General features: G+C 63.6%; 187 protein-coding genes and 1 riboswitch (2 of these 188 cut by a window edge). Of the genes, 87 read left to right on the top strand and 100 right to left on the bottom strand.

All coding sequences use genetic code 11. The features are described from left to right. The 4 genes from OSH12_RS11760 to OSH12_RS11745 all read right to left on the bottom strand — a co-directional run. Positions 1–1011 carry the 5' portion of a glycosyltransferase family 87 protein gene (locus OSH12_RS11760; RefSeq protein ID WP_266343733.1) on the bottom strand. It extends 360 nt beyond the left edge of the window, so only the first 1011 of its 1371 coding nucleotides appear in the window; the start codon lies at positions 1009–1011; the stop codon falls past the left edge of the window. Between the two features lie 105 nt (positions 1012–1116). Continuing rightward, positions 1117–1845, bottom strand: a complete 729-nt coding sequence (locus OSH12_RS11755; RefSeq protein ID WP_266343732.1) for a glycosyltransferase 87 family protein — start codon at positions 1843–1845, stop codon at positions 1117–1119. Beyond that, a complete protein-coding gene (locus OSH12_RS11750; protein ID WP_266343731.1) occupies positions 1842–2795 on the bottom strand; it encodes a hypothetical protein in 954 nt (317 codons plus the stop codon). Before OSH12_RS11750 ends, OSH12_RS11755 begins: the two co-directional genes overlap by 4 nt. Before the next feature lie 591 nt (positions 2796–3386). Then, on the bottom strand, positions 3387–3656 hold the full coding sequence (locus tag OSH12_RS11745; protein WP_266343730.1) for a hypothetical protein: 270 nt from the start codon (positions 3654–3656) through the stop codon (positions 3387–3389). A 613-nt stretch (positions 3657–4269) separates the two neighbouring features. On the opposite strand from OSH12_RS11745, the gene OSH12_RS11740 reads away from it, so the two are divergent. Further along, positions 4270–4602, top strand: coding sequence for a hypothetical protein (locus tag OSH12_RS11740; RefSeq protein WP_266343729.1), 333 nt, complete (start codon positions 4270–4272; stop codon positions 4600–4602). 813 nt (positions 4603–5415) lie between these two features. On the opposite strand, the gene OSH12_RS11735 is transcribed toward OSH12_RS11740, so the two are convergent. After that, a complete protein-coding gene (locus OSH12_RS11735; protein WP_266343728.1) occupies positions 5416–6375 on the bottom strand; it encodes a DUF6492 family protein in 960 nt (319 codons plus the stop codon). A gap of 352 nt (positions 6376–6727) precedes the next feature. Between OSH12_RS11735 and OSH12_RS11730 the strand changes: the two genes are divergently transcribed. Together OSH12_RS11730 and OSH12_RS11725 are read left to right on the top strand one after the other, a co-directional pair. Next, positions 6728–7399 (top strand): MarR family winged helix-turn-helix transcriptional regulator, encoded by a 672-nt coding sequence (locus OSH12_RS11730; RefSeq protein ID WP_266343727.1) that lies wholly within the window; start codon positions 6728–6730, stop codon positions 7397–7399. Positions 7400–8382: 983 nt separating this feature from the next. Then, entirely contained in the window at positions 8383–8673 is a 291-nt protein-coding gene (locus OSH12_RS11725; protein WP_266343726.1) for a hypothetical protein, read from the top strand. 352 nt (positions 8674–9025) lie between these two features. Here the strand turns inward: OSH12_RS11725 and OSH12_RS11720 are convergent, their stop codons facing one another. The 3 genes from OSH12_RS11720 to OSH12_RS11710 all read right to left on the bottom strand — a co-directional run bounded on the left by OSH12_RS11720 (position 9026) and on the right by OSH12_RS11710 (position 11805). Next, positions 9026–10261 (bottom strand): HlyD family secretion protein, encoded by a 1236-nt coding sequence (locus OSH12_RS11720; RefSeq protein WP_266343725.1) that lies wholly within the window; start codon positions 10259–10261, stop codon positions 9026–9028. Then, positions 10254–10781, bottom strand: a complete 528-nt coding sequence (locus OSH12_RS11715) for a hypothetical protein (protein ID WP_266343903.1) — start codon at positions 10779–10781, stop codon at positions 10254–10256. The genes OSH12_RS11720 and OSH12_RS11715 overlap by 8 nt, the downstream gene beginning before the upstream one ends. A 202-nt stretch (positions 10782–10983) precedes the next feature. Then, positions 10984–11805, bottom strand: coding sequence for an acid phosphatase (locus OSH12_RS11710; RefSeq protein WP_266343724.1), 822 nt, complete (start codon positions 11803–11805; stop codon positions 10984–10986). 203 nt (positions 11806–12008) lie between these two features. Here OSH12_RS11710 and OSH12_RS11705 point away from each other — a divergent pair, with 203 nt between their 5' ends. Continuing rightward, complete coding sequence (locus OSH12_RS11705) at positions 12009–13010, top strand: helix-turn-helix transcriptional regulator (RefSeq protein WP_266343723.1); 1002 nt, start codon at positions 12009–12011, stop codon at positions 13008–13010. A 284-nt stretch (positions 13011–13294) separates the two neighbouring features. On the opposite strand, the gene acuI is transcribed toward OSH12_RS11705, so the two are convergent. From acuI to OSH12_RS11690, 3 genes are all read right to left on the bottom strand, one after another. After that, positions 13295–14281: an acrylyl-CoA reductase (NADPH) gene (acuI, locus tag OSH12_RS11700; protein ID WP_266343722.1), complete on the bottom strand. Its 987-nt coding sequence runs from the start codon at positions 14279–14281 to the stop codon at positions 13295–13297. A 143-nt stretch (positions 14282–14424) separates the two neighbouring features. Continuing rightward, positions 14425–14904, bottom strand: a complete 480-nt coding sequence (locus OSH12_RS11695; protein WP_266343721.1) for a VOC family protein — start codon at positions 14902–14904, stop codon at positions 14425–14427. Between the two features lie 148 nt (positions 14905–15052). After that, positions 15053–16162, bottom strand: a complete 1110-nt coding sequence (locus tag OSH12_RS11690; protein WP_266343720.1) for a transglycosylase SLT domain-containing protein — start codon at positions 16160–16162, stop codon at positions 15053–15055. 422 nt (positions 16163–16584) lie between these two features. Between OSH12_RS11690 and OSH12_RS11685 the strand changes: the two genes are divergently transcribed. After that, positions 16585–18030 (top strand): Ppx/GppA phosphatase family protein, encoded by a 1446-nt coding sequence (locus OSH12_RS11685; RefSeq protein ID WP_266343719.1) that lies wholly within the window; start codon positions 16585–16587, stop codon positions 18028–18030. Further along, positions 18027–18782, top strand: coding sequence for an RlmE family RNA methyltransferase (locus OSH12_RS11680; protein WP_266343718.1), 756 nt, complete (start codon positions 18027–18029; stop codon positions 18780–18782). Before OSH12_RS11685 ends, OSH12_RS11680 begins: the two co-directional genes overlap by 4 nt. Before the next feature lie 200 nt (positions 18783–18982). Here the strand turns inward: OSH12_RS11680 and OSH12_RS11675 are convergent, their stop codons facing one another. Both OSH12_RS11675 and OSH12_RS11670 read right to left on the bottom strand, forming a co-directional pair. Beyond that, on the bottom strand, positions 18983–20425 hold the full coding sequence (locus OSH12_RS11675) for an MFS transporter (RefSeq protein WP_266343717.1): 1443 nt from the start codon (positions 20423–20425) through the stop codon (positions 18983–18985). A 79-nt stretch (positions 20426–20504) separates the two neighbouring features. Further along, complete coding sequence (locus OSH12_RS11670) at positions 20505–21329, bottom strand: ATP-grasp fold amidoligase family protein (RefSeq protein WP_266343716.1); 825 nt, start codon at positions 21327–21329, stop codon at positions 20505–20507. 505 nt (positions 21330–21834) lie between these two features. On the opposite strand from OSH12_RS11670, the gene guaB reads away from it, so the two are divergent. The 5 genes from guaB to guaA all read left to right on the top strand — a co-directional run bounded on the left by guaB (position 21835) and on the right by guaA (position 27673). Further along, the gene (guaB, locus tag OSH12_RS11665) at positions 21835–23325 is read left to right on the top strand and encodes an IMP dehydrogenase (protein ID WP_266343715.1); all 1491 of its coding nucleotides are present in this window, start codon (positions 21835–21837) and stop codon (positions 23323–23325) included. A gap of 285 nt (positions 23326–23610) precedes the next feature. Continuing rightward, entirely contained in the window at positions 23611–24018 is a 408-nt protein-coding gene (locus OSH12_RS11660; protein ID WP_266343714.1) for an MAPEG family protein, read from the top strand. Between the two features lie 12 nt (positions 24019–24030). Further along, on the top strand, positions 24031–25344 hold the full coding sequence (locus OSH12_RS11655) for an RsmB/NOP family class I SAM-dependent RNA methyltransferase (RefSeq protein WP_266343713.1): 1314 nt from the start codon (positions 24031–24033) through the stop codon (positions 25342–25344). Positions 25345–25454: 110 nt separating this feature from the next. After that, positions 25455–25973, top strand: a complete 519-nt coding sequence (locus OSH12_RS11650) for a hypothetical protein (protein WP_266343712.1) — start codon at positions 25455–25457, stop codon at positions 25971–25973. A 137-nt stretch (positions 25974–26110) separates the two neighbouring features. Then, positions 26111–27673 (top strand): glutamine-hydrolyzing GMP synthase, encoded by a 1563-nt coding sequence (gene guaA / locus OSH12_RS11645; protein ID WP_266343711.1) that lies wholly within the window; start codon positions 26111–26113, stop codon positions 27671–27673. A gap of 480 nt (positions 27674–28153) precedes the next feature. Here guaA and OSH12_RS11640 read toward each other — a convergent pair. From OSH12_RS11640 to OSH12_RS11620, 5 genes are all read right to left on the bottom strand, one after another. Further along, positions 28154–29102, bottom strand: a protein-coding gene (locus OSH12_RS11640; RefSeq protein ID WP_266343710.1) for an IS630 family transposase whose coding sequence is annotated in 2 segments (ribosomal slippage) — positions 28154–28765 and positions 28767–29102 — 948 coding nt in all. Because the reading frame shifts where the segments join, the coding sequence is not laid out codon by codon here. A 205-nt stretch (positions 29103–29307) separates the two neighbouring features. Next, complete coding sequence (locus tag OSH12_RS11635; protein WP_266343709.1) at positions 29308–29988, bottom strand: SLOG cluster 4 domain-containing protein; 681 nt, start codon at positions 29986–29988, stop codon at positions 29308–29310. A 142-nt stretch (positions 29989–30130) separates the two neighbouring features. Beyond that, positions 30131–31774 (bottom strand): hypothetical protein, encoded by a 1644-nt coding sequence (locus OSH12_RS11630; RefSeq protein ID WP_266343708.1) that lies wholly within the window; start codon positions 31772–31774, stop codon positions 30131–30133. A 69-nt stretch (positions 31775–31843) separates the two neighbouring features. Next, a complete protein-coding gene (locus OSH12_RS11625; RefSeq protein ID WP_266343707.1) occupies positions 31844–43231 on the bottom strand; it encodes a Tc toxin subunit A-related protein in 11388 nt (3795 codons plus the stop codon). Positions 43232–43292: 61 nt separating this feature from the next. After that, on the bottom strand, positions 43293–50555 hold the full coding sequence (locus tag OSH12_RS11620; protein WP_266343706.1) for a SpvB/TcaC N-terminal domain-containing protein: 7263 nt from the start codon (positions 50553–50555) through the stop codon (positions 43293–43295). A gap of 1128 nt (positions 50556–51683) precedes the next feature. Between OSH12_RS11620 and OSH12_RS11615 the strand changes: the two genes are divergently transcribed. The 5 genes from OSH12_RS11615 to OSH12_RS11595 all read left to right on the top strand — a co-directional run bounded on the left by OSH12_RS11615 (position 51684) and on the right by OSH12_RS11595 (position 57706). Then, complete coding sequence (locus OSH12_RS11615; RefSeq protein ID WP_266343705.1) at positions 51684–53813, top strand: AAA family ATPase; 2130 nt, start codon at positions 51684–51686, stop codon at positions 53811–53813. Then, positions 53813–54802 carry an HNH endonuclease family protein gene (locus OSH12_RS11610; protein ID WP_266343704.1) on the top strand — a complete coding sequence of 330 codons (990 nt, stop codon included), beginning with the start codon at positions 53813–53815 and terminating at the stop codon, positions 54800–54802. The genes OSH12_RS11615 and OSH12_RS11610 overlap by 1 nt, the downstream gene beginning before the upstream one ends. Continuing rightward, a complete protein-coding gene (locus OSH12_RS11605) occupies positions 54799–56505 on the top strand; it encodes a patatin-like phospholipase family protein (RefSeq protein WP_266343703.1) in 1707 nt (568 codons plus the stop codon). Before OSH12_RS11610 ends, OSH12_RS11605 begins: the two co-directional genes overlap by 4 nt. A gap of 303 nt (positions 56506–56808) precedes the next feature. Continuing rightward, a complete protein-coding gene (locus OSH12_RS11600; RefSeq protein WP_266343702.1) occupies positions 56809–57393 on the top strand; it encodes a hypothetical protein in 585 nt (194 codons plus the stop codon). Positions 57394–57406: 13 nt separating this feature from the next. Then, the gene (locus OSH12_RS11595; RefSeq protein WP_266343701.1) at positions 57407–57706 is read left to right on the top strand and encodes a hypothetical protein; all 300 of its coding nucleotides are present in this window, start codon (positions 57407–57409) and stop codon (positions 57704–57706) included. 846 nt (positions 57707–58552) lie between these two features. Here the strand turns inward: OSH12_RS11595 and OSH12_RS11590 are convergent. Further along, positions 58553–59017 carry a VOC family protein gene (locus OSH12_RS11590; protein WP_266343700.1) on the bottom strand — a complete coding sequence of 155 codons (465 nt, stop codon included), beginning with the start codon at positions 59015–59017 and terminating at the stop codon, positions 58553–58555. Positions 59018–59341: 324 nt separating this feature from the next. On the opposite strand from OSH12_RS11590, the gene OSH12_RS11585 reads away from it, so the two are divergent. Next, positions 59342–60229, top strand: a complete 888-nt coding sequence (locus OSH12_RS11585) for a LysR family transcriptional regulator (protein ID WP_266343699.1) — start codon at positions 59342–59344, stop codon at positions 60227–60229. 41 nt (positions 60230–60270) lie between these two features. On the opposite strand, the gene OSH12_RS11580 is transcribed toward OSH12_RS11585, so the two are convergent. Continuing rightward, the gene (locus OSH12_RS11580; RefSeq protein WP_266343698.1) at positions 60271–61164 is read right to left on the bottom strand and encodes a LysR family transcriptional regulator; all 894 of its coding nucleotides are present in this window, start codon (positions 61162–61164) and stop codon (positions 60271–60273) included. 87 nt (positions 61165–61251) lie between these two features. Here OSH12_RS11580 and OSH12_RS11575 point away from each other — a divergent pair, with 87 nt between their 5' ends. From OSH12_RS11575 to OSH12_RS11535, 9 genes are all read left to right on the top strand, one after another. Beyond that, a complete protein-coding gene (locus tag OSH12_RS11575) occupies positions 61252–61452 on the top strand; it encodes a hypothetical protein (RefSeq protein ID WP_266343697.1) in 201 nt (66 codons plus the stop codon). Next, entirely contained in the window at positions 61415–62458 is a 1044-nt protein-coding gene (locus OSH12_RS11570) for an LLM class oxidoreductase (protein ID WP_266343696.1), read from the top strand. The genes OSH12_RS11575 and OSH12_RS11570 overlap by 38 nt, the downstream gene beginning before the upstream one ends. Before the next feature lie 48 nt (positions 62459–62506). Beyond that, a complete protein-coding gene (locus tag OSH12_RS11565) occupies positions 62507–63259 on the top strand; it encodes an SDR family NAD(P)-dependent oxidoreductase (protein ID WP_266343695.1) in 753 nt (250 codons plus the stop codon). A 42-nt stretch (positions 63260–63301) separates the two neighbouring features. Next, entirely contained in the window at positions 63302–63829 is a 528-nt protein-coding gene (locus tag OSH12_RS11560) for an SRPBCC family protein (protein ID WP_266343694.1), read from the top strand. A 377-nt stretch (positions 63830–64206) separates the two neighbouring features. Next, entirely contained in the window at positions 64207–65217 is a 1011-nt protein-coding gene (locus OSH12_RS11555; protein WP_266343693.1) for a LacI family DNA-binding transcriptional regulator, read from the top strand. Positions 65218–65280: 63 nt separating this feature from the next. After that, the gene (locus tag OSH12_RS11550) at positions 65281–66582 is read left to right on the top strand and encodes an ABC transporter substrate-binding protein (RefSeq protein WP_266343902.1); all 1302 of its coding nucleotides are present in this window, start codon (positions 65281–65283) and stop codon (positions 66580–66582) included. Between the two features lie 146 nt (positions 66583–66728). Then, positions 66729–67685: a carbohydrate ABC transporter permease gene (locus tag OSH12_RS11545; RefSeq protein WP_266343692.1), complete on the top strand. Its 957-nt coding sequence runs from the start codon at positions 66729–66731 to the stop codon at positions 67683–67685. Next, on the top strand, positions 67682–68575 hold the full coding sequence (locus OSH12_RS11540; protein ID WP_266343691.1) for a carbohydrate ABC transporter permease: 894 nt from the start codon (positions 67682–67684) through the stop codon (positions 68573–68575). The genes OSH12_RS11545 and OSH12_RS11540 overlap by 4 nt, the downstream gene beginning before the upstream one ends. Before the next feature lie 43 nt (positions 68576–68618). Further along, positions 68619–70313 (top strand): glycoside hydrolase family 32 protein, encoded by a 1695-nt coding sequence (locus OSH12_RS11535; protein ID WP_266343690.1) that lies wholly within the window; start codon positions 68619–68621, stop codon positions 70311–70313. A gap of 291 nt (positions 70314–70604) precedes the next feature. On the opposite strand, the gene OSH12_RS11530 is transcribed toward OSH12_RS11535, so the two are convergent. From OSH12_RS11530 to OSH12_RS11490, 9 genes are all read right to left on the bottom strand, one after another. Continuing rightward, on the bottom strand, positions 70605–71273 hold the full coding sequence (locus tag OSH12_RS11530; RefSeq protein ID WP_266343689.1) for a flavin reductase family protein: 669 nt from the start codon (positions 71271–71273) through the stop codon (positions 70605–70607). Next, positions 71270–72007, bottom strand: a complete 738-nt coding sequence (locus OSH12_RS11525; protein ID WP_266343688.1) for a GntR family transcriptional regulator — start codon at positions 72005–72007, stop codon at positions 71270–71272. Before OSH12_RS11525 ends, OSH12_RS11530 begins: the two co-directional genes overlap by 4 nt. A gap of 105 nt (positions 72008–72112) precedes the next feature. Beyond that, complete coding sequence (locus OSH12_RS11520; RefSeq protein WP_266343687.1) at positions 72113–73594, bottom strand: amidohydrolase family protein; 1482 nt, start codon at positions 73592–73594, stop codon at positions 72113–72115. Between the two features lie 14 nt (positions 73595–73608). Then, positions 73609–74622, bottom strand: a complete 1014-nt coding sequence (locus OSH12_RS11515; protein WP_266343686.1) for an ABC transporter ATP-binding protein — start codon at positions 74620–74622, stop codon at positions 73609–73611. Further along, positions 74615–75634, bottom strand: coding sequence for an ABC transporter ATP-binding protein (locus OSH12_RS11510; protein WP_266343685.1), 1020 nt, complete (start codon positions 75632–75634; stop codon positions 74615–74617). The genes OSH12_RS11515 and OSH12_RS11510 overlap by 8 nt, the downstream gene beginning before the upstream one ends. Then, positions 75631–76824 carry an amidohydrolase family protein gene (locus tag OSH12_RS11505; protein WP_266343684.1) on the bottom strand — a complete coding sequence of 398 codons (1194 nt, stop codon included), beginning with the start codon at positions 76822–76824 and terminating at the stop codon, positions 75631–75633. Before OSH12_RS11505 ends, OSH12_RS11510 begins: the two co-directional genes overlap by 4 nt. Before the next feature lie 7 nt (positions 76825–76831). Next, positions 76832–77779: an ABC transporter permease gene (locus OSH12_RS11500; RefSeq protein WP_266343683.1), complete on the bottom strand. Its 948-nt coding sequence runs from the start codon at positions 77777–77779 to the stop codon at positions 76832–76834. Next, on the bottom strand, positions 77769–78758 hold the full coding sequence (locus OSH12_RS11495) for an ABC transporter permease (protein ID WP_266343682.1): 990 nt from the start codon (positions 78756–78758) through the stop codon (positions 77769–77771). Before OSH12_RS11495 ends, OSH12_RS11500 begins: the two co-directional genes overlap by 11 nt. A gap of 96 nt (positions 78759–78854) precedes the next feature. Then, complete coding sequence (locus tag OSH12_RS11490) at positions 78855–80432, bottom strand: ABC transporter substrate-binding protein (RefSeq protein WP_266343681.1); 1578 nt, start codon at positions 80430–80432, stop codon at positions 78855–78857. Positions 80433–80836: 404 nt separating this feature from the next. On the opposite strand from OSH12_RS11490, the gene OSH12_RS11485 reads away from it, so the two are divergent. Further along, positions 80837–81970 carry an ROK family protein gene (locus OSH12_RS11485; RefSeq protein WP_323180644.1) on the top strand — a complete coding sequence of 378 codons (1134 nt, stop codon included), beginning with the start codon at positions 80837–80839 and terminating at the stop codon, positions 81968–81970. A gap of 68 nt (positions 81971–82038) precedes the next feature. After that, complete coding sequence (locus OSH12_RS11480; protein WP_266343679.1) at positions 82039–82857, top strand: PIG-L deacetylase family protein; 819 nt, start codon at positions 82039–82041, stop codon at positions 82855–82857. 142 nt (positions 82858–82999) lie between these two features. Here OSH12_RS11480 and OSH12_RS11475 read toward each other — a convergent pair whose 3' ends face one another. Further along, positions 83000–83893, bottom strand: a complete 894-nt coding sequence (locus tag OSH12_RS11475; protein ID WP_266343678.1) for a LysR family transcriptional regulator — start codon at positions 83891–83893, stop codon at positions 83000–83002. 158 nt (positions 83894–84051) lie between these two features. On the opposite strand from OSH12_RS11475, the gene OSH12_RS11470 reads away from it, so the two are divergent. From OSH12_RS11470 to OSH12_RS11460, 3 genes are read left to right on the top strand one after another with little or no spacing between them, the layout of a single operon-like run. Then, positions 84052–85101, top strand: a complete 1050-nt coding sequence (locus OSH12_RS11470; RefSeq protein ID WP_266343901.1) for an NAD(P)-dependent alcohol dehydrogenase — start codon at positions 84052–84054, stop codon at positions 85099–85101. A 56-nt stretch (positions 85102–85157) separates the two neighbouring features. Next, positions 85158–85553 carry a (R)-mandelonitrile lyase gene (locus OSH12_RS11465; protein ID WP_266343677.1) on the top strand — a complete coding sequence of 132 codons (396 nt, stop codon included), beginning with the start codon at positions 85158–85160 and terminating at the stop codon, positions 85551–85553. 56 nt (positions 85554–85609) lie between these two features. Next, on the top strand, positions 85610–86596 hold the full coding sequence (locus tag OSH12_RS11460) for an aldo/keto reductase (protein WP_266343676.1): 987 nt from the start codon (positions 85610–85612) through the stop codon (positions 86594–86596). Positions 86597–86665: 69 nt separating this feature from the next. Here OSH12_RS11460 and OSH12_RS11455 read toward each other — a convergent pair whose 3' ends face one another. The 9 genes from OSH12_RS11455 to OSH12_RS11415 all read right to left on the bottom strand — a co-directional run bounded on the left by OSH12_RS11455 (position 86666) and on the right by OSH12_RS11415 (position 97927). Continuing rightward, positions 86666–88288 carry a GMC family oxidoreductase gene (locus OSH12_RS11455; protein WP_266343675.1) on the bottom strand — a complete coding sequence of 541 codons (1623 nt, stop codon included), beginning with the start codon at positions 88286–88288 and terminating at the stop codon, positions 86666–86668. Beyond that, on the bottom strand, positions 88285–89799 hold the full coding sequence (locus OSH12_RS11450) for an FGGY-family carbohydrate kinase (protein WP_266343674.1): 1515 nt from the start codon (positions 89797–89799) through the stop codon (positions 88285–88287). The genes OSH12_RS11455 and OSH12_RS11450 overlap by 4 nt, the downstream gene beginning before the upstream one ends. Before the next feature lie 24 nt (positions 89800–89823). Next, the gene (locus tag OSH12_RS11445) at positions 89824–90666 is read right to left on the bottom strand and encodes a class I fructose-bisphosphate aldolase (RefSeq protein WP_456077693.1); all 843 of its coding nucleotides are present in this window, start codon (positions 90664–90666) and stop codon (positions 89824–89826) included. Next, positions 90657–92375, bottom strand: a complete 1719-nt coding sequence (locus OSH12_RS11440) for a glycerol-3-phosphate dehydrogenase/oxidase (RefSeq protein WP_266343673.1) — start codon at positions 92373–92375, stop codon at positions 90657–90659. The genes OSH12_RS11445 and OSH12_RS11440 overlap by 10 nt, the downstream gene beginning before the upstream one ends. Positions 92376–92394: 19 nt before the next feature. Next, the gene (locus tag OSH12_RS11435) at positions 92395–93390 is read right to left on the bottom strand and encodes an aldo/keto reductase (RefSeq protein ID WP_266343672.1); all 996 of its coding nucleotides are present in this window, start codon (positions 93388–93390) and stop codon (positions 92395–92397) included. Next, on the bottom strand, positions 93387–94367 hold the full coding sequence (locus OSH12_RS11430) for a sugar-binding transcriptional regulator (protein WP_266343671.1): 981 nt from the start codon (positions 94365–94367) through the stop codon (positions 93387–93389). Before OSH12_RS11430 ends, OSH12_RS11435 begins: the two co-directional genes overlap by 4 nt. Before the next feature lie 25 nt (positions 94368–94392). Next, positions 94393–95376 (bottom strand): ABC transporter permease, encoded by a 984-nt coding sequence (locus tag OSH12_RS11425; protein ID WP_266343670.1) that lies wholly within the window; start codon positions 95374–95376, stop codon positions 94393–94395. A 13-nt stretch (positions 95377–95389) separates the two neighbouring features. Next, positions 95390–96916, bottom strand: coding sequence for a sugar ABC transporter ATP-binding protein (locus OSH12_RS11420; RefSeq protein WP_266343669.1), 1527 nt, complete (start codon positions 96914–96916; stop codon positions 95390–95392). A 99-nt stretch (positions 96917–97015) separates the two neighbouring features. Then, positions 97016–97927, bottom strand: a complete 912-nt coding sequence (locus OSH12_RS11415; RefSeq protein ID WP_266343668.1) for a substrate-binding domain-containing protein — start codon at positions 97925–97927, stop codon at positions 97016–97018. On the opposite strand from OSH12_RS11415, the gene OSH12_RS11410 reads away from it, so the two are divergent. From OSH12_RS11410 to OSH12_RS11395, 4 genes are all read left to right on the top strand, one after another. After that, the gene (locus tag OSH12_RS11410; protein ID WP_266343667.1) at positions 97917–98195 is read left to right on the top strand and encodes a hypothetical protein; all 279 of its coding nucleotides are present in this window, start codon (positions 97917–97919) and stop codon (positions 98193–98195) included. The two genes, OSH12_RS11415 and OSH12_RS11410, sit on opposite strands and share 11 nt — an antisense overlap. A gap of 96 nt (positions 98196–98291) precedes the next feature. Next, entirely contained in the window at positions 98292–98789 is a 498-nt protein-coding gene (soxR, locus tag OSH12_RS11405) for a redox-sensitive transcriptional activator SoxR (protein WP_266343899.1), read from the top strand. 54 nt (positions 98790–98843) lie between these two features. Next, positions 98844–100325: an MFS transporter gene (locus OSH12_RS11400; protein WP_266343666.1), complete on the top strand. Its 1482-nt coding sequence runs from the start codon at positions 98844–98846 to the stop codon at positions 100323–100325. Positions 100326–100473: 148 nt separating this feature from the next. Further along, positions 100474–102102 (top strand): ABC-F family ATP-binding cassette domain-containing protein, encoded by a 1629-nt coding sequence (locus OSH12_RS11395; protein ID WP_266343665.1) that lies wholly within the window; start codon positions 100474–100476, stop codon positions 102100–102102. 180 nt (positions 102103–102282) lie between these two features. Here OSH12_RS11395 and OSH12_RS11390 read toward each other — a convergent pair whose 3' ends face one another. The 3 genes from OSH12_RS11390 to OSH12_RS11380 all read right to left on the bottom strand — a co-directional run bounded on the left by OSH12_RS11390 (position 102283) and on the right by OSH12_RS11380 (position 107038). Continuing rightward, positions 102283–104259: a MacB family efflux pump subunit gene (locus OSH12_RS11390; RefSeq protein ID WP_266343664.1), complete on the bottom strand. Its 1977-nt coding sequence runs from the start codon at positions 104257–104259 to the stop codon at positions 102283–102285. Between the two features lie 4 nt (positions 104260–104263). Continuing rightward, on the bottom strand, positions 104264–105487 hold the full coding sequence (locus tag OSH12_RS11385; RefSeq protein WP_266343663.1) for an efflux RND transporter periplasmic adaptor subunit: 1224 nt from the start codon (positions 105485–105487) through the stop codon (positions 104264–104266). 111 nt (positions 105488–105598) lie between these two features. After that, entirely contained in the window at positions 105599–107038 is a 1440-nt protein-coding gene (locus OSH12_RS11380) for an efflux transporter outer membrane subunit (protein ID WP_266343662.1), read from the bottom strand. A gap of 267 nt (positions 107039–107305) precedes the next feature. Between OSH12_RS11380 and OSH12_RS11375 the strand changes: the two genes are divergently transcribed. Continuing rightward, positions 107306–107656 (top strand): ArsC family reductase, encoded by a 351-nt coding sequence (locus tag OSH12_RS11375; RefSeq protein WP_266343661.1) that lies wholly within the window; start codon positions 107306–107308, stop codon positions 107654–107656. 60 nt (positions 107657–107716) lie between these two features. Continuing rightward, positions 107717–107943, top strand: a riboswitch (cobalamin riboswitch). Positions 107944–108050: 107 nt separating this feature from the next. Beyond that, positions 108051–110414, top strand: coding sequence for a 5-methyltetrahydropteroyltriglutamate--homocysteine S-methyltransferase (metE, locus tag OSH12_RS11370; protein ID WP_266343660.1), 2364 nt, complete (start codon positions 108051–108053; stop codon positions 110412–110414). Between the two features lie 86 nt (positions 110415–110500). On the opposite strand, the gene OSH12_RS11365 is transcribed toward metE, so the two are convergent. From OSH12_RS11365 to OSH12_RS11355, 3 genes are all read right to left on the bottom strand, one after another. Next, positions 110501–112339, bottom strand: coding sequence for a heavy metal translocating P-type ATPase (locus OSH12_RS11365; protein ID WP_266343659.1), 1839 nt, complete (start codon positions 112337–112339; stop codon positions 110501–110503). A gap of 134 nt (positions 112340–112473) precedes the next feature. Further along, on the bottom strand, positions 112474–112839 hold the full coding sequence (locus tag OSH12_RS11360) for a DUF488 domain-containing protein (protein ID WP_266343658.1): 366 nt from the start codon (positions 112837–112839) through the stop codon (positions 112474–112476). Beyond that, the gene (locus OSH12_RS11355) at positions 112836–113777 is read right to left on the bottom strand and encodes an EamA family transporter (RefSeq protein ID WP_266343657.1); all 942 of its coding nucleotides are present in this window, start codon (positions 113775–113777) and stop codon (positions 112836–112838) included. The genes OSH12_RS11360 and OSH12_RS11355 overlap by 4 nt, the downstream gene beginning before the upstream one ends. Before the next feature lie 83 nt (positions 113778–113860). Between OSH12_RS11355 and OSH12_RS11350 the strand changes: the two genes are divergently transcribed. After that, positions 113861–114358: a MarR family winged helix-turn-helix transcriptional regulator gene (locus OSH12_RS11350; RefSeq protein ID WP_266343656.1), complete on the top strand. Its 498-nt coding sequence runs from the start codon at positions 113861–113863 to the stop codon at positions 114356–114358. Here OSH12_RS11350 and OSH12_RS11345 read toward each other — a convergent pair. Both OSH12_RS11345 and ada read right to left on the bottom strand, forming a co-directional pair. Further along, positions 114350–114904: a methylated-DNA--[protein]-cysteine S-methyltransferase gene (locus OSH12_RS11345; RefSeq protein ID WP_266343655.1), complete on the bottom strand. Its 555-nt coding sequence runs from the start codon at positions 114902–114904 to the stop codon at positions 114350–114352. The genes OSH12_RS11350 and OSH12_RS11345 overlap by 9 nt on opposite strands. After that, positions 114901–116010, bottom strand: a complete 1110-nt coding sequence (ada, locus tag OSH12_RS11340) for a bifunctional DNA-binding transcriptional regulator/O6-methylguanine-DNA methyltransferase Ada (RefSeq protein ID WP_266343654.1) — start codon at positions 116008–116010, stop codon at positions 114901–114903. The genes OSH12_RS11345 and ada overlap by 4 nt, the downstream gene beginning before the upstream one ends. Before the next feature lie 316 nt (positions 116011–116326). Here ada and OSH12_RS11335 point away from each other — a divergent pair, with 316 nt between their 5' ends. The 3 genes from OSH12_RS11335 to OSH12_RS11325 all read left to right on the top strand — a co-directional run bounded on the left by OSH12_RS11335 (position 116327) and on the right by OSH12_RS11325 (position 118943). Continuing rightward, a complete protein-coding gene (locus OSH12_RS11335) occupies positions 116327–116653 on the top strand; it encodes a hypothetical protein (protein ID WP_266343653.1) in 327 nt (108 codons plus the stop codon). An 11-nt stretch (positions 116654–116664) separates the two neighbouring features. Continuing rightward, positions 116665–117180, top strand: a complete 516-nt coding sequence (locus OSH12_RS11330; RefSeq protein ID WP_266343652.1) for a hypothetical protein — start codon at positions 116665–116667, stop codon at positions 117178–117180. Positions 117181–117245: 65 nt separating this feature from the next. Further along, positions 117246–118943 (top strand): ATP-binding protein, encoded by a 1698-nt coding sequence (locus tag OSH12_RS11325; protein ID WP_266343651.1) that lies wholly within the window; start codon positions 117246–117248, stop codon positions 118941–118943. 328 nt (positions 118944–119271) lie between these two features. On the opposite strand, the gene OSH12_RS11320 is transcribed toward OSH12_RS11325, so the two are convergent. The 3 genes from OSH12_RS11320 to OSH12_RS11310 all read right to left on the bottom strand — a co-directional run bounded on the left by OSH12_RS11320 (position 119272) and on the right by OSH12_RS11310 (position 122411). Next, positions 119272–120105, bottom strand: a complete 834-nt coding sequence (locus tag OSH12_RS11320) for a hypothetical protein (protein WP_266343650.1) — start codon at positions 120103–120105, stop codon at positions 119272–119274. Positions 120106–120227: 122 nt separating this feature from the next. Beyond that, on the bottom strand, positions 120228–121883 hold the full coding sequence (gene pgm, locus OSH12_RS11315) for a phosphoglucomutase (alpha-D-glucose-1,6-bisphosphate-dependent) (protein ID WP_266343649.1): 1656 nt from the start codon (positions 121881–121883) through the stop codon (positions 120228–120230). Between the two features lie 108 nt (positions 121884–121991). Then, positions 121992–122411, bottom strand: coding sequence for a DUF1801 domain-containing protein (locus tag OSH12_RS11310; protein ID WP_266343648.1), 420 nt, complete (start codon positions 122409–122411; stop codon positions 121992–121994). Positions 122412–122600: 189 nt separating this feature from the next. On the opposite strand from OSH12_RS11310, the gene OSH12_RS11305 reads away from it, so the two are divergent. Further along, on the top strand, positions 122601–123050 hold the full coding sequence (locus OSH12_RS11305) for an SMI1/KNR4 family protein (protein ID WP_266343647.1): 450 nt from the start codon (positions 122601–122603) through the stop codon (positions 123048–123050). Between the two features lie 15 nt (positions 123051–123065). Here the strand turns inward: OSH12_RS11305 and OSH12_RS11300 are convergent, their stop codons facing one another. Next, positions 123066–124343, bottom strand: coding sequence for a DNA polymerase IV (locus tag OSH12_RS11300; protein ID WP_266343646.1), 1278 nt, complete (start codon positions 124341–124343; stop codon positions 123066–123068). Positions 124344–124567: 224 nt separating this feature from the next. Here OSH12_RS11300 and gatC point away from each other — a divergent pair, with 224 nt between their 5' ends. The 3 genes from gatC (at position 124568) to OSH12_RS11285 (ending at position 126741) form a co-directional block, all read left to right on the top strand. After that, positions 124568–124855, top strand: a complete 288-nt coding sequence (gene gatC / locus OSH12_RS11295; RefSeq protein ID WP_266343645.1) for an Asp-tRNA(Asn)/Glu-tRNA(Gln) amidotransferase subunit GatC — start codon at positions 124568–124570, stop codon at positions 124853–124855. A gap of 97 nt (positions 124856–124952) precedes the next feature. After that, positions 124953–126434 carry an Asp-tRNA(Asn)/Glu-tRNA(Gln) amidotransferase subunit GatA gene (gene gatA / locus OSH12_RS11290; protein WP_266343644.1) on the top strand — a complete coding sequence of 494 codons (1482 nt, stop codon included), beginning with the start codon at positions 124953–124955 and terminating at the stop codon, positions 126432–126434. Position 126435: 1 nt separating this feature from the next. Further along, on the top strand, positions 126436–126741 hold the full coding sequence (locus tag OSH12_RS11285) for a chorismate mutase (protein WP_266343643.1): 306 nt from the start codon (positions 126436–126438) through the stop codon (positions 126739–126741). Positions 126742–126782: 41 nt separating this feature from the next. Here the strand turns inward: OSH12_RS11285 and OSH12_RS11280 are convergent, their stop codons facing one another. Continuing rightward, complete coding sequence (locus tag OSH12_RS11280) at positions 126783–127040, bottom strand: YjhX family toxin (RefSeq protein ID WP_266343642.1); 258 nt, start codon at positions 127038–127040, stop codon at positions 126783–126785. 255 nt (positions 127041–127295) lie between these two features. Between OSH12_RS11280 and OSH12_RS11275 the strand changes: the two genes are divergently transcribed. Beyond that, complete coding sequence (locus tag OSH12_RS11275; protein WP_266343641.1) at positions 127296–127604, top strand: hypothetical protein; 309 nt, start codon at positions 127296–127298, stop codon at positions 127602–127604. Positions 127605–127670: 66 nt separating this feature from the next. On the opposite strand, the gene OSH12_RS11270 is transcribed toward OSH12_RS11275, so the two are convergent. After that, the gene (locus tag OSH12_RS11270) at positions 127671–128942 is read right to left on the bottom strand and encodes a porin (protein ID WP_266343640.1); all 1272 of its coding nucleotides are present in this window, start codon (positions 128940–128942) and stop codon (positions 127671–127673) included. A 734-nt stretch (positions 128943–129676) separates the two neighbouring features. Between OSH12_RS11270 and OSH12_RS11265 the strand changes: the two genes are divergently transcribed. Then, on the top strand, positions 129677–130759 hold the full coding sequence (locus OSH12_RS11265; RefSeq protein ID WP_266343639.1) for a hypothetical protein: 1083 nt from the start codon (positions 129677–129679) through the stop codon (positions 130757–130759). 71 nt (positions 130760–130830) lie between these two features. Here OSH12_RS11265 and OSH12_RS11260 read toward each other — a convergent pair whose 3' ends face one another. The 4 genes from OSH12_RS11260 to OSH12_RS11245 form a co-directional block, all read right to left on the bottom strand. Then, on the bottom strand, positions 130831–131853 hold the full coding sequence (locus OSH12_RS11260) for an ABC transporter permease (protein WP_266343638.1): 1023 nt from the start codon (positions 131851–131853) through the stop codon (positions 130831–130833). Further along, positions 131850–133361 (bottom strand): sugar ABC transporter ATP-binding protein, encoded by a 1512-nt coding sequence (locus OSH12_RS11255; protein ID WP_266343637.1) that lies wholly within the window; start codon positions 133359–133361, stop codon positions 131850–131852. Before OSH12_RS11255 ends, OSH12_RS11260 begins: the two co-directional genes overlap by 4 nt. Before the next feature lie 161 nt (positions 133362–133522). Beyond that, the gene (locus OSH12_RS11250; protein WP_266343636.1) at positions 133523–134539 is read right to left on the bottom strand and encodes a sugar ABC transporter substrate-binding protein; all 1017 of its coding nucleotides are present in this window, start codon (positions 134537–134539) and stop codon (positions 133523–133525) included. Positions 134540–134663: 124 nt separating this feature from the next. Continuing rightward, positions 134664–135344: a GntR family transcriptional regulator gene (locus tag OSH12_RS11245; RefSeq protein ID WP_266343635.1), complete on the bottom strand. Its 681-nt coding sequence runs from the start codon at positions 135342–135344 to the stop codon at positions 134664–134666. 120 nt (positions 135345–135464) lie between these two features. Here OSH12_RS11245 and OSH12_RS11240 point away from each other — a divergent pair, with 120 nt between their 5' ends. Genes OSH12_RS11240 through OSH12_RS11225 form a run of 4 tightly spaced genes read left to right on the top strand, consistent with a single transcriptional unit; the run spans position 135465 to position 138706 of the window. Next, entirely contained in the window at positions 135465–135827 is a 363-nt protein-coding gene (locus OSH12_RS11240) for a UxaA family hydrolase (RefSeq protein WP_266343634.1), read from the top strand. Further along, positions 135824–137077 carry a UxaA family hydrolase gene (locus tag OSH12_RS11235; protein ID WP_266343633.1) on the top strand — a complete coding sequence of 418 codons (1254 nt, stop codon included), beginning with the start codon at positions 135824–135826 and terminating at the stop codon, positions 137075–137077. The genes OSH12_RS11240 and OSH12_RS11235 overlap by 4 nt, the downstream gene beginning before the upstream one ends. A gap of 29 nt (positions 137078–137106) precedes the next feature. Beyond that, complete coding sequence (locus OSH12_RS11230; RefSeq protein WP_266343632.1) at positions 137107–137754, top strand: RraA family protein; 648 nt, start codon at positions 137107–137109, stop codon at positions 137752–137754. Beyond that, positions 137741–138706, top strand: a complete 966-nt coding sequence (locus OSH12_RS11225; RefSeq protein ID WP_266343631.1) for an alpha/beta hydrolase — start codon at positions 137741–137743, stop codon at positions 138704–138706. The genes OSH12_RS11230 and OSH12_RS11225 overlap by 14 nt, the downstream gene beginning before the upstream one ends. Before the next feature lie 170 nt (positions 138707–138876). Here the strand turns inward: OSH12_RS11225 and OSH12_RS26250 are convergent, their stop codons facing one another. The 10 genes from OSH12_RS26250 to OSH12_RS11175 form a co-directional block, all read right to left on the bottom strand. Further along, positions 138877–139248: a GNAT family N-acetyltransferase gene (locus tag OSH12_RS26250; RefSeq protein WP_407660762.1), complete on the bottom strand. Its 372-nt coding sequence runs from the start codon at positions 139246–139248 to the stop codon at positions 138877–138879. A 331-nt stretch (positions 139249–139579) separates the two neighbouring features. Continuing rightward, on the bottom strand, positions 139580–140323 hold the full coding sequence (locus OSH12_RS11215) for an SDR family oxidoreductase (RefSeq protein WP_266343629.1): 744 nt from the start codon (positions 140321–140323) through the stop codon (positions 139580–139582). A 125-nt stretch (positions 140324–140448) separates the two neighbouring features. Continuing rightward, positions 140449–141378, bottom strand: coding sequence for a diguanylate cyclase (locus tag OSH12_RS11210; protein ID WP_266343628.1), 930 nt, complete (start codon positions 141376–141378; stop codon positions 140449–140451). Then, positions 141375–144245, bottom strand: a complete 2871-nt coding sequence (locus OSH12_RS11205; RefSeq protein ID WP_266343627.1) for a response regulator — start codon at positions 144243–144245, stop codon at positions 141375–141377. Before OSH12_RS11205 ends, OSH12_RS11210 begins: the two co-directional genes overlap by 4 nt. A gap of 36 nt (positions 144246–144281) precedes the next feature. After that, entirely contained in the window at positions 144282–144536 is a 255-nt protein-coding gene (locus OSH12_RS11200) for a hypothetical protein (protein ID WP_266343626.1), read from the bottom strand. A gap of 328 nt (positions 144537–144864) precedes the next feature. Further along, complete coding sequence (locus tag OSH12_RS11195; protein ID WP_266343625.1) at positions 144865–145194, bottom strand: L-rhamnose mutarotase; 330 nt, start codon at positions 145192–145194, stop codon at positions 144865–144867. A 247-nt stretch (positions 145195–145441) separates the two neighbouring features. Continuing rightward, entirely contained in the window at positions 145442–146275 is an 834-nt protein-coding gene (locus OSH12_RS11190; RefSeq protein WP_266343624.1) for a carbohydrate ABC transporter permease, read from the bottom strand. A gap of 7 nt (positions 146276–146282) precedes the next feature. Then, a complete protein-coding gene (locus tag OSH12_RS11185) occupies positions 146283–147206 on the bottom strand; it encodes a carbohydrate ABC transporter permease (RefSeq protein WP_266343623.1) in 924 nt (307 codons plus the stop codon). A gap of 218 nt (positions 147207–147424) precedes the next feature. Then, positions 147425–148699 carry an ABC transporter substrate-binding protein gene (locus OSH12_RS11180; protein WP_266343622.1) on the bottom strand — a complete coding sequence of 425 codons (1275 nt, stop codon included), beginning with the start codon at positions 148697–148699 and terminating at the stop codon, positions 147425–147427. 70 nt (positions 148700–148769) lie between these two features. Next, positions 148770–149906 (bottom strand): mandelate racemase/muconate lactonizing enzyme family protein, encoded by a 1137-nt coding sequence (locus tag OSH12_RS11175; protein ID WP_266343621.1) that lies wholly within the window; start codon positions 149904–149906, stop codon positions 148770–148772. A 71-nt stretch (positions 149907–149977) separates the two neighbouring features. Between OSH12_RS11175 and OSH12_RS11170 the strand changes: the two genes are divergently transcribed. Next, complete coding sequence (locus tag OSH12_RS11170; RefSeq protein WP_266343620.1) at positions 149978–150682, top strand: GntR family transcriptional regulator; 705 nt, start codon at positions 149978–149980, stop codon at positions 150680–150682. 4 nt (positions 150683–150686) lie between these two features. Here OSH12_RS11170 and OSH12_RS11165 read toward each other — a convergent pair whose 3' ends face one another. Continuing rightward, positions 150687–151463, bottom strand: coding sequence for a glutamine amidotransferase (locus OSH12_RS11165; protein WP_266343619.1), 777 nt, complete (start codon positions 151461–151463; stop codon positions 150687–150689). 24 nt (positions 151464–151487) lie between these two features. Then, complete coding sequence (locus OSH12_RS11160) at positions 151488–152525, bottom strand: LacI family DNA-binding transcriptional regulator (protein ID WP_266343618.1); 1038 nt, start codon at positions 152523–152525, stop codon at positions 151488–151490. Positions 152526–152763: 238 nt separating this feature from the next. Between OSH12_RS11160 and cdd the strand changes: the two genes are divergently transcribed. Further along, positions 152764–153744 carry a cytidine deaminase gene (gene cdd, locus OSH12_RS11155; RefSeq protein WP_266343617.1) on the top strand — a complete coding sequence of 327 codons (981 nt, stop codon included), beginning with the start codon at positions 152764–152766 and terminating at the stop codon, positions 153742–153744. Positions 153745–153795: 51 nt separating this feature from the next. On the opposite strand, the gene OSH12_RS11150 is transcribed toward cdd, so the two are convergent. Together OSH12_RS11150 and mtnB are read right to left on the bottom strand one after the other, a co-directional pair. Beyond that, positions 153796–154353 (bottom strand): 1,2-dihydroxy-3-keto-5-methylthiopentene dioxygenase, encoded by a 558-nt coding sequence (locus OSH12_RS11150; RefSeq protein WP_266343616.1) that lies wholly within the window; start codon positions 154351–154353, stop codon positions 153796–153798. After that, on the bottom strand, positions 154350–155009 hold the full coding sequence (gene mtnB / locus OSH12_RS11145) for a methylthioribulose 1-phosphate dehydratase (protein ID WP_266343615.1): 660 nt from the start codon (positions 155007–155009) through the stop codon (positions 154350–154352). Before mtnB ends, OSH12_RS11150 begins: the two co-directional genes overlap by 4 nt. 241 nt (positions 155010–155250) lie before the next feature. Here mtnB and OSH12_RS11140 point away from each other — a divergent pair, with 241 nt between their 5' ends. From OSH12_RS11140 to mtnK, 3 genes are all read left to right on the top strand, one after another. Further along, on the top strand, positions 155251–156300 hold the full coding sequence (locus OSH12_RS11140) for a substrate-binding domain-containing protein (protein WP_266343614.1): 1050 nt from the start codon (positions 155251–155253) through the stop codon (positions 156298–156300). Between the two features lie 18 nt (positions 156301–156318). Continuing rightward, positions 156319–157161, top strand: coding sequence for a hypothetical protein (locus tag OSH12_RS11135; protein WP_266343613.1), 843 nt, complete (start codon positions 156319–156321; stop codon positions 157159–157161). A gap of 94 nt (positions 157162–157255) precedes the next feature. Further along, entirely contained in the window at positions 157256–158518 is a 1263-nt protein-coding gene (gene mtnK, locus OSH12_RS11130) for an S-methyl-5-thioribose kinase (RefSeq protein WP_266343612.1), read from the top strand. A gap of 5 nt (positions 158519–158523) precedes the next feature. Here the strand turns inward: mtnK and OSH12_RS11125 are convergent, their stop codons facing one another. From OSH12_RS11125 to add, 14 genes are all read right to left on the bottom strand, one after another. Further along, entirely contained in the window at positions 158524–159351 is an 828-nt protein-coding gene (locus OSH12_RS11125; RefSeq protein ID WP_266343611.1) for a glycosyltransferase family 2 protein, read from the bottom strand. A gap of 359 nt (positions 159352–159710) precedes the next feature. Beyond that, positions 159711–160649: a glycosyltransferase family 8 protein gene (locus OSH12_RS11120; protein WP_266343898.1), complete on the bottom strand. Its 939-nt coding sequence runs from the start codon at positions 160647–160649 to the stop codon at positions 159711–159713. 160 nt (positions 160650–160809) lie between these two features. Further along, positions 160810–161829 carry an ABC transporter permease gene (locus OSH12_RS11115; protein WP_266343610.1) on the bottom strand — a complete coding sequence of 340 codons (1020 nt, stop codon included), beginning with the start codon at positions 161827–161829 and terminating at the stop codon, positions 160810–160812. Continuing rightward, positions 161822–163375, bottom strand: coding sequence for a sugar ABC transporter ATP-binding protein (locus tag OSH12_RS11110; protein ID WP_266343609.1), 1554 nt, complete (start codon positions 163373–163375; stop codon positions 161822–161824). Before OSH12_RS11110 ends, OSH12_RS11115 begins: the two co-directional genes overlap by 8 nt. A 163-nt stretch (positions 163376–163538) precedes the next feature. Next, the gene (locus OSH12_RS11105) at positions 163539–164792 is read right to left on the bottom strand and encodes an LVIVD repeat-containing protein (RefSeq protein ID WP_266343608.1); all 1254 of its coding nucleotides are present in this window, start codon (positions 164790–164792) and stop codon (positions 163539–163541) included. 395 nt (positions 164793–165187) lie between these two features. Next, entirely contained in the window at positions 165188–166228 is a 1041-nt protein-coding gene (locus OSH12_RS11100; protein ID WP_266343607.1) for a substrate-binding domain-containing protein, read from the bottom strand. A gap of 202 nt (positions 166229–166430) precedes the next feature. After that, on the bottom strand, positions 166431–167801 hold the full coding sequence (gene guaD / locus OSH12_RS11095; RefSeq protein WP_266343606.1) for a guanine deaminase: 1371 nt from the start codon (positions 167799–167801) through the stop codon (positions 166431–166433). An 83-nt stretch (positions 167802–167884) separates the two neighbouring features. Further along, positions 167885–169213 (bottom strand): amidohydrolase family protein, encoded by a 1329-nt coding sequence (locus tag OSH12_RS11090; RefSeq protein ID WP_266343605.1) that lies wholly within the window; start codon positions 169211–169213, stop codon positions 167885–167887. A 60-nt stretch (positions 169214–169273) separates the two neighbouring features. Then, positions 169274–170143, bottom strand: coding sequence for an aromatic ring-hydroxylating oxygenase subunit alpha (locus OSH12_RS11085; protein WP_266343604.1), 870 nt, complete (start codon positions 170141–170143; stop codon positions 169274–169276). 75 nt (positions 170144–170218) lie between these two features. Continuing rightward, on the bottom strand, positions 170219–171154 hold the full coding sequence (locus OSH12_RS11080) for an ABC transporter permease (RefSeq protein ID WP_266343603.1): 936 nt from the start codon (positions 171152–171154) through the stop codon (positions 170219–170221). A gap of 9 nt (positions 171155–171163) precedes the next feature. Next, positions 171164–172243, bottom strand: a complete 1080-nt coding sequence (locus OSH12_RS11075) for an ABC transporter permease (RefSeq protein WP_266343602.1) — start codon at positions 172241–172243, stop codon at positions 171164–171166. A gap of 1 nt (position 172244) precedes the next feature. Further along, positions 172245–173822, bottom strand: a complete 1578-nt coding sequence (locus OSH12_RS11070; protein WP_266343601.1) for an ABC transporter ATP-binding protein — start codon at positions 173820–173822, stop codon at positions 172245–172247. A gap of 73 nt (positions 173823–173895) precedes the next feature. Next, on the bottom strand, positions 173896–175020 hold the full coding sequence (locus OSH12_RS11065; protein WP_266343600.1) for a BMP family ABC transporter substrate-binding protein: 1125 nt from the start codon (positions 175018–175020) through the stop codon (positions 173896–173898). Positions 175021–175045: 25 nt separating this feature from the next. Then, on the bottom strand, positions 175046–176110 hold the full coding sequence (gene add / locus OSH12_RS11060) for an adenosine deaminase (RefSeq protein WP_266343599.1): 1065 nt from the start codon (positions 176108–176110) through the stop codon (positions 175046–175048). A 280-nt stretch (positions 176111–176390) separates the two neighbouring features. Between add and OSH12_RS11055 the strand changes: the two genes are divergently transcribed. From OSH12_RS11055 to OSH12_RS11035, 5 genes are all read left to right on the top strand, one after another. Then, positions 176391–177353: a helix-turn-helix domain-containing protein gene (locus OSH12_RS11055; protein ID WP_266343598.1), complete on the top strand. Its 963-nt coding sequence runs from the start codon at positions 176391–176393 to the stop codon at positions 177351–177353. Continuing rightward, positions 177353–177616 (top strand): hypothetical protein, encoded by a 264-nt coding sequence (locus tag OSH12_RS11050; protein WP_266343897.1) that lies wholly within the window; start codon positions 177353–177355, stop codon positions 177614–177616. The genes OSH12_RS11055 and OSH12_RS11050 overlap by 1 nt, the downstream gene beginning before the upstream one ends. Before the next feature lie 37 nt (positions 177617–177653). Beyond that, the gene (locus OSH12_RS11045; protein WP_266343597.1) at positions 177654–178343 is read left to right on the top strand and encodes a Rieske (2Fe-2S) protein; all 690 of its coding nucleotides are present in this window, start codon (positions 177654–177656) and stop codon (positions 178341–178343) included. Then, positions 178340–178969 (top strand): glutathione S-transferase family protein, encoded by a 630-nt coding sequence (locus tag OSH12_RS11040; RefSeq protein WP_266343596.1) that lies wholly within the window; start codon positions 178340–178342, stop codon positions 178967–178969. Before OSH12_RS11045 ends, OSH12_RS11040 begins: the two co-directional genes overlap by 4 nt. Before the next feature lie 84 nt (positions 178970–179053). Beyond that, on the top strand, positions 179054–180856 hold the full coding sequence (locus OSH12_RS11035) for an adenine deaminase (RefSeq protein WP_266343595.1): 1803 nt from the start codon (positions 179054–179056) through the stop codon (positions 180854–180856). Positions 180857–181151: 295 nt separating this feature from the next. Here the strand turns inward: OSH12_RS11035 and OSH12_RS11030 are convergent, their stop codons facing one another. From OSH12_RS11030 to OSH12_RS11020, 3 genes are all read right to left on the bottom strand, one after another. Next, a complete protein-coding gene (locus OSH12_RS11030) occupies positions 181152–182786 on the bottom strand; it encodes an FGGY-family carbohydrate kinase (RefSeq protein WP_266343594.1) in 1635 nt (544 codons plus the stop codon). Positions 182787–182807: 21 nt separating this feature from the next. Beyond that, positions 182808–183905, bottom strand: coding sequence for an alcohol dehydrogenase catalytic domain-containing protein (locus tag OSH12_RS11025; RefSeq protein ID WP_266343593.1), 1098 nt, complete (start codon positions 183903–183905; stop codon positions 182808–182810). A 363-nt stretch (positions 183906–184268) separates the two neighbouring features. Then, on the bottom strand, positions 184269–185306 hold the full coding sequence (locus OSH12_RS11020) for a LacI family DNA-binding transcriptional regulator (protein WP_266343592.1): 1038 nt from the start codon (positions 185304–185306) through the stop codon (positions 184269–184271). A gap of 418 nt (positions 185307–185724) precedes the next feature. Between OSH12_RS11020 and OSH12_RS11015 the strand changes: the two genes are divergently transcribed. From OSH12_RS11015 to OSH12_RS10945, 15 genes are all read left to right on the top strand, one after another. Next, positions 185725–187353: an extracellular solute-binding protein gene (locus OSH12_RS11015; RefSeq protein WP_266343591.1), complete on the top strand. Its 1629-nt coding sequence runs from the start codon at positions 185725–185727 to the stop codon at positions 187351–187353. Positions 187354–187673: 320 nt separating this feature from the next. Then, a complete protein-coding gene (locus OSH12_RS11010; RefSeq protein WP_266343590.1) occupies positions 187674–188534 on the top strand; it encodes a carbohydrate ABC transporter permease in 861 nt (286 codons plus the stop codon). Beyond that, positions 188531–189490 carry a carbohydrate ABC transporter permease gene (locus OSH12_RS11005; RefSeq protein WP_266343589.1) on the top strand — a complete coding sequence of 320 codons (960 nt, stop codon included), beginning with the start codon at positions 188531–188533 and terminating at the stop codon, positions 189488–189490. The genes OSH12_RS11010 and OSH12_RS11005 overlap by 4 nt, the downstream gene beginning before the upstream one ends. After that, positions 189487–190578 (top strand): ABC transporter ATP-binding protein, encoded by a 1092-nt coding sequence (locus OSH12_RS11000; RefSeq protein WP_266343588.1) that lies wholly within the window; start codon positions 189487–189489, stop codon positions 190576–190578. The genes OSH12_RS11005 and OSH12_RS11000 overlap by 4 nt, the downstream gene beginning before the upstream one ends. Before the next feature lie 2 nt (positions 190579–190580). Continuing rightward, complete coding sequence (locus OSH12_RS10995) at positions 190581–191651, top strand: ABC transporter ATP-binding protein (protein ID WP_266343587.1); 1071 nt, start codon at positions 190581–190583, stop codon at positions 191649–191651. Positions 191652–191667: 16 nt separating this feature from the next. Further along, the gene (locus OSH12_RS10990; RefSeq protein ID WP_266343586.1) at positions 191668–192756 is read left to right on the top strand and encodes a Gfo/Idh/MocA family protein; all 1089 of its coding nucleotides are present in this window, start codon (positions 191668–191670) and stop codon (positions 192754–192756) included. Positions 192757–192776: 20 nt separating this feature from the next. After that, positions 192777–193691, top strand: a complete 915-nt coding sequence (locus OSH12_RS10985) for a sugar phosphate isomerase/epimerase family protein (RefSeq protein WP_266343585.1) — start codon at positions 192777–192779, stop codon at positions 193689–193691. 167 nt (positions 193692–193858) lie between these two features. Next, positions 193859–195037 carry an aldose 1-epimerase family protein gene (locus OSH12_RS10980; RefSeq protein ID WP_266343584.1) on the top strand — a complete coding sequence of 393 codons (1179 nt, stop codon included), beginning with the start codon at positions 193859–193861 and terminating at the stop codon, positions 195035–195037. Between the two features lie 5 nt (positions 195038–195042). Beyond that, positions 195043–195795, top strand: a complete 753-nt coding sequence (locus OSH12_RS10975; protein WP_266343583.1) for an SDR family NAD(P)-dependent oxidoreductase — start codon at positions 195043–195045, stop codon at positions 195793–195795. 139 nt (positions 195796–195934) lie between these two features. Then, positions 195935–197128: a CaiB/BaiF CoA transferase family protein gene (locus tag OSH12_RS10970; protein WP_266343582.1), complete on the top strand. Its 1194-nt coding sequence runs from the start codon at positions 195935–195937 to the stop codon at positions 197126–197128. After that, positions 197125–197895, top strand: coding sequence for an enoyl-CoA hydratase/isomerase family protein (locus OSH12_RS10965; protein WP_266343581.1), 771 nt, complete (start codon positions 197125–197127; stop codon positions 197893–197895). Before OSH12_RS10970 ends, OSH12_RS10965 begins: the two co-directional genes overlap by 4 nt. Before the next feature lie 3 nt (positions 197896–197898). After that, on the top strand, positions 197899–198852 hold the full coding sequence (locus OSH12_RS10960) for an ABC transporter permease (protein ID WP_266343580.1): 954 nt from the start codon (positions 197899–197901) through the stop codon (positions 198850–198852). 52 nt (positions 198853–198904) lie between these two features. Continuing rightward, positions 198905–199909 carry a substrate-binding domain-containing protein gene (locus tag OSH12_RS10955; protein WP_266343579.1) on the top strand — a complete coding sequence of 335 codons (1005 nt, stop codon included), beginning with the start codon at positions 198905–198907 and terminating at the stop codon, positions 199907–199909. Positions 199910–199985: 76 nt separating this feature from the next. Continuing rightward, a complete protein-coding gene (locus OSH12_RS10950) occupies positions 199986–201476 on the top strand; it encodes a sugar ABC transporter ATP-binding protein (RefSeq protein WP_266343578.1) in 1491 nt (496 codons plus the stop codon). A gap of 176 nt (positions 201477–201652) precedes the next feature. Beyond that, entirely contained in the window at positions 201653–202588 is a 936-nt protein-coding gene (locus OSH12_RS10945; protein WP_266343577.1) for a GGDEF domain-containing protein, read from the top strand. A 27-nt stretch (positions 202589–202615) separates the two neighbouring features. Here OSH12_RS10945 and OSH12_RS10940 read toward each other — a convergent pair whose 3' ends face one another. The 4 genes from OSH12_RS10940 to OSH12_RS10925 form a co-directional block, all read right to left on the bottom strand. Continuing rightward, on the bottom strand, positions 202616–203692 hold the full coding sequence (locus OSH12_RS10940) for a DUF2955 domain-containing protein (protein ID WP_266343576.1): 1077 nt from the start codon (positions 203690–203692) through the stop codon (positions 202616–202618). Further along, positions 203682–204833, bottom strand: a complete 1152-nt coding sequence (locus OSH12_RS10935; RefSeq protein ID WP_266343575.1) for an HlyD family secretion protein — start codon at positions 204831–204833, stop codon at positions 203682–203684. The genes OSH12_RS10940 and OSH12_RS10935 overlap by 11 nt, the downstream gene beginning before the upstream one ends. 12 nt (positions 204834–204845) lie before the next feature. Then, positions 204846–205481, bottom strand: coding sequence for a MarC family protein (locus OSH12_RS10930; protein ID WP_266343574.1), 636 nt, complete (start codon positions 205479–205481; stop codon positions 204846–204848). A 213-nt stretch (positions 205482–205694) separates the two neighbouring features. After that, positions 205695–206726 (bottom strand): LacI family DNA-binding transcriptional regulator, encoded by a 1032-nt coding sequence (locus OSH12_RS10925; RefSeq protein ID WP_266343573.1) that lies wholly within the window; start codon positions 206724–206726, stop codon positions 205695–205697. Positions 206727–207071: 345 nt separating this feature from the next. On the opposite strand from OSH12_RS10925, the gene OSH12_RS10920 reads away from it, so the two are divergent. The 4 genes from OSH12_RS10920 (at position 207072) to OSH12_RS10905 (ending at position 211265) form a co-directional block, all read left to right on the top strand. Next, on the top strand, positions 207072–207803 hold the full coding sequence (locus OSH12_RS10920; protein ID WP_266343572.1) for an SDR family oxidoreductase: 732 nt from the start codon (positions 207072–207074) through the stop codon (positions 207801–207803). 606 nt (positions 207804–208409) lie between these two features. Continuing rightward, positions 208410–209393: an ABC transporter substrate-binding protein gene (locus OSH12_RS10915; RefSeq protein WP_266343571.1), complete on the top strand. Its 984-nt coding sequence runs from the start codon at positions 208410–208412 to the stop codon at positions 209391–209393. A 70-nt stretch (positions 209394–209463) separates the two neighbouring features. Further along, positions 209464–210498 carry an ABC transporter permease subunit gene (locus tag OSH12_RS10910; RefSeq protein WP_266343570.1) on the top strand — a complete coding sequence of 345 codons (1035 nt, stop codon included), beginning with the start codon at positions 209464–209466 and terminating at the stop codon, positions 210496–210498. A gap of 2 nt (positions 210499–210500) precedes the next feature. Continuing rightward, complete coding sequence (locus OSH12_RS10905; RefSeq protein ID WP_266343569.1) at positions 210501–211265, top strand: ATP-binding cassette domain-containing protein; 765 nt, start codon at positions 210501–210503, stop codon at positions 211263–211265. 69 nt (positions 211266–211334) lie between these two features. Here the strand turns inward: OSH12_RS10905 and OSH12_RS10900 are convergent, their stop codons facing one another. Continuing rightward, on the bottom strand, positions 211335–212234 hold the full coding sequence (locus tag OSH12_RS10900; RefSeq protein WP_266343568.1) for a sugar-binding transcriptional regulator: 900 nt from the start codon (positions 212232–212234) through the stop codon (positions 211335–211337). Positions 212235–212528: 294 nt separating this feature from the next. Between OSH12_RS10900 and OSH12_RS10895 the strand changes: the two genes are divergently transcribed. Genes OSH12_RS10895 through OSH12_RS10885 form a run of 3 tightly spaced genes read left to right on the top strand, consistent with a single transcriptional unit; the run spans position 212529 to position 214953 of the window. Beyond that, complete coding sequence (locus OSH12_RS10895) at positions 212529–213443, top strand: tagatose-bisphosphate aldolase (RefSeq protein ID WP_266343567.1); 915 nt, start codon at positions 212529–212531, stop codon at positions 213441–213443. A gap of 27 nt (positions 213444–213470) precedes the next feature. Next, on the top strand, positions 213471–214412 hold the full coding sequence (locus tag OSH12_RS10890; RefSeq protein ID WP_266343566.1) for an ROK family protein: 942 nt from the start codon (positions 213471–213473) through the stop codon (positions 214410–214412). A gap of 4 nt (positions 214413–214416) precedes the next feature. Next, a complete protein-coding gene (locus tag OSH12_RS10885; protein WP_266343565.1) occupies positions 214417–214953 on the top strand; it encodes an AAA family ATPase in 537 nt (178 codons plus the stop codon). A 175-nt stretch (positions 214954–215128) separates the two neighbouring features. Here the strand turns inward: OSH12_RS10885 and OSH12_RS10880 are convergent, their stop codons facing one another. The 3 genes from OSH12_RS10880 to gltX form a co-directional block, all read right to left on the bottom strand. After that, positions 215129–218356: a GH36-type glycosyl hydrolase domain-containing protein gene (locus OSH12_RS10880; protein ID WP_266343896.1), complete on the bottom strand. Its 3228-nt coding sequence runs from the start codon at positions 218354–218356 to the stop codon at positions 215129–215131. Between the two features lie 172 nt (positions 218357–218528). Beyond that, positions 218529–219821, bottom strand: a complete 1293-nt coding sequence (gene gltA / locus OSH12_RS10875) for a citrate synthase (protein ID WP_266343564.1) — start codon at positions 219819–219821, stop codon at positions 218529–218531. 215 nt (positions 219822–220036) lie between these two features. Beyond that, entirely contained in the window at positions 220037–221458 is a 1422-nt protein-coding gene (gene gltX, locus OSH12_RS10870) for a glutamate--tRNA ligase (protein ID WP_266343563.1), read from the bottom strand. Between the two features lie 150 nt (positions 221459–221608). Here gltX and OSH12_RS10865 point away from each other — a divergent pair, with 150 nt between their 5' ends. Beyond that, positions 221609–224278 carry a ComEC/Rec2 family competence protein gene (locus OSH12_RS10865; protein ID WP_266343562.1) on the top strand — a complete coding sequence of 890 codons (2670 nt, stop codon included), beginning with the start codon at positions 221609–221611 and terminating at the stop codon, positions 224276–224278. Here the strand turns inward: OSH12_RS10865 and lexA are convergent. Then, entirely contained in the window at positions 224272–224976 is a 705-nt protein-coding gene (gene lexA / locus OSH12_RS10860; protein ID WP_266343561.1) for a transcriptional repressor LexA, read from the bottom strand. The two genes, OSH12_RS10865 and lexA, sit on opposite strands and share 7 nt — an antisense overlap. Positions 224977–225631: 655 nt before the next feature. On the opposite strand from lexA, the gene OSH12_RS10855 reads away from it, so the two are divergent. From OSH12_RS10855 to OSH12_RS10845, 3 genes are all read left to right on the top strand, one after another. After that, complete coding sequence (locus OSH12_RS10855; protein ID WP_266343560.1) at positions 225632–226678, top strand: glycine betaine ABC transporter substrate-binding protein; 1047 nt, start codon at positions 225632–225634, stop codon at positions 226676–226678. A gap of 154 nt (positions 226679–226832) precedes the next feature. Beyond that, positions 226833–227702, top strand: coding sequence for an ABC transporter permease (locus tag OSH12_RS10850; RefSeq protein ID WP_266343559.1), 870 nt, complete (start codon positions 226833–226835; stop codon positions 227700–227702). Beyond that, on the top strand, positions 227702–228748 hold the full coding sequence (locus tag OSH12_RS10845) for a quaternary amine ABC transporter ATP-binding protein (protein ID WP_266343558.1): 1047 nt from the start codon (positions 227702–227704) through the stop codon (positions 228746–228748). Before OSH12_RS10850 ends, OSH12_RS10845 begins: the two co-directional genes overlap by 1 nt. Before the next feature lie 51 nt (positions 228749–228799). Here the strand turns inward: OSH12_RS10845 and OSH12_RS10840 are convergent, their stop codons facing one another. The 3 genes from OSH12_RS10840 to OSH12_RS10830 form a co-directional block, all read right to left on the bottom strand. Continuing rightward, complete coding sequence (locus tag OSH12_RS10840; RefSeq protein ID WP_266343557.1) at positions 228800–229237, bottom strand: VOC family protein; 438 nt, start codon at positions 229235–229237, stop codon at positions 228800–228802. A 334-nt stretch (positions 229238–229571) separates the two neighbouring features. After that, positions 229572–230300, bottom strand: a complete 729-nt coding sequence (locus OSH12_RS10835; RefSeq protein WP_266343556.1) for an SDR family oxidoreductase — start codon at positions 230298–230300, stop codon at positions 229572–229574. A gap of 27 nt (positions 230301–230327) precedes the next feature. After that, positions 230328–230686, bottom strand: the 3' portion of a protein-coding gene (locus tag OSH12_RS10830; protein WP_266343555.1) for a GolD/DthD family dehydrogenase. The gene runs 418 nt beyond the window's last position; only the last 359 of its 777 coding nucleotides appear in the window; its start codon lies beyond the right edge, outside the window; the stop codon is at positions 230328–230330.

Raw genomic sequence — 230686 nt, 5'->3', positions numbered from 1 at the left:
AATGAAAATGGCGGGGACCAGGATCACCAGCGCGCCAATTGTAGATATCGCGTGGACCCAAGCATTGTAAGGCGGGAAGAATAGGTCTGAGTTAATATTATCATAAATGTCCGGTCGCCCCCGCCCTATGAACCGATTGAGGAGCGCTCCGAGAGAGTTGTTTGGGTAGAACGATTCCGGCGTTGATGAAATATAAGAAAGTACGTTAAGGTAATCGATATTGTTCCTCCATCCAAAGATTACCAAAGAGGCGCCTAATCCGACAATGCAGACCGCCATGCAGGCGACTACAAAGCGCCATTCACGCCGTACGATGCCCCATAGCAAGAACAAACCAAAATGAGGCTTGACCAGCACAAACAGGCCAAGTAACGCGCCTGCTATCCCCCTTCGTCCGCAGATCCATGCCAGAACGCTGATTGCGAAGAGCGAGTTTAGCCAAACCTGAATCTGTCCTAGAGTGAAGGCTTTGACCAATGGATAGAAAGTGAACGCGGCAACAACTGTTGCAACAGAGCGTAGGCCGATGTCATAGACGCTTCCTACGGGTAGGCCTTTCTGTCGCCAGAATATCTCGACTGTAAGAACTAGAGCGACGACCATCAATGTGAAAAATATCGCCGAAGCTAGATCTAGGTGATTCTCCAGAATGTAAAAAGGAATTAATGCCGAGAGGGGATATTGGAATTTCCTGCCGATTTCGAAAAATATCTTGCTGTATACGGGTGTGTTGCTACCCAGTGGTGCGTGTCCTGTAAGGTAGTCAAGGGCTTGTCTCATGACGCCCCAGGAGTCATCGTAGATATTTCTTAAATTTAGTGTGTCCCACGTATGAATTAACGTGTTGTTGTTAAATCCAACAGGGGCGACGGCATATATTGCACAGTTTATTACAATCGAACTGAATAGAAGAAACAGGATCAACTGGCCGCGAAAGGCTGGAATATGATGTCCCGGTGTCGGTGGCTGCCGACTTGTAGCAAGTATCTTAGTTCGCAATCCATTCGCCATGTCTGTCGCCTGAGTTTAGCTAGATTTATTCATCGGTGAAACTAAGATCGAACGCTTGTCATTCTTTGAGGTGTCGAGGGGGGGGGGCGGCGACCGAGGGGGGATTTAGCCGTGCTTTTTGGCGATACTGTCTCCGGTCTGTATCGCGTGCTGCCCCACAAAAGACCGGCCAGCAGCAGTACTGCGCCAAGGAGCGTGCATGATGCTAGACTCCTTGAAATCAATTCCCCCGAAAGAACGAAATCGCCGCCTCTGGGGGGCGGCAGGGATCAACGGGAGTTTGATAAGAGATGCGACGCGGACAATAAAGCCTCCTGTGTAGCTTGAGCGATTTCCCGTAGATGCTATGTATACTGCAAAGATCAATAGTAAAAAGTGTGTCGTATTGCCTTCTCGCAGTGAATAGATTAGCGGTCCATTGACGAGCACCAGCGTGATGATGGTGGCTAATTGAATGGGGCGACGATGCTTGGCAAAGCTGCAAAGCATCCATGTGGCTATGACCGTGGCCAATATGCCGGCTGCAAGGAAGGCTGCTGCGGCCATTGCGGGAGGGGTGATCGCTGAGAATGGTGTCAAGACGATAGAAAATATGGGGATGTTTACAAACGTTACGGATTGATAGAGCTCCTCAAGGTTGTAATCTGTGCTCCATAGGGAGCGTCCAGCGGGGTAGTAAGCCTTGAGATAGTCGGAAAATAGACGACTGGGTGCCGAGATATTCCAGAAAATTACGCTGAGTGTCAGCGCGATCGGCAGCGGCCACCATGAGGCTGCTAGTGTGGCGTGTTTCCGAGCTTCGAGGATTGGGGGGGGCTTGGAAATGCGTGTCATTGTGCTTTTCCGATCGATTTTCGGCTGCCGCTTCTGAGGCGTGCCGTCAATCGTTCGAGGAGCCCGGCGAGTTGCCCCTTTTCGTGCGGGGGCGGGGATGAGAAGGCATTGGCGCCTTCCGGTCCCCATTCCCCATTCACATGCAGGTCATAGGGGTATCGGTCGTCCGGCAAGGCCGTCCCGGCCAGCACGGCTTCAATGAAGTCGAAGTCCAGGATGCCCGACGCTACCGTATCTTTTTCTGTCAGTCCCATGGCGCTGAGTATCGCTTCGGTGTCCTTTATGCTGGCCCGGTCAATATGGACAGGATCCGTATTGTCCAGCCCTTTCCAGTATCCGCGCAGCAGCACCAGGTAGTCGGCATCATCGGCAACGTGGGAGCGGGCTCTCTCGATGAAGGTCCGAGCAAATTCACGGTGCTTGTTGCCGTGCACGAATGATTTCCGCAAGAGGTCGCCATAGTATTGCTCGAAGTCATGGATGCCGACCACGGCCCCGATGCGCCGGGAGGGGAAGCCGCTCAGGGCGAGCTTGCGGAGCGTGCTGAATTCAGGGCGAATCTCGTCTCCCGGCCTGGGAATGAATGCTCTCGCCTTTTCCAGAAGCCGGGTTCGGTAGAGGCGGTGGCCGGCATGGCGATAGGTGCCGAGCAGCTTGTCGAATATCCGGCCTTCAATCTGGGCATAGTGGTCGGGAACGGTGGCCGCGGCTTCGATGAGGGCGCCAAGGGCTCCCTTGCGGAGCAGCACGTCGCCGTCCAGCGTCATCGTCCAATCCCGGCTGAGATCAAGGCCAATCTCGTACGTCTTGGCGAGCGCAGCTTCGAAGGGGCGTTCTGAGACGATCTCGATCGGAATCCCGAGCGCCTGCCGTGCGATGAGTTCATGGCACGCGCTGACCGTGCGCTCCCCGGCGGTTCGAATGACGATGGCGAGGCTCGGTTCCGTCATGTCCAGTTCGACTTTCGCTCACGATGTCGAGGGCGGTGAATGCAGCGGAATTGATTCATGTTTTGAACTATCTAGACCGACTTTCAAGATTCAAGCAAGCGATGAATTCTTGGCCGGGGACCTGAGTAAAATTGGCCTGATTCCCTAGGGAAATGGAATCGCGGTTCGGTCCTAGATAGTAACTAAGGTTTCCTTTCTTCTTAAGCTGGTTTACGCGATGCAACCGTCTGGCATCCGGCGGCTCGGGTACTGTGCTGGTCACGACATGGCTAGCCAGCCGGAGGGTTGGCCCGGGTCGATCCTCGTCTTGCATTCCTCAAGGTCAGGATCAGGGGGCGGCGGCTCCGCCGACCGGATCGGCAGGGGCGCCGGGGCCGGCGGTCCGTGCGCTGGATGGTTCGCGACCACGGGCCGGTCCGCCGGGCGCGGGCACGTCAAGGGCGGCGCGGCCCTGGGCCCTATCATGTGTCCCGCCGGCGGCGGGTGCGTGTCCGCCGTTCCTGCTATGACAGCGGCCAGCCGGCGGCGACGCCTCCCGTTCGCGGCCGGCTGGCCGCTGCATCCCCGCCATCGGCCTGAGACTATGCTGCGTCAACAATCCGAACGGGAGCACAGCCCAATCTTCTGCCGATGCGGAGCGAGTTTCGCCAAACCCGTCGACGTCGTGGTCTCGCCGAGGCTGATGCCGAAAGGCAGGAGTTTTGGCAGCGCCCAGACCTTGAAGGTCGCATTTTCGAAGGCGATTTCCGATCCGGAAGGCAGTGCGGGTTCGGCTTGATGCCTGTGTTCGACCGGCAGTTTCGAGAGGGCATCCTCTGTGAATCGATCATAGGGTCGAAAATAGGAAAGCTCCCCCAGCATTCTTTTCCTGTCGACGACGACATGGGTGGTTCCATAGTCTCGCTGCAGTCGGATCCAGGGGGGCCGTCGATAGACAGCCATGCCGCAAGGACATCCGATGTCCGTTGGCGCATCTCTTTCATGTAGTCCCGATGCCACGCGAGGCTCATTTCTTCGCCGACGACGATTCGTCGTCGGGCCATCAGCGGTATCTCTTCCACGACGCTTCGGGGCCAGCCCGCGATGATCGTGGTGGTTGGCAGGGATGATAGGAAAGCAAATAGCTCTTTCCTATCCGGGCCTATGGGGGCGCGCTGCTCCGGCATGCCGCCGAGAAGCGCAGCCACCAACGCCGTGGCAACCAAGCAGGAGGTTCGTTTCCATCGGAATGCGGCCCAGGCTGTATAAGGCAAGGCTATCGCAGCCAGGGGGGGGTGCCACGAGATATAGGAACCGTCCGGGTACATAGAGATAGGGAAGGGCAGCATAGGCCAGGATGTAAACAAGCACGGCTGATGATGCGATCATCAGCAAGGCTCTGGACGCTGCGTTCCCCTGTATCGCTGCCTTGATGTTCCACGCGCCTATTGCAGAAAAGGCAATAATTGGTAGCGCTTCTCTGACGTGCAGGGGCATGTTGAAAAAAACACCTGATGCGGTCCACGCCGATCATTGCCCAGGTTGCTACGGAGTATGCATCCTGCCCGAACTGCCGGTATCCGAAGACTTCGTCCTCATTGAACCGACCGCCATAATCGGCCTCTGGCCAGATCGGGTCTCCCGCCATGACGAGCGGACCATAGGCGCCGCCGCGCCGAACGCTGAAAATCGCAATCAACACGGCAAGCATGATGAGACTGGTCGGTATCGCGATTTGACGAAGAGTCGCTCTGCTCGCCGGGACTTGGTGAATTCGGCCATCCGCAAGCTGCATCGCCGCGAAAACGAGGATGAGCGCCATTGCTGAATAGTAAAACAGGCTAGCTAGGAGGGCTGCTAGCAAGATTAAGGCGATTTTCCTTGACAGGACCCCGAGCATCCCCAGGCAAATCAGTGTGCCTCCCAAGGATCTCGGCAGGCCGGACGATGCTAAGTCAAGGATCGGCTCAATTGATATGGCTATAACAACGCTACATATTGCGACCAGTGTTGTCGATATTGCGGGGGTGCAGAGAAATATGAGTGAAATTGAACTGAATGCGGTGGGCAGTGACGTGAGCTGAAATATCTTGAGTGGGGCGAACCAAGTCGCGGCGAAATCTACTGCCGCGACAAAGCCTAGTGGCATTATCGCTCGACGCATGTATTCCGCTATGTAGTCCGTCGACAGGCTCGTGCCGGTCGATGCGGCATCGAACGCCCACCCTTGCTGGTACAGATCGCCAGAGGCCACCACATCGGGCCCAATGGAGTTAGCGACATAATTCCATATCGGAATTGCATATACAGCCATGACGACAGCAAGCGTGGCTGTGATCAGAAGCGTGCCATCGCTGCGACTGTAATGCACTCCGGAGGCTCCGTAGGTCGATGGTTCTACGATAGGGTGAGTTGTGCGACACTGCAGCCTATAGGTGGTGACGTCGAGGCAGCCAGGGGCGACCCGAAGGTTCCCGCCTGCAGGACCAGTCTCCGCGTGAGGCGAGCCTTCGTCTGCTGACGGGCCTGATTCTCTGGCCATCTCCGCTCGTGGCGCGGGGAGTAATTCAGGCTCGGAATTCGCTGCCGGGGCGACCGTGACCAGCCGGCCATCGTCAGGGCGGCGATGCGGGCTCTGTCCTCACTTCTTCCGGTTGGAGAGTAGCCAACGCCAAGCCGCGGCCGGACTGAAGGGCAGCTTCCGGCGACGGCTGAGACCGGGAGGCTGGCCTTCTAATATTCTTGGACCGAAGACTTCAATGATGTCTTTCAGAGGGATGTCTATATTGCTCTGTACGAGGAGAAAAACGTGCTCGCTGGTCGGAGAAAACAGCCGATCAAGGCGGCCGTCGTGAATTCTTTCCCAGTGATCTTTTAGCCATATGCTTTCGCCCATGGCGTATAGGGTGTTTTTTGCATTCGAGTACAGTTTGTCCTGCAGCTGGTTCTTAAGGACATAGCACCAGTACAGACTGTATTCCGTCCAGCTATTGTCTGCCCAATCAGGGCGATTCTTCATAAGGTATATCTGCCAGTTGTCGGTGCCGGCTGCTAAGTCTAGCTCCTCGGTTAGGCTTCGAAGGGTCGGGCCGTGAAGAAACTGAGGGGTAACGCCGAGTACAGCATCGTCCTGGGTCACAATGGCGGGGGTGTTGAGCAATTCCATGCTGGCTTTCCACCAACCCCAATGATTTTTTTGTTGCTCGAGGTGTGGTATCGCTCGATTTCCAACAAAGAGGTCTGACTCATTTATTTGTCTTGTTATTATTACATCGGAATCTAGGGTGAGTATCCACTCATCATCGATATATCTTCCTGCTGAAAGCTTTAGGATCTGTTGTTTGGTCCAGCCACTTTGACTGTATCCGGATGTGAACTGGCTGTCCTCGTCGAGAATTCTGAACTTGAAGACTCTTTCATGCCTGAGAGCGCGCTTAATTGCCTTGATATCTCCTTTGGGTGAGATCAAGACAATTTCATTTACCCACGCCGGGTTTAGGAACCGATGCATCGACGGGAGGGCGAGACTTAGTAGGCGGTCCAAGTCCGAATAGGAGTGGGTGCCGATTTTCAATGGCATGCAAATCGAAAAGCTAACCATTCACACCATTTCCAAGTTGTGTCTTCTTGAATTCAACCACTAGATTGCGCGCGTGTCATCTCCGGCGGCGTGAAGTCGTTTTCAGCGGTGAAGTGGGTACCTTCCTGTTCCACAGCCACCGCGTTGAACTCATCGCCCGCCGAACAGGTAGAGACAGATGTCTGCCTTCCGGATCGTTCAATTGCGGCTCGGAGTTCGTTCCGCCTGAAGGCTCCGAGGAACCCGCAGATTTAGCGTTCGAATATCCGCGATTCTGAATTGTTGTATTCGTGGATTGCTCGTAATCCTAGGTTGAAAATGTTGCGCCATTGGGGACAATGTGGCGGGGAGTCGGGGTGGGCCGCGGGCACTCGTGTGGGCCGCGCTTGTCCGCAACGAACGCCGTTATCTGGACGATGATTTGGTAGCGGCTGTTAGTGATGGTTGCTTTGTAGATGCCGGCCGTTTCGAAGAGTATCAGGCAATGATGAACGGTGGCTCGCGACGGCTTGCGATCGTGTCACGTTACTTGGCTAAAGCGCTTTCCGAGATCGGTGCGACCAATCTTTTGGCGGGTCAACGGCAGGGCCTGGAAGACGCGGAGTTTCAATGCCTGAGCTTTCTTGTCCAGAGTGATGGGCCTATTGGCCAGCAGGATATCGCCGCACTCTTCGGCAGCAAGTCCAAGGCTACCAAGCTTATCGACCGTCTTGAGGCAAAGGGCTATGTAACGCGGTCAAGGTACCCCGGCGACGGGCCGGCATATTGTGACGATTGTGCCCTCCAAGGTTGGGGGCTGATGACAGCCGTTCGTGCAATGCAGATCGATCGCGATGTGTCCCTTCTCTCAATGACAGTAAGGGATCTCGTGGCGGTTACAATGTATCTCGATCGCATCGCAGAGCTTGCGCGAAAAGCGCGATCGACGATCGATGTAACAGATCGGCCGCCGCCGGAAGTGAGCAGCCGCCGGCGCGGAGGCTCCGTAGTTCTCGGTGGGAGCTCGACCGGCGATCGAGGCGTTGAGTCTATATGTCCTGTGTAGGCTCTTGTGTTTGCGCGGTGCCTTTTGGTGCGGCAGTGTCGGGCGTTCTGGATCGACTGGTACGTGAGGATGCGCAATGGGCGGGGATATGCCCAGCGTCACCTGGTCGAGTGCCGCATCTGACGCTCAAATTGGCATGCTGTGTCCCGTGAGATGGGTGGGGAGTTCTTCCTGTGTCTGGTAGCCAGGCATCGCGGGCGGTAGCGGAGCGCTCATCTGTGTGGGGGCTTGGAGCCGTTGAACCTCACCGGCTTCGAGCAGGCGCCTGAGCGGCCATGGATGCGCGATCCTCGCAGTCTGCGAGATCAGAAAGAAGATCAGCACGCCGAGATGGAGGCGACAATCGTAGACTTGCAGGGGCGCCCGAATGAGGTGATCAAGGGTGGTCATCGGATTTCAAGTGGTGCGGATATGCCATTCGGCCATCCTCCCACCGATTGGATCCAGCCTGACGGGGAGGGTAGCTAGCGCTCGCATTGTCTGAGATTAGAGGCGCTTAGTTTTGAGGGCGCATACTGCAGGCACCCATGCCCCCCCCTAAGTCGCATGCTGCCAATGTCGGCAATCAACCATTCAAGGCAATTGCGGTGGGCGTTCTCCGTGCTTGAGCTGCAGTCAACCGGAGGCGCCGCACATTCGCGACAGGGCGATATGCCCTGTGATGGCAGAAGGGGCAGCCCACGTGGATGGGGTTGTCGGCGTTTGGTATCGCTGCGCTGACGTCTCTACACCCTGTGTCGGTACCCATATCGAAGCTGATCTTCTCGCCTTCAACGGAAACGTAGCCAGACTCCAGTGCATGGACGAGCCGTTCAATATTTGATCGTTTGAGCAACTTAACCTCCTGTGAATTATTTATATTTAACGAATAGAATATTTTCAAATGGGGCTCGGGATGGTTGTTTTGCTATGTTTGTTGACAATAGACGCGAACTTCCGCCGAGGGGGCGTCAACGAAGCCGTGCCGGAATCTATATCTAAAGATGGGAAAGATCGACGTTCTGGTAGGTGATGGAATTCACAAGCTCGACGCGAAGCTTTCGGATCTGGCGAAAAGGGATCTGCGCGGCCCCGAGACTACAATACGTCGTTCGATGATCGAGCATGACATTCCCGAAAGTGCATTTCGCGAGTATGGGTCGGGCTGGTTGGCCGTGTTCATTTCGGTACTTGAGCAGGAGCTGGAATGGTTCAAGGCGAGGCCCGTTCAGGCCCCATCGCCTGAGATATTGTCGAGGGAGGGACTGAGCGCGGCGATTGTGCCCGCCGTCTAGAGTAAAACTCGGTGACGTTTCGATCGTGCGGCTTCAGCGGGCGCACGAGCCTTATCGCGCGGTGAGCCTGCGAAGTCGCCTTGATTCACGCTCGACGACGCGTCAGGGCCTCTAGCTCGGAACGCTGCAAACCTTGGGCGAGCCTTTGGGAAGTCATCACTGCCTTCCGGCAAGGTGACACCCTATGCCCGCCGTTCCTGCCTGCTAAGCGCCAAGCCGGTGCGCCGCTGCCGGTGTTCCTCTGCCTCGAACGAGGGCTGCCCAGAGTTCGATCTCTGTGGACGGCATTCGACGCCGCCGGGGAGGGGCATTCAGGGGTAACGGCGTTCTTGATCGCGACCTAGGCGGGGGCTCAATGCCCCCCGCTGAGGACCAGCGTCTGCACGGGAAGGAGCATGGCCTGCATCCGCAGGATCATGGCGTGTACCAGCCCGACCGTGTCGACGACATGGAGAAACAGCCGGTTCCCGGTGCCGATGTCCTTCGCCTCAAGCGCCTCGCGGTTGTTGGTATAGGCGTTGGCGATGCAGCTTCCGCCTGGCGGGACGCCTTCCAGCTGCCCGGCATAGAGCGGCTCCAGATAGACGGTGATCGATCCGGGCTGCCCCAGTTGCTGGACATCGACCAGCTGATCCGTCGGACGAAACTGGCCAGAGGCCACGACGTCCTGCACCTGCGTCACCACCATCGGGATGATCGTGAAGGGTTTGCCGATGCAGGTCGCCTCCGCGATCATGCCGACCTTGATTACCGGGGTGGCGATCTGCCCGAAGCCGGCGACGAGGGCGACCCGTCCAGCGTCGGACGGCACGAGAATGCCCGCCGGCCGAACCATCGGATTGACGACATCGCCCGGCCGCAGCGTGAATTGCTGCAGCGTCCCGGCGACGCCGGCGCGCACCAGCGTCTTGTCGACCTCGACCTGCGCCTGGGCAAGCGCGGCCTCGGTGCTGGCTCGTTGAGCCGGCAGGAGATTTGAGATCTGCGCCTCGAGCGTCTGCTTGTTGGCCCTCGCCGCATCGAGCGCGCCCTTCTGGCCGTCAAGCGTGACCTGCAGGCGCTGGATCTCGCGCACGGCAACGACATTCGCGTTGCGCCGCATCAGCTCCTGCTTGGTATCCAGCTCATCCTGGGCTTGCTGAAGGGCATCTTCCGCCTGCTTTATCGTGCCGTCCGCGGCCGCCAACTGGGTCTTCGACACGATCACCTGGGCATCGATTTCCGCGATCCGGCGCTGCGCCGCCTCGAGGGCCGCCGCCTGTACCGAACTATCGAGCTGGAACAGCGGCTCTCCTGCCTCGACCTTCTGGTTGAAGCCGACAAACACCTTTGCAACCCGGCCGCCGCTTTCGGGAAGGATCGAGACGGTCCGGAATACGGCGGTGACGTTCTTGGTCGAAGGGTGGAAATAGAAAATCAGCGTGATCAGCGAGATGGTCAGGATCAGGCAGGCGCTGATGCCCCAGCGCAACTCGTACCAGACCGAATACAGGGTGATCTCGCGACCGATCCGCTTGCCCTGGCCATAGCGGCGAACGAGATAGTCAGGAAAGATTGTCAGCATCGAGCAAAGCAGCAGCTCAAACATCGCTCAATTCCCCTCTCGGCGTCGGGAGGCGCGTCGCCGCTTGGGGCGATGGTGCATGCGCGGCGTGATTGGGAAGCGGATCTCCGGCTGGCAAATCGGCAGGCTCGGGGGAAGTTGTCGCCATGACGGCGAGTGTCGGGCCGGCCGACCTGGCCAGGCCCTCCGCGCCGCTGTCGCGTTGTTCAGCGAGCTTTTCGAGAGACCCGGCGATCGACGCCATCGGCGTGGAGAAATCCGGAAAACGGATCAGGGCCAGCAGCAGGCCGGCAATCCAGAACATGTGATTGTGGGTGAAGAGCGAAATCAGCGCCAGGACGCCGACGAGTTCCAATTGAACCACATTGGCCCGATGCGCCAGGCGCTCCGGGACGGCATGGAGCTGGAAGTAGAGATTGGTGACGACGAGGATCGTCACGAGCATGAAGACGACCATCCCGTTGAAGAGGATGTCGCTCTGCCCGGGCGCGGTGATAAAGAACGGCAGGTGTTCGATCGCAATCGGATGAATTTTTCCGTCCAACGAGATTGCCTCCTCAGGCTCGGCTTGGGAGTGAGACGACCACACGGTCTCCAAGCAGCAGCAATCAGGCGCTCGCGAAGCGTCGCGCCTGTGCGTCATTCAAGTCTTGGTTTGACCCGGTGAACGCCCGCCAGGCACAGGGCGTGGCGGCACCGGAAAGTCCGCCCCTACCGTGCGGCGGGAGCGGGTCGCAGGGCCATGATCATTGCAGTGCGAGTGCCGCCGCTTCGGCAGAGCAATCCTGCGTCGGCTTCAGCCCCTTGGCGCGCGCCGCCTCGACTTCGCCGCGAGCCGCGCGAAGATCCTCGAGGAAGACCGGATCGGTGTGCAGTTTCGCAACCGTCGCGGCACCCATGATCCGTCCGCCATCGACATCGCTCTGCCAATGCGCGTCGCACATTACCCGGCTCTGTCCGAAGGCGATGCCGCGGGCGAGGAGTTCATTGGCGCGATCGGGCGCGATCTCGGAGAGAGTCAGCGCCCAGGCCCAGCCGGCGGCCGTGTGGCCGGAGGGATAGGAGCCGTCGTCATGCAGGATCGGCTCCTGATCCGGCGTGCAGGTCGCTTCGCTGTGCACAACGAAGGGCCGGGTGCGCTCATACTTGTTCTTGACGCCATAGGTCGACAGGCCGGCGTCCGACATCATTTTCTTCATGAGGCCAAAGAGATGCGGCGTGTTCTGCTCGTCGATCGGAACACCGAGCGCACAGGAGAAGTTGTCGGCAGGCCTCGGGAAAACGAGGTCGGCGTCCTGAACGGCCAGCTTCCACCGGTCGGAACCGCGCAGGGTGAGCGTCGCCTTGCGCGCCTCTTCATCGCGGGCAAGCGCCGCGCTGCCAGCGCCGGGAGGCGGGCCGAGTAGCGCGAGGCTATCGGGAAGATCGGATGGCTTCAGATAGCCGGGCGCGATCGTGAAATGCGCGTCGGTGACCTTGGGCTGGTCGTCGCCCGCCTGTGCCTGCCCGCAGAGCGCCATCAGCGCCAGCAGGGAAACCTGTGCGGCCCGCACTACAGTCCCGGTCATCGACATTCCCATTCCTCTCGAAAGTTGCCAGCGCCTGAAGGCGTCGTCAGCAGGCAAGTCCCATTGCGGAGCTTCTGCTGCATGAGCGGCTCGACCGTCTTGCCATTTCACGCCACGCGCATGCCGCTATGCTCCCGCCGGCCGCGAACTTTCCCTTGATTCGGCATTGCGAAAAACATCAAACCCGGTTGCGGCGAGATCCGATGGCAAATATCCCTTTGACGCGCGGCCAGTTCCTGCTGCCCTTCGTCAGCATTCTCGACGAGATCGGGGCGCCGACGGAAACGCTTCTGGGCAAGTCCCGGCTACCGACATCCCTGGCTGAAAAGAGCGATCTCTACCTGCCGCTCCTGCCGGCGCTGCGCTTCGTCGAGACCGCGCAGAGAAGCCAGGGCATCGAGGATTTCGGTTTTCTCGCCGCTCAGCGTCTGCATTTCTCCCACATGAGGGAAAAGACACGCGCGCTGATCGCCCATTCGCCGACGCTTCTCGTCGCGCTCCGGCACGCCTGCTACTGGGCGTCCCGCGAAGACACCATTTTGAGCATGTGGATTGAGCAGGACGAGGATCATGTGCGGGTCTGCAGCCGGCTCGCCGGCACGACCGGGCTTCTGCATCTGAAGCACGCGCAATGGATCCAGAATATCTTCTCGGTCTACATCGTCCGGCAATTCGCGGGACAAGACTGGATGCCGACCGCGATCGCGTTTGAATCGTCCTACTCACCGGGGCCGGCGACTCGATCCCACTGGCCGAATGTGCGGTTTGTGTCCCATCAGCATGCTGCCTGGATCAGCCTGCCGGTCACGCTTCTCAGCCTCCCTAATCGGTCGGCCGCCTTGTTCGCGCCTCCGCGTGGCCAGGAGGACGGTCCCAGCGACTACGACATCGTCGCAACGCTCAAGCTGATGCTGCCGGCTTATCTCGAAGAGGGAAAGACGGCGCTGGCCGACGTCGCCGACATCGCCGGCATCAGCCCGCGCACGCTCCAGCGCAAGCTCGCCCATCTTGGCCTGACCTATTCGGACATATTGGATACGGCCCGGTATGAGAATGCGAGCCGGCTTCTGCGCGACACCGATTGCAGGATCATCGATGTCGCCTTTTCCTCCGGCTACACGGACCCCGCGCATTTCAGCCGTGCCTTCCGACGAATCTCCGGTACGACGCCGCGTCAGTTTCGGGAGCAATCACGCCTTGGCTAGCGGACTGTCTCAGGCAGCGGCAGGGCTTGGCTCCCTGAGGAGGCCTTTGCACAACGCCGAAAGGCAGTTCTGCAGCACCCCATCTCCAGCATCCTGAGGAGGCTTTCGAAGAAAGCCGTCTCGAAGGACACACGACGGAAGGGCAGGGCTCACCTGGGTTTGCGCGACCGCTCTGCGTCCTTCGAGACGGCCCTGCGGGCCTCCTCAGGATGTTGAGGGCGGGGTTCTGCAAAGGCCCTGAGGGATAGTGCGCCGCCCCTGCGAACACGGGCGGCGCGCGTTGTTCAGCGGTTGACGTCGACCAGCGTGCGGCCGCGCACCTTGCCTTCGAGGATATCGACCGCGACCTGCGGCACGTCGGCCAGACCGACTTCCTGCACGGTGGTCTCCAGCTTGGCGAGGTCGAGATCGCTCGCCAGCCGCTTCCAGGCGACGGCGCGGACGGATTGCGGCGCGTTCACCGAGTCGATGCCGGCCAACGTCACGTTGCGCAGGATGAAGGGATGCATCGCGGCGGGCAGGTCCATGCTGTCGGCGAGGCCGCAGGCCGTCACCGTGCCACGATAATCCGTCTGCGCCAGCACGTTGGCGAGTGTCTGGCCGCCGCAGCTGTCGATGGCGCCGGCCCATTTCGGCGCTGCGATCGGCGCGCCCGGCTGCGAGAGCGTCGCACGGTCGAGGATCTCCGTGGCGCCGAGCCGCTTCAGATAGTCCGCCTCCTGCGCGCGGCCGGTCGAGGCGATGACGCGGTAGCCGAGCTTCGACAGCAGCGCCACCGAGATCGAGCCGACGCCGCCGGAAGCGCCCGTCACAAGGACTGGCCCGCGATCCGGCGTGATGCCACCATGCTCCAGCGCCAGCACGCTCAGCATCGCCGTGTAGCCGGCGGTGCCGATCGCCATCGCATCCTTGGATGAGATCGAATCCGGCAGCTTGACCAGCCATTCGGCCGGGACGCGGGCGCGCTGCGCATAGCCGCCATGATGCGACATGCTCAGCTCGAAGCCGTTCAGCACGACGCGATCGCCAGGCTTGAAATCGGGACTTTTGGAGCTTTCGACGGTGCCGGCGAGGTCGATGCCGGGGATCAGTGGGAATGTCCGGATGATCGGCGCGCGCCCGGTGACCGCCATCCCGTCCTTGTAGTTGACGGTCGAATAGTCGACGGCGACGGTGACGTCGCCATCCATGAGCTGATCGTCTTCGAGGCTGGAGAGAGCGACAGAAACCGTGTCGCCCGTCTTCGTCGCCCAGAGTGCCTTGAAGGTCATGCGTCGCTCCGATGTCAATGATATGCCTCCCTTATCTGGTCGGCACGAGGCGGTCCGCAAGACGCTCCTTGTCACATGGGCGTGAGAAAACGGCGCGTCGCCCGAACGGCGATGCGCTTGCAGGACGTTCCCTTACATTGGTCTCAAGCCGGGTAGGTGCGCTCCGCCGCGCGGATGCGGCCGGCATTACCGAGTTCGACGATGTAGCCAAAGTCCTTCTCGGTATCGAGATAGTAGTGCTCGTCGTCGTCGATCCGGCCGCTCTGGATCACCGGATAGCCCTGTCGGGTGAAGTTCTCGACCGCCTTCTGGCAATCGGCATAGAACAGCTTGATGTGGTGCAGGCCTTCGCCGTGCTTCTCCAGATGCTCGTCATAGATGCTGTAGCCGGTCAGCGGCTGCATCAGCTCAAGCTGGGTGTCGCCGCTCCAGGCGACCGCGATCAGGCAGGTGTGCGTCGCCGGTTTGCCGCGATAGATGTAGTTCTGAACCTTGCCGGGCTCGAACTGGTAGATGTCCCAGGGGCCGATCTTGAAGATGTCCCAGTGACGCTTCATCGCCGCTTCGAGATCGCGGACGACATAGGCGACCTGCATCGTGCCGCCTTCGGTGAAAGTGCGCATCCCCGTTTCTCCCGTCTGAAAGCCCCGTCTCTTGCGGACAGGGTCTTTGTCGCGATCCGGCGTGCGCCGGTTCGACATCAGCTATGCATCGGGATGACTTAGGGTCAAGTCTGGGGCCAAGTCGGGCGCTGGCCGCGCCCGGCGGGCGTCAGTCGGCCTTGTGGGCCGGGCGGGCGCGGGGCAGGGGCATGGCAGCGTCGACGGACGCGTCCATTCGGCAGCAGCCCGGTGCATCCGAGCGGATGCCGTCATCGGTCGAGGCGAGGCGGATCGCGGCCGGCAGCTTGTGGGCGGAAGAAAGCCGGGACGGGGTCGGCGTTGCGAAAGCCATGGCCGTCGCATCCTTGGCGAAGTGCGACGAGGCGCTGGCAAGAGCCAGTTCCGGCTGCGCGATCGTCTGCTCGGCGTAATCGGGCCGGATGACCTTCGAGGGCGGCAGGATCGCGGTGGCATAAAGCAGGCCGCGGACCGGCGGAGCGGCCGGATTGGCCGCAGCCGGTTCTGTCGATGCGGGCTTTGCCGACGCGAGCTGGAGCAGGGCGGCCGGCTTCGGACGCGGTAGGAGCGGCGGAACGATGGCGGCCATCTCCACGACGGGAGCGGCGACGACGGGCTTGCGCAGCGGCACCGGCGCCATGGCCGTCGCGACGGCGACCGGCGCTGCGTCCGCTTCGGCGGCGATCTCGGGCTTGGCGCCTTCGGCGAGAACCAGTTTCTCGGTCGGCGCCTTGGCGACCACCGGGCTTCCCGGCTCCGGCGTGGCGTAGGCCAGCATCGTATTGTCGGATGGCTTGGTAACGAGCTTGCCGGCGACCAGAATCGGCGTCGTGCCCATGGGCACCTTGATCAGCTTCGCCAGCAGTCGCTTGCGCTTGGCTTCGTAATAATAGCCGCTCTTGTAGAGGCTGTGGGCCTTGGCCGCATTTCCGCCGGCGATGATATAGGCGTTGGCCAGATAGGCGCCGCCATAGATCAGGTTGGTTTCCGCGTCGAGCAGTCCCTTGGCCGATCCCCGGTAGCCGAGGCCTTCAGCCGTCTTGGGCAGGATCTGCATCAGGCCCCAATACGGGCCGTTGCGGGCGGCCGGATTGAACGTGCTCTCGGTGCGAACCACTTTGCGCAGCAATTCGACGGGCAGGCGGTACGTGTCCGCGTAGTAGGCGATCCGCGCTTCGATTTCCGCCCGCGACATGTCGCGATCAGCCAGGGCAACCGTCGGAATCAGGAGGCCAAGCGACAGGCCAATCAGGCCGCGCAACCATCCAGAACAGGCGGGTTGGATGCGGCCGGGTCGAAGGCGCATCGGGGGCGAGAGACGGATCAAGGAGGCTCCAAGCCTGGTTAATCGTTCGATAAGACTCTCACGCGAAGGCCAATCAGGCAACCCACCCGCCGAAATGCGTGCGATCCGCTGCCCGCGTCCCCCTCGGAGCGACTGTATCCAGCGCCAAAAAGCCGGACTTTATGGCTTTTCCAAGAATCGCGATCGGGCCTGTTAAGCATCCCGGTCGGTGTTCCCGCCTGGGAAATCGGAGGGCCTGTGTCGCGCCTGCGGCGAGAGTCCTTTGCTGGCGCGCTTGTGCCGTCGCTGCTTGCTGCTACACTCAACCTCAACAAGGCACGCGATGAGCTGCGCGCCGGACCCATTTGTCCTGTGTCCGCGCAGCCGAAGGATTTAATGTGACAATCTCGGGCGAGGATCCGCGGATCGCGGAATCCAGGGCGCCCGTCAGTGATTCCGCGGATCATGCGCGGAGTCATGTCGGGACAACCGACGGTTCTGGCCAGCGTCATGCTGGCAATGGCCCAGGAAGTGGCCCAGGACAGGTCGGCAAGAAGAAGGGCAGGCGGCGCAAGAAGCGCGGGCCTGTCTTTGCGTCGGGCCAGAAGCCGGACGCGAAAACAGCCAAGGCTGTCGAGGCAAGCCGATCCGGTCCCCGCGACCGGAATCACGGCGCGCGGACGCAGCCCAATGCCGGCTTGAGGCCGGCACAGGACGGACAGGTGCGTCCGGCCCATCCCGTTCGCCCAGCGCAGGCTGTGAATGGCCAGGATTCCCGCGCGAACCGTTCCGATGCGCGTCCGCGCGCGGAATCATCCGCGCCGCCGGACACGCTTTATGCAGCCCTCGATCTCGGCACCAACAATTGCCGCCTGCTGATTGCGCAGCCGCGTGAGCGCGGATTTCGCGTTGTCGATGCGTTTTCGCGGATTGTGCGGCTTGGCGAAGGCGTCGGCCGTAGCGGTCGCCTTGGCGAAGCGGCGATGGACCGGGCGGTCGATGCGTTGCGCATCTGCCGTTCCAAGCTTTCGGATCGCGGCGTCGTGCGCGCCCGCCTGATTGCCACCGAAGCGTGCCGCTCGGCCGAGAATGGCGCGATCTTTCTCGAGCGTGTGCGCAGCGAGACCGGACTGGCGCTGGAGATCGTGTCGCGCGAGACGGAAGCAAGGCTTGCCGTATCGGGCTGCGCCTCGCTGATCGATCCCAATTCGAACGGCGCGCTGCTTTTCGATATCGGCGGCGGCTCGTCCGAACTGGTATGGATCGACCTGACGCGGCCGGCCGAGACGCGGCGTCGCCGCATGTCGGACCGGATCCGCTCCTGGGCGTCGCTGCCGGTCGGTGTCGTGACGCTCAGCGAGCGCCATGGCGGCGAGACGGTGACGAGCGAAGTGTTCGAGGCGATGGTTGCCGAAGTGGCCGAGATGCTGCGGGATTTCCCGGAAGCGGCGGCGCTCGACCAGGCGGTCGCGGCGGGCAATCTCCATATGCTCGGCACGTCCGGCACGGTGACGACGCTCGCAGGCGTCCATCTCGGCCTGGAGCGCTATGATCGACGCAGGGTTGACGGAACCTGGATGACAGGCGACGAGGTCAATCTGATGATGAATACATTGACGGGCATGGACTATGCCGCGCGGATCGCCAATCCCTGCATCGGCCAGGAGCGGGCGGATCTGGTGCTGGCGGGCTGTGCTATCCTCGAGGCAATCCGCCGTCGCTGGCCTTGCCAGCGGCTTCGGGTTGCGGACCGCGGATTGCGCGAAGGAATTCTGGTGGAAATGATGGCGGAAGACGGTGTGTGGCGGCGTTCGCCGCATCGGCAGAATGGAAGGCCGTCATGACGGGTATGAAAAAAGGTTCCGGCGGGCGCGAGCTTACGGTCCGGGTGAAGACGTCGCGCGGCCGCACGGCCTCGTCGCAGCGTTGGCTGGAGCGCCAGCTGAACGATCCCTATGTCGCGCGCTCGAAGCGCGAGGGTTATCGTTCGCGCGCCGCCTACAAGCTGATCGAGATCGACGACCAGCATCACATCCTGGCGCCCGGCATGAGCGTCGTCGACCTTGGCGCGGCGCCCGGCGGCTGGTCGCAGGTCGCTGTCGATCGCGTCGGCTCGAACGATGCCAAGAAGCGTGTCGTCGCCATCGATTATCTCGAGATGGACGAGCTTCCGGGCGTCATCCTGTTCAAGAAGGACTTTTTGGACGAAGACGCACCGGCAATGCTCGAAGAGGCGCTGGGCGGTCGCGCCGACGTCGTCATGTCCGACATGGCGGCGCCGACCACCGGCCACCAGAAGACCGACCATCTGCGCACGATCTTCCTGTGCGAAGTGGCAGTCGATTTCGCCATCAACGTGCTGAAGCCCGGCGGCCACTTCCTGACCAAGGTGTTTCGCGGCGGCGCCGAGAATACGGTGCTGACGCTGTTGAAGCAGCATTTCACCTCGGTCCATCACATCAAGCCGCCGGCCAGCCGCGCCGGTTCGGTCGAGCTGTTCCTGCTCGCCAAGGGCTTCAAGGGTCGCAAGGATGCGCCCGACGAAGGTCAGGCGCGGGATGTGCCGGACGACACCGATGGAAGCTGGCGGCCGTAGGTCGTTTCCTGATGGGTCGGCTATGCCGGCCCATCCACCGGACACGGCCGGATCCGATGTGGAGTCCAGCGCCAAGAGCAGAATCCGTCCGCTTTGGGCGAGGAAACTGCGCGCTTCACCTCTCCCTGAGGGAGAGGTCGACGCACGAAGTGCGGCGGGTGAGGGTTTACGACCTCACCGGATGGTTTCCTAAACCCTCTCTACGCCCGTTCGCGCATGGCGGTGACCGGGTCCGGCGCCAGTTCCTTTGCGCGGCGCCCTGACATTTCCGAGCCCGCATCGGTCGGCATCTTGATGAAGAAGATCACCGAGCTCGCGGCGATCAGCCCGACGACGAGGAACGCGGGATGGAACGATGCGAGCTCCAGTTCGCCGCCATGCGATTTCATCGTCATCTGAAGCATGATCGCGCCTGTCGAAATGCCCAGGGACAGCGACAATTGCTGGAACACGCTGGTCATGCTGGTTGCCCGGCTCATCTTGCTCATCGGCACATCCGCGAAGGATAGCGCATTGGCGCTGGTGAACTGAAGCGAGCGGAAGAAACCGCCGACGAACAGTAGCCCGGTGATCAGGTGCATCGGCGTGCCGATCGAAAATGCCGCCGGAATGCCGACGAAGAACGCGGCGATGAACGAATTCGCGATCAGAACGGTGCGGAAGCCGAACCGGCGCAGCAGCGGCGGCGCGACGAACTTCATGGCGATGGCGCCGATGGCCGAGACGAAGGTGATGGTGCCGGACTGGAACGGCGTCAGGCCGTAGCCGATCTGCAGCATCAGCGGCAGCAGGAAGGGCAGGGCGCCGATACCGATCCGGAACAGCATGCCGCCTGCAACGCTGGCGGCGAAGCTTGGAATGGCGAACAGCGACAGGTCGAGGATCGGGTTGGCCACGCGGCGGCTATAGAAGAAATAGGCGATCAAAAGGCCGGCGCCGCCGAACAGGCTGGCCATCACATAGGGCCAGGGCATCAGGTTGAGGCCGAGCGAGGTCGAGCCCGTGATGAAGCCGGCGATCCCGAACGCGGTCAGCAGGAATCCGATGAAATCGAAGCGCACCCGCTCTTCGCCGCGTATGTCGGGGATGAAGAGGGTGGCGAGGATCACGCCCAATACGCCGATCGGCACGTTGATCCAGAAGATCCAGCGCCAGTCGAAATAGGTCGTGATGAAGCCGCCGACGACCGGCCCGACGACGGGGCCGATCAACGCCGGCACCGTCAGCCAGGCCAGTGCGCCGACCAGCTCGGATTTCGACACCGATTTCAGGATGACCAGCCGTCCGACGGGCACCATCATCGCGCCGCCGATACCCTGCAGGACGCGCGAGGCAACGATTTCGAGGATCGAGCTGGAGAGGCCGCAACAGATCGAGCCGAGCGTGAACAGGGCGATCGCCAGCCGAAACACGGACCGCGCGCCAAATCGGTCCGCGACCCAGCCGGAGGCGGGAATGAAGATGGCGATGGTGAGCAGATAGGACGTCAGCGCCAGTTTCAGATCGATCGGGCTGACGCCGAAGTCGCGCGCGATGGCGGGAAGCGATGTCGACAGGACGGTCGAATCGAGGTTCTCCATGAACAAAGCGCAGGCGACGATCAGCGGCAGAAGAATCCGTGCGGGGGGGCGATGCGGAATCATGAAGCCTCTTGGGAGGGCGATTATTCTAAGTCTACCTTAGGACGATGCGTTTGGCTTTCGAAGCTGCGATTTCGTGAAATCAGGCTTCGGCGATCGCCCGATGCAAGCCTGCAACGTCCGCGATCTGATCCGGGTTGCGCCAGAGCCAGCCGAAATACGCATTGCAGCCCGATCCGCTCCAAGGGTTCAGGCCGCTGCCGTGATAGGGCGTGAGTTCGCCGATGCGCAGGCCATCCTTGGTCAGATAGAAATCGACACGCAAATGGCTGAATCCGGCTGACACTTTCTCCGCGACAGTGACGAGGCGACGGGCCATGTCGGGGTCGAGATGATAGTCGCCGCGCTCGAAATGCAGGGAGTGGAAGGGCAACCTGACGCCGTTGATGTCGAACCAGTTGTCGCGGCGGTCGGGGGTGGACTTGGCGCCTGTATGGATGCGGATCATCGCCGCCTTGCCGCCAAATGTGACGACGAGCGCTTCCACCGGCAATTCGTCGTCGGCACCCAGCAGCAGCCTCTCTGCGAGAATGCGGCGAGGGACGTTGCGGTATCCCCACTCAAGCGACTGGTCGAAATAGTCGTACTGCAACCATTCGCGTGCTTGCTTCGCCAGCAAAGCGGGATCGTGGTTAGCCGCCTCACGGACAATCGCGACCAGGCCCGAGGCATGGCTGGGCTTCAGCACAAACTGATCCGGTAGGGCATGCCAGGGAATGTCGGCGGGATCCGACCAGACGCCGAGAAGCGGCACGAGAAAGTCCTCGCCCACGCGCTCGCGGATGATGCCCCTGACCGCGACCTTGTCGCAGAGGCGCTTTAGCAGTGGGTCCCGGTCGTAGAGAATGCGGTGTACGATATGCTCGTTATAGCCGGCAGGCGGATCGATCCGAAGCGGCTTGTTCATGACCTTCTGGAAGCGTCGCTCATGCCAGGATCGACACAGGCGCGGCCCAATCCAGGGAGCGCGGCGCAGCGGCCGCGTGACAACAAGGAAGCGCATCCGCTTGTACGCACGCGCGGTTGCCCGGGCCGCCGCAGCGATCCGGAGGGCATGTTGATGCAAGGACATGGAGATCGCTGAGAGGAACGCGGATCGAATCCGCGATCTGGTTGTTGAGGTTGCCGATGTCGTTTGGAACAGGCCGGAGATTGACGCAAGGGCCTTTAGCTAAGGCTGCGAGGAACGCTGCCCGATCGGGCGTTGCGCGCGCGCCCCTCGCTTCTCCGGGGCGGCCCCGCGAACGTCGTCCGCCTGGCGCATAGCTCCCCTGCAACAATTTGTGCAGTGCGAGACTTTCCACGTCCACCGACTCCATGATAGAGACCACCGCCAACTCTATTCGCTGAAACCTCGACCCGCCGGTGACCCTCGGTCCCACGGCTGGTCTTTTGCATTCGGAGCGTTGGCCATGGCCCAGATCGTAGAATTGTCCACCGGACGCGAAGCGCTGACCTTCGATGACGTGCTGCTGCAGCCCGGCCATTCGATGGTCATGCCGGGCGAAGTCGATATCCGCACCCGCCTGACGCGCGAGATCGAACTCAACATTCCGATCATCTCCTCGGCCATGGACACCGTCACCGAGGCGCGCCTCGCGATCGCCATGGCGCAGGCCGGCGGCCTTGGCGTGATCCACCGCAACCTGTCGCCAGAGCAGCAGGCGGAAGAGGTTCGGCAGGTCAAGAAGTTCGAATCGGGCATGGTCGTGAACCCGGTCACCATCGAGCCGGACGCGACGCTGGCCGACGCGCTGACGCTGATGAAGGCCCATCGCATCTCCGGCATTCCCGTCGTCGAGGGTGGTGGCAATCCGGGCCGGCTCGTCGGCATCCTGACCAATCGCGACGTGCGCTTTGCTTCGAACCCGGACCAGAAGGTCTATGAGCTGATGACCCGCGAGGGTCTGATCACGGTCAAGGAAGGCGTCAGCCAGGACGAGGCGCGCCGGCTGCTGCACCAGCACCGCATCGAGAAGCTCGTCGTTGTCGACAAGGCCTATCGCTGCATCGGCCTGATCACCGTCAAGGACATGGAGAAGACGCAGCTCAATCCGAACGCCGCCAAGGACGAGCAGGGTCGCCTCCGCGTCGCCGCCGCCACCACGGTTGGCGAGAACGGCATCGAGCGGACCCAGCGCCTGATTGACGCCGGCGTCGACCTGATCGTCGTCGATACCGCGCATGGCCATTCGCAGCGCGTGCTCGACGCCGTGACGCTGGTGAAGAAGATGTCGAACCGCGTGCAGGTCATGGCCGGCAACGTCGCCACCGCCGAGGGCGCCCAGGCGCTGATCGACGCGGGCGCCGACGCCGTCAAGATCGGCATCGGCCCCGGCTCGATCTGCACCACCCGCGTCGTCGCCGGCGTCGGCGTGCCACAGCTGACCGCGATCATGGAAGCTGTTTCGGTTGCCGATCTCGCTGGTGTTCCGGTCATCGCCGATGGCGGCATCAAGTATTCGGGCGATCTGGCCAAGGCGCTTGCCGCCGGCGCGCGCTGCGCCATGATCGGCTCGTTGCTGGCGGGAACGGAAGAAAGCCCCGGCGAGGTCTATCTGCACCAGGGCCGCTCGTTCAAAGCCTATCGCGGCATGGGCTCCGTCGGCGCGATGGCGCGCGGCTCGGCGGATCGCTACTTCCAGGCCGAAGTGCGCGACACGCTGAAGCTGGTGCCGGAAGGCGTCGAGGGCCAGGTTCCCTACAAGGGGCCGGTCAGCGGCGTGCTGCATCAGCTTGCCGGCGGCCTGCGCGCCGCCATGGGCTATGTCGGCGCTGAAAACCTCGAGACGTTCCGCGACAAGGCGCGCTTCGTGCGCATCTCGACGGCCGGCCTGCGTGAAAGCCACACGCATGACGTGACGATCACGCGCGAAAGCCCGAATTATCCCGGCATCGGCTGATCCCAACGCTCGCCGTCATCCCGGCCTAGGCCGGGATCCATACGCTCCGACGGGTGGCCAGTAGACACGATCCGGGCCAGTTCTTTCCGGCCTGTGTTCATGGGCCCCGGCCTTGGCCGGGGCGACGCCCTGTCTGTCGGCGGCGGATAAAATTTGGCTGCCGAGAGCGAACGATACTGAAGGAAGGGGCAGGGGTGGGAACCTTCTGCCCCTCTTCTTTGTTTGAGCAGTGCCGGCAACGTCCGGATGCCCGGCTTGTGCCGGCAAATCAGTTTCGGGGGTTCCATGCTGAAGACTGTCATTCTCTGGCCGGCGATCGCGCAATTCGCACTGATTGCGATCTGCTATCTCTGGCTTGGCATTACGCGGCGACGAGCGCTTGGCAGCCGCGCCGTACCGTCGACCGATTTCGCCCCCGGCGCTGCGGAGCCCGAAGCCTCGGCCACGGCGCGCCGCCATCTCGCCAATCAGTTCGAGCTGCCGATCCTGTTCTTCATCGTGGTCGGCTTCCTGTTCGGCATCAATGGCACCTCGATCCTCGAAGTCGTCGTCGCCTGGCTGTTCGTCGCCAGCCGCGTGGTCCACACCATCGCTTCGCTGCGCGGGCCGCTCGTGCTGCGACATGTCAGCTTTCTGGTTGGATTCCTGCTGGTTTGCTTCCTCTGGCTCGACCTCGCCGTTCGTATCCTCTAGAAGCGCGGAACCATGATCCCAGCCGCACGCATCTCCGCCGCCATCGAGGTTCTCGATGATATCGCAACCCGTCGCCGCCCCGCGCCCGACGCCCTGAAGGATTGGGGCCTCGCGCACCGCTTCGCGGGCTCGAAGGACCGCCGCGCCATCGGCGACCTCGTCTTTGACGCGTTGCGCCACAAGAACTCGTCGGCGGCTGTTGCCGGCGGCGATGACGGTCGCTCCGTCATGATCGGTCTCTTCTTCCATCATCGCGGTCTCGACATCGCGGGCCTGGAAAAGCTGTTCTCGGGCGATCGGTTCGCCCCGGAACCCTTGACCGATGACGAACGCGCAACGCTCGCGAGCGACGCGCTTTCCAGCGCGCCGGATTATATCCGCGGCGATTATCCCGAATGGATCTCGCCGAACCTTGCCCGCGTATTCGGCGACAATGTCGTGGCCGAGATGCAGGCGCTGGCCAATCCTGCGCCGCTCGACCTGCGCGTCAACACGCTGAAGGCAGAGGCCGACCATGCCGCGTCCGAGCTGACGGCGGCGATCGGCCGTGCGCCAGAGCGTCCTGCGCTCTCGACGCTCTGCCTGCGCCTGCCGCTGGAGCCCGGAACGGCCGAGCCGCACATCGCCTCGACCGAACCCTTCTTGAAGGGCCAGATCGAGATCCAGGATCTCGGCAGCCAGCTCGCCGCCGAATTCGCCGGCGCGCGCCCCGGCATGCAGGTGCTCGATCTGTGCGCTGGCGGTGGCGGCAAGACGCTGTCGCTGGCGGCCGCCATGCAGAACCATGGCCAGATCTTCGCGCATGACAGCGATCGCCGCCGCCTGGCGCCGATCCATGACCGGCTGACGCGGGCAGGCGTCCGCAATGTGCAGGTCCGCACGCCGCGCCCCAATAGCGATGTGCTCGACGATCTCGAGAATCGCATGGATCTGGTGCTGGTCGACGCGCCCTGCACGGGCACCGGCACCTGGCGCCGCAATCCGGACGCCAAGTGGCGCATCCGCCCCGGCAGCCTGGCCGAGCGCAACAAGGACCAGGCGATCGTGCTGGCTTCGGCCGGTCGCTATGTGAAGGTGGGCGGACGCCTCGCCTACATCACCTGCTCGGTGCTGGACGAAGAGAATACCGACCAGATCGACGCATTCCTGGCCGCGAATCCCGGCTTCTCGGTCGTGCCGCCGCAGGCGGTGGTCGAGGCCTATGAGCAGGAATCGATGAACATCCTCGGCCCGGCGGTGCGGCTGATGTCGAACGGTTTGCTGATGACGCCGCTCAACAGCGGCACGGATGGTTTCTTCGTATCCGTACTGACGCGTAACAGCTGATCGCAATCATCTGTGCGCCTTCCCGGAGGTCCCGGGTGCTTGTCTCGACATCGCGCGGTTGCGTCGATAGAAGGACGGCACCGGGGTTCTCCCGATTACGGAGGTAGACTATGCGCCTGCTGAGGCTTCTCGCCATCGTCATTGTCCTGTTCGCGGGATACTGGGCTTACTACGTTTTCGCAGCTTCCAACCCGAACGATCAGTTCGGCGTGCAGATCAACAAGATGCTGCCGACCGCGGCACGCGAGTTCGCCTGCAAGAAGCTGAAGGACCGCTTCGCCGACGCCAAGGCGCCGGAAGGTTGCGCCGAGTTCGCATTCTGGGCACCGGCTCCCGAGCCCGTCGTGGAAGCTCCGGCTGCAACGCCGGCTCCGGTCGTCGAGCCCGCTCCGGCAGCGCCCGCTCCGGCCGTCGAGACGCCCGCACCGGCAGCATCGGCTCCGGCCGCCGAGACGCCTGCTCCGGCAGCGCCGGCTCCGGCCGCTGAGACGCCTGCTCCGGCGGCCACCCCGGCTCCCGCCGCCGAGACGCCCGCTCCGGCGGCTCCGGCCGCAACGCCGGCTCCCGCTGTAGAGGCTCCGGCAGCTCCCGCTCCGGCGTCCGATACGCCGGCCACGGCCGCGCCCTGATCGATCCAGCGGCCCGCACCCCACGGTGCGGGCCGTTTTCTTGACCTATGCAGGTGCGGATGGCAGCTCCGCGATTGCAGTTTTCGGCCCAATCGCTTAACCGAGGGGCCATTCCCCTCAGACGCCGGGCCGCTTCCATGACCGACAGCATTCTCATTATCGATTTTGGATCGCAGGTAACGCAGCTCATCGCGCGTCGCCTTCGCGAAGCCGGCGTCTATTGCGAGATTCATCCGTTCCAGAACGCCGCGCCGGCGTTCGAGAAGTTGCAGCCCAAGGGCGTCATCTTCTCCGGTGGTCCCGCCTCCGTCACCGATGTAGGCAGCCCGCGCGCGCCGCAGGCGGTGTTCGATTCCGGCGTGCCGATCCTGGCCATCTGCTACGGCCAGCAGACGCTGGCGCTGCAGCAGGGCGGCGAGGTCGAGGGTGGCCATGCGGCTGAGTTCGGCCGCGCCGAAGTCGAGATCCTCGAAGCCAGCCCGCTGTTCGAAGGTTTCTGGGAAGTGGGAAGCCGCTATCCGGTCTGGATGAGCCATGGCGACCGCGTCACGCAGCTGCCGCCCGGCTTCAAGGTCGTCGGTACCTCGGAGAACGCGCCCTTTGCGATCGCCGTGAACGAGGACCGTCGCTACTACACGACGATGTTCCATCCGGAAGTCGTCCATACGCCGGACGGCGCCAAGCTGCTCTCCAATTTCGCCCACAACATCGTCGGCCTTAAGTCCGACTGGACGATGTCGGCCTATCGCGAGCAGATGATCGAGAAGATCCGCAAGCAGGTCGGCAAGGGCAGGGTGCTGTGCGCGCTTTCGGGCGGCGTCGATTCCGCCGTCGCTGCCGTGCTGATCCACGAGGCGATCGGCGACCAGCTGACCTGCGTGTTTGTCGATCATGGCCTGATGCGCCAGAACGAGGGTGACCAGGTCGTCACGCTGTTCCGCGAGCATTTCAACATTCCGCTCATCAGCGTCGACGCGGCCGATCTGTTCATCGGCAAGCTCGAAGGCGTCAAGGATCCCGAGACCAAGCGCAAGATCATCGGCGGCCTGTTCATCGACGTGTTCGATGCCGAGGCAAAGAAGATCGCTTCCGACGGCAAGGGCGCGCCGGAATTCCTGGCCCAGGGCACGCTGTATCCGGACGTGATCGAGAGCGTTTCGTTCTCGGGCGGCCCGTCGGTGACGATCAAGTCGCACCACAATGTCGGCGGCTTGCCGGCCCGCATGAACATGAAGCTGGTCGAGCCGCTGCGCGAGCTGTTCAAGGACGAGGTTCGCGCGTTGGGTCGTGAACTCGGCCTGCCGGACTCGTTTGTCGGCCGCCACCCGTTCCCGGGCCCGGGCCTCGCCATCCGCCTTCCCGGCGGCGTGACGCGCGAAAAGCTCGATATCCTGCGCAAGGCCGACGCGATCTATCTCGACGAGATCCGCAAGGCCGGCCTCTACGACACCATCTGGCAGGCTTTTGCCGTTTTGCTGCCGGTGCAGACGGTCGGCGTGATGGGCGACGGCCGCACCTATGACTCGGTGCTGGCGCTGCGCGCCGTGACTTCGGTCGACGGCATGACGGCGGATTTCTTCCCCTATGACATGAACTTCCTCGGCCGCGCCGCGACCCGCATCATCAACGAGGTCAAGGGCATCAACCGCGTCGTCTACGACGTAACGTCCAAGCCCCCCGGCACGATCGAGTGGGAGTAGCGGGGAAACGGCGGCCAATGGCGTAGGATCGCCGCGCTACCGTGTCGCCACCACTCCATCCGCTCCCCGCGCCGTTGAGCGGGATTCGCTCTCCTTTCCCATTAGTAGGGATGATGTCAGTCCGATCGTTGGAGGATGTAAAGCAGCTTCATCGAGCGGGAGTATCTTGGTGTAGAACAGCGAGTACATAGGCCGAGTCTGCCATTGATCCGATGTAGATGTCGCAGCGCAAGCGGCGCGTCTGGCACGGCTATCCGCTCGACGGGCATGCCTGCGCTTTCACCGGCCGGATCTTACGCTGACGCTTGTCGCGAGATAGCTGCCGCGGAAGAGACGACAAGCCAACGGCCGGTTCCGACCCAAATGCGGTGGCCGGCTCAGTTCCCGTCAAGATCGGCTTCCGGGCATCGAGTTCTAACCTGACGAGTCGAAGCAGGCCCTATATTGCGCATCGAAGTGGTGAGCACACGCTAGAGCGTTTCATTTTTTGCTAGAAGCGTGTCCTGCGTTGGCGATGTAGTTTGCGCATTCTGTCGGGCTGATTGTGTCGACGAGGGTTCCGACCTGACGCCAGGTGTCCTCGACAGTCCGCTTCTGGGCGGTGCGCATCCAGTGGTTGATCTTGGCGAATGTCTGCTCGATCGGATTCAAGTCGGGGGAGTAGGCCGGCAGGAACCAGAGCCTGGCGCCAGCGGTCTTGATGGCCTGGCGGACGGCCGCGGATTTGTGGCTGCCGAGATTGTCCATGATGACGATGTCGCCCGCCTTCAGCGTCGGAACGAGCTGTTGCTCGATCCAGGCGCGGAAGGAGCGGCCACTGATCGGCCCGTCGAAGAAACAGGGCGCCGTGAGAGCATCGGTGCGCAAGGCGGCGAGAAACGTCAGGGTGCGCCAGTGGCCTTGAGGTGCGAACCCCTTCAGCCGCTTGCCCTTTTGTCCCCAGCCGCGGATCGGCGCCATGTTGGTCTTGATCCAGGTCTCGTCGACGAAGACGAGCCTGTCGGCATCGAGACCCTTTTGCCAGCCCCGCCAGCGCTGGCGGCGTCGGGCAATGTCGGCTCGAGCCTGCTCAAGGGCGAACATCGTTTTTTTTGAACCGCAGACCCTCGCGGCGCAGGAACTGCCACACGGCATTATGCGAGCCGATTACGCCCCGCGCCGCCAGTTCGTCCTTGAGCCCGTGCAAGGTCAGTTGCGGGTTCTGTCCGATCCGTTCGACGATGAACGATCGATGCGGCTCGAGAACGCGCCTGCGGTGGCCGCCCATCTGCCCCGGCGCCACCGAACCCGTCGCCCGCTGCCGCTGCGACCACTTCACCACCGACGACACCGCGACACCGAAACGCGCCGCAACCGCTCGGCTCGTCTCGCCGGAAATTACCGCCGCAACCACACGTTCGCGCAGATCATTCGAGAGAGGTCGTGCCATCCGATGCTGGCCTCCATCCAGACAGCACCTTGAATCACAATCTCAGCCCCACAGGAATCCCCATCGATTCCGCCAAGCCGTGAAACGCTCTAGGCGCGGAATTATAAGAATCTCGCTATGGAATGCGGCGTATCAGCGTTTAGGCTGAGCATATTGTCGACCGGGCACGATCATGTACGCTTGGCAAACTGAAGCCAAACATCCCTCAGACTTGTGACCATTGATTTATGCCCGTCGCAAACGGGCCCGGAAGGGAGCTCGGTAGCTCCAAAGCTCCCAGGCACGCTGGCAGGCGTTTTCGAAGGTCTTCGACAACCTTTTTGGCCCAGCTGTCGGTTATCACGGCGGGTGCCGCCGCTGCGGTGCGGCACTCCGCCTCATATACCGCGGCGCGCAGCTCGTCGGCATCCAAGTCGGTTAGGGAAAGAGCTTGCAGTCCTTCGGTGATCCGGCTGGAGACCTCAGCGGGATCCATGCCGGCGAAACGCTCCGTGTCGACGAACAAGATTGGCTTGCCGAAGTGCAAGGCAAAAGCGGCCTCGGCAATCGTTCCGGCCTTGCCGCTTAGAACAATAGCGGCGTCAGTAATGCTCGCGCTGAACGGATTGCGTTGGAAACTCGTCCAGTTCGTCGAAACGATCATCTGTCGGGCCGAACTCTCGGCAATCGGATCGTCCTTGGGCAAGAGTGCGAGCGTCGCGCCTAAGTTGCGCTGAGCTGCGAGAGCCGCGCGGTTCTTCACGTTCCCCTGCGTTGTTGGGGCACCGCCGGTCAGCAAGGCGAAGTCCAAAGCCGCGATCGCAGACCCGATGACCCCTGCCAAAGCCAACGTGCGTGACGAAGCACCATTCCCACCAAATACCGCAATGATCGGCCGTCTGCACACATAGGTCTCCTGTGCCTCGCTGAAGCCAAGTCGATCTCGCACTCGCAGGGGTTCGATACCTTCCTGCGCATATACGGCCGAACCGAAGCGATGGTCAGCCTGATGTCTTTAGGTTCGTTATGTAAAGCGACGTTCGCACTCGTTAGTTTGGCTTCTTGTAGGCTCCGATGAGTTTGCCGGTGAGTAGGGTGGCGTGGCTCGCGAGGAGCAGCAACAGGAAGGTCTGACCCGCCGGAGGCATGCTGGCAAACACCTGAGTGCCCGTGGTGACGGCATGAACGACCGTGATGCCGCCGATGCCCTTGCCTACCTCGAAGATGAGGGCGACATAGATGGATGCCAGTAGACCTGTAATAGCGATCGTTTGAACGCGATTGGGATCTACGACGCCGTCACTCTCCTCAGTTTCGCCCAAGACAATGTCGGAGAGGCTGGCCTCTTTAACGCTGCCATGCGTCAGCACACGGGTGCGACGTTGCGGGAGTATGGCCGTTCCTTGGGAGTTCGACCCGTCCGGACGGGCAGGATTCATCAAAAGCGCCGAGACGGCGGTGGTGCCCGCGGTGATCCCGATCAGCGCCCATAATGCAGCGTCCATTTGCGGCACGAAATCGAGCAACCTGCTAAGATTGTCCGACCACGTCGCGAGGCTCTGGTCGCTCTTTGCCGCAACCGCGATCTGGGCAAGTCCGGCCTGGACCCTCGTGAGGTCACTGGCCCAGAATCCGGCATTGAAAAGGGCGGTGCTCGTAAGGCCGCCGATAAGAACCACAAGCCAGACGGCGAACTGGATCCGAGTGAGGCTCATTCGTTTCCGGTTGTCGACGAAAAGGCCCAACGGCCGGCCAACCACTCCAAGACCCGAGGCGGCCAACAGGAGCACCGCCGCTGCCATAATCAGGAGCATGGGGATCACGAGAGAAAATGACAGGAGATCGTCGGACCGAGAAAAGCCAGCGAGCCACTGTTGCAGCCTCTTGCTCCAGTCACGCTCGGCGCTGGTGAGGGCAACATCGACCGCCTTGCGCCAGTCTCCCAGGCAGGTGGCCGTCGACATATTGGCCGGCGCCGGCAACCACTGCGGGAGCGGCGCAAAGAACCCTGGCTTGATAACATCAATGTCCACGGGGCAGGGGCGTTGGTCGGTCACGGTAGGGGCAAAGGCAGCGTAAGCCGCACGGCTGACTGAACCTACGCCGACCGACCAGAAGCAGGCGAACCCGAAGATCAGGACGGCAGCAATGGCGAGCCGCGTCCCCCATCGAGCGGCAGCCGGGTTGCGCGGGGGGGCGACCGTTTCGGGCGGCGCGTAGACCGCAGTTCCGGCAGGCAGCCCTGTTCCTGTGACGAGCGACACGAATCTTGGCTGCGTCTCGCCGGCAATCACGGATCGGCTGAACGCACTGACTGTTGCTCCGTCTACGACAAACCGGCCGACCAGTTGAATCGACTCCTTGTCGGCACTCGCCCAAGGGCCCGGCGGAGCGACGGGTGTAACATCGAGCGTTCGGCCGTCGGCGCTCGGCCAAAGGATCATTCGCAGGTTGTCTAGCTCGGCGCGGGGAGCGGCCTCTGCCGCGGCTGCACATGCCGTTACGGCGCCGCCGTCGACTTCGTCGTTCTCGGCCGGGATTGCGGAACGTCGCGAGAAGCCCTCCGGCGCTTCCGCGAGGATGGCTGCGACGTGGTCGCGCAAGAGCGACAGCGACGTTTGATCTCCGCCAGCGGGGACCTGCAGGTCTTTCGTCTCAACCCAGATGATCTGCGCTTTCGTCAGTGTGTCCACAATGATCTCCGCTTCTGCGCGGCGCGCGCTACAGGGGCTATGGCTGTTTGTGATCGAGTTTGACTGCGGTCATTGCAACAATGCCTGGCCCCATGACGCGCCCGGCGACGTGCCGACGCCCGCCGCGAGGGTGTAGTCGAGGAGGATCAAAAGGACGTCCGGCTGAGGCACCCGTTGGTCAGGGCCAGGCGCCGATAGGTTCAGCGTCAGCGTCTCGCCGGTTGCGTCGGGCAGGTGAAGCTTGTCCACAAGCCTGGTCCTGCCGTGATAGACAGGGCCATAGCCCAGATCGATCAGCGCGAGGTCTGCTTCCTGCTCGCCCAGGGCCAGCAGCAGCGAAGTCGGCAGCGCCGATCCAAAGACCGGCTTCAAGAAAACTTCCACACCCTCAACCGCAACGTCGGGGGAACGACGCGCCCAAAAGAACATGTCGCGGTCGAGCCGCAGCGACATGGCCTGCCGTGGCGCATCGACGAGACCGGACCATTGGGCCGGTAGGTCGTGCCGCACGTCGATGAACTTGACGGCGGGCCGCTGCACGCCGGGCACCGCGGCCGATGCCGCAGCGTGGGCGTGACGACGCAACTCGGCACCACCATCGGTCGAGGTGTATCGAACGTGGAGGACCACGTCGGTCAGGGTATCGGTGTCGAACTGGTTCGTTGCAGGGTCGAGTTCGATCCGCCAGCGGCTGATCACGCCTGCGCCTTCAAACGGCAGGTACCGCTCGTCGCGCAGATCAGTCTCGAACAGGCCGGTATCGTTTTCAGCCGATGTCGTGACGATCGACTGATGCGCCGCGTAGCGGCGGACAAAGCGCGGGTCACCCCCGAGCGAAACGTCCTCCTGATAGTGTGGCTGCATCTCCGGCGAGATGCGTACGGCATCGGAGAGGAGAGTCAGCGTGGCATTGACCGACTGGTACGGGCCGGTCGAGCACAAAACGCTGATGGCCACGCTCTTGATGCGGCGCCGGTATTGTCCGGGCTGCTCCAGATCAAAAATCCACTCCGGCAGGTCGACCTCGCAAAGTCCGGTGAGACGCAGGGCGTTGAGCTGCTCGGGAGCATAGACGCGCAGCGAGATGCTCTTGCCCAGCTCGTGCTCGCGCTCGTTCTGAATGAGATAGGCCTGCTCCATGCGGCGTAGTGCGGTGGTGAGGCTCTCGCCGGCAGCCATCCCCTCCCGGCCCTCGACCCAGCCCACCTCGTTGAGGAAGCGGCTCGGTGCGTAGTGTCGCTCGTATCGGAAGGCGGCCTCCGCGGCCTTGGACGCCACCATGGCGACTTCGAACATGCTGCGGTGCAAAGCCGACAGCATGGCCTGGCTCCAGAGGAAATGCTCGACGCTTGAGAACTTGCTTTGCTGCAGCCGCTGCAGTTCCTCCGACTGGGCGATTGTGTCCTGATGAATATTGAGCTCGCGCAGGCTTATGTCGCGGCGGCGTCCGGCGGCCAGGATCTGGCGATCAACCTGCTCGATCTGGATCGTCAGCAGCGCGACCTGATGGATCCACTCCTCGAGCCGGCGTGCGAATGACCCGTTCTGCAGGTCGATGGCGGCATCTATCGTGGCCTTGCTGGCCAATGCTTCGAGAATGGTCCCGCCCAGGCGCGTCGCAGCAGCATATTTCTGCCCGCTGACGACTTTGACCATGGAGCATACCCCGACATACACTTCCGGGATGCTGAGGAGCTCGAGCTGGGCAGTGAGATCGAACCCCTTGGACGTGAGCAACATGACAGATGCATCTTGTTGATTTCTGAAATATCCCCGCTCGCCGGAATTGTTGCCGGCGCGGATCAATTGCTCAATGTGAGCTTTGCGGGTCTGGAACTCGAGCCTTTGCTTCTCGAGCGTCTGCAGCTGCCAATCGGATTCGCGCCATTGCGACTGCCGAACGTCGAGGGTCAGCCGGTTGACCTGCGTCTCGTGACGGATGCGCAGCGCGTTCAGCTGTTCGGCGTCCCCCTTCTCGAAAGCGGCCAGGAGCAGGGCGCCGAGCGCTCTCACCTCCGAGGTGAACTCCAAGGCCCGCTGCACAAGCACGCTGAACCGATAGTTGGGCGGCATGAGCAGCCACTCGTCACGGTCAGGTCCAACTTCGGCATAGGGGGCGTGCGCCATCCATCCTTTGCCGAGGCATCCATATCCGTAGGGCGGCAATTCTCCGGGGGCCGGCTGTAGCCGCGACTGTAGAGCGGCATTCCTCAGCCGGTGGTCGTTGTCGAATGACTCGAGGGTCGCCTCGATACGCTCCGCTCGGCTCCACGCCTGCAGCAGCCGCCGATTGAGGGGAGTTGGATCGGGACTGAAGTGCTCGAGTGTCTTCGTGTCCTGGTCTGGTGCCGCTACCCGGCGGGGTCTGGCCCCCAGGACTTTTCGCACCAGCGCCAGTGTTTCGCGCGAGATCTCGGAGCTGGCTAAAGTGTGCTCGGCGAGGTGGAACTCCGCGCAGTCGAGCACGCATTCGAGCCAGGCCAGGAGAAACGCACGGCTGTTGGATCGGTTGAGCAACCCCTTGTGATCGGTCCAGCCGTTGGAGCGCCTGAGCGGCCTGTAAAGATATTCGAGCCACGTCCGCGCGGCGTCGAATCGCTGCCGCGAACGCAGATACTTTTGGAGAAGCAGCGCCGGAGCGTGGAATGAGCCGGGGCTCGCCGGCGCGCCGGGCGCCGTCGCCATGAAATGCGGGTAAGAGGGGAGACCGCCGGCAGGGGGGGACGCCGCGGCTGCAGGGGCCACGGCGATCACCGCGAGGTCGGGGACCGGCAGGTACACAAAGGCCTGGTCGGCCTTCTCCGCGCCGTCGATGTTGAACACCAGAGTGTCTCCGTCCCTCGATCTGAACTTGAGATCGGGGGCAGCCTTGTCGCGGAGAACAATCCCATAGTCCGAAATGCGAACGTCGCCCGCAATTCCGTCGCTGAAGCGGGTCCAAGCCAGGCGGACAAGCTTGCCGGTGGGCCAGGCAGTCAGCGCTGAAGGGATGCCGGCGAGATGGTCCTGACTGTTCTCGGGAACCTCCCACTTATCGGTGGCGCTCTGCGGGCGGAAATTGAACACAGTGCCATCGACGAGCCAGAAATAGTAATCATCCTGTCGTCCGCGCGTGCTGAACTGCAGGCGCACGAAGCGACGGTCCAATTCGAGCGCGCCCGGTGACAAAAGCTTGATCGCCGCAAGCATCCTCTTTTCGGGCGGCGCGTCGTCGGCGATCGCAGTTACGGGCGCACTCAATGCGGTCTGTCGAGGCTTTCGATCGCGCCTGTCGAGCGTGTGATAGCCTTCACGCGGTGGGTTGAGCGGCTGGGCGTCGGACGGAATACGCAGCTCCCAACGGATGAGGTCCGGAATGGCCGGCAGGATCGATGGCCAGATGCTCCAGTCCTGATCGAGCGCAAGCTCGGCAGCCGGCAGGCGATGCTCAAGCAGCTTGAACGTCTCCGTACCCGCGGCGCGTTCGACAAGGTCGGCCTCGCGATAGTTCTCGGCATAGGCGGCGTGATACTTGCCCGCCTCCCATCGGCGGTAGTCGGCAAACCGGGTGTCCCAGCGTTCGAAGAAATCTTGTCCGACGGCGATGCCCGAGTTTGCCTCGAGGCCGAGGCGCAGGCGCTGGACGAGTGTGCGGAAGCTCGCCGCGGCGGACTCGATGCGCGGCGCCTGCAGGGTTGGACCGGCCTCGACGTCGAGCAGCAGAAGCTCACTGAGGTCGCGGGCGCGCCGCGCAAAATGCGGGGCGCCGATGAGGTGCGGAAAGCTGCAGCGATCGAGACTAGTCAAATAGCCGACCAAAGAGGCGCGGGCGCGGTTCCGCAGTGGCCAATTGAGCTCCGCAAGATTGCGGTAGCGGCGAATAGGGCCGTGTCGCAGATAGATGTCGTTGATATACGCACGCAGGGAATCGACATCGGGCGTGAGCCGCGCCCAGCTGCGATACTCGGCTGGCAGCGCGGGCTTGGGCGTTGCAATGTGCCGACGCTTCCTTTCTTGCCATCTGGCTACTCGCCAGATGCGAACCGGCCATTGCTCGTTGATCAGCGCCGTCCGGTCAAGAGCCGAGAAGTCCGGCGTGACGTCGGTCGTGAACAGCAACCCGTCGGCACGCTGCTCGGTGTCGAGGCCAAGACCGTTTTGCACCAATACGTCGGCTATCGCGGTGGCCGCTGTCGCCTGCTCGAACATCCCGTAGAGCGGCTCCGACGCGTTCGTGACGCTGTCGCGAAGGTCGACGTAGTCGTGGAAGCGCTCCCACTGGTCGAACAGCGGCCAGACGCGATCGGGCATGTGGCTTTCCGGCCATTGCCGGACGTCCTGGGCTTCGGCCGGCGCATAGTAGGGGTCGCCCACGCTCCACAGGTTGAAGTCGAACGGCATTTCGGCCATCGCCCACTTGTCGGGCGCTGTTGGTTTTGCGTTCGAATAGCTGATCCCGCGAAAGTCCTTGCCGCGTGACAGCAGCAGGCGCACCTCGTCGCGCATCAGTGCGAAGCGATGGCAGAACAGCAAGGCCTTGAAGGCCCGCTGGTAGCTTCGCCGGATATCGCGCACCGAGCTGAAATAATATGGCTCGGGATAGAAGAAGGCCTTATCGGACCGTACGTCGAGGAAATCGTCAGCGTCCTTCTTCTCGACGAACAGCGCCTCGGCCGGGATTTCGCAATACCCTTTGAACGAATACGTGATCTCAGGAGGTAGTTCCGCGAGCGACGCGGCCTTCCAGAACGCGCCGACCCAGGCCACATGGCGATCGGGTGAGTTTTTGCTGATCTCGAAGACCGAAGGATCGACGGCGAAGTCGACGAAGGTCAGTTGCAGCTCCCGTAATCCCGGGGCAGCAATGGTCGTCCCGGCGGGAGTGGGGAGGTAGATGTTATTGGGCGTGTCGCTCAAGGACTGAAGATCGTCCGAATGAGTCTTACTAAAATGATGTGCGGTGACCGCGATGGACGCTGTGTCGAAGGTAAATTTTGCTCCGTCGTCCGTCAGATTCGAGAATGGCGTCGACTTAAAAGGTCCAGTCTCATCGTCCTGAAGCTTGAAAGTGACAGCGAAGAAGTAGTCGCCCGCGGCCGGGACTTGTAACATGCCGTTCCAGATCACTTGGAAGGGCATGCCGCCACCGTAGGAGCGCGCGCTCCGATGTGCGGTGTCTGCAGCGGTCACGTTCTCGATACGGACCTCGTAGCCACTTCTCAGTTCTACTGCCTTGCCATCTATGATCTGCGGCAGGAATTTGTGGTTGACCGGTTCTGGGACGCGCAATGGCTTGGGCGCGTTGTAGAGCCAGTCATGCGTCTCTTGGTCGCTCAGCGTTGGATCGTCGTTCGGATGTTGCAGGTAATTAAGGCTGCCCGAGAGCTCCCACACCAGGGGCTTGGGAGCTGTGAGCGTGTAGACATCGGGGAATGGATCCCACGCGAGCGGAGCGACGGGGAGGGGCAATTGACCGTATGAGTCGTCGCTAACGTACTTGTCGAAGCGCTCGTCACGGAGGTTCGAATAGGTGTCGCCCTTCATGAAAGACTTGAAGGTGGTGCGGATGCCGGTGCCGCGCAGCCCCAGGATGCCGGCGATCGACTTGCCGTTGGGACCATTGGGATAGTTGAAAGTGCCCGTGTTGTCCTTCCAGTTCTCCTCAGCCTCGATCCGCTGTACCAGCAGGAACCTGGCGACCTCCGAGAGCTGATCGAGTTCGGGATCGGATCCAGCTTTGGGTTCGCGCCCGAGCACATGCGCTGCCAGGTGATCGGCGACGACCAGGTGCTGGCGGTAGAACACGTAGAAGTAGCGCACCACAATTTCGAGCCGATCGGCGGCCTTTTCCGGCGTCAGAATGCGGCGCGCCGCCTCCCTCTGGTCCGGCAGAATGAGAGCGAACCTCGTCAGCGTCCGCCGTGGTTGTTCGTAGAGATCGCGGAGGGCGGCGACCTCATCGGGATCGCATGGGCCGAGCGGCGCGGTCTTGTCCACAGAACGCAGGCGTGTGACCTCGGACAGGATGTCCTCGGAATCGAGGATTTTCGCTGCCACGAGTTCTTTTTTTCCGGCGTCGTAGGAGAACGGCACGTCGAAATCCGCGACACCTGTGACGAGGACGCGTCCGGTGAGGTTCGTCAGCGAGGCGCTAAATGTCGGGCTATCGTCGCCGGCGACAATGTGTTTGAGCTCCTCAATGTCACGTTTGCCGTAGCCGAGCTTATCCAGGCTCGCCGCGAGCGCGGTCCATGTGGTCGCAGGGTCACCGCTCGTCCAGATGCTTGGCAGTCGATCGATGCTCCTGAAGACGCGATCCAATCGATTGAGGTCTGGATCGTCGTAGCCAAGCTTATTCTTAAGGAAGTCGCGGCGATCGTCGCCCGCACCACCCCATACCGGCTTGCGGTCCAACAGGCCGTCGGGGCGATGGTCCTTGGTGATGGAGCCATAGGCGGCGCCGCGAATGAGCTTTTGCAGTCGTAGCAGCGAGGCATCTGCGCCATCGGCTAGTGGGTGGGCGTCGGCGAAGGGCTGCGCCCTGGCGTCAGCGTCGGCTGCCACAAAGAAGGGATCGTCGGAGGGCAGATGGCGGTTCAAGTAGAGGAACACAAGTTCGCCGACGCTGAACTCCGAATGGGCGATCTTGAAGCAGGTCTCGACGAAGCGCAGCGTCAGCGTGGGCAAGGAAAAGGCCGGGAAATCATCGACCATTGCCCCGCCGGTGCCCGGTGCTCCGGGCCGCAGGCTGTTGAGGTCGGCAATTTGGTCGAAATCGTCGGATGTCAGGGGACGGGACTTCGGCGTCGAGCGGGAGCGGTCGGCACGCTCCTGGATGACGAGGGCCAAGTCTGCCTTGGCCTGTGCGGTCACGGGGTCGCTATTGCCTACCGGAGGCTTTCGCCACAACGGCAGCACATCGGTGAGGCACAGATTGTAGTCGTCGCGTAGCATCTGCAGCGCGGCGAGTTGGCGAATGAAATCGGTGTTGATATGCAAGCTGGGAAGTGGGTTGTGGTAGAGCGAAAGTTCTTCCGCGATATGCCTTGCGGCAGCGAAGGTGTGATCCTGCCGCGCTTCGTCGTTCCACCGCCGGATAAAGTCTTCGACAGTTGCCAGAGGCCTCGAATAGGTGCCATCCACCGACTCGGCCGCGAGAAGCGTGCGCAGGTCCGCAAGGGCCGCGAGCGCGGCGCCTAGGCTCGGAAAATAGGCCGGTAGAGCATCGAGTTTGGTCCTGATTTCACCCGTCGCGGCTGCGATCTCGTCCTGGAGCGCATCTGCGTTGAAGGTCGTGAGAAATGCCTCCGTCGCCTTGGTAGCCTGAGGGGCGAAGGTGTCATCTTTCGGCAAAGTGGTCAGCTTGGCGATGTGCATGTCGAACTGAGCTTGCAGTTTGGCAAACGCCTTGAGGCCGGTGTCCGCATCATTGCCGCGCAACTGAGCAATCAAGGCTTCGAACTCGCCCGGTAGCTTCTTGGCATCACCTTGCGGCGCCCACGGATGATTCGCGGTATCGAGCCGACCCGATGTGGCGCTCGCCTCGGCATCGATCGCCGGAAGTCTCACGAGGGTAGCTTGCACTGCCGCCACAGCGACTTTTGTGGTTCGGGCGACAGGCGGCAGCGGCTGGGCAGCAGCGGCTGAAAGCAAACCGTCGAGCGTCTGAAGCGACGCGGCGAAGTCTTTCAGCGAGGTTATGCCGTCGATGAGATCTGCAAGCTGCACGCGGATCTGACGGACCCCATGCATCAGATTCATCTTGGGCGTGTCGGCCAACATGGCGTCCGCGACCTCGTCGACCCGCGCCGAGAGCCGCAGGTAGCCGTCGCGAACGGTTCCCGCTGTCGCCAGATCCGACATGGCTTCGCTGGCCGCCTGCCGCATGGGCGCGGTCACGCGGGAATGACTCGACGCCGACAGGTTCGTGATCCGGATCTCGAGATTGGCAAAGCCCAGTGCAGCGTCAACAATCGGCGCCATCTCGGTACGGAGGGCTGCGAAGGCGCCAAGGAAGTCTTGTTGGCGGGCAGCGCGCTCCGTCGGAGGTATAGTGGCGCCCGGATCGCTGGCGAGATGGTCGAGGAAATCGTTCGCCCGGCTTCGGAGGGCGGCGCAGGATGCGTCGCCGGCGGGCCAGGCGAGGAGTTGTTGCCGCACCCCCGACAGGCGTCGGACGATGCCTTCGAAGGAGTAGCCGCCGTGCGGCAACCGCTTGAGCAGGCGCCGCAGTCGCAGGAACACGGCCAACCGCTCGAGTGCTACATCGAGACTGAGTGTGCCGAACACCAGCACATACTCATCAGGGTCGTGCGGCTCCGTAGGCGGGAGCACCTTCGCTACGCCCGCATGGTCGACGGCGGAGATTGGCAGGAACCCGCAGGCCACAAGTTGCAGCAACTCGGCATAGCTCAACTCGGCCCGCTTCAGGAACTCGGGCAGGCGCCGCAGGCGTGGCGGCGGGTCATCCGGATCGTCCATGAACTTGGCTGGTTGATCACCGTTCCAGTCGGCCCATTTGGGGCTGTCGTTATGGCCGTTCCCGGGCTTGGAGAGGTACCCCCAGAACTGCCAGAGCTTCTGGCGCGAGCTTGCGAGACTCTCGGTGAATACCTCACGATGTTCGATCTCGGTTAGACCCAGATATTCGCGCGCGATCTCGATTCTAACGGGATAGCGGTAAATATGCGTCTGGGCATCGAACTGGGGAGGCAAATAGGGTTGAAAGAGTTTTGGATTGGTGAGGTCCTGCGGCTCCTTGACGAATTCGTGGATGTCCTTGCGGAATGTTCGCATCGTCTCGTAGCGGCTTGTGCCGAGATGTTCTAGGTAGGTCCGCGTGACATCGAGGGGCTGGTCGTACGGGCGCGCGAAGGCAGAAAAGTCGGTCTTGAGCGCGGCGTAGGCCGCGTCTTGCAGGGCTCGCGCGTTCTTGTGCACGATCGCGTCTGGGCTCGTCGGGCTCGAGTGTTGTGGCACAGCGTCGAGCCGCGCGGCGTTGAGCCCACCGCCGGTCTGGAAGATCTTGGGCGGGGCGCCCTGTGGGACCTCGCCGTTGGGATGCGTGTCGATATTGCCCTCGGCCTGGCCGACCAGGGTCTCGAGGGCCTCGTTGACGAGGTCGACGACCGGCACAGGCGTAAAGGTATTGGCGGCCGACACTTCGAGCTGACCCAAGGGGCCCCGCCGCACGTCCACCACGCCGCTGAGCGATGTGTTGAAGCCCTGTAGCGCCTTAAGATACGCAGCGGGACCGAACGGCGACAAGTGCTCTGCCGGCAGGCAATCAGTCAACAGACCATCGTGGTTGACGGGGCGGAAGAGCGCGTCGACAGCGCCAATGTCTTCATCCTCCTGGCCGCCGACCGGGTCAGGATAAGAGGCGAGATCGTCCTTGTAGAGTGCGAGAGGGCGCGGTGCCGGGATCGTTGGCAGCCCGGCGGCGGCAGCGTGGATCCCTGCAGCATCGGCATAAGCGAGCGTGCCCACGAGGGCTGCCGCGAATTGTTCTTCAGTCAGCGCGCTCACCGACTGTGGCGTCACAAAGCCACGGAAGTGGAGGGCTTCCATGACCGAAACCAGGTGACTAGCGGGAACAATTGCCTGCGTGACGACGCGGTGGAGGAAATAGAGTTCCAGCAGGTCCCGGGTGAGTCCGTCGGACTTATGAAGGCCGACGATAATGGCGGCGGTGGTCGCCTGATCGACGAGGAAATTGGCATTGGCAGGGTCGTCTAAGAACCGCTGCAGCTCGCCCGCTGCCGCGGCGATACCGGCGAAAGGCATTGCCGCCACGGGGACCGGCGCGGCGGGCGGCGGCGCTCCAACGCCTGTGAAGCGGGAAGTCAGGGCAAACAAGGCGCTCCGCTGCTGGCGTTCCGCCGCCTCGAGGCCCAGATCGCCTGGCACGGGCGTGATCGAGGCCCAATACGCGTTGAACGCGTCCTCCCAGTTCTGACTCGTCTTTGCCTTGAGCGACGCGAGATCGGGAAGGGCGTTCCATTGAGGTTGGGTTGCCAGGAACTTCGCCAGTCCGCTGGTGTCCCGCGGGTGATGAATCGAGGCGGAGATGCCCGCGAGCACCAATGCGGCATGCTGTTGCGTGGCCAGAGGCGTAAGCGTGCCCAATGAGCCCCAGAACGCAGCGTCGGTATCGTCGAGAGCAAGCCACGTGTCGAACAGGTCCTTCACGTCGCTATAGGCAATCGTAACCGCAGCGGCGTCGGTCCCGGGCTCCGGATTTCCGTCGAGATCGAGTGCGGGCAGGCCGTGCAAGCGCCGGGCCGCGAGGCGATGGTTCAGCGCCGCGCCCGCTACTTCCGCGGTTTCGAGGATTGGCGCTATGCTGTCGTCGATAACTCTGTCGGCCTTCGACCTGCGGAAGCTCTGACGGAGGACGTCTTCGAGGCCACCGGCAGCGGCATTATAATAATCGATAGGAAGACTTCGCGGGTCGAGGTTTCGGCCAATCGCATAGAAATAGCCGGCCGGGACGGTGAGGATGTTCGCGGGAATCCCGGTAACCTCAACTCGCACCTTCAATCCTGCGCCGCTCAGTGCCGAGGCGCCTGGATTTGCCTCAATCCACCAATGAAAGAGCCCAGCCTTCGCGACGTCGGACGTCCAGCGCTGGCATTGCAGCCCACAGTTTAGGGCGCTCAACAACTGCGCACGGTTGCTTGTCGCGTGCTCGATTGCATTTAGCCGCTCGGTCAGCGTGGCCTCACGCGCGAGACGCAATCCCTGTAGCCGCAGTGTACCGGCATTGAGGCTGTCGGGATTGAACTGTATCTTGGCCGGAGATTTGGGTGGCAGGCCAATTGAATCTATTCCAGCAACTGACTGAGCGGCAATTTCTCCCAGGGTCGCGTCGAGCGTTGCCTCTGGGATCAAATCGAAAGTCAGACTCTCGTTGGCGAGCACCTGCGCCGCTTCGCTTCGGACCCGTTCATATTCTGAGAGGGCCGAGTTTCGCGAAACAACCTCATTCCCAACACTTGGAACCGCGATCCAAACCAAGCTTTCGACACCCACGGGACTGATGTCGCTGAGATCGGTCCTGCAATTCCTAAATAATTCTGACCGGCCGATCTCGGTGCCGCCGCGCTTAACGACGATACAGAGGTCGAGATCACCCTTCGCACCAGCGCTGCGTTGCAGCTGCACGCGAGCGAGCACGGCCTTATATCGTTGCGTGGGATCGAGTGGGATACTGGGCAGCTTCACGTAGACCGTCGACACATCTGCCCAGGGGTGCCAGCCGGCGAACGTGCCACTTGGGGTAAGGACTTCTGTTGCCCCCTTGATCTGAAGGCTGGTCGTCCATGTCACGCCATCGATCGATGCCTTGAACTGCGTGTCCGTTCCGTCGATCTGGTGTTCATAGAATTCAACGTCGACCGGACCGAGTACGTCCGACGTTAGAGTGTTGGTCTGGTCGTTGAGATAGATGAAAAAACGAAGCGACGGATTCGGCATTCACTCCCCCACGAAGTAGTCAGTTCTGGCAGTCGACGGCCACGCATATTGGCGGCCGCAGCTAGTATGGAACCCCGTAAAGTCGAGAGATGCTGTTTTGCATTTCGGCATATACCGCGGCGAACGATGCGGTGGCGTTGTCGTATACGGCACCTGCGAGCGAGCGCACCGCCGTAGACCCGACAAGAGCGCCGCCGACGCCGACGGCTGCTGCCGCAGCAAGACCCGGAGGAGTTGCCATGAAGAGCCCAAGGGCACCGACCGCCAGCGCGGACCCCGCCGCCCCTCCTACGATTCCACTTCCTTCCACGACCGCAGCCCGGACCTTCTGGCCCTCGGGCGCCTTCATCACGTTGTAACTAGCAAGACCAAGATCGAGCGCGATGAACGAAGTTCCTACCGCCTTGCCAACAGTGGTCAACCCTGGCCTACTCTTGCCGACATTCTCGGCAATTCTCTCGTAGGTCTCAAAAGAGCGAACTCCTCCGGCTCTGTCGACAAAGTTCCTCGGTGGCTTTTCCAGGAATTCGGAAAGAATCCTCCCACCGGGGGTCAGAAGCTTCTGCGTTGCCTTCCTTCCCTCAGTCCGGAGATCAGAGGCGTATCTAGCGGCTGCTTCGGCTGCATTTAGATCGTCTGTTAGCCGGGACTCCAGAATTTTCTCCAAAGCATCTGTGCTGAGCAGCCTATTTTGCGCCTCATAAACGCTGCGCTGCACAGAATTGTAGACGGTTGCGGGCCCGCCTCTTAGGGCGGCGTCTCGCGTTGCCGTTACAACTGAAGTCCCCGCTGGCGTCTCGGTCGGTGCCTGTGTGTCACTCGATCCACTGCCAGCAGGCCGAAGGACCTCGTCCCACATGCCCGTTGGGTCAACTTGGATGATGGGACGGTTGTTCACGTAGGCGTAATGGTTGAGGCCGTGGATTGCCGGGTCGGCAGATATCCACCTAGCCAACCACGGCGAATAGTACCTCGCGCCATGGTAGTTGAGGCCCGTGAACTCGTCGCGTTCCTTGGCGGTGAAGCGGTAGCGGCGCGCGGCCACGCCGGACGTCGACAGCTGGTAGCTCGTGCCGCCGAACGGATAGTATTCCTCACGTCCGAGAACCTGACCGTCGAGATCGACTTCGGCGCTGGCGGACCCCAAGTGGTCGGCGATCTGCAATCGGACCTGGACGTTGCCGCCATTGGCATGATCGATGATGGCGAGAATGCCGTTCTTGTCACCTACGATCAACGAGTTCGTGGCCGAGCCCTGATCGAAGAATTCGAAATCGCCAAGATAACAACGGGTACCGCGTGGTTCGACCTTGGCGATACGCTGGCCGTGCGTGTCATAGGCAAAGCGCGCCGTGTCGTTCCCGCGCCTCGCCGACACCAGGCGATCGCGATAGTCCCACCCAATCGCCTCGAGGTGACCCATCCTCGTGGTATTGCCGTGAACATCCGCCTCAAGCGTATCGGTTGGGAGTGCACCGATGGTCGCCCGCTGCAGCCTGTTGCTCGCGGTGGCCACCTCGAAGTCCCGAGTCCAGCTGCCTCTCCCCGCGACGTGGCGATGGCGCAGCAGATTGTCGACATCGTCGTAGATGAACTGCTCGGTGTAGGTGCGGAACGCGTGCTTGTCCTTGGGATGAACGCACAGGTCGAGAGGGCCGCCTGCTCGATACTGCTCGTTCCACATCGCCGAGGTCCGGCTGCAGTGCTCACGCCCGCTCGCTTCGATCAGGCGGTAGAGCGAATCGTAACGATATCGCCGGAGCGGGTCGACGCGCTGGCCGTCGAAGAACACCGGCGCGATGCTGGCATCGTGAATGTGGGTGATGTTGCCCGCCGGATCGTAGACAAATCGCAGGTCCTGCAACCCGTCGGCACGCTGGTAGACGAGGCGGCCGGTGGTCGGGTCGGAGACAGTGACGACCTCTGGTCCCTTGCCGGCATGGGTAAGGCGAGATCGCTGTCCGGAGGGCAGGTACGAGATATGCTTGACGATCCGGTCACCCGGGCTAGTCGCGACTGCCAGTAACTGTCCGGAGACCGAATAGCCACGTTTGATTGCAGCACCGCCGCTGCTCGAGCGGACGAGGCGGGACTGCGCATCGTAGGCGTCCCTGCGACTTTCGGTACGTAGCACAGAACGGGCGACCGACATTGTCCGCCGCACGTCTGTGGGGTTGCCATGGCAATCGTAGGCCTCGATCGCGAGCGTGCCGCCGTCGCCGACCTCCTCTATCAATCGCCCCCTGAGATAGGCACTCGCGCCACCTGCGATGCTCTCACCGTAGACGTAGCTCTCGCGCTCGACCTCGGTGTCGTCCTCGCGGACGCGGACAGAAACGGGTCGCCGCAGCGTGTCGTACCTATGTGACAGGCGCCGCCCCATCGCGTCCCACTCGATCGAGGGTTGCCCGTCGACACCGACCAGCATGACGCGCTGCCCGGCATCCATGCTGACCGAGCGCCATGATGTGCCGACCATGGAGTAGTCCCAGGCCATGACGCGGCGTCCGCGTGGGTCTTCGACTGCGAGGCGGCGACCACGAATGTCAAAGACCGTACGCGTATGGAAGAACTGGTCCGCACCGTCGGTCTCACGACGGTGCTGGGCGATGGTCAGGAAAGTTCGCCCGAGCGGATCGAGATAGCTTCGCGTCGGGGTCGCGGCATGCGTAGCCGCGCCTTCTGCCGCCTGCTGCTCCCAACGCTGGCGCTCTTGATCGCCGGGCCATGTCTGCACGAGCAACTCGGGGCTGACACGCTGTTGGTACCAGGTGGGTGCGAATTCGGTCTCGGTGAAGCGGGCCACGAGGCCAGCTATGTCGGGATCGTCCATTGGGTTCAGCAGGACCGTGTCGTTGCCGTCCCAGGTCTCGGCTCCCCAGGCGCGAAGCAGATGCTTCTCGTAGCTGTGACCGACCGGCGCCGTCGATGAGACGTCACCGGTTTCGGAGAAGCGCCGGTGCGGTGTTACCGTTACGCGGACGCGCTTCACGGGATCGCGGATTATGATCTGCGCCGCGCCCTCTCGCCGGTTGGCCTCGAACAGGTGCGTGGACGTGAAGTAGGGCTCGTAGGTCCGTACCTCGGAGTTCTTGTTGTCGTAGATCGTCCAGCCCGAGCCGATCCAAACCGGCGCGGCGCCGTTGCCGTCCGTCAGCTGTTTTGTCTGGGCCGGCGCGCCGAAGCCGTCCGCGTAGGCGATGCTGATCTCGACCGGCGATTGAGCGTCGTCCTTGACGTGAAAAGTCCGCGCAACCGCCGCCACCCACACGGGATGAGTCAGCGTCAACGCGCGTCTCCTCTCATCCGGCCTGACGATCGGCTTGTTCAAGTTGCACGCGGCGAAGCGATCGTATATGAAGCGCTGCGTCGCGCGACGCAGCGATGTCGCCGCACCCGAGTCTACCGCTCCGGCAGTCGCGGGAGCCGCCATGAACGCTGCGACCTCGGCGACGCTCAGGTCGACGGCAATTCCGTCGAGGGTGTCGCCGGTGGGCTGAGAGCCGTTGCCCCGCACCGCAGACGCCACCACGATGCCTGCATGGTCAAACCGCAGTTCAACCACCGCGCCATTGGCGTCGGTAAGTTGCCTAGCCTGCAGCAAGCGATAGTCGTTGACCATCCTGGTGTCATTGCCAACCGCATCGCGGACGAACTCGGGCAGCAGCGCGCCGACCCCGTATTGCTGCGTGCTTTGGCTGTAGAAGGAGTCGTAGTGCCGCGTCGGCTGATAGAACGCCGCTGCTTCGTACTGAGAAAATGGCGAGGGTGCCCACCAGGCGCGCGCGTCGGCGTCGTTTGGCCAACTGTCGGGAGCGAATTGATTGGCGGGCAGGTCTGACAGCCGTCGATAGCCGGCGGCGGTCATGGCGAGGGGAGGAATGTCCTCGCTGGCCGCTTTGCCGATGGCGTTCACCATCGCATAGTCGAAGGCAAGCTTGAAGCTCTGATGGGGAAGGGCCGGCAATCCCAGCTCACCTAACCTCCTCGCTCCGGACTTGGCCCAATAATGGTGACGTTCCTGTTCGATGCGCCGTCTGGCTAGGCTCCCTGTGACCGCGACGTCCACAAAGCCGAACTCGCTCAAGCGAGTGGAGGTGCCAAGACCGACAAGGTCGCTTGCGAGATAGTGGCCGTTAGGCCCAACGGCGGCGAGGCCAGCGATCTCCCAGGTCGTTTTTTCGGCGAGGAGCGCCGCGTGGTGATCGTTGGGGGATGCGGCGGCATCCGCGAAATCGTTGGTGTAGCGGCCAACCGAGTATTCGAGCGCCGTCGTCGCGGCCACGGCCCGTTCGGCTTCGGTCAAAAGGCAGGCATCGCGCATCAGGCCGGAGGGAAGACGGCCATACGCGGCAGACGCCGACTCCGTTTCGTTCCCCCAGGCGTCGACATCGAGCACGAGCTTGTGGACAATTCGCGCATCGTCCCTCTGGCGTTCGTAGCTGCGGTCGAATTGCTGGCTTTGATAAGCGAAGTAGGCGCCCGGTGTATTTGCCACCCGGACCTGCAGTCTTTTGATGGTGTAGTGCCGGTCGGTGACCGAATAGGGTCGTCGTTCCTGCTCCGGTTGCAGCCCGCCAAGCTCCTCCGCATAGATCTCCTGCCGCAGCATAAGGCCCCGGAGGCACCGAAGAGCTTCTGTCGTTTCTGCATCGGTGAGGGGCGGCAGCGTTACATCGGCCATTGCAGACGCGGCAGTGTCCCCCGCGAAGTATTCCCTCGCGAAGCGTCTGGTCAGGCTCTCCCCACGTGTCGCGGCGCCCGTGTGGAACCACGTGCGGGTAACCGCCGGCGGCAGGTGAACGCCGGTGTCGGCGTTGGTGGGCCCCCCGGCGATGGCGGCGGCGCCGATATCGGCAAACTGCTCGTAGCTCACCGTGTCAGTCTGCTCGACGAAGCCGAACCCGCAGAACTCGCGCTCTTTGCCGTCGTAGTGCCCATGGCGGTAGCGATAGCTGTTGACCAGTATCTTGCCAGTGACCGTGTCGACCTGCTCGAGGCGCGCCAGCACAACAACCGGAAACCCGATCTTGGTCGCCCATCGGGTGCCGTTGTCTCGGTCGCTGATGCACGATCGGGCGGACGTTGTATGGTGGAAGCGCGTTTCACCGCCCAAGTTGTTTGTGCAGGACACCAACACATGAGGTTTCTGCAGTCGTTCGGCCGCGCTGACGCTGGCGTCGTCCTCAGGAATGCCACCGGCAAGGCTCAGATATTGCAGCGCACCGTCGAGCCCAGGCGTCCCCGGCGCGAAGACCAGGCAATCCGTCCCGTTCGCCAGCAAGTCGAGGACCGACACGGCGCTCGGATCGTCGATCGGAGGGAAGGGGATCGACTGGGGCTGGCTGAAGCCGTTGCCGCTCTGATTGCGCCAGCACCGAATGCCGTTGCGGCCAAGATAGACAATATCGGTGGAGCCGGTGCCGTCGATATCAAGCAATCGTATTCGAGAAGGATCGAATCGCTCCGAGCTGTCGAACACGAAGGCCTCGCCTGTCGCTGAGCCACCGTCATCCCGTATCGCGCATGTTGTTCTGGGACCGAAGCGGCCATGACCAAGGTTGTGCCAGCACGACACCTCGCCATTGCGGACCCGCACCAAATCGGTGAGCCCATCGCCTGTCAGGTCAGCGAGAAAGACTGTGCCTCTTCGGTCGGCAAACAATAGTCGTGGGCCGGCGGACTCGCCATCGGCCCAGGCTATTCGTGCCGGTTCCGCGAAGCCCAGTTCGCCCAGCGAGCGCTGCCAGACGTAGGCGCCATCCTCCGACCTGACCAGGTCGGACAAACCATCTCCGTCGAGGTCGAGGAAACGAACGTTTGGATCGTTCGGATCTAGCTGCGGCGCGGTCACGAAAGGCTCGAAAGGTGCCCATTTGTAGTCGCTCTGGCGCTTGTGCGCGCCGGCCGCGGGCCGCCGGAAGTCGACGAGATCAAGCATACCGTCGCCGCCCAGATCGAGCAGCTTGGAGGCACTAGTAGCCGATCGCGCACGGGAGTGGCCGTCGAGCGCGGGCCGGAAGTCAACTGGCTGTGGTGGCGCAAAGCGGCCGCCGCCACTGTTGCGCGCATAGAACCACGAGCCGCCGGCGGATTGAAATAGCACGCCCGGCGCGCCCTCGCCGTCGAGGTCTATCCAGTCGTATCGCGCCGCGTCGATTGCGGGGCGGAGCGTCGGCAGCGACGAACCTGCGAGACTTCTCAGCTTGACGGTCGCAAGGTTGGCGGCGTCGGAATAAGTAAACTGCAATGGCGGACGCGCTCGACCTGAAGCGCCGTTCCAGTCGACCTCCGTGATAGCAGCAAGGCGGCTCACGAAAGGGTTTTCGACGTAGGTCAATTCGAGGGTGCGGGTCAAACCCTCGTAGGCGCCCGGAATGGCGTGATACGCCAGGATGCGCCGGCACAATCGGCGCGTCCTGATGGAAAAGCCGCTACGATGCGAGTTTGTTTGGTCGGGCCGCAGCGGACCGTCCGTTGGTTTGATGGCGCGTTCCCGGCCCGTCGGGACTTCGGCCTGCGACACCAGAAGATCGAGCGTTCCGGCGGGATCGCAAGTGGGCGGACCATAGTCGAACGCCAGCTTGAACATCCAAGCGGACTCCGCGCCGCTTGGCGGGAAGGTATCGGCGAGCCACTTCGCCCGGTCGATTGGCGCCGTGTTTCCGTACCGCACGGACACTGGGTAGAGAGGCGACGCGAAAGCCTGGCCGTCGAGCTCGCCGACGTCAGCGGCATATTCGAACAGCACCGCGTTCCCACGATCGTCGTAAGCTCGTTCCAACTCCCATCGATAGATGCAGCTGGGCTCACCGGGATCGGCAATTCTGGCGGTCTCGGAGCGACCATAGACGCGTGTCGCGTTGGCGCGACTAATAATCCGCCAGAAGCTTGCAAGACACCGCGGCCCCGAATCTAGGCTGGGCAAGATCCTCCGCCACCATTCAATCCGGCAGAACTCTTTTTCGACGCGCGGACGATACTCGCGAACCTCGAAGTGCTCCTCTTCCGGGGCGTGGGCGAGGGAGTTTCCTTCCAGAGTGGCCCATCTCAGACGGCGTGCCCCATCAGGATGCCGCGCCGGAACGATCTCGCCCACTCCGGAAACGACAAAGCGGTCCGACCCATGGTCGTCGTCATAGACCGGAACGCCCGCGTCGGTGCGCCGAAACACCGCGCCCGAGTTAAGCGCCCATCCAATTCCGAAACTGCCATTGCCACTGCCGAAACTGTATTCAAGCGAAAGGTCGACGCTTATGCCGCCCCGAACTGGCGAGATTGGAAGTGGCACGGTGAGCTGCAGCGCGCCCGTCTGCGGATCCACGCGGACACTCTCGCCGAGGCTCCGAATGGCGCCTCCGCCCTTGGGCAAGTTGGCCGCGAAGCCATTTGTCTCGAATACGGGCTGAGCTGCGTCGCGACCGCTCCCCCATTGGGGTCTTGAGGTTCGCTCGGGCCTTGGGGGATTGAACTCCGGCATGCGTAGCCCACTGGAAATCAATGAATATTCGCATAGTTAGAAGGCGATCGATGCGGCTCTCTGAACTGATTCAGCAGGCGCCATCGGCAGCGCCTCACGGACCAACGCGAGATCAAGCTTTGCGGGTACACCGATCGACGCCAGCGAGGGTGATGGCGCCGAAGCGGCCGTTGATGTAATGTCCGACCTCAGGAGGTGCACCGACGCCGCGCCATTACGAATACACCGGGGGCACGGATTGAGGCGGCATGCAATCTCGCTCGTCTTGCTCATGCTGATCCCCCAAAATCAGTACTTGCCAATTTTACTTTCGTCGATGCGGGCAGGAAGCAACAGTCCACGATTAAAGCAATCTCGGCCGGCACAGGCGTCGATCAAACTCGGCGACAGCCATACCCAGCGCCGGCGCTTCCGAGAGTATCGCACGAATTCTGACGATATACGCGATTAAGTTGTGTGTAAACTGTGGGCGCGCGGGAGTCGGAAATTCGCACGACAGGTCAGAGGCGTTGAAGACTGACTCCGCGCGGGCCCGCCCTTGTTAGAAGAGGCGTGGGGTGGGACGTGCATCAAGGACAAAAGCTTCTGAGGATTTGAATACTTAGGCGTTGGAGGGCACGATGGCCGATAATATTACTCGAAATGAGACCGTGCACAAAGGCGGGTCTGCTTTGCGCCCATTTCCGGTTGTTAAGCTGGCGGTCACGAGCGGAAGCGTGGCTATTCGTGACTGGATTGGGCTGAAAGCGACCCTCGCGGCTGCGGTCCACCCGCTTAACTAGATGCGGCAGGTCGCAGGTATGAACCCGCCAGAAGTTACTATTCGAACTAAACTTTATAGTTGAAAGTTCCTGGCGCCATTTACATGATCAACCCCGAGCCTACAGGGTCAATAATGCGGACCGCGGACCAATCGTTTTGTAGCCGTAACTGAAGCCTGACGTGCTGTCCCCGAACCACTTGGGGTAGATCATGCGATACGTCGCCCGGACACCAAGTCCACCAGCGGCCCTGGCCGGCTCGCTTGCTATGGAGAGACGTCAAACATTTCTCCGTTATCTTCAGTTGGATCCGATCAAACGCGAACAGACCCGCGTTCCGATCATGCAGTTCGAGTCACGGGAGATCATGCGCGATCTCTCGCACATGTTCCTGGGGAAATGCGCATTCTGCGAACAGGCTTCGAAAAGCATGTTCCTGCACCGCTTGAGGCCGATGAACGATGCCGAGCCAACGATCGGCAGCGAGGAGGACGGGCGGGCGCGCGACGCCCATCTCTATTACGGCTGGCTGTCGGATGCCTGGATCAATCTCTATCCGATCTGCGGGGACTGCAGGCCGAAACGAACCACGTACTTCCCGGTCGACGGACAGAGGGCGCATATCCCGACGGCGGAAGAATATGCCCGTTTCGTCGAGAATGGCGACGGGACATGGCCGGACTTGGACCTCGACGAGACACCGCTCCTGGTCGATCCCTGTGCCGGCGACGTCGCTCGCCATCTCGTCCCGCGCGCAGACGGATCGCTGGAAGCTGCGAGTCGGCAGGGCGAGGAGACGATCAAGCATTTCCGGCTCAACCGGACGCGGTTGAGAACGAGGCGAAAGCAGGCCTTCGATGACTATGCAAGACTCGAAGGCGATGGACCGAACGACACCAATGAATTCGTTGGCCTGTGGCGGACCCTGAGGCGCCAGAGCGACGCCAGCGACGCGGAAATCGCGGTGATCACCGCGTCTGCGAACATCGTCGAACAGGCCGACATAGCTGGAGCACGACCCCGTCTGACGGAGATCAGGCTGACGAACTTCAAGGCGATCGAGACCCTGTCGATAAAGCTCCCGGCTGCGCCAGATCCGACCGAACGCATAGCGCAGGCCCTTTTGATCCTTGGTGAAAACGCTACCGGCAAGAGCTCGATCCTGGAGGCGACCGCGCTTGCGCTCATCGGCGCTGGAGCTCGCCCTGATCTGGTCGAAGAACCGGGTAGCCTGAGGTTGAACCCAAGTTTTATGGGTGCCGAGGACCTGCCTCGGAAGTCATCGGCCAAGGTCCGACTTCAATTCGACAACGGACAGGTGTCGACACTCACGGTCGGCGCCAAGGGCTATTCCCAAACCGGCGAGAACCGGTTGCCCCTGGTCTTCGGCTACGGCGCATACCGTCATTATGTGCGTGACCTGCATGTCTGGAAACCGTCGCGACCGGTGCTCAGCTTGTTCCACAGCGACAGCCTGCTCAGCAATCCCGAGAACTGGCTCCTCGGCCTGCCGCCAACCGAGTATAGGGCTGTCGTCCAGGCGCTGGGCGTAATCTTCGGAGCGGCCGAGGAGATCGACGTCATCTATCGCGACGAGGCCAAGGGCCGCTGCTTTGTCGAGATGCAGATCGATGCGTCCGGCAAGAAGAGTAGGACCCCGCTTTCGAACGTCTCGTCTGGCTTCCGCACAATTCTCGCATTGTCCTGCGACATCATGCGGTGGATCATGGACGGTGCCATCAATCCCAACTTCACGACGCTGCCCTCGGCGGAGGGGATTGTGCTGATCGACGAGGTCGAGGCCCATCTCCACCCGCGCTGGAAGATCCACATCATGAAGGGCCTGCGCACCGCCTTGCCGTCAATGACCTTCATCGTCACGACGCATGATCCATTGTGCCTTAGGGGAATGCGCGACGGGGAGGTGGTGGTGTTGAGCAAAGTCGCAAGGCAGCGTGGCAGCGGCCAGATCCCGGTCATGGTCGACAGCCTCACGCAGTTGCCGAAAGTATCGGCGCTGACCATTGAACAACTCCTGACGTCTGACCTGTTCAGCCTGTTTTCCACCGACGACTCCGAAACGGAAGCCAGCCTCGCCCGTCTTGGCGACTATCTCGCGAAGGCCGGAAGTGTTCCGGACCAGGCCGTTAGGGCTGCGATGGACGCAATCCGCAGGCAGGTGGTGGACGCCCTTCCGGTCGGCATGAGCGAGGCTGCCAGGCTCGTGCAGGAGGCCGTCGCGGACTACCTTGTCAAGCGGCGCAACCTTGCCGGCCAGCGACGCGAGGACCTGCGCGACGAAACGAAAAGGCGGATCCTGGCCGTCCTCGAGGGCATCTGATGCGGCGCGTCGATCGGACCCTGGTTCCGGCGCCGGCTGTCCTTGTCGGCGACAAGAGCCGCGGTGGCAAGGAACTGGCGAAGGCGAGAATCTTCTTCGAGGCGAAGGCAAAGGCAGAAGCTGCTGGGGCCGCCGCCGCTGGCGCACTGGCTCCAGCCACGAAAGCAAGGAAGAAGAAGGAAAAGACGTTCGAATTCAGCGCCTATTCCGACGAAGCAGTCAAATACGCGCTCGACAAGTTGTTCTTCGGCAAATGCGCCTATTGCGAAAGCCGATATGCCAACCAGGCACCGGTCGATGTCGAACATTACCGGCCGAAGGGACGCATCGCCGGCGTTGCCAATCATCCCGGCTATTGGTGGCTCGCCATGGTATGGGACAACCTGCTGCCGAGCTGCATCGATTGCAATCGTCGGCGCTGGCAAGATTTGCCGAAGTTCCCGGTAAGCCTCGCGCAACTGCTGTCGGCGCCCGAGATGCAGGGGGGCAAGGCATCGCTTGGCAAGCAGGATCTGTTTCCGATCGCCGGCGCGGACAGGGCGACGGCTGACCTTCCCGGCATCGACGAGGAGCCCGACCTGGTCAATCCCTGCGTGGACGATCCGGAAGAGCACCTGGTGTTCCACATCGACCGCGGTGACCCCGTCGGGCTCGTTCTTCCAGCCTTCAAGGATGACGTCCCCTCCCGGCGTGGACTGACATCGATCCATGTCTATGGCCTGAACCGCCTCGGATTGGTCCAGGAGCGAACGCGGATCCTGCGCAAGCTCGATTTCCTAAGCCGGTTGATCGACGAAATAGACAAGATTTCGGAGACCCTGCTTGCCAGCCGCGATAAGAAGAACAAGACGATGGGCGCGCGGCTCGATCTCCTGGTCAACCAGATCCTGGACGAAATCCGCGCGATGGCGGAGCCGGACCAGCCCTATTCGAGCCTCGTGAAGGCTTGGTCGAAGACGCTTAAGCCAACTGAGGGAGATGAGACATGAGCGCGCCTGAAAGGAGCTGCGACCTCGTCATGAAAGGCGGGATAACCAGTGGGGTGGTTTATCCGAAGGCCGTCGTGAAACTCTCGCACAAGTACCGCTTTCGCAATATCGGCGGCACGTCGGCCGGTGCGATTGCCGCCGTTGTTACGGCTGCGGCCGAATACGGCCGAGCGGACGGCGGATTTGAAAAGATCGAGGCGCTTCCAAAGCAGTTGGCGGCGACGCTCCTGGAGAAATTCCAGCCCCGTCCGGAGCTTCGTCCGGTCTTCAATCTGATGCTGGCGGCGATGTCGAAAAGTGTCGCGGGCACAGTCTTCGTACTTTTGAAAGGTTACCCAGTGCCAGCGCTTCTGGGTGCCATCCCCGCCATTATTGTAGCCATCATGATTCCGTTCACTTGGGATTCGATTGCGGCGGCGATCCTCGCTGTCCTGCTGTTCCTGTTCCTGCTCGTTCTCCTGCCGGCCGCCACGGCGAGTTTTGCCGCCGCCCGCGATGTCGCCCGCAGGCTTCCGGAGGCCGATTACGGCCTCTGCAACGGAATGACCCAACCTTACACACCGGCCGGCCATCCCGCCCTGACCGAGTGGCTGGCCGATACGATCGATCTCGTCGCCGGGCGCCCGGCCACCGCCGTGCCTCTCGGTGTCAAGGACCTTCAATCCCGCGAGATCAGAGTACAGACGGTGACCACCGACATCACCTCACATCGTCCCTACGTGCTGCCGATGCAGAACAATCTTCATTACTTTTCCGAGCGGGACTTCCGGTCTCTTTTTCCGGCCCGTGTCGTCGACGCGATGCTGACGACGCCAAAAGAGGGATCAAGCGACCTCTACCCGTTCAAGATCGACAATCTTCCGCTAGTGGTCCTCGCACGCATGAGCCTCAGCTTCCCGGCGTTGATATCGGCGGTGCCACTCTACCGGATCGACTATACGCTGGTCGGCGTTCCCGAACAGGACAAGTTGGTGCGTTGCATGTTCTCCGATGGTGGACTGTCGTCGAATTTTCCGGTGCATTTCTTCGACCGCTTCCTACCGTCGCGCCCGACCTTCGGCATCTCGCTCGGGGAATATGACCAGCGGCGGGAGAAGCCGGGAAACACCCAGGAAACCCGGGTATTCTTTCCGACAAAGGCAGGGCAGGGACAACTCCTTCCGACGCGAGGATTTTCGGGATTGATCGCTTTCGTGTTCGCCCTCTTTGACAGCGCCAAGGATTGGCAGGACTCCCTCCAGTCCATCCTCGCCGGCTATCGCGAACGGACCGCAACGGTCAACCTCAAGCCTGAGGAAGGCGGCCTCAATCTAGACATGCCGCCGGAACGCATCGACCAGCTTACCGGCTTCGGCGAACGCGCCGGCGACCTGATCAACAGCGAGTTCGAACTCAACGAACACAAGTGGCGTCGCTATCTGGTCGAAGTCCGCGCGCTTGATGAGATGATGCGGCAATTTGCGGACGCCTACGCTGAAGCACCCGAACCTGGCTCGCTTGGATACGCAGAGATCGCAACCGCCTACGAACCGTCATCCTACAAAGACCTCACACCAGGCGAGCGACAGACCTTGCGAGAGCGAGCCGAGGCCATCGCCGCGCTCGGGAAAGCGTTCCAGGCGCTACAATCGCTCGATAGTTTCGATGAACGCATGCCGAAGAGCCGCAGCCGAATCCGCTCGGTCGCCAGGATGGATTACTGACCGCGACGATTGCAACTGGACCGTCACGGCGTCTGATATACTCTGATATACAAGGTGTAGACGCCGCGGTTGATTCCAACGAGTATAGCGAAGCGTTTGTCGCGTTTGATGTAGCCAAGAAGAAGCACACGGTGGCAATCGCGGAGGGGGCCGGTTTGTCGGCGAGGTCGAAAATAGTCCTGCAGCGATAGAGCGGACGATCAAGACGCTGCTAAAGAAGTATGTCGACTGCACGTCTGCTTCGAGGCCGGGCCGACGGGTTACGGGTTGTGCCGGCAGGTTCGCGATCTTGGTCACGATTGCATGGTGGTTGCGTCGGCCTTGATCCCGAAGCGGTCGGGCGAGCGGATCAAGACGAACCGACGGGAAGCGGCGGTCACGCTGCCGCGGCTGCATCGGGCGGGCGAACTGACTGGAGTGTGGGTGCCGGACGTCGTCCATGAGGTTGTCCGCGATCTGGTTCGGGTCGGGAAAACTGCAGGTGACGATCTGCGCCGTAAACGCCAGCAGTTGCTCTCCTTCCTTCTGCGCCATGGCCGGATCTACGAGGGCGGCGGTCATTGGACATGGCGCACCGGCGCTGGCTTGCCCGTCAGAGCTTCGAGCATATGGCGCAGCAGATTGTCTTCCGGGAGAAAGATCGACACGATCGAGGACGCCGCTCCGCGGCTACACCGCCTGGACGAGCAGTTGCGCACCATCGTGCCGACCTGGTCCATGGCACGGGTCGTCGAGGCCTGTCAGGCTCTGCGCACGAACGGTCATGCCATGTTCAACCGGCATTGCCTGAGACTATGCTGTCATCAAGTCAGCAATGGTGCTCAATGCCATAGGGCCAGTGACAGCATGCGAGAGCCCGATTATCGTAGGTCATCATGCAACTGGTGAGAGCGAGCCCGATATGAGCGAAAATCATCATTTCGGCGCCGGTTCGTTCACCGACGAACTATGGATCGCCGGCAAGAGGGTCTTTACGAAAGTGCTTACCGTAGACGTCGAATTCACGTCCGGCGGCGTATGGGATTGGCTCATTGCGGACGCAACCGGCGCCGTGGTCAAGACAGACCGGCGCACGCATGTGTCGGGCTGGACCAGCCTTCATCTCGCCTCCCATGGGCTGTACGGAGACTACAGCATAGGATTCCGAAACGCGTCGGCGGGAGCGAAATCCATCAAACAGGGTGACGTCGAATTCGGGTGATCGTTACAAATCCGACATGAGTCTCGTTGTGGGAGATATAGGTGAATTCCTGATGCCACACGCTGTCGCGGCAGTGGAGGCCGGTCGATAAGCGGCTCGACTTTGGGCACGGATAACCTGCGAGCGGCTGTCCACGCTGCGGCAAGCTCCCGACTCAATGTTATCCACTTTGTCACCATGGTATGGATTAAGTGACGGTACTCTTCGAGAACGGGTTCAGGGCTGCCGCCGGTGCGGCCTTTCAAATGGTTCGGAATTGTCAAGGTTCTCTGCCACGTGAGTGCCGGAATGACTGGCTCGGAAGTCGACCGCCATGGACGCGTCAGGAAGACGTTGGAATGCTCAAGCTATTACGAGTGGAGCGCTGTCGGGTGACAACGCCCTGACGGTACTTTTCGGCCGGCGCGAAGGGATGTTCGGAACCGGCGGCTGAAAAATTCGACCGATTGTGGTCGATAGTCACCGAAATCAAAGATTTCGCGAAAGTCTGAAATTCCTCAATGAATTCAATGGTCGAAAATATTGACGGTATATCTGACGGTAAATGTGGCTGCCGAAAAATAAATTGACTTGTGAAATCAATGCGTTATGATGTATTGAAATAATCGAGTGGGAGTGACGGGAGCGTCGTTACAGCTGCCACGGGATACCAGATCGTGGAATCCGCGGTGCGGTGATCTCCGCTAGTCTGTAACGAACGTCCGCATGTCGGACTGTGCGGGCAGCCTTCTCAAGGAGTGCCCGTCCCTGGGTGCGTGGCCGTGGCGAAGGTAAGCTCCCTTCGTAGGGAGATTCCCTTGAGGGACCGGCCGCCGAAAGAGAGCGACCGGTCAGGTCAGGGGACGCTTAGGCGAGAACTTCGGCGAGTTCGATCAGATTGCCGAAGGGATCGCAGAAGAACGCGAGCCGGCGGCTGATCGCGGGAAGCTCGAACGGCTCGGTGACGATGGTGACGCCGCGGGCGCGCAGCTTTTCGACCGTCTCGGCGACACTGCTCACATTGAGGCAGAAGTGGTGGTAGCCGGCATATTTCAGGCTGTCACCGAGGTCGGTGTAGGGCCGCACATCGGCCGGCACAGGTTCACCGCCCCCCAGGATCTCGACATAGAAGTGGTCGTCGGTCGCCGGCGCCACATAGGCGAGCTGTTCGTCGGCATAATCCCATTTGGCGATGACGCGGAAGTCGAGAACATCGACATAGAAAGCGAGCGCGGTTGCGAGGTCGGGTGTGCGAACCGCGACGTGGTGCCCGCGCATGTCGGCGAAGGGCGAGGCGCTGTTCGGGGCAGGGGGAATGAAGTCGGTCATCATGAAATTCCTTAGGTTCAAGTTTCGTCGAATGAGAGAGCGGCAGGCGAACCGCCGCGCCCGTCGGGATCAGATTTCGGCGGTCCAGGCGGCCGTCTGAGCGTCCTTCAGCATGTCCTCGACAAACTGCGGACAGACATGGCGGGCCTTGCCGGTGTCGGCGGAGACGATCGCGATCGTGCGCTGTCGATCGTGTCTGCGAGGATGGTCATAGGTCGCCCCTTGACGTCTTTCCGGCCAGTCGCCGGCTGCAGGGACGTTTTGCGCCTTTCGGACTGCGCCGATTAGCGCAATAGTTTTCCGAACAATGCTGAGCTGGAATCAGGAATGCGAACGACGGACCTCTCCGAGTTGGCCGCCTTCGACGCGGTCGCGCGCCACCGCAGCTTCCGCCGTGCGAGCGAGGAGCGCGGCGTCACCGCCTCGGCCATCAGCCATGCCGTCAGCAATCTCGAAGCGCGGGTCGGGATAAGGTTGCTCAACCGTACCACCCGCAGCGTTTCGCTGACCGATGCGGGCGCGATGTTGTTGTCTCAGCTCTCGCCCGCCTTCGGCGATATCGGCTCGGCGCTCGATGCGCTGAACCAGTTCCGCGACACCCCGTTCGGCAAGGTGCGGATCAACGCGCCCAACTCGATCGCGCCGTTCGTGCTGGGGCCGGTGATCGGGCCGCTGATCGCCGCCAACCCCAATCTGGAACTGGAGATCGTCGCGACCGACCGGCTGGTGGACATCGTCGAGGAGGGGTTTGACGCCGGGATCCGACTGGGCGAGAGCCTGCGTGACGGGATGACCGCGGTGAAGATCAATCCGCGCCTCAAGCTCGCGGTCGTCGGATCGCCTGCCTATTTCGAAAGGCGTCGGCCCCCGGCATCGCCGGCGGATCTCACCGACCACGTCTGTATCCGCAACATGTATCCGAGCGGCGTGATCTATCCCTGGTCGTTCGAGCGCCATGGCGAGGCGATCGACATCCAGGTGGCTGGTCCGCTGGCGCTTCACGATCACGAGCTGATGATCGAGGCGGCCCTCGCGGGGGTCGCGCTCGCCTATGTCTGGGAGGACCGCGCGCGGCCCTATCTTGCAAGCGGACGCCTGATCGCCTGCCTCGACGAGTGGATCGGGCCGGAGGACTGGCTCTATCTCTATTATCCGGCCCGGAAGTATCTTTCCGCGGGCCTTCGAGCGGTGATCGAAGCGCTTCGTGTGCGTTGAGCCCTAGCTTTGGGTGACTGGCGAGCCACGGGCTCTCGCGTTCAGACGCCTGCTGCCAGCATTCCCACCAGCCAACGGATCAACGGGCTGTCTTCGGACCGTGGATGCCAGGCTGCGATCAGTTCAAAGCCGGGCGGAGCCGTATCGTCCTCCAGCTCCAATACGGCGAGGTGGGGATTTGGAAGCAATCTGGATGGCAGGAAGGCTACCGTTCGGGTGGCGGCGACCATCTGCGGCAGCAGCAGGAAGTGGGGCACCGACATGATGACGTCCCGTTCCAGGCCCTCTTGACCGAACCAGGCGTCCGCCGAACCTGTGAGGCTCGGCTTCTGAGGCGAGACGATAAGCTGCGGCAGGCGCGCAAGATCGCGCCGGCTCAAGCGACGGCCTTCCAGGTATGACCCGCTTGCGGTGACGCAAACATAGTGTTCATGGAACAGCGTCCGGCGAGGAAAGTGAGCCGGCACATAGTCTGGTATCGCCAGAACCAGATCGATTTCGCCGGAACCCATCCGCGCGGCGATGCCCTCCACTTCCAGTTCGGTGAGCACCAGCTTCAGGAACGGCGCCTTTGCCCGGATTTCCGGCAAACTCGGCATCACGCCAACGGCATGCGCATAGTCCGCGGCCGAAATCCTGACGGTGCCACGTGCCTCGGCCGGGTCGAACGGCGCGCGTTCAACCAGCCGCTCCATCGCATCGAGTATCGCTTCGACTTCCGGCCCCAGTTCACGCGCCAGATCCGTCGGCGTGACGCCGCGCCCCGTTCGCAGGAACAACGGATCATCGAAGATGTGTCGCAGGCTGGCCAGATTGGCGCTCACCGCCTGCTGGGTCAGGCCCATGTCGTTCGCGAGACGACCGAGATTGCCGTCGCGCAGCAGGCCCGCGAGAATTCGAAGCTGCTTGATGCTGAGATGTGATGCCCGGTTCATGTTGTATCTAATACCATAAACCCTTGTTTGTCATTGTATCGTCGCCACGCAAATATGCGGCCGCACCAAGAGGCGGACGCCATTCAAATGACCTTCCAGTACGACGCGATGGATTTCGCATTCTTCCATTCGACCGGTACGCACGGTTTCGCCGGCCGGTGCGAGATGACGCGCTTAGCGGAGGGCGGCGGCCCGTTCGTGAAGCTCGAACGCACGCTGCGCGTCTTGCAGGACATGCCGCGACGCGCGGATGCGAACCCTCATTGGGGAGCGCATCCCGACGCATAATTCCCTCACCGGCCTCGATGCGCTGGAGACGTCGCCGCTGCCCTATGCGTCGCAACCGGCCTTCGCCCGGACTTTCCGGGCCGACAGGCTAACGCTGGGGCTGTTTCTCCCGATTGAGACTTTCCCGGGTCATCTCCCGTCGATGGAGCACCAGATCGAGAGGGTTCGGCAGGCCGAGGCATTGGGTTTCGCCGCTGTTTGGCTGCGCGACATTCCGCTGTTGGACCCGAATTTCGGCGATGTCGGGCAGGTCTACGATCCGTTCGTCTATCTCGGCTATCTCGCCGGCCAGACGCGTGAGATAGCGCTGGGAACGGGGGCGATCGTACTGCCGATCCGCAACCCGCTGCATATCACGAAGCAGGCGACCAGCGTCGATCAGTTGAGCGGTGGGCGCCTCCTGATGGGCGTCGCCTCCGGCGATCGCCCGGTCGAGTTTCCGGCCTTCGGCGTCGATGCCGATGCGCGTGGTGAGGTGTTCCGCGACCACCTCACGATCATCAGGGAAGCGCAACGGAACCGCTTCAAGCCTTTGCACTGGAATGGCGGTTCGCTGAGCGGTGCCGACCTGATCCCGAAAGCCGTAACCGAAGAAGTCCCGATCCTCGTCACCGGCAGCAGCCGGCAGTCTCTCGAATGGATTGCCGGAAATGCGCATGGCTGGATCACCTATCCCCGTCCGCCTGCCCAGCAAAAGGCGCTGATCGACAGTTGGCGGGGGCATGTTCGGGTCCAGGCGGGCGAAACGTTCAAGCCGTTCGTCCAGTCGCTTTACCTCGACTTGGCCGAGCGGCCCGACACGGCACCTCAGCCGATTCACCTCGGACTGCGGATGGGGCGCGATCCTCTGATCGCCTACCTCGAATTGCTGCAGGCGATGGGCGTCAACCACGTCCCGTTCAACCTGCGTTTCGGCAGCCGGCCCGTGCCGGTGGTGCTGGAGGAAATGCAGCGCCACGTGTTGCCGCTGTTTCGACCGCACCCGCCCGGGTCGCCGGCCATCTGAAACTCCCCAACGCCGGCATGGCTGTCGGCGACATTCCCGAGGATTGACATGACAGACAAGAAGACGCTTTCGGGCAAGGTTGCCCTTGTGACCGGCGGATCGCGCGGAATCGGTGCGGCGGTAGCGCTCGCGCTTGCCGGCAACGGCGCCGACATCGCCATCAGCTATACCGCCAACCCCGATCGCGCGCATGCCGCCGTGGCCGAACTGGAGGCGCTCGAGGTGCGGGCCCATGCCTTCCCCGCCGATCAGGCTGATCCCACGGCAGTTCAGAAGATGGTCGCGGATGTCGCGGCGCATTTCGGCCGATTGGACATCGTTGTCGCCAATGCCGGCATTTTCGAAATGGGCGCCGTCAATGCCGAATATGACGAGGTGGCGCTCGACCGGATGCTTCGCGTCAATATCGATGGCGTAATCCAGACGATCCGCGCGGGCGCGAAGTTCATCGAGGATGATGGCCGGATTATCGCCATGTCCTCCGCGCTCGCCCGCCGCGCCGCCGCGCCGGGCCTTGCCGACTACGCCGCCAGCAAGGCAGCGGTCGAAGGCTACATCAAGGGCGTAGCGCGCGATCTTGGCGCGCGAGGCATCACCGCCAATGCGCTGTCGATGGGGGCGATCGCGACCGAGATGAACCCCGATGCCGGCGCGTTCGCCGACTGGCTGAAGGCCGGGACCGCGCTCGGCCGCTATGGCCGGCCCGAGGAGATCGGCGCGGTCGTGGCGTTCCTGGCAAGTCCGGGTGCGGCCTACGTGACCGGGGGCGTGATCGCCATCGACGGTGGCGCAAACGCCTGATCCGCATCACCACCAATCCAACACGTCACAAGGAGATAGACGATGACCCCGAACGAGAAGCTCGAGGCGCGCACGCGCGGTCCGCGGGCGAACATGAACTGGCCCGAGCTGCACAAGCCGGAAAATGCGCCGCTCTATGCGCAGAACCAACTGCAGATCGCGGCGCCGCCGGCCACCGTGTGGGCTTGGCTGACACGGGCCGACCTATGGTCGAGCCTCTATGAGAACGCCACGGATGTCGAGTTCGTCGTCTGGCCGGGCCCGAGCCTCCGCGCAGGATCGGTCTTCCGCTGGTCGACCTTCGACTTCCGCCTCACGTCGACCGTGCATGATTTCGAGCCGGAGCGCCGCTTGGCCTGGATCGCCATTGGTCCCGGGGTGGATGCGTACCACACCTGGTTCCTTGAGCCGACTGCCGACGGCGGCACGCTGCTTATCACTGACGAAACCCAGATCAGCACGCTGGGCATCTGGGCAACCGACGGCTTTACCGAGGGCCTCATCGAGCAGCATGATCTGTGGCTGCAGGGCTTGGCGAAAGCGGCGCTAACCGGTCTGCCCAAGAACTGACTTCGATGCCGCCATCTCTTGTCGGGATGGCGGCAGTCACGTGTCCGAAAACGCATCCGGCTTTCGGAGGGCGGAGATCTCCGGAAGTACTATCCGCTGACGCCGGACGCGGAGAGCGAGTATCGCGCGTGGCTATCGACGCAGGAGCCCAGCCGCGCGGCGGTGGACTAGCCTCCCATCGCCGAGGGCGATGGGTGACTCCTGATCATTAAAGCCTGAGGTTGCTGTGCGGTTGAGGCTGCGCGGCAACTTCACGTACTGCAAGCGGGGCATTCCAGGCGCGCTGCCATCACGGATAGATCGGATTGGATGGCGGATTGACAGAAACCATCACCCTATGCAATTTGGGTAAACGATAACTCAGAGCCAAAACGCCAATGGCCGACGCCAAAGTCTCAATGCAGGATATTGCCGGCCAGCTTGGCGTCTCGGTGAAAACCGTTTCGGGCGCGCTGCATGGCGGCTCCATCCGCATGTCGGACGAGACGCGCCAGAAGATCAAGGCGCTGGCGGATGAGCTTGGCTATGTCCCCAATCTGGTGGCGCGCGGCATGCGCCAGGGCTTCCTTCCAATCCTCGGCATCGTCGCCGATGGCCTGATCACCCAGCCCTTCGCCACCGAGATCATGCGCTCCTTCGACAACGCCGCACGGGCCGACGGGCTTTCGGTCGTCGTCACCAATATCGGTGGCCGCACGGTCGAGGCGAGCGTCGCCGAACTGCAGCGGCTGATGCCGCGCACCATCGCCTATGCCAGCATGTATCATCAGGTCGTCGCCATCCCCCCATCGCTGCGTGGCGTGATCGCGCTGATGATCAACTGCCGCGACGAGGCCGGCGTCATCCCGTCGCTGGTGCCGGCCGAGCAAGATGCGGCCGAGACGATCGTCGAGCATCTTTTCGCGCATGACCGGCGGAAAATCGCCTTTTTGAACCTGCCGGGCCTGATCGCCGCGCGGATGCGCGAGGACGGTTTTCGCGCCGCCCATCGGGCGGCCGGTATCGAGATCAACGAGGCCTGGCTGCAGCCCGCCACGCGGGGGCCGATCTATGTCGATCGCGCTCGAAGCCTCGTGCAGGAGCATGTCGCGGCGCTGTTCTCCGGGCCCGAGCGGCCGGATGCAATCCTCTGCGGCAATGACCGTGTTGCCATGGAAGTCTATGGCGCGCTGCGACGGCAGGGGCTGGAAATTCCCGACGATGTCGCGATCGCCAGCTTCGACAATCAGGTCGAGATCGCCGCGCGTCTCGACCCGCCGCTGACGACGATGGAATTGCCGCACCGGGCGATCGGTCGGCGCGCGGGAGAGATCCTGTCCGGCCACAAAAAGCCGACACAGATGGTCGATGAAATTCCGTTTCGCCTTGTGGAACGCGCCTCGGTCTGAGGCCAGCGAGACGGTACAATAGGCATAGCTTGTAAAATGGGAGGAGTTGGAATGTCCAAATATCTGGGTAAACGTTTACTTACGCTGCTTGGCGCCGCATCCGCGCTGAGCGTCACGGTCGGGGCAGGGCTTTCGGGCGCCCAGGCGGCCGAGCTCAAGGTGATGTTCCAGGGCGACCCCTACGAAATCACCATCATCACCGATGTCGCCAAGCGCTTCGAGGCGGCGAACCCCGGCACCACCGTGCAGCTGATCAACACGCCGCACGACGCCTATAACGAGAAGATCGGCGCCGCCGTCTCGGCCGGTTCGCTGCCCGATATCCTGCAGCTCGATGCGCCGTTCCTCGCCAATTATGTCTGGTCCGGCTTCCTGCAGCCGGTCGGTGATCTGCTCGACAAGGCGCTGGTCGACGACATGACGGCGTCGAACGTCGCCCAGGGCACCTATCCGATCGACAAGGCGCTCTATGCCATCGGCCTGACCGACAGCACGGTCGCGCTTTATGGCAGCCGCAAGCAGCTCGAAGAGCTGAAGATCCGCATCCCGACCTCGGTCGACGATGCCTGGACGCGCGACGAGTTCGAGGCAGCGCTGAAGACGCTGTCGACGGCGCCGGGCGTCAAGTGGCCGCTCGACCTGTTCCGCTCCTACGGCACCAAGACCGAGTGGATCACCTATGCCTATGAGCCCATCCTCGTCTCGATGGGCTGCGACGTGATCGACCGCACCAGTTGGAAGGCGACCGGCACACTCGATGGCAAGGCCTGCGTCGACGCGACAACCGAGATGCAGAACTGGGTCAAGCAGGGCTGGGTCGTGCCGCAGTCGGCCGGTCAGAACCAGTTCTATGCAGAAGGTCGTCCGGCAGCCCTCGCCTGGGGCGGTCACTGGTTCTACGCCGAGGCCAACGCCAAGATGGGTGACGACGTCGTCGTCATGCCGCTGCCGAAGTTCGGCGAGAAGGGCGTCAGCCCGAACGGCACCTGGATCTGGTCGGTCGCCAAGACCGCTTCCGATCCCGCCGCCGCCGGCAAGTTCCTGAGCTTCATGCTGCAGGATCCGGCCTATCGCGAAGCCTACAAGGCGCATGCCGGCTTCCCCGGCCTGAAGTCCTTCGCCGCCGCCTCGCCGCTCTACGCCGACAAGGGCGCGATGGCCGTCGCCTTCGAGCAGGCCGGCAAGAGCGCCGTCGCGCGCCCGCCGCATCCCGCCTATCCGACCATCACGCTCGCCTTCCAGAACGCGATGACCAACATCTTCGACGGCGCCGATCCGCAGGCCGAACTGAGCAAGGCCGCCAAGAAGATCGACGACGATATCCTCGACAATGACGGCTACCAGCCCTTCGGCCAGCCCGAGTAATTCCCTGATCGAGACCTGGCCGCGCCCCGACGCGCGGCCAGAAACGCCCCAATACCCGGCCGCGTCACGACGCGTGGCCAGAAACGACCCAAGACCCGGTCGCGCCACGACGCGCGGCCGGGAAACAAGCTCCGGGAGGCATAACCATGTCGAGCCAAGCGTCCCCCATGCCGGGTTCGGCATCGCCGGGGCCAGTCCGTATCGCCGCGAGGCGCCCCAAGCCGCCGATCTGGGGCGGCCGATTGCAGGAACTGGGCATGTTGTTGCCCGCCTGCATCCTGATCGCGCTGTTTCTGCTGCTGCCGTTCCTGTCGTCGTTCGAGATCGCGCTGACCAATCAGCGGCTGATCCCGCGCCCGGTGCCGGTGCGCTTCGTCGGGCTCGGCAATTTCCAGCAGATCCTGACCGATTCCGCCTTCTGGACGGCGCTCTGGAACGTCACCCGCTTCACCATCATGGTGCTGCCGATCCAGTGCGGTTTCGCGCTGGCGATCGCGCTGCTGCTGAACCAGAAGCTGCCGTTCCGCAATTTCTTCCGTGGCCTGTTCTTCCTGCCGGCGATCACCTCGATGGTCGTCGTCTGCGTGATCTGGTCGACGCTGTTCCAGTATCCGACCGGCCCGTTCAACCAGATCGTAGGCTTCCTGACCTTCGGGCTCGTCGGCCCGATCGATTGGCTCGGCGATCCCACCTGGGCGATGCCGTCAATCGTGCTGCTCTCGGCCTGGCAGGCCTATGGCTTCCAGATGATCGTCTATCTGGCCGGCCTGCAGAACATTTCTGAATCGCTCTATGAGGCGGCCGAACTTGACGGCGCCAATGCCTGGCAGCGCTTCTGGCATGTCACCATGCCGAGTTTGCGCCAGACGCATATCTTCGTGCTGATCATCACCACCATCCAGGCGTTCAAGCTGTTCACCCAGGTGAACATCCTGACCCAGGGCGGCCCGCGCGGCACGACCGATACGTTGGTCCATTACATGTTCACCGCCGGCTTCGTTGACCAGCGGCTTGGCCTCGCCTCGGCCGTCGCCATCCTGCTGTTCCTGATCGTGCTGGTGGTTTCGCTCGTTCAGCGCTTTGTCGTGAGGGATCGTCGATGAGCACCGTGGTATCCGCCTCCACCCCGTCGCCGGTCGCGAAGGTCTCGGCCAAGCCGGACATCGGCGCGATCGTCAAGTTCGTCGCCGTGCTGATCATCGCGCTGGTGGTGATCTCGCCTCTGTTCCTGCTCTTCGTCGCCAGCCTGAAGCCGGACCGGTTCCAGATCCTCGCCGACATGGGCAGCTTTCGCGCTTTCTGGGTCTCCGAACCATCGCTGCAGAATTTTGCCGATATCGCGACCTTCAGCGGCGCGCTGCCGTTCGGCCGCTATCTGCTGAATTCGCTGATCATCCTGTTCTGCACGGTGCTCGGCGGCGTGTTCCTGAATTCGATGGCCGCGTTCGTGCTGGCCTGGGGCCGGTTGCCGGGCCGGGCGGTGGTGCTCACCGGGCTTATCGGGCTCTACATCGTGCCGCAGGAATCGATCGTCCTGCCGCTGCTCAGCCTCGTCAACAAGGCCGGTCTCGGCGATAGCTTTGCCGCCCAGATCCTGCCGTGGATGGCGAGCCCGCTCTACATCTTCCTGATCTATCAGTTCTTCATCCAGGTGCCGCGCGACATCTATGATGCGGCGACGGTGGATGGGGCATCGCCGTTCCGCATCTATTGGTCGGTGTTCCTGCCCTTGAGCCTGCCGGTGCTGGCCACCGTGGCGATCCTCCTCGGCATCGAGACCTGGAACCAGTATCTCTGGCCGCTGATGGTCACCCAGACCGATTACGCACGTCCGATCTCGGTCGGCATCGCCAGCTTCTTCGGTCATGACAGCGTCTACTGGAACAGCGCCATGGCCGCGTCGGTGATGATGATGGTGCCCGTCCTGATCTTCTATCTCGCTTTCCAGAAATGGTTCGTCAGCTCTTTCATCAGCTCGGCCGTCAAGGGCTGACACGACAATGGATACTCTTGCGACAATGGAAGTTCTTGCCGAAATGAACGTTCTTGCAATGACCGAGTTCGAAGCTGTTCTCGACGCCGGCGACGTCGTGCACCTCTGGCAGAAGGCGCCGTCGCGGACGGCGCTTTCCGAAGTCAGCGTTGTCAGTGGCGGCGGCGAGCCGGTGCGGCTCTTGGGCGCCCATTCGGACGATTTCACCCGCTCGGTGTTCGAGGCGCCTGCGGCCGGCACCTATCGTTTCGGTTGGCAGGAGCCGGCGACGACAGTATCGCTCGCCTACAGCTTCTCTCCGTCCCGCGTCGCGAAGGAGGGCATTCGCCTGCTTCGCACCACGGCGAAGAACCGCGCCAGCGAGGCGCGTTACAAGCTGCACTTCCAGCCGCCCTTCGGCTGGATGAACGATCCGAACGGCCTCTGCCAGATCGGCGACACCAGCCATCTGTTCTACCAGCACTATCCGCACAGCCTGCGCTGGAACACGATGCACTGGGGCCACGCGGTCTCGGATAACCTCGTCGACTGGATCGACCAGCCGATCTTCCTCGAGCCGCGCGCCGAGCTTTTGGCCGATAACGGCCTGACCGGCGGCGCGTTCTCCGGCTCCGCCATCCCGCATGAGGCGGGGGGTGTCCGCGTCTTCTATACCGACCGCGAGGATGGCCGCGAGCCGAGCCAGGAATGGCAGATCACGACCGTGTCGCAGGACATGCTGTCGGCCGGCCCCTCGACGCCTGTGATCACCGACAGGCCGTCGATCCCGAATTTCGGCAAGGACATTCGCGATCCCTACGTCTTCCGTGGCCCGGACGGCCTCTGGAAGATGCTCGTCGCCGGCGCCGACGATCGCGCGGGCCTGGTGCTGCTGTACGAGACCAAGGCTGCCGACGCCGCCGATGGCTGGACCTTTGTCGATGTCCTGCACCGCGAGCCGCTGCCGCGCAGCATCCCGGCCGAATGCCCCGGCCTGATCGCGCTGGATGGCGAAGGCGAGGGGCTTTACGCGCTTGTCTTCGGCCTGATCGGCTATCGTGATGAGGGCACCCGCCGTCGCAATCTGAGCTACGCCATTGTCGGCCGTTTCGATGGCCGCACGTTCGAGCCGGTCCTGCGCCGCGAGATCGATTTCGGCACGGATTGCTATGCGATCCAGGCTTTCCAGCATGTGGATGGCCCGGTCGGCATTGCCTGGGCGGCGAACTGGACCGACGTCTTCAAGGACCGTGACTTCCATTCGGCGATGACGTTCCCGCGCCGTTTCGTCTGGCAGGACGGCGCGCTGCTGATGCCGCCGGTCGAGAGCGTCAAGGAACTGCGGACAGGCATCGCCGCCGAGGCGCTTGCGACGGCGGGTTCGGTTCCGCTTGAGGGTGGCCTTGGCGAGATCGAGATCGAACTCGCGAGACCCGGTTCGCCTTTTGCCCTCGATTTCGTACATGCGGATCATGGCATCTCGCTCGTCTATGACGGACAGACGCTGGAACTGGTCTTCGATCCGCCTGGCAACCGCGTCGTGCCGCGCTATCTGACACCGACCTCGACGCTTCGGACCGTTCGCGTCTTCGTGGATGTCGGGCTGATCGAGATCTATGTCGACGGCGGATTGCAATGCGCCACCAAGCGGATGGATAGCGATGCGCCGATAGAAGCAGTCGAGCTCAAGGGCGATTCCGGGGCCGTGCAGGTGGCGCGCCTCTGGAAGCTTCGACCGATCCGAAAGGGCCTCGGCTAGAGCAGGATCCATCTGCTTTGGAACATCCTCCTCCACCTCTCCCTGAGGGAGAGGTCGACGGCCGCAGGCCGGCGGGTGAGGGTTTACGGCCTCACCGGATGGTTCCCTAAACCCTCTCCCGGCTCTTCGAGCCGACCTCTCCCTCAGGGAGAGGTGAAGAAGGATTCGGCCCAGATGGATCTCGCTCCAGCTCGAACTTGCCAGTGGCAAATTGGGCGGAGTCGGTGACCGCGTCTACGGCAAGAAGCATGGAGAAAGCGCACGGCCGCCGTGCGCCTTCGATTTGCTATCTCACCGGGTGGAAGCGTCGTCCCGGCTGTCGCGCCACTCGGCGACCGACTGGGTCTTGATGTCGAACTGTTCCCTTGTCGATGCGTAGGTGTGTCCGCCCATCCGCCCGATCGCATCCATCTTGATCTGATCGATGTGCAGGCTCTGTGGGTCGACAGCGTCCTCGCGAACGAAAACACCCAGCACTTCGCCCAGGATGATTTCCCGGGCCCGGCCGAGTTCCAGCGTCATGTAGCGCCGGCATTCGAGCGCCGCCGGCGCTTCGAGGATGCGCGGGCTCCTGACGTTCAGCCCCGGGACCGTGGTCAGGCCGGCCTCGGCGATCTCGTCGACTTCCGGGCCGAACTTGATCGCGCAGATCTCCATCTGCTTCACCAGTGCCTCGTCGACGATATGGACCGTGAATTCGCCGGTCTCACGGATATTGCGCGACGTATCCTTGAACCGCATGTCGTCATAATTCTCGACGCCGATGGCGACGATGGCGGGGTCGTGGGTGAGCACGTTGAAGAAGCTGAACGGGCCGGCATTGCGGCGACCGTTGCGGTCGACCGTGCTGACAAAGGCGATCGGGCGCGGAATGACCGTGCCGATCAGCAGCTTGTAGCGCTGTCGCTCGGTCAGCTCGGCAAAATCGAAATGCACGTGGCTCTGCGAATGGGCATTCATTTCTGGTTCGCCGTCTTGGAGGGTTTTGTCGTCTGGCGTGCGGTGACGGCGGCGGCGTAGTGCGACAGCACATCGCCAAGGGCTGCCGGCTTCTCGTCGTCGCCACCCAGCAGGGCGCGGCGTTCGACGGCGCCGAGATGCGAATGCATGATCGCCACGGCGCCATCGGCATCACCGGCCCGCAAGGCGGTGATCAGCGCCGAATGTTCCTCGATAGCGCAATCGGACGAATGCGGCCGACCGAACACGGCGAGGATCAGCGAGCAGCGCGTGATCAGTTCGCGGAGATATCGCTCCAGCAGGGCGTTGCCGCTCAACTGGGCGAGGCGCAGGTGGAATTCGCCGGCGAGATGGATCGAGACGCGCTCGTCCTGACGCGCGCGGGCCTCGTCCTCCTGCCGCAACAGGCTGTCCAGTTCGTCGGCAAAGGCCGGCTGCCAGCGCTTCGCCACCAGGCGAACGGCCTCGGCCTCCAGCGCGCGCCGCACTTCGAAGACATCACGCGCCTCGGCCAGCGTCGGCTGCGCCACCGTCGCGGTGCGCTTCGGATTGGCATCGACAAGGCCTTCCGCCTCGAGCTTCGCCAGCACGGCACGCACGAGGGTTCGGCTCATGGCGAACTGTTCGCCGATCACGTCCTCCGGCAGCTTGGTGCCCGGCTTCAGGGCCTGCTCGATGATGGCCTGCCGGAGCGCCTCATGGGCAATTTCGATACGCGGGGAGGGACGCGCCATGGGAAGACCTCTTGTCCTCGGAATCTCATCCATGCGTACAAGATGCAGCTAAATTAGTATACAGAAATTGCAGATCATGGCGCGAAAACAGGCACGATTCCGGTGTCAGTTCGGCGCTTCGACGATCCTGTAGGCGGAGGAGAAGATCTCGGATACGGGCGGGTGCCCGACGGTCCGTTCCGGGTATTTCTCCATCAGGCCTTCGAACTGGCGTTGCGCTCGCGCACTGTCGGCCGCGAAGTCGACGCCGGGCAGGACCCGGTCCGCCATCACCATGCGGCCGTCGATGAAGACGCTGTGCACGTCGCGTCCGCTGCCGGTCAGCATCAGCGTCTGGATCGGGTCGATCACCTGGCCGAGATCGGGGTTGCCAAGGTCGAACACGGTGATGTCGGCCCGGGCGCCAGGGGCGAGCCGCCCCAGATCCGGTCGGCCCAGCGCATCGGCGCCGCCGAGCGTCGCGGCGTCGAAATAATCTTCCGAGCGGATGTTGGAGATCGTGCGATCAAGCACGCGCGAGATCATCATGCCGACCTGCATGTTCACGATCATGTCGGGCGGCGCGGTGTCGGTGCCGAGCGCCATGCGCAGTCCCATCGCCTTGTGGCTGGCAAAGCTCGCCAGGGCGTCGCCGTGTCGTGCCGCGACCAGCGGGCAGTGGACGACGACCGCTTCGCGCTCCAGCAGGGTTAACAGATCGTTACCAGGTTCATCCATATTGCGGGACGGGCTGACATAGGTGCCGTGGGGCAGGAGCGTGCGTGGCGTCAGGAAGCCGAGGCTGTCCAGCCACTCGACCGAGGTCTTGCCATGCAGGCGGCGCACCGTATCGCGCTCGAAACGACCCTGGTTGCAATGCAGGCGCACCGGTACCCCGAACTCGCGCCCGGCATTGGCGGTCTGCCGAAGCAACTCAGCGGTACAGGTCTCGATGCGGTCAGGCGCCAGCATCGTGCGGATGCGCCCCTCGGCCTTTCCTTCGAAATCGCGGCAGAAGCGGACGGCGTCGGCAAGGCCGGCGAGGCCGCGCGGCTCGTCGAAATAGAGGCTGATGTCGCCATTGTCGTCGACCACCGGATTGCCGGTTCGATAGGCCGGACCGAGATAGATCCTGAGGCCGAGATCCTCGGCGGCGTCGGCCGCATCCGAGAATTCGGCATAAGTCTCGCCCCATTGCCGATAGTAAAGCGAGGCAATCGGCATGGCCGTGGTGATGCCGTTGCGGATCAGCCGCGAGAAGGCATGGCGCTTCTGGAAGGCGAGCTCGGTCGGATCGTACATCTCGTACGGCCCCCGATCCATGTAGCTCTGCGGCCAGGTCCGACCCTTTTGCCAATCCGGGTGGTTGTCATAGGAGAAGACGGTGGTGTCGAGATCGGACAGGGCGTCGAGATCGATGAAGCCCGGGCTGATCAGCGCATTGCCATAGTCGATCCGGCGCGCCACCTCGCCGGGAAAGCCATGCCCGACGAAGATTACCGCGCCGTCCTCGAAGACGATCTCGCCTTCATGCACCAGCGTGTGCTTGCCATCCGCATGGCCGACGATCCATTTCGCCGAGAGCAGCGTTCTTCCCGAGTGAGCCATTCGTACCGGTCTTTTCAATTCGCGGAGACGGCCGCGAGGCCGGCCAAAGGTGAGGTTCGCGCCGTCGTCAGCGGGAAATGGCAGGCGATCGCCCGGCCATCGTTGTCATGCGCCATGGGCGGCGACACCTGCCGGCAGATGTCTTGAGCATAGGGGCAGCGGGGATGGAACGTGCAGCCGGATGGCGGATCGATCGGGCTCGGCACCTCGCCGGCCAAGGGCTGGCGGGCGCGATTGGGCGCTTCCAGATCCGGGATCGTATCGATCAGCAGCCGCGTATAGGGGTGCTGCGGATTGCGGAACAGCATCTCGGTCGGCGCCTGTTCAACGATCCGGCCGAGATACATCACGGCGATCTGGTCGGAGGCATGGCGCACGACGGCGAGATTGTGGCTGATGAGCAGGTAGGTAAGGCCGAATTCGCGCTGCAGGTCCATCATCAGGTTGAGGATCTGCGCCTGCACCGAGACGTCGAGCGCCGAGGTCGGCTCGTCGCAGACGAGGAACTCCGGTTCGGTCGCAAGGGCACGTGCGATCGAGATACGCTGGCGCTGGCCGCCGGAGAAGGAATGCGGATATTTCTCGCCGTCGCTGCGCGCCAGCCCGACGAGGCCGAGCAGTTCCGTGACCCGGGCCTGAACCGCGGCCGCGCCCCGACGCAGGCCTAGCTCATGGATCGGCTCGGCGATGATGTCCTTCACCCGCCAGCGCGGATTGAGGCAGGCATAGGGATCCTGGAAGATCATCTGCGCGCGCATCCGGCCATCCCGGCCGGCGCCATGGGCGAAGTTCATCTCGCCGCGCGTCGGGTGGTGCAGGCCGACGGCCAGCCGCGCGATGGTCGACTTGCCGCAGCCGCTCTCGCCGACAATGGCGAAGGTGCTGCCGCGCGGCACGCTGAAGCTGACGCCGTCGACGGCCTTGAGGATTCGCCTCGGTTTGCGCTCCAGCACCCGTGTCAGCCAGGGGGCCGAGACATCGAACCAGCGGGCGAGGTCCTGCACTTCGAGGGCGGATTGGCTAGACATAGGAATGGCTTTCTTCCGCGCGCCAGCAGGCGACCTGGCTATTGCCGAACGGCATGAGTTCCGGCCGTTCGTCGCATTTCGGCATCCTCTTGGGGCAGCGCGGGGCGAAGGCGCAGCCCGATGGCACCGCGCCCGGTCTTGGCATCGATCCGTCGATCTGCACCAGCCGTTCGCGCCGGCGGTTGAGGCTGGGAATCGAGCCGATCAGGCCAGCCGTATAGACGTGCCTTGGCGAACCCAGAACATCCTGTATCGGACCGATCTCGACCAGCCGCCCGGCATACATCACGGCGACGCGGTCGGCCGTGTCGGCAATGACGCCCATGTCATGCGTGACGAGCAGGATGGCGGTGCCGTGGTCGCGGCACATCTTCTTGAGCAGGGCGGTGATCTGCGCCTGGATCGAAACATCGAGCGCCGTGGTCGGCTCGTCGGCGATGATCAGCTTGGGATCGGCGCATACCGCCAGCGCGATCACCACGCGCTGCCGCATGCCGCCGGAGAACTGGTGCGGATAATGGTCGATGCGAACGTCGGGCGCGGGGATGCCGACCGCCTTCAGCAGGTCGAGCGCGCGGGCGCGGGCGGCAGCGCGCGACATCGGCAAATGCGTAAGGATGGTCTCGGTGATCTGGTCGCCGATGCGCATCAGCGGATCGAGCGAGGTCAGCGGATCCTGGAAGATGGCCGCGATCCGCCGGCCGCGCAGCTTGCGCATCTGGTTGGGCGGCAGATTGTCGATCCGTTTGCCCTCGAAGGCGATCTCGCCCTCCACGACATGACCGGGCGGGTCGATCAGCCCGATGATGGCGTTTCCGGAAAGCGATTTTCCGGCGCCGGATTCGCCCACCAACCCCAGGATCTCGCCGGGCGCCATGTCGAAGCTGACACGGTCGAGCGCGCGCGAGCTGCCGCGACGGGTGACGAATTCGACGCTCAGTCCGCGTACGGTCAGCAGCGGTGCAACGGGACTTCCGTCTGTGGCTTGTCGCGCGAGCGGCTGGTGCATCATGCTGCCTCGATCAGGGCTTCGCCATCGCGCGCTACGACCCGGCCGCGCTTGACCACCAGCTTGCGCGGCGGCAGCGTGACGACGGCTTCTGTGACTGTACGGCCCTCGACCAGCACGAGGTCGGCGAAATTGCCGATCTCGAGGCCATAATCGGGGAGGTCCATCACCCTGGCTCCGCCGAAGGTGCAGACATCCAGCGCCCGCTCGATCTCGACATCGCGGCTCAGATTGTTGCGGTCGGCCAGGATCTGGGCACGCTGCAGCATGTCGGCATTGCCATAGGGATTCCAGAGATCCCGCATGCCGTCCGTGCCCGAGCAGAAGGCAATGCCGGCATCGAGGCCGCGGATCAGCGGCGGAACCGGGATGCCGGCCGGTCCCGTCGACATCAGCATGACGCCGGCTGCGGCAATGTCGTCGAGCAACTGGCCGATACGCAGATAGTCGTTCATGCCGAGCGCGAAGGCGTGGCTCACCGTCACCTTGCCGGCCAATCCGTGGGCGCGGGTGCGCTCCAGGATCATGCCGAAGGTGAAAACACCGAGATCGCCGGCCTCATGCAGGTGGATGTCGATCGGCTTGGCGTGCTTGACCGCGAGGTCGAACACCACGTCGAGATGGCCCTTGGGATCGAAATCGATCGCGCAGGGGTCGAGGCCGCCGACGACGTCCGCGCCCTGCCGAAGCGCTTCATCCATCAGTTCGATGGTGCCCTTGCGGATCATCATGCCGGATTGCGGGAAGGCGACGATCTGCAGGTCCATCACGTCGGCATAGCGCTCGCGCGTGGCCGCGACACCCTCGAAGCCGGCCAGCCCATAGGTGGTGTCGATGTCGACATGGCTGCGGATCGCGGTGGTGCCCTTGGCGATCGACATGACTACCTGCCGCGCCGATTGCTGCGCCGGATCGAGACCGAGAACACCCTTCATCTCGCGCTCGTTGTCGATCTTGGACCGGATGCTGGAGGCGACCCGGTTCTCGACCCAGTCCATGCCGAGCAGGGTCTTGTCGAGATGGGTATGGGCTTCGATGAGCCCGGGCAGGAGCAGCGCGCCGCCGCCGTCTTCCTCGGCCGCGCCATTGGCGGGAAGGTTCGGCGCAATGGCGGCGATGCGGCCGTTGCCAATGGCGATATCGGTTGCCGCCTTGCCCAGCGGGCGGACGTTGCGGATGACGAGATCGGTCATGGTCTTCCTACTTCAGTTTGGGGTTGAGCGCGTCGCGCAGCCAGTCGCCGAGCAGGTTCACGGCCAGGATGATCAGGGTGAGCTGGAGGGCAGGGAACAGCACGATCCACCAGGTGCCCGAGAAGAAGAACTGGTTGCCGATGCGGATCAGCGTGCCCAGCGACGGCTGGGCGCTTGGCATGCCGACACCCAGGAAGGAGAGCGTCGCCTCGGCCAGCACCGCGAGGCCAAGATTGAGGGTTGCCGTGACCAGCGCCGCAGTGAGCACGTTCGGCAGGATGTGGTGCAGGATGATCCGGCGGCGCGGAACCTTGATGATCCGGGCGGCCAGCACGTATTCCTTGCCCGCCTCGACCATGGTGGCAGCGCGGATCATGCGGGCATAGACGACCCAGCTGGTCAGCGACAGCGCAACGACGAGGATCAGCGGGGCGGCTGCGTCGCGATAATCGACCGGGAGCATCCCGCGAAAAATCGCGCTGATCAGGATGGCGACGAGCAGGGTCGGGATCGACATGACGGCATCGCCGATGCGCATCAGGAAATTGTCGAGCGCGCCGCCGACATAGCCGGCCATCAGCCCGACCAACACGCCGATCGTCATCGACAGAGCGACGCTCGCTACGCCGATGATGAGGGAGATGCGCGATCCATAGACGATGGCTGAGAGAATGTCGCGCCCCTGCAGATCGGTGCCCAGCAGATAGGGCATCTGCCCGCCCTCGATCCAGATCGGCGGCAAATTGGCCTTGTCGAGATAGAGTTGCGTGATGTCGAACGGGTTCTGCGGCATCAGCCACGCCGCGAAGAGCGAGGTGAAGGCGACGATCGCCAGAAGCGCCGCCGAGAGGATCGCCATCGGGCTGTGGCGGAAACTCCAGATCAGGTCGCTGTCGTAAAATGCCCAGAGGCGTTGCCGGAGGCCCGAAGGCGCGGGCGAGAGTTCAGTGGCCATTGCCGCCTCCGCGCACAAGCTGATCGACGCGCGGATCGACCACGACATAGATCAGATCGACGATCAGGTTGATGGTGATGAAGATGCAGCAGACGATCATGAGGTAGGCGGCCATGACCGGGATATCGACATACTGCACGGATTGAACGAACAGGAAGCCCATGCCGGGCCACTGGAAGACGATCTCGGTGACGAGAGTGAAGGCAATCAGGTCACCGATCAGCATGCCTGTCATCGTCACGACCGGCATCATGCAGTTGCGCAGGCCGTGGCGGAAATAGATCGCGCGGGCCTTGAGGCCTCGGGCCTTGGCGAAACGGATGAAATCGGTCCGCAGGACTTCGAGCATCTCCGCCGTTACCAGCCGCATGATGAACGAGATCTGGAACAGGGCGAGCGAAATCGACGGCATGACCAGGGCGGCGCGGCCGCTTGGCGTCAGGAAGCCGGTGGTCCAGAAACCGAGATCGACCACCTTGCCGCGCCCGAAGGCGGGCAGCCATTTGAGTTCGATCGAGAACACCAGGATCAGCATGATGCCGATGACGAAGGCGGGCACCGAAACGCCGATCATCGAGATCAGGTGAAAGACGCGGGCCATGACCGTGCCGCCGCGAATGGCGGCAAAGACGCCGAGGGGCAGGCCGATCACCAGCGCCATGATCGAGGAGACCAACACTAGCTCGAAAGTGGCGGGAAAGCGCTCGGCGATCACCTCCATCACCGGCATCTGGTTGCGGTAGCTCATGCCGAACTCGCCGCGCGCGGCGTTGAAGACGAATTTGGCAAATTGGACCGGTACGGGATCGTTCAGACCGAGCCGCTCGGTGAGCAGGTCGCGCTCCTGCTGCGTGGCCTGCGGATTGAGCATCAGCTGAACCGGATCACCCAGGAACTTGAAGATGGTGAAGGCGAGCAGCGATACCGCCAGAATGACGAAAATGGCATTGGCCATGCGCTTGATGATGAGCAGCAGCAACGGCGTGTCTCCAGCGGAGCAGAAATTCGATGGGTCAACCAGGGTGGACCGCCGCGCCTAGCGCGACGGTCCTGGCAGAGGAGGGGGAACGAGCGCCTACTCCGCCATGCGGGTCAGCCAGTGACGCGGCTTGTTGTCGGAGAGCTGGAGAACGCTCTCGATGTTGGCGCCGGTCGCCCAGGCCATGGGCTGCTGGTGGACCGGAATGAACATCGACAGTTCATTGGCGCGCAGCAGGGCCTTCGCCTGCATGGCGAGGCGTTCGTCGCGGTCGACGGTGGCGCCGGCCTTGTCGATCAGCGCGTCGATCTCCGCGTCCTTCCAGCCGCCCCAGTTGAACACGCCGGCGTTGCCGGTCTTAGAATGGACGACCTGAACCAGGATCGAATAGCTGTCGATCATCGGCTCATTGGCCCAGCCCAGCGTCCCGACGTCGAACTGGCCGGCGTCGAACTTGGCGTCCTGGATGGTGGTCGGGCCGAGATTGAGGTTCGGACGGAGGCCGATGCGGGCCCACATCGCCGATACCGCCTGGCAGATCTGCTCCTCGTTGACGAACTCGGTGTTGCGGCAGAGGAAGGAGAACGAGAAGCCGTCGGGATAGCCGGCTTCTGCCAGCAACTTCTTGGCCAGTTCCGGATCGTAGCTGAGCCGCTTGTCGAGCTCGGGCACATAGCCGGGGATCGCCGGGGAAACGAGCGAACCGGTGGTGCGGGACAGGCCCGCCATCACGACCTTCTGGATCGCGTCGGCATCGATCGCGTGATAGAGCGCCTGGCGAACCTTGATATCCTGCAGCGGGTTCTTGTCCGTCACGTCGGACTCGAACGCCTTGGGCGTCTGGTTCATCACGAAGAAGATGGTCCGCAGCTCGCTGTTCGAAAGGACCTTCAGGTCGGACGACGCTTCCAGCCGCGGGATATCCTGCAGCGGCGCCTGGTTGGTGAAGTCGATTTCGCCCGAGATCAGCGCCGCGACGCGCGTCGCTGCCGAGGTGATCGGGGTCATGACGATCCGGTCGACATTGTGCTTGCGCGTGTCCCACCAGTTCGGATTGACCTCGAACACGGTCTCGGCGTCCGGCTTGCGGGAGATGAACTTGAACGGGCCGGTGCCGTTGGCATGGCTGGTGGCGTAGCCTTCGACGCCCTTGGCAACATCGGTCGGCGCCTCGGCCTTGTTGGCGACGAGCCAACCCTGGTCGAAGATGTGGATGTTGGTCAGGTCGTTGAGAAGCAGCGGATAGTTCTCGGTGACGATGATGTCGACGGTGTAGTCGTCGACCTTGCTGGACGAGACATAGGACGGCACGTTGCCCCGCAGCGGCGAGGTCGGGTCGCTGACGCGCTTCAGCGAAGCCAGCACGTCGTCGGCGGTGAAATCGGCGCCGTCATGATACTTCACGCCCTTGCGCAGGTGGAAACGCCAGGTCGTCGGGTTGATGACTTCCCAGCTCTCGGCCAGTGCCGGCTCGATCTGCAGCTTGTCGTCGTAGCGAACCAGGCCCTCATAGACGTGGTTCAGCACCGACAGGGTGAAGGTGTCGCCGAACGAGTAGGGGTCCATCGAGACGATGTCGCGCTGCGGCGCCCATCGTAGCGTACCCGCGTTGGCAGGGGCGATAAGCACGCCTGCCAGTGCCGCCGCCAGCGCGGCTGATCTCCAAGCAACCATTTTCGTCTCCTGATCTGAAAGGATGTCTGTCTGTTTTTTATTGGCCCACGTGGGGCTGAAACGGTCCGGTGTGTTTCCCACCAGCCTGTATTTCGACAATAACGCTATCGTGAACAGTTCATCTGTCAACTGGGTACTGGAAATAAAATGTGCGCGTACAAAAATTGATCAAAATGTATACAGAAACGCCACCCGCTCCCCTAGGCGCGCACGCCGCAGGGATCGGCCCAAAGGGCAGACGCTAATTCTGAGGCCGGGGTTTCTGGCACCGTTTGAGCGCTTGACAGCCCGACGGAATAATTCGTAACAGACTGTAAGGAAAGTTACCAGACGGTAGTTTGATGGAAATCCAAACTCTATCCGGCAGCCCCAGGCTGCTGCGGAATCTCAACGAACGCGCAGTCTTGAAACGCCTTCTCTCCGAGGGTCCGCTGACGCGCATGGAACTGGAAGCCTTCACCGGCCTTTCCAAGCCGGCGATGTCGGACCTGCTCCGGCGTCTGGAGGCTGCCAGCCTGATCCGCCGTGACGGCGAGAAGGCCGGCAGTTTCGGGCCGAAGGCGGGACTCTGGTGTATCGAGCAGGCGTCGGCCTTCGTCGGCGGCATCGACGTTTCGGTGCATGGCATCCGGGCCGCTGTCGCAGACGTCACGGGCCGCACAATCGCCGTTGCGAACCGGCATTGCGAACCCGGCGAGCGCTACGATGCGCAGGAGCGCCTGGTTGCCGTGATCGACGACGTGGCCCGGCAGGCTGGCATCTCGCCGCCTGAGATCGACCAACTGGTGGTAGGGCTACCTGGCATCGTCGATACCGAAAGCGGCAACCTGCGCAAGGGGCAGCAACTGCCGAATTGGCAGGGTTTCCATATTCCCGAGGCGCTCGAAAGCGTCGTCGGCCATCGCCGCGTGATCATCGAGAACGACGTCAATCTCGTCGCACTGGAGGAGATGTCGGCCGGTGCCGCGCAGGGTGTGCAGTCTTTCATCCTGTTCTGGATTGGTGATGGCGTCGGTGGCGGCGCTGTTATCGGCGGCAAGCTTTTGCGCGGCTATACCGGCATGGCGGGTGAACTGGGGGGCACGATGGTGCCCGACCGGATGGCTGCCCCCGGCGAGATGGTGCGGATGGCGCTGCTGGAGGAATTGCTCAGTCCTGCCGCCATCGCCGAATTGATCGGCGCCCATGGACTGGAAGGCGAGGACAGCGCCGCCGCCGTCGCCAAGGCAGCCGCCGGAGGCGGCCATGACGCATTTTTTGCCGATCTGTCGTACCGGGTCGCGGCCGGACTTACCGGCGCCATCGGTATTCTGGATCCCGAGATGGTGGTTCTGGGTGGTGCGATCGGCCATGCCGCCGGCCGGCGCCTTTCGCGTGGCGTGACCGGCATACTGGCCAAGCTTCCGATCGCGCTGCCGCAAATCGTTCCCTCGGCGGTCGGTCAGGAAGCGGTCCGGGCCGGCGCCATCGAACTCGCTCTCGACCATTCCCGCGAACGGCTGTTCGCCGGAGGGAGTGCGGCGCGCGGCCAGCCCTGAGTTTCTTACCCAGCCATATCCATGCGGGCGCGAAGAGCGCCGACTTTGTCGCGAGGAATTCCGTTCAAATGACCTATCCGCTCAAGGTAATCGTGATCAAGGCCCACCCGGATGAGGGCGAACTCTATGCCGGTGGAACCTGCGCCCGCCTGGCGGACAAGGGGGCGGCGATCAAGTTCCTGTCGCTCACCAATGGCGATGCCGGTCATTATGAAATGGCGCGCAAGCCGCTGAAGCGTCGCCGCGCCCGGGAGGCCTACGCAGCCGCGCGGCACCTCGGCGTGCTGGACTACGAGATTCTCGATATCCACGACGGCGAGTTGATGGCTGATATAGAGGTCCGGTCCGCCATCATCGCCTCGGTCCGGCGCTGGCAGGCGGATCTGGTGATCACGTTCCACGATGAGCAACCCGGCCATATCGACAATCGCATGGCGGGTAGGGCCGTGCGCGACGCATCGGGGTTCTTCACCAACGGCAACGTCGTGCCGGCCTTTCCGCCTTTGGCTGTGGCGCCGATCTGTCTGAAGATGACCGATTACGGCGCGCTTTCCACCCACCAGCATGAGATCGTGGTGGATGTCGACGCCAGCATCGAGCGCAAGCTCAAGGCATGCCACGAGCACGCGACGCAGTTTTACGAATTCGCTCCGTTCGAGCGCAATTTTAGCAATAGCGTTCCGACCAGCGATGACTGGGCTGTCCGGCGCCAGTTCATCTTGACCCATTGGCACGATTCCATGTCGGCCGATCCGATGCGGGAGGCGATACTGGCCAAGTACGGTCCGGAGCGCGGCGCGGCGATCGGCTATGCTGAGAGCTTCCAAATTGCCGACTACGGCCGCGCGGTAACCGCGGAGCAGATGCATGACATTCTGGGCATCTAGGCTCCTGCCTCATAAGGCGGATTCACGATCTGTCTGAACCGTGATTCAACGCTCCTGAAGTCGCGACCGCGCTCGCTCTGGCAGAGGCCGGTAGGCATGCCGCCAGTGGTCTCGAGGCCAGATGCTAGGCGGCTGTCGTGGTTTACGCCCGATAGCGCAGGGCTTCGACGAGGAGGGTGAACGCTGGCGAAAGCTGGCGGCGGCTTGGATAATAGAGGTGGTAGCCAGGGAATGGCGGGCACCAGTCCTCCAGCAGGCGGACAAGCCGCCCGTCGGCGAGGTAGTCCTTTGCCGCATCCTCCAGCGTGAAGCCGAGGCCCAAGCCAGCCGCCGCCGCGGTGAGGATGTTGGATGGCGCGTTGAACGTCAGTTGGCCATCGACCCGAACCCGTAATTCCTGCCCGTCCTTCTCGAATTCCCAGGCATACAGGCCGCCATAGGTCGGCAGGCGGAGATTGATGCAGGCATGGGCCGTGAGGTCGCGCGGGGCGCGCGGCGGCGGATGCTTCTCAAGATAGGAGGGCGCCGCGAACAGCGCCATGCGCATTTCCGGGCCGACGCATACGGCGATCATGTCCTTCTCCAGCGATTCACCCAGCCGGATACCGGCATCGTAGCGCTCGGTGACGATGTTGGTCAGCGCGGCATCGACGGCAATCTCAACCTTGATGTCGGGATATTCGGGCAACAGGCGCGAGAGAGCCGGCCAGAGCACCGTGTCCACGGCATGCTGGCCGGCCGTGATGCGGAAATTGCCGGCCGGCTTGTCGCGCAATGCGCTTAAGGCGAAAAGCTCGGCATCAATATCCTCGAAAGCCGGAGCGACTGTGCGCGAAAGGCGTTCGCCTGCTTCCGTGAGGGCCACGCTCCGCGTTGTGCGGGTCAGGAGGCGGAGGCCAAGCCGGGTCTCGAGCCCGCGCACCGTATGGCTCAGGGCCGATTGCGACAGGCCGAGCTTGGCCGCGGCCTTGGTAAAGCTTCCCTCCCGCGCGACGGCGAGGAAAGCGACGAGGTCATTGACGTTCTCACGCAGCATTCATGAATCCTGCTCATAGGGACATGCGCATTATGCCCGCTAATCGGCGGTGCGGGAAAGCGTTAGTTTCCGTCGCAACGCCAAGAGCTTCTGTGACCTCACCCCGCGAGGCCGCAGCCATATGTGTTTCAACGACAGTCGGAAAAGCGCCCGTGACAATCAACGTTCTCGGCTATGCCGCCCATTCGTCCACGACCGACCTGGAGGCTTTCCGGTTCGAGCGACGCGATCCGCGCGCCAACGACGTGACGATCGACATCCTCTATTGCGGCGTCTGCCATTCGGACGTCCATAACGCCCGCAACGATTGGGGCGGCGCCGCCTACCCGATGGTTCCTGGTCACGAGATCATCGGACGGGTCTCGGCCATCGGCGCAGACGTTACCCGCTTCAAGGTCGGCGATCCGGTCGGCGTCGGCTGCATGGTCGATTCCTGCCAGAGTTGCTTCGCCTGCGACGATGGCGACGAGCAATATTGCCAGCACGGCTCGACCTACACCTACAACTCTGTCGACCGGCATGACGGCATGCCGACCTTTGGCGGCTATTCCGAGCGCATCGTGGTCTCGGACCGGTTCGTGTTAAAGCTTCCCGAAGGCATGGACCTCGCCGGCGCGGCGCCGCTGCTATGCGCTGGGATCACCACCTGGTCGCCGTTGCGCCATTGGAAGGTCGACAGCAGCAGCCGGGTTGCCGTTGTCGGCCTCGGTGGTCTCGGCCATATGGGGCTGAAGCTTGCCAAGGCGCTCGGCGCGCATGTCACGCTGTTCACGCGCTCTCCGGGCAAGGAGCAGGACGCCCGTCGCCTCGGCGCGGATGACATCGTCCTCTCCACCGACGACGCACAAATGGCGGCCGCTGCCGGCAAGTTCGACTTGATTATCGACACCGTCCCCTATGTCCACGGCCTCAACCCCTACCTGCCGACGCTGGCCGTCAACGGAACCTTGGTGCTGGTTGGCTATCTCGGCGGGTTGGAGCCGGCGCTGCAAACCGTGCCGATGATCATGGGTCGCAAATCCGTGGCGGGCTCGCTCATCGGCGGTATCGCCGAGACGCAGGAAATGCTCGATTTCTGCGGTGAGCACGGCATCACCGCCGATATCGAGGTGATCGACATGGCTGCTATCAACGACGCCTATGAGCGCATGCTGAAGAGCGATGTGAAGTATCGTTTCGTCATCGACATGGCCACTCTGAAGGCCTGACCCGTTTCGGCGGTGGGCGCGATCCCGCTCCCGCCGCACCCAGAAAGGGACATTTCATGGACATCAAGAAGAACGGCTCGCAGCCCTCCGCCAAGGGGCCGGCCAGCTACTTCACCGGAACGGTCCGGATCGACGCGCCATTCAGCGCCAGTGCGCCGGCCCGCGTCGGCGCCGCCACCGTGACCTTCGAGCCCGGTGCACGCACGGCCTGGCACACCCATCCGCTCGGCCAGACTCTGCTCGTCGTCTCGGGCAGCGGCTGGGTGCAGCGCGAGGGTGGCCCGGTCGAGGCGATCCAGCCCGGCGACATCGTCTGGTTCCCGCCCGGCGAAAAGCACTGGCATGGCGCAACGGCGACCACGGCGATGACGCATGTCGCGATCGCGGAGGCCCTCGACGGCAAGGTCGTCGACTGGCTGGAGCACGTCACGGACGCCCAATATCCGGCCTGATGTAACGCCGCCCGGACGCCAACGCGGCGAGGGCGACATCTTGAAAGGAACAAGCGATGCAGAAGCGCAAACTCGGAAATACCGGGCTGGAAGTGTCGGCCATCGGCCTTGGCTGCATGGGGATCAGCATGTCCTATGGCCAGCCGCTGGCCAAGGCGGACGGCATCCAGCTGATCCGCGCCGCCTTCGAACGCGGCATCACCTTCTTCGATACCGCCGAGGTCTACGGACCCTTCACGAATGAAGACGTCGTCGGCGAGGCGCTGCTGCCGATCCGCGACCAGGTCGTCATCGCCACAAAATTCGGCATCGACATCGCCGGAACCGGCAGCAGCGGCATGGACAGTCGGCCGGAGCATATCCGCGCCGTCGCCGAGGCGTCGCTGAAGCGGCTTCGGACGGATCGCATCGATCTGTTCTACCAGCACCGCGTCGACCCGAATGTGCCAATGGAAGATGTGGCGGGCACGGTGAAGGAGCTGATCCGCGAGGGCAAGGTGAAGCATTTCGGCTTGTCGGAAGCGGGCGTGAGGAATATCCGGCGCGCCCATGCCGTCCAGCCGGTCGCCGCCCTGCAGAGCGAATATTCGTTGTGGTGGCGCGAGCCGGAAGAGGCGATCCTGCCGACGCTTGAGGAGCTTGGCATCGGCTTCGTTCCCTTCAGTCCGCTCGGCAAGGGCTTTCTGACCGGCGCCATCGACGCCAATACGACGTTCGACAGCAGCGATTTCCGCAACACCGTCCCGCGCTTTGCGCAGGAAGCGCGGAAGGCCAATCAGGCGATTGTCGACCTGCTCGCCCAGATCGCAGCGGCCAAGAAGGCGACGCCTGCCCAGGTCGCACTCGCCTGGCTGCTGGCGCAAAAGCCATGGATCGTGCCGATCCCCGGCACCACGAAGCTGCATCGCCTCGATGAGAATATCGGAGCCGCGGCAATCGAGTTGACGGAAGAGGACCTGCGCCAGATCCAGACGGCCGTTTCGGCGATCGCCGTGCAAGGCGCGCGTTACTCGCCGCAGCAGGAAGCAAGGATCGACCGCTAGACAAATGAACGAGGACAAGCCGCTGCAACGCGGCTTGTTCGTTGTCTGACTCGGCTTGCGGGGTGGGCGCTACTGGCGAGCATCCCGCAGGATCATGTCGGCGGCCTTTTCGGCAATCATGATCACCGGCGAGTTGGTGTTGCCGGAGACGATGTTCGGCATGATCGAGGCGTCGACGACGCGCAGGCCCTCGAGCCCATGCACGCGAAGGCGATCGTCGACCACGGCCATGTCGTCCTGGCCCATCTTGCAGGTGCCGACCGGGTGGAAGATCGTCGTGGCGATATCGCCAGCTTTTCGCAAAAGGTCGCTTTCAGACGCGAATTGCGGGCCGGGCAGCATTTCCTGCGGCGAGAAGCGGGCTATGGCGCTGGTCTTCATCAGGCGCCGGGCATGCTCGATCGATGCCACCGCGACCCGGCGATCCCGATCGGTGGAGAGATAGTTCGGCTTGATCTTCGCCGCGTCGCGCGGGTCCGATGACGCCATGTGCACCGTGCCGCAGCTTTCGGGGCGCAGATTGCAGACGGATACCGTCACGGCCGGAAACTTGTGCAGCGGCTCGCCGAGCCGATCCGTGCTTAGCGGCTGGACGTGATATTCGAGATCCGGCGTCTCCAGACGCGGGTCGCTCTTGGCGAAGATGCCGAGCTGGCTCGGCGCCATCGACAGCGGCCCGCTGCGCTTCAGTGCGTATTCGAGGCCCATGGCAGCGCGGGTGGCCAGGTTGTGGTAGCGCTGGTTGAGCGTCGCAGCACCGCTTACCTTGAACACCGTGCGGATCTGCAGGTGGTCTTGCAGGTTCTCGCCGACGCCTTTCAGCGCGTGCCGGAGCGGGATGCCGAGATCGGACAGCAGGTCCGGCCGGCCGACGCCGGAGAGTTCGAGGATTTTTGGCGAGTTGATCGCGCCTGCGGCGAGGATGGTCTGGCCGGCCTTCACGTGATGCAACTGGCCGTCCTTGCGGAAGACGAGCCCGGTGACGCGAGCGCCGTTGAAAGTGAGCCGTTCGGTTTCGGCTCCGGTGACGACGCGCAGGTTCTGCCGATCCTCGATACCGCGCAGGAACGCCTTCGAGGTGTTCCAGCGCACGCCGCTCTTCTGGTTTACCTCGAAATAGCCGGAGCCCTCATTGGTGCCGGTATTGAAATCGTCCGTGCGCGGAATTCCGAGTTCTTCGGCCGCGTCGCGAAATGCATCAAGGATCGGCCAGGACAGGCGCTGCTTCTCGACCCGCCATTCGCCGCTTCCGCCATGCAGCGCGCTATCGCCGCCATGATGGGCTTCGGATTTCAGGAAATAGGGCAGCACGTCGTCCCAGCCCCAGCCGGCATTGCCGGCCTGCCGCCAGCTGTCATAGTCGGCTGACTGGCCGCGCATGTAGATCATGCCGTTGATCGAGGAGCAGCCGCCGAGAACTTTTCCGCGGGGATAGTTCAGGCTACGTCCGTTGAGGCCCGGCTCCGGCTCGGTCTTCATCATCCAGTCGGTGCGCGGATTGCCCATGCAGAACAGGTAGCCGATGGGGATGTTGACCCAGTGATAGCGGTCGCTGCCGCCGGCCTCCAGCAACAGGACCCGGTTGCGCGGATCGGCGGAGAGCCGGTTGGCAAGCACGCAGCCGGCGGACCCGGCGCCGACGACGACATAATCGTATTCGCCAAAAGAAGAAGAAGAAGCAGGTTCGGTCAATTCTGCGCCTGTCCAGCGGCGATGCGCTGCCAAATCGGGGTCATCGCCTGGTTGATCTCACCATAGACGCTATAGCGCCGTTCGTAAGCCGGCGAAATCGCGTTGTTGGGCAGGTAGTTGCGAGCGGCGGCTGTCATGGCGGCAGCACCTTCGCCAAAGTCGGCAAAGGCACAGATTCCCACACCTGCGGCGATCGCTGCGCCCAGTGCGCCCGTCTCGCGGCTGCGCGCCACCGTGACGGGGACGCCAAGCACATCGGCGAAGATCTGCGGCCAGACCTGGCTGCGCGAGCCGCCGCCGGAGAGCACGATCTCGTCAACGCGCGCGCCGGCGTTGCGCAGTCGCTCGACATGGCGCTTGTGTTCGAAGGCGACGCCTTCGAACAGGGCGCGCAGCAGGTGGGCGCGGGTATGCCAGCCGGCAATGCCATAGAAGCCGGCGCGGGCGCTGCCATTCTGCTGCGAGCCATAGAGGAACGGGTGGTAGATCGGGACGTCGCCGTCCGGATCGATGGAGGCGACCAGTTCGCTGCAGAGTTCGAAGGGCGACTTGTCGCCATCGGCCGCGTGCTCAAGGAATTCACGCACGATCCATTCGAGATTGGCGGCCGAGGTGGCGCTCGATTCAATCGCGAGGTAACGCGCGGGATCGAAGGTCGAGACCATGAAGATCGAGGGATCGCGGATCGGCTCGTCGGTGATGACCTGGTTGATGCTCCAGGTGCCGGCGATGACCGAGGCGGCACCTGTGCGCGTGACGCCGGAGCCGACTGCGCTCGCCACCACGTCGAACAGTCCAGCGACGACCGGCGTGCCGGCGCGAAGGCCGGTGAGGGCCGCGACATCCTCCGTGACCCGGCCGGCGATCTCTGCCGATTCCAGTACCGGCGGCAGCAGCGCCATGCAGTCTTCGAGACCATAGGCGGCCATGAGGTCCGCCTCGTAGCGTCGATCCGGCATTTGCAGCAAGCCGCAGCCCGACATGTCTGAGGTATCGGTCGAGCGCGCGCCGGTCAGGCGGTTGACGACGAAATCCTTGCACAGGAATACGGTGCCGAGCTTCGCGAACAGATCCGGCGCATGGCGCTTCAGCCAGGCGAGCAGGGTCGGCGTCTGCGCCGCCCAGGGCATTTGCAGGCAATGGGCATAGGCGCGGGCGCCGACATCCTTCGTCGCCCAGTCCGCCACGATGCCGACGGCGCGGGTATCGAGCGACTGGATGCCGATCAGCGGCGCGCCGTCGCGATCCAGCGCATAGAGGCCGTTGCCATGACCGGCGCAGCCGATGGCGATGATCTCGCCGGCGTCAATGCCGGCCTGCTCGATACAGGCGGCGATGACCGCCACGGCATTGCGCCAAAGCTCGTTCAGGTCGCGCTCGACATGGCCGGGCTTCGGCATGGAGGAGTGGCCATCGCGGGTGGCGAGCGCCAGTTCACGGCCGGTCTTGTCGAAGATGATCGCCTTGATGACGGTATTGCCTGCGTCGAGGCCGAGAATGTATTCGCCCATGGGTTCCTCCCGAAGCCGAAGCCTCTATGCCGTCTGATAAAGTTCCCAGGCGGCCGCGCCGTCCGCGTCGTCATGGATGATCGCCATCAGGCCGCGCACCACGGCGCTCGGATTGGCGTGCTGATAGATGTTGCGGCCGTAGACCATGCCGAGCGCGCCCTGCGCCATCAGCGCCGCCGACTTGTCGAACACGGCGCGCAGGTCCTCCTTGCCGCCGCCGCGCACCAGCACCGGGCAGCGCGCCGCCTCGACGACACGGTGGAAGTCTTCCGGGTTGGTGGTCGGGTCGGCCTTGACGATGTCGGCGCCCATCTCGCGGGCGAGCCGGGTCAGCGTCACGATCTTCTCGGCGTCGCCATCGACCATGTAGCCGCCATTCTGGTCGACCGGCAGCATGGCGAGCGGCTCGATCATCAGCGGCATGCCGTATTTGTCGCAATCGGCGCGGACGCGAGCGATGTTCTGGACGCATTGCCGGAACAGGTCCGGCTCGTCGGGCAGCATGAACAGATTGACCACGGCGCAGGCCGCATCCATCTCGATCGCGCCGATCAACGGCTCGGCCTCGTTCTGCAGCACCGCCCACATCGCGCGGTGGCGTATGCGGTTATAGGGATTGCCCATGTCGATGCGCATCACCAGCGCCGGCTTGTCCTTGCCGGGCACCGCCTGCAGCAGGTCGGCCTGGCCGTAGTTCATCTGGATCGCGTCGGGTCCGGCCGCGACCAGCTGCGAGACGACGCTCTCCATGTCCTCAAGGCCGGAAAGGAAGCTCGGCTCGTTGCAGACGCCATGATCGATGGCGACGTCGAGGCAACGTCCGCCGCCGAAGAGCCGGTTCATGCGGGCTTTCTTGTTCAGGCGCATAGCGCGCTCCTTTTGTCGTTGGTTTCGGCGCAATCGGGAAAACGGATGCCGTGCTGGCTGGCGAGCAGGCCGAGGAAGGCGGCGCGCTCGCGGGCGGATTGTTCTTCGTCCCAGCCCTTCCGCGCGGCGAGGATGGCGAGAGCGGCGTCGATGAGATGGGGCGTGAGACTGCCCGTGATGGCGAGGGTGGTGCGGCGCAGGAACAGATCGGCGAGCGTTTCGACCTGTTCGCGCTCGACGATCCCGGCGATCTCAGCGGCGGAGTAATGCGTGCCCGGCAGCATCACGATCGGCGCCTTGGCGATGTCGGCAGCGACTGCCTCTGCCAAGGTGCCGTAGCGTTCGAACAAGCACTCCGCATAGTCCGGGCTCAGGCCGTGTGCTTGCGCCAGCCCGGCAATCCACTGGGCAGGGTTCGCTGGAAAGGCGCGGCCGCCGCCGATGGCGAGGTCTTCGGTGCCGATGCGGCGAGTCTGGCCAAGCCGGTCCAGCGCCATGTCGGCTGCCAGTGCGCCGAACGAGCGAAACGTCGTCCACTTGCCGCCGATCATGCAGAGCGTCGCCGGCAGGTGGTCGGTCGCCTCGACGAACTCGCAGAAATGGTCGCGCGGGATGCGGCCGGTAAAGCTGTCCTTGCTGGCGGGCAGGGGACGGACGCCGGAGAACTGGAAGACGATCTCGTCGTTGGAAATCGCGATCGACGGGAAGACGAAGGCCAGCGATTGCAGGATATAGCGCCGCTCGTCGTCCTCGCAGCGTACCGTGTCGGGGTCGTCGACGCGAATGTCGGTCGAGCCGACAAGCACCTTGCCGAGATAGGGGAACAGGATGCAGATGCGCCCGTCCTCGTTCTCGTAATAGACCATGTGGCCGTCCAGCGCCTTATAGAGTGCCGGATTGTCGACGATCAGATGCGAGCCCTTCGTGCCGCCCATCATGCGTGGGGCCGGGGCGCCGATCGCCTTGTTGGTCAGGTCAATCCAGCCGCCGGTGGCGTTGATCACGAGTTTGGGCCGGATCGGCAGCATCTCGCCGGTCAGCGTGTCGGTGAGCACGAGGCCGATTTCGTCAGCTGCCACGGCTGCATAGTTGAGGGCTCGTGCCGTGGGTTCGGCGGCGATCGTGTCGAGCAGCATTTCCAGCCCGAGCCGCTCCGGCCGGCTGACCCAGGCGTCGTAATAGGTCGCGGAGCTTCGGATCGCCGGGTTGATCGCCGGCCAGGTCTTCAGTGTCTCCGCCCGGCCGCGAAAGCGATGCGCCGGCATCAACCGCCGCGTTGACGTGAAACGGTCGTAGAGTGTGAGGCCGGCCTTAATGACGAAGGCGCCGCGCCGGCTGGGCCGACGGGTCAGGCCAAGAAAGCGGACTGCGCCATTGGCGATGCCGGAGAAGATGTCGAAGATAGGCACCGTGGTTGGCAGGGGCGCCACATAATGCGGCGCGTTCTTCAGCAGCCGGTCGCGCTCGACCAGCGACTCGCGCACCAGCTTGAACTCGCCGTTTTCCAGATAGCGCAGGCCGCCATGCACCATGCGTGACAAGGCAGCGCTGGCACCGCTGCAATAGTCGCCCTTTTCCGCCAGCATGACATCGACGCCCTGAAGCGCCAGTTCGCGAAAAACGCTGATGCCGTTGATGCCGCCGCCGATGACGAGCACGGCAACATCCGGCCGACCGCGCAGGGCGGCGAGGGTATTTGTGCGGTTCATCGGGCTTTCGCTTTCTGGCTCAGGCGTCCATGGCCACGAGATGCGTCGCAAGCGCCGCGTCGAGGGCGGCGAGATCGTCGGCATCGAGGCGGATTTCACCGGCCCGCGCATTTTCGATCGCCTGCTCGGGATTGCGCGCGCCGCAAAGCGCGAAGGTGATGCCGGGTTGCGTCAGCGTCCAGGCGATCATGACCTGCGCCATCGACGCTTCGTGCTTCCCGGCAATTGGGGCGATGGCCGCCTTCAGCCGCGCGATCTTTTCGCGGTTGGCCGGCGAGAAGCGCGGATTGCCGAGGCGCTGGTCGTCGCCGGTGAATTCGCGCGACGGGTCGATCGATCCGGTGAGCAGACCCAGCGCCAGCGACGAATAGCTCAGCGTCGCGATGTCGTTGCGCATGGCAAGCGGCAGCATGCTCGCCTCGATCTCGCGATCCAGCGCGGAATAGCGCTCCTGGATCGCGTCGAGGCCGCCGGCGGCGATGTATTGATGGAGGTCGTCGACGCTGAGATTGGAGGCGCCGATGGCGAGAATCTTGCCGTCCGCCTTGAGCTTCCGGAGGGCTTCCATCGTCTCGGTGATCGGCGTTGTCGGGTCCTGCCAATGGGTGATGTAGAGGTCGATATGATCGGTGCCGAGCCGCTTCAGGCTCTGCTCCACCTCATAGGCGATGCCATCGGCGCCGAGATAGCGGTGGACCGGAATGCCGTCCTGATCGAAGAAATGGTTGCCCTTGCCGGAATGCCAGTTGAGACCGCATTTGGTTGCGATCACGATCTTGTCGCGCTTGCCGCGGATCGCCTTGCCGACGATCTCCTCGCTGCGGCCGAGGCCATAGGCAGGGGCCGTGTCGATAAGGCTGATGCCGGCCTCGATCGAGGCTTCTATCGCGCGGATCGAGGCTGCTTCGTCGGTACCACCCCACATCCAGCCGCCGATGGCCCAGGTGCCAAGGCCGACGGCGGAGGCGGAGATGCCGGACTTGCCGATGCGGCGCTGGATTGGCTGCGAACTCATGCTGCTTCCTTCTGGGCGAGGTCGAGGATCTGAAGGCCGGTCGTCTCGTCCGTGACGATGATGTCGAGGTGGTTGCCGCGCATGGCGCTCAGCACCGGCGCGATCTTGCTGGCGCCGCTGGCAATGCCGATCGAGCGGGGGATGGTGGCGAACTCGTCCAGGGTCAGCGACACCAGCGACCGGTTCGGCGTGTAGTCGCAAAGTTGGCCATCGCGGCCGATCAGATGGGCGAGCAATTCGCCTGTCGCGCCGGATTGCTCGATGGCGCGGCGGTCGGCGACCGAGGACGGATGCAGGTCGTAATAGCTGGAGTCATCGCTGAGGATCGAGCCGATGCCGACCACGGCGACGTCTGCCTCGCGGGCTCGGCGGAACACGTCGCCGACGGAGCGCACGTTCATCAGCATGTCGCGCTGTTCCGGCGAGTCGGCGAAGAGCGGCGCATGGATCTGGTAGGCGCGGCCGCCGAGCTTGTCGGCCATCAGCGAGGCGACGTGATTGACGTCGGTGTAGTGCTGGCCCTGCACGAGCCCCGTCGCCGGAATGACCTCGACATCGTAGCTGCGTCCCGGCTGCAGGCCCGCAACCAGAGCGCTGACGCCCTTGCCGCCAGAGATCGAGATGGTGTCGCCATCCTTGATCGTATCGAGCAGCAGCCGCGCCGCCGCCTCGCCGACCCGCTGCAGGGCCGTGCGCGGATTGTCGGAGACGGAAGGGACGACGACGGCACGCTCGATGCCACCCAGCGCGACCAGCCGCGCCTCGATTTCGACCAGATGGTCGATCGGCGACTTGATCTTGATCTCGACCAGTCCAAGCTGGTGGCCGCGCTTGATCAGCCGGTTGACGGTGGCGTGCGAAAGCCCGAGCTCCTTGGCGATCTCCGCCTGGGTCTTGCCCTCGACGTAGTGGAGGACCAGCGCCTGGTGGATCTGGCGGGCAGCCGAAAGGTCGTCGCGTGGAGTGGTTTGGGCCATGATCTTGCTTCGGTGCGCTGGAGACTCAGGACTTCTTGCGATGCAGGAAGTGGTCGATGGAAACGGCAGCGAGCAGAATGCAACCCTTGATCATCTCCTGCCAATAGACCGACACGTCGAGCAGGATGAGCGAGCTGGTGACAACCGACAGAAGCGCCATGCCGAGGATCGCGCCGAAGATGGTGCCGGAGCCGCCATTGAGCGAAGCGCCGCCGATCACCGCCGCGGCGATGATGTTCAGCTCCATGCCGGCGCCGAAGGTCGGCGTGGCGGCGCCGAAGCGGGCCATGTAGATGACGCCAGCGAAACCGGCGAGGGCGGAGCACAGCACCGTCACCCAGAACTTCACCTGGTTGGTCTTGATGCCGGAGAACTGCGCCGCCTTCTGGTTGGAGCCGGTGTAGAAGACCTTGCGGAAGGCGGTGGCGCGGCGAAGCAGGAAATCGAAGACGGCGACGACGACGAGGAAGATCAGGATGACATAGGGGATGTTGTGGAAGCTGCCCTGGCCGATCGCCTTGAAGGAAGGCGGCAGCGAGAACAGCGACAGCGGCGTTCCCTTGGTGATGATCAGGCAGAGGCCGCGCACGATCACCATGGCCGCGAGCGACGTGATGAAGTGGTTGAGCCCGACCACGGTGACGAAGAAGCCCATGATGGCGCCGATCAGCGCGCTGGCGGCGATGCCGACCAGGCTGGCCGTCCAGGGATCGAGCCCGGCCAGAAACAGCGCGCCGGAGATTACCATCGAGAAGCAGACGACCGAGCCGACCGAAAGATCGATGCCGCCGACGATCAGCAGGATCGTCATGCCGACGACAACGATGCCCTCGATCGAGAAGCTCATCATCATGGCGCGAAGGTTGCCCCAGGTGAGGAAATGGGGCGAGGCGAAGCTCATGGCGACGCAGAGCGCCAGGATGATGACGATCAACCCGGCCTCGCGCATCGAGGCGAGGCGGGTGAAGTCGATGCGCCGGGCGCCGCCGGCGTTGAGTTCGGCTTGCATGGGGGTCTGTTCCCTAGGCGACATGGGCGGCCTGCTGTGTGGAAGGATTTTTGACGCCGGAGGCGAGGCGCATGATCGCCTCCTCGCCGAGTGCCTCGGCGTCGAGTTCGCCAGCGATCCGGCCTTCGCGTACGACCATGACGCGGTCGCAGAGGCCGATCAGCTCCGGCAGTTCCGAGGAGATGACGACGACACCAACGCCCTTGGCGGCGAGCTGGCGCAGGAGGCGGTGGATCTCGACCTTGGCGCCGACATCGATGCCGCGCGTCGGCTCGTCCATGAGGATGACGCGCGGATCGACCGAAAGCTGCTTGGCGATCGCCACCTTCTGCTGGTTGCCACCGCTCAGCGTCGAGACCGCAGCGCCGATGCCGGACATGCGCACGCCGAGGCGCTTCGTCAGTTCGCTCGCCTGGCGGTCCTCTGCCCTGCGGTTGAGCATGCCGAGCGAGGTCACCTTGCTGAGATCGAGAGCCGAGATATTGACTGATATCGGCATGTCGAGGAACACGCCGGAGCCCTTGCGGTCTTCCGAGAGATAGACGAGGCCGGCTTTGACCGCGTCGCTATAGTTGCGGATGCGCTGCGGCTTGCCGTCGATCTCGACCCTGCCGGCTGTTGCCGGGCGAAGGCCGCAAATGGTCTGGGCGATCTCGCTGCGGCCGGCGCCGATCAGGCCGCCAATGCCGAGGATTTCGCCGGCACGAAGCACCAGATCGACGTTGGAGAAGCAGTCGCTGTCGGAGAGACCCTTGACGGAGAGCAGCACTCGACCGGGCGCTTCCGCCAGCTTGTCGGGATAGAGCTGGGTGATCTCGCGACCGACCATCTTGCGCACCACGTCATCTGGCGAGACATCGGCGATGCGATCCGTCGCGACATACTGGCCGTCGCGAAATACCGTGACGCGGTCGCAGAGCGAGAAGATCTCGGCCATGCGATGGCTGATATAGACCACCGAAATGCCGCGTTGCTGCAGCCCGCGCACGATGGAGAACAGGCGCTGCGCCTCGCTTTCGGTCAAGGCGGCGGTCGGCTCGTCGAGCATCAGCACCTTGCAGTCGAGCGTAAGCGCCTTGGCGATCTCGACGAGCTGCTGATTGGAAATGGAAAGGTCGGCAACCCTAGTGCGGACGGGGATGGGCGCAAGGCGGTCCATGACCTTCTGCGCCTCGACATAGAGTTTTTGAAAATTCATCAGCGGCGCGCGGCGGGCGTTGATCGCCGCCATGTAGATATTTTCCGCTACCGTCGCGTCCGGGCAGAGCGCGATCTCCTGATGCACGAGCCCGATGCCGAGGCGCTGGGCCGCGGCCGGCGAGGGGATGGTGACGCGCTTACCGTCGAGATGGATCTCGCCATCGCTCGGCTGCAATACGCCGGCGAGGATGTTCATCAGCGTCGACTTGCCGGCGCCGTTCTCGCCGCACAGCGCATGGATCTCGCCGCGCCGAAGCTCGAACCGGACATCGCTCAGCGCCTTGACCGGACCGAAGGCCTTGGACACGCCGCGAATTTCAAGAATGGGCGCCTGGGTCACGCGAGGCTCCTGCGGTGCATGGGACGGGGAAGGGGGCGCGGCCCCCTTCCGGTTTCAGGCGTCCGGCGGGTCAGCCGGAGGCGGCGAGGTGCGAGGATGCTATTCCTCGATGCCCTTGGTGCCGCGACGGGTCAGATACTTGTCCCAATAGAAGTCGTCGGCGTTTTCGGCCGTGACGATGGAAAAGCCGTTGTCGACGAAGGGAACGGCCATGCCGTTCGCGCCTGAACGCTTGGTGTCGTTCATCGGGTCGATCAGCTCGGGATGCTTGGCCATCCAGAGCAGCATGAAGCCCATATAGCCCTGCATGCCCTGGTTGGGATTGACCGATCCGTAGATCTCGCCGGCCTTGATCATGTCGAGGATCTTGGCGTTGACGTCGGCCAGCATGACCTTGATCTTGCCGCCGCCTTCCTTAGCTGCCTGGGCAGCGCCGATGGCCGAATTGGCTTCCGGCATGAACACGGCGCCGAGGTTGGGATGCGCCTGCGCCAGGCTCAGGACAGCCTGATAGGCCTTGGTCGGATCCTGGTTCGAAGCGGCGCGGCCGACCAGCTTCATGTCCGGCCACTTGGCTTCCATGCGGGCGATGAAGGCGCTGATGCGCTTGTCGTGATTGTCCTGGCCGGGGTTTTCCAGCACGGCATATTCGCCCTTGCCGTCCATCGCCTTGGCGACAGCGTCGGCGGCATAGGTGCCTTCGGCCAGATTGTCCGAGGTGATGAACGAGACGCGGTTCGAATTCGGCGAATCCGCTGCGAAGGTGACGACGGCGGTGCCCTGCTCGATGGCGCGGTTGATCGGTTCAATGAACGGATCGGAGTTCATCGGATGGACCAGGATTCCGGCCGGCTTCTGCGCCAGCGCCTGGTCGAAGGTGGCGATCTGCTTGTTGACGTCATAGTCGGGCGTGCCGGTGTAGCGCGTCTTGCAGCCGAACTGCTGGCCGGCCTGCTTGAACATCTCGTAGACCGGGAACCAGTATTCGACGCCCGAGACCATGACGTTCATGACGTATTCTTCACCCGGTTCGCACTTGAACGGGTTGGCGGTTTCAGCAAACGACTGGGTCGAGACCAAACAGGTCGACGCAGCAGCGGCGAATGCCAGCGTTTTCAGAAATTTGCGCAAGTTCCCTCCCTTGGCCGAAGCCATCCACAAAGATTATGGCGAACGCCAAGGCGCTCGATTTCTTGATTGGACTGTCGGACTTCCTCCCGAAGCCGACGAGTGGAACGTAGCAGGCGCGAAATATCTGTCAATAATATTCAAGCAATGAAATATATTTCATGTCGGGCGCGGAGAGGGAGGCGAGCGAGACGCTTTCGGACAGGGAATGGCTGGAATATAACCTCAACTAACGATGAGGTTTATGATGAGCGGCAGTGATATCAAGGTCATGCTGGCAGTTGGTGAAGTCGCGCGGCGCAGCGGCATCGCCGTCTCGACCGTGCACTTCTACGAGACGAAGGGACTGATTGCCGGGGAGCGGACCCAGGGCAACCAGCGGCGTTACCACCGCTCCGTGCTGCGCCGGATCGCCATCATCCGTATTGCCCAGCGCGCCGGTATCCCGCTCGCCACCGTCAACGAGGCGCTGCACGACCTGCCGCATGACCACACGCCAAATGCGCGCGACTGGCGGCATTTCACCGAGACGTGGAAGGAGATGCTGGAAGAGCGGATCAGCGGATTGATCCAGCTGCGGGACCAACTGACCACCTGCATCGGCTGCGGATGCCTGTCGCTCGAGGATTGCCCACTGCGCAACCCCGGCGACGAACTCGGCAAGGGCGGTTCCGGCCCGCGACGCCTGCTGTCCGTGGACGAGGAGGGCGAAGAGGAACCGGTGCTTGACCTCAACAATGGTTGAGGTTTTATAAACCGTGTCGGTTGGCGACGACTCGTCGCCCAATGGAGTGCCGACATGAATTTTGAACTGGAAGTGCCAGCACCGAAGGCTGGCAATGCGCTGGTGATCGTGCCACCGAGCGCGCCTGCCGGTTGGAGCGAATTGCTCACCGGCAAGAACGCCATCTACGCGATCGCGCTTTCCGGCGGTGTGACGCTGCATGCCGTGAACATGTACATCGCGACGACTGTGATGCCCTCGGTGATCGTCGATATCGGCGGTCTCGATTTCTATGCCTGGACGACGACCCTTTTTGTCGTGGCGTCGATCCTTGGCGCGGCGCTGACGGCCAAGCTGCTGAAGAGCGCTGGCCCGCGCGGCGCCTATTTCGTCGCGTCGATGCTGTTTGGCGGTGGCACGCTGATCTGCTCGCTGTCGCCCAACATGCCCGTGATGCTGGTCGGGCGCAGCGTGCAGGGACTGGGCGGTGGCTTCCTCTATGCACTGGCCTATGCCCTGACGCGTCTCGTCTTGCCGGAACGGCTCTGGGGCCGTGCCATCGGCCTGATCTCGGCGATGTTCGGCATCGCCACGCTGATCGGCCCGGCGGTGGGCGGCGTGTTCGCAGAATACGGCGCGTGGCGCGCCGCGTTCTGGTCTCTGATCCCCATTACGGCCGCGTTCGCGTTCGTCGCCTATGTGACGCTGCCAAAGACAAGCCGGGACCGGGATGAGCGCTCATCGGTGCCGCTGCTGCAACTCGTTCTTCTGACCGGCGCCGTGCTGGCCGTTTCGGCCGGCAGCCTTTCCGCCGAATTGTCGTGGAATCTGGCTGGTCTCGTCGCCGGCATCGGGATGATTGTCCTGGTCGCGGCGGCCGAGGGCAGGGGGGGAGCCCGCCTGCTGCCGCGGCGAGCCTTCAGCATCGCCACCCCGCTTGGCGCCCTGTATCTCACGATCGCGCTGCTGATGATCGGCATGCAGCCGGAAGTCTTCGTGCCCTATCTGCTGCGCCAGTTGCATGGCCAGTCGCCGATCTGGGCCGGATACCTCGCCGCCTTGATGGCACTCGGCTGGACGGCGGCGTCGCTGCTGAGTTCCCGCTGGCAGGAGAGCCATGGCGATCGGCTCGTTGTCGGCGGGCCGGTGCTGGTCGCGATCGGCCTGGTGCTGTTCGCGCTGTTCATGCCGGTCCACAGCGCCGGCGATCCAGCGTATCTGCTGCCGATCTGCATCGGCCTCGTGCTGGTGGGCTTCGGCATCGGTCTGGCTTGGCCCAGCCTGGTGACGCGGGTCTATGGCAGCGTTTCCGATAGCGAGCAGGGGCTGGCGGCCGGCGGCGTGACGACGGTGCAGCTTTTCTCCATCGCATTCGGCACGGCCTGTGCGGGCATGGTGGCCAACTTCGCCGGTATCGCCGAGCCCGGTGGCATCGCCGGCGCGTCGAATGCGGCGCTGTGGCTTGGCGCTGTCTTCGCGCTCGCTCCCGCGCTCTGCACCGTCGTTGCGGTTCGAACGGTGCGCCTGACTTCCAGGAGGGTGCACCGGAACGCCTGACCCCCGGTCGCCCGAACTGGAGAAGGCCGGCGTCGCGAAAGTGACGCCGGCCTTTGTCGTCTCCGGCCCTACTGCCGCCGCAAAAGTTGGGCCAGTGCTCTCGAATGGCTATAAGGCCGCTTCAGATCCTCCCAAATGCCGCGGACCCATGATTCGTCTCGATAACATCAGCAAGCAGAACGGCCACCAGATCCTGTTCATCGACGCGTCGATGAGTCTTCTGAAGGGCGAGAAGGTCGGGCTCGTCGGTCCCAATGGCGCGGGCAAGACCACGCTTTTCCGGATGATGACGGGCGAGGAAAAGCCCGATGACGGCCAGGTCTCGATCGATCCGGGCGTGAGCATCGGCTATTTCAGCCAGGATGTTGGCGAGATGTCGGGTCGCAGCGCCGTGTCGGCCGTGATGGACGGCGCCGGGCCGGTGAGCGAGCTGGCGGCCGAAATGGCCGAGCTCGAAGCCGCCATGGCCGATCCCGACCGCATGGACGAGATGGACGCCATCGTCACGCGCTATGGCGACGTGCAGGGCCGCTTCGAGGAACTGGACGGCTATGCGCTGGAAGGCCGGGCTCGTGAAGTTCTGGCGGGCCTGCGCTTTAGCGAAGAGCGGATGGACGGCGATGTCGGCGGTCTCTCCGGCGGCTGGAAGATGCGCGTGGCGCTCGCCCGCATCCTGCTGATGCGTCCTGAGGGCATGTTCCTCGACGAGCCGAGCAACCATCTGGATCTCGAAAGCCTGATCTGGCTGGAAGAGTTTCTGAAGGGATATGACGGCGTGTTGCTGATGACCTCGCATGACCGCGAGTTCATGAACCGCATCGTCAACAAGGTGGTCGAGATCGACGGCGGTTCGCTCACCACCTATGCCGGCAATTACGATTTCTACGAGCAGCAGCGCGCGCTGGGCGAGAAGCAGCGCCAGGCGCAGTTCGAGCGCCAGCAGGCCATGCTGTCGAAGGAAATCAAGTTCATCGAGCGCTTCAAGGCGCGCGCTTCGCACGCCGCCCAGGTGCAGAGCCGGGTGAAGAAGCTCGAAAAGATCGACCGGATCGAGCCGCCGCGTCGCCGCCAGTCGGTGCAATTCGAATTCCGCCCGGCGCCGCGTTCCGGTGACGACGTCGTCAGCCTCAAGAATGTTCACAAGGGCTATGGCAGCCAGTCGATCTATGCCGGCTTGGACTTTCAGGTCCAGCGCAAGGAGCGCTGGTGCATTCTGGGCGTCAACGGCGCCGGAAAATCCACGCTCCTGAAGCTGGTCACGGGCACATCCGATCCCGATCAGGGCACGGTGACGATCGGCGGCAGCGTCAAGATGGGCTATTTCGCCCAGCATTCGATGGAACTGCTGGACGGCGACGAGACGGTGTTCGAGTCGCTGGAAGGCACGTTCCCGCAGGCGGGGCAGGGCTCGCTGCGGGCGCTTGCCGGCTGCTTCGGCTTCTCCGGCGACGACATCGACAAGCGTTGCCGGGTTCTATCAGGCGGCGAGAAGGCGCGTCTGGTCATGGCGAAGATGCTGTTCGATCCGCCGAACTTCCTCGTGCTCGACGAGCCGACGAACCATCTCGACATGGCGACCAAGGAAATGCTGATCGCGGCGCTCCAGGAATTCGAGGGCACCATGATCTTCGTTTCGCATGACCGCCATTTCCTGGCGGCGCTGTCCAACCGCGTGCTGGAACTGACACCGGAGGGCATCCACCAATATGGCGGCGGCTATACTGAATATGTCGCCAACACCGGCAGCGAAGCTCCGGGCCTGCACCCGGGCGATTGAGCGCGCGAGGCATCTTCTTCACCTCTCCCTGAGGGAGAGGTCGACGGCCGAAGGCCGGCGGGTGAGGGTTTACGGCCTCACCCGATGGTTTCCTAAACCCTCACCCGGCACTTCGAGCCGACCTCTCCCTTAGGGAGAGGTGAGAGGACATTCTGTGGGCGTCGGCGCGAAGCCGACGCCTCAGCCCTTCGCCAGCGCCACGACCGGGTCGAGTTGCGAGGCGTTGCGGGCCGGCAGATAGCCGAACACGACGCCGATCAGGCTGGAGCAGAAAAAGGCGACGACGATCGACGTCGTCGAATAGATCAGGCTGAAATTCGAGCTGAAGGCGCTGAAGAGCGCGCCGAAGCCGAGCGCCGTGCCGATGCCGATCAATCCTCCGATCAGGCAGACAAGGATCGCCTCGATCAGGAATTGCTGCAGGATGTCGCCCTGTCGCGCGCCGACGGCCATGCGCACGCCGATCTCGGAGACGCGCTCCGACACCGACACCAGCATGATGTTCATGACGCCGATGCCGCCGACGATCAGCGAGATGACCGCGATCGAGGCAACCAGCAGCGTCAGCGTCGCCGTCGTCGAGGTGATGGTCTGGCGGATGTCGTCGGTGTTGAGGACGAAGAAGTCCTTGGTGCCATGGCGCTGGGTCAGGAAGGTCGTCACGGCTGCTTCGGCGAGGTCGGTTGCGACGTCGTCGGCGACGCGCACCGTGATGCTGCGTAGCGACGTGCTGCCGAGGAAACGCGCCTGCACTGTGGTGTAGGGCATGAACAGCGACAGGTTCTGGCTCGATCCGAAGCCGCCCTGCTGCGGCCTGGCCACGCCGACGATGCGCGCCGGTACCTGGCCGATCAGGATGACCTGGCCGACCGGGCTGCCGTTAAAATCGCTGAACAGCGCCTTGCGGGTGTTTTCGTCGATGACGACGTCCTGCGCCATCGAGCGGACGCTGGCGGCGTCGAAGAACTGGCCGGCCGAGAGTGTCGTGCCCTTGGCGGCGAAATACTGCTCGCTGACGCCGTTGACGAGCGCGCTCGCCTCCTTGGCGCCGAACCGGACGGAACTCGATGTCGAGACGGTCGGCGTGACGGCGGCGACATAGGGCTGCTTCGACAATTCGTTGGCGTCGGCCACGACCAGCGTCGTGATCTTGCCAGAGCGCATGTCGCCAAAATCCTTGCCGGCAAAGATCTCCAGCGTGTTGGTGCCGAGGCCGGAAATGTTGGCGAGCACTTTTTGGCGCGAGCCTTCGCCCAGCGCCACGACGCTGACGACCGAGGCGATGCCGATGATGATGCCAAGCATGGTCAGGAAGGTGCGCAGCTTGTGGGCGCGCATCGACAGCACCGCCATCCGCAACGCTTCGCGGCCGCGATCCAGGATCGAGGTCCAGCGGCTGCCCGTTTCGCGCTCCTGCGTCGCGACACGACCGGCGGCTTGGGCGGGAAGATCCTTCGCCTTGCGCGTGTCGGAAATGATGACGCCGTCGCTGATCTCGATGATGCGCTCGGCGCGCGCGGCAACCGCCATGTCGTGGGTGACGATGATGACCGTCTTGCCCTCGGCATGTAGCTCGTCGAGGATCCGGAGCACTTCTTCGCCGCTATGCTTGTCGAGCGCGCCAGTCGGCTCATCGGCGAGAATGACGTTGGCGCCGTTCATCAGGGCGCGGGCGATCGAGACGCGCTGCTGCTGGCCGCCGGAAAGCTGGCCGGGCCGGTGATCGGTGCGATCGGCCATGCCGAGGCGGCCGAGCAGGGCGGCGGCGCGAACCTGCCGGTCGTGCGGCGACTGGCCGGCATAGACGGCCGGAATCTCGACGTTGCCGAGTGCTGTCAGTTCGGCCAGCAGGTGATAGCGTTGGAAAATGAAGCCGAAATGCTCGCGCCGCAGCGCCGCCAATTCGTCCGGCTCCAGCGAGGACGTCTCGCGGCCGGAAATGCGGTAGCTGCCGGTAGTCGGCCGGTCGAGGCAGCCGAGGATGTTCATCAGCGTCGACTTGCCAGAGCCCGAGGCACCGACGATCGCGACCATCTCGCCGGCCTCGATCGAAAGGTCGATATCCCGCAGGACGGCGATCGTGTCCTCGCCGGACGGATATTCCCGCCGGAGGTTCGATAGCGTGATCAGCGGCTCGTTGGCCGTGGGCGCGTGCATCGGCCTAGAATCCCATCGGCGGGCCGCCCATCCGGCGCGAGCCGGAAGCGGGGGCGGATGCGGATCCTTCACCGGTGACAACCTTGTCGCCCTTCTGCAGGCCGGAACGAACCTCGGCGATGACCTTGTCGTTCAGGCCGATCTCGACCTGTCGGGTCGTAATCTTGTCATCCTCCACGACGCGCACCGTATAGGTGCCATCGGCATTGCGCGGGCCGAGAGCTACGGCCGGAACGGTGAGCGCATCCTCGGCCCGGCCGAGCACGATATGCACCTGCGCCGTCATGTAGGTGCGCAGCCGGCCATCCTCGTTCGGCACGTTGAAGATGCCGTTGTAGTAGATCGCCGAAGAGGTCGACGACGTGGAACTCGACGTCGTGGAGGTGGAGAAGCTGCTGTCGCTGCGGATCGATTCCGGCGCCGGTTCGATCGAGGCGAGCGTCGCCTCATAGCGCCGCTCCGGATCGCTCAGGATGGTGAAATAGATCGGCTGGCCGGCATTCACCCGGACGATATCGGCCTCGGAGATCTCGGCGCGGACGGTCATCACATCGAGCTGGCCCATGATGACGATGGTTGGCGCGGATTGGGCCGCGTTCACCGTCTGGCCTTCCTGGGTGACGACGGAAAGCACCGTGCCATCGATCGGCGCGGTGATCTGCGTATAGCCCAGATTGGCTTCAGCGGTCGAAACCGCGACTTCCGCTTCGATGATGCTGGCATCGAGCGCCTCTATCTGAGCGCGCGTCGTCTTGACGTTGGCCTGGGCGGTTTCAAAATCGGCCTGCGAGACAGCCTTTTGCGCCAGCATGGATTTCTGCCGCGTCAGCGTCTGCTCGGCGAGTAGCAGCGAGGCTTCCTTCTCGACGCGCTGGGCGCGGACATTGGCGAGCGAGGCCTTCGCCGTGCGCAGGGCGTTTTCCTGGGTGACGGAATCGATCTCGGCGATCAGATCGCCCTTGGTCACCTGCTGGCCCAGTTCGACCTTGAGCGCGGTGACGCGACCCGAAACCTGCGCGCCGACGGCGACGAGCTTGGAGGGCTTCAGCGTGCCGGTTGCCAGCACCGTCTCTTCGACCGTGCCGGTCGAGACGCGCGCCGTCATCATCGCAGGCGCTTTCTCTCCCGTGACGCGATCGCGAAACGTGTAGCCAGCGGCGGCCAGCGCAATCACCGCGATGATCAACAGGGGCAGGCGGGACTTTCTGCCTTTGGGATTCTTGCTCATGCGGGCCGCTTTCCAAGAGGCTGGAGGACACGCTGGAGCCGGGTGCGCGATGGAACGGCGCACGGCATCGGCCGGGAGGTGTCGTGGTGAAAGGATCGGGTCCGGCGTCGACTATTGCCGGGCAAGATGTGGCCCCGTTCGCTTGTCGACGATGACCGGCCGGGAACTGTCGATGACGCCATTCCACCCGCCGCCCAGCGCCTTGTTGAGCGCGATGTAGTCGGTGGCGATGGCGACGCGGCTTTCGATCAGCGCATCGGACGCCGAATAGAGCGACCGTTCGGCGGTCAGCACGTCGAGGAAGCTGGACGAGCCGGACTGGAACAGTGCCCTGGCGACGGTGTTGGCCTCGCCATAGGACTTGGCGGCCGAGGCCAGCTTGCCGGAGCGAATGCGTTCCTGCGACAGCGAGACGATGGCATTCTCGACGTCTTCCAGCGCTGTAAGCACGGCCGCCTGATAGGCGATGAAGCTCTGGTCGCGCTGCGCTTTGGTGGCGTCGACGGCGGCCTTCAACTGACCGCCATTGAAGATCGGCACGGTCAGGCTCGGCCCGAACAACCAGCTGATGGAAGAGCTTTTGCCAAGGTCGCCCAGCTTGGCGCCGTTGGTGGCGATGTTGCCGGTAAGGCTGGCGCTCGGATAGCGGGCCGCTTCCGCCTGGCCGATATTCGCCGTGGCGCGCGCATATTCCGCCTCGGCGAGACGGACATCGGGACGTGTCGTCAGGATATCTGCCGGAATCCCGGTCGGGATCGGCAGGCGAGGGGCCGGAACCGGTTTTGGCTTCTTCATGCGCTCGACCAGGGCGCCGGGGGCGCGGCCGGTCAGGACGGAAAGGCGGTGCACCGTCTCGGCATAGGCGGCTTCCAGCGACGGAATGCCGGCTTCGGTGCTGCTCGCCTGGCCGTCGGCGGTGGCGGCGTCGGCAGCAGTTGCCCCGCCTGCCTCGAACTTGTTGCGGGTGATCGCCGCCGTCTCGCGCTGGGAGGCGGCTGTACGTTTCGCAAGCGTGATTCGGGCCTGATAGCCCCGTGCCGCAACATAGTTGCTGGCAACGTCGCCGATCATGGTCAGGAGCGCCGCCCGCAACTCTTCTTCGGCCGCGTCCATGCCATAGCGTGCGGCTTCGACGCCGCGACGGTTGCCGCCGAACAGGTCCAACTCCCAACTCGCGTCGAGCCCCGCCTGGAACTGGCTCGAGACATTGCCGCCGCTCTTGCTGCGGCTGGCCGATGTGCCGCCATCGGCGGATGGAAACAACGTTCCGACGCTCTGGCGATAGCTGGCGCGCGCCTGGCGGATGTTTGCCTTGGCGCTGGCGACATCGAGATTGTCGGCGACCGCCTCATCGATCAGTTCGTCCAGCAGGGGATCGCCGAGGCGTTGCCACCACTGCGACAATTCCGGCGCCTTCGACGGCTTGGCCGCCTTGGCTGTGCCCCAACTCGCCGGAAGCGATAGGGCGGGTTTCTCGTAATCCGGCCCGACCACGACACAACCGGCCAGCGCCGTCGTCAGCGCGAGCAGCGCGAGGCGGGTCAGACCCATGCGAACCCGAGAGGGTCCCGAGCGCGGCGCGGCGGCTATGCCGGCGTACGGAAGCCTCTGAGCAATCAAGGGAGAATCCATGCGATTAGTAATGAAGGCTAGCTATAGGGGGCGGCCCGGAGGCCGGTCAACGCCGCAACCGTAGGCGCATCGCCGCATGCCGATGCACCCTGATTCAAGAGCGGGATGTCCTGTGGCGAGCGGCAACCTTTATGATCGGATCGAGAATCGATACCGCTTCGGCGACCTCAGCGACAGGAGTGAGATGTGACCGTCACGATCTACGGCATCAAGAACTGCGACACGATGAAGAAGGCGCGGCAGTGGCTTGATGCGAATGGCATTTCCTACGATTTCCATGACTACAAGGCCGTCGGGATCGATCGTGCGCATCTCGATCGCTGGGTTGGCGAACTGGGTTGGGAAACCGTCCTGAACCGCGCCGGCACGACATTCCGCAAGCTCAGCGATGCCGAAAAGCAGGATCTCGATGCCGACAAGGCGATCGACCTGATGCTGGCGCAGCCATCCATGATCAAGCGACCGATCCTCGATCTTGGCGACGGCCGTCTGCTGGCGGGCTTCAAGCCGGCAGCCTACGAGGTTGCGCTGAAGTAGGCTCGACATGCTGATATAAGGATATCTTTATATCATGCTTGACGCGTTCGCATCGCCGGCCTAGGAGTAGGGCGTCGTGGTTCTCTGGGCCGTTTGCGCGGCGCCAGAGCTAAGAGGGAATCCGGTGCGTCTGCTCCCAAAGGGGCGGGCAATACCGGAGCTGCCCCCGCAACTGTGAGCGGCGAGCCCGGGTCCAATTCGTGTCACTGAAACCGCAAGGTGTCGGGAAGGCCGGACCGGGGCGGCGACCCGTGAGCCAGGAGACCTGCCGCGACATCCTAACGTCCCTGGGCGGGGTGTCCCGGTGGTGCGCCTGCGCCCGCCGTTCTTCGACGCCGGGGCTCTTCGCATGCGTCCGCTCGGCCTTTGCCCCCAAAGCATTTGGGGTAAGCCGATGTCTCGATCTTCTCTTTCTGTCAGCACGCTCGGTACGCCGCGGATCGGTCCGCGTCGCGAGCTCAAATCCGCACTTGAAAGCTACTGGTCCGGCCAGTCCGGCGCCGACGACCTGATCGCCAGCGCCGCGGCACTCCGCGCCGCCAATTGGGCCCGCCAGCACGCTCTTGGCGTCACCACCATCCCGTCGAATGATTTCTCGCTCTACGACCACGTGCTCGACACCAGCGTCATGGTCGGGGCGATCCCGGCCGCTTATGGCTGGACCGGCGGTCCTGTACCGCTCGACACCTATTTCGCCATGGCGCGGGGTAGCCAGGGGGCGGCCAATGTCGAGGCTCATGACGCTTCCTGCACCTGCAAGTCTCATCAGGGCGCCGGTGTTCCAGCGCAGGAAATGACGAAGTGGTTCGACACCAACTATCACTACATGGTGCCGGAATTCACGGCGGGGCAGCGCTTCACGCTCGCATCCACCAAGCCGCTTGACGAATATCTGGAAGCCAAGGCGCTGGGCTTCGATACCCGGCCGGTGCTGCTCGGACCGGTGAGCTATCTGAAGCTCGGCAAGAGCCAGGATGCCTCGCTCGATCCGCTTTTATTGCTGCCCTCGCTGCTGCCGGTCTATGTCGAGATGCTGCGCCGTCTCGCGGCGAACGGCGCTGAATGGGTGCAGATCGACGAGCCTTGTCTTGTCCTTGATCTCGACGAGAAGACGCGGCAGGCGCTGCGGGTTGCCTATGGTATGTTCGCCTATGCGTTGCCCAAGCTGAAGCTCATGCTCGCGACCTATTTTGGCGCGCTGGGTGACAATCTCGATACGGCGATCGAGCTTCCCGTCGCCGGATTGCATCTCGACCTGGTCCGTGCGCCCGAACAGCTCGACGCCGTGCTGGATAAGGCGCCGCGCGGGCTCGTCCTGTCGCTCGGCGTCATCGATGGTCGCAACATCTGGCGCGCCAATCTGGCGACCTTGCTGGATCGGCTCGAGCCGGTGGTGGCGCGGCGCGGCTCGGATCATATCCAGATCGCTGCTTCCTGCTCCCTCCTGCATGTGCCGATCGATCTCGAACTGGAAACGGGGCTCGACGACGAGCTGAAGAACTGGCTCGCCTTTGCCGTCCAGAAGATGGACGAATTGGCGACGCTTGGCCGGGCGCTTGCCGGCGGTCGCCAGAGCGTCACCCAGAAGATCGTCGCCTCCGTGCTGGCAGCCAGCACGCGCGCAACCTCGCCCCGGGTGCATGACGCTGCGGTCGCAGACCGCACCAAAGCCGTTACAGTTGAACAGACCCGACGGATCAGCCCGTTTGCCACCCGGTCCGAGGTGCAGCGGAAAATACTGAACCTGCCGGCCTTCCCCACGACGACGATCGGATCGTTCCCGCAGACGGTTGATGTGCGGAAGGCGCGCGCGGCGCATGCCAAGGGAACACTGGCCCCGGTCGCCTATGAAGCGTTCCTGCGCCGGGAAACCGAGGCAGCCATTCGTTGGCAGGAAGAAATCGGCCTCGACGTGCTCGTGCATGGCGAATTCGAGCGCAACGACATGGTGCAGTATTTCGGCGAGCAGCTTGCCGGCTTCGCCTTCACCAAGTCCGGCTGGGTGCAGAGCTATGGCTCGCGCTATGTGCGCCCGCCGATCCTGTTCGGCGACGTGTCGCGACCGAAGCCGATGACGGTCGACTGGTGGGCCTATGCCCAGTCGATCACGACCAAGCCGATGAAGGGCATGCTGACGGGGCCGGTGACGATCCTGAACTGGTCGTTCGTGCGCGACGACGTTTCCCGCAGCGTCGCCTGCCGCCAGATCGCGCTCGCCATTCGCGACGAAGTGCAGGATCTCGAGAAGGCGGGCGCGCAGATGATCCAGATCGACGAGGCGGCGCTTCGCGAGGGGCTGCCGTTGCGACGTGGCGAATGGGGCCACTACCTCGATTGGGCCGTCGAGAGCTTCCGCCTCTGCGCCTCGGGCGTGGCGGACCGGACCCAGGTCCATACCCACATGTGCTACTCGGAGTTCAACGACATCATCGATGCCATCGCCGCGATGGACGCCGACGTGATCTCGATCGAGACGTCGCGCTCGAAGATGGAACTGCTCGATGCCTTCGTCAGCGACAGCTATCCCAACGACATCGGCCCGGGGGTCTATGACATCCATTCGCCGCGAGTCCCGGCCGTGGCCGAGATGACCGAACTGCTCGACAGGGCAAGCGAGCGGTTGCAGGCGGGGCAGATCTGGGTCAACCCGGACTGCGGCCTGAAGACCCGCAAGTGGGAGGAAGTCCGCCCGGCGCTGGTCAACATGGTGGCCGCCGCGCATCAGTTACGCTCGCGCTTCGCCGAAGCCGCCGAGTAACGTCGGCTCCGCTCAATCTGACCGCGCCGAGGTAAATGCCTCGGTGCGGTTGGTCCAAAGCAAAGCCTTGTCAAAGGCTTGAGAGGCTAAGCTCGCAAAGCTCTCAAAGCGTTGAGGATGACGGCGACGTCGATCACTTCCTGCAACAGGGCGCCTTGCAGCGGCTGCAAATAGCCGAGTGCCGCGAAAAGCATCGCGACTACGGAAAGCCCTATGCCGGCGAGGACGCTTTGCAGGGCGATCCGGCGCGAGCGGTGCGCGATGCCGATCGCATCGGCAAGTCGGTCGAGCCGATCGACCATCAGGACAATATCGGCGGATTGCGACGAGGCGGCAGCGCCCCGTGCGCCCATGGCGACGCCGACATCGGCAACCGCCAGAGCGGGCGAGTCGTTGACGCCGTCACCCACCATCATGACCGGGCCGATAGCCCGGGCTGCCATCACGACGTCGACCTTGGCCTGCGGCGACAGATCGGCCTTCAGCTCGTCGAGCTTGAGTTGCGCGACCAGGGGGCGAGCAACGGCGGCGCGGTCGCCCGTGGCGAGCACGATGCGGTCGATGCCAGCCTTGCGCAGGCGCTGGATCACCGTCTCGGCGTCGTCACGCAGCGGATCCGAAAGCACCAGCACGCCGGCGAGCGTCCCATCGACCACGACGTCGATCGTGGCCGTGCTGCCGGGGAACACCGGCTTGGCGATCCGGCCATCCCTTCGTACCTGGTCTCGGGCAAAGTTCGTGCCGCCAACGGCGACCGCTCTGCCATCGACGGAGCCGACAAGCCCCGAGCCCGCCTGCTCCTGAATGTCGGTAGGCGTCGATAGCCGGAGGTCTCGTGCGCGTGCCGCGTCGATCAGCGCCGTCGCCATCACATGGGCCGAGGCCTGATCGAGCGAGGCCGCCAGCCGCAAGACTTCGTCCGCCTCGAAGCCGGGTGCCGCCCAGATGTCACGAAGCTCGGCGTGGCCATGCGTCAGCGTACCTGTCTTGTCGAGCACGGCGACGCGGGCCCGGGCCAGCGCTTCCAGCGCGTCGCCGCCCTTGACCAGGACGCCCATTTTCGCGGCCCGCGAAATGCCGGCGATGATCGCGACGGGAGCGGCCAGGATCAGCGGGCAGGGCGTCGCCACCACCAGCACGGCCAAGGCGCGGATCGGATCGCCGGTCCAGATCCAGGCGCCGCCGGAGAGCAGCAGCGTGAACGCCAGGAACCAAAGCGCATAGCGATCGGCGAGGCGGACGGACGGCGCTTTCGATGCCTGCGCCATCTCGACCAGCCGGACGATGCCGGCATAGGCGCTGTCGGCGGCGGGCCGCAGCGCGACGAGATCGAAGGGTTTTTCGACCGCCGTCGTACCGCTCAGCGCTTCCCCATCCCGGAGAATCGTCACAGGCAGGGATTCGCCGGTGAGCGCCGACGTGTCGATGACGGCGCTGTCGCTGGCGATCGTGCCATCCACGGGCAAAACCTCGCCCTGGCGGATCAGCAGCCGGTCGCCGGGCTCGATCGTCTCGATGGCGACCTCGCGGAGGCCGTCGCCGTCATGTTTCATCGCGGTGCGCGCAACGCGGCCAAGCAGGGCCGTCATTTCATGACGGGCGCGGCGCTCGGCATAATTCTCGAGGAACTGGCCGCCGGCATACATCAGCGCCACGACGTTGGCGGCGAGCGGCTCGCCAAAGGCAAGCGCTGCCGCCATTGATAGCGCGGCGATGATGTCCAGTCCGGCATCGCCGCGCCGTAGCGACGTGATGATCTGGACGAGCAGGCTCAAGAGGACAGGAAGGGTCGCGAAGCCCCAGACGAATTCGGCCGATCCGCGCCCGCCGACAAGGTAGAGCAGAACGCCGGCCGAAAGCCCGCCGAGGGCTGCGGCAAGCAGGGCCACATTGCTGGACCAGATTGGTTTTCGCGACTGCGGCATGGCTCTCGAAATCCCCCGGGCACCGCGCAGAATCGGCATTGGGTCCTATGCGCGGGACTCGGCCTCAGATTGGGCCGCCCTCCTGCGACAGCAGCGCATTTTTACATGGCTGTCGATGGGGGGCGGGGAGAGAACTAGGCGTCGTCCCCTGCCGGATCTTCTGATTCAAGGATTGGCTTCAACACCGCAGCCTGATTATGGATTTCATCCTTGGCTCCGTAGTGCAATGTCACGGTTCGTCCGGCGCACTGCTGCCGCATGGATGCGACGACATCCGGCAGGAGGGCCAGTTCGGCGTGGTAGCGGACCACGAACTCGTCCCAGTTCGCTGCTTCGTGGTGGAACCAGGTCCGAAGCTCGTTCGAAGGGGCGATATCGCGGGCCCAGAGATCGATGGCGGCGCGCTGCTTGCTGATGCCGCGCGGCCAGAGCCGGTCGACCAGGATGCGAAATCCATCGTCGGGCGAAGCGGGATCATAGATGCGCTTGAGCCGGATCATGATCCGATCTTCCCCTGCTCCCGGCATTTCGTCCAGCCGGAGCCACGGATTGCTGCGTCAGCGTGCGCCATCGGCGCCACTGCCATGGGCGTCGGCAACTGCGCCCGCTGGCCAAACCAGATGCTGCCGAGCACGGCGATCATACCGATCAGCTGCGCCGGGCTCAGCGTCTGGTCGAGCCACCACCAGCCGAGGATAACGGCGGTGAGCGGGCTCATGAAGCCGAGCGGCGAGATGGTGGCGGGTCCAAGCCTCTTGATGCCGCGAAACCAAAGCGTGTAGGTCAGCGCGGCGCCGATCAGCCCCAGATAGGCGAAGCCGGCGATGTTGGTGACCGTCAATGGCGGGAGCGCCGGTTCGAGCCAGAACGCGAAGGGCAGCAGCAGGATTCCGCCGGCGGTCAGCTGCCATGAGGTGAATGTCAGTGGCGAGACCGGCGGTTGCCAGCGCCGGGTCAGCACGGTGCCGCAGGCCATTGACAGGGCGCTGCCGAGGCCTGCGGCGACGCCAACCGGATCGAGCGTTGCCTGCGGCGTCAGGATCAGCAGCGCCACACCGCCAAGCCCGACGATCGCGGCGATCACCGCGAGCGGCCGGATCGCCGTACCCAGCAATCCGCGCGCCAGAAACAGCACGATGAGCGGCTGGATCGCGCCGACCGTGGCCGCGACGCCGCCGGGCAGCCGATAGGCCGCCACGAACAGCATCGCCCAGAAAAGCGAGAAATTCAGCGCGCCGAGAACGAAGACGCGGGGCCACCAGATGCCATGCGGCAGCTGGCGAACGGCCAGCAAGAGCAGCAGGCCGGCGGGCAGGGCGCGCAGCACCGAAACCGTCAGCGGATATCCCGCCGGCAGCATCTCCGTCGTCACCAGATAGGTGCTGCCCCAGATCGCGGGGGCTATCGCCGTCAGCAGCAGGTCGACATTGCGGGACATGACGGCGCTTTCCTGATTTATCTTGATGTCAAGATAAGTGGAATTGCCTTGACGTCAAGATATCTCTGTGGCGCTGTCGCGGCATGGATCCCGTGGATGAAATCCAGGCGCAATGGCGCCGCCATCGACCCGACCTCGATGTCGAGGCGATGGGACCGATCGGCCGGCTTGGCCGGATCGTGCATTATCTGACGCGCGAAATGGACCGCAATCTGGCCCAGTTCGGGCTGACGGCGGCGAGCTTCGACGTTTTGGCGCCGCTGCGTCGCGCCGGCCCGCCCTACAGCCTTTCGCCGGGCGATCTGCTGGCGACGATGATGATCACGTCGGGCACGCTCACCAATCGCATCGATCAGCTCGAAAAGGCCGGCCTGGTGGCGCGCGCGCCAAATCCCGACGATCGCCGCAGCTTTCTCATCTCGCTGACGGAGGCGGGGTTCGCCACCATTGACGCCGCCGTGACGTCGCATGTCGAGACGCAGAAGCGGCTGCTCTCCATCCTCCCGGAAGAAGAACAGGCGGCGCTCGATCCGTTGCTGCGTAGCTTTCTCGCCGGCGTCGCGGCGAGAGCGTCAGGCTGACGGCGCGTGCCGCGCTTCGTGGTCAAGCAGCCAGCGCTTGCGATGGATGCCGCCGGCATAGCCGGTCAGCGCGCCGTTCGCGCCGACCAGCCTGTGACAAGGGATGACGATGTTGAACGGATTGGCGCCATTGGCATGGCCGACCGCGCGGGCCGATTGCGGTTTCCCAAGCTGCTCCGCCAGCCGGCCATAGGCGAGCGCACTGCCCGGAGCTATGGCCCGCAACGCCTGCCAGACGGTCTGCTGGAACGCCGTGCCGCCGGTCTTCACCTGGATCCGGTCGATGGCGGAAATCTCGCCCTCGAAATAGGCGGCGAAGGCATCGCCGATCGCCGGGGCGAGTTTTCCGGGCGTCAGCGAAAAACCCTCGACGCCAAACCGGCGCTGCAACAGCGCCGCCAGCCTGTCGTCGCAATCAGCAAAATCCGCCGCGCGCAAAAAGCCGTCTGCGTCGGCCGCGAGCCGCATGTCGCCGATTGGCGTCGAGATGGTTTCCATCGTCAGCCGCATCTTCTGCCGCCCGGCCGTGAGGGCATGAAAATTCATGCCTGTTCCTTCTCCAGCAGCGCGGCCTTGCGCTCGACGCCCCAGCGATAGCCGGAAAGCGCGCCGTCGTTCTTGACCACGCGATGGCAGGGGATCGCCACCGCGATGGCGTTGGCGGCACACGCGCCCGCCACCGCCCGCACCGCCTTGGGCGCGCCGATGCGCCTTGCGATGTCGAGATAGCTCACCGTCTCGCCGGGCGGCACCTCGCGCAGCGCCTGCCAGACCCGCTGCTGGAACGCCGTGCCGCGCACGTCGAGCGGCAGATCGAGCCCGAGTTTCGGCGCTTCGACGAAGCCGATCACCTGCGCCACCATCTTTTCAAATGGGGCGTCGCCGCCGATCAGATTGGCCTTGGGAAACCGATCCTGCAGCTCGCGCGCCAGTTGGTCCGGGTCATCGCCCATCGAGATCGCGCAAATGCCCTTGTCGCTGATGGCGACGAGGATGGCGCCCATCGAACACTGTCCAATCGCGAACCGGATATCGGTATCCGCGCCGCCGGCGCGAAACGTCGTCGGCGTCATGCCGAGCACGGCGTTCGACGTCGCATAGAAGCGGCCGCTCGAATTGAAGCCGGCATCATAGATCGCCTCTGTGACGCTGCCCTCGCGGCGCGAAAGCTGCGCCCTGGCGCGAGAGGCCCGGTGCGCCGCCGCATAGGTTTTTGGCGTCAGGCCGGTCAGCGCCTTGAAGATGCGGTGGAAATGGAACGCGCTCATGCCGACCGAGGCAGCAAGATTTGCCAGCGACGGCACTTCCTCGGCTTCCTCGATCGTCCGGCAGGCCCTTTCTACGGTCGCTGCATGCTGCTCGGCGAGCGATGCCGTGTTCGGCGTGCAGCGGCGGCAGGCGCGGAACCCGGCCGCTTCCGCTTCCTCGCAGGTCGCGAAAAAGCCGACGTTCTGCGGCTTGGCGTGCCGGGCCGGGCAGGAGGGCCGGCAATAGATGCCGGTCGTACGCACCGCCAGCACGAACGCGCCATCATAGGCGCGGTCGCGGGCAAGGACGGCCTGCCAGCGCGGATCGAGTTCTGTCGGCGCGGCGGTGTTTGCCCCGGACTTGGCCTCGGGGGCAGGGGCGCTCTGGTGGAGGGCGTGGGCCATGGCTTTATCCTTCGCATGGATGATGCCCCAGAGGTAGGCCCTGCCCGACGCGCCCGCACTCCGCGCCTTGCTTTCGAAGTCAGCTTGTTGCCGGCCGCTTGCATGCAACCTGCAGGCCGAGCGATGCCCATGGACGCCCCCGTTTCGCAGCCGTCACAAAGCCGCGTGCCGGCCGGCGCATCGATCCTGGTCCCGGTATCTCGCCGGCAAGCCAGGTCGCGCTCACTTTGGCAATGAAATCGGAGGTTGCCGCCGATTGACCCTGCCCGCGCTGCCATGCTCAATGTGTCGATTGGTTCAAAGTCAGGGGACTGGGATGAAAATCAGGTTCAAAAACCTCATGGCCGCCGCGCTGGTCGCGCCAGCCCTGCTGATGGCGCATAGCGCGCCCAGCGAAGCGAGGAACGGGCAGAATACCGCCGCGATCATCGGCGGTATCGCCGGCCTTGCCGTCGGCGCGGCGATCGCCGACAGCGCCAACCGCAACCAGAATGTCTACGGCGTGCCGCCGCCGCCGAGCTATCGCCCGCCGGCGCCGTTCTCGCCCGCCGGTGGGGTGATCTGCTACCCCGACCAGCGTGCCTGCTACAACAATGGCGGCGCCTATAGCAGCAACTGGACCTGGCGCGTCTACGGCCACTGAGGAGAAACATCATGCTCGCACATTCCTTCTGGAAAGCCCGCGCGATCCGCGGCGCGTTCGCCGCTGCTGCTCTCGTGACCCTCTTCGCCGCCGCACCTGCCTTCGCCCAGACGGCGAATGTCGCGCCGGAGCCACCGGCCGGCGCCACCGCGCCCGCGCCCGACGCCGACAATGACCGCGCGGATGCTGCCTGGGCCGATTTCCTCGAGACCGAGGGCGCCATCCTCGCCGACGCCCAGTTCGCGGCGCTGAACAACCTCGCCTTCCAGGCGGCGGCGGTCCGCGTCTGCGACGGCCACGGCCTCGCCAAGGAAACGTTTGGCAAGGCGATCGGCGACGTGATTGCCAGTGGCGACAAGGAGCTGACCGACGAGCAGGCCGAGGAACGCAAGACCGCCATCCTCGTCGCCTTCGGCGCCCGCTACGGCCTGTTCATCGCCGAAGCCCATGGCGACAAGCCAGACTTCTGCGCCGCCGCCGCCAAGCTGAAGGCAGAGCCGGACGGCACGCCGGTGTTTATGGAGTAGGGGGTGGGGCGTCTGATTGGGCGCTGCCGCGTTCTTGTCTAGTCTTTTTTAGCTTGGGGCTACTGATGGCAGAATACAATATAACTCCCGCAGTCGATGCTGTGCGGGAATTTCTTGAGATTTCCGGAGACTTCACGAATCCCCTGGAAGTGGTGAGAGAGGCCATCAGTAACTCAATAGATGCAGGCGCCTCTCGTATTGAACTTATTTTCACGCAACCCGCCGAGAGAGGCTCACGTCCTCTAACCATCACAATTAGGGATGATGGCGAGGGAATGGACCACGCAGAGCTTCAATCGTTCTTCGATTTGGGTAACTCATTAAAACGAGGGGATTCTAAAAAAATCGGAGAAAAGGGCCATGGCACTAAAGTGTACTTCAACTGTGCATCAATTGAAGTCCAGACGAGGAAGAAAAATATCGAGCTTCGTGCGCTAATGCAGCAGCCGTACGTATCTTTACAGGATGGCCAGCTCCCTATTGCCTCTGTCATTGAGACCGTAACATCGGAAGGTGTCTCCGGAACAACGATATCAATTAAGGGATTTAATAATAATGAGGCAGAGCTTTTCACTCATGATAGACTTAAGGATTATATACAGTGGTTCACAAAATTTGGCTCATGGGAAGGGCTGGTGAACGAAGGGGAGCATAAAGAGAAGAAGATCCTGTTAAAAGGGCTGGACCAAGAGAGGCCGGAAGAGCTTTCATTCGGTCACAAATTTCCAGATCAGAGCAAACACATTCAGGCGCTATTTGAAGAATATGTAGTGAGGGCGCCTGACTATTATTGTCGTCGTGTCATAAAGTCCGGAAATCTTAGAAGATTTCCTGCAATAAAATATGATGCTGTGTTTTCAATCGAGGGAAATAAGGTAAAGCAGCAGTATAACAAGATGCTGCGGCGACCCGGGTATACCGCTCCAAAAGGGGCCTATACAGTACAGGACCGGTATGGAGTATGGCTTAGCAAGGATTTTATTCCTATTGAGCGTAAGAATGAGTGGGTCAATACAAAAGGCAGTGAGTTCACTAAATTTCACGCCTTTGTAAATTGCCAAGACTTGTCCCTGACAGCCAACCGCGGCTCCACGGCAAATACGGAGCGTGCGATCCTTGATGATCTAGAAGCCGAGGTTAAGCAGATCTATGAGGATATTATTGCAGGTGATGAGTGGCGGGAAATAGATTGGCTTGAAACCGAAGCTGGGGCCTACCTGACGAGTGAGAAGGAAAAGAAAGATTTCTCTTGGCGGCAAGATCGTGCGCGCGGTTCGAATGTCGCCCAATTTATGGGGCATACACTTGTTGAGCCTCGAAGGGAGAGCGGTGTTTATGGCTTGCTGGTCCAACTCGCTACTCTAGACGCCACGCTATTTCCGTTTGAGATAGTAGACTACGATACTCATTCGGGAATTGACGTGATAGCAAAGGGGCGGGATCCAGTCCCTGTGCAGAATTCTTCATTGTATTATGTCGAACTTAAGTATTTCTTCGAATCTCAAATGAATCACTCTTTTGACAATATCCGGTATGTTGTCTGTTGGGATACTAGCGTAAAGCATGAGGGTAAAGTTGTTGACGTATCGCAGCAAGAAAGGCTCATGCATATAGCTCCGCCCGACCCAAAGAATGGGAGCTATACGGGGTATTTCTTGCGGAGGGATTTTAAGACAGAAATACAGGTTTTTGTTCTCAAGGACTATTTGAAGGAGAAGCTTGGATTAGAGTTCCGCCCTCGAGTCGTTGCTATTTCTAAGTAGGGTGAGTCCTTGCCGAGCTGCAGGCGCTAGATTGGCTGAAATCTCTCTTTCGATCGGTGGGCCCCCATCACTTGACAGTTGCAAGAATTGGTACCTACGGGCAACATAGTGACTAAGTTGCACCTAGGTGCCCTCTCACTCAGCGCCGAGCATTTCCACCAACCGCTCCCAAGCGCACATCTAGATCTAGCTAGGTGCTCAAGCCTGAGGAGTCTGTCATCGTGAATCCTGGAGAGTTGTTGCAAGCTGGAACGAGCATGACGAACCAGCAGCCGAGTTTTGGAGTTCGGAATTGCTTTCAATTGCTAGAATCGGAAAACGCCAACGCCTACCTCTTCTTCGAAAGCTCCGCGAGCCAACGGGCATAGCCTATTCCTTGCGAGACTATTAGCACCGCCAGTCCCTCCTGCGGCGGGATGGGTTCCTGATGGCCGGGCTCGTGCCGGTAGTTGTGGCATCCATCTACCCAATCTGTGAGCGCCTCGACGTTCTTCAGTGCGGTGCGCTTCTCTGGTCCATCGGCGTGGCTGCGCTCTACATGAGGCCGAAGTTCATTCTGTATCGTTTTCGAATTAACGCTAGTTGCTTTTGGAAACACCTGCTTGAATACATTCTCAACCGCGTCGAAGACGGAGCGGATGGCCTGTCGAGTATCCCCTGATGGAAGCAGTTCGTCATCTGCCTTCTGCAGGTAATCTCGTGCAGCATTGAATCCCAGAGAGCTGAGACCGCGAACCGCAGATTCCAAATTGGCTTCGTAAGCTGGATCTATAGATGGGTGCACACCGAAATCTTCGTCAAGCCTGTATGCGGTTCGCTCTTCTTCAAATATGCGCGATACCTCGCGAAAATAAATCGCACCCAAATGTTGGTTCTGCGCACGAACGGAACGGCCAATAAGTGTTACGGAATCGAGAAGGTCGCGCAGTTCTACCTTCCTGAAATCATCCCACCTCAGGTAATAACGATCGGAACCCAGCCTTAGTAACTCGATGCCAAGTTCTCTTTCTAAAAACGAGCCAACCTCATACGATCGCTCTCCAACCGACAGTTCAAATCGCTTGGATAATCTGTTCCGAAGGCGTTCCGAGTCGCTAGCTGCTGAGTCCTGAGTCACGTAGAGAAGCGAAAATCTCCTTCCCTTCGGAATTTCTTCATTCATGCTATGGAAACCAACATGGTCGTGGGAGGGTTGTTTAGGTCTGTGGTTCGTCTTGGAACTGCCGGCGTTTTGACTGGCCGAAAATTCCTTTTGAGGGGTACGTTGACAAACTGACGATTACTTTACCCCGTCTCAAACACCTTGGCCACAACCGCCTGGGCGTCCGTCTGGATCTGCTTCAGGTGCTCGGCGCTTAAAAAGCTCTCCGCGTAGATCTTGTAGACTTCTTCCGTGCCGGAGGGGCGGGCGGCGAACCAGCCGTTTTCCGTCACCACCTTGATGCCGCCGATCGAGGCGTCGTTGCCCGGCGCGCGGGTCAGGCGGGCCGTCACCGGCTCGCCGGCCAGTTCCGCCGCGTCGATCTTCGACGGGTCGAGCTTTACAAGGATCGCCTTCTGCTCGGATGTCGCAGGGGCGTCGATGCGCGCGTAATAGGATTTGCCCAGATCCGACGTGACCGACTGGTAGAGCTGGTTGGGGTCGCCGCCGGTCTTGGCCGTGATCTCGGCCGCCAGCAGGCCCATGATCAACCCGTCCTTGTCCGTCGTCCAGACAGAGCCGTCGCGGCGCAGGAACGAGGCGCCGGCGCTTTCTTCGCCGCCAAAGGCGAGCGAGCCGTCGATCAGCCCGGCGCTGAACCATTTGAAGCCGACCGGCACTTCGACAAGCTTGCGACCCATCTTGGCGACGACGCGATCGATCATGCCGCTGGAGACGGCCGTCTTGCCGAAGGCGCTGTTGGCGCTCCATGCCGGCCGGTGGCCGCAGAGATAGGCGATCGAGGCGGCCAGGAACTGGTTGGGGTTCATCAGCCCGCCCGAAGGCGTGACGATGCCGTGGCGGTCGGCGTCGGTGTCGTTGGCGAAGGCGATGTCGAATTTGTCGGCCAGCGCGATCAGCGGCGCCATCGCATAAGGCGACGAGCAGTCCATGCGGATCTTGCCGTCCCAATCCGCCGTCATGAAGGAGAAGGTTTGGTCGACGACGTCGTTCACCACGGTGGCGTCGAGCTTGTAGCGCTCGATCATCGGCTGCCAGTAGCGCACCGCCGCGCCGCCGAGCGGATCAATGCCGATCTTCACGCCCGCGCCGCGGATCGCCTCCATGTCGATGACCGAGGCGAGATCGGCGACATAGGGGGTGATGTAGTCATAGGCGCGGATGCAGGCTTCCTTGCGCGCCCGCTCATAGGGCAGGCGCTTCACGCCGGCGAGCTTGGCGGCCAGAAGCTCGTTCGCCACCTTGCCGATCCAGCCGGTGACGTCGACATCGGCCGGGCCGCCATTCGGCGGGTTGTATTTGAAGCCGCCATCGTCGGGCGGATTGTGCGACGGGCTGATCACGATGCCGTCGGCGAGGCCTTCGCTGCGGCCGCGATTATAGGTGAGGATGGCGTGGGAAATGACCGGCGTCGGCGTATATCCGAGATGCTCGTCGACCATCGTCTCGACGCCGTTGGCGGCCAGCACCTCGATGGCGCTGGCGAGCGCTGCTTCCGAGAGGGCGTGGCTATCCATGCCGATGAAGAGCGGACCGGTGATGCCGGCTTGGCTGCGATAGAGGCAGACCGCCTGGGTGATCGCCAGGATGTGCCATTCGTTGAAGGCGGTGGCAAAGGCCGAGCCGCGATGGCCCGACGTGCCGAACGACACCTTCTGCGTCGAGATCGCCGGATCGGGCTGCTGCACGAAATAGGCGGTCATCAGCCGGGGGACATTGACCAGCATCGAGCGGGGAACCGGCTTACCGGCCAGCGGATGGAGCTTTGCTTCCGACATGAGGTTTTTCTCTGCGATTCCACACCGATAGGGTTTTGTGGATCATGAGGGGCGGCGCGGGCGCGGGCAACCTCCGTTTTTGTATCGGCGGCGAGGCGTATTCGCGGGCTACATGTGCTCGCCCGGCAATTGGCTCGCCTGCTTCACCCATGCCTCGAACTGGGCCTCGTCGAACGGGCTGTTCTCATAGATGTCGAGATAGCGCACATTCTGCTGTTTCGACGGTCCGGGCGGGACCGGTTGCAGCGATGCGCCTCGGAAGAAGGCGACCTTGACGTATTTCGTCATGCAATGAAGGCTGAGAAACCAGCCGTCGCCCTCCATGCCATAGAAGGGCGAGTTCCATTTCACCGCCTTCCGCACGTCCGGGACGGTGCGAACGATGAGCGCGTCGATGTGGCGGCCGACGTCGCTTTTCCAGCCCGGCATGGCGGCGATATAGGCCTGCACCGGCGCGTCGCCAAAGCCCTTCGGAATTTGCGGATTGCCACCGGCGAGCAGGCGCGGCTGCGTAGACTGCTTACTCATGAGCAAATACCTGCCTTGTCATTCTTGGACGTTAGTGACTGGCAATCACGTTTCGCAGGCAGCAACCTATAGTTGACGGGTGACGGGATGGGCAGCCGAGCCTAAGGTTGTCTTGCGGCTGTCTGTGCGAATCCTAGTCGTCTCGTAAGGTTTTATCCTATGTCGATTTTGCGTTTCGTCGAGAGGTGGATGCACCCCGACTATCCTCCTGTCCCGGTGGCCGAGGAGGATTTGCAGGTTGCAGAAAATCAGCTCGGCAACCGATTCCCCGAGGAGTATAGGCGTGCCGTACTGAACGTCGGTTTACTCTCGCCCACCGTTGACCTTCTAAGCGCAATTGTTGAACGGGAACTGGATTTGTACTGCCTCGGCGACATGTACTCTCCGCGGGATGTCATTCAGGAAACGCTTTCATGGCGCGAGATTGGAATGCCTGACGCGCTTGTCGCCTTTGCTGGCGACGAGTCGGGTAACAAGTTCTGCTTTTCTGCAAGCCATTCGGATTCTGGTGACGCTTCAAGCCGAAAAATTTGGCTTTTTGATCACGATTTCAAATCTGTCGAAGAGGTAGCTACTAGTTTTGACGTTTGGATCGATGCCTTAAGTACTGTCGAGCCGCTAGCCGAGATTGTTGTTTAGCTCTTCCCTATCCGTCTACTCCGTCTTTCGAAACGTCAGGCCGTGCTCGACAGCGGCCTTGCCGAACTTGCCGCGCACCTTGTCGATGGCTTCCTCCGCCTTGGCGCGCTTGGCGGCGGCGGGGTCGACGAGGTCGTCCGGGTCGGCCAACTGCGGATCGGAGAAATCCGACACCTGGACGCCGATCAGCCGATAGGTCGTGCCGTCCGTCTCCAGCGCCAGAAGCTGCTCGGCGGTTCGAAAGATCCGGTCAGCGAGGCGGGTGGAGTTGGCCAACTGTCGGCTGCGGGTGCGCAGCTTGAAATCCGACGATTTGAGCTTGAGCGTCACGTTGGAGGCGGCGAGGTCGGCACGCTTCAGCCGCGCCGAGACCTTTTCCGCCAGCCGGCGCAGGATCGGCCGGAGGCTCGCGAGGTCGGCGTGGTCGTGATCGAAGGTGGTCTCGGCGCCGATCGACTTGGCTTCGTGCCGGGGCTCGACGGTGCGGCGGTCGTCGGCGCGGGCGAGGCGGGCGAGACGCAGGCCCATCACGCCATAGCGCTTGGCAAGGTCGCTCTCCTCCATGCGCTGCAACTGGCCGATGGTCTTGATGCCCTGGTCGGCAAGCTTGGCTTCGAGCGCCTTGCCGACGCCCCAGATCATGCCGACCGGCTTTTCGGCGAGAAAGGTCAGCGCCTCGGCGCGGCCGATGACGGAAAAGCCGCGCGGCTTATCGAGATCCGACGCGATCTTGGCGAGGAATTTGTTGAACGAAAGCCCGACCGAAATGGTGATGCCGATCTCCTGCTCGACGCGGCGGGCGAAGCGGGCAATCGTCAGGGCAGGGACGGCGCCATGCAACCGCTCCGTGCCGGAGAGATCCAGGAAGGCTTCGTCGATCGAGATCGGCTCTACCAGCGGCGTCAGTTCCTGCATCAGCGTTCGGATCTGCTGGCCGACGCCGACATATTTTTCCATGTTCGGCCGAATCACGACCGCATCGGGGCAAAGGTCGAGCGCCTTGTACATCGGCATGGCCGAGCGGACGCCGTGGATGCGGGCTATGTAGCAGCAGGTCGAGACGACGCCGCGTTTTCCTCCGCCGATGATGACGGGCTTGTCGGCGAGGCTCGGGTCGTCGCGCTTCTCGACCGAGGCATAGAAGGCATCGCAATCGACATGGGTGATGGCGAGCGTTGCGAATTCGGGGTGCGCGGCGACGCGCGGGCTGCCGCAGGCGCGGCAACGGGTCCCGGAAGCGGGCGTCAGGCAGTCGCGGCAAAAGCCGGCAATGGCGTTGGCAGGGATCGACATGACGGCCCGGTGGCGGCGCAATGCCGCGAGCGAGCAAACTACAAGGCGGCGGCCGGGGCTGCAATTCGCCGGGTCGGCTCCATGCGGCGGATCCAGGAACCGCGGCAATAATCCACGTCTTCCGCCTGTTCAGTTGCGATGCGGCGAGGGCGGGTGATATAGCGAGCGGATCATTTCCGCCGTAGCCGGCCTGTTCAACCGGTTCTTGCCAAAGGGTTCTCGCCATGTCCGTCGACATCGCCACCGTCAAGCGGGTCGCTCATCTCGCCCGGATCGCTGTCACCGAGGAGGAAGCCACTTCCTTCCAGGGCGAGATCAATGCGATTCTCGGCTTTGCGGAGCAATTGAACGAGGTCGATGTCGATGGCGTCGAGCCGCTGACCTCTGTCGTCGCGCAGACGATGAAGAAGCGCGTTGATGTCGTCACCGACGGCTTCTATGCCGATCGCGTCGTCGGCAATGCGCCGGTCTCGGACGACGATTTCTTCATGGTGCCCAAGGTCGTCGAGTGATCGCCGGCTTTCGCTGCAGACTTTCCGAAGAGGGCGCGAGCGTCCTCAGCGCGGTGACCCCGCTCACCGTTTCCGCCTCCTGACTTTCGAGATGCCGATGTCTTCGACAGATCTGACCAGCCTGACCATTGCCGAAATCCGCGACGGACTTTCGGCCAAGGCCTTCTCCGCCACGGACCTGACCAAGGCCTATCTCGCCTCGATGGAGGCGGCCCGCGCACTCAACGCCTATATCGTCGAGACGCCGGAGCAGGCGCTCAGCATGGCGGCGGCTTCCGACGAGCGGATCGCCAAGGGCGAGGCGAGGGCGCTGGAAGGCGTGCCGCTCGGCATCAAGGATTTGTTCGCGACCGAGGGCGTCCATACCCAGGCGGCGTCGCACATCCTCGACAAGTTCAAGCCCAGCTATGAATCGACCGTCACGGCCAATCTGTGGAACGACGGCGCGGTCATGCTCGGCAAGCTGAACATGGACGAGTTCGCCATGGGCTCGTCGAACGAGACCTCCTATTACGGCCCGGTCGTCAATCCGTGGCGCAAGGAGGGCTCCAACGCGCCGCTGGTTCCCGGTGGTTCGTCGGGCGGCTCGGCGGCCGCCGTCGCCGCGCGCCTTTGCGCTGGTGCGACCGCGACCGATACGGGCGGTTCGATCCGCCAGCCGGCAGCCTTTACCGGGACGGTCGGCATCAAGCCGACCTATGGCCGCTGCTCGCGCTGGGGCACGGTTGCCTTCGCCTCGTCGCTGGACCAGGCCGGCCCGATCGCCCGCACGGTGCGCGACGCCGCGATCCTGTTGAAGTCGATGGCCTCCGTCGATGCCAAGGACACCACGTCGGTCGACGTTCCGGTCGGCGACTACGAGGGCGCGGTCGGCCAGTCGGTCAAGGGCCTGCGCATCGGCATCCCGCGCGAGTATCGCCTTGACGGCATGTCGGCCGAGATCGAAGCGCTCTGGCAGCAGGGCATCGCCTGGCTGAAGGAAGCCGGCGCCGAGATCGTCGACATCTCGCTGCCGCATACGAAATACGCTCTGCCGGCTTACTACATCGTGGCGCCGGCCGAGGCTTCGTCCAACCTCGCCCGCTATGACGGCGTGCGCTACGGCCTGCGCGTTCCCGGCGAGGACATCGCCGCGATGTACGAGAACACGCGTTCGGCCGGCTTCGGCCATGAAGTGAAGCGCCGCATCCTGATCGGCACCTATGTGCTGTCGGCTGGCTACTACGACGCTTACTACGTCCGCGCGCAGAAGATCCGGACGCTGATCAAGCGCGATTTCGACCTGGCTTTCGCAGCCGGCGTCGATGCCGTGCTGACCCCGGCCACCCCTTCGGCCGCTTTCGGCCTCGAGGAGATGGCGGTGGCTTCGCCGGTCGAGATGTATCTGAACGACGTCTTCACCGTGACGGTGAACATGGCGGGCCTGCCGGGCCTCGCGGTTCCGGCCGGTCTCGACAAGGCCAAGCTGCCGCTCGGCCTGCAGCTGATCGGTCGTCCGTTCGAGGAAGAGACGCTGTTCCGTCTCGGCCAGGTGATCGAAGACGCAGCCGGCAGCTTCACGCCTTCCAAGTGGTGGTGAGATGATCCGCAAGCCGGCTGACTGCACCACCAAGGCGCACATCCGTACCGAGATCGACCGGCTCGACGGCGAGCTGGTCGCGCTTCTGACAGAGCGTTTCGCCTATGTGCAGCGGATGGCGGAGCTGAAGACGTCCCCCGATGAGGCGCTAGTGCCGGAGCGGGTCGATGAAGTCATCGACCGCGTTGCCGCAGCGGCCAAGCAGGGTGGGCTCGATGAAGACCTCACCCGCGATCTCTGGCGGCTCCTGATCGAGTGGAACATCGAGTTCGAGCGGCGCACCATCGCCAGGCGTCTCGGCCAGTAATCCGGATCAGGCCGGCGGACACAAAGTCCGCCGGCCTTTCTTCATCGGTTGTCCAATTGGGCGCGAACCGCGTCCAGGCCCATCCGCGTGATGCGGTAGGGCGCGCCGTTTTGCGACGCGATCATGCGCCGCCGCTTCAGGCGCCGGAACAGGTCGAGCGAGCAATCCGTCAGGATCCAGCCGTCCCTTGTGGTGCAATCCGCCGCGATGATGCGGCCGGAATCATCCTTGCGATGGCGGATGACTCCGCCTTGAGCGAGCGCGTGCAAGACACGCTGCTCGACTTTCGAGACATTCATGATGGGTTTCGTTCAGAAGTCGGGTGATCGAAGCCGCGATTCCGCGGGCCGCGCGCCGAGGGCGCGAGGGCTTCAATCCCTGCCACTTACGGGCAGGGGATCACCGGGACTGCGAAGTAGTCGACATCCAAACTCCTGAGACGATGGCGCTTGTAGATCTATCCGTTGGCGCGGGCAAGCGGCTTTGGCATGCTGGCACGCAGACAGGCGCCGGCGTTGCTTTGCGGCAACGCGGTTGTGCGGGGAGGGATGGAAATGGTTGGACTACCAGTCGGGACGCCGGAGCACTTTCGGGCGACACTCAGCGATGCAAAGCCGCCGTCCGGGTTGGGCGCGCCGCTGGCCGCGCTCTGGCATATCGAAAAGGGCGATTGGGACGCCGCTCATGCGCTGGTGCAGGACGATGACAGCCGGGCGGGCGCCTGGGTCCATGCCCATATCCATCGGATGGAGGGCGATCTCTGGAACGCGCGCTACTGGTATGGCCGGGCGGGGCAGACAACTGCCGAGGGCGATCTCGCTGCCGAACGCGAGGGAATACTGACGGCCTTGCTTCGGGCCTAAAGAAGAGCCCGGCGGATGGCTCCGCCGGGCTCTGGTTCCGCGCCTTTCAGCGTGGAGCCGTTTTGCTTACCAGGAACGCTTCAGCCAGATGGTGGTGGCCCAGGCGTCGCCATCGATCGCGGCGGTGTCGGAGTCGATCTTGTTGTAGGCGGCGTCGACCATCAGATCGAGACCCTTGACCGGCGTGAAGTTGACGGCGGCGCCGACGCGGAAGGCGTCGAATTCGCGATCAGCCCACTTGGGGAAGTCAGCTGTGCCTTCGAACTTGGCATAGCCGGCGCTGAGGGACGACCAGACGCTGTCGGTCCAGACGTGCTTGTACGAAGCAAACGCGCTCCAGCTGTCGCCGGGAATGGTGTCGACGCCGGCGCCGCCGGCCACCGAGCCGGTGGTGTAGCCGGCGACCGAGGTGCCGCCGGTGATGCCGGTGAACGAGTTGCCGTTCTGGGCATAGCTGGCCGAGAGCTGCAGCTTGTCGCCCTTGTTCAGCATATCCAGCGCGAACTCGACGATACCGCCGACAGCGAAGCCGTCCTGCGGGGTGACGACATAGGGATTGCCGGCAACGCCGCCGCCGCTGACGTCAATGGCGTGCTTGAAGTAGGCAGCGGCCACCTTGGTCTTGAAAATTCCGGAAGCGTATGTCACGGCGCCGACGATGTCGGGGATATTGTCCTGGCCGCCGATGATGAGCAGATTGCCCGTATTGTCGTAGAAGCCGGTATTGTTGATGGCGCCGCCACGGTCGCGACCATCTTCCAGCGAGATCGCCAGACCGAAGCCGTTCACGGTGTAGGACAGTTCGATGTGGTCGGTCTTGGTGTCCGACGCGAACATGCCCTTGTCGTTGAAGCCCTGTCCGAAGTCGAACAGCGAGTCGAAGTAACCGGCCTTGACCGGGCCGAACTGCAGCCAGGCGGTGTCGACATACGCGTCCTTCGTGGAGGCGTTGACGTAGTCGGCCAGGGTCTCGCCCGTGCCGGAAGTGTTGCCGGTCTTGGCGCGGTAGTCGATCCAGCCGGTCAGGTTGCCATATTCCGTGATCGACGAGGCGGTCACCTGGATGGAGGCTTCGGTAACGAAGTTGCCCCAGTTGCTTTCCGGATACGCCTTGTTGAACGCGCCGTAGTCGGTGTCGCCGAACGTGGTGATGAACTTTACGTAGCCGCCGACCTTGATGCAGGTGTCGGTGCCGGGCGAGTAGAAGAAGCCCTTGCCGAAGGCGTCGCAGACCTTCACGTAGTCGACCGGCTCGGCGACGGTGAGATCGGCGGCATTGGCGCCGCTTGCAACAATCATCGCGGCCGCAGAGCCGAGAATAAGAGACTTAAACGTCATTTCTGACCTTCCAAAAGAATTGGGAGGGTAAAATGCGCAGCCGCTCTGGCTCCGGCCTGATCCGCAGATCAGTCCGTTGCAACAGCAATGCGCCCCAGACCCCCATTCGAGTTGGCCGCCGCGCATCCATCCGGTGGACACTGCGTACGGTGCCCGCTGCGACCCCTCGCGGCAGGCACCGGCAAACTAGCCAGCTGGACTGGTGCTGCAATGCAAAATCATCGAGTTATGAAGTATAACAGGATTATGAATTTCACTAGTGGCTTAATTGTCTTTAGATATACGATCGTTTGCCGGCTAGTTATAATTATGTATCATAATTGTATCGTGAATCACCCTACTTACTTAATGTAGTCAATTCGGTGATCTGCACTCACTGTCATGGTCAAGCCATTCTTATTTGAATTTCTGAGAATTAACATCATTCTCGACGCTGAGCTATGAGCGCTGATTGTTGAATCGGCCTCGGCACGGCTGGGAATTACGTAGCGGAGCTTGAGTATTTTTCCAGTACGGAATGTCATCCATCGTCCCGATCCGACGCATCGCAATGCAATATGTATTTCAAATTCTGAAATATTAGGAGGATGTTTTTGGCTTACGTAGATGCCTATCCAATTGCCTAAAATAAATCTCAAAAGATTCTTTGCCATCAGACGAAACTTTTTCAAAACTATTGGCGTTATAGGGAGATAAGGGCAGGTTTATTTCAACGAGCGGCAATGGAGGGCTTCATGATCGGAATTCGAATCGCGGCCACATCGGCAGCCTTGCTGATGGGAACCATGCTGATGCCGGCCTACGCCGGCGGACTCGGCGGTGTCGTCAGCGGTGTCACAGGCGCCGTCGGAAGCACGGTCTCGGGCGTTACTGGCGCGGTTGGCGGCGCCGTGGGCGGCGGCCTTGGCAACACCGTATCGAATACCGGCAGCGCCCTTGGCGGGACGGTGTCCGGTGTCGGCACCACAGTCGGTGGCACCGTCAACGGCGTGACAGGCGCCGTTGGAAACACGGTTGGCAGCGTTGGCAGTGCCGTCACCGGTACCAATTCGAGCGGTGCAACGGCCTCGACCTTGCGGAGCGCTCCCAGATCGACGCTGCTCTCCGGCATCGACGCTCGTGTCGATGTTCTCTCGAAGCGCGAACTGGTCCGTCTCTGCCTCGGTGTCGGCGGACAGGCCGGCTGCGGCGGTCAGCGGGACCAGGTGATCAAGCTGGTCGATGCCCGCCTCAAGCTGCTTTCGAAGGATGAGCTGGCCAATGTCTGCGTCAATGTCGGCGCAAGCTGCGGCGGCAAGGCCAGTGCAAGGAATGGCACGCAGGTTACGGCGAACGTCCTGAGCAAGAAGGGCCTCGCCAACGCCAGGGTGAAGTCGAACCTGATCGGCGGCATCAACGCCAAGGCAGCCGTTCTTTCGAAGAAGGACCTGGCCAAGGTTTGCCTGAATGCGGGAGGTGGTTCCGGTTGCGGCAATGGTGACCGTAGCCAGATCCTCGGCCTGCTGGATACGCGGCTTGCGCTGCTCCAGCCGGGCAAGCTGCTCAATCTCTGCCTGAGCGTTGGCGGCTCGTGCGGTAGTGGCACGCGCGGTCCTGGTGGGCCTGGAGGCCCCGGCGGTCCGGGTAATCCTGGCGGACCCGGCAATCCGGGCAACCCCGGCGCCGGCAATCCCGACGGTCCGACCTCGGTCTCCGATAGCAGCCTGAGCGGAGCGGATCGTCAGGCAATGCGCAACAAGTGCCCGACCATCCTCCGCAACCCGCTCTCCTATGACGGCGACCTGGTGCAGCTCTGCAAGATGGCTCGCCGGATCTAGTCGGCCTTCGACACAAACAGAAAAGCCGCCGCATCCTTCGATGCGGCGGCTTTTGCTTTGTCGCTAGGAGATCAGGTCTGCGCCTTGCCGGAAGCCATGCGGGCGATCATCAGCGCGCCCAGGATGATGGCGCCGTAGATGGCCTGGATCCAGAACGAGGGGACCTGCGCCAGCGTCAGCAGGTTCTGCACGACGCCGAGCAGCAGCACGCCGGTCAGCGCGCCGAACATCGTGCCGCGCCCGCCATCGAGCGAAATGCCGCCGATCACCGCCGCCGCGAAGACGGTGAAGATCATGCCATTGCCCTGGTTGGCGCTGATGGCGCCGACATAGCCGGTGATCACCAGCCCGCCGACCGCCGCCAGCATTCCGGCCAGGATGTAAACGCCGGTGGTGATGCGCTCGACCCGGATACCGGCGGCGCGCGCCGCCTCCGGATTGCCGCCGATCGCATAGAGAGCGCGACCGAGCCGATGATAACGCAGCACGATGCCGGCGACGATGAAGGCCAGCGCCGCCAGCCAGACCGCCAGCGGCAGGCCGAGGAAGGTGATGATCATCAGCGCATAGAAGGCGTCCGGCAGGTCGAACAGGGTTCGCCCGCTGGTGGCGCCGACCAGCATGCCGCGCAGGATGATCAGCATGGCGAGCGTCACGATGAAGGCGTTCAGCGTGAAGCGGACGACGAGGATGCCGTTGATCAGGCCGATCAGCGCGCCGACGCCGATGACGATCAGGATGCCGACAAAGGTCGGCAGCTCAATGCCGAAGCCGTTATTGGCGATTGGCAGCACGAGCAGCGCGCCGATCGCCGGCGCGAAGCCGGCCGTCGATTCGAGCGAGAGATCGAACTTGCCGGTGATGATGATCAGCGATTCCGCCAGCACCACCAGCGCCAGGGCGGCGGAGGAGGTGAGGATGGTGTTGACGTTGCCCTGGGTCAGGAAGGCCGGGCTGATGAACGCGCCGATCACGATCAGGATCAGCAGCGCCGGCAGCAGCGCGAGATCATGCAGGCGGATCATCGGCCGGCGTTGCGCGGGTTTGGCGCCGGCCCCGATCGCCGCCGTCGTGGCTGTGGGTTGCGTGTTCATGCGAGCTCGATCCCTTCGATGGAGGCGACGAGCGCGTTGTCGCTCCAGCCTGCCTTGTGTTCCGCGACGACCGATCCGTGCTGCATCACCAGCACCCGGTCACAGGTTCTCAGATCCTCGATCTCGCTGCTGACAACGAGGATGGCCTTGCCCTCCTGCCGCATCCGCTCGATGACCGTCAGGAGCGCTTCCTTCGACTTCACGTCGACGCCGGCGGTCGGATCCATCAGCACCAGGACGGACGGGTTGTTGGCCAGCGCCCGGCCCATCACGACCTTCTGCTGGTTGCCGCCGGAGAGGCCGGAGACCAGCTGGTCGGGTCCCTGGGTGACGATTCCGAGCGAGGAGATCGTCCGGTTGGTCAGTTCCGCCCGGCGTTTCGGCGCGATGAAGCCGATGGGGCCGAGATGGCGGTTCACTGTCATGATCGCGTTGTCGGCGACCGATTGCGACAGCACCAGGCCCTGGTCGTGCCGGCTCTTCGGCACGCAGCCGACGCCGAGCGCGAGCGCTGCCGTGACGTCGCCGGACGGGAGCGGCTTCCGGTCGATGCGGATGGTGCCGCCGGTATAGGGCGAGAGGCCGGCAACCGCTTCGGCGAGGCCTATGCGCCCGCCGCCGGTCGGGCCGGAGAGGCCGACGACCTCGCCGCGACGGATGTTGAAGCTCACATCCTGGAAGTCGTCGCCGGAAACACCGTCGATCTCGAGGGCCACGGCGGCGCCTTCCGGCACCGTCCGGCTGGCGGCGTCCGAGACGCCGAGATGGACGTGCTCGCCGGTCATCGCTTCGATCAGCCGGTCCTTCGGCAGGTCGGCGACGGGGGCGGTGATGATATGGCGCGCGTCGCGCAGCACCGTCACCGCCTGGCAGATCTCGTAGACCTCCTGAAGGTGGTGCGAGATAAACAGGAAGGTGACGCCGGCCGCCTGCAACTCGCGGATGCGGATAAACAGGCGCTTGATCTCGTCGCCGTCCAGTTGCGCCGTCGGCTCGTCGAGGATGATGAAACGGGCGCCATAGGAAAGCGCGCGGGCGATCTCGACCAACTGGCGCGCCTCGATGCGGAGATCGCCGGCACGGGCGTCTTCCGAGACGTTGACGCCCCACTGGTCGAGCACCTCGCGGGCGCGACGGCGCAGCGTCGACCAGCTTATGAAGCCACGCTCGGTCGGGTGGCGGTTGATGAAGAGGTTTTCCGCGACCGTCAGGTCGGGAATGATCGTCGAATGCTGGTAGACGCAGGCGACATGCTTGCGCCAGCCTTCGCGGTCGGAGATGGCGGGGGCCGGAACGCCGGAGAACAGCACCTGGCCGGAATCCGGGGCGCGCAGGCCAGTCAGGATGCCGACCAGCGTCGACTTGCCGGCGCCGTTGCGGCCGACCAGCGCGTGCGACTCGCCGGCGAAAACCTTGATATGCGCCTCGTGCAGCGCGGTTGTCGGGCCATAGCGCTTGGAGACGCCGCGGGCCTCGACGATCGGGATGGTGGTGTCAGGCGGCTGCATGGTGCCCCCGCCCGGGATCGAGAAGAGAAGGAATCTGCATCGGGGTCTCCGGAGTTCGGGAGAGCCTGACCCGCGCCACCGGCGCGGATCAGGCCATATAACACCTCGCGCCAAGCGCTTGATTTCATGTGGAAAGCGCGGGCCTTCCCGAAATCGATCGCTTAGAGCTGGTTGCCCCAGAAGCTCTTGTCGTCGACGTTTTCCTTGGTGACGAGCGGCGCGGAGAGCTGGTCTTCCAGCACGCCGGGACGCACTTCGAGAATGGTGCTGTCGTGGTCGGTCGGGCCGGCCGCGAAGGTCTTTCCGGCCATGGCTTCCTTCAGATACTGGATGCCGTACTTGGCATAGAGATCGGCAGGCTGCGAAACCGTGGCGTCGATCTCACCCTTGCGGATGGCGTCGAATTCCTGCGGGATGCCGTCATTCGAGACGATGACGATATGGCCTTCGGTGCCGGCCGGCTTCAGCAGATTCTTGCGCTTCAGCGTCTGCAGGGTGGGGGCGAGGAACACGCCGCCAGCATGCATGTAGATCGCCTTCAGGTCCGGCTGCGCGTTGAGCAGCGCATCGAGACCGGCGGCGGCGTCTTCACCCGACCAGGCCTTGGTCGGGATCTCGAGCAGCTTCAGGTTCGGATAGTTCTTGGTGATGCACTCGCGGAAACCATTGCCGCGATCGCGTCCGTTGATCGAGGCCTGGTCGCCCATGATCTGGACGACGGGGCCTTCCTTGACGTTGTCGCCGATGAATTTGCAGGCCTTCTCGCCATAGGCGAGGTTGTTGGCGCGCACGACGATCGCCACCGGGCCGGAATCCGGCGCGACGTCGACGGCTACGACCTTGGCGCCGGCCTTCTCGGCGGCCTTCAGCACGGAGCCGGCGGCGGCGGATTCGAACGGCGAGAAGATGATGCCCTTGGCGCCGAGCGACAGGGCGTTCTGCACGCCGGTGATCTGCTTGGCGGTATCGAATTCGGAGTTGAAGGGCTCGAGCAGATCGACGCCCTGCTTCTTCGCTTCCTCGACGATATACTTGTTGTACGAGGTCCAGAACGGCGAGGTCAGCGTCGTCAGATCGACGGCAACCTTCTCGCCTTCGGCCTTGGCCGCACCGGCGCCGAGCATGGTCGCCAGCATTGCCGCGCCCAGAATCGGGGCGGTCTTCTTCAGCATCTTCATGTGGTTTCCTCCCACGGGTTCAGTCACGCAGTCCCGTGCCGCGGAGCGTCCGGTTTTTCCGGTTTGTCGTTTCCGCGGCGACGTCCTCCTCCGACATCGCGCTTTACCTTGGCTGTCGTCCGCCTCAGGCGCGGACCGGAAAATCCTCCGGTGCGCGCGATATCATGGCGTCGCGGCTCGCGGCCAGATGGGCCTTGAGCGCCGAGACAGCCTGTTCGGAATCGCCATCCGCCACGGCCTCGACGATCGCGGAATGCTCCTGCCGCGTCCGTTCGGAGGTGTAGCTCTTCAGCGTGAAATTGCGGATCGTCTGGGTCTGGCGCTGGATGACCCGATGCCAGGCGGCGATCGTGTCATTGGCGCCGAGCTGGACAATCAGCTCGTGGAATTCGCGGTCGAGGCGGATCGCATCGACCAGCGCCTCGTCGCTCTGCTTGTAGACCGCCACCATGTGCGCTTCGAACACCGCGCGGAGCTTGGCGACAAAGGCGGGGGTGGCGCGGCCGGCAGCGATGCCCTTGGCGATGGCGTCGAGCTCGACCAGCATCCGCGCCTCGAAGATTTCGTCGATGGCAGCGGGCGTGAAGCGGCGGACGAGGGAAGCGCGGCGCGCCGTGCCCTCGACCAAGCCGTCGCGCTCCAGCATGGCGATCGCTTCCTTGACCGGCGTCTGGCTGATCAGGAGTTCGCCGGCAAGCTGTTCGGCAAGCAGGCGCTGGCCGGCCGGCAGGCGTCCGGAGACGATCTGGCTCCGCAACTCCTCATAGGCCTGTTCTGCAAGTGTGGCGCGCTTCAGCTTGGGCATGCCGCAACGATAGGCTCGGATTTACTCGGCGCGCAATAAAAAATTTTTTGTTTCTTTTGGACGGACGATGGGCTAGCAGCGTTAAGGAGAGCCGGGACTTTTGAGCAGAGCCAGATCGCCATGCCGAACCCTTCGCGTGACCTTTCTCCTGACCTTGCGCCGCCGCCGACCAGCACCGATGGCCGGTTGCTTCTTCTCTTCGAGGGGGACAACGTGCTGGTCGCGCGGATGCGGATCCGGGCGGGCGAGACCATCCTCGTCGAAGGGATCGACGCGACGCTCGCCGCTGACCTGCCGCTCGGCCACAAGCTGGCACGGCGTGCGATCGCGGCCGGCGAGAAGATCGTGAAGTATGGCGCTCCGATCGGCACGGCGACGGAAGCAATCGCCATCGGCACACCCGTGCACGTCCACAACGTTAGAAGCGACTACACGCCCACCTATCATCTGATGGACGCGGAAAAGCCGGAGGCACGGACATGAGCATGGCCATTGCCACGGGCACCACCACTGCCGTTCCTCAAGGGCTGCAGCTGACTGAAACGATGCGCGGCTGGCTGCGCAGCGACGGGCGCAAGGGTATCCGCAACACGGTCGTCGTCGCCTATCTCGTCGAGTGCGCCCACCACGTGGCGCGCGAGATCGCGATCCCGTTCCGCGAACACGACGTGCATGTCATCGGCTTTCCGGGCTGCTATCCGAACCCCTATGCCGAGACGATGATGGAGCGCCTCTGTACGCATCCGAATGTCGGCGCGGTGCTGCTGATCTCGCTCGGCTGCGAGAGCTTCAACAAATACGCGCTGGAAAAGAAGGTGCGCGACAGCGGCCGGCCTGTGAAGACCATCGTCATCCAGGCAACCGGAGGCACGCGCAAGTCGATGGCCGAGGGCAGGGCCTTCGTCGCCGAACAGCGCGCGCTGCTGGACGAGGCGCCGACTGTGCCGATGCAGCCGAGCGAACTGATCATCGGCACCGTCTGCGGCGGGTCGGACGGCACGTCCGGTATTTCGGGCAACCCCGCCGCCGGCCGCGCCTTCGACCAGTTCGTCGAGGAGGGGGCCGCCTGCATCTTCGAGGAAACCGGCGAGCTGATCGGCTGCGAGCACATCATGGCGGCCCGCGCCGTGACTCCGGAACTAGGCGAAATCCTGGAGGCCTCGGTCGCCAAGGCGGCGCGCTACTACGCGACGCTCGGCTATGGCTCGTTCGCCGCCGGCAATGCCGAGGGTGGGCTGACCACCATCGAGGAGAAGTCGATGGGCGCATATGCCAAATCCGGCGCGTCGCCGATCTCCGGACTGATCAAGCCGGGCGACGTGCCACCGCATGGCGGGCTGTACCTGCTCGACGTCGTGCCCGACGGCGAGGTGCGCTTCGGCTTCCCGAACATCAACGACAATGCCGAAATCGCCGAACTGATCGCCTGCGGCAGCCATGCCGTGCTGTTCGTCACCGGGCGCGGCTCGGTGGTGGGGTCGGCAATCTCGCCTGTGGTGAAGATCTGCGCCAATCCGGAGACGTTTCGCCGGATGGAGGACGACATGGATGTCGATGCCGGCCGCATTATCGAGGGCCGCGCCAGCCTCGACGAAGTCGGCCGCGAGATCCATGATCTTGTCGTCGATCTCGCGCGGGGGAAACGCACGAAATCGGAGGAACTGGCCCATCAGGAATTCGTGCTCGGCTACAAGAGCTTCGAGCCGATCGGCCCGGCCTGCCTGCCGGTCTGACATAGAGAATAGACATCGGGGAGGATGTTTTGACCGATCTGACCGCTAGGCTGGAGGCCTGCTACACCGGCGCCGTGCATGACGTGATGCGCGCCATGGGGCTGCGCGATTTCACGATGCCAGCCGAGATGCGCCCGATCATGCCGGAGCGCGCGCTTGCCGGGCCTGCCTTCACCATCGAGGGCCGTGCCGATCCGGACGCGGACGGCCACGAGACGCTGCTCGCCTGGACCGGCCTGCTCTCCAAGGCGCCGGCCGGTTCGATCTGGGTATCGCAGCCGAACGACCGCATCGTCGCGCATATGGGCGAGCTGTCGGCCGAGACGTTGAAGAACAAGGGCGTGCGCGGGGCAATCGTCGACGGCTTCATCCGCGACACCAATTTCCTGCTCGAAATGGGCTTCCAGACCTGGTGCCGGGGTTTCACGCCGCGTGATATCGTCGGGCACTGGCTGCCGGTGGCGACCGATGTGCCGATCGTCATCGGCGGCATCGACATCCGGCCAGGCGACTATTTCCTCGGCGACCGCGACGGACTGATCCGTATTCCGGCCGAGCATCTTGCCGAAGTCGTCGAGCGGGCCGAGACTGCGATCTCGACGGAAAATCTCGTCCGCAAGGCGATCCTCGCCGGCACCGATCCCCAACAGGCTTATCTGAAGCATGGCAAATTCTGATCTTTCGACTGTCGAGCCGCTGCACCCGATCCTCGTCGAGGGGGTCAAGGCGCGCCAGGCTAGACCGGCCTTCCCCGATATCGGCCCGGCGTCCGCCAAGCCGCTGTTCGAGGAGACGCAGGCGAATGCCAGCGGACAGCCGGAGGTCGCCGGCACGGAGGAAATCACCGTCGCGGGGGCCGAGGGACCGCTGGCGGCGAAGCTCTACCGGCCTGAGATTGGCACGGAGAAGCCGCCGCTCATCGTCTATCTGCATGGCGGCGGTTTCGTTCTCGGCAGCTTCAACACGCATGACCGCAACGCGCGCCGCCTCGTCAACGAGACCGGCGCGCTGGTTGTCTCGGTGAACTACCGGCTGGCGCCGGAAGCGCCATTCCCGGCGGGAGCGAACGATGCCTTTGCCGCCTTGCTCGACCTCGTGAAGCGGGCGCCGTCGCTCGGCGTCGATCCGGATCGCATCTTCATCGCCGGCGACAGTGCCGGGGCGACGCTGGCGATCGCCGCCATCCTTTCCGGTCGCGACGGCCGTGGGCCCGAACTGGCCGGCCTGATCGCCTTCTATCCCGTCACGGACATGACGGCGATCGGGGCGGGCGTCTCTTATGAGGCGTTTGGCGATGGCTCCGTTGGCCTGTCCGAGGCCGACATGATCTGGTTCCGTAATCTCTATGCGCCCGATCCGGCCGACTGGAACGATCCGCGTTGCTCGCCGCTGACAGCGGAGCTTGCTGATCTCGCCGGATTCCCGCCGACGCTGGTCATCACGGCTGCCTATGATGTGCTGGCCGAGGATGGCGCGCTGTTCGCCGCGCGGCTGAAGTCGGCCGGCGTGGAGACGAGCTATCTGCATGTCGAAGGCGTCAATCACGGCTTCATCGGAGCGCCCAACCCGCCGCCGGCGACACTCGCCACCTATGAGGCGGTCGCCGACTGGATGAAGTCGCTGGGGTGATTTCGCATGTCGCAGTGCTTGCTCACCTCTCCCTGAGGGAGAGGTCGGAGCGAAGCTCCGGGTGAGGGGTTAGGGAACCATCCGGGTGAGGCCGTAAACCCTCACCCGCCGCACCGCGTGCGTCGACCTCTCCCTCAGGGAGAGGTGAAGGAAGGGCGCGCACCCGGTCCCTAAAACCGCCGCGCCATCGTCAGGCCGCCGGGTGGCAATTCGTCCGAGTTGACCGGGGCGAAGCCGAGCTTCTCGTAGAAGGCTATAGCCGAGTGATTATGGGGGCTTACGTCGAGATGCATGCCGGGCGAACCGGCGTCGGATAGCGCCTGCATAAGGTGCTCGAAGCCGCGCCTGCCCCAGCCGAGGCCGCGCGCCTCGGGCAGGAAATCGACATGCCCGTGTGACGGATAGGGGTGAAGCGCCGGAGGGTAGAGGTAGGGCGGCCGGTGGATCAGCCGACGGACCCAGTCGCTGCCGGTCCAGTGGCTTTCGTCGTCGCCCGGGTTTTTCACGCGGGTGCGAATCTTCGCCAGCCAGTCGCGTTCCATACGGCGATAAAAATCCGGCGTGTCGAGTGCACCCATGACATAGCCGGCGACGCCGTTCGGCCCCTCCAGCACGAAGGCGAATTTCGGCTCCAGAACCAGATAGGGCCCAATGAACATGTGGCCGAGCGCGTCAGGATCGTCTTCGTGCGCGCTGGCGTCCTGGCCGGCATTGCCGGTCCGCAGGCAGACCCGGTACACGGCCGGCATGTCGGCGAGGTCAGCTTGGCGAAGGCGAAAGTCCTGGCGGGTCAGGGCGGACATTGCGGCTCCGGTCGCGGAAACAAAAACGGCCGGGAAATGTCTCCCCGGCCGTCATGACGATGGCGATGGATCAGGCCAGCGTTCGTCCGCCATTCACGGCAAAGGTCTGGCCGGTGATGAAATCGGCGGCCGGCGAGGCGAGGAAGGTGACGATGCCGGCAATATCCTCCGGCACGCCCTGATGGCCGAGTGGCACGAGACGTCGGTATTCTTCCAACTCATCCATTGTCGTATCGGCATGGCGCTCGACGGGGATGAAACCCGGCGCCACCAGATTGACGGTGATGCCGTCCGGCCCCAGTTCGCGCGCCCAGGAACGCGTTAGTCCGACCATCGCCGCCTTCGCCGCGACGTAGTGGCCGAAGATCGGATTGCCCATGTCGACCACTTCCGAGCCGATATTGATGACGCGGCCGGCACGGCGGGAGCGCCAGTCGGGAAGGGCCGCCTGAAGCAGGAGGAGGGGCGCTTTGACGAAGAAGCGGAGCTGGTCGAGATGATCGTCCCAGGTCTGCTCCTCGATCGGGATCAGCGGTTGCGGACCCGTGGCGTTGTTGACGATGGCGTCGACGGGGCCAATCTGGCGGTCAATCTCGGCGATGCCGTGCCGAACACTGGCCTTGTCGGTTACATCGAACTTGAAGGCGGACGCGCTGCCGCCGGCGCTGGTAATGGCGTCGACAACACTGCCGGCGCCGATATCGTCATGTGCGAAATTGACGGCGACCGTCCAGCCGGCGGCGCCCAGTCCCCTTGCGATCGCAGCACCAAGCCCGCGCGACGCGCCCGTGACGAGTATTACTCCCACAATCATCCTCCCGAAATGACGCCCGTCTCTGGGATTCGATGCGGGCTAGCCCGATCGAAGCACAGGCCGTCGGCATTGTCTTCCCACTTCTGGGGGAGGCGGCACGATTGCCGGCTAAGTTTAGCCGGCTCTCAGGTCGGCAAGGACTCGGTCGCCTCGAAAATGATGCCCTCTACCAGGTTGCGGCCAGCGGCCTTGGCGACATAGAGCTGTTTGTCGGCCGCCTTGATCCAGGCTTCCGGCTGGCTGCCGGGCAGGCAGGGCGCGGTGGCGACGCCGAGGCTGACGGAGACGAAAGGCGACGCCTCCGAGCCGGAATGCGGGATGCCGAGCGCCTGGACGCGGTCGCGGATGCCGAGCGCGATTTCCATCGCCTCGAGATGATCGATCTCGGGCAGGACGCAGGCGAACTCCTCGCCGCCATAGCGGATGGTCACGTCGCTGGCGTGGTGCACGGCGCGGTTGAGCGCCGCCGCCACCATGGTCAGGCAGCGGTCGCCGGCCGTGTGGCCATAGAGATCGTTGAACTTCTTGAAGAAGTCGATGTCGAGGATGATGACCGAGAGTTGGCCGCCGGTGCGCGACAGGCGTGCCGTCTCCTGGTTCAGGGACTTCTCCAGCCGGCGGCGGTTGCCCAGGCCGGTGAGCGCATCGGTGACGGCCATCTCGGCCAGTTCGTCGCGCATCCGCTTCATGTCGAGGTGGTTGCGCACGCGGGCCCGCACGACGATCGGCAGGATGGGCTTGGTGATGTAATCGATGGCGCCGAGCATAAGCCCCTTCACCTCGGCTTCCTGGTCGCCGAGCGCGGTGGTGAAGATGACCGGCACGTCGGCAATCAGTGGATCTGCCTTGATCGCGGCGCAGACCTCATAGCCGTCGATACCCGGCATCAGCACGTCGAGCAGGATCAGGTCCGGCAGCGTCGTGCGTGCAATCTCGAGAGCTTCGGTACCGGAGGTGGCGAAGTAGATATCGTGATCCTCCTCAAGCACCGCGCTCAGGATCTCGATATTGCTGACTTCGTCATCGACGATGAGGATCGATGGACGCTTGTTCAATTCTCTAATTCCCTGATCTCGACGAAGTGCTCCTGGATGGCGTCCAGGTTCGCAAGGGCATTGCTGAAGTCCAGCCGGCTGATCGGGTCGCGGATCTCGGCCAGATGGCTCGCTTCCGGTGTGCCCTTGAGCGTGGCTTCGAGCGTTTCGAATGTTTTGCGGGCGCGCATGCTCCGTTTCGTCAGTTGCTGGCGAAGCTCGTCGAGAAGGCGCGCAGCTTCGCTGCGGGCCGACGCGTCGAGGCTTGCCGCCGGTGCAATGGCGGGGGTGTCCTCGGCCGGCAGCAGCGTGCGAGCCGCGGCTAGGGCCGGCCGAAGGGCTAAATCGAGACGGTCGACAAGTTCGTCGATGTTCGCCAACTCGCGATGTGCCAGCGCGTCTTCCAGTTGCCTTGATGCTTCGGCCACCTTGCGCAATTCCAGCGAGCCGGAAACGCCCTTCAGCGAATGCGCCAATCGCCTTGCGTCGTCGACCGCGCCCGCGTCTATCTCGGATCGCAGCGTGGCGATCACGCCGCGATAGTTGGTGGCGAACGTAACGATCAGCTTGCGTAGAAGCGCCTTCTTGCCGTTGACGCGAACGAGCGCCGTCTCCAGGTCGAAGGGCAACAGTTCCGCCGGCAGGTCGATCACCGCAATGGCAACCGGCGCCACCGGTGCAGCCGAAGCCTCTGCAGCGACTGGCGATGCCGCTTCTTCCGATCTGCGCGGCTTCACCCAGCGATCCAGCGTCCGCATCAGAAGTTCCGGATCGACCGGCTTGGCGACGTGGTCGTTCATGCCGGCCTGAAGGCAGTTCTGGCGCTCCTGCTCATAGGCGTGCGCCGTCATGGCGATGATCGGGAGCCTGTCGGCTGCGATCGTCAGGCGGATGCGCTTCGTCGCCTCGATGCCGTCCATCTCCGGCATCTGCACGTCCATCAGCACGGCGTCATAGGTTTGGCTGGAATCGAGCACCATTTCGCAGGCGATGCGGCCATTCTCGGCCAGTTCGACGATCAGGCCGCCATCGCTGAGGATCTCGAAGGCGACCTCGCGATTGATCTCGTTGTCTTCGACGAGAAGGATGCGTGAGCCCCGCAATTCCGGCGCGACCATGGGAACGGCCTGAACCGCCGCGACATCGGCGCGTGCCTGTCCTGCCGCCCGGCCGACGAGTTGCGTTACCTCGGCCAGGAGGATCGCGGTATCGACCGGCTTGACGAGGAAGGCCGAGATGCCCGCCTCGCTGGCGCTGTCCATGGCCTCTTCGCGCGCATAGGCGCTGACCATCATGATGGTCGGCAGGCTGGTCAGCGTCTCGCTGTTGCGCATCGCTTCGACCGACTCGATGCCGTCCATGCCGGGCATCTTCCAGTCGATCAGCATCAGATCATAGGTGACGCCGCGCGCCTGCGCATCTTCGAGCAGCGCGATTGCCTCTGTGCCGGAGGCGACGAGATCGGCCTGCACCGACCAGCTTTCGAAAACCGAATGCAGGATCTCGCGCGACGCGGGATTGTCGTCGGCAATCAGCACACGGATCCCCCGCAGCTTCTCGACATCGGCCGCCTCGGCCAGCATCAGCGCGTCGCCTTCTTCCATCCGCACGGTGAAGATGAACGTGCTGCCGGCGCCGGCAGCGCTCTCGACGCGGATCGTGCCACCCATCAGCTCGACCAACTGCTTGCTGATCGCAAGGCCGAGGCCAGTGCCGCCGAACTTGCGGGTCATGGAGTTGTCGGCCTGGCTGAACGAGCGGAACAGCATCTGCTGCTGCTCGGGCGTCATGCCGATGCCGGTATCGCGGATAGACACCTCCAGGGTGAGCTTCTTGTCGATCTTCTCCTGCGTGCGGATCGTCAGGATCACGCCGCCCCGGTCCGTGAATTTCACCGCATTGGAGACGAGATTGAGGATGATCTGGTTCAGCCGCAGCGCGTCGCCGAGCAGGGTCGTCGGCACGTTGTCATCGATGTTGATGCGGACGTCGACGCCCTTTTCGGCCGCCTTGACGGCCGAGATGGCCGTCGCGTTCTCGATGGTCTCGCGGATCTTGAAGTGCGTGTTCTCGAGCGAGAGCATGCCGGCTTCGACTTTCGAGAAGTCGAGAATGTCATTGATTAGCGTCAGCAGCGCCGTGCTGGCCGCCTTGATCTTGCTGACATAATCCGCCTGCTTCGGCAGCAGCCCGGTACGCAGCGCCAGATGGCTGAAGCCGAGTATGGCATTCATCGGCGTGCGGATCTCGTGGCTCATATTAGCCAGGAACAGGCTCTTGGCGATGTTCGCGGCATTGGCCTCGCGCGTGCGGTCGGCGACCTTCTGCTCCAGCGTCTCATTGGCGAGCACGATCTCGTCGCTCATCGTCTTGATGCGGCGGAAACTCGCGGCGAGCGTCTGGCTGAGCCAGACCAGCACGATGGTCTGGAACGCCACGATCGAGGCGTGCAGATAGACGCGGGGCAAATCGGCGCCAAGCGGGAACACGGCGTAGGGGAAGACGAAATTGAGCATCAGGTGATGCGCGGCGACCGCGACGGCGGCGACGACGACGGGCCGCCAATCGCACCAGCCGATGACGAGGGCCAACGTGGCGAAGAAGTACATGTGCATGTCCATCTGCCACGGATGGCCCGCGAACATGTAGACCAGCAGCGCCGGCTGCCCCATCAGCGCGACGGCCGAAACATAGCGCGTCACCGGCGCCGGGCCGCGCAGCGTCCAGGACACCTGCATCGCCAGGGCCAGCAGAATCGCCAGCAGAGTCGGCGCGACGATGCCACGATCGATCCACCACGCGACCAGCGCGATGAACGGCACATGGATCCAGGTCAGGACGACCAGAAAAAGTCCGAAATTGCGTCGCAGCCTGCCGAGTTCGCCCATGGGGGAATTCCTTGAAAATAATTCTGGGCGCGGCGCTCAGACGGAGAAGCAACCGCGCAGCTTGACGGCGTCGAGCACGAGCCACGCGCCAGAGCGATAGAGAGCGGAGATGAAGTCCGGATTGTCCGATTGGGCGATGATCACGTTGGTCAGCCCTCCGCTCGCGACGATGCTGCCGCCGGAGCGTGCCACGATCTCGGCCGTCTCCGAAGCGTTCAGCCAGAGCGGCGCCACGACGGCGACTTCCTCCGCTCCGGCATCCGCCGTCATGGAGCCGACGAAGATCGCCACGACACTGACGATTAAAAGCAGGCCGGCCGGAACAATGTCCCGCCAACTCCCACGTTCGACCGATGGATCGATTGCATTGTCCGGAATCGAATGCCCCCGCGATTGCCCCACCGCGAAGAAGGCATAAAGCCCGGTTCAACGGGCGTTATCAAGCGCGTAAACGGTCGCGCCGGGCTGTACGGCCCAATATTTGGTCGCCTCGAGATGGCAGGACCGTCGAGAGCCGCGTCAATCATGGATTCTGTTCGGGATTCAAATCTGAAACCCGGGTGATTTATCGATGTGTCCGGTTGGCGTCCGTCCGTTCCACGCCTGGGACAGGGCCGTATCAGTCCAGGTGGAATACCTCTTCCATAATCGACCACCACTCGCCGGGCTTGGCCGAGGCGAGGGGATTCTGGCAGGGACTGGTCTGGCCGAGCCAGGCCTTTATCGCCGGCTCGGTGTCGAGACGGGCAGCATCGGCCGGCCAATCGGCGCCGTGATATTCCCAATAGCCGAACAGCAGGTTCTCCGGCTCGCGCAGATAGATCGAATAGTTCTTCACGCCGCAGGCCGAGAGCAGCGCATTGACCTCGGCCGAGCCGGTCGCATGCAGGCGCTTGTATTCCGCGACCGCCTCCGGCTTGACGCCGATCACCATGCCCATGCGCTGCATTTTCAAATCCTGCGTTTGGTGGGTTCCAACCTCTGCCGTCATCCCCGCGAAGGCGGGGATCCATTCAGCAGGAGGCTTGAGTGAAAGCTCCCGGAAACCCTGCTGAATGGGTCCCGGGTCTCCGCTGCGCTCCGCCCGGGATGACGGCGAGGGCGCGGAGAAAGGCAGCCAACGCGTTACCAAAGTCCGCTCCCAAGAACCGCAAGGGTGTCCGAACCCTCCCTCAAAGGGAGGGTTCGGGAAGGAGCTACCCCTTCACGGCGCCCACGGCGATGCCGTTGACGATCTGGCGCTGGAAGATAACGTAGAGGATGACGATCGGGGCAGCGGCAAGGCAAATGCCCGCCGCCAACAGCGGCACGTTGGTGGTGTACTCGCCCCGCAGCGCGGCGATGCCGACCATCAGCGTTCGCTGGTCCTGCAGCACGAGCAGCGAGATCAGCACGTCGTTCCAGCAATAGAGCGTGTTGAGAATGCCGAGTGTCACCAGCGCCGGCTTCCCCATTGGCAGCATGATGTGCCACCAGACCTTGAGCAGGTTGGCGCCGTCGATCTGCGCCGCCTCGAACAATTCGCGCGGCAGCCGGGCATAGAAGGCGGTCATCAGATAGACGCTGAACGGCAGGAAAAATGCTGTGTAGGCAATGATCAGGCCGGGTCGGCTGTCGATCAGGTTGAGGCCGATCATCGTGCGGTAGAAGGGCACCAGCACGACCTGCACCGGGATCATCAGCGATACCAGGATGGTGATGAAGATGATCTTGCGGCCGCGGAAGCGCAGGATGGCGAGCGCGAAACCCGCCATCGAGGCGACGACCAGCAGCACCAGCACCGCGCCGACCGTGACGACGACCGAATTGTAAAAGTACTCGGAGAGCCGAGACTGGTTCCAGGCTTGCGAAAAATTGGCGAAGGTCGGATCGGTGGTGATGCCGAACCGGTCGAGCACATAGCCCTTTCGCGTTTTCAGCGCCGCGTTGATGGCGAAGAAGACAGGGTAGATCGCGGAGAGGGCGAGCAGCGCCATCGGGATCGAGAGGATCCGCAGGATGCGCTTTTCGCGGGTTTGAACTTCTGCCATGACGCCCTCAGATGTCGGCGTTGCGGGACATGATGCGGATCTGGATCGCGGCCAGGCCCGCCATCATCAGGAACAGCACCATCGAGATCGCGCTTGCATAGCCGGGGCGGTTCATCTTGCCCTGCTCAAGCCAGATGAGAAATTCCGGCAGGATGGTCGAGGTGCCGGGGCCGCCGGCGGTCAGCACGTAGATCAGCCCGAACATCGAGGTCAGCATGCCGATCGTCGTGACGACGGCGGCGAATTCGATGATCGGCCGGATCGACGGGATGACGATGTGCCACCACATCTGCAGCAGCTTCGCGCCGTCGAGCTTGGCGGCTTCCAGCATTTCGGACGAGACGGTCGAGAGGCCGGCGATGAAGATCAGCAGGCTCATGCCGAAGGTCGACCAGAGTTGCACGGCGATCAGGCTGAACAGCGCGGTGGATGAATTTCCGAGCCAATCGACGGCGGAAAAGCCCATCGCCTTCAGGAACAGGTTGAACGAGCCGTCATAGCGCAGCAGCACGTTGAAGATGGCGCCGACGATCACGGAGGAGAGCACGGCCGGGAAAAAGTAGACGGCGCGGAAAATCTTGCCGCCCGGCACGCCCTGATGGATCAGGATGGCCAGTACCAGCGGAAGTCCGATCCAGATCGGCAGCGTCGCCAGCAGGATCAGCATGTTGACCAGGCTGTCGAGGAAGACAGGGTCATGCGCGATGCCGATGTAATTATCGAACCCGACAAAGCGCGGCTGCGACATGCCGTCATAATCGGTGAAGGAATAGCCGAGGCCCCAGATAAGCGGGATGATGCGGAACACCACCACCAAAGCCAGCGCCGGCAGCACAAACAGATAGGCGAGGCGCTCGGCATTATGGCCGCCGGACTTTCGGCGCGGCGTGGCGGCGCTCTTGCTGTCCTTGGCGATCACGGTTTCGGTCATTCGAGGGCCTCTGGTCATCAAAAAGGGAGAGGCTCCGGGCGATCGTCTGCTGCCGTCCGGAACGTCGTTTGGCTCGCCGGGACAACCAGGCTCCGTCATCCCCGCGAAGGCGGGGATCCATGCAGCCGCAATCCCGGAGGCCGGGGCTGCATGGATCCCGGGGCAAGCCCGGGATGACGGCGCAGTGGCGCGCAGGCGGAGCGATATCAGAAGCGTGACTACTTCTTCTTTGCCTGGGCCTGGACTTCGTCGAGGCGGGCGACGGCCTTGTCGACGGTGGTCTCGCCGGTGAAGAGCATCTGGCTCTGGCGATGCCATTCCTCGGTCTCTGCCGTGGACGTGTTGTTGTGCAGCAGCGGCGCACCGTCCGAGAGCGAACCCAGAACGACCTTGGCCGAGGGGCTTTCGACCTTCGACGTGTCGACGGCCGTATCCGAGGGAACCGCGCCGGCGGACTCGAAGAATACCTGCATGGCAGGCGTCGCGGCGAAGCTCTTGGCGAGTTCGGCAGCGAGGTCCTGATTCGGCGAGAACTTGGTCACGGCATAGCCGATGCCGCCGGCGAGCGGCATGCGCAGCTTGCCGTCACCGCCCGAAACCGGCGGCAGGACATAGACGCCGACATTCTGCGGCTCAAGGAACTCGTCGAATTCCTTCCAGTGCGCCACGTCCGAAAGCAGGCCGATCGTGTTGGCGTTCTCGGAGCGTTCGAAGCTCTGGTATTCGTCCATGAACTTGGCGGTCGAATTGGCGCCTTCCGCATACCAGCCGTCCTTCTGGGTATCGACCCACTTCTGGACGATTGCCTTGATCTCCGGGCTCGACCATTTCAGGTCGCCGGTGGTCCAGGCAGCCTGCTGCTCTGCTGTCAGCGCGTTGGCGGCGGCGGCCGAGTAGAAGAAGTCGGCGCCATAGCCTTCCTTGTTGCCGAGCGCGAAGCAGGTCGTGCCGGCAGCCTTCAGCTTGGCGCAGATCGCGTCCAGTTCGGCCCAGGTCTTGGGCGTCACTTCCGGATCGAGGCCAGCCTTCTTGTAGAGTTCCTTGTTGTAATAGACGGCAAGGCCCTGGATCGAGATCGGCACGGCATAGACGCTGCCATCGGCGCCGGCGAATTCATCCCAGCCGGCGACGCGCGCCTTGAGGTCGGCGACCTTGTCGTCGAGCTTGGAGAATGCCGGGATGCGTTCCTTCGCCTGCGAACCGCCATGCACCAGCACGACATCCGGTCCCTGGCTGGCGGCGATCGCCGTGCCGAGCAGGGTGTAATACTGGTCATGCGGCTGCATGACGAACTTCACCGTGACGCCCGGATGTGCGGCCTCGAAATCGGCCTTCACCTTGTCGTAATAGGGCGTCGTCGTCGGATCGCCCGACTTCCAGTCCCAGACGGTCAAGGTGGTATCGGCCTTGGCGGATGCCGCCACGCCGAGCGTCATGACAAGCGCGGTGGCGAGCATCGTGCCGGCGCGCAGAATCCTGTTCGTCGTCTTCATCTCTTGTCTCCTCCCTCGCAGATCTCTCCCCACCCACGGCCGGCGAGCGCGACCGTGGGTCCCTCAAAACTCAGTGCGGCAGGCGCGTATTGATCGGGCCGGCCGGCAAATCCTCATTTGCCACGACATTCGGTACGGCCCAGTCGTTGCGCGCGCTCTCCGAAAGCACCAGCCCGTGGCCGGCGCGGTCATGCGCGTGGATCCAGCCGTCGCGGATCTCGAAAGGCTGTTCGACCAGATGGTCGAAATTCTGGAACGAGTATTCGAGCCATTCGACCTCGGGCAGGGCGATTGCCATGTTGACGCCGATCTCGAGGAACGAGTTGCCGAGGCTGACCGGAATGCCATGCTCGGCGGCCAGCCAACCGATGCGCATCACTTCCGAGACGAAGCCGTGCACGTTGATCATGTCGGTACCGCGCGCCTCGATGAGCTGGCGCTTGCCATGGGCGTCGAAATATTCGCCCGAATTGACCAGCGTGAACGGGCAGCCGGCCCGGATCATCTTCAGGCCTTCGAAATCGTAACGCAGGCAAGGATCCTCGATCCAGAGGATGTCGAAGCCGGCATCCTTGATCTTGTTCATGTTGCGGACGGTCTGCTGCGGCGACCAGCCCTCATTGGCGTCGATCATGATCGCTTCCGGCTTGCCCACCGTCTTCACCAGCAGGTCGAGCCGGTGCAGGTCGCGCTCGATGTCCGGGTGGCCGACCTTGATCTTGAAGGATTTGTAGCCGACCGACGTCGCGTGATCGAACAGGGCGCAGAAGTCCTCGTCGGAGAGGTGGAAGTCGAGGCCGCTGGCATAGGCTTTCACGCGGCTCTTGGTGCCGCCGAGCAGCTTCCAGAGCGGCATCTTCAGGTCCTTGGCGGTCAGGTCCCAGAGCGCCTGATCGATGCCCTCGCCGAAGGGGAGTGACGCGCCACGGATGTTGCCACCGCGCGGGCGACGGACCTTGTGCACCAGCGCCGCCGGCTCCTGGCCTTCCAGCCCGGGCCAGATCTCGGCGCGGAAAATGCGCTCGATCTCGGCCTGCGACGGCAGCGGATTGAACAGCGAGGCGACGAAGCCGAGGCCGACCAGGCCATTATCGGCGATCAGTTCCACCGTCGCCACATGCGCATGCGCGATGCGGACCTGGCTATCGCCGATGACCCGGTCGCGGGCGAACTGAAAACGGACAATTCGGAAATCCACGATGCGCATGCTATGAGTCGCCTAATCGATCAAAAGTGAGTGTTGATATGTCACGTAAGCAATCTGATAGATCAGATCAGATGACGCCGCAAGACGCCGGGGCCCAGGATGTGCTGGCCGAGCGCGACGCCGACAGCACCACCGTATCGTTGAGCGAACTGGCCTATGAGCGCATCCTCGACCGGCTGTTCGGTCGCGAACTGCCGGCCGGGGCCTTCCTGTCGCAGAGCGAATTGGTAAAATTGATCGGTGTGCCGGTGGCGCCGCTACGCGATGCGCTGCGCGTGTTGCAGACGGAGGGATTGCTGACGATCCATCCACGCTCGGGCATCCGCTTCATGAAGGCGGATTTCGAATTCGCGCGGAACACCTATCAATTCCGCGCCATTCTGGAGCGGCCGGCTGTACGGGTGTTTGCCGAGACGGCGTCGTTTGAACTGCTCGACGGTCTGATCGAACGGCACAATCGAGCCATCGCAGCGCTGGAAAGCACCGGCTTCACCCCGGTCATCGCGCCGGAAATGGTCGCCATCGACGCGGCGCTGCATTTCGAGATCATCAGCGCGCTTGGCAATGTGCTGGTCGATTCGACCTATCGCCGCGTCCACAATTATCTGCAGCTGATCCGGCTCGACCGCACGCTGACGACGCGGATCGTGCTGCGCACGCTGCACGAGCACTTGGTCCTGCTGGAGGCCTGCAAGGCCCGCGACGCGGACGCCGCCGAAGTCGCGCTGCAGACGCATTTTTCCAACGCGCTGCAGCGGACCCTTGGGATTTTTTGAGGTCTCAGCTGGCCTTCGTCACCCAACCAAGCACGTTCTTCCAAAGGCGGGCATAGCCCGGCCATTCGACAAAACTGTTGGGCAGCCAATGCGGGCCGATGTCGGACGTCCAGGCGACGCTGCGGCCTTCGCCGTATTCGCCGGCAACCAGCAACGGATGGCCGCCCTCCGAATCGGGTAGGCGAGCCAGGAGCTCGACATCCGGACGGTCGCGCAGCTTCACCTCGTTGGCGCCGAGGAGGAGGGGCCATTCGCCCTCAAGACCGGCCAGCAGCGGATGCGCCCGATTTCCGACGATCTCGGCGCGGAACCCTTCCGGTACCTCGATGCGGTCGTCATGCGGCAGGCAGGTGACGGGCAGCGCGTCTTCGACCGCCGTACGGGCCCAACGGCCGCGCCCGTCAATGCCCTGGAAGGTCAGGTAGCCGCCGATCATGATCAGGCCGCCGCCCTGGCGTGTCCATTCGCGCAGCAGCTTGACCCGGTTCGGCATCGGCTTGCCATGCAGCCAGACGTCGGGGTGCAGCAGGATCGAGTTGGAGCCGATATCGGACAGGATGATGGCGTCATAGGCATTGAGGCCCTCCATCGTGAGGGGCAGTTCGGTCGGTACCTGATGCGCCTGCATGTAGGTCAGTTCGAATTCGCTGCCGGCCAGCGCCTTGACCAGCGGCTCGGCGCCGAGATGGAAAGTGACGCTGCCGAACTGGTCGAATCCCTTGTAGTGCGTGGCGCTCGACATCCAGCTTTCGCCGACGAGCAGCACCTTCTTCGCAGTCATACTTCGCTCCCTGGAGTGCCGCTCTCAACGATTGGGCGGCTTGACGGAATTGCGGATAATCAGTTCGACCGGCAGGAGTTCGGTTGCCGGCAGCAGAGCTTCGCCGTTGATGAGGGCGAGCACAATCTGCACGGCGCGCCGGCCCATCGCATTCACAGGCTGGCGGATGGCCGTGAGCGGCGGATCGAACAATTCGAGCGGGCCGACATCGTCGAAGGCGATCACCGAGATATCGACGCCGACCTTCACGCCGCGTTGCTTGAACACGGAGAGGACACCCAGGGCAATTTCGTCGCTGGCGGCGAAGAGGGCCGTCGGCACGGGATCGAGGGCGAGAAGTTGTTCTGCCGCGATCCGACCATGAGCGGACGAATAGGGGCCGTGCAACTCGGCGGCGATGGCAATGGTCTGGCCCGATTCGGCGATGGCACGACGAAAGCCCCGTAACCGGCTGCGGCTGCTCGAAAGACCCTGCGGGCCGCCGACATAGGCGAGCGACCGATGTCCCTGTTCGATCAGGAGGGCGGTCGCGAGCCGGCCGCCCTGTTCGCTGTCGGCCATGATGGTGGGCGCCGTCGTGCCGTCAATGTCGTCGTCGACGAGGACGACTGTCTTGGCGCCCAGCAAGGCGCGCGCAAGCGCCGGATCGTCGCCATTGTTGGTGACGAAAAGCAGTCCGTCGACGTGTTGGCGCGACAGTCGGCCGAGATAGTCGAGCTCCCGATCCGTCCGGCTCAGGGTAGGGCAAAGCAGGAGGCCGAGCCCGTATTCGGCGGCCGCCTGTTCGACCGCGGCGGCGAGATGCGCGAAGTAGGGGTTTGCAATATCCGGCACGACCAGCCCGATCGTTTCGGAGCGGCCAAGGCTGAGGCTGCGCGCATGCGGATTGGGCCTGTAGTTCAGGGCGGCGATCGCCGCATCGATACGATCCGTCGTGGATTGCGGCAGCTTGATCGAATGGTTCAAGTAGCGCGATACGGCCGCCACCGAGAGCCCGCACGCTTCTGCTACATCCTTCAATGTAGCATTCTTTCGCGCGGGGATGCCCCGATTGTCCTCCATCAACCCTCCTAGGCGGCGACGGAAGAACCTGAATCCAGGATCGTCAAGTCACCTGACGACACCATGGGATATATTCGGCCTGCAAAGCAATCCCGTTGCCGACCGGAGGTTGCATCGGGTGGATGGCTTTTGCACTTCGCGTGATGCGGAGGCCATATGCTTCTCTGAGATGAATCTGGGTAGCGAGAATTGCGTCAGAGATTGTTGATAGTCTCGCATTTTTACTAAGGACCCCTTGATGAATGTTGTCGATCGCTTCCGCCCGGATTCCGCTATTGGTCTGCGTTGTCAGGCGCTGCTCTCCGAGATCGCACCGGGACTGAATGCCGATGTAAGGGCGGAGCTTGCCGCGATTGGTGATTCGCGCGACGGCCTCGTCATCCCGGCCAGCGTCGCGGCGAATTGGATCGTCCGGTATGGGCTGGCCGATGTTCACGAGCTGATGCTCCAACTGGTTCCGTTCGCGCGCGGCGTGGCGCGGCCGCCGATCTCCCATTTCACGATCGGCGCCGTCGCGCTCGAACGCGAAACGGGCGACCTGATCCTGGGCGGCAATGTCGAGTTCCCCGGCGCCAATCTGGGCGAGGCGATCCATGGCGAGCAGTTCCTGTCCGCCCGCGCCTTTTCGCGCGGTGCCTCGATCGCGACGATCGCGCTGGAAGCGGCCCCTCCCTGCGGCCATTGCCGTCAGTTCCTGTCCGAGTTCAAGGGCGGGCTGGATCTCGACATCATCACGATGCAGGGCCATCGGATCGGGCTGCGCGATCTGCTGCCCTGGGCCTTTTCGCCGGCGGATCTGGGCGAAGCCGGCGTAACGCCGGTCGGGCAGGGCGGTGTGCGGCAGCAACTGGCAGTCGTTCGGTCGCAAATTGCTGATACGCCGGCGCTGGAGGCCGCTCTGCTGGCCGCGGGGCGGCTGGCTTATGTGCCCTACAGCCGCGCGCCTTCGGCGGTGGCGCTTCGATCTGTGGATGGCGAAGTGATCACTGGCGCTGCGTTGGAAAACGCCGCCTTCAATCCGAGCCTCGGACCGTTGCAGGTAGCGCTGGTCAACTGGATCGCTGCTGGCCGCGCCTATGAGGAGATCGAGCTGGCCGTTCTGGGCGGGGTCGAAAACGGCGCGGTCGATTATTCCGCCGATCTGCCCAACCTGCTCGCGACCGTCGCGCCAAAGGCTTCGTTCAAGCGGGTGGCGTGGGAACTTGTGCAGGGAGAGTAGGGCGCCCAACCCAGCCCTCTCCCGCGAACGGGAGAGGGCCAAGAAGAAAAATTACGCCGCGACGGGTTCGCCAAAGGCGGGGATCGTCGAGGCGATCTTGTCGCCGGTGAAGTTGGCGACCCAGCCATCCGGCGAGATGAACAGGCGGATGCAGGTGAAGTTCGGCTCCGGGCCCATGTCGAACCAGTGCAGCGTACCGGCCGGCACCGAGAGCAGGTCGTCGCGCGTGCAGACGACGCGATAGACCTTGTCGCCGAGATGCAGATAGAACGCGCCCGATCCTTCAACGAAGAAGCGGACCTCGTCCTCGTCATGCGTATGCTCGTCGAGGAATTTCGTGCGGATCGTCTGCTTGTTCGGATTGTCCGGCGTGATGCGCATCACGTCGATGGTCTGGTAGCCCTCGGCGGCCGAGAGACGGTCGACCTCGGCCTTGTAGGCGGCGAGGATGTCTTCATGGCTGGCATTGGCGGCGAGTTCCGCGCCGGCCTTCCAGCGCTCGAACAGCACGCCGACCTTGTTCAACTCGGCGCCGATCTCGGCCGGGTCTGACGTGACGACGATCGGGTTGGCCGGATCCTTGTCCGGATAGATGGTCAAAGTGGTCATGGAATGAACCTCCTATAGGAAAGCTCGAATTCGAATAGCGTTTCGAGCGCTTCGAGATGACGGGCGGCATCCGCTTCGGTGGCGCCCCATGCATAAACACCGTGTCCGGCGAGAAGATAGCCCGGCGCGGCAATCGCGTCAGCGGCCGGCTGCGCGAGACGCGCATCGACCCGCCCCGACAGGGCCGAGATATCCTGGTCGTTGGCGAAAACGGGAACGTCGACAATGGCCTCATGCGTCCGTACGCCGGCGAGCGCCTTCTGCAACTCCCAACCGGTGAACCGCACGGTGGCTTCGCCAAGCGCCAGGCGGGATAGCACCGTCGCCGCCGGGCTGTGGGCGTGGAAGATCGCGCCGATCTCCGGCCGCTGCCGATAAAGCGCGGTGTGCAGTTCAGCCTCGGCCGAGGAACCCGGCAGCAAGGCTTCATCCAGCGGCTGGATCAGAATGTCGGAGGCGACCAGATTGCCCTTGTCGACGCCGGAGCGCGTGATCGCGATCCTTCCGGCATCGATGCGGACTGAGAAATTGCCGGAGGTGGCCGGCACCCAATGGCGCAGCGCTGCCGCGCGGCCGGCGGCGATGACGCCGGCTACAGCCTTCGCTACGGCGCTGTCGGCGTCCGCTTCGGTCTTCAGGGAAATCGTCTGCGCCAACCAGGCTACTCCATCGAATAAAGGCGATCCGGCGCAAGGCCGGCTGCCACCATACTAACTAAAACGCGCGCGCAAGCGTGTGGGAGATCAAATTTCCCATTCCCGGACGAATAAAGAGAAAATTCTTCGTATCGCGCCCGTCAGGCGTCGGGCTATCAGAATTATATTGCGACGTCGCCGCTGGATAGCCGGCGTGTTGCCGGGCTGTAGCCGTCCAAGGGACGACAGGGGAGACATGAAAATGAAGCGTTTCGCACTCGGAATCGCTGGCGCGGGCCTCATGGCCACGAGCCTGCTTGGCGCCCCCGCTTATGGCGAGGGTATCGCCGGCGCGCCGGCTCCCTTTGACAAGGGCGGCGTCAAGGTCGCGCTCGTCACCTTCATCTCGGCCGGCGACTTCTTCCAGTCCTATCAGGCCGGCGCGCAGAAGCAGGCCAAGGCCCTCGGCATCGATTTGCAGATCTTCTCCGGTCGCCAGGACGCAGCCGCCCAGCGCGAGCAGGTCGAACAGGCGATCAACCTCGGCGTCCAGGGCATCATCATCGACCATGGCCAGCCCGAAGCGCTGAAGGACGTCGCGCAGAAGGCGCTCGACGCAGGCATCAAGGTTGTCGCCTTCGACGTCGATCTCGGCAATCCGGCGATCCCGCAGGTCGAACAGTCCGACCACGAACTGGCCAAGGCAGCCCTCGGCCAGGCGATCGCCGACAACGGCACCTCGTTCAACGCCGGCTATGTCTATGTCGCCGGCTTTGCGCCGCTCGATCGTCGCAACGAGATCTGGGAAGAAGCCAAGAAGGCCAATCCCGGCATCGTCGAAAAGGCGCGCTGGGGCGCGGTGAACGACACCACAGCCTCGTCGACCGCCGACCAGACCAAGGCTGCCTTCCAGGCCAATCCCGACATCACCGTTGTCTTCGCCCCCTATGACGAATTCGCCCGTGGTGTGAAGCTGGCCACCGACGAACTCGGCATTTCCGACAAGGTGAAGATCTACTCGGCCGATATCTCGACCGCCGACATCACCGAGATCGCCGCCGAGGGTAGCCCGTGGGTTGCTACGGCCGCCACCAACCCGGCCGTAGTCGGCGAAGTTTCGGTGCGTGCCGTCGCAAAGTTGATCGCTGGCGAAGATCCGGGCCACAACATCATTGTGAAGCCGGTCCTGATCACGCAAAAGGAACTCCGCGACAACGCCATCAAGACGGTTGAAGATCTCAACGCCAAGCTGCCGGCCTTCGGCAAGAGCGACGCGGCGACCGCCAGCTGGATCCCCGTCGCGACGCAGTAGACGAATGGAAACAGTCCTATGAACCTGCCCATGCGCAGCAAGTTCGGCAAAGCGGCCCTCGGGGCCGCTTTCGTCGTGATGGCGGCAAGCGCCGCCCAGGCGGTAGAGCCCGTCCTGATCTCTTATGAGGCAGCGCCGTCCTCCGGCTTCGACCTGCCGAAGCTGGATCAGGCGACCTATGCGGTCCGATCCGCGTTCGCTCTTCAGGCGCTGACCGACATCGTGCCGAAGATCGCCGCCGCCACCGGCGTCGAAGATTCGAAAATGGTAAGCGAAGTGACGCCGGGCGGTTATCTGCTCAAGACCAACGCGTCGCTGCAGACCATGGCCGATCTTGACGACGCGGCAGCGGATCGCTTCGCGGCGAGCCTTGGCTATGTCTTCCGCCAGTATAGCGTGCTGGTCTCGCGCCTCGACGATCCGGCAGGCACGACCGACTTCGTCACCGTCAGCTTCCCGCGCGACAAGCTCGATTCGGCCGTCTCGCAGGCCTTCTTCGAGAAGGCCGCGTCGGTGGACAAGGGTTTGGGCGGCGGCTACACGGCCTTTGGCGATGACATGTTCTTCCTGAACGTCGCCGATGCCGAGGGCAAGCCGTATAGCGGTCTCGACCATGCGGCGTTCCTCGCGGGCCTCGAAAAGGCAGCGAACGCGTTCGAGCCGGTCAAGCCGACCGTGTCCAACAAGGGCAAGGCGGTCGCGCGCTTTGTCGAAAATGACTGGAAGACCCAGCCCGCCGGCGAAGCCTATGTCGCCCGTCTCGGCGGCGTCGATTCCGAGCTGGTCAAGAAGCTCGACGTCATCGAGGCCGACTATGCCGCGTTGGTCGAGTCGGCTGCCACGCGCTACGGCTGGAAGTAACCTCTTCCCATGTCTCTATCGGAAGCGGGACCTCAAGCCTGCTTCCGATACGTTCCCGTTGCCAATTCTTTCTTCGAGATTCTGAGCAGGTTCCATGTCGCTTCCTACCCCCGCCGGCTACTACGCCCTCGACAATCACTCCGTCCGCGCGTTCCTGAACGGGCTGCCGGACATGCGGGCGAAGCTTGGCGGCAAGCCCGAAACCTGGGCTGTCGAGGAAGTCGGCGACGGCAATCTGAACCTCGTCTTCCTCGTCGACGGGCCGGATGGCTCGGTCTGCGTGAAGCAGTCGCTTCCCTACGTGCGCGCCGCTGGAGAGAGCTGGCCGCTGCCGCTCGATCGCGCCTTCTTCGAGCAATCCTACTACCGGGCTGTCGGTCCGCACGTCGAAGGCCTAGCGCCGCGCTTCTATCACTACCAGCCAGAGCTCTACGCCTTTGTGATGGAGCGCTTGTCGCCGCACATCATCCTGCGCCGTGGCCTGATCGAAGGACGTCGCTACCCGCATGTCGCGCAGCATGTTGGCGAATTCGCCGCGCGCTCGACGTTTGCGACCTCCGATATCGGCGCGACAATCGAGGAAAAGGCGGAGTGGACCGCGAGCTTCGCCAAGAACACCTCCCTGATCCGCATCACCGCCGAGGTCGTGTTCTCTGATCCGTTGAGCCAGTCGCCGCGCAACCGCTGGACCAGCCCGGAACTGGACGGACTGGCTACGCAGTTCCGTGCCGACTCCGCGCTGAAGGGCGCCGTCGCCGATATCGGCTGGCGCTTCCTCACCAGCGGCCAGGCGTTGATACACGGCGATCTGCACACCGGCTCAGTGATGGTGACCGAGACAGATTCGCGGGTGATGGACCCGGAATTCTCCTTCGTCGGTCCAATCGGCTATGACGTCGGTGCGTTCCTGGCCAATCTGGTGATGAACTATCTGGCCCAGCCGGGTCATGCGACGGCTGGCGACGATCGCCGCGAGCAGGCCGACTGGGTGCTGGACCAGGTGCCGGTGTTCTGGAACACGTTCAAGGGCCGCTTCCTGGCGCTCTGGGAGACCAGCGCGCGCGGCGACGCCTATCCGGCGACGATGTTCGCCAATCCCGCCGACAAGGCCGTGCTGGCGGCGCGTCGCGAGGCTTTCCTCGACCAGATCTTTGCGGATGCTATCGGCTATGCCGGCGTCAAGACGATCCGCCGGATCTTCGGCTTCGCCCACAACATCGATTTTGACCTTGTAGCCGATCCTGCCCGCCGCGCCCCGTTGGAGACCAAGGCGGCCAACCTCGCCCGCCAGTTCCTGCTTGAACCGCAGAACTTCCGTACGCCGGAAGACGTGATCGCCGCGGCGAAGGTGATCTAGCTCGGTCAGTGCGCCTTTGCGATGGCGGATAGGCGCGCGGCGGAACTGACCGCGCGCTGACCTTGCAGCGTTGCCGCGTAAAACAGCAGGCGGATCGAGACGACCAGTCCGTCGCGGACCCTCGAGTACGGGATATCGTACTTTCGCTTCAGATAGATCTCCGAGCGCTTCTTCGCTTGCTGGCGAATGAAGGCATTGCGGAGGGTCGATGGGCAGGAGTGGCCGAGGTCGTGCACCGCCTCCGCGTCGGCAACCACGACCATCGGCTGGCCGGCTTCGGCGAGGCGCTGCGAAAGGTCGTCGTCCTCGTGGTAGAGGAAGATGTTCTCGTCGAAGCCGCCGAGGCTCAGGAACAGATCGCGGCGGATCATGAAAACGCCGCCGTCAACAAAGCGCGTGCAGCAATCGCCCTGCACGGGGTTGCGGAAGCGCCGGCCCCTGTGACGCCATTCCTCGATGCGGGAGCGGTCCCGGTACCAGGTCGTGCCGTCGGGCTTGATCGTGCGGGGAATGAACACGCTGCAATCGGGATAGCGATCGATTGCGCGAGACAGGGCAGCTAGGCAGCCCTGCTTGAGGGCGACGTCGGGATTGAGGAACAGCAGGAACTCGCCGCGCGCATTGCGCGCCGCCTGATTGCAGGCCGTGCCGTATCCGACATTCTGTGAATTTCGGATCAGTCGGGTCCGTTTGTCACACAGCACAGACCGCCCACCATCGGCGCTGGCGTTATCGACACACACAATCTCGGATACCGATTCGAGGCTTTGGGTGGCTCGACTTACAACCGCGCCGCTATTGTAAGTAATGATAATCGCGGAAATTGCCGGCAAGAGTGTGGTGCTCCGATCCGGTTTGAATGTGACAGCATCCGCTGTCTAATCCACCTTGATGAAGGCGTAAACAAGATTGATCTTATGGTATTAGTTGAAATTTATTAGTAATAATTAGGTATCTTGGTGCTCGTTGTGTGTCCCTAGCGCCAAGAAGGCCTCTTTAATGTATCGCTAACCTAGCTAGGTCTCTTCAAAGGAAGGGCTATGGGCGCGGTGGAATGGGTGGGCAATTCCGGCCGGCCGGCATAACGGGGCGCAGACGATGCCCTGTCGGACAGGCAACGAGACAGTAAAATTTCGAATGTTTCGTGACCAGGGAGCTCTGGGTTTCAACTCTCTGGCCCTCAGCCCGTTGGCTACGGTTTCCTGGGGTGGGCTTGGTCCAGTTGCGACGCCCTGGCCATGACTTGCCGGATGTGCGGCGTCGTGAACTTGGACCTGCAACGGGCGGTGTAATAGACGATCTTCCAGTATTTCGGGCGGAGAGAAAACAAGCCGACGACCGTCCGGCGCGCCTTGGTGAATTCCGGCAGGTCACGCGGTCGCGGAAAATCGGATCCGGAAAGCTTGCGATAGGCCTCGTAGATCGCAGCCAGAGGGGCACGCCGCTTCTTCCAGGGCTTATTGTCTCCGGTGTAGTGGATGATAGTCGGCGTGATCGCTGGGATCTCCGGGTATTTCCAGGAAAAGAAATTCCAGCGACGGTCGAGGAATTTGACCCTACCCTTTACGGTGGCGTTAATTGCCGATTGATCCGGGAAGATCAATTCCCTGTTCCTGAGAAGATACTGGACGACCTGCTCCGCAGTTTTTTCCTCTCGCCAAAGGGCTAGGTCAAACACCAGGACACCGGAATTGATATACTCATCATTTCCCATGCCCACATGATCGAGTTCCTCCTGATGGACGCTCCCGTCCAGCACGCCGGCCAACAGGTTGCCATCCAGGGGCATCGTCCAAAGCTCGGATAGATCCGACACGACGGTTGCGTCCGCATCAATATAAATAGCTCGGCTGTGCTGCGGCAGTAATTGCGGGATCAGGAGCCGCGCATACATGGCGGACGTCCAGTAAGGATTCTCCGGCAAACGATCCAGCTGCGACTTGTCGGCCAGCAATATATGAGACTGGATCTTATTTCGATTTGAAAAGTTTACGATGAGATCGATGTTCGCGTTGCTCAGCCCTGCATCGATAATATAAAATTCGGCATCTTTATTATGAAAAAGTGTCGAATAGAGAAGATTGAGCAATCCTGGGACGAAATTGTCGTCACTCGCGCTGACGATGATCATCGACACTGGGCCTTATCTTTCAATGCACTTGCCGTTAGCGGATATCAAATCCGCAAGTGGCAGCACGACCATCACGGTCGTGCTGCCACTTCGGGCTCTGCATAGCGGAGCGAAATGGCCAAGGCCAGAGCGCTAATGGTCCGTAATGTGACAGGCTCGCCTACCGCTTCTTCTTGCCCAGCCCAAACGTCAGCGCCAGTGCGCCGACGAGGACGACGCCCTTGACGAAGTCCTGCGTGTAATAGGGCGCGTTCAGCATCGTCAGGCCGTTCAGCAGCACGCCGACGAAGATGGCGCCGAGCACCGTGCCGAGCACGTGCGGGCGGCGCTTGTCGAGCACGGCGAAGCCGATCAGTGACGCGGCGACCGCGTCGAGCAGCAGAGAGTTGCCGGCCGAGACGTCGCCACGGCCGACGCGCGAGGCGACGATCAGGCCGCCCAGCGACGCAAGCGTGCCGGAAAGCACATAGGCCCAGAGCCGATAGGCCTTGGTCGGCGCGCCGGCGAGATGCGCCGCCGTCTCGTTGCCGCCGATGGCGTAGAACACCCGACCCCAGCGCGTCCGCTCCATCAGGAACCAGGCGAGCAGGGCGACGATGCCCATGACGATGACCGGGTAGGGCACTGTATCGAACAGCCGGCCGCGGCCGAGAATGAGAAAGGCCGGATCATAGGCGCCGGCCGCCGTGGTGCCGTTCGGCAGCATCATGCCGGCGGTGATCGAGCGGCCGCCGGTCGGGATCAGCTGCAATCCGGCGAGCAGGAACATGGTCGAGAGCGTCGCCAGCAGGTCCGGCACGCCGACGCGCACGATCAGCAGGCCGTTTACGAGGCCGATGAAGGCGCCCATCAGCAGCACGAGGCCGAGTGTCTCGAAGGCATTCAACTGCAGCACGACCATGGCGTAGCTCGCGGCCATCACCGACGAAGCCGCGACGCTGCCGACCGAGAGGTCGAAGCCGCCGGCCGACATGGTGATCGAGACACCGACGCCCAGAATGGCGACGACGGAGACCGCCTGCAGGATGGAGAACAGATTGGCCGAGTTGATGAAGGCGGGCTGGGCCGACCAGAAGCCGACCAGCATAAGCCCTAGCAGCACGAACAGTGCGTACTTGCGCGCCGTCTCGGCGAAAGTCGAAGCCGGCTTCGACGAGGATGCGGTAGCTTGATCAGTCATGGTGCTTGTCCTGGATGCCGGCAGCCCGGGTCTCGATGCTCTCGACGCTGCCGATCACGGCGGCGAGCGATTCATGATGGCCGTCGGCCTCGTAAAGGGAGTGGTCGCGCATGACGAGGATGCGGTCGGCAACCTCCAGCGCTTCTTCGGTGTCGCTGGTGGCGATCAGGGTCGCCGAGCCTGACTGGCTGTTGCGGATCGCGGCGATCAGGTCGGCGCGGGCGCCGACATCGACGCCCTGGAAGGGTTCGTCGAGCAGCAACAGCCGGCAGGGCGCCGCCTGCCAGCGCGCCAGCACGACCTTCTGCTGGTTGCCGCCGGAAAGCTGGTCGAGCGTGTCGTCGGGACCGCGCGCCTTGATGCCAAGGCGGCTGATCGCGTCGGAGGCCGCCAGGCGCTCGCGCGTCTCGCGCAGCAATCCTAGCGGAAACCAGCGCGGCAGATGCGGCAGCGCGATGGTGCCGGCAATCGACGCGCCGGGGATTTCGGGCGGCAGCAGCGATGAGGCCCAGCGGTCCTCGGCCACCATGAACACGCCATTGTCGATCGAACGGGCAGGGCCGTTTGAGAGCCACGGCTTGCCGTCCAGGGTGAACGAGCCTTCGGCCAGTTGCTCCAGCCCGAACAGCGCCCGCAACAGCCGGCTCTTGCCCGAGCCCAGCGTCCCGGTGATGGCGACAACTTCGCCGGAACGGAGATCGAGATCGAACGGCCGCGAGCCGGGGATCAGGCGCGCCCGCTTGACGGAGGCGAGGATCGGCGCACTCGATACCATGCCGTCATGCAGGGCGGCGTCGAGCGTGCGGCCGATCATGGCGGCAACCGCTGCGGAAAAATCGATCGGCTTGGCGAAGGAGGCGACGACCTTGCCGCCGCGCAGCACGACGGCGCGGTCGGCGATCGCCGCCAGGTCGCCGGTCCGGTGCGAGATATAGAGGATGGCGATGCCGCTCGCCTTCAGCCGGCGCAGCACCGAGAACAGCCGCTCGGCCTCGGTCGAGGACAGGCTGGATGTCGGCTCGTCGAGGATCAGCACCGATGCCTTCGAAGCGACGGCGCGGGCAATGGCGATCAGCTGACGCTCGGCCGGGCGCAAATCGATGAAATCGCGGTCGAGCGGCAGGTCGAGATCGATCAGCGCCGCGATTTGGGCCGCGCGCTTGCGGGTCGAGCGCGGCGAGACGAAGAAGCTGCCCGTGCCGCAAAGCTCGTTCAGCGTCAGGTTTTCGGCGACAGTGAGCCCGGCGGCGCCGGCCTGGTCGGTCGCCTGGTGCACCGTCGCGACGCCGGCGGCCTGCGCTTCGGCCGGCGAGGCGAAGGAGACTTGCTTGCCGTTCAGGAGGATCGTGCCGGCATCGGCCGAGATCGAACCGGACAGGATCTTGACCAGCGTCGACTTGCCGGCGCCGTTGGCGCCCATCAGCGCGACGATCTCGCCGGCCTCGACGACGAGATCCGCGCCGGCCAGCGCCCGCGTCGGGCCGAACGACTTTTCCAGCCCCGTGACGGAGACGGCGATTTTCTTGGGCGGAGAAGAGGTGGACAAGGTGTCAGAGGCCTCCGGGCAGGACCCGCTTCTTTACCTCTCCCTGAGGGAGAGGTCGGCCCGAAGGGCCGGGTGAGGGTTTACGGCGTTTCCGGAGGGGACGTAAACCCTCACCCGCCGGCTTCGCCGTCGACCTCTCCCTCAGGGAGAGGTGAAAGAGTGCCTAGCCGTCATACTCCATGATGGCGAGGCCGGCGTTGTAATCGGTCGAATAGATGATGCCGTTGGTGTCGACGAACAGATCGGCCGACTGGATCACGCGCGGACGATTGCCCCGCTTGTCGACCATGCGCTCGGGCGCTGCCGGCACCAGCGCGCCGGTCTCCTTCGGCTCGAACGGGTTCGAGATGTCGAACACGCGCACGCCGGCATTCTGGTAGGTGGCGAAGATCAGCGTGTCGGAAACGAAGCTGCCCGGCCGGTTCTCATGCAGATTATGCGGGCCGAAATGGCCGCCCTTGGCGGTGTAGTCGGCCTCTGAAGGCGTCGGCAGCGTCGAGATCGAGATCGGGTTCGCCTTGTCCTTGATGTCGAAGATCCAGGTGCGCTTGCGGCCGTCTTCCTCGTGGTCGAGTACGGCTTCGTCGGCGACGATCAGCAGGTCGCGCTTCGGAAGGGGCAAAGGCGAATGCGTGCCGCCGCCGAAGGGAGGCGACCAATTCTTGTGCGTGATCAGTTTTGGCGATGACTTGTCGGCGATGTCGAGGATGGTGAGGCCGCCGTCGCGCCAGCAGGCATATGCCGTGTCGCCGTCGACCAAGCTGTGATGCAGCGCATAGCGCCGGCCTTCGCCCCAGCTCGCCTGCTCGCCGCCGGCGAGATGCATGCCCGGGATCCACCAGCGGCCGGCCTCGACCGGCTTCGTCGGGTCATCGAGATCCACGATCATGAAGATGTAATCGCTGTAGCCGTCGACCAGCGCCGAGACATAGGCGTAGCGGCCGCCGACATACCAGATGCGGTGGATGCCGACGCCTTCGACCGGGAAGAAGCCGATCTGGCGCGGCTGGGTCGGCTTCGAGATGTCGTAGATCGCCATGCCGGCCGACCAGTTGCGAGCCTGCTTCGCGCCGCCCGCCGTGCCGACCGTCTCGCCGACCGACTTAGTGTAGTAGACCTTTTCGTCCACCGCGAAGGCGGCGTCGGCGAAGAGGTCGCGCGCATGGATGACCAGCAGCAGGTCGTCATGCGTCTGCAGATGGATCGTCCAGGTGTTCGGCGGGGCGGGGATGAAGGTGGTTTCGCCCGGATTCTTCGGATCGCGCACGTCGATGATGGAAAAACCCTGCGACCAGGGGTGCGCGACATAGGCGAAACCGCGATGCACCATGACCTGCAGCGCGTCCGGTCGCCCGCCCTGGTCGGAATGGCCGATCAGGCGGATGTTTTTCGCATAGTCGGGCGTGGGGAGAGTCATGGCGGCAGCTTTTCAGTTGGTCTCTATGGCAATTGCCGGGCAGGGCCCGGCAATGGAAAGTGCTTTCTTCACCTCTCCCTGAGGGAGAGGTCGGACCGCAGGTCCGGGTGAGGGTTTACGGCCTCACTGGATAGTTTTCTAAACCCTCACCCGCCGCACTTCGTGCGTCGACCTCTCCCTCAGGGAGAGGTGAAGGATAGGCTTCCTTTCTGCTCCCTCGCCCGCTTGCGGGAGAGGGCTGGGGTGAGGGTCTTTCTGCAACGCCCGTGTCATCTGGCGACCATAAATTTCGCCGTCATCCCCGCGAAGGCGGGGATCCATTCAGCCGTGAACCGTCCGCGGATGAATGGATCCCGGGTCAAGCCCGGGATGACGCCAGAGCGTTGGCGAAGGACTTACTTTGAGGCCGGGATCCAATCCTTCTTGGCAGCGTCGCTGTCCTTGAAGGCCGGGAACTTGTCCTGCAGCTCCTCGATCGTCTTGATGTCGTTGTCGACGAGGGTCTGCTTGGTGACGAGGGTCGGCTGGATCAGCACCGAGCGGCCGGGATCCTGGCCGGCGATCAGTTGCGCCAGGGCGCGGACCGAGACCTCGCCGACGACGGCAGGGTTGGTGGCGGCGGTGGCGACCCAGGGGCTGTTCGGCTCGCGCATGGCCTGGATATCCGAGGTCGAGATGTCGACGCCGTAGATCTTGACCTTGTCGGCGACGCCGGCCTCGTCGATCGCAAGCTTCACGCCACGGGCGAATTCATCCCAGGGGGTGAAGACGACCGAGAGCGTCGGATTGGCAGCGAGCACGGCCTTGGTCTGGTCGGCGACGGAAGCAGGCACGCTGTCATTGACGACGCCCCAGGTCGCGACTTCCTTGATGCCCGGATACTTCAGGCCAAATTCCTTCCAGACCGCATAGCGGCGGTCGAGCGGCGCGAAGCCGGCGACATAGACGGCGCCGCCGTCAAAGGTTTCGCCCTGTTCCTTGACGGCCTGTTCCAGCACGAGGCGCGCCATGTCGGCGTCGGACTGCTCGATCTGCGGGATCTTGGCGTTGTCGAGGTTGACGTCATAGGCGACGACCGGGATGCCGGCGTCGAGAGCCGCCTGGGCGACGTCCTTCAGCGCTTCCGGCTGGCCGTTGTTGATGACGATGCCCTTCACGCCGAGATTGATCGCCTGCTGGATCAGCTCGCGCTGGGCGTTGATGTCGTTGCGCGCCTGCGAGAGGTTGGCCTCGACGCCGAGCGCCTCGGCCTGGCGCTTCACGCCGGCTTCAAAGGCCTGCAGCCAGTCGCCCGAGCCGAGGAACGAGATGACGGCGATCTTGACGCCACCCTTGTCGAACGGCGCCGGTGCGCCGGCGATGCCTTCGGCGAAAGCGCCCGAGGAGAGCGCGGTGAGGCTCGCAGCCAGTGCGAGCGAGAGAAGCTTTTTGCCCATTTCCCATACCCCGTCAGTGTTTGAACGTCTTTTCCGGCGCGGCGGCAGTCTTGATTGGGACCGCCGACCCGATCGCCGCAATTCGGTGTCAAGCTAGCGTTCCGCCGAAGGGCATAAAGAAAAGCGTTTTCAATTCAAGCGGGAATTCGGGTCATTTGTTGCGTTGGATTGGTTTTGGACGGCGTGGCCTTAGAAACCACAGCTAAAGGGCCGCTCCGGTGACAGGACGCCCGCCGATCCAGACGGCTGCGAGATTGGCCTTCGAGGCGGTGTAGACGATCTTCTGCAGCGCGTCCTCGTCGCTGTCTATGTCGTCCCAGACCCGCATCGTGCTGCCCGGCGCGTCCGGGTCGACGAGGATGGCGTCGAAGTGGAATCCGGGGGCGAACTGGCCGACCGGCAGGTCGAGCGCGTCGCCGCCGCCGGCGGTCGCCAGATGGAAGGCGACGTCGAAATCGATGCGCGAGCCGGGGCGGCCGCGCGTCTCTTGCGGCTGAGCCGGATCGACGCCGGTCTCCAGCATGCGCGAAGCCGCGATCGCCATGCGCTGCGCCTCGATCATCGAGGCGGTCGGGCCGCCGGAGATGTCGGTGCCGAGGCCGACGCGCACGCCCTTCGCCAAGGCGGCCCGGAGCGGGAACACGGAATTGGCGAAATAGGCGTTGGAGAGCGGGCAGTGGGCGACGCCGGCGCCGCGCGCATGGATCAGGTCCATGTCGCCATCGGTCAGGAAGTTCGAATGCGCCAGCACGGTCCGGCGCGTCATCAGCCCGAAACGGTCGAGCGTCTCGGCGTCGGTGCGGCCGAAGCGGTCGAGCACATAGCCATGCGCCCAGTCGCTCTCCGAGCAATGGGTCTGGACGTGGCAGCCGCATTCGCGCGCCAGTTTGCCGAGCCCTTCGAGCAGCGGATCGGTGCAGGACGGCACGAAGCGCGGCGTGATCACCGGATGGACGAGGCCGTGGTTTTCCGGATGCGCGGCGACATAGTCGATCAGCGCCTTCGTGCCGGCGATGCCTTCCTCGGCCGAGGCGTCGCGATAGTATTCCGGGCATTCGGCCGGATTATCCATCGCCACCTTACCGACGAGGGCGCGCTGGCCCTTCTCCAGGCAGATGTCGACCAGCGCCATCGAGGCTTCGACATGCTGGGTGGCGAAATAGAGCGCCGTCGTCGTGCCGTTGGCGATCAGATCCTCGACCAGCGCCGAATAGTGGCGGCGCGCGAAGGCGAGGTCTGCATAGCGCGCCTCGAGCGGGAAGGTGTGTTGCTGCAGCCAAACCTCCAGCGGCACGTCGAGCGCCTTGCCGAGTTGGGGATATTGCGGCGCGTGGATGTGCAGATCGACGAAGCCGGGCAGGACGTAGCTTTTCGCCGGCGCGACGACGAGCGTCCCCGCTGCCTCCGCCGCCGCCCGCTTCTCGACATGCGCGGCGCTGCCTGCCGGGATCACATCCGCGATCCGGCCCTCGCCATCAATCTCGACCAGCGCACCCTTGAGGATCTCGATCTGGCCGAGTACCGGTGCATGGCAGAAGGTGCCGGTGATCGTCTTGTTGCGGAGGTCGGTCAAGCTTGGTCCTGTCGTCTGTCTCTATAGTCGCGTTTTCTTCATGCGAACCGGTATCCACTTCGCTTGAAAACACTCTCCGTCGTTCAGCCGAGGCTGCGCTGGCGCAGCGCATGGGCGCGGGTGCGGAATTCGCGGCGGATTTCCGCCTCGTCTATACCCGCGACGATGCGCTTTTCCATCAGCATTCGGCCGTTGACGATGGTGTGGGTCACGTCGTCGGCGCGGCTCGAATAGACGAGGGCCGCTGCTGTGTCATAGACGGGCAGGCTGTGCGCCTTGTCGAGATCGACGACGATCACGTCGGCCGCCATGCCGGGCACGAGCTGGCCTGTCTCCGGCCGATTCATCGCCTTGGCGCCCTGCGCGGTTGCCAGTTCCAGGATTTCGTGGGTCTTCAGGAACTCGACGTCGTTGGTCTTGTCCTTGTGGATCAGGCCGGCGAACTTCATCTCCTGGAACATGTCGAGCGTGTTGTGGCTCGCCGGGCCGTCGGTGGCGAGGCCGACCGTGATGCCGTGTTCCAGCACGCATTTGAGCGGCATGGTGCCGGAGTTGAGCTTGGCGTTGCAGCAGGGGCAATGGCCGATCTTGACGTCATGCGCCGCCAGGATCTTCATGTCCTCCGTGTCGAGCTGCGTGCAATGGGCCGCCGTGATGTCGCCCTTCAGGAAGCCGAGCGATTCCAGCCAGCGCACCGGCGAGGTGCCGTAGTTCTCGGCCATATAGGCCATTTCTTGCGTGCCCTCGGCGAGATGGGTGTGGATCGGCACGCTGTAGGCGTCGGCCACCTCGCGCGTCAGCCGGTACATTTCCTCGCCGCAGGAATAGGGCGCATGCGGCGACAGGCCGATCTGCAGCAGGCCGTCGCGGGTCTTGTGATGCTTCGCGACGAGATCGCCGAAATTATTCAACGTTTTCCACGACCAGTCGGTGATCGGCGCATAGAGACCGCGATCGGCGAAGCCATAGCCGAGGGTTGCCCGGAGCGGGATCCGCTTCAGCGCCTCGATCTCCGGCTCGACGGCATAGGCGTCGAAATGCTCGTTGAACGTGGTGATGCCGGATTTCACCATCTCGACGAGGCCGGTCAGGCTCGCCCAATAGAGCGTCTCGGGATCGAAGTTCTTCTTCAGCTGCCACATGGTCGAGAGCCATTCGAACAGCTTCACGTCCTCCAGCAGCCCGCGCAGCAGCATGTTGGAGGCGATGTGGGTATGGCTGTCGCAGAAGCCCGGCATCACCGCCGAGAGCGAGGCGTCAATGACCTTGCGCGCGCCGCGGATATCGACCTCGTCGGCCGGGCCGACCGCGGTGATCGTGCCGCCCGTGATGGTGACGACGCCGTTCTCGATCGGCTTGGCGCCGCCCATCGGCAGCACGGTGCCGTTGATGATGGCAATATCGATGGTCATGGAAAGGCTGCCCCGGAATGCTGGCTTCTGGATGGATCTGGCGGAAGGAGGCTGGAATGGTCAGGCGGCGCGTTCGGCGGTTCCGAAGGTGACGCCCTTCTCCTTCAGCCAGCGCCGGTAGGCGACGGAGGAAATGTCGGCGCGGGTCGGAATTTCCGCACGGGGTTCCAGAGGCAGCAGGCGCGGGCGCTGGTTCTCCAGGATGATGCGGTCCTGCAGGAAGATCAGCTGCTGGAAATGCACCATGCTGGTCAGCGTGCTCTCGTCGTCGATGATGAACATCACCGGATGGGCGCGGCAGCGGTCATGGTCGAGCGGCTGCACGAACAGGCAGATCACGTCCCAGCGGTTCGCCGCCGCCGGGCAGGTCTTGTAGAGCAGCGTCTGGAACGGGGCCGCGACGCGGTACATGTACTGCGTCATGATCCCGCCCGCGGCCGAAAGGGCGGCCTGCGGCTGGAAGAACTCGCAATTGGTGGCCCAGACCTCGTCGACGTCGCGGCGGATCTCGGTCGTGTAGTGGCGCACTTCGGTGTGCGGCTCGGCACCGAGGATGTCTGTGTGGACGAAGGGAAAATGCGCCATGTCGAGGAAGTTCTCGACGATGCGCAGGCCCGAGGCGCGGACGGCGACCGCGCCGCAGACGACATGCCGCCGGTCGGGCTCGTCGGCTTCGGGTATGTCGAACAGTTCACGCTCCGGCGTGCCGAGCGTCGTCCAGATGAAGCCGTAGCGGTCGCGCGTCGGCAGGCTCTCGCCAAGCGCGCCGCCTTCCAGCTTCTCCCGCACGACGACGGTTCCGGCCGCATCGCGGGAGACGACGAGGTCGCGGCCGAGCAGCCGGTTCGGCTTCGCCTCGGCCGGAATATCGGCCGCGATGTCGATCACGTACCACTGGTCGAGGGATGCTTTTTCAGCCGGTCTTGCCATGGCCATTCTCCTCAGGGCAGATGCGGCGGGCAGGCCGCCAAATGTTGCACACACTCGCTTCTCGAGCGAGCCGGGTCATCGTTCGTCGCGGAAGAACGGCACGCCGAGGCCGGCCGGGGCGGTGAAGCCGAGCCGCAGGCGACGCCAGAGGAACACGGGCAGAATCATCGCCAGCATGGTGCCGAGATAGGGCAGCATCGACAGGAAGGTGGGCGAGATCGGCCAGTTGCGCGCCTGACCGACATAGCCGATCGCCGTGATGACGCCGAAGAGCAGCGCGCCGAACACCGCGCCGAACGGCCGGTAGCCGGCGAAGATCACCAGCGCCACCGCGATCCAGCCGCGTCCTGCGACCACACCGTCCGACCAGGACGGCACGAAGGCGAGCGTCAGATAGGCGCCGGCCCCCGCGCCGAGCGCCGCGCCGATGGTGACGTAGCAGAAACGGATCAGCGTCACCGGGATGCCGGCGGAATCGGCGGCGGCCGGGTTCTCGCCGACGGCGCGGACATTCATGCCGTGGCGGGTGCGGAACAGCACGAAGGAGATGATGGCCGGGATGATCAGATAGATCAGGTAGACGAGGATATTCTGCGAGAAGAAGGCGCGGCCGAGGATAGGCAGATCGCTCAGATAGGGCACGATGATCTTCTCGAACGTCGCCTTGGCCGGCATGCCGGAATAGCTCTTGCCGATGGTGACGGCGAGGCCGGAGCCGAGCATGGTCAGCGCCAGACCGCACAGCACCTGGTTGGCGCGGAAGACGACGGTCGCGAGCGCGAACAGCGCGCCGAAGCCGAGGCCGACCAGCAGCGCCATAGCGAAGCCGAAGAACGGGTTGGGATAGAGCGTCACGGCGATGATGCCGGTGACGCCACCCAGCGCCATCAGCCCTTCGACGCCGAGATTGAAGACGCCGACGCGCTCGGCCAGCACTTCGCCGAGCGCTGCCAGCGCCAACACGCCGCCTGCCAGGAACGCCGTCGTCAGGATGCCGGTGATGAGTTCCATGGGATTTCCTCAGCCAGCCGCCGTCGCCGCTGCCTGGGGCAGGGCACGGACGAGGCGGTAATGGGCGAACTGGTCGGCAACCGCCGTGAACATCATGATCAGGCCGGTCAGGGCGAGAACGGCGGCGGTGGTCAGGCCCTGCGTCTGCAAGATGATGCCGGCGTTCAGGATGATCGCCATCAAGAGCGCACCGGCGATGACGCCGGCCGGCGACCCGCGCGCCAACACCGCGACCATGACGCCGAGATAACCGTAATTGTTGGAAATGCCGCCCTGCAGGCGATGCACCGTGCCGGTCACTTCCAGCATGCCGGCAATGCCGGCGATGGCGCCGGAGAGAAGCATGATGGTGATCATCCGGCGGCGGACCGGAATGCCGGCATAGTGCGCGGCTTCCGGATTGGCACCGGTCAGGCGGATTTCATAGCCCCATTTGGTGTAGCGCAGCAGCAAGCCAAACAGCACCGGCGCGATCAGCGCGATGACGAAGCCCCAATGCAGCGAGCCGAAGAAATCCGGCATCTCGTAGGGCACGCGGCCGGTCGAGGCGACGGTGCCGGTGGTGCGATCCCGCCACGGGCCCGTGGCGACGTAATAGACCAGCAGCAAGGCGACGAAGTTCAACAGCAGCGTCGTAATGATCTCGTCGACCTTGCCATAGGCGCGGGCCAGCGTCGGCACGAGAATCCAGACAGCGCCGCCGGCTGCGCCCGCGATGAAGCAGAGCAGCAGCATGAACGGCTCCGGGCCCTTGACGAACAGGCCGATGGCCGTCGCTGCGAAGGCGCCGATGTAGAACTGGCCGTCGGCGCCGATGTTCCAGAGGCCGATCTTCATCATCACCGTGACGGCGAGGCCGGTCAGGATCAGCGGCGTCAGCAGCAGGCCGAGATCTTCCAGCCCGAAGCGCGAGCCGAGGCTCTTCTTGATGATCTGGGTGCCGAGATGCAGCGGATCGAAGCCACAAGCGGCGAGCACGATGGCGCCGACCGCTAGCGCCGCGATGAAGCTCAGCACGCGCGCGGCGAGGATGCGGCGGCCGGAGACGGCCGAGACGCGAACGAGGCGGAGGGATTGCAATCCGCTCATGTCAGGCGGCCTCGACGGTCTGGACGACAGGCTGCTTCGTCTGCCCGCCCATCAGCAGGCCGACCGTTTCGAGATCGGCGTCCTGTGTCTCGAACAGCCCCATCACCCGTCCCTTGAACATGACGGCGATGCGGTCGGTGACGTCGAACAATTCGGATAGCTCCTCGGAAATCAGCACGACGGCGACGCCGGAATTGCGCAGGTCGATCAGGTAGCGAAGCAGCGTCGCGATCGCGCCGACATCGAGGCCGCGGCTCGGATAGGCGGCGACGATGGCGAGCCTGGCGATGCGCATTTCGCGCCGGGCGACGAGGCGCTGCTGGTTGCCGCCGGAAAGGTTGCGGATCGGCGTGCGCAGCGACGGCAGGGTCACCTCGGCATCGGCCGCGATCTCTCTGGCGAGCGTGTCGGCGGCGCCGGGCTTGAACAGGATTCCCTGCGCGATCGGCGGCTCGGTGTAGGCGCGCAGCACGGCGTTGTCGCTGACCGAGAGGCTGGGCGCGACGCCGCTGCGCAGCCGATCCTCCGGGATATGGCCGACGCCGATATCGAGGAACAGCGACGGCGACGGGTCCTCGACCGCGACGCCTTCGATCAGGATCTGGCCGCTGGTCGGCTTGCGCACGCCGGTCAGGATTTCGGAGAGCTCGCGCTGGCCGTTGCCGGCGACACCGGCGATGCCAAGGATCTCGCCGGCCCGCACTTCAAGATTGGCATCGATCAGCCCGGCGCGGCCGCGATCATCGGCGGCGGATACGTTCTGCAGCGAGATCACGACGCGGCCGGGTTCGCTGCGCGGCGCCATTGCCTCGCGCAGGCCGCCCAGCACCATCTCGCGGCCAACCATCAACTGGGCCAGCTTGGTCGTGGTGCAGTTGGCCGTCGGCTCGGTGACGACCTTGCGGCCGCCGCGCAGCACCGTGACGCGGTCGGAAATCTCCAGCACCTCGTCGAGCTTGTGGCTGATGAAGATGACCGAGTTGCCGGCGGCGCGGAAAGCTCGCAGCGCCTTGAACAGGGTACGCGCCTCGGCGGGCGTCAGCACGGCGGTCGGTTCGTCCAGGATCAGCACGCGCGCCTGGCGGGCCAATACACGCAGGATTTCGACGCGCTGCTGCTCGCCGGCGGAAAGTTCGTCGATGCGCGCTTCGGGGCGGACGGCGAGGCCGTAGCGCTCGGCGAGTTCCCGCGTCCGCGCTTCCAGCACCTGCGCCGAGGCGAAACGCGGCGTATCCTTCCAGCCCAGATGGACGTTCTCGGCGACGGTGAAGGCGCGCACCAGCTTGAAATGCTGGTGCACCATGCCGATGCCGGCGGCAATCGCCTCGACCGGCGAATTGAAGCTCTGGGCGACGCCGTCGAGCAGGATGCGGCCGGAATCCGGCCGGTAGATGCCGGTCAGGATGTTCATCAGCGTCGATTTGCCGGCGCCATTCTCGCCGAGCAGCGCGTGGATCTCGCCTGGGCGCAGGTCGAAATCGACATCCGCATTGGCGATGACGCCCGGAAACACCTTGCCGATGCCTTCCAGCGCGATGATCGGCTTGGCGGGAGCGTTCTGGACCGCAAGTTCAGGCATCGATGGGCGTCCTCGTCGTTAACAGGCGGGGAGTGCGCCCCTCCCTTCGCAGGGAGGGGCTGTTTGCGTGGCGTCAGACCTTGAGGCCGGACACGCCCTCGATCGACCAGTCCCAGGTGTAGAGAGCTTCCGGGCTCATGGTCTCGCCGGCCTTGACGCGGACATTGCCGTCGACGTCCTTGATCTCGCCGACGAAGGGATTGAAGCCGTCGTTGAGGATGCGGTCGCGCACGGCGTCTGCCTTGGCGGCAACCTCGGCCGGAACCTTGGCGCCCCAGGCGTCGCGGTCGATGCCCTTGCCCATCGGCAGCAGCGTGCCTTCGCCGCCGGTCCATTCGCCGGCCAGCCGCTTGCGGACCTGGTCGACGTAGTACTGGTTCCAGTCGAGGACGATCGAGGTGACATAGGCATCCGGGCCATAGCGACGGATGTCGGTGTTCCACATCGCCGCCCAGACGCCGCGCTCCTGCGCGACCTGCAGGTAGGCGGCCTCGTCCATGATGCCGAAGAGGAAATCGCAGCCATTGTCGATCAGCGCGGTGCCGGCCTGCTTGGCACCCTGCGGGTCGAACCAGGAATTGATGACGACCGTCTGCAACGTCGCTTCCGGATTGACCGTGCGCGCGCCCATCAGGAAGGCGTTGGTGCCGCAGAACACGGCCGGAACCGGGAAGGAGGCGACATAGCCGAGCTTGCCGGATTTCGACAGCATGCCGGCGGCGACGCCCGCCACATAGGTCGGGAACCAATGCTGGATGTAGTAGTAGGAGAGGTTGTCGGCCTTGCGGTGGCCGTCGCACTCCATGAAGGCGACGTCGGTGGCGCGGTCCGAGACCTCATAGATCAAATCGCCGTAGTTCGACGTCGAGATGATCATGTTGGCGCCGTCGGACACCATCTGGCGATAGATGCGCGTGCAATCGGCCGAGAAGGGGATGTTCTCGACTTCGAGATACTTTGCCTTCGGGAAGGCGGCCTTGACCGCTTCGAGACCCTGGTGGTGGCTCCAGGTCCAGCCCTCGTCCGAGATCGGGCCGACATGGCCGAAGCCGATCACGGCCTCTTCTTCCTTGACGGCGGCGAGCGGCGTGGCGCCGAAGGCCGGCCGGGCGAACTGCGGCAGCATCAGCGACGAGGCGGCCGTCATGCCGGCAAGGCCCATGAAGCGGCGGCGGTCCATGTTCTTGAAGTCGATCATTCTGTCCCCTCGGTTTTTGTGGTGTTCAGGAAGTGAGTTCTGGGTGGGATGCGGCGGTCGCGGCGTCGAGTTCGGCCATCAGCCCGTCGATTTCGGTCGACCAGTCGGCAAGCCAGGCGCGCTTGACGCTTTCGTCGAGCCAGGAGGCGCGGATGCTATCGAGTGCGCATTTCTTGAGCATCTGGGCGTCCATGCGCAATTTCGAGGCGGCCAAGACATATTCATTGGCCAGATCCGTCGCGAACATCGGCGGGTCATCGGAATGGATGGTGACGTTCAACCCGGCATCGAGCATCTGGCGGATGGCATGGTCCGGTGCCGACAGGTCGCGCCACTGGGTCGTCGCCTCTGTCGTGCTCGGGCAGCAGGTGAAGAAGGTGCCGGCCTCGCGGCATTGCGCGACGAGGGCCGGATCGTCGACGACGTGATAGCCGTGGTCGATCCGCTCGACGCCCAGAATCTCCAGCGAATCCCGCACGTTGGCGGCGGGGCCACCTTCGCCGGCATGGGCAGTCACATGCAGGCCGGCCTGCTTCGCGCGCTCGAACAGCGGCTGGAATGGGGCGGGCGGGAAGGGCGCCTCGTTGTAGTCGAGGCCGATGCCGATGATTTCGTCGCTGCGATGGGCCAGCACCATGTCGAGGAATTCGAGGCCGTTCTCGGGGCCGAGTTCCCGGCTGTGGGCCGGGATCAGCCGCGAGGTGATGCCCTTGTCGGTCTCTATGTCGGCCATCGCCGCCAGGACGCCTTCCAGCATGGTCTGGTAAGCGACGCCCTGCGCCAGATGGGCATGGGCCGAGAGGAAGAACTCGACATGGCGCGCGTTGCTGGCCGCGCAGCTTTCCAGCATCTCATAGGTGACGCGATGAAAGTCGTCGGCGTCGCGGATCGAGCGGCTGACCAGATCGTAGATCTTCAGGAAATCCGGCAGATTGTCATAGCGGTAGAGTTCGTCGATCTCGCTAAAGGGCGGCAGTTCGACGGCGTTCTTTCGCGCCAGTTCCACGAAAGTCGACGGCCGGACTGCCCCTTCGAGATGAAGGTGCAATTCGATCTTGGGGATGCGGCGCGCGAAACTGGCAAGGTCCATCGGGTTCACTCCTGGGGTCCTGTGAAGCAATGTTCAGGCCAGTCCCAATTTCCTGCGATGATGGCTGCGGGCTGGGCTGGCCTGCCGATCCAAGGCGTTGACCGGCTTCCGCGTCCAACGCCATGAGGGGCGTTGCGCTCTCGCGCCGGTCGTGTTGCGCTCGGCGGAGGGTCGCTCCGGCCTCGCCGATGCGAAGGCGCATTGATGTCGCATTGCCTACAGGTTAGACATGCCTGAATGTTAGGCGATGGGCATCCGTCGCCCACCACGAGGGGAATTCATGCTTCCGTCCGGTGCCCGCACTTTGCTCGACCATCCCGAATGGGAAGCCATGATGTGGCAGAGCTGCAGCCCGATGACGGTGGCGCCCGGCGACCGCGCCGGCTTCCGCGCCAGCCTCAATCTCTGGGATCTCGGCACGCTCGGCCTGAGGCTGTTCAAGGCGCCGCGCTATGTCGCCGTCCAGACCCCGCACGAGATCTACCGCGCCCATCGCCAGCGCCTCGTGCTGACGATCCCGCTCGACGCCCGCTGCAGCTTCTCGCAGTTCGGCCGCACCGTGCAGCTCGAAGCCGGGCAGGCCGCCTTTCACATGACCACCAGTCCGCTCGAATATGTTCAGGTCGAGGAGGGCGCCGTCGTCATCCTGCAGGTGCCGTCGAGCCGCATCGGCCTTTACGTTTCCTGCCTGGAGGACATCTGCGCCGTGCGGATCGAGGCGAGCGATCGCATCCTCGCCACCGTGCTCGGCAGCGCCCGGGCCATTCCCGACATCCATGCGATTCCCTCGGCGCGGGCCAAGGACGCCTTTGCCGAGGGGGTCGTCGCCAGCCTCGGCGCGCTGGCAGCGCTGTTGTCGGAGGCGCACGAAAACCAGAGCTCGGTGATCAAGCGCCGCCGCCTCAATGCGGTCAAATCCTTCATCGATGCGCAGCTGGCCGATAACGGCCTCAACCCGGACAGGATCGCCAGCGCCAACGGCATCTCGGTGCGCTATCTGCACCATTTGTTCCAGGGCGACGGCCAATCCGTCACCGACTGGATCCGCGAGCGCCGGCTCGACCAGAGCCGCAAGGGGCTGGAGAGCGCCGATCTGCGCGCGCTGACCGTCAACGAGATCGGTCTCCGCTCGGGCTTCAACAACGACGCGCATTTCCGCCGCGCCTTCAAGTCGCGCTACGGCGTCGCGCCGCGCGATTATCGCCGCCAGCAATTGCCGGAATTCGAGGGTGCACTGGCGTGATGAGGCAGCTTGGGCAAGCCACGACCGAGCCGGTGACGATGGTCTTTCTCGGCCATTTCAAGCCGGAGAGTTTTGCGGAATTCGTGCGCCATCGCGCCGCCCGCCTGTCGCTCGGCATGCGCCTCGGCACGGTCAGTGATGAGCGGGTCGAGGTCGCGGTCGAAGGGGCTGCCGATCTCGTCGACATGTTCGAGATGGCCTGCAGCCTGGGGCCGATCGATTGCCTCGTGCTCGACATCTATCGCAATGCGGAACGGCAATGACCGCTCCGGAATATCCAGAAACAGGGGAACGGCAGTCATGGGTTTTGCAGCCGGCTGGTATGCGCTAGCGCTTGGCGACGGGTTGGAGCCGGGGACCTCGGCGGGGACGCAGCTCTTCGACAAGGAACTGGTGGTCTGGCGCGACGCGTCGGGCGCCAGCCATGTCTGGGAAGATCGCTGTCCGCATCGCGGCATGCGGCTTTCGTTCGGCTTCGTGCGCGGCAATCACATCGCCTGCCTCTATCATGGCTGGCAGTATGACGAGGCCGGCCAGTGCCGCCACATCCCGGCGCATCCGAGCCTGGAAGTGCCGGAGACGATCAAGGTGCCGACCTACGCCTCGGTCGAGGCCGCCGGCATGATCTGGGTGCAGTCCGCGCCGGAGGCGACCGAGCCGCCGCCGGCCGACTTCGCTGCCGTGCCCGTGCGCAGCCTCTATCTCGACCGCGCACCGGAGATGGTCGCGCTCCTGCTGGAAGCCGGCCTTGCCGGATCATTCGAGAGCCTGTCGTCGAGCACGTTCGGTATCGCGCTGGACGGCGCTGATCTGTTCCTTGCGCTGCAGCCGTACGGCGCCGAACGCTCCGCCCTGCATATTGCCCGCACCGGCGGCGATCTCTCTCCCAAGGATATCGCCGTCTGGGCCGAGGACCTGCGCGCCACGCTGGAAGCGCTGCCCGCAATCGCGCCCGCATCGGCTGCCCGGCAGGCGGGAGCGCTGGCATGAGCCTCGTCCTGCACGACTACGAACTGGACTCCGACAGCTACAAGGTCCGGCTGCTGCTTTCGGCACTTGGCATCGAATACAGCAAGGTGGCGGTCAATGTTCATCCCGGCCATGAGCAGCGCTCGCCGGCATATCTGCGCCTGAACCCGCTCGGCAACCTGCCGATCCTTGTCGATGGCGACACGACCCTGCGCGATTCCGGTGCGATCCTTTGTTATCTCGCCCGCCTGCACGACGGGGACGGCCAGTGGCTGCCCGCAGATTCCCAGCGCTTCGGCGAGGTGATGGTCTGGCTGTTCTTTGCCAGCGCCGATCTTGCGCCGGCGACGCTGGCGCGGCTGCACGACATGCTGGAGGTCCCCGCCGACCGGGATGCCGCTATCGCCGCCTCGCGTCGGGCCTTCCGCATCATGGATGACCACATGACCAAGCGGGAACTCGAAGGCTTTGCCTGGTTCGTCGGCGATCACGCCACCCTTGCCGATATCGCCGTCTTCCCGGCGATCGCGCTGTCGCGTGACTTTGGCGTCGATCACGACGAATATCCGGCTCTCCGGCGCTGGATGCGGCGGGTTCGGACGATTCCGGGCTTCATCACCATGCCGGGCATCCCTGATTATCATTGAGGATGTATGCTTTCGTCAGCTCTCCCTCAGGGAGAGGTGAAGAGACGTTCTCGGCAGGTTCTGCCGCCATTGATCGAGGTTGAAATGACCAGGCTTACCCGCTTCTCCGTCGCGCCGTTGGCGACCATGACACGGCGTCTTGCCGATGTGGCCTCCGGCCGCGCCGCGCCCGATCTCGTCATCCAGGGCGCGCGCGTGCTCTCGACCTATTCCGAGCGCATCCTGCCGGAGCGCGAGATCTGGATTTCCGGTGGCCGCATCGCCGCCGTAAAGCCTTCGGGCACCCACAAGGGCGGCGCCAAGGCGATCTATGACGCCAAGGGCGGCATCATAGCGCCGGGTCTCGTCGATCCGCACATCCACATCGAATCGTCGATGGTGACGGCCTGCGCCTATGCCGAGGCAGCGCTGTTGAACGGCACCACGACGATCTTCTGCGACAGCCATGAGATCGGCAACGTCATGGACGTCGCCGGCGTCGAGGCGATGCTGGAAGACGCGCGCGTCGCCCCGCTGTCGATCTTCCTGACGGTGCCCTCGACGGTGCCGGCGACCTCTCCCGAGCTGGAGACGGCCGGTGGCGACCTGACGCCCGACAAGATCGCGGCGCTGTTCGACAAATGGCCGGAAGCGGTCGCGCTCGGCGAGAAGATGGATTTCGTGCCCGTCGCCATGGGTGACGAGCGCAGCCATGCCATCATCGCTGCCGCCCTCTCGCGCGGGCGTCCAGTGTCCGGCCACGTCTATGGTCGCGAGTTCGTCGCGGCTTATGCGGCCAGTGGCGTCACTGACACGCACGAAGCGATTGATCGCGAAATCGCCGACGACATGCTGGAGGCTGGCATCTGGCTGTTCCTGCGTGGCGGCCCGCCGACGACGCCCTGGCATTCGCTGCCGCAGGCGATCAAGACGATTACCGAGCTTGGTTCCTCGCATAAGCGCGTCGCCGTCTGCACCGATGATCGCGACGCCGACGATCTGATGCTGTTTGGTCTCGACTGGGTGGTGCGCGAAGCGGTCAAGGCCGGCATGTCGCCGGAACAGGCGTGGTCGATGGGCTCGCTGCATGGCGCGACGCGTTTCGGTCACGATGGCGAAATCGGCGGCATGGGCGGCGGACGCCGGGCCGATCTGGTGCTCATGGGCGACGATCTCGACCCGCAGTCGACCTGGTATGGCGGCGAACTGGTCGTCGATGGCGCGAAGATCACGCCGCTGCTCGATGCGGCGCTTTCCGATCGCTATCAGTATCCGAAGGCGGCCTACCAGACGGTCAAGCTGCCCGCTGGCCTCAAGCTGACCCCGGAATTGCCATCAGGTCCCGGCACGCTGCACGCGATCCGCACCGAACTGCCAGGCATCACGCTCGGCCACGACCGGATCGAGATCGAGGCGGCGAACGACTGGGGCACCCTGTTCGAGCGGCATGGCCTCTGCTTCGTCACCGTGGTCGAGCGGCACGGCAAGTCCGCCGGGAATGTCGCGCATGGCGTGCTGTCGAATTTCAGCCTGCTGCGCGGCGCCGTCGCCTCGTCGGTCGGCCATGACAGCCACAACATCATCATCGCCGGCACCAACGAGCCCGACATGAAGCTGGCGCTGGAGACGGTCGCCGCGACACAGGGCGGCGTCTGCGTGGTGGCGGACGGCAAGGTGCTGGCGAAGATCGACCTGCCGATTGCGGGCCTGCTCTCCGACAAGCGCGTCACCGAAGTGGCCGAGGAGACGAAGGCGCTGAAGGTCGAGTGGGAGAAGGCCGGTTGCTCGATCCCCTATATGGGCTTCAACCTGATTCCGCTCTCCGTCATTCCCGAGATCCGCATCACCGACAAGGGTCTGGTGCTGGTGCCGGAAATGGAAATCCAGGCCATGTTCGAACCGGCCTGAGCTCGTAAGACATGAAAAGCCCGGGATCGTGAGATCCCGGGCTTTTCACTTCTATACCTTCACCGCGTCCTGGCGGTTCAGCCTACTGGGGCCCGCAGGGATCATTGGATGTGCAAGGCGCGGCGGCGATCACGCTCAGCACGTCACGCTTTGCAAGGGTCGGCTTTTCATAGATGCGTTTGGTCATAGTTCCCCCAGATAATCGGATTTACCTAGGGATTATCTCGAGTTGAGAAACGGCCTGCAATCAAAAATCGCAGGCCGCCGTTATTTTTCAATGGGGTAGTCCGGAACCCTAGAGCGCCGAGGCTATCAGTTCGCGCGCCGCGCGGTCGGCATCTTGCAAGGCGAGGAAGACGCGGTATTTGGCGTCATGGATACCCGCCGTCGTGCCGCCGGCAGGACGAAGCTCGGAGGCGAGGCGCGACATCTGGTCGATCGCCGCGACCGTTCCGGGGAAGGCGCCCGCCGCCACCGCGCCAAGAATCGCCGCGCCGAGCAGCACCGGCTCGGGCGATTCCGGCACCGCGATGGTAAGGCCGGTGGCGTCCGCCATGATCTGGCGAACCAGCGGGCTCTGGCCCGCGCCGCCCGAGACAACGATGGTGTCCAGTTCGGCGCCCTGTTCCGCCAGCGCATCGACGATCTGCCGTGCGCCATAGCCCAGACCGCAGACGCCGGCGAGATAGAGCCGCGCCAGGCTGTCGAGATCCTCGTCCATGTCGAGCCCGGCGATCACCGCGCGGGCGTCGGGATCGGCGTTGGGCGAGCGGTTGCCCAGGAATTCCGGCACGACCTGAATTGTCGCGGCGAGGCGAGCGATCGCTTCCGGCGTTTCCGCCAGTGCGGCGACGTGCGCTTCGAGAAAGCCGAGCAGGGATTTGCCTTCGGCCTTGGCGCTGGCGAGCGCCTGAGGATAGGCCGGGTGCAGCTTGACCAGATGGTCGATGGCGGCGCCGGCGGCCGACTGGCCGCCTTCGTTCAGCCACAGGCCGGGCAGCATGGCGGAGAAATACGGGCCCCAGACGCCGGGCACGAAGCGCGGCTCGACCGTCGTCGTCATGGCGCAGGCCGAGGTGCCGAAGATGTAGGCCATCTGGCGCTTGGCGTCGGTCGGCTGGTTTGTTGTATCGCGCGCGCCGATCGAGCCGACGCCGCCGGCATGGGCGTCGATCATGGCAGCGGCGACCGGCGTGCCGGGCTTGAGTCCAAGCTCCTGCGCCGCCCGTTCGGTCAGGCCGTTTGCCAGCGGCGTACCGGGATCGACGACGTCCGTGCCGATGCGGGCAAAACCCTCATCGGCAAGGACGCCGAGCCCGATCTGCCGGAAATAGCTCTCGTCCCAGCGCTTTTCATGCGCGAGGTACGTCCATTTGCAGGTCACGGTGCAGACGGAGCGGGCGAGGCTGCCGGTGGCGCGGTAGGTCAGCCAGTCGGAGAGATCGAAGAAATGCTTCGCCGCCGCGAAGCTGTCGGGCTTGTTTTCCGACAGCCAGAGCAGCTTCGGCGTCTCCATCTCCGGCGAGATGACGCCGCCGACATAGGCGAGCACCGGATGGCTGGTGGTGTTGATGCGGCGGGTCTGGTCGGTGGCGCGGTGGTCCATCCAGACGATGATGTTGCGCTGGGGATCGCCGGACGAACTGACCGTGACGGGCTGGTCGTCGGCATCGATCAGCACCAGCGAGCAGGTGGCGTCGACGCCGATGCCGGCGACCTGGTCGGCCGGAATGCCGGCTGTCGCCATCGCTTCGCGCACCGAGGCGACGATCGACTGCCAGATGTTTTCCGACGATTGCTCGACGACGTCGCCCGGCTCGTGCCAGAGCGTGATCTCGCGCTTGGCCGAGGCCTTCAGTACGCCGGTTGCGTCGAAAATGCCGGCGCGGGCGCTGCCCGTGCCGACATCGATGCCGATGAAATAGCTCATGAAACCGTCCCTGTTCGCGGCTCAGCCGGCGGCGTCGGAGCCATAGCCCGGACGCAGCAGCACCTTGATCGAGTCGAGGCCATACGCCTTGTCGATCGCGACGTCCCAGTCCTTCAGGCCATAATGATGGGTGACGATGCCCTTCGAGGTGACGAGCCCGCGCTGCAACAGGTCGATGGCGACCGGATAGCAATAGGGCGCGAGATGGGCGCCGCGGATGTCGAGCTCCTTGCGGTCGCCGATGATCGACCAGTCGGCGGTCGTCTCGGCGCCGAACACGGAGAATTCGACGAAGCGGCCGAGCTTGCGGATGATCTCGAGGCCTTGCGTAACGCCGGCCGGCACGCCCGTCGTCTCGATATAGACGTCGCAGCCATAGCCCTCGGTCAGGCCGCGCACGATCTCGATCGGATCTTCTTCACGCGGGTTGATCACCACGTCGGCGCCAAACGACTTGGCGAGAGCGAGGCGCTCGGGCACCAGGTCGATGACGACCAGCTTCTTCGGCGTCTTGAGGTGAGCGATCTGCGTCATGAACAGGCCGAGCGGGCCGGCGCCGGCGATGACCACGACATCATCAAGCTGGACGTCGCCGCGATTGACGGTGTGGATGGCGCAGGCCAGCGGCTCGATGATCGCCGCGTCTTCGAGCGAGATTTCTTCCGGGATCTTGTGGACGCGGGCGGTCTGGGGAATGCGCATGTATTCCGACATGCCGCCATCGGCGACCTGCTTCTGGAAGCCGAAGATGTTGTGGACTTCGCACATCCAGTAGCTGCCGGAGCGGCAATAACGGCACTTGTCGCAAGGCACGATCTGCTCGGCGATGACGCGATCACCGACAGCGACGCCGAAATGCTCGGCAGCCTCTTCGCCGATCTGATCGACCCGGCCGAAAAATTCGTGGCCCGGAATCACCGGTGGCTTCACGTAAGGGTTCTGGCCGCCCCAGAACATCTGGGCGCCCGACCAGCATTTGCAGTCGCTGGCGCAGATGCCACAGGCGTCGATCTTCAGCACCAGCTCGCGGCGCCCGGCCTCGGGCCTGCCCACGGACTCGACGCGATAGTCCTTGGGACCATGGCAGACGATTGCCGTCATTGTGCGGGACTGAAACATGGGAGGCCTCCCCAGGCGTTGGCGCACCCTTTCAAGGGGCGCGTCCATTCGGTTGATCAGGGCCGCGAGGATAGGGGCTGTTCGCCCGCCACGCCAATGCCGAAACGCCTGTCGACTGATACGGATTTGACAGCGAGTGATAGGGGGAGCCGATGACGGCCGACCGCACCCCAGGCTTGGCGTCATCCCCGGCTTGACCGGGGATCCATACAGCCGAAGCGCGGGGCGTGCGAAACTCCCGGGAAACACGGCTGGATGGGTCCCGGGTCTCCGCTGCGCTCCGCCCGGGATGACGGCGAGCGTGGGAGGGGGCTGGCGACGAGGAGATGGACGCGGCCCAAGCCCAAGCCCAAGCCCAAGCCCTTACACCTCCGGAATGTTTTCCTTGAAGATCGCCTGAAGCCGGGTCGCGGGGCCGGTCGGGTTTTCTTCGCCTCGGGCGGCGCGGGCGAGACGGTCGACCGCCTCGCGCGCTTCGACGCGCGGGTTCTGGTCGATCGCCGCGTCCATCGTGCCGGAGATGAGAAAACGGCGCGTGTGCTCGGTCAGTTCGTGGCCGATGAAGACGACGGATTTCTCGCGGCCCGCCTCCTGAAGTGCGCGCGAGATACCGCGATTTCCCGCGCCGATATTGTAGATGCCGGTGAGGTCGGGATAGCGCGCGAGCAGCGCCACCGCCTCGCTATAAGCGCGCTCGGTATCGTCGCGGATTTCTCGAAGTTCGACGATCGAGATCCCCGGATATTCTTCGCGCAGCATATGGCGAAAGCCCATTTCGCGCTCTTCGTGACCGCGATAGGAGAGCGAGCCGGCGAACAGCGCCACCTTGCCCGTATCCGCCTTCATGAAGCGGCCGAGCAGGTATCCGGCGAGGCGGCCGGCGGCGCGGTTGTCGATGCCGACATAGCCGACGCGCGGCACATGGGAAATGTCGGAAACCAGCGTCATCACCGGCACGCCGGAGCCGGCGAGCGAGCGGATCGCCTCGCGCACCACCGGATGATCAAGCCCGATCAGGCCGACACCCTGGCTCTTTCCCCGCAACGCTTCCAGCTTTTCCGCCAGCAGCACCGGCTCGAAGCCTTCGATCGAATGAATGCGCAAATTCACGTCCGGCCGGATCGCGGCGATGTCGGCGAAGCGGTCGGCGAGGTTGTTGATGAAGGTGTTGGTACCGCCCGGAAGCACGATGTCGAGATCGACGATTCCGGTCGGCAGACTGCTGATCGAGGCGGGCAGGGCGGAGCCGAGCGCATCCTCGACATAGCCGAGGCGGGCGGCGACCGCCTGCACTTGCGCGCGGGTTCGCTCGCGGACGCCGTCGCGATCGTTGAGGACGCGGTCGACCGTCGCGGTCGAAACCCCTGCCTCCCTTGCGATGTCTGCCAGCGTCGTCCGCATTCCGTCTTTCCGAGTCGTTTCCGGGTATTGGAAGCCGCACGCTACGCCGTTTGGTCATGTGACCGGAAGCGGCTGCGCGTCAACATGATCAAATGATGTCTTTGATGTAAAATGATGTCAATGAGGTTGTTGATGTGTTGGATGTCCGGCCGGGTCTGGGTGGCCTGAAATCGGCCATCTCGGTGCCAAAGTGTCATAATCTGCCATGGTTTACGCGATTTCTGGAGACTGTGAATCCTGTGCGGTAAAGCGGGGACGAAATCTCGCACAGGGCCGAATGCTGCATTGCATCAGGAATTGATATCCAAGTTGATGCGATGCATCGACTGTTGACATCGGAACAAATCAATACCAATCATCGCGCCTGATGTGACGGATGCAAAAAGCGATCCGCTTGTCCTTGGGAGGGGAAATCATCATGTCCACGCGCGGTTCGTCCGCCGGCTCGTCCGGCTTCACCCGTCGCCGTCTGCTGAAGACGGGCGGCTCGGCCTTCGCCCTGACGGCGGCGGTCGGCATTGCGCCGAAATTCCTGCGGCCGGCCTTCGCGGATACGGCGCTGTCGCCGGGCATGATCGGTGGACCCACGGGTTTCCCCGGTGCCGAGCGCTACCAGTATGGCGCCGATACGCCGGAAGGCCGCGCCGTCGAGGGCATCAAGGCGCTGAAGGCCGCCGGCAAGGCGCCGACCAAGATCGTGCTCGGCCTGTCGGATGGCTCGATCGGCCAGCTGACCAAGCCGTTCCCGGAAGGTGCGCCGTCGATCAAGGACCTTTGGGAGAAGGAAACCGGCGTCACGCTGGAGATCGTCGGCCAGCCGAACGGCCAGGAATTCACCAAGGCGATGCAGGACATCTCCACCCAGGGCGGCGCGTTCGACATCTACGCTGTCGAGTGGAACCGCCTCGGCGACCTCGCCGAGACCAACGGTCTCGTCAAGATGGACGATTTCGTCGCCCAGTATAAGCCGGAATGGGACAATCCCGAGCGCGGCTATCCGGGTGGCGATGCCGGCGTCAGCCTGTTCAACCGCTATCGCGGCTCCGTCTATGGCGTCTCGCTCGATGGCGATTATCAGTGCTGGGTCTATCGCACCGACCTGTTCGGCGACGCGGCCGAGCAGTCGGCCTTCAAGGACAAGTTCGGCTACGATCTGGCGCCGCCCTCGACCTGGAAGCAGCACAGCGACATCGCCTCGCACTTCCACCGTCCGGACAAGGGCCTGTTCGGCTCGACCGACCTGCGCAACCAGGGCTGGGGCTATACCAACTGGTATCAGCGCTTCGTCACGACCGCCTCGCCGAACCAGTTCCTGTTCGATGACAATGGCGCGCCGCTGATCAATTCGGCCAATGGCATCCTGGCGACGACGGAATATGTCGACAGCCTCTCCCATCACTCGCCGGACGCGATTTCCTGGGGCTGGCCGGAGCAGTACGGCAATTTCGGCAATGGCGGCGCGGCGATGACCTGCGCTTTCTCCAACCTGCCGAAGTTCCTCGACAACAAGGCGAATGAAGGCTCGAAGGTCACCGGCAAGATCGGCTCGATGCTGCCGCCGGGCCGCGTCATCGACGACAAGCTGGTCCGCCGCTCCGTGCTCTGGCTCAATCTCTCGGCCTCGATCTCGGCCCAGAGCCAGCATCCCGAAGCCTGCTACCTGCTGCTGCAGTGGCTTGGCTCCAGCCGGATCTATTCCTGGATGACGGCCAATCCGGGCGGCTATTTCGACCCCTTCCAGCTGGCGAACTTCTCCGATCCGCTCGTCCGCGAGACGTATCACGCCTACCACATGGACAATCTGCGCGAGGTCGTCGCGCGTACCGTCCCGACCATCAACTATCCGGGCGCGACCGCCTTCCACAACGCGCTCGACGAAAACCTCGTCGCTGCCTGCACCAAGTCGAAGACGCCGGAACAGGCGATGGCCGACACCGAGCGGGAATGGAAGCGCATCGCGCGGCGGATCGGCGAGGACAAGCTCCTCGACGCCATCCGCAGCAACAAGGCCTCGTGGCCGACGGTGCTCGATCCGGTCGTGACGTAACCAAGCCCATCCGCCGTCATCCCGGGCGCAGACCCGGGACATTCAGCCGTGAAGCATATCGGCTGACTGGATCCCCGCTTTCGCGGGGATGACGGAGGAGGGGATCCGAAGCGTGCTCGCAAGCCCAAAGGGGCGGGTGAGGGCCCTTCGGTCGGTTCAAGGAAAACGGAACACCAATGCGTTCCGTCATCTCGGGCGAAGTCCCGGGATCCATTCAGCCCCGAGCCTTGGGAAGCTGGATGGATCGCTGCTTTCGCAGGGATGACGACGCGTTGGTTGGACGGCCGGCGGTAGCCCGCAGGGTCGTGAGAGGAATGAGTATGCGGCGTTCACCCGCCTTTGAAATTTTCCGTTATGCCGCGATTGCGCTTGCGCTCGCGCTGACGCTGCTGCCCATCCTCTGGATGGTGTCGATGGCCTTCAAGCCGATCCCGGAATGGTCGGCGACCGGCGCGGACCTGACGTGGATTCCGCGCGCGCCGACGCTCGACAATTTCCGCTTCGTCTTCGGCGAAAGCACCTCCGACCTGATCGTCGCGCTGGAACGCACCGCGTGGCGGCCGATCCTGGCGTCGCTGCTCTCGGCCGTGTTCGGCACGATCATCGCCATGGTCTGCGGCACCGCCGCTGCCTATGGCCTGTCGCGCTTCGGCTCCGGCAAGAATTTGCCGCTGGCGCTGATCCAGCTTCGCCTGTTCCCGCCGATGGCGGTGATGATCCCGGTCATGATCATGTGGGCCTTTCTCGGCCTGATCGATACCTGGTGGGGCCTGGCGCTGATCTACGGCATCGTCACGTTGCCCTTCGCCTTCTGGCTGATGAAGACCTTCTTCGACGAGATGCCGCGTGAGATCGAGGAAGCGGCCCTTGTCGAAGGCTGCTCGCGCTTCCGCGTCTTCATGAAGATCACGCTGCCGGTGATGCGCGCGCCGCTCGCTTCCTCGGCGCTGCTCGTCTTCATCCTGAACTGGTCGGATTATCTGATCGCGCTGCTGCTGACGACCAAGAACTGGGTGACGATTCCCGTCTACATGGCGTCGCTGTCGTCCTCGATGACCGGTCAGCTGTATGGAGCTAAAGCCGCGCTCGGCCTGCTCGCGGCGATCCCGCCCGTCATCCTCGGCATCGCCATCCAGAAGCATCTGGTCCGTGGCCTGACCTTCGGAGCGCTGAAGCAATGAGCGCCACCGAAACGCTGCCGGGTGCCGCGGCCGCCGCGCCGCGCACCATCCCGCCGGTCGACCGTGAATCGCGTCGGCTCGGCTTCCGCCTGACCCTGCCGACCCAGCTGCTCGTGCTATTCATCGCCGGTTTCCCGCTGCTGATGCAGCTCTATATCAGCCTGACCGACTGGTCGCCGCTCGATGGCGTCGGCTGGTGGAAGGCGTGGGAGTCCTGGAACAGCTTCGCCAACTACACCGACCTGCTCGAGGACCGGCGCTGGTGGGGCGCGCTCTGGCGCACCTTCATCATCATGCTCGTCTGCGTGCCGGCCGAGTTCCTGCTGGCGCTGGGCCTCGCCACGCTGTTCATGGACGACTTCCCCGGCAAGCGGATCTTCTATTCGATCCTCTTGATGCCGATGATGGTCGTGCCCGCGGTCGCCGGCTACATGTTCTTCATGCTGTTCCAGTCGGGCGGGCCGTTCAACGGCATCCTCTCGGCGCTGACCGGCATGGATATCCGCATCGCCTGGCTGTCCGATCCGACGCTGGCGCTGGTCGCCGTGATGATCGCCGATATCTGGCAGTGGACGCCGCTGATGTTCCTGATCCTGCTCGCCGGCCTTGTCGGCGTGCCGGAGGACCAGCTGAAGGCGGCGACCCTGCTCGGCGCCAACTGGCGGCAGCGCTTCTTCACGATCATGCTGCCGCGCATCAAGACGATCATGGTGATCGCGCTGGCGATCCGAGTCATCGAGATCTTCAAGATCTTCGACACGCTCTACATCATGACCGGCGGCGGCCCCGGCGTCGCGACCGAGACGATCTCCGTCTACATCTACAAGGTCACGACCCAGGATCTGATCTGGGGCTATGTCGCGGCCATCGCGCTCGTCATCCTGATCGCCCTTTCCGTCCTCGCCGTCTTCGCCATGAAGCGGATGGAAGCTGCCAAAAATGGGGGACGGGCATGACCACCATCCGTCTTGAAAACCTGGTGAAGCGTTTTGGCGATTTCACCGCGCTGAAGACCATGGATCTCGAAATCCGCGACGGCGAGTTCATGGCGCTGCTGGGGCCGTCCGGCTGCGGCAAGTCGACGACCATGAACATGATCGCCGGCATGGAAGACCCGTCTGGCGGCCGCATCCTGTTCGACGGTCGCGACATGAACGGCGTGCCGATGGGCAAGCGCGGCGTCGGCTTCGTGTTCCAGAACTATGCGATCTTTACCCATATGACGGTTCGGCAGAACCTCGCCTATGGCCCGAAGATGCGCGGCATGAGCCGGTCGGAGATCGACCGGCGGGTGAAGAACATCGCCGATTTCCTGCAACTGACGCCGCTGCTCGACCAGAAGAGCGCCAAGCTCTCGGTCAACATCCTGCAGCGCCTCGCCATCGGCCGCTCGGCCATTGTCGAGCCGGCGATCTTCCTGCTCGACGAGCCGCTGTCGAATGTCGACGCCGCCTTCCGCGCCGTGATGCGGACGGAGCTGAAGCACCTGCAGAAGCAGTTCAAGCAGACCATGGTCTATGTGACCCACGACCAGCTTGAGGCCATGACCATGGCCGACCGCATCGCCGTGATGGACCATGGCGTGCTGCAGCAGGTCGGGACGCCGCTCGAGGTCTACAACAACCCGGCCAACATCTTCGTCGCGAAGTTCATCGGTGCGCCGGGCATGAATCTGATCGCCGGCGAACTGGCCGAGACGGATCGCGGCCTCGCCGTCGATCTTGGAAGCTGGGGCGTCTCTCCGCCCTTGTCGGATGATCTCGCTGCGGCCGCACGCGCCGCCGGCAGCCGGGCCGTGCAGTACGGCTTCCGGCCGGAGGAGGCGACGCTCGGGTCCGAAAGGAAGGGGCTGCGCGCCCGCGTCACCTTCGTCGAGCGCATCGGCGCCCGCACCATCGTCCATGCCGAGAGCGGCCAAGCGGTGAAGGTCGTCACCGAGAACGATGTCGGCTTCTCGATCGGCGACGTCGTCTCGATCGTGCCGACGCCGGCAGCGGTCCGCCTGTTCGACGCCGCTTCCACTGCCGCGATCCGGGGAGGCTGAGCATGGCCGAGATCACCTTCGAGAACGTCTCGAAGCGCTATGGCGACACGCTGGCGCTCGACCGCGCCTCCTTCACCATCCGCGACAATGAGTTCTTCTGCTTCTTCGGCCCGCCATCCTCCGGCAAGACGACGATTTTGCGCCTGATCCTGGGCCTGGAAACGCCGGACGAGGGCGAGATCCTCATCGGCGGCAAGCGTGTCAACGAGGTCACGCCGGCCGACCGCAACGTCGCCATGGTGTTCCAGAACCTGGCGCTGTTTCCGCACATGACCGCGCGCGAAAACATCCGCTTCCCGCTGGTCGAGCGGAAGGTGCCGGAGGCGCAGATTGCAGCCAAGCTCGCCTCGGTCGCCGAGAAGCTCCATATCGGCCATATCCTGCACAAGCCGCCGGCGCAGCTTTCCGGTGGCGAGCGCCAGCGCGTGGCGATCGCACGCGCCCTGGTGCGCGATCCCGCCGCCTATCTGATGGACGATCCGATCTCGGCGCTGGACGCCCGATTGCGCGAAGAGACCCGCGTCGAGCTGAAGCGCCTGCAGCAGGAGCTCGGTCACACGCTGGTCTATGTCACGCATGACCAGGAAGAGGCGATGTCGGTCGCCGACCGGATGGCGATCCTCGACGGCGGCGTCATCCGCCAGGTCGATACGCCGCGTGTGATCTATGATCGCCCGGCCAGCCGCTACGTCGCCGGTCTCGTCGGCGCGCCGACCATCAATCTGCTGACCGGAACGGCCGATACGGTTAACGGAAGGCTAACAGCCGCGAGCGGTGTTATCCGCCTGCCGCTCGACGGCGTGCCCGCGAGCACGACGGCCTTCGGCATCCGTCCGGAAAGCCTGAAGCTCGCGCCCTGGCGCGACGGCGATGGTGCCCCAGCGACGATCTTCGAGGTCGAGCCGCTCGGTGGCTTCACCGTGGTGACGCTGACGGCCGGCGAGGAACGGCTCAGGGCGCTGCTGCGCGGCCAGCCGAAATTCGCCGCCGACGAGAAGATCACCCTCTCGGTCGATCCGGCCGACATCCACTTCTTCGCGGCGGACAGCTCGGCCGTTGCCCGCGCCCAATAAAAAGACGGAGGAACCCATGGCAGATTCGAAGGGCTTCGCGCCCGATCCGGAGATCCGGGTCAACGATCTCAGGATCGGGGCCATCGGCGCCGGCATGATCATGGCCGAGTGCCATCTGGCCGCCTATCACGAGGCCGGATTCCCGGTGGTGGCGATCGCCTCGCGCACCAAGGCGAATGCCGCCAAGGTGGCGACACGCTGGTCGATCCCGACCGTGCACGAGACGCCGGAAGCGTTGATCGAGGACGAGAATGTCGAGATCGTCGATCTCGCCTTTCCGCCGGACCAGCAGCCGGCGCTCATCCGCCATGCGCTGAAGCAGAAGCATATCAAGGGGATCCTGGCGCAGAAGCCGCTGGCGCTGACGCTGGAAGACGCCATCGCACTGCGCGACGAAGCCAAGGCCGCCGGCAAGATCCTCTCGGTCAACCAGAACATGCGCTATGACCAGTCGATGCGCGTGCTGAAGCAGATCCTCGACAAGGGGGAACTGGGCACGCCCGTCATCGCCACCATCGAGATGCGCGCCATCCCGCACTGGCAGACCTTCCTGGAAGAGTATGACCGGCTGACGCTCTCGAACATGAGCGTGCATCATCTTGATGTGCTTCGCTTTTTGTTCGGCGAGGTCGACGAGATCTACACCGCCGCCCGCACCGATCCGCGCACGACGTTCGAGCACAAGGACGGCATCACCGCCTCGACGATCAAGTTCGCCTCGGGCGTCTTCGCCGTGTCGCTGGAGGATGTCTGGTCCGGCCCGCGCGAGGAAGGCTTCGACAGCGACATCTACATCAAGTGGCGGGTCGAGGGCACGGATGGCGTCGCCCAGGGCACGATCGGCTGGCCGACCGGCGCCGCCTCGACGCTGACCTATGCTTCCAAGACCACCACCGGCGGCAAGTGGGTCACGCCGGAATGGGACACGATGTGGTTCCCGCATGCCTTCAAGGGCGTGATGGAGCAACTGCAATACGCGGTGAAGACCGGCAATGCCCCGGCACTTACCGTCGCTGACAACGTCAAGACCGTGGCGCTGATCGAGGCGGGCTACCGCTCGATGGCCGAGGGCCGCGCCGTCAAGCTTTCCGAAATCGCTATCTGAATTCCAGGGAGGAACTCATCATGATGCAGTCCGGCATTTTCACCGGTTATTTCCCCTATGGCCTTGAAGAGACGGCCAAAAAGATCCGCTCGCACGGCTTCAACACCGTGCAGCTCGATCTCCATTTCAAGGATATCGACCTCGGCGCCGGCCAGATCACGAAGGCGAAGGCCAAGACCGTCCGCGACACGTTCCGCGACAACGACCTGCCGATTTCGTGCATCTCGGGCTACACCAACATCATCCATCCCGACCTCGCCCACCGCGAAGCCAATGTCGAGCGTTTGAAGGAAATCATCCGCAACGCCCGCGACCTCGGCTCGCCCTTCGTCATCTCGGAAACCGGTACCTACAACACCGAGAGCGAGTGGATGAGCGATCCGAAGAACAAGTCGGAAGAGGGCTTCGAGATGTGCCGCGCGGTGATCGCGGAACTGGCGCAGGAAGCCTATGACCACGGCTCGATGTTCCTGCTCGAAACCTATGTGAACAACGTCGTCGGCTCGGTCGAAGAGACGGTTCGCATGTTCGCGCAGGTCGATCATCCGGGCCTCGGCCTGCTGATGGATCCGACGAACTATTTCGAGGATCACAACATCGACAGCATGGACAAGGTGCTGAACCAGGTGTTCGACACGCTTGCCGACAAGATCAAGATCGCGCACGCCAAGGACGTTGCCCGCGCCGGCGACGACAAGAGCGAGAAGCACGCCGATATCGGCGATGACGACGCGCTCGCTTCGCACACCTTCCGCGGTGTGGGCGAGATGGTCCTGAACGCACCGGGCACCGGTTCGCTCAACTACGACCTCTATTTGCAGCGCCTGTCGGAAAAGCATCCGAACATCCCGGTCATCATCGAGCATCTGTCGGAAGACGATGTTCCGCGCGCCAAGAAGTTCCTCGACGACAAGTTCCGCGCGCACGGGCTGTAAGAAAGACCCTCACCCCAGCCCTCTCCCGCCAGCGGGAGAGGGAGCGCTCACGCTAGGCCGCGAGGTCGATGAAGGGCGCTTACGGAATGGCCCTCTCCCGCTGGCGGGAGAGGGTTGGGTGAGGGGCTTCCTCGCCCTCAACGAAACAGGACAATCAGGACACGACCATGGTGCAACTTTTCGGGCGGACTTTTTCGCGGCGCGAACTGGCGGAGCATTCCGGGATGCTGTCGCAATTCGCGGGCGTCCGGCTGACGACGCTCGGCGACGGCGTCGAACGCGGTATCCGCATGCTCGAATTCCGCACCGGCGCCGGCCTGCGGTTCACCGTGCTCGTCGATCGCGCGATGGACATCGCTGATCTCGATTATCAGGGAACCTCGATCGGCTGGCATTCGCCGGCCGGCTTCCGCAACGCCTTCCTGCATGAATATGAAGGCGAGGGCGGCCTCGGCTTCATGCGGTCCTTCTCCGGCCTGCTCGTCACCTGCGGTCTCGACCACATCCTGTTCATGCATGAGGCCCCGGCCGACAGCTATGTCTACGGCCCGCGGAAGACCGCGAAGCATTCGCTGCATGGCCGCGTCGGCACCATTCCCGCCCGGCTCACCGGCTATGGCGAGGCTTGGGAAGGCGACGAATGCACGCTGTGGGCGGAAGGCATCGTCCAGCAGTCGACCGTCTTCGGTGAGGATTTGCACCTGATCCGCCGCATCGAGGCCAAGGTCGGTTCGAACGAGATCAAGCTCATTGACCGCGTCGTCAACCACGGCTTCTACAAGACGCCGCACATGTACTGCTACCACATCAATCCGGCCGCGCCGCTGCTGGAAGAGGGCGCCCGCTATGTCGCGCCGATCGAGGAAGTGGTCTGGGCCGCTCATGCCGGCGCCGATTACCAGAAGCAGGGAGTTGGTTATCGCACCCTGCCGGCACCGCAGAAGAATTTTCACGAGCAGGTCTGGCAGCACGAGATGAAGGCCGACGCCAACGGCCTCGTGCCGGTGGCGCTGATCAATGATCGCCTCGGCCTCGCCTTCGAGGTCGAGACCCGCAAGGACCAGTTCCCCTGCCAGTTCGAGTGGCAGAACCTGCAGGCCGGCCAGTATGCGATCGGCCTGGAGCCCTCGACCAACCATGTGCTGGGACAGAGCTATGCCCGCGAGCACAACGAGCTGATCTGGCTCGAGCATGGCGACGAGCGCCGCTACGACACGACATTCCGCATTCATGCCGGCAAGGACGCGACGGCGGCGCTGGAGAAGCGCATCGCCGGCCTCGCCGTGCAGCCGACGGAAGAATACCCGACGCCAACCGGCAATCACCGGCCGATCCAGGGGCGGTAAGCACCATGACCATCAAGAACAAGACCATCCTCTATACGGGCGCCGCAGGCGGGCTCGGCCTGCCGGCGACGTTGGCGTTTCTGGAGGCCGGCGCCACCGTCGTCGCCATTGATAATGACCCGGCCAAGGGCGAGGCGCTGAAGGCGGCCGCCGGTGAACGCGGCCTCGACAAGCTGGTGTTCCAGGCGCTTGATCTCTCGGACCTGGCCGGCCTGCGCACGGCGCTGGAGGCCCTTTCGGCCAAGGTCGGCGGTTTCGACATCGTCATCAACAATGCCGCGATCTATCCGTCAAAACCGTTCGAGGAATACACGATCGAGGAGCATCAGGCGGTGCAGCGCGTCAATGTCGACGCCGGCATCGTCTGCGTGCAGGTCGCCCTGCCGTCGATGCGCGCCAAGGGTTTCGGCCGCATCATCAATATTGCCTCGGTCACGCTTTCGGGCGGCTGGGCCAATCTGTCGCCCTACATCCAGTCGAAGGGCGCGCTGGTCGGCCTGACCCGGGCCTGGGCGCGCGAGTTCGGCCCCTATGGCATCACCGTTAATGCCATCTCGCCCGGCGCCTTCCCGACCGACGCGGAAAAGATCCACCCCGATCCCGAGGGCTATACCCGCCACGTTCTCGACCATCAGGCGGTCCAGCGCCGGGGTGAGCCGGCGGATATCGCCAATGCGCTGATCTTCTTTGCTTCCGAGGGCTCCGGCTTCATCACCGGCCAGACGCTCAACGTCGATGGCGGCTGGTGGATGACCTGATCCATTCGCATGCGCGCCGCCGTCATCCCGGGCGGAGCGCAGCGGAGACCCGGGATCCATGCGGCCTCCTCCAATGGGCTGAATGGATCCCTGCTTTCGCAGGGATGACGGATTGTTCGGATCTTTGAGGTTTTAGAAAATGGGCATTCTCTCCGGTTACCGCGTGCTCGATTGTTCGATCGCCATGGCGGGGCCGTTCGCGGCGCAGCGTCTGGGCGATCTCGGCGCCGACGTCGTCAAGGTTGAGCCGATCAACGGCGAGTGGCAGCGCCATGTCGCGGCTGGCGGCGCGCGCGGCAACAAGGTCAACGTCTCGTTCCTGTCGCTCAACCGCAACAAGCGCTCGCTCGCCATCGACCTGAAGAACCCCGACGGCAAGGCGATGCTGCTCGAACTGGTGAAGACGGCTGACGTCTTCCTGCAGAACTATCGTCCTGGCGTCGCCAAGCGGCTGGGCGTTGATTACGAGACGCTGTCGAAGATCAACCCGAAGCTGATCTACGTCTCGATCTCCGGCTATGGCGAGGACGGCCCCTATCTGAACCGTCCGGGCCAGGACCTGGTCCTGCAGGGCATGTCGGGCGCCATGCTTTCGGCTGGCCGCGAGGGCGAGCCACCGACCGCTGCCGGCCAGTATCTGGTCGATGCGATCACCGCCTACACCGCCTTCGAAGGCGCGTTGGCAGCGTTGCTGCATCGCGAGCGGACGGGCGAGGGCCAGCTGGTCCAGGTCAACATGCTGGACGCGATCACCACGATCCAGATGCAGGAACTCTCCGTCTTCACCGTCGCCGGCAAGCCGCAGACCCGCTCGGCCGAGCCGCATGCGCATGTCTATATCCGCGCGCCCTATGGCGCCTTCGCGACGACCGACGGCTACATCATCGTCTCGTTCCCGAAGTTGGCGACGCTTGGCGCGGTGATCGGCGAGGACAGCTTCCTCACCATGGACGACGAGACCGACACCTGGGAGAAGCGCGACGAGATCTTCGCCAAGACGCGCGAGAAGCTGAAGACGAAAAGCTCCGCCGAATGGCTGGAGCTGCTGCGCGCGGCCGATATCTGGTGCGGCCCGGTCTATGGCTATGCCGATCTCGTCGAGGACGAGCAGATCAAGCACAACGGCACCTTCGTCGAGTATGACCACCCGACCGAAGGCCATGTGAAGACGCCGGGCTTCGCGATCAAGTTCTCGAAGACGCCCTCGACCGTCGAACGCGGCGCGCCGCTGACCGGCGAGCATACGCGCGACGTTCTGGCCGAGGCCGGCCTGGACGAGGCGGCGATCAACGACCTGCTCGCCAAGGGTGCCGTCAGCGAGGGTTCGGCATGACCGACGATATCCTCTTCACCGTCGACGGCCACGTCGCGACGATCACGCTGAACCGGCCGGCCAAGCTCAACGCCGTCACGCCGGAAATGTCGAAGGCGATCGTCGCTGCCGTGCAGGAATGCAATGACAGCGACATGATCCGCGTCGTCATCGTCACCGGCGCCGGCGAGCGGGCGTTTTGCGCCGGTTCCGACATCAAGGAACTCGACACTTATGAATCGCCCTGGCAGTTCCGCAATCGCGCCGACTATTGCGACGCGATCCGCAAGCTGCTGAAGCCGACCATCGCGGCGGTGAACGGCTACGCCTTCGGCGGCGGGCTGGAGACGTCGCTCTCCTGCGACATCCGTATCGCCTCCGACAATGCGCAGTTCGCGGCACCCGAGATCAAGCTCGGCTGGATCGGTGGTGGTGGCATGGCGACGTTCCTGGCACATTCGGTCGGTCCGTCGAACGCGGCGCTGATGATCATGACCGGCGATCCGATCCCGGCGGAGAAGGCGCTGGCCTGGGGGCTGGTGTCGGAAGTCGTTCCGCAGGCGGATCTGCTCGCCCGCGCTCGTTCCATTGCCGACGTGATCGCCAGTCGCGCGCCGATCGCGGCCGAGACGGCCAAGCTCAACCTGCAGGCGGCTTTCACCATGCCGCAGGAGCAGGCGATCCACTACGAGCGCGACCTGCAGACCATCTGCTTTGCCACGGAAGACGCCGCTGAAGGCCGCGCCGCCTTCAAGGAAAAGCGCCAGCCCACCTTCAAGAGACGCTGATTCATGACTGCTGCCAATGTCGTCCGCTTCGTGCGGACGCGCCGCGAGGCGACCGTTCTCGCGATGCTCGTCCTCGTCTTCCTCGGCCTGACCTTCGCCAGCGAGTTCTTCCTGACGGGGCGCAACCTCTCCAACGTCGCGCGCCAGATCTCGGTCGTCGGCATCGTCGCGCTCGGCCAGGCGCTGGTGATCATCGCCGGCGGCATCGATCTGTCTGTCGGCTCGGTCATCGGACTTTCGGCTGTCACCGGCGCGATCGTCTCGGCGACGACCGGCATGCCGTCGCTGGGCATAGCCGGCGCCATCGGCATCGGCATGGCGATCGGCTTCGCCAATGGCGTGCTGATCACCAAGCTCAGGATCAATCCGTTCATCACGACGCTCGGCACGCTGTCGATCGCGCGCGGCGCGGCGTTGCTGATCACCAACGGCAATCCGCAGCGCTTCGACAATTGGGCGGCTTTCCTAGGTTACGGCAAGATAGGCGGGCTACCCGTCCAGTTCATCCTGCTCGTGGCGCTGACGATCATCGTCTGGCTGTTCGCGACCCGGACGCGCTGGGGCCGCAACGTCTATGCGGTCGGCGACAATGCCCGCGCCGCGCGTCTCGCCGGCATCGACGTGGCGCGTACCCGCATCCTTGTCTTCACCGTCTCGGGTAGCCTCGCCGGTCTCGGCGGCCTGCTGCTTGGCGGCATGCTGACCAACGCCAATCCCAATCTCGGCCTCGGCTACGAACTCGACGTCATCGCCGCGGTCATTCTTGGCGGTGTCGCGCTCTCCGGCGGGCGTGGCTCGATCGGTGGCGTCGTCATCGGCGCGGCGCTGATCGGCCTGCTGCGCAACGCGTTCGTCCTGCTCAACGTCTCGGGCTACTGGCAGACCATCACCATCGGTCTCGTCGTCATCCTCGCCGTCGGCGCGGACAGCCTGAACCGGCGCAGCGAAGAGGACTGAGCGGCGCAACGTCGCCGCCACTCGTTCAAGACTTTCAACTCTGGAGGAAACCATGACTACATTCGATCGCCGCCGCTTCCTGATGCTTTCGGCCGCCGGCCTTGCTCTGCCGCTGATGCCGGGCCTGGCACTCGCCCAAGAGGTTGCGTTGTCGGAAGGCGCCAAGGCAGTCGGCGGCGCCGTTGCCGCCCAGGGCGCCGCCCCGAAGCCGCTCCGCCTCGCCGTGCTCTCGTTCCAGGGCTCGTCGTTCTGGGAAGCCGCCGACAAGGGCATCGCCGCCGCCGCCGAATATCTGAAGCCGCTCAACACCACCGTCGACTACATCCAGCTCGGCACCGGCCTGACGGCCGAGGTGATGGTCGCCGGCATCGATGGTGCGCTGACCAAGCAGTATGACGGCATCGCAGCCGTGCCGATCTTCGACGGCACCGTCGCCAAGGTGAACGAAGTGGTCGCCGAGGGCGTGCCGTTCGTTTCCTTCATCGCTGACTCCGCCGAAAAGTCGAATCGTAACGTCTCGATCGGCATGCTGGCCTACGACGCTGGCGCCAAGGCGGGCGAGTTCATCGCCAAGCAGACCGGTGGCAAGGGCAAGATCGCCGTCATCACTGGTTATCTCGGTGCTGCCCAGCACGACGCCCGCATGAACGGTGCGCTTGACCTGCTCAAGAAGAGCTACCCCGACATCACCATTGTCGGCCCGTTCGAGTGCAAGGACGACGATGCCACCGCCTACTCGCAGGCGACCGATATCATGACCTCCAACCCCGACCTGTCGATTATCTATGTTACGGCCGGTGGTTCGGAGGCTGCTGCCAAGGCGGTCCGCGACTCCAAGGCGACGGGCAAGGTCGGCGTCGTCGGTTATGACGACCTGCCGGAGAAGCAGCAGTACAAGGACGGCGGCGAGATCCTGGCTCTGATCGACCAGGCGCCGGCGCGCCAGGCCTTCGACAGCATCGTCATGCTGCACAACATGATCGCCTTCGGCGCGACCTATCCCGCCGATATCGCCGTCGACGCCCCGGTGGCGCTCGGCAAGGGCGCCAAGACCTAAGTTCGTCGCCGAGAGACCCTTACAACACCCTCTCCCGTAAGCGGGGGAGGGCCTTGTTCCTGATTTTGAGAGCCCAATGACCGACTGCCTTCTCTCCGCCCGTGGCATCGCCAAATCGTTTGACCAGAACCGCGTCCTGCATGGGGTCGATTTCGACATCTCTGCCGGCCAGGTGGTTGCGCTGCTGGGTGAGAACGGCGCCGGCAAGTCGACCTTCGTCAACATCCTGTCGGGCGCCTTGCCGCGTGATGGCGGCACGATCGTCTGGAGTGGCGCCGAGACCGTATTCCGCGATACCCGCTCGGCGCTCGACGCCGGCATCATCCATATCCATCAGGAACTGTCGCTGATCTCCTCGCTTTCGGTGATGGAGAACCTGTTCATCGGCGACTACATGACCGGCAAATCCGGCATCATCGATCGCAAGGCACTGGCCGCCAAGGCGCGCGAACTGCTGGCGCGGGTCGGTGCGGCGCATATCGATCCTCGCGTCGAGGCCGGCTCGCTGTCGACCGCCGAGCAGCAGATCGTCGAGATCGCCAAGGCGCTGGCCCGCAATGCCCGCCTGCTGATCCTCGACGAGCCGACCGCCTCGCTGACACCGCACGAGGCCGAGGCGCTGTTCGCCATCGTGCGCGACCTGCGCGCTCATGGCGTCGCCATCATCTTCATCAGCCATCGCTTCGACGAGGTGTTCGCGATCTCGGACCGCGTCGTCGTGTTGCGCGATGGCCGGGTTGTCGGCGATCGCCCTGTGGCCGAGACGACTCGCGCCGGCATCATCGCCGACATGACGGGCCGCGCTTTCACCTTCGATGCGCTCGATAAGCCCGCTATCGCCGCCGATGCGCCGATCCGGCTGAAGGCCGAGGCTATCGCTGACAAGGGCCGCGTCGGGCCGGTCTCCTTTGCGCTGCGCGAGGGCGAGATCCTCGGGATCTTCGGGCTTGTCGGCGCCGGCCGCACGGAGTTGCTGGAACTCCTTTGCGGTATCCGGCCGCTTGCCGCCGGGACGATCGTTCGGCCGGACGGCATCGTGCCGACGAACTCGACCGAGGCCTGGCAGAGCGGCCTAGCTCTGCTGCCCGAAGGCCGCAAGACCAATGGCATCCTGCCCAGCCTGTCGCTGGCCGAAAACGTCGCGGTCGCCAAGCGCCAGAAGAGCGGCGGTATTCTCGACCTCGGCGTGGAAAAATCCCTCTTTGCCCGGTTCCGCGATGCGCTCGGCATCGTCAGCGAAGGTCCGGAGCAGCCGATCCGTCGCCTGTCGGGTGGCAACCAGCAGAAGGTGATCTTCGCCCGCTGCCTCGCCTCCGAGCCGGAAATCCTGTTCCTCGACGAGCCCACGCATGGCGTTGACGTCCGCACCAAGGCCGACATCTACAAGCAGATCCAGGATCTGGCGAAAAAGGGCATGAGCGTCATTTTCGTTTCTTCCGAACTGCCGGAAGTGTTGGCCCTCGCCTCGACCGTGATGGTGCTCTCGCGCGGTCGGCAGACGCTGCTCGCTCCCAACCAGGGACTGACCGAAAACGATGTTCTGACTGCCGCCTTTGCGCAGGCTTGACGCGAAGGCACCCGAGAGCGATAGCTTTCCCGAGGCGCTGGCATCGGGTCTATTGTCGTTCCAAACGAAGCTGGAAGACCGCTGTCACTTACGCTACTTGTGCGCGATATATTCACGCATTCCGAGCTCCGTTGACGAGTTCGGCCCGGGTGACATGAGGCGGTGGAGGCGCTGGTTTGGACGATATCGTCAGATCGAGGATCGCGCAGCTCTATGATGCTTCGGAAGTCCTGGTCGCGGTCTATGATGGATTCGATCGTGTCCGTTATGCCAACCACGCCTTTCGAGCGGCTTACTTTGTCGGGCCGGATGAATCGCCGTCCTGGGCTGAGATCATGCGCCGCAACCACGGCCTCGCTCGTGGAACGGTGTTGCGGGTCCCGGATCTCGATGCCTGGCTGACCTCGACCCTGTCGCGGCGTGGCAAGACCGGGTTCCGCGCGTTCGAGACAGATCTGCATGACGGGCGGTGGCTCTGGATGACCGAGGCGGTCGATGTCGATGGCTGGATGCTATGCATTGCCAGCGATATCAGCCACATTCGCGCTGACGAGCGGACGGTCCGGCAGGACCGCGACCTGGCCATCAAGGCTTCCTACACGGATGATCTCACCGGCGTAGCCAACCGCCGTTTCCTGACGGCCCGGATCGAGCACATCCTTGCCGATCACCGGACGATTGGGCGCCTGGGCTGTCTCGCTGTCATCGACATCGACAATTTCAAGCTCGTAAACGACCGCTTTGGCCATCAGATGGGCGATGTGGTTCTGCAGGATTTTGCCCATCTGATCCAGGGGCAGTTGCGCCGCTCCGATTCCTTCGGCCGCATGGGGGGCGAGGAGTTCGCGTTGACGTTCCCGGACACCTCGCTGGAACATGCCAGCCTCATCCTGGAGCGGATGCTCGCCGTGGTCCGTCTGTCCCGACCGCTCGGGCTGCATGCTGATTTTTCTTACACTTTTTCGGCGGGGATCACGGCGAGCCGGGCTGGTGAGCCGCTGAGCGATTTCTATCGCCGCGCCGACGAGGCGCTGTATCGCGCCAAGGTTTCCGGGCGCAATCAGGTGCAGATTTTCGCAGATCCCGTCGGCATGGCGAACCAGGCGAATTGATCTCCGCGACCAGAGCGGTTCACGGGCTCATTGCAACGGCAATTCGTTCGATAGCTCGCCACGGCTAGGCTCCTCGACGCGCCAGAGCAGACCGACGCCGCACGAGGTGATGGTGATCGCGATAATCAGCATCCAGATTCGAGTCGCAAAGGATTCCGGCGCGGTCGTCGGGATTGGGGAGACGCCGAGGCCGAAGATGATCATGAAGATCATCAGCGCTCCGGCATAGACCTTGCCGCGGCGCGGGTCGCTGGCGCGTCCGCCGAAGATCAGCCCGACCGAAAGCAGCAGCGTGAACAGGAAGGCCAGCGTCGGTTGCGCGGAGACGAGCGTGAAGGCGAAAGACGCAACGATGCCGCCGAACAGATTGACGACGAGCAGGCCGCCGATTGCCTTGGTGTTGGTGGCAATGTCGGCCTGCGATAGCAGAGAGACCACTGTCAGCGGCAAAACGATGGCCGTACTGAAATTGCTGTTGGTAAAACAGAGCGTCAGCACCGCCAGTAGGATAAATGCGTTTGCCGCCGCCCGGTGCAGCGGCCGGCGCAGGCGGTGGGGCTTCAGAGTTTCCGACAGCGTTCCGCCGGGATCCGGAAACAGGGCATGGGCCATCCATGACAGGATGACCCCCGCCAGCATCGAATTGACCAGCACGAGGACAATCGAGGCGCCGAGATCGACCTGGGCCATACCGAGGACCAGCGTCATGACGAGGATGATAAGGATGAGGCTGATTGCCGGTCCGCCACGTGCTGTGGCCTGAGCCGCGAAGCATAGAAAGCAGGCGAGACCGGTAAGCGCCAGCAGCACCAAAGGTCGGTCGCCGAAGACGCCAACCAACAGCACGAAGGCCTGCCCGACGACCAAAGTCATCAGCGCCATGCCGATGATCTGCGCCAGGCTCATGGGGCGTGGGCTTGTCGCCAGGAATTGCAGCGCCAGCATCGGCACGAGGAAAGGCAGGATGGCCCCGGCCGCGACCGCGCCGGTGAAGCCCACGGAGACGGCGAAGGCGAGACGCAATCCGAAATTGCGTACTCGCTGTTGCTCTATTCCCGAGCCGAGCGGGGCGGATGCCGGGTTCAGGACGGCGTCAGCTGGCATAGCTCAGCACGGAGACGAGACGGATCCAGAAGGCACCGATCGCATTCACGATCGGATTTTCATCCGTATAGATGGTCACATTGACCTGCGAGCCGTAACGAATCCCCTTGGGCACGTCGCCGGCAAAGGTCAGCCGGATCGGAAAGCGCTGCGGTTCGCGCACCCAGCCGCTCTCGCTTCGAATGGTCGGCAGACCGGTCGCCGGATCTATCCCGCCCTGCGATACGCCCCAGCCGATGCTCTCGACCTGCGCCGGATAGATACGGCCCGGGCGCGTATCGAGCGTCACCTCGGCCCGGTCCCCGACCGTGAGATGCTCGAGGCTGTTCTCCTTGATGTTGGCGACGATCCAGATCGTGCTGGCGTCGATGAAGGTCATCGCCTGACTGCCCGTCCCAACGAACTGCCCGATGGCGAGCTGCAGGCTGGTGACGACGCCGTCCGAGGGCGCATTGACCGTTGTGCGTAACAGGTTGAGCCGGGCGGTTTCGAGCGCAGCCAGCGCTTCGCGCAATTGAGGATTGTCTTCGCCGGCGGGGCCGAGTTCGGCCTTGGCCTTGTCGAGATCCGCCTGCGCCCGGACGACATTTGCCTCGGCAATGTTCAGCTTCGCCTGCGCGTCATCCTGCCTTGCCTTCGGATAGACGCCGCGCTTCACCAGTTCGAGCGCGCGCTGGGTTTGTTCGCGCTCATTGGCGCGGTTGGCCTGCGCTTCGACCAGTTGCGCCTGCGCCGAATCGACGGCCGAGGTCGAGGCGCCGAGCTGCTGGCCGACGCGAGCAAGCCGTGCCTCCGCTTCGGCAACAGCGATCTCATAGGGCTTGGGATCAACGCGAAACAGAAGGTCACCGGCCCGGACCGTCGCGTTGTCGGAGACCCCGATCTCGATGACCTTTCCCGTCACCTCGGGCGCGATCCGTACGACATAGGCCTGAATCACGGCCTCGGCCGTATAGGGGACGAGGCGTTCCATGACGATGCCGAGCAGGAACAGGGCAACCGTGATTCCAACGACGATGAGCGCGATCCGCCGCAATGGATTTTGCGGTTGTGCAGCCGGGGCATGCGGCGGCGGAGCCGGCTCGATCGGTGAGGTCGAAGCGACTTCAACGGCCGGCTGGCTGGATTCCTCGGAAGCCATGACGTGTCTCCGCTAGTGGGCCGCCGTGCCGACCGCCGCCGAGATCAATCCGAGATCCTTGAAGGACGAGATCATGAGCTGGATGGCGAGCGCTGCCAGCAGGATGCCAACGACCTTGGAGACCACAACCATCACACCGGACGCGCCGCCTCGCATCAGCTTGCCGGCAGAGAGGAGGATCGCAAGATTGACCGCCATGATTGCCAGGACCATCGCCGCAATGATCAGCTTCTGCCCGAAGGTCTCCGTTTCGGCGACAATTGTGGTGATTGCCACCAGACCCTGTGGCGTCGCCATCAGGGGCATAGCGAGTGGATAGATGGCGATGTCGAGCGAAGGAGGGCCATCGGTGGCCGCGTCCTTGTGCTCGCCGATCACCATGTCGAGCGCGAACAGCAGCAGGATAAGCCCGCCCGCGATCTTCAGGGCGGGCAGCGACACATGGAAGATACCCAGCAGGTTCTGCCCGAAGAATACGAAGACCAGCGTGACGATGGTCGATACCAGGACCGTCTTGAACGCCACTGCGCGCTGGAATTCCCGGTCGGCCTGTCCGGTCAGCTTCGCGTAGACAACGGCCGCCTTGAGGGGGCCAATGGTGATGAACAAAATGAGGAGTACGTCGGCCAGTCCGAAATCCGGGCTCATGAACAGCACCTTACTATGCGGTATCGGCAAGTGTCGTCGTCATGAGTAGTTGAAATCGCGGTGTTGGAATAGCCTGTTTCTAGACGATATTCTTTGCATGCGAGGCTGGAAGGGGCGGGTGCGCTGCCACACCCTGAACAGCCAACAGGGGCGCCGTATCCGACGTGCGGGGCGGGCCGACTTTGGCCCTCGAAACGCGCGTCCGGCTCGGGTTCAGGCTGAGGCGCGCATGACCAGTTTGCCTTCCAGGCGCACCTGTTCGGGGGCTCGATCGTCACCGTCCTCGCGCTCGACACGATCGAGCAGGATGGCGACCGAAGATTGGGCCAACAGTTCGAAATCCTGCGCCACCGTGGTCAGGGGCGGACAGCCATAGCGGCTGTGCGGCTGGTCATCATGTCCGGCGATGCGGATGTCGCAGCCGGGCTCGCGGCCGATGCGCAGGCCATGCTGGTACACCGCCGCCATCACGCCCACGGCGCAGCGGTCATTGGCGCAAAGGATCGTCCGGGTCGGGAAGCCCGATCCCCGCAGGACGCGGCGCGTTTCCTCGAAGGCGATGTCTTCAAAGCGCCAGTCGTTCTGCGGTGTGACCGCGATGACCTCCGGCTTCAGCCCCAGTCGTTCCATCGTTGTCACATAGGCGAGCTTGCGCTCTGGGCCGTTGTGGTTGACGGCCGGCATGTCGAAATAGGTCGGCGGTTCGCCGCTGCGACAGAGATATTCCGTGATCAGGGGCACGCTCTGGAAATTGTCGGTGCCGACGAAGGGGGTGTCGTCGTCAAGGCTCGAATCGAGGAAAACCATCGGGATGCGCGCCCGCAGGCTGCGCATCAGCTGCATGTCGGAGTGAACTCCCAGAGGCGCGACGATGGCGCCGGCGATATTCAGCGACAGCAGGGTCTCGATCGAGCGGCCCTCGAGCTGGGCGTCGCCCCGGGATGAGAGGACAATCGCCAGATAGCCGCGCTCGACGCACTGCATCTCGATCCGCCGCACCAGTTCGGAAAAGAACGTGTCGGCGGTGTCGGGCACGATCACGCCGATGATCTTCGGGCGCTTCTTGTTCAGGTTCACGGCAAAGAGGTTGGGTCGATACTCGTATTTCGCCAGCGCCCGCTCGATCTGAGCTCGGGTTGATTTGCGAACGCTGTCCGGGTCGTTGAAATACTTCGAGACTGTCGGCCGGGATATGCCGCTCAGCGCCGAGAACTCCGCCATGTTCTTGATCGTGCGATCCGTCATTCGTGCTTTCTCGAACCCATGGCGCCAAGTTTCGGTAGATGGACAGGTCGAAGGTAGACCTCCTGACATAGCCGCCCGCTCAAGAGGTCCGGCAGAAAGGGTGCGCCTTGGCAGGCTAACACAGTGTTTTACGCGTGCAAATTTCCAAGTTGACGTAGTTGGAATGAATGTTAGCCTTCGTATAGGAGACGGGCTGGACGGGCCGGGAGGACGGGCGAGGCGGCAAGGTGCCGATCTTCGCCTGCGGACCATCAGCCAGACAATATTTCAACGATGCATCGTCGGCCGGCCAGAATTTGCAGTCTGGCGGGTGACGTCGTCGTGTGACAACCGGGGAGGGTCTGCATGAGCCGTGATCTGAAGGGCAAAGTCGCGCTGGTAACCGGCGCGAGTTCGGGCATCGGTCGCGCCATGGCGCGCATGTTGGCGGGGCAGGGCGTGCGTCTCGCGATGGTCGGTCGTTCGGCGGAGCGGCTGCAGGCCGTGCGCAACGAATTTCCCGATGCCGACGCGCTCGTCATCGCTGCCGACTTGACCAAGCCCGCCGAAGTCGAGCGCACGATCGCCGAAACAATCGCCCGCTTCGGCCAGATCGACATCCTTCTCGCCAATGCCGGCCTCTATCTGACGGGCGATCTGGTCGATGGCGACCCGGACGATTTCGACGAGGTCATCGGCGTCAACGTCAATGCCGTGTTCCGCGCCGTGCGGGCTGTCCTGCCGGGTATGATCGAGCGCCGCGCCGGCGAGATCATCGTCACCAGCTCGGTCGCCGGTCATCAGGCGATCCCGTGGGAGCCGGTCTACAGCGCCACGAAGCATGCCGTTCAGGCCTTCGTGCACGGCGTCCGCCGCCAGGTTGCGCCGCATGGCGTACGGGTCGGCGCAGTGGCGCCGGGCGTTGTGCTGAACGAGCTCTGGGGCTATTCGGACCCGGCCGTTATCGCTGCCAAGGCGGCCGCCCGCGAGGGGCTGCTCTCGGAAGACATTGCCGACGCTGTACTGTTCATGCTGACGCGGCCGGCCAATGTCACCATCCGTGATCTGGTGATCCTGCCGCAAAACCAAGACATCTGAGCCCTCTCGCTGACCTTTAGGGCCCGGGCGGCGCGTCGTCATTCCCGAGATCCATTGCGTGCATGGCGCAAGGGTGCGCCCCTACGCGATGTCGACGATTGCCTCTGGCAACGCGCCGAGGGCGATAGGTACTTCGCGGAAGAGGACGTCGAGGCGATGCGAAAACGCCAAAACGCGGGCTTCTTCTTGAGTTTGCCCTAACGGCATTCAAGCAAACTTAGCTTGCGTAAAATATCGGATTGACGTTGCCGAAGCTGGCATCTAGGCTTCGATCAACAAAAAGAAATGGGAGGGGTTGGCCCGGCAGGGTCATCAACCGGATTCGTTGGATGAGATTCGACGTTGCTCGCATTGTGGGCGCGATCGGTGAAATATTGTCTGGCGATACGTCCGTGCGGCGTCAGTGTTTCTTGCCGTTTTCCCAAAATATCTTGCATTCGACTTGGGCGCGCCCGCGGCGTGCCAGTGTCCGATCTAGGCCGCGACGGGCAGTATAACTGCGCCGGTTCAAGCCAAGAACATCCGTTCGAATAGCTCCGTAGAAGGGCTTCGGCGGGTGAACACCGTTGCCAGGCAACACATCCAAAGCAAACATGAGGGAACGCCATGAAAAAAATCGTTACAGCGCTCGCAGCTCTGGCGGTCGGGGCAACCGTCCTGACCAGCTCGATCGCGGCCCAGGCCCAGGACAAGAAGTTCACCGTCGCCCTGATCCCGGGCATCACGACGGACGGCTTCTACATCACCATGCGCAAGGGCGCTGAAGCCGCCGCCAAGGCGCTCGGTGTCGATCTGGTCTTCCAGGGCGCGCCTGAATTCAATCCGGTCCTGCAGGTTCCGGTGCTTGACGCCATCATCGCCCGCAAGCCGGACGCGATCCTGATCGCCCCGACCGACAAGGTCCAACTGGTCGAGCCGCTCAAGAAGGCGCATGCCGCCGGCATTCCGGTCATCACCGTCGATACCTTCATCGGTACCGGCAACTACCAGACGGGCGCCGGCGATGCCGACTTCCCGCTCTCCTATATCGCTTCCGACAACGTGCTCGGCGGCCGTATCGCTGCCCGCGCGCTCGCCAAGTCGATCGGCGAAAAGGGCAAGGTTTACGTCTCGAACGTGAAGCCGGGCGTCTCGACGACCGACCAGCGTGAAGAAGGCTTCAAGGACGAGCTGAAGAACTTCCCGAACATCGAGGTTCTCGAGACCCAGTTCAACGACAACGACTCCAACAAGGCCGCTTCGCAGTTGCAGGCCGTGTTCGCCCGTAACCCGGATCTCGCCGGCATCTTCGGTGCGAACCTGTTCTCGGCCATCGGCGCAGCGAACGGCGTCCAGCAGGCGGGCCAGTCCGGCAAGGTCAAGGTCGTCGCCTTCGACGCACCGCCCACGATCGTCGACAACATCAAGACCGGCCTGATCGATATCGCCATCGCTCAGCACCCGGCCGAGATCGGCTATTACGGCCTGGTCTCCGCCTTCGCCCATCTCACGGGCCAGTCGATCCCGGTCGCCATCGGCACCGGCTTCACCGTGATGGACAAGGACAACGTCGACAAGCCTGAGATCGCGCAGTTCATCTACAAGGATTGAGCCGCCGGCGCCGCCGGGCCAGCGGTCCGGCGGCGCTTCCTCTCTCTTCGATACCTGTACGGAGTGGCGCATGTCCGCCCAAACGTCTACGGAATCGCGCGCGGACCCCACCAAGTCCCGGTCACGCCAGCTGATCCTCCGGATCGCTGCGCTGCGCGCCTGGCTTTTCCTCGCCATTCTTCTGGTCTTCTTCGAAACCTGGTCTCGGATCAGCTATGGCCAGACCTTTCTGTTCTCGAGCTATAACGCGCAGTCGATCGCGATCTTTGCCGTGGCTCCCCTGCTCCTGGCGCTCGGCTCGACCTTCGTCATCATTTCAGGTGGCATCGATCTTTCGATCGGCTTCATCATGGGCCTCGCCGCCGTCATTGCGGCGCATGCGACGAACCTGGCCGGCCAGTCGCTGCCGCCCTTCGCCGCCATGCTGGTCGGCATCACCGCCGGCCTCGTGGTCGCGCTCGGACCCGGCTTCGTCAATGGCGTGCTGATCTCGAAGCTGAAGGTTCCGCCCTTCATCGGAACGCTCGGCATGTTCGGCGTGGCGCGCGGCGTCGCCTTCCTGCTCGCCGGCGGCACCACGGTGCCGGTCGCCAACAGCTGGTTCGCCTCGCTCGGCAATGGCCGCGTCTTCGGCTTCCCGGTCGTCGTGATCATCACGATCCTGTTCGTGCTGCTGATGCACTACCTGCTGTCGCAGACCCGTTTTGGCCAGCACACCTATGCCATCGGCGCCAATGAACAGGCGGCGATCCGCTCCGGCATCAACGTGCCGCGCCATATCCGCAAGCTCTATCTGCTCTCCGCCCTCTGCGCGGGCCTGGGCGGCGTGCTCTACGCGGCGCGATTTACGGCGGGCGCGGCGCAGGCCGGCGAGCCGCTGCTGCTCGACTCGATCGCGGCGGTCGTCATTGGCGGCGCCAGCCTGTTCGGCGGCTCCGGCACCATCCTCGGCACGGTCGCCGGCGCTCTGGTTATCGCGGTGATCCAGTACGGCCTTGTCTTCATCAATGTCGAACCGTTCTGGCAGTTCGTCGCCGTCGGCGTCGTCATCATCATCTCGGTGCTCGTCGACCAGACGCAGCGCAAGCTCGGTGGGGATCGCTAGTCATGTCCGTGCAATCCCAGACACAATCGCAGGAACCGATCCTCGACGTTCGTTCGGTCTCCAAGCGTTTCGGCGGCGTCGAGGCCCTCAAGGAAGTCTCGATGGCGCTCTATCCGGGCGAAGTGGTCGCCCTTGCCGGCGACAATGGCGCCGGCAAGTCGACCCTGATCAAGACCATCTCCGGCGTGCATGGCGCCGATGGTGGCGAGATCCGGTTCGCCGGCGAGGCGGTTCGCTTTGCCACGCCGGAAGCCGCCCGCGCCCATGGCATCGAGACGATCTACCAGGACCTGGCGCTCGCCGACAATCTGACCATCGGCGCCAACATCTTCCTCGGCCGCGAGCCGATGCGGCGCGCATTCGGCTTCCTGCCGGTTCTCGATCGTCCGGCAATGGCGAAGGCAGCCAAGGAGACGATGGCGCGGCTGGACTTCCATGTGAACCGGCTCGACGCCCCTGTCGGCCGCTTCTCGGGCGGCCAGCGCCAGGCGGTGGCGATCGGCCGGGCGATCTACTGGAACGCCCGCGTGCTGATCATGGACGAGCCGACGGCGGCGCTCGGCGTGCCGGAGCAGCGCAAGGTCGTTTCGCTGATCCAGAACCTCAAGGCGCAGGGTCGTGCGATCATCTTCATCTCGCACAATCTTCAGGACATCTTCGCGGTTGCCGACCGCATCGTCGTGCTTCGGCGCGGCATGCTGGCCGGCGAGCGGAAGATCTCCGAGACCAACCCGGACGAGATCGTCAAGCTGATGGTCGGCGGCTGACGCCGGCCCGCAGAACCCGGCGGCCGCATCCGTGCGGCCGCCATTTTCATTTTGGCGGTCGGACAGGCGTCAGAGGCTGTCCAGCACAGCCTGCGCCGTGCGCACATCGGTAACCAGCGCATTGACGAGGCCGGCCCGGATCGCGCCGAGGATCGCCGGCACCTTGTTCGCCGAAACAGCGACGCCGATGACCAGCGGGGTTGCGCGCAACTGTTCCGGCGAAACGGCGATCAGGCGGTCTTCGCCGTCCCAGGGGACGGGATTTCCCGAAACGTCGAAATAGTGCCGGACCACGTCGCCCGCTGCATGCGCCAGCGCCAGTTCGTTCGGCGTTGCCGAGGAGACGCCCTGCGCCGGATCGACGGCGTGCGTCAGGCCGATGCCGACCAGCGCCGCATCGAGCCTTCCCCAGAGCGCGACATTCTCGCGAATGATCGGATCGCTCAGGAATGCATCGCGCGACTCCGGTGACGGCAAGTAGGGCGCATGGATGAAATGCGGGGTGCCCGACATTTGCTCGGCCGCGAGGCGGACGAATTCGTTGATCTGGAAATGGGGGGCCGATTGCTGCATGCCGCCCGTCGCGGGAACCGTTATCACACCGGGCAGGCTCGGCAGGCCCGCCTGGATTACCTCGCGCACGGCGCGGCCCCAGCCGATCGCCAGCACCGAATTCTGCCTGAGGCCCGCGTCGCGCAACAGCGTGCCGACAGGGCCGGCGAGGGCCGCCATGACGCCCGCTTCCGGAGCATCGACCACGGCGGCCTGCTTCAGCCCGAGCGCTTCTACCAGCCGGAGGTTCAGCTCTTCCGGGGACGCGATATCGGGAATCTCGATCCGCACGATTCCTTCCTCGCGGGCCCGTCGCAGCAGCCGGGAAATCGTTGCCGCCGAGACGTTCAGCCGACGCGCGATCTCGACCTGCGAGAGGTCGGCCTCGTAGTGCAGCTTGGCGACGGTGTGCAGCATCGTGCGGGTCGCAGCGGTGTCCTGGGATGACGAAGAGGACAGCTTGAAATTCCTTTCTGAAAGATGATACACATACACGCATCAGCTTGAGGGAGCCACCGCAGAGACGCCGCGTGCTCGAACCGCCAGCCTTCCGTGCATAAGCCATTCCGGCAGGGGCGGTCCATAAAAGCGACGGATATCGACGAACGATCGGGAATTCGCCGGCAGTTGCGGTAGAATGGACCGGTTCGGTGGCTTGAAGAACTTCGCCAACGCCCGGCCAGGCCGGTGCTAAAAATCGGACCGTGCAGCATGACCCGAATGTCGACATCGGAATTCCGTGGCTACCAGCAGATCTGCGGGCGCGATGGCGCCATGATGGTGATCGCCTGCGACCAGCGCGGCGGCATGCGCACCATCCTCGCTTCCGATCCGGAAGAGCAGGCGAAGATCAGCAACGACATGCTGGGCGAAACCAAGTCGGACATCACCCGCTTTCTGGCCAACGAAGCCTCCTGCGTCCTGCTCGACCCGCTCTGCGCTGTGCCGCATGTGATCGAGAATGGCTCGCTGGCGCGCGATACCGCGCTTCTGATCGGTCTCGATGCCTCGGGCTGGGACGTGTCGCCGGAAGGCTATCGCCTGTCCAAGCTGGTGCCGGGCATCAACGCCCGCCGCGTCCGCGAGCTTGGCGGCACCGGCGGCAAGATCATGGTCTATCTTCGCGCCGACAAGCCGGAGGCGAATACTGCCAATATCGAGATCCTGCGCCAGTCGATCGAGGATTTCTCCCGCGAAGACCTGCTGCTCGTGGTCGAGTTCCTGACCTACCAGCTCGAAGGCGAGAGCAAGGAAGACTACAAGGCGAAGACGCCCTGGCTGATCGAGGAAGGTACGCGGATCTCGCTGGAACTCGGCTCCAAGGTGCTGAAGATCCCTTATCCCGGCACGGCTCAATCCTGCGCCAAGATCACGGCGATGGCCGGCGAGGTGCCGTGGGCGGTTCTGTCGGCCGGTGTCGATCATGAGACCTTCATCGGCCAGGTCGAGATCGCCATGCAGAACGGCGCCTCGGGCGTTATCGCCGGTCGGGCTCTCTGGAAGGATTGCATCCATCTCGATCGCGACATCCAGCGGGAGCGGCTGACGACGATTGCCGTGCCGCGCCTGCGCCAGATCCAGGAAGTGCTGGTGCGCTATTCGGCCCACGCCCGCAAGGCGGCCTAAACCCTTCATACGGCGACCGGGTGGAACATGCCTGACACGTCACTAGCTATCGGCATCGATATCGGCGGCACCAACCTGCGGGCCGCCCGCGTATCCGGCGCGGGCGAGATCCTGGAGCGGGTGTCGGAGCGGATTGACCGCGACGCGAACAACGCAATCGGCCGCATTATCGAGTTGGTCCGCCAGCTCGATAATGTGGATGTCACGGCGATCGGCATCGGCGTGCCGGGGCGGGTCGATGCCCGTCGCCGCACGGTGCTTTCCGGCGGCTATCTCAACCTCGCCGGCGCGGCGCTGGCCGAGCGGGTCGAGGTTGCGACGGGCAAGCCGGTCATCATCGACAATGATTGCAACATGGCGCTCGTCGCGGAGATCGCGGCCGGCGCGGGCAGGGGCCGGGAAAACGTCGTGATGTTCACGATTGGCACCGGCATCGGCGGCGCCATCGTCCAGGAAGGCCAGATCCTGCGCGGTCGCGGAACGGCCGGGCAGCTCGGTCACATCACCGTTGACGTCCAGGGCGCTGCCTGCGTCTGCGGCCGTCGCGGCTGCGTCGAGACGACCAGCTCGGGCACAGCCTTGGCGCGGCACATCCAGGAGGCCAGCCTTCCCGCGGATACCTCGGTCGACGATATCCTTCGCCGGGCGGCGAAGGGTAATGCTGCGGCCCGGCGGGTGCTGGACGCATGGGCCGGTCCTCTTCGGGCGGCAATCGACAGCGCATCGGCCGCCTTCGATCCCGATCTCGTCCTGTTGGGCGGCGGGCTGGGCAAGGCTGCGTTCAAGGCGTTGCAAAAAGTGCCGGCATTGGCTCCCTGGTATCAGTATCCTGTGTTGCCGGCGGCACTTGGCGACGACGCCGGCGTCATCGGCGCCGCTTTCTGCGCCCTGATCGAGCACCGCGAGCCCTTGCTGCCACCTTCGGCCCTCGTCGCGACGAAACTCACCGTGCTCGAAAGGCCTGCCTGATTTCATGAAACGAGCCGTCCTCGTCAATGGCATTCCCGCTACGGGAAAGAGCACCATTGCCCGCGCCGTATCGCAGCGCATGGGCTGGATCATCCTGACGCTCGATACGGTCAAGGAGCCCTTCTTCGACCAGCTCGGCGTCGGCGATCGCGAGTTCAACCGGGCGCTTGGTCGGGCGAGCTATCACGCGATCTGGTCGATCATCCGCGACGCGCCGGATGACACCACCTTCATCATCGATGCCTGGTTCGGCTTCCAGCCGCGCGAAGTGCTGGAAGCGCATATCGAACGCGCCGGCGTGGGGGCAACCGCTGAGATCTGGTGCCATGCGCCGGGGGAGGTGCTTGCCAAACGCTATGGCGACCGCCTCGACCAGCGCCACGCCGGCCATCCGGGCGCGGCCTTTATCCCGGAGCTGATCGAACTCGCCAGACGTGCGGCGCCGGTCGATCGCGGCCCGCGCTTCGATGTCGACACGACGCAGGCGACGGATATCGAGGCGATCCTTGCGTGGCTGAAGCCGGCGCTCAGGCAGGACTGATGCCTGGGCTCCGCTACTGCCACACCCTCGCCGTCATCCCGGGCTTGACCCCGGATCCATTCAGCCCAAGTCCCTGCCGTGCGAAACTCCCGTCATCCCGGCTGCATGGATCCCCGATCTGCGCTTCGCTGCGTCCGGGATGACGGCGAGAGGGTGGCGAATGGTCCGCCAGCCATCATGCCGTCGAGGTGTCGTTTCGCTCAACTTCGATGCCGAAATCCCGTCGCATTCCCAGGATCCGGCGAACGAAGATCTGCGTGTAAAGACCTGGTCCACTTGAATAAATTCGCCAGCCGCCGTCAACGGCGATGTCGCCGTTGCGGACCCGATCCCATTCGGCGCTCGCGTGGTAGCGGTCATGAAAAGCCGCGTCGCTCGAGCTGAAATAGGTATTGCGCTGGCGTAGCGATGCTTGCGCCAAAACGTCGGTGACAGCGATTGGATTGACGAGCGAAAGCGCTTCCCGCGCCCCCGCCGCATCGCCGCTGACGGCCAGGGCTTCGCAATAGCGCAGATGCGCATGCACATACATGAGGCCGATCTCTCGACCGAAAAACGCGGCGGATTCGGCGCGGCGGAACAGCGTCTCGACGCCGCCCCGATAGGCCACCGGCTTATCCATCAGTCGCGCGCCATCCGGATCCAGCAGATGCTCGCGGATCAGCGCCAAATGCGTTTGCGTCTGCTCCTGCGTGAAGAGGCCCCCCAGAACGGCTTGGGTCATCGGGATCAGCGAATAGGAAAGTCCGGTGCGGCGGTCGCTGGGATGCAGGAGCAGCTCGACCTGATAGTGGCCGGGATCGAACAGGCCATAGCCGGCGATGACACCGTCGCGGATCAGGGAGCGGTTGACGTCGCCGCGCATCGCCTCGGCCAAGGACGACAATGCCGTCGCCTCCGCTATATCGCCAACTCGCGCAAGGATCGCGGCATAGCGCTGGATCTGCTCGTAGAGCAGGGCGACTGTCCAACTCGACACCATCCAGTCGCGAAGATGCGGATCGGCAGGCTGAAGCGAGTCGTTCCAGTCGCCTTCGCCATAGCGGATGAGATGTGTCCCCGGGATGAAGCGCTCTCTGACGGTCGCCAGCAGCAGTTCGACATGCTCGCGGATCGTGCCGGTTTCCTCTGTCGGCTTCAGATTGTCATCCCGCCGCCAGGGAAGCGGCACATCGAGGAAGGCGAAATCGCCCGTCGCCTCGAGATAGTCGCAGAGCGCCTTGAGCGGCCAGACGACGATGTCGCCATGCGCCTCACCGGCCCGGATGTTGGAATAGGGCGGCAGCATGAACCATTGCGGCCAGTCGCCCCGGGTCCGGTATTGCTCGGCAAACAGTGTCGTCAGGATTGCTCGCGCCGTCTCGTCATGGCGGAGCGCCAGCATGAATTCGAGCGGCCCCTGGCAGACATCGCGCGTGCCCCAGGCAGCGCCTGTATATTGCTCCAGACCATGCGGGACGGTCAGGTGGATCATGGCGTCATGCGCCAGCCAGGGCAGGATCGCTTGCTCGGCCGTCAGCGCTTCGTCTTCGCCGCCCACGCGCAGATCGCCCGTCACATGCCGCCAGTAGCGGGCAGCGGGTTCCAGCAGCGGCGCCTCGGCCATGCCGGCGGCGTAACGGTCGGCGAGCTTTTGCGCCTCGGCCGCGTCGTTCATCGAGCCGACGACGGCGAAGGCGAGTTGCGATGTCTCTCCGGTACGCAGTGCGATGTAACCGCCGCCGCGCGCCACGCCGTCCTCATAGAGCAATTCGTCGCCGCCGATCGCCTCGACGGCTTCCGGCGTGCTGGTAACGAGGTGATAGGCGGCATCGGGAAAATTCTGGCCCCAGAGCCAGTCCGTGCCGGGCTGGAAGGTGAAGCGCTTGGCCTGCGCGTCGATGGTGATCCGGCCGCTCTGCTCATATTCGCGCTCGCCGAGCACGATATGACCGAGAACAAGGAAGCGTGCCGCCGGTCCCTCGACCGTGACCCGCCATTGCATGGTGGCCTCCGCCCCAGAGGCGATGGCGCTGACCGTGACTGTGCGGTCGGCGAGCCGGTAGATCCAGCGGCAGTCGCTGAGTCCGATCTCGAAGACGGACGGAACGGAGAGCAGGCGCCAGCCTTCGCCGGCGTCGATCAGGATGCGCAATCCGCTGGCACGCGTGATGTTGTAGGGATCGCGCGAGACCGAGAACAGCTTGTGGAACGAGGTGTTGCCGATGGTCAGTTGGGCCGCGAACACGCCATGCATCCAGCAGGTGGCGGCCAGCGTCGCCTCGTCCGGCATCATGCTTTGGCCGCTGCGCACGATCGCGCCATGGCGACGGGCGACCAACGCTTCCTTCTCGGCCAGCACCACGTGGCGGTTCAAGGTGCCGTCGGGCACGAAGAAGGAAAGCAGCGCGTCCTTGTCGTGCTCTTCCAGCTCTCGCGTCGGGTAGAGCCTTTTCAACTGCTCATCGTCCAACGGCAGGACTGCGAGGGGCAACGCGTCCTGAAGAAGGCTCCGGGCGACGGGAGCCGTCTTGAGCGTGTTTGCGGGAAAGTTTCCGGCCGCCTCGGCTATGTCGTCGAGGCGGGCGAGGTCGGAATCACTGGAGGCTTCCGGGTGGTCGGCAACGAACTGGCTGAAGAAGGTCCAGCTCGTGGTGGCGCCGGGCGCCAGCGTCTTAGCCTTCGATTGAAGGGTGGGGCAGGCCAGTTCGTGCTGCCAGACGATGCTCGGCAAATCTGTGCCAAATGCCAGCTCGATCTCGTCCCGGGCGCGGAAGTCCGGTCCAAATAGCTGGATAGCGTCGGTTGCGAACCCTGCCGCCCCGTTGATGCAACCCAGCGCATGCCAAGGGAATCGTCCGCCCTGCGACAGGTTCTGACGGCTCAGGACAACGGGCCCGAACGTAGAATGCTGCGCGGCGCGGTGATCGATATATTGCGAGGCATAGGCTTCGCTGCCCATCAGGAATCCGCGCCCGCCAAGGCCGAGATCCTGCGCCAGCAGAACGTCGCAGGGAATGGCGGTATCGCCATTGTTGGTGATTTCGATCTGCCAGAACCAGCGGGTGGCGGCCGGATCGAGCTGGAGCGTCACCGTATGCGCGATGCCGCGGGTTTCACCCTGCCAACAGAACTGCGCTTCGTCCGTTGCAAACTCGACCCTGGCACGCGGCCCGACCAATTGAACGATATGCGCGTCCTTGCCGCCGATGCGCAGCCAGATGCGCCCGATGCCGCCCTCGATCGGAGAGCCAAGAACCTGATTGATCATGACCTGCGAGCCGCCGCCGTCGCGATGGCTGATGGCGAATAGGGCGCCGTTCGGCAGGGCCGAGATCGAGAGCCCGGATGGGTTGGTGATTGTCTTGAGGCCGAGCGCGCCGTCGCGCGGCGTCAGGAATTCGCGGCTGGTTGTATCCGACATCATCGCCTCGCCCTGAGTCGCCGATCGTGTCGGCGCGACCATCATAGCCACGCGTGTCGGCCATGCCGAGGGCGCTGCTTTCTGTGGCCATCATGGTGATCGCGCGTTGGGGTCGGAGTACTCCAACAAAAAAGGGCGCCAGAGGCGCCCTTTTCAAACTTTTCGATGCGCCTTAGTGGCGCTTCGAGACGGGAACGTAGTCGCGCGAGCCGGCGCCGGTATAAAGCTGGCGCGGACGGCCGATGCGCTGGCTCGGGTCCTCGACCATTTCCTTCCACTGCGCGATCCAGCCGACGGTGCGGGCGACAGCGAAGAGGACGGTGAACATGGTCGTCGGGAAGCCCAGCGCCTTCAGCGTGATGCCCGAATAGAAGTCGATGTTCGGGTAGAGCTTCTTCGAGACGAAATATTCGTCATGAAGCGCGATGCGCTCGAGTTCGAGGGCGACCTCGAGGATCGGATCATCGGTGATGCCGAGCTCGCCGAGCACTTCATGGCAGGTCTTCTGCATGATCTTGGCGCGCGGGTCGTAGTTCTTGTAGACGCGGTGGCCGAAGCCCATCAGACGGAACGGATCGTTCTTGTCCTTGGCGCGGGCGATGAACTCGGGGATCCGATCGACGGTGCCGATTTCCTGCAGCATGTTGAGCGCTGCTTCGTTGGCGCCGCCATGCGCCGGGCCCCAAAGGCAGGCAATACCGGCCGCGATGCAGGCGAACGGATTGGCGCCCGACGAGCCGGCGAGGCGAACCGTCGAGGTCGAGGCATTCTGCTCATGGTCGGCGTGCAGGGTGAAGATCCGGTCCATCGCGCGGGCGAGGATCGGGTTCACCTTGTACTCTTCCGCCGGCACGGCGAAGCACATGCGCAGGAAGTTGGACGCATAGTCGAGCGAGTTCAGCGGATAAACGAAGGGCTGGCCGACATGGTACTTGAAGGCCATGGCCGCGATCGTGGGCATCTTGGCGATCAGGCGAAGGCTCGCCACCATGCGCTGATGCGGGTCCGAGATGTCGGTCGAGTCGTGATAGAAGGCCGAGAGGGCGCCGACGACGCCGACCATGACGGACATCGGATGCGCGTCGCGGCGGAAGCCGGTGAAGAAGCGCGACATCTGCTCGTGGACCATCGTGTGATAGGTCACGCGCTGATCGAAATCGGCCTTCTGCGCGGCGGTCGGCAGATCGCCGTAAAGCAGCAGATAGCAGGTCTCGAGGAAGTCGCCGTTCTCGGCCAGCTGCTCGATCGGATAACCGCGATAGAGCAGGACGCCCTTGTCGCCGTCGATGAAGGTGATCTTGCTGTCGCAGGCGCCGGTGGACGTAAAGCCGGGGTCGTAGGTGAAGCGTCCGGTCTTGGCATAGAGCGAGCCGATGTCGATGACATCAGGGCCAAGGGTGCCTTGCTTGACGTCAAAGTCCCAGGACTCGTCACCGACAGTGAGTGTCGCTTTGGTTTCGCTCATGAAACCTACCCCCTTGAAGAATTGTTACGTTCGGGCGGGTGCTGGCGCGCCTATCGTGAGATCGATCTGGCCGCGCCGCCGAGAAATTACCGGCCCATTGGGTATCCGATTTATTGCAGCGCGGCAAGCGGCGCCAACGAAGCCTATAATAAGGTTGATCTATCAATGGTGCGCTGCGGCCGCGCATCCAATATTGCGGCCGCAGCGCTGCGTTTCTAGCGAGCCTGGTCGGCGATACGGCCAAGGCTCTCGTTGCGGCCGAGCGCGATCAGCACATCAAAAATTCCCGGCGACGTTGCACGGCCCGTCAGCGCTGCGCGCAGGGGCTGTGCGATCTTGCCGAGCTTCAGCTCGCGAGTCTCGGCAAAAGCCTTCACGGCATCTTCGGTCGATTCGACAGTCCAGTCATTAACGCCGACGAGCACGTCATGAACGTCCTTCAGCAGCGCGCGTGCGTTGGCGTCGAGAATGGTCGTCGCCTTCTCGTCCAGCGCCAACGGGCGCTGCACCATCAGATAGGCGGCCCCATCCTTGAGCTCGACCAGTGTCTTGGCGCGATCCTTGAGGCCGGGCAGGGCGATGCGGAGCTGCTCGGCCTTCTCCGGCGTCAGCAGCGCCGCCATGGCCTCGCCGCCCGGCAGATAGGGCAGCGTGTCGAGGAAGGTCTTCAGCAGCGCTTCGTCATCGATCGACCGCATGTAGTGGCCGTTCAGGTTTTCGAGCTTGGCAAAATCGAAACGGGAAGCCGAACGGCCGACATCGACGACATCGAACCATTCGATCATCTGCTCGAGCGACATGATTTCGTCGTCGCCATGCGCCCAGCCCAGGCGGACGAGGTAGTTGCGCATCGCTTCCGGCAGGTAGCCCATGGCGCGATAGGCATCGACACCGAGTGCACCGTGGCGCTTGGAAAGCTTGGCGCCATCCGAGCCGTGGATCAGCGGGATATGCGACATGATCGGGATGTCCCAGCCCATCGCGTTGTAGATGATCATCTGGCGCGCGGCATTGGTCAGGTGATCGTCGCCGCGGATCACATGCGTGACGCCCATGTCGTGATCGTCGACGACGACCGAAAGCATGTAGGTCGGGTTGCCGTCCGAACGCAGCAGGACGAGGTCGTCCAGATCCTTGTTCGGGATGACGACGCGGCCCTGCACCAGGTCCTCGATCGCGGTCTCGCCCTCTTGCGGCGCCTTGATGCGGATGGCCGGCTTGACGCCGGCCGGAGCCTCGGACGGGTCACGGTCGCGCCAGGTGCCGTCATAGCGCGGCGCGCGACCCTCGGCCCGCGCTTTTTCACGCATGGCGTCGAGCTCGGCAGGCGTGCAGTAGCAGCGATAGGCCTTGCCGGCGGCCAGAAGTTCCTCGACCACCTCGCGATGGCGCGGCGCACGGGCAAACTGGAAGACGGTCTCGCCCTCCCAGTCGAGGCCGAGCCACTTCAGGCCGTCGATGATGGCCTCGATGGCGGGTTCGGTCGAGCGCTCGCGGTCGGTGTCCTCGATCCGCAGCAGCATCTTGCCGCCCGTATGCTTCGCATAGAGCCAGTTGAACAGCGCGGTGCGGCCACCGCCAATGTGCAGGAACCCGGTAGGCGAGGGGGCGAAGCGGGTGACGACCGGTTTGGACATGGACTGTTCTCGATGTGCGGGAAGCCGCAAGGGGCATGGAGTCTCGCCACTCGGCGATCTGCGGCTGGTCATGTAGCATAGGGGCGCGCAGCGGCCAAACGGGATCAGGAGAAGCCGGTCCGGTTTGCCCAGTTGCGAAAAGGCGGGGGGATGGCTGAGGGCGATCCGCGCGAGATGGAAGGCGTCCGCGACGTGCCGGCGGTTGTCCGCGCGCGCCGCTTTCTCGTCCCGGCTGCGTTGGGTCCGGGCTTCCGCGCCACCGTGGCGCTCGACAGGGTACGCCTTGCGTACGGTGCCTGGCTGGAGCGCGAGATCGAGGCCGGGCGCGGCTTTCCCTGGTTGCCTGTCGCGTTCGGGATCGGTTCACTGATCTATTTCGCGCTCCCTTCGGAGCCATCGATCGTCGCGCTCTCGCTGCTTGCCGTCCTGCTCTGGGCTATGGCGATCACGCGCCGGCATCGGGCGACGTCGGTGCGGTTGCTGATCGTGCTGGCGATGGCGGCGAGCGGCGGCGTTGCAATCAAGCTTCGCACGGACTTCCTGGCCACTCGGGTGCTCGACCGACAGGTGACCGGGACGGTGACGGGCTGGGTCGAGGAGCGCAAGGCACGGCGCGGCGGCTATCGCCTCACGATCCGTGTCGAAAGCCTCGACGCCAGGCGTGTCACGACCATACCGCAGCGCGTCAATGTGACGGTGCGTGGCAAGGCGGTGCCGAAGGTGGGCGAGGGGATCCAGGTCCTGGCGCGGCTCCGGCCCGCATCCGGCCCCGTGCTGCCCGGCGGCTACGACTTTGCCCGCGATTCCTTCTTTCGCGGTATCGGCGCGACCGGCTTTGCCTATGGAGCGGCGCAGCCGGCCGACATCGGTCCCGCGCCGCTTTCCATCCGGCTCCGCGAGCCACTGGAAGCGGTTCGCGAGGCGATCCGGGCCCGCATCGTTGCCGGACTCGACGGCGAGAGTCGCTACATCGCCTCGGCGCTGATCATCGGCGACGCCGGTGGGCTGGCGGAAAAGACCGAGGATGATCTGCGTCTCTCCGGGCTTGCCCACGTGCTCTCCGTCTCCGGTCTGCACATGGTGCTGGTGACCGGCGTCGTGTTCTGGAGCGTGCGCGCGGGGCTGGCGCTTGTCCCGTCGCTGGCACTGCGGCGACCGATCAAGAAGTGGGCGGCCATCGCGGCGTTGCTGGTCAGCGGCTTCTACCTGCTGATCTCCGGTCTCGACGTCGCCGCGCAGCGCTCCTTCATCATGACCTCGATCGCCTTCCTCGCGATCCTTCTGGATCGACGAGCCATCTCGATGCGCAATGTCGCGCTCGCCGGGCTGGTCGTCCTGGCGATCTCGCCGGAGAGTATCCTTTCGGCCAGCTTCCAGATGTCGTTTGCCGCCACCATCGCGCTCGTCGCCGGCTTCGAGATGCTGTCGGATCGCCGCCGAAACAACCCCGTTCCGCGTTTGGGCGCCCGGAGCGGGGTGGCGGTTGCTTCGCGACGCCTGGCACTCTTCGTTGTCGGCATGGCGCTCACCTCGCTGCTCGGCGGCCTCGGGACGACGCCGTTCGCGCTCTATCACTTCCAGCGCATGGCCCCGCTCTCGATCGTCGCCAATGTCGCCGCCATGCCGTTGACCGACTTTCTCATCATGCCGTTCGCATTGCTTTCCGTGCTCGCCATGCCGTTCGGGATCGAGGCGTTGCCTCTCGCTGTCGTGCACTGGGGCATTGACGGCATGCTCGGTGTATCGGCGACCGTCAGCCGCTGGTCGGGCCAATCGGGCGGCGCGGCGATGCCCAGCGTGGCGGCGTTGCTGATTTTCGTAGCCGGCTTTGTCTGGCTGGCACTCTGGCGCGAGCGCTGGCGTCTGCTCGGACTCGCTCCCATGCTCCTCGGCACCGCGCTCGCGCTCTTCCCGGCGCGGCCAAGCATACTTGTGAGCTCGGACGGGAAGCAGTTGGCGCTGCGTGGCGAGGATGGCAACTATCGCATTGTCGCCCGAAAACAGGATCGCTTCGTCACCGACATCTGGCTGCGGTCCGATGGCGACGAACGAGACGCCAAGTCCGGCAGCGTCCTGCAAATCGGCGGCTGCGATGCGTCGGGCTGTCTCGGCAAATTGCCGGATGGAAGGCTGGTGGCGCTGGCGCTCGATCGGTCGGCCTTCGACGAGGACTGTCGGCGCGCCGCGCTCGTCGTGACGCCGCTCGCAGCACCCGAAAGTTGCGCGCAGCACACCGCTGTCATTGACCGCCGGATCTTGGAACGCTCCGGATCGATGGCACTGTCTTCGCACGAGGAAGGCGAACTGCAGGGACCGGGAACGGCGTCGGCTAACTCCGCCAGCTCTGGCTTTTTGGCGATGGAAGATGTCGATCCGGGCGGCGGCGCGGGCCTGCCAAGGACCAACGAGCCAATCCTCGCTGAGCCAGCTACAGACGACTCGCTGATGAATGAACCGGCTGCCAACGTACGCGAGCCTCCGAGCTCCTCACAGCGAGCGTCGGCGCGGAACGAGCCGGACAAAGCGGATACCCGGCTCAAAGACGTCGGATCTCCCGACGCGCCATATGAAATCCCGGCGGATAGGGAGACATCGTTCGACGTGGCGGTCGATCCTGTGCCGTCACGCTATGACTTGGTCGAGCGCAATGTCGACGACGAGGACGTGTTCCCGCCCGAACCATCGGCAGAGGCCGCGCCAGCTACCGCCACCAGGCCGCGCGATCCGCTTCTCGCCGACCGCTTTGAAGTCCGCACCGCCTATGCGCCGGTGCGACGGCCCTGGATGCCGCCTTATGAGGGCGATCCGCCCGATCAGTAGGTCCGCAGCAGGCCGACCAGCTTTCCTTGAATGCGCACGCGGTCCGGCCCGAAGATCCGCGTTTCATAGGCGGGGTTTGCCGCTTCCAGCGCGATCGAGGCGCCCTTGCGCCGCAGCCGCTTCAGCGTCGCTTCCTCCTCGTCGACCAGAGCCACGACGATGTCGCCGGATTCAGCGTTGTCGCTCTTGCGGATGAGAACCGTATCACCGTCGAGGATACCTGCCTCGATCATGGAATCGCCGCGCACTTCGAGTGCGAAATGCTCGCCGCCGCGCAGCATCTCCGGCGGCACGGCGATCGAATGGCTCTGGGTCTGGATCGCGGAAATCGGTACACCGGCCGCGATCCTGCCCATCACCGGAATGATCACGGATTCAGAGACGTCATGCATGTCGTCTTGCGGGCGGGACTTGCCGAGGCTGCCTTCGATCACGCTGGGCGAGAAGGCCTGCTTCTTCGGCCGAGACATGGCGGGGGTCATGGTCTCGGGGAGACGGACGACCTCCAGCGCGCGGGCCCGGTTGGGCAGGCGGCGGATGAAGCCGCGCTCTTCCAGCGCCTTGATCAGGCGGTGGATGCCGGATTTCGAGCGTAGATCCAGCGCATCCTTCATCTCGTCGAAAGAGGGCGGAACGCCCGCTTCCTTGAGCCGCTCCTGGATGAACATGAGGAGTTCATACTGCTTCCGGGTGAGCATATCGATCTCGCGCTGGGGGCATTGCCAAAGGACTGTCGCGGTACCCCAGATGACCCAATCACAAGAGGATAGTCGAGGCGGGAATCATCAAGGCACAAAACGCGAACAGAATAGCTGTTCCCCATGCGTTCTGCAACCCGGCGCCGATTTGGCTCTCCGACAGGGTGCGTCCGTTGGTGCCACGATGGAAGCGCCGAGCCCGTGCTTTCGCCCGATCGTCCACCCGGCGGGGAAGAATTGGCCAGCCATGGGGAAGCCAGCTTGATTGAGCCACCCTGATTCCGGGTTGCACGGAAAGCCTTCTCGCCCGGGCGGAAATCCGGCGCAAGTTTTCAGCCCTGACATTCCGTAAAGGAAGGTTGTGGCGACGCGATCGCGCTTCAACCGGCAGCAGCAGGCGATTTGCGAGTGCTTCACGAGATGTCGTGGCGAGGCGTCAAATTTATTTTCTCTTGGAGATCGTATCCGTTTCGTTTTGTGTCCGATTATGACAGGTGATCTTTTCTTCAAATAGAAAGGCTAGAGCACTGTGATGGATGATCTATCAAGAATATGGCGTTCAGGCTGCAGATTTGTGGCAAGATATTGTCGTATTTGACACGATTGGACTATGACCTTATGGTCATGTTCATCAACTGACATGAGGTTCTATCCAATGATATTCAAATCCGGTGGCATTGCCGCCGCGATCGCCGTTGCGTTTTTGTCCGCGACGAGCCATTCCGCGCTTGCCCAGGAAGCCGATACGCAAGCCACTGAAGCCGCCAGTTGCGGCACTGACAAGACCATCGATATCGCCGAGATGACCTGGCCCTCCGCGGCCGCCTTGGCCCATATCCACGCCATCATTCTGGAGAAGGGTTTCGGCTGTAACGTCGAGATCGTCACTGGCGACACCGTTCCGACATCGTCCTCGATGTTGACGCGCGGCAGCCCGGCGATCGCCCCCGAACTCTGGACCAGCACAATCCAGGAGCCTTGGGCGAAGGGCCTGGCCGACGGCAATGTCGTCGAGCTGGCCAACGCCATCACCGACGGCACCGTCGAGGGCTGGTTCATTCCGCGCTATGTCCAGACCGCGCATCCGGACATCAAGACCGTCCAGGACGTGATCGGCCGTCCCGAGCTGTTCAAGGATCCCGAGGATAGCAGCAAGGGCCGTCTCTATTCCTGCCCGCCGGGCTGGGCCTGCGAGATCTCGACCGGCGCGCTGTTCGAGGCGCTCGGCATGAAGGACAAGGGCTGGAACCTGTTCTCGCCCGGCTCCGGCGGCGCGCTCGACGCCTCGATCGCCCGCGCCTTCACGCGCGAAGAGCCAATCCTGTTTTACTACTGGGGTCCGACCGCCATCCTCGGCAAGTATGACGCCGTGCAACTCGACCTTGGCCCGACCAAACCCGAGGTCTACGAGTGCAACACCAATCGCGATTGCGACAAGGCGCCGGAAGTAACCGCCTATCCGTCCTCGCCGGCCGTCGTCGGTACGGCGAGCTGGATCAAGAGCGACGCGCCAAACGTCGCCGGCTATCTCGCCAAGGTCGGCCTGACCAATGCCGAGATCAGCGAGATCCTCGTCTACGGCGACGAGAACAAGGCTGACGCCGCCGCAACGGCGCAGAACTTCCTGAAGACCAAGGAAGACCGCTGGACCAGCTGGGTCCCGGCCGCCGTGGCCGAAAAGGTCAAGGCCAGCCTCAACTAAAATCGCTTCCAGAGGCGAGCGGACGGCCGGGGTCATCCCGGCCGTTTCCGTTTGGCCGTTTTGCTTTTCCCCGGCTGCGCGGCCGGGCGGGGCGCTTGCCTGCCTGCCGCCATCCCGGATTTCCCCGCTCGCGCGGGGCTTATGAAAGAACCAAATGTTCCCTCAACTGATTGATACGCGGCCCTGGCGCCGCGCGGTCGATGACGGCCTGAACTGGGTCGTCCGTCATTGGGGCGGCACCTTCGAGGCCGCCGCCCATCCGCTCTTGATGCTGCTGAAGGCGATCGAGGACCTGCTGATCGCGACGCCCTGGTGGCTTATCATTGCGGTGCTGACCGGTATCGCCTGGCTCGCCACGCGGCGCTGGCCGCTGCCGGCCGTGGTGTTCGCGGCGCTGATGTTCCTCGGCATCATGGATCTCTGGAAGGACGCCATGACGACCATGGCGTTGATGATCACGGCGACGCTGGCGGCCATCCTGGTTTCGATCCCGGTCGGCGTCTGGATGTCGCGCTCGCTTCGCATCCGCCAGATCTTCGCGCCAATCCTCGACCTGATGCAGACGTTGCCGAGCTTCGTCTACCTGATCCCGACTGTGATGATTTTCGGTCCCGGCAAGATCCCGGCGGTGATCGCGACCATCGTCTATGCGGCGCCGCCGCTGGTGCGGCTGACCGATCTCGGCCTGCGCTCGGTCGATCCGGCCGTGCTGGAGGCAAGCCGCGCCTTCGGCACCAATCCGCGCCAGCGTCTGTTCGGCGTGCAGATCCCGCTCGCCCTGCCGACGATCCTCGCCGGCATCAACCAGACGACGATGATGGCGCTCTCCATGGTGGTGATCGCCTCGATGATCGGCGCTGGCGGCCTCGGTTATCAGGTATTGCAGGGCATCGGTCGGCTGGAAGTTAGTCGTGGCCTGTTCGCCGGCCTCGGCATCGTCGCGCTCGCCATCATCTTCGATCGCATCACCCAGGCATTCGGCCGCCAGTTGCAGGCCCGGATCGGCATGCAGGAGGCGCGCTAATGTCGGATATTTCAGTGAAACCCGATCTCGCCATCGCCATGCGCGGTGTCACCAAGATCTTCGGTCCCGACCCGGAAGGGGCGCTGGCGCTGCTTCGGGCCGGAAAGTCGAAGACCGAGGTCCAGGCCGAGACCAACCACGTCGTCGGCCTCGACAATGTCTCGCTCGACATTGCGGCCGGACAGATCTTCGTCGTCATGGGGCTTTCCGGCTCCGGCAAGTCGACGCTGATCCGCCACGTCAACCGGCTGATCGAGCCGACGGCCGGCGAAATCCTCGTCCATGGCGACGATGTGCTGAAGATGAGCCTCGACCAGCTGCGTACCTATCGCCGGACCAAGGTGGCAATGGTGTTCCAGAAGTTTGGTCTGCTGCCGCATCGCTCCGTCATCGACAATGTCGCCTATGGGCTGGAAGTCCGGGGCGTCGGCCGCAAGGAGCGCCTGGAGACGGCCGCGAAGTGGATCGAGACGGTCGGCCTCGCCGGCTACGAGCATTCGCGCACCCGCCAGCTTTCCGGCGGCCAGCAGCAGCGCGTCGGGCTAGCGCGGGCGCTGTCGATGGACAGTGACATCATCCTGATGGACGAGGCCTTCTCGGCGCTGGATCCGCTGATCCGCTCCGGCATGCAGGACCAGCTGATCACGCTGCAGAAATCGCTGAACAAGACGATCCTGTTCATCACGCATGATTTCGACGAGGCGCTGAAGATCGGCGATCGCATCGCGGTGCTGAAGGATGGCGCGTTGCAGCAGGAGGGCAAGCCGGAGGACATCGTGCTGCGGCCGGCGAACGAGCATATCGAGGAGTTCGTGCGCGAGGTGAACAAGGCGCGCGCCATCCATGTGCGCTCGATCATGGAACGCGGCGCGACGGAGCCGTGCGAACAGTCGGTGTCGATGGACGCGCGCTGCGAGGACGTGCTGCCGCTGTTCGCCGAGCATCAATGGGTCGGCGTCGTCGATGGCGAAGGCCAGCAGATCGGCCGCGTCACCGCCAAGCAGGTGATCAAGGCCCTGGCACGTCATACGCCGGGCGTCGGCTGATACCGAAAAAGCCGAGGGGCGCTGGTCGCCCCTCGCACGTTGGCGGAGTGGTCAGGCCTTCTGCGCCCGTGCGCCCAGTGACCAGAGCACGCCGAACGGGTCGCGCAACTGGCCGTAGCGGTCGCCCCAGAATTGCAGGTCGAGCGGCATGGCGACTTCCATGCCGGCATCGATCGCCCGCTGCCACCATGTATCGATGTCGTCGCCAAGCTGCAGGTGCAGCGTATAGCCCTGCGGCTTTTCCAGCGGATGGCCGTATTCCTCATACGGGTCGGCCAGCATTATGGAGCCGCCATTGATGTAGAGGTGGATGTGCATGGTCCGCCCCTTCTCGTCGACGGGAACCCGCATCACTTCCTGCGCGCCAAGCGCGCGCTGGTAGAACTCGGACGCCTTCACGGCGCCGCCGACGCTGAGATAAGGCGCTACGCCGCTCAGCACCTTGGGCATGTTGGCGAAGGCGTTGGTCTCGTCGGTCTTGGTATCCATTGTCGCGTCTCCTCATACGGTCGTGGAAAGCGGGTGCCCAAGGCAGCCGTCATGATCACGACGAGCGGGGAAGGGTGGATTCGACAGAGGCGGACGGATTTTTTCCGATACGGGGCGCTGGTCGGTGGATACCGAAAGCAAGACCCTCACCCAACCCTCTCCCGCGAGCGGGCGAGGGCTTTTCCGCCGGCGTGGTGGGGAGGGCGACGTTAGAATTTCGCCGTTTTGCGTAGATCTCGGCAGGCAGACGGGGCGCGTTGCGCGCCCTCTCCCGCGCGCGGGAGAGGGATGGGGTGAGGAGCTTTCGGTCTCACCCGGATGGTTCTATGCGGCCTCAGATATCCTGGTTCTGCGGCAGGATGACGAGGTCGCGGATGGTGGCGTTGGGCGGGCGGGTGACCATGAACACCAGAGCGTCGGCAATATCCTCCGAACGCAGGCCCTCATGCGCCTCGGCGCGGCGCTCGATCTCGGCCGGATCCGTAATTCCCCAGAGTTCGTTCAGCACGATGCCCGGCGACAGCGCGCCGATGCGGACATTGTGCGGCCCGAGCTGGCGGCGGACGCCGTGCACGAAGGACTGTACCGCGTGCTTGGTGGCCGAATAGACCGGTTCCCAGTGGATCGCCTGGTGGCCGGAGATCGACGAGGTGACGACGATGTCGCCCGAGCGACGGGCGATCATGCCCGGCAGCACGGCGCGGACGGTGCGGAACACGCCGTTGACGTTGACGCCGATGACCTGGTCCCATTCGTCCGGGTCGCCCGTGGCGACGTCGCCGGTGACATAGCTGCCGGCGTTGGCGAACAGGATGTCGATCCGGCCGAAATGCGCTTCCGCCTTGGCGACCATCGCCTCGACATCGGCGGCCTTGGTCAGGTCGGCGGGAATGGCGATCGCGTCGCCGCCCAGTTCCTTCGCCAGCGCCTCCAGCTTCTCGGCCGAGCGCGCGACCAGCACCAGCTTGGCGCCCTCGGCAGCGAAGCGACGCGCCGCGGCGCGGCCGATGCCGGAGCTGGCGCCGGTCACAATCATCACCTTGCCGGCAATCGAAACGGCCATGGTGTTTTCTCCCATAATGTCCAGAATTCAGCGGACGGTGTAGCCGCCGTCGACGAGCAGGTTGGCGCCGTTGACCATCGCCGCGCCTTCGCTGGCGAGGTAGAGCGCGGCATAGGCGATCTCTTCCGGCTGCGCGAAGCGGCGGGTCGGGATCTCGGCGCGGGCGCGCTCGCCCTTTTCGCCGGCCCAGCCGACCTTGGCCAGTTCGGTCTCGACGACGGTCGGCGAGATGCAATTGGCGGTGATGCCCTTCGGGCCCCATTCCAGCGCCATGCAATTGGTCATGCCGAGCAGGCCGGCCTTCGAGGCCGAATAGGCGACATGGCCCTCGATGCCGATGACGGCGGCTTGCGAGGCGATGGTGACGATGCGGCCATAGCCGGCGG

Origin of the sequence: Kaistia terrae (genome assembly GCF_026344005.1) — a bacterium.
Taxonomy (GTDB): domain Bacteria; phylum Pseudomonadota; class Alphaproteobacteria; order Rhizobiales; family Kaistiaceae; genus Kaistia; species Kaistia terrae.
This window is presented reverse-complemented; position numbering and strand designations above follow the sequence as displayed.

Bases quoted from the DNA above. Each gene is read 5' to 3' on its own strand.
- OSH12_RS11165 (WP_266343619.1), bottom strand. From the start codon at position 151,463: ATGACTGCGAAGAAGGTGCTGCTCGTCGGCGAAAGCTGGATGTCGAGC.
- OSH12_RS11180 (WP_266343622.1), bottom strand. From the start codon at position 148,699: ATGAAGACGACGAACAGGATTCTGCGCGCCGGCACGATGCTCGCCACC.
- OSH12_RS10925 (WP_266343573.1), bottom strand. From the start codon at position 206,726: ATGACGGATCGCACGATCAAGAACATGGCGGAGTTCTCGGCGCTGAGC.
- OSH12_RS11000 (WP_266343588.1), top strand. From the start codon at position 189,487: ATGACCACCATCCGTCTTGAAAACCTGGTGAAGCGTTTTGGCGATTTC.
- OSH12_RS11325 (WP_266343651.1), top strand. From the start codon at position 117,246: ATGGCAGAATACAATATAACTCCCGCAGTCGATGCTGTGCGGGAATTT.
- OSH12_RS11080 (WP_266343603.1), bottom strand. From the start codon at position 171,154: ATGGAACTCATCACCGGCATCCTGACGACGGCGTTCCTGGCAGGCGGC.
- OSH12_RS11215 (WP_266343629.1), bottom strand. From the start codon at position 140,323: ATGATTGTGGGAGTAATACTCGTCACGGGCGCGTCGCGCGGGCTTGGT.
- OSH12_RS11675 (WP_266343717.1), bottom strand. From the start codon at position 20,425: ATGATTCCGCATCGCCCCCCCGCACGGATTCTTCTGCCGCTGATCGTC.
- OSH12_RS11270 (WP_266343640.1), bottom strand. From the start codon at position 128,942: ATGACGTTTAAGTCTCTTATTCTCGGCTCTGCGGCCGCGATGATTGTT.
- OSH12_RS11615 (WP_266343705.1), top strand. From the start codon at position 51,684: ATGCGATACGTCGCCCGGACACCAAGTCCACCAGCGGCCCTGGCCGGC.
- OSH12_RS11490 (WP_266343681.1), bottom strand. From the start codon at position 80,432: ATGGTTGCTTGGAGATCAGCCGCGCTGGCGGCGGCACTGGCAGGCGTG.
- OSH12_RS10990 (WP_266343586.1), top strand. From the start codon at position 191,668: ATGGCAGATTCGAAGGGCTTCGCGCCCGATCCGGAGATCCGGGTCAAC.
- OSH12_RS11710 (WP_266343724.1), bottom strand. From the start codon at position 11,805: ATGACCGGGACTGTAGTGCGGGCCGCACAGGTTTCCCTGCTGGCGCTG.
- OSH12_RS11250 (WP_266343636.1), bottom strand. From the start codon at position 134,539: ATGAAGATGCTGAAGAAGACCGCCCCGATTCTGGGCGCGGCAATGCTG.
- OSH12_RS11235 (WP_266343633.1), top strand. From the start codon at position 135,824: ATGAGCATGGCCATTGCCACGGGCACCACCACTGCCGTTCCTCAAGGG.
- OSH12_RS11390 (WP_266343664.1), bottom strand. From the start codon at position 104,259: ATGCACGCGCCCACGGCCAACGAGCCGCTGATCACGCTATCGAACCTC.
- OSH12_RS10985 (WP_266343585.1), top strand. From the start codon at position 192,777: ATGATGCAGTCCGGCATTTTCACCGGTTATTTCCCCTATGGCCTTGAA.
- OSH12_RS11540 (WP_266343691.1), top strand. From the start codon at position 67,682: ATGAGCACCGTGGTATCCGCCTCCACCCCGTCGCCGGTCGCGAAGGTC.
- OSH12_RS11010 (WP_266343590.1), top strand. From the start codon at position 187,674: ATGCGGCGTTCACCCGCCTTTGAAATTTTCCGTTATGCCGCGATTGCG.
- OSH12_RS11305 (WP_266343647.1), top strand. From the start codon at position 122,601: ATGCACCCCGACTATCCTCCTGTCCCGGTGGCCGAGGAGGATTTGCAG.
- gltX (WP_266343563.1), bottom strand. From the start codon at position 221,458: ATGTCCAAACCGGTCGTCACCCGCTTCGCCCCCTCGCCTACCGGGTTC.
- OSH12_RS11310 (WP_266343648.1), bottom strand. From the start codon at position 122,411: ATGAGTAAGCAGTCTACGCAGCCGCGCCTGCTCGCCGGTGGCAATCCG.
- OSH12_RS11505 (WP_266343684.1), bottom strand. From the start codon at position 76,824: ATGACCGATCTCGTCATCCGCAACGTCCGCCCGCTGGGCAAGGCGGCA.
- OSH12_RS11330 (WP_266343652.1), top strand. From the start codon at position 116,665: ATGCTCGCACATTCCTTCTGGAAAGCCCGCGCGATCCGCGGCGCGTTC.
- OSH12_RS11600 (WP_266343702.1), top strand. From the start codon at position 56,809: ATGGTGGTTGCGTCGGCCTTGATCCCGAAGCGGTCGGGCGAGCGGATC.
- OSH12_RS11460 (WP_266343676.1), top strand. From the start codon at position 85,610: ATGCAGAAGCGCAAACTCGGAAATACCGGGCTGGAAGTGTCGGCCATC.
- OSH12_RS11545 (WP_266343692.1), top strand. From the start codon at position 66,729: ATGTCGAGCCAAGCGTCCCCCATGCCGGGTTCGGCATCGCCGGGGCCA.
- OSH12_RS11750 (WP_266343731.1), bottom strand. From the start codon at position 2,795: ATGACGGAACCGAGCCTCGCCATCGTCATTCGAACCGCCGGGGAGCGC.
- OSH12_RS11050 (WP_266343897.1), top strand. From the start codon at position 177,353: ATGAGGCAGCTTGGGCAAGCCACGACCGAGCCGGTGACGATGGTCTTT.
- OSH12_RS11035 (WP_266343595.1), top strand. From the start codon at position 179,054: ATGACCAGGCTTACCCGCTTCTCCGTCGCGCCGTTGGCGACCATGACA.
- OSH12_RS11410 (WP_266343667.1), top strand. From the start codon at position 97,917: ATGACGTTCATGACGTATTCTTCACCCGGTTCGCACTTGAACGGGTTG.
- OSH12_RS10955 (WP_266343579.1), top strand. From the start codon at position 198,905: ATGACTACATTCGATCGCCGCCGCTTCCTGATGCTTTCGGCCGCCGGC.
- OSH12_RS11425 (WP_266343670.1), bottom strand. From the start codon at position 95,376: ATGCAAGCCGAACTCAACGCCGGCGGCGCCCGGCGCATCGACTTCACC.
- OSH12_RS11245 (WP_266343635.1), bottom strand. From the start codon at position 135,344: ATGCCCAAGCTGAAGCGCGCCACACTTGCAGAACAGGCCTATGAGGAG.
- OSH12_RS26250 (WP_407660762.1), bottom strand. From the start codon at position 139,248: ATGGAACGCGACTGGCTGGCGAAGATTCGCACCCGCGTGAAAAACCCG.
- OSH12_RS11255 (WP_266343637.1), bottom strand. From the start codon at position 133,361: ATGCAGCCGCCTGACACCACCATCCCGATCGTCGAGGCCCGCGGCGTC.
- OSH12_RS11365 (WP_266343659.1), bottom strand. From the start codon at position 112,339: ATGCCGCAGTCGCGAAAACCAATCTGGTCCAGCAATGTGGCCCTGCTT.
- OSH12_RS11660 (WP_266343714.1), top strand. From the start codon at position 23,611: ATGCTGAAGACTGTCATTCTCTGGCCGGCGATCGCGCAATTCGCACTG.
- OSH12_RS11055 (WP_266343598.1), top strand. From the start codon at position 176,391: ATGCTTCCGTCCGGTGCCCGCACTTTGCTCGACCATCCCGAATGGGAA.
- OSH12_RS11335 (WP_266343653.1), top strand. From the start codon at position 116,327: ATGAAAATCAGGTTCAAAAACCTCATGGCCGCCGCGCTGGTCGCGCCA.
- soxR (WP_266343899.1), top strand. From the start codon at position 98,292: ATGAGCGGCAGTGATATCAAGGTCATGCTGGCAGTTGGTGAAGTCGCG.
- OSH12_RS11140 (WP_266343614.1), top strand. From the start codon at position 155,251: ATGAAGCGTTTCGCACTCGGAATCGCTGGCGCGGGCCTCATGGCCACG.
- cdd (WP_266343617.1), top strand. From the start codon at position 152,764: ATGAATGTTGTCGATCGCTTCCGCCCGGATTCCGCTATTGGTCTGCGT.
- OSH12_RS10845 (WP_266343558.1), top strand. From the start codon at position 227,702: ATGTCGGATATTTCAGTGAAACCCGATCTCGCCATCGCCATGCGCGGT.
- OSH12_RS11605 (WP_266343703.1), top strand. From the start codon at position 54,799: ATGAGCGCGCCTGAAAGGAGCTGCGACCTCGTCATGAAAGGCGGGATA.
- OSH12_RS11190 (WP_266343624.1), bottom strand. From the start codon at position 146,275: ATGGCAGAAGTTCAAACCCGCGAAAAGCGCATCCTGCGGATCCTCTCG.
- OSH12_RS11300 (WP_266343646.1), bottom strand. From the start codon at position 124,343: ATGTCGATCCCTGCCAACGCCATTGCCGGCTTTTGCCGCGACTGCCTG.
- OSH12_RS11670 (WP_266343716.1), bottom strand. From the start codon at position 21,329: ATGAACAAGCCGCTTCGGATCGATCCGCCTGCCGGCTATAACGAGCAT.
- OSH12_RS11075 (WP_266343602.1), bottom strand. From the start codon at position 172,243: ATGAGCGGATTGCAATCCCTCCGCCTCGTTCGCGTCTCGGCCGTCTCC.
- OSH12_RS11275 (WP_266343641.1), top strand. From the start codon at position 127,296: ATGGTTGGACTACCAGTCGGGACGCCGGAGCACTTTCGGGCGACACTC.
- OSH12_RS11320 (WP_266343650.1), bottom strand. From the start codon at position 120,105: ATGAATGAAGAAATTCCGAAGGGAAGGAGATTTTCGCTTCTCTACGTG.
- OSH12_RS11755 (WP_266343732.1), bottom strand. From the start codon at position 1,845: ATGACACGCATTTCCAAGCCCCCCCCAATCCTCGAAGCTCGGAAACAC.
- OSH12_RS11735 (WP_266343728.1), bottom strand. From the start codon at position 6,375: ATGGTTAGCTTTTCGATTTGCATGCCATTGAAAATCGGCACCCACTCC.
- OSH12_RS11090 (WP_266343605.1), bottom strand. From the start codon at position 169,213: ATGACCATCGATATTGCCATCATCAACGGCACCGTGCTGCCGATGGGC.
- OSH12_RS11585 (WP_266343699.1), top strand. From the start codon at position 59,342: ATGCGAACGACGGACCTCTCCGAGTTGGCCGCCTTCGACGCGGTCGCG.
- metE (WP_266343660.1), top strand. From the start codon at position 108,051: ATGTCTCGATCTTCTCTTTCTGTCAGCACGCTCGGTACGCCGCGGATC.
- OSH12_RS10950 (WP_266343578.1), top strand. From the start codon at position 199,986: ATGACCGACTGCCTTCTCTCCGCCCGTGGCATCGCCAAATCGTTTGAC.
- OSH12_RS11400 (WP_266343666.1), top strand. From the start codon at position 98,844: ATGAATTTTGAACTGGAAGTGCCAGCACCGAAGGCTGGCAATGCGCTG.
- gatA (WP_266343644.1), top strand. From the start codon at position 124,953: ATGTCTTCGACAGATCTGACCAGCCTGACCATTGCCGAAATCCGCGAC.
- OSH12_RS10900 (WP_266343568.1), bottom strand. From the start codon at position 212,234: ATGCTGCACACCGTCGCCAAGCTGCACTACGAGGCCGACCTCTCGCAG.
- OSH12_RS11565 (WP_266343695.1), top strand. From the start codon at position 62,507: ATGACAGACAAGAAGACGCTTTCGGGCAAGGTTGCCCTTGTGACCGGC.
- gatC (WP_266343645.1), top strand. From the start codon at position 124,568: ATGTCCGTCGACATCGCCACCGTCAAGCGGGTCGCTCATCTCGCCCGG.
- OSH12_RS10960 (WP_266343580.1), top strand. From the start codon at position 197,899: ATGACTGCTGCCAATGTCGTCCGCTTCGTGCGGACGCGCCGCGAGGCG.
- OSH12_RS11025 (WP_266343593.1), bottom strand. From the start codon at position 183,905: ATGTTTCAGTCCCGCACAATGACGGCAATCGTCTGCCATGGTCCCAAG.
- OSH12_RS11175 (WP_266343621.1), bottom strand. From the start codon at position 149,906: ATGCGCATCGTGGATTTCCGAATTGTCCGTTTTCAGTTCGCCCGCGAC.
- OSH12_RS11445 (WP_456077693.1), bottom strand. From the start codon at position 90,666: ATGCGCCTGAACAAGAAAGCCCGCATGAACCGGCTCTTCGGCGGCGGA.
- OSH12_RS11575 (WP_266343697.1), top strand. From the start codon at position 61,252: ATGACCTTCCAGTACGACGCGATGGATTTCGCATTCTTCCATTCGACC.
- OSH12_RS11385 (WP_266343663.1), bottom strand. From the start codon at position 105,487: ATGAGCAAGAATCCCAAAGGCAGAAAGTCCCGCCTGCCCCTGTTGATC.
- OSH12_RS11515 (WP_266343686.1), bottom strand. From the start codon at position 74,622: ATGTCTAGCCAATCCGCCCTCGAAGTGCAGGACCTCGCCCGCTGGTTC.
- OSH12_RS10940 (WP_266343576.1), bottom strand. From the start codon at position 203,692: ATGCCAGCTGACGCCGTCCTGAACCCGGCATCCGCCCCGCTCGGCTCG.
- OSH12_RS11510 (WP_266343685.1), bottom strand. From the start codon at position 75,634: ATGATGCACCAGCCGCTCGCGCGACAAGCCACAGACGGAAGTCCCGTT.
- OSH12_RS11500 (WP_266343683.1), bottom strand. From the start codon at position 77,779: ATGGCCACTGAACTCTCGCCCGCGCCTTCGGGCCTCCGGCAACGCCTC.
- OSH12_RS10995 (WP_266343587.1), top strand. From the start codon at position 190,581: ATGGCCGAGATCACCTTCGAGAACGTCTCGAAGCGCTATGGCGACACG.
- OSH12_RS11725 (WP_266343726.1), top strand. From the start codon at position 8,383: ATGGGAAAGATCGACGTTCTGGTAGGTGATGGAATTCACAAGCTCGAC.
- OSH12_RS11610 (WP_266343704.1), top strand. From the start codon at position 53,813: ATGCGGCGCGTCGATCGGACCCTGGTTCCGGCGCCGGCTGTCCTTGTC.
- OSH12_RS11450 (WP_266343674.1), bottom strand. From the start codon at position 89,799: ATGGGCGAATACATTCTCGGCCTCGACGCAGGCAATACCGTCATCAAG.
- acuI (WP_266343722.1), bottom strand. From the start codon at position 14,281: ATGACCTTCAAGGCACTCTGGGCGACGAAGACGGGCGACACGGTTTCT.
- OSH12_RS11195 (WP_266343625.1), bottom strand. From the start codon at position 145,194: ATGCAGCGCATGGGCATGGTGATCGGCGTCAAGCCGGAGGCGGTCGCG.
- OSH12_RS11650 (WP_266343712.1), top strand. From the start codon at position 25,455: ATGCGCCTGCTGAGGCTTCTCGCCATCGTCATTGTCCTGTTCGCGGGA.
- OSH12_RS11745 (WP_266343730.1), bottom strand. From the start codon at position 3,656: ATGCTGGGGGAGCTTTCCTATTTTCGACCCTATGATCGATTCACAGAG.
- OSH12_RS11435 (WP_266343672.1), bottom strand. From the start codon at position 93,390: ATGAGTTCGCAGCCAATCCAGCGCCGCATCGGCAAGTCCGGCATCTCC.
- OSH12_RS11065 (WP_266343600.1), bottom strand. From the start codon at position 175,020: ATGATCGACTTCAAGAACATGGACCGCCGCCGCTTCATGGGCCTTGCC.
- OSH12_RS10965 (WP_266343581.1), top strand. From the start codon at position 197,125: ATGACCGACGATATCCTCTTCACCGTCGACGGCCACGTCGCGACGATC.
- OSH12_RS11150 (WP_266343616.1), bottom strand. From the start codon at position 154,353: ATGACCACTTTGACCATCTATCCGGACAAGGATCCGGCCAACCCGATC.
- ada (WP_266343654.1), bottom strand. From the start codon at position 116,010: ATGGCCCACGCCCTCCACCAGAGCGCCCCTGCCCCCGAGGCCAAGTCC.
- OSH12_RS10855 (WP_266343560.1), top strand. From the start codon at position 225,632: ATGATATTCAAATCCGGTGGCATTGCCGCCGCGATCGCCGTTGCGTTT.
- OSH12_RS10840 (WP_266343557.1), bottom strand. From the start codon at position 229,237: ATGGATACCAAGACCGACGAGACCAACGCCTTCGCCAACATGCCCAAG.
- OSH12_RS11280 (WP_266343642.1), bottom strand. From the start codon at position 127,040: ATGAATGTCTCGAAAGTCGAGCAGCGTGTCTTGCACGCGCTCGCTCAA.
- OSH12_RS10880 (WP_266343896.1), bottom strand. From the start codon at position 218,356: ATGTCGGATACAACCAGCCGCGAATTCCTGACGCCGCGCGACGGCGCG.
- OSH12_RS11705 (WP_266343723.1), top strand. From the start codon at position 12,009: ATGGCAAATATCCCTTTGACGCGCGGCCAGTTCCTGCTGCCCTTCGTC.
- OSH12_RS11185 (WP_266343623.1), bottom strand. From the start codon at position 147,206: ATGACCGAAACCGTGATCGCCAAGGACAGCAAGAGCGCCGCCACGCCG.
- OSH12_RS11395 (WP_266343665.1), top strand. From the start codon at position 100,474: ATGATTCGTCTCGATAACATCAGCAAGCAGAACGGCCACCAGATCCTG.
- OSH12_RS11265 (WP_266343639.1), top strand. From the start codon at position 129,677: ATGATCGGAATTCGAATCGCGGCCACATCGGCAGCCTTGCTGATGGGA.
- OSH12_RS10890 (WP_266343566.1), top strand. From the start codon at position 213,471: ATGCCTGACACGTCACTAGCTATCGGCATCGATATCGGCGGCACCAAC.
- add (WP_266343599.1), bottom strand. From the start codon at position 176,110: ATGGACCTTGCCAGTTTCGCGCGCCGCATCCCCAAGATCGAATTGCAC.
- OSH12_RS11525 (WP_266343688.1), bottom strand. From the start codon at position 72,007: ATGGCGCGTCCCTCCCCGCGTATCGAAATTGCCCATGAGGCGCTCCGG.
- OSH12_RS11225 (WP_266343631.1), top strand. From the start codon at position 137,741: ATGGCAAATTCTGATCTTTCGACTGTCGAGCCGCTGCACCCGATCCTC.
- OSH12_RS10895 (WP_266343567.1), top strand. From the start codon at position 212,529: ATGACCCGAATGTCGACATCGGAATTCCGTGGCTACCAGCAGATCTGC.
- OSH12_RS10835 (WP_266343556.1), bottom strand. From the start codon at position 230,300: ATGGCCGTTTCGATTGCCGGCAAGGTGATGATTGTGACCGGCGCCAGC.
- OSH12_RS11285 (WP_266343643.1), top strand. From the start codon at position 126,436: ATGATCCGCAAGCCGGCTGACTGCACCACCAAGGCGCACATCCGTACC.
- guaA (WP_266343711.1), top strand. From the start codon at position 26,111: ATGACCGACAGCATTCTCATTATCGATTTTGGATCGCAGGTAACGCAG.
- OSH12_RS11475 (WP_266343678.1), bottom strand. From the start codon at position 83,893: ATGCTGCGTGAGAACGTCAATGACCTCGTCGCTTTCCTCGCCGTCGCG.
- OSH12_RS11535 (WP_266343690.1), top strand. From the start codon at position 68,619: ATGAACGTTCTTGCAATGACCGAGTTCGAAGCTGTTCTCGACGCCGGC.
- OSH12_RS10910 (WP_266343570.1), top strand. From the start codon at position 209,464: ATGTCCGCCCAAACGTCTACGGAATCGCGCGCGGACCCCACCAAGTCC.
- OSH12_RS11520 (WP_266343687.1), bottom strand. From the start codon at position 73,594: ATGGCTCACTCGGGAAGAACGCTGCTCTCGGCGAAATGGATCGTCGGC.
- OSH12_RS11240 (WP_266343634.1), top strand. From the start codon at position 135,465: ATGCCGAACCCTTCGCGTGACCTTTCTCCTGACCTTGCGCCGCCGCCG.
- OSH12_RS11040 (WP_266343596.1), top strand. From the start codon at position 178,340: ATGAGCCTCGTCCTGCACGACTACGAACTGGACTCCGACAGCTACAAG.
- OSH12_RS11360 (WP_266343658.1), bottom strand. From the start codon at position 112,839: ATGATCCGGCTCAAGCGCATCTATGATCCCGCTTCGCCCGACGATGGA.
- OSH12_RS11380 (WP_266343662.1), bottom strand. From the start codon at position 107,038: ATGGGTCTGACCCGCCTCGCGCTGCTCGCGCTGACGACGGCGCTGGCC.
- OSH12_RS11590 (WP_266343700.1), bottom strand. From the start codon at position 59,017: ATGATGACCGACTTCATTCCCCCTGCCCCGAACAGCGCCTCGCCCTTC.
- OSH12_RS11355 (WP_266343657.1), bottom strand. From the start codon at position 113,777: ATGTCCCGCAATGTCGACCTGCTGCTGACGGCGATAGCCCCCGCGATC.
- OSH12_RS10850 (WP_266343559.1), top strand. From the start codon at position 226,833: ATGTTCCCTCAACTGATTGATACGCGGCCCTGGCGCCGCGCGGTCGAT.
- OSH12_RS10970 (WP_266343582.1), top strand. From the start codon at position 195,935: ATGGGCATTCTCTCCGGTTACCGCGTGCTCGATTGTTCGATCGCCATG.
- OSH12_RS11720 (WP_266343725.1), bottom strand. From the start codon at position 10,261: ATGTTTGAGCTGCTGCTTTGCTCGATGCTGACAATCTTTCCTGACTAT.
- OSH12_RS11440 (WP_266343673.1), bottom strand. From the start codon at position 92,375: ATGAACCGCACAAATACCCTCGCCGCCCTGCGCGGTCGGCCGGATGTT.
- mtnK (WP_266343612.1), top strand. From the start codon at position 157,256: ATGTCGCTTCCTACCCCCGCCGGCTACTACGCCCTCGACAATCACTCC.
- OSH12_RS11015 (WP_266343591.1), top strand. From the start codon at position 185,725: ATGTCCACGCGCGGTTCGTCCGCCGGCTCGTCCGGCTTCACCCGTCGC.
- OSH12_RS11105 (WP_266343608.1), bottom strand. From the start codon at position 164,792: ATGACTCTCCCCACGCCCGACTATGCGAAAAACATCCGCCTGATCGGC.
- OSH12_RS11740 (WP_266343729.1), top strand. From the start codon at position 4,270: ATGTTGAAAAAAACACCTGATGCGGTCCACGCCGATCATTGCCCAGGT.
- OSH12_RS11350 (WP_266343656.1), top strand. From the start codon at position 113,861: ATGGATCCCGTGGATGAAATCCAGGCGCAATGGCGCCGCCATCGACCC.
- OSH12_RS10885 (WP_266343565.1), top strand. From the start codon at position 214,417: ATGAAACGAGCCGTCCTCGTCAATGGCATTCCCGCTACGGGAAAGAGC.
- OSH12_RS11205 (WP_266343627.1), bottom strand. From the start codon at position 144,245: ATGGGCGAACTCGGCAGGCTGCGACGCAATTTCGGACTTTTTCTGGTC.
- OSH12_RS11530 (WP_266343689.1), bottom strand. From the start codon at position 71,273: ATGAATGCCCATTCGCAGAGCCACGTGCATTTCGATTTTGCCGAGCTG.
- OSH12_RS11555 (WP_266343693.1), top strand. From the start codon at position 64,207: ATGGCCGACGCCAAAGTCTCAATGCAGGATATTGCCGGCCAGCTTGGC.
- OSH12_RS11030 (WP_266343594.1), bottom strand. From the start codon at position 182,786: ATGAGCTATTTCATCGGCATCGATGTCGGCACGGGCAGCGCCCGCGCC.
- OSH12_RS11100 (WP_266343607.1), bottom strand. From the start codon at position 166,228: ATGGGCAAAAAGCTTCTCTCGCTCGCACTGGCTGCGAGCCTCACCGCG.
- OSH12_RS11415 (WP_266343668.1), bottom strand. From the start codon at position 97,927: ATGAACGTCATGGTCTCGGGCGTCGAATACTGGTTCCCGGTCTACGAG.
- OSH12_RS11160 (WP_266343618.1), bottom strand. From the start codon at position 152,525: ATGGAGGACAATCGGGGCATCCCCGCGCGAAAGAATGCTACATTGAAG.
- OSH12_RS11625 (WP_266343707.1), bottom strand. From the start codon at position 43,231: ATGCCGAATCCGTCGCTTCGTTTTTTCATCTATCTCAACGACCAGACC.
- OSH12_RS11135 (WP_266343613.1), top strand. From the start codon at position 156,319: ATGAACCTGCCCATGCGCAGCAAGTTCGGCAAAGCGGCCCTCGGGGCC.
- OSH12_RS11560 (WP_266343694.1), top strand. From the start codon at position 63,302: ATGACCCCGAACGAGAAGCTCGAGGCGCGCACGCGCGGTCCGCGGGCG.
- OSH12_RS11345 (WP_266343655.1), bottom strand. From the start codon at position 114,904: ATGAATTTTCATGCCCTCACGGCCGGGCGGCAGAAGATGCGGCTGACG.
- OSH12_RS10980 (WP_266343584.1), top strand. From the start codon at position 193,859: ATGGTGCAACTTTTCGGGCGGACTTTTTCGCGGCGCGAACTGGCGGAG.
- lexA (WP_266343561.1), bottom strand. From the start codon at position 224,976: ATGCTCACCCGGAAGCAGTATGAACTCCTCATGTTCATCCAGGAGCGG.
- OSH12_RS10930 (WP_266343574.1), bottom strand. From the start codon at position 205,481: ATGAGCCCGGATTTCGGACTGGCCGACGTACTCCTCATTTTGTTCATC.
- OSH12_RS11430 (WP_266343671.1), bottom strand. From the start codon at position 94,367: ATGGCCCAAACCACTCCACGCGACGACCTTTCGGCTGCCCGCCAGATC.
- OSH12_RS11070 (WP_266343601.1), bottom strand. From the start codon at position 173,822: ATGCCTGAACTTGCGGTCCAGAACGCTCCCGCCAAGCCGATCATCGCG.
- OSH12_RS11580 (WP_266343698.1), bottom strand. From the start codon at position 61,164: ATGAACCGGGCATCACATCTCAGCATCAAGCAGCTTCGAATTCTCGCG.
- OSH12_RS11005 (WP_266343589.1), top strand. From the start codon at position 188,531: ATGAGCGCCACCGAAACGCTGCCGGGTGCCGCGGCCGCCGCGCCGCGC.
- OSH12_RS11480 (WP_266343679.1), top strand. From the start codon at position 82,039: ATGACCTATCCGCTCAAGGTAATCGTGATCAAGGCCCACCCGGATGAG.
- OSH12_RS10935 (WP_266343575.1), bottom strand. From the start codon at position 204,833: ATGGCTTCCGAGGAATCCAGCCAGCCGGCCGTTGAAGTCGCTTCGACC.
- OSH12_RS10865 (WP_266343562.1), top strand. From the start codon at position 221,609: ATGGCTGAGGGCGATCCGCGCGAGATGGAAGGCGTCCGCGACGTGCCG.
- OSH12_RS10905 (WP_266343569.1), top strand. From the start codon at position 210,501: ATGTCCGTGCAATCCCAGACACAATCGCAGGAACCGATCCTCGACGTT.
- OSH12_RS11260 (WP_266343638.1), bottom strand. From the start codon at position 131,853: ATGAACACGCAACCCACAGCCACGACGGCGGCGATCGGGGCCGGCGCC.
- OSH12_RS11465 (WP_266343677.1), top strand. From the start codon at position 85,158: ATGGACATCAAGAAGAACGGCTCGCAGCCCTCCGCCAAGGGGCCGGCC.
- OSH12_RS11120 (WP_266343898.1), bottom strand. From the start codon at position 160,649: ATGATCATCGTCAGCGCGAGTGACGACAATTTCGTCCCAGGATTGCTC.
- OSH12_RS11695 (WP_266343721.1), bottom strand. From the start codon at position 14,904: ATGCGCACTTTCACCGAAGGCGGCACGATGCAGGTCGCCTATGTCGTC.
- OSH12_RS10915 (WP_266343571.1), top strand. From the start codon at position 208,410: ATGAAAAAAATCGTTACAGCGCTCGCAGCTCTGGCGGTCGGGGCAACC.
- OSH12_RS11045 (WP_266343597.1), top strand. From the start codon at position 177,654: ATGGGTTTTGCAGCCGGCTGGTATGCGCTAGCGCTTGGCGACGGGTTG.
- OSH12_RS11085 (WP_266343604.1), bottom strand. From the start codon at position 170,143: ATGGCAAGACCGGCTGAAAAAGCATCCCTCGACCAGTGGTACGTGATC.
- guaB (WP_266343715.1), top strand. From the start codon at position 21,835: ATGGCCCAGATCGTAGAATTGTCCACCGGACGCGAAGCGCTGACCTTC.
- OSH12_RS10920 (WP_266343572.1), top strand. From the start codon at position 207,072: ATGAGCCGTGATCTGAAGGGCAAAGTCGCGCTGGTAACCGGCGCGAGT.
- OSH12_RS11595 (WP_266343701.1), top strand. From the start codon at position 57,407: ATGAGCGAAAATCATCATTTCGGCGCCGGTTCGTTCACCGACGAACTA.
- OSH12_RS11170 (WP_266343620.1), top strand. From the start codon at position 149,978: ATGACGCCGCAAGACGCCGGGGCCCAGGATGTGCTGGCCGAGCGCGAC.
- OSH12_RS10975 (WP_266343583.1), top strand. From the start codon at position 195,043: ATGACCATCAAGAACAAGACCATCCTCTATACGGGCGCCGCAGGCGGG.
- OSH12_RS11655 (WP_266343713.1), top strand. From the start codon at position 24,031: ATGATCCCAGCCGCACGCATCTCCGCCGCCATCGAGGTTCTCGATGAT.
- pgm (WP_266343649.1), bottom strand. From the start codon at position 121,883: ATGTCGGAAGCAAAGCTCCATCCGCTGGCCGGTAAGCCGGTTCCCCGC.
- gltA (WP_266343564.1), bottom strand. From the start codon at position 219,821: ATGAGCGAAACCAAAGCGACACTCACTGTCGGTGACGAGTCCTGGGAC.
- OSH12_RS11570 (WP_266343696.1), top strand. From the start codon at position 61,415: ATGCGAACCCTCATTGGGGAGCGCATCCCGACGCATAATTCCCTCACC.
- OSH12_RS11020 (WP_266343592.1), bottom strand. From the start codon at position 185,306: ATGCGGACGACGCTGGCAGACATCGCAAGGGAGGCAGGGGTTTCGACC.
- OSH12_RS11680 (WP_266343718.1), top strand. From the start codon at position 18,027: ATGACGGGTATGAAAAAAGGTTCCGGCGGGCGCGAGCTTACGGTCCGG.
- OSH12_RS11115 (WP_266343610.1), bottom strand. From the start codon at position 161,829: ATGACTGATCAAGCTACCGCATCCTCGTCGAAGCCGGCTTCGACTTTC.